Source organism: Bradyrhizobium sp. 1, assembly GCF_023073315.1.
In the GTDB taxonomy this organism is placed as follows: Bacteria; Pseudomonadota; Alphaproteobacteria; order Rhizobiales; family Xanthobacteraceae; genus Bradyrhizobium.
The window spans coordinates 1-229,168 of the sequence record NZ_JADPJH010000038.1 but is presented as its reverse complement, the minus strand read 5'-3'; the positions used below and the strand labels follow the sequence as shown (position 1 = coordinate 229,168).

The window sequence follows — 229,168 nt, the reverse complement described above, 5'->3', positions numbered from 1 at the left end:
TGCCCAGGATCGCGAGAGCGGCATCAAGTTGTTCGCAAACCAGGCCTGGTTCGTGCGGTCGTCCAACGGCGAGCTGAGCGCGTTCCTGCTCAAGGACGCGGCGGAACGTTGGTCGAAGCAGAACGGTGGTGCGGTCCTCGACTTCAGCGCGGCGCGCGAGTCGCTCGCCGCGAGCCGGTGAGGCCGATGGCCACCGTGATCCGGGCGCGGCTTGTTGGCACCCGATGGGTGATCCGCGGCCTGTCGATCCTGGCCTGCATCGCCCTGTGGCAGGTCGCGTCAGTGACGCACCTCAATCTGGGGATCGTCACCTTCCGCAACGTCCCGCCGCCGGTCGAGGTGGCCCAATCCGCGGTTGCTCTGTTTCGCTCGCCAAAACTGGCGGCGCATATCACCAGCAGCCTCTGGCGCGTGTTCGCGGGCTATGGCGCGGCGGTGGTGATCGGCGTGATGCTGGGTTTTGCGATTGGTCGGTCGCGCGCCGCGAGCGACCTCTTGCTGCCGCCGCTCGAATTGCTGCGGCCTATTCCGGCGGTGGCATGGATACCGCTGTCGATCCTGATGTTCCCGTCGTCAGAACTGTCGATGATCTACATTACTTTCATCGGCGCCTTGTTTCCGATCGTGCTGAACACGGTCCACGGGGTCGCGAATGTCGATCGGCGGCTGGTCGCCTCCGCCCGCAGCCTCGGCGCGGGCGGTCCGGCGATTCTCAGGGAGGTGGTGCTGCCGGGCGCCGCGCCCAGCATCGTCACCGGACTTGCGATCGGCATGGGCACCTCGTGGTTCTGCCTTGTCACCGCGGAGATGATCTCGGGCCAGTTTGGCATCGGCTACTATACCTGGGAGGCCTACACACTCCAGAATTATGCCGACATCATCGTCGGCATGCTGATCATCGGCCTGCTCGGTATGGGCTCCAGCTGGCTGCTGACCACCGCCGGGCGGCTTCTGATGCCGTGGCGCAGCTCAAAGGTGGTGCGATGAATATTCGGGTCGCCGATATCGACGCGAAGAGCTTCGGCCGCATCGACATCGCCGATGTCTCGATCGCGCTCGGCGACGGCAACGATGCGTTCGAGGCCGTGAGCGGTCTCGACTTTGCCGTCGCGCCGGGCGAACTCGTCTGCATCCTCGGTCCCTCCGGCTGCGGCAAGTCCACGCTGCTCGGCGCGCTGGCCGGCCATATGCCTGTTACGGCAGGACGGCTTACGGTCGACGGCCAACAAATCCAGGGCCCGAGCCCGGATCGCGGCATGGTGTTTCAACAGCACACGCTGTTTCCCTGGAAGCGGGTCCGCGACAATGTCGCCTTCGGTCCGAAGATGCGGGGCCTGGCGGGAACGGAGCGCGACCGCGCCGCCGATGCCATCCTGAAGCTGGTTGGTCTTTCCGGCTTCGAGGCGTTTTATCCGGCGCAACTGTCCGGCGGGATGCAGCAGCGCGTCGAGATCGCGCGGGTCCTGATCAACCAGCCGCGGGTGCTGCTGATGGACGAGCCCTTCAGTGCCCTCGATGCACAGACGCGCGCCATGATGCAGGAGGTTCTGCTCGACATCTGGGGCAAGATCCCGACCACCACGGTCTTTGTCACCCACGACATCGACGAGGCATTGTTCCTCGCCGATCGCATCGTGGTGATGAGCGCAAGACCCGGCCGGGTGATCGAGGATATCGTGCTGCCCTTTGCACGGCCGAGAAGCCATGACCTCGTGACCGAACCCGAGTTCGTGCGTCTGAAGCGGCACGTCATGCAGCTTCTGCGACGGCCGGACGGCCGCGAGCCGCTGGCGCGGCTTAGTCCGCTCGGCGTGACATCCTAAAACATCCCGCTTGCTGCGAGCGCCTTGCGGACATGCTGCATCTCGGTCTCGTCCGCGACCATGTCGAGCATAACAGTGGTCAAGCCCTTCGCCGCAAAATCCTTCAGCTTCGCGCCGATCTCGGCGTAGCTGCCGACGAGGTAGGGGCAGTCGGCCTGGAAGGTGAGGAACGGCAGCAACCAGTAGCCATTGTCGTGAAGTTCGCCGCTTTGCCCGTCATACAGCCGTCGCTTCCACACGGAGTCGCTGTTCTCCACGGTGAGCGCGAGCAGCTCGCGATCATCCGCGTTGTCGCGGAAACGTTCCTTGGCCGCCTGCCGCGCCTCCTCGCCGCTCTCGCGCGCAAAAATGCCGAAATTCATTCCTGGGGCGTCCAGGCCGCGATCGAGATCGGGCGGCAGCATCTGCATCTTGATGCAGCCAGTCTCCTTCGCCACGCGCTGCGCCGCTTCGGACTGTCCCGCGATCAGGAATTCCGGCATCAGCCCAGCTGGCAGACGCGGGCGAAGTTGCAGGTTGTTTGCACGATAGAAACGGCCTTCGAAATTCACCGGCCGCGGGCTCGAGAGCAACTGGCGCATCAGCGCCACGAATTCGCCGAGCCGGACATAGCGATCGCCATGCGACTGTTCGTCGCCCAGTCCCTGCAAATCGCTGACCGCGGTCCCCGTGATCATGTTGAGATAGACTTTGCGGCCGTACAGCTGCGCAAGGGACGAGACGAATTTCGCCGCCGTGAATGGGTGCATGTAGACCGGATTGACCGCGATCAACGGCGAGGATCGCGCCGTCTCCGCCATGATGTGCTGGGCCATCGCCCAGGGCGCGACGAACACGTCATTGCCTTCGAACAGCAAAATACCTTCGAAGCCGTTGCTGTCGGCGAACTGCGCCACGCGCATCAGCTCGCCGACATATTTTTGGGGATCGCGGTTGCGCGAAATCGCAGGAAAGACGCGCAGCCGCGCCGGCGTCATTCAGCCGCTTCCTGGAGCGGCCAGGCGTTGCGCGTGATGGGCAGGCCGCCGGTCGCCCGGGAGCCGTCGGCGATCGCGAGGCGATGCGAGGGTGACGGCGAGCATAGCTGGAATCGCCAGCCCTGGGGATCGTCGGCGATATCGGGCTTGAAGCTGATCTCGATGGCCTCGTGCGAGACCTGCATCGCGAAGGCGTCGAGCGGCAGATTGAGCCCAAAGCCCCGGGCCTTCAGATAGGCCTCCTTGAGCGTCCAGTAATCGAAGAAGCGCTCGATCGCGGCGGGCTCCGGCAGTCCGCGCAAGGTTTCGACCTCCTCCGGCGCAAAGAACCGAAGCGCGGTCGACAGCGGCGCCACCCGGCGCGACACGGTCTCGACGTCGACGCCAACGGCTTCGTGCCCGGACACCACGCAGGCAACGCAGCCGTCGGCGTGCGACAGGCTGAAATGCAGCGGGGTCGAAGTCCTTGGCGATGCGACAAACGGCCGCCCGTAGCGGCCGGCCGCAAAGGACCAGTCGGTCGGATCGACATTCGGCGCGACCTGCGATAACCCCAGGCGCAGCAACGCGTGCGCGAAAATATATTGCCGTCGATGCCGCTCGAACATGAAGCGGTCGGCGCGGATCCGTTCGTCGATCGAGAGCAAGCGTCGGCACGCATCGGCCACGCCGGGCGCGTCAATGGTCTCGATCAGTCCGACAAACAGTTCAATTCTGTCGTCTGCCATCCATTAGGCCTTTGGCGTCAGGCAGAGGTCTAATCCCCGGCCCTGACGGAAGAATCAACTGAGCAAGAAACGACTGAGCGGACCGCTTCTAACGGTCCACTCGGGCGAATTCTTGTCGATTGCTGGACGGTTTACGGACGCAAGCTTGTGCGAGCCCCCCAACGCGGCAGGCGTGTGGCCGTTGTCCGAAGATTCGTGCGGCGTCTCCGCCGACTAGTCTTACTTTTTCTTCTTGGCCTTCTTCGAGCCGCCCAGCACCGAAAGGCTGGCGTCGACGTCCTTCAGCGCGGACTGGAGCTTCTTCTTCTCGGTGCCCAGCAGCTTTTGCAGGGCCTTGCGGTCCTTGTCGCTCAGCGAGGTACCCTTGGTAAATTTGACGAAACCCATAACAAACTCCCCCGGTTGAAAATAAGTCCAAATCAAAAACGCAGGAATAATGTTGCGCGATGGCGGCAAATAATCAAGATGCAACTTGATCATTCACAGCTTTGGCGAGTGAACTCCTATTCTCTCGTCTTGTACAGCCGATCATGCCGCTTTGCGAGCAAGCAATCGGCCAATCGGCGTGTTGGGTTGGGTGACAGCGGTTCCCAGCAGCGCCACGAGATCCTCCATCCACGCGCCGACCATGCCGCTATCGAGCAATTCGCGCTTGTAATTGCATGAACCGGTGATTCCGGTCGGGCGCTCCTTGAGCATCAGCGACAGCCAGGTCTGGTCGATCGGCAGCACCGGCTGCCCCTCGCGCGCAACGTTTCCGATCGATTGCACCGCAATGTCCGGCAGATCGAGCGGCTGGCGCAGCGGATTTTGCAGCGTGAAATAGACCTGGAGCAGCGCAGCCGGGTCTATTCCCGCCTGCTCCAGCTGGTCGGCCAGCATGTTGAACGGCAGCTCCTGCCGGGCATGCGCATCCAGCACGCTCTGGCGGACCCGCACCAGGGCCTGCGCGAACGACAGATCCGGCGTGATTGTCGTGCGGACGATCACCGTATTCTCGAAAGGGCCGACGATCCGGTCGGTGTCCGGCTGGGCGCGATTGGCCATGGCGGTGGCGACCGCGATGTCGCTGCGGCCGGTTCGCGCCAGCAGCAGGGCCTTCAGGCCGGTGAGAAGGCACATGACCAGCGTGCTGTTGTGCTGGCCGGCGAATGCCGTGAGCCGCGCGATCAGATCCGGCTCCAGGCTGACCGGCTGATGCCCGGTGGACGCGCCGGGGTTTGCTTCGCCGTCGAAGATCGGGGCCGCGCCGCGCAAATTCTCCGTCCAGTCTGCAGCCTGGCGACGGGCGGCGTCAGTGCCGCACCACCAGCGCTGCCAGCGGGCGATGTCCGAAAAGGCCGGCGGCGGCCTCAGTAAAGGTGCCGAGGGACGCCCGGCCAGCGCCGCATAACGGTTCGACAATTCCTCGAACAGCACGCCGATCGACCAGCCGTCGGCAACGGCGTGATGCAGCGTCAGCAGCAGCACGTGGTCGTCGGCATGGAGCCGCAACAGCCGCGCCCGCAACAGCGGCGCCCGCGCGGCGTCGAACGGGGTGTAAGCCTCCTGCTCGATCAGCAGATCGATCTTCCTGGATTCGAGGGCCTGGCGCCGCTTGTTATTGTGGTGATGCCCGTCGCCGATGGTTTCGACGGCAAGGACGGGGCCGAGCTCGCTGGGTGTGGCGATGCGGCAGACCGGCTCCCCGCCGCTCCAGCCGAATCCGGTCCGCAGCGATTCGTGGCGGCGCACGATGTCACCGAACGCCTGGGCGAGGGCGGCCGGATCGAGCGGGCCCTCGAGACGGAAGGCGAAGGGCAGGTTGAACAGCGGCAGCCCCGGCAGGTTCTGCTCGATGCGAATCATCTGGTCCTGCGCGATCGAGAGCGTCGGCGGGCCGTTTTCGGCCAACCTTGTTTGAGCCAGATTTGGCAGGCTTGCGGCAGGCTGATGCGGCTTCGCCGCGACGGCCTCGTCGACCCGACGGGCAAGCTCCTCGATCGTCGGCGCTTCGAAGATGGTCTTGATCGGCAGCGACACGCCGAGCGCACGGGCAACGCGCGCCATCGCCTGGCCTGCCAGCAACGAATGGCCGCCGAGATCGAAGAAATTGTCGGTGACGCCTAGGCTCTCGACCTTCAGCAGGTCGATCCAGATGTCCGAGAGCACTTTTTCGGTGAAGCGCCGCGCCGGCACCGCTGCATCCGGTCCGGCGGTCTCCTGCTGTGCGGGCGCCAGCAGCGAGGACCGGTCGATCTTGCCATGGGCGTTGAGCGGCATCCGATCCAGGAACAGGAAGGCGGACGGGATGGCATGGCCCGGCAGCCGGCTCTTCAGGAATTCGCGTAGCTCGCTGGCGCTGCTCTGGCTGCCAGACCTTGCCACGATATGGGCGATCAGCCTGACATCACCACTGGCTTCGCGGCGCGGCTCGACGATGCCGGCGCGCACACCAGGGTGGTCGGCCAGCGCGTTCTCGATCTCCTTGAGCTCGATCCGGTAGCCGCGGACCTTGACCTGATAGTCGGCGCGGCCGAGGCATTCGATGGTGCCATCAGTGCGGCGGCGGGCGAGGTCGCCGGTCCGGTAAAGCCGGCTGCCAGCCTGGCGCGAGAACGGATCGGGCAGGAAACGCTGCCGGCTCTGCGCGGGATCGTTGACATAGCCGCGTCCGACGCCGGCGCCCGTGATGCAGAGTTCGCCAGTCACGCCGACCGGCAGCGGCTGAAGGTTTTGATCGAGCACGTAGAGCTGGGTGTTCGGCAGCGGCGCTCCGACCGGAACGTTGGTCGTCGCGGTCGCCGGCGCCTTGGTCAGGCGATGCAGCGAGACGTCGTCGGAACATTCCGAGGCGCCATAGGCATTGATCAGCGGCACCTTTGGACAGCGCGCGAACCAGGCGCGGCAGAGGTCGACAGGCAGCGGCTCGCCGGTCGAAATCAGCAGGCGCAGCTTCGCAAAGGTGCGCTGGACCTGTGCCTCGTCCATGCGGTCAAGGATCACGCGCAGCAGCGACGGAACGATCTCGAGCACGGTGATGCGCTCGCGCTCGATCTCGCCCGCGAGCAGGATCGGGTCCTGCACGATCGCGTTGCCACAGATGTGGACGCGCGCGCCGACCATGGGCCCTGCGAGAAACTGCCACACCGAGATGACAAAGCTCTGCGGCGCGGTCTGCGCGATCACGTCCCTGGCCGAGAGATTGAGTTCGAAAATGAGCGACGCCAGATGGTTCGTCAGGCCGCGCTGCTCGATCATGACGCCCTTCGGCGCACCGGAGGAGCCGGAGGTATAGATGAGATAGGCAAGGCTCGCGGCGGCGCGCGGCGCTGCGCGGGCCGGTTTGCTCGATCCGGGTACGAGTGCGTCCTCAAGCTGCGCCACATGGATGCGCTCGACCAGCGGTTCGAGCAGCGCCTTGGCCATGGATGACTGCGCGCGCGCGGTCAGCAGCATGCGGGCGCAGCTCGATCCCAAAATGGTCGCGAGCCGCGCCGACGGCTGGTCGGGATCAAGATTGAGGGAGGCGGCGCCTGCGCGCTGCACGCCGATCATGGCGGCGAGCAGATCGGGCCCGCGCTCCGCAAGCAAGGCGACCACCGTCTCGGCACCAACGCCTTCGCGGACCAGCCAGCGCGCGATCGCCTGGCTGCGGCGCGCCAGCTCGCGATAGCTCAGGGAGGTATGTCCGTCGGACACCGCGATCGCATTCGGCGTTGTCTTCGCCTGACGGTCGAAGCGTTCGCTCAGATTGCCGCGCGTGGTGAAATTGGCCGGCACGCCCCGGCCTTTCGCCAGCAGTTGCCGGCGTTCGGCCTCGGTCAAAAGCGGCAGGCGCGAGATGCGCTGCTCCGGATTGGAAATCACGGCCTTGAGCAGGGTCTTGAACTGAGCGGCCATGTCCTCAATCGTCGCCGCGTCGAACAGATCGGTGGCGTATTCGAAGAACCCGGTGAAACGGCCGTCGGCCTCGACCAATTCGAGCGTGATGTCGAAGCGCGCCACCTTCGGATCGACCTCCAGCCGCCGCGTCGACAGGCCCGGGAAGCGTGCCGCCTCGATCGAGGCGTTCTGGAGGATGAACATGATCCGGAACAGCGGATTGCCGTCCGTCCTACGCGCGATCTGGAGCGCGCGCAGCACCTCCTCGATCGGGAGGTCCTGGTTGCGATAGGCGTCGAGCGTGACCTGTCGCACCCGCCGCAACATGTCGCTAAAACTCGGATCGCCGGCAAAATCGTTACGCAGGATCAGGGTGTTGGCGAACAGCCCGATCAGGCGTTCGCTTTCGATTTGGTTGCGGTTGGCGATCAGCGACCCGGTCGCGACGTCCTCATGCCCGGTGTGGCGGAACAGCAAGCACTGGAACACCGCGAGCAGCGTCATGAAGGAGGTGACGCCCTGGTCCTGGCTCAGTGCGCGGACATCGGCCGAGAGGGCCTTGGAGAACTCGAAATAGTGACGGGCGCCGTGACCGCTCCAGACCTCCGGTCGTGGCCGGTCGGTCCGCAGCGGCAGCGTGGTGACGCCGTCGAGCTGGGTCCGCCAGTAGTCGAGCTGCTCCTTCGCCGCCGGCGTCTGCGCCCAGCTTTGCTGCCACAACGCAAAGTCGCGATACTGGAAGGTGGCCGAGGGTCGTGCCGCCACGCTCTTCTTGCGTGCGGCGGCATAATGCGCGGCGAGCTCTTCCCAGAACAGCCGCTGCGACCAGCCGTCGGTGACGAGGTGGTGGACGTTGACCACCAGCGCGTGGCTGGTTTTGTCGAACGACAGTAGCGTGACCTTCAGCGGCGGTTCGTGCGCCAGGTCGAACGGATGTTGTGCGAGCTTGAGCGCCTCCCGCCGGATCATTGCGGCTTGCTTGTCCAGGGGGCAGGGCTTGAGCTTGATCCGCTCGAATTGCGGCGGCGACTGCAGCACACGCTGCGCCGGCTCGCCCTGATGTTCGATGAAGACCGAGCGCAGCGCCTCGTGGCGGGCGCAGATCGCGGTGAGGCTCGCAGACAACGCGGCGATGTCGACCATGCCCTTGAGAACAGCGACTTCGACGACATTGTAGTTGTAGCGGGTCGGATCGAGCCGCGACAGCAAGTACATCCGCTGCTGCTGGAACGACAGCGGCGCGTCCGCCGCCGCCGCCTGGCGCCAGGCCGGAAGCACCGGTTGGCGATGGGTCGTGGCAGTCTCGATCCGGGCCGCAAGCGCCGAGACCGTGGCGCAATCAAAGATGTCCTCGAAGGAGAAGTCGACGTTGAAGCGTTCACGCAGGCGCGAGCGCATCTGCGTCGCCGCGAGCGAGTCCGCGCCAAGTGCGAAGACGTCCTGATCGATGCCGACCTGCGGCAGCTCCAGCAGGCCGGCCCAGATCTCCGCGAGCTGGGTCTCCAGCGCGCTGCGCGGCAGCTGTTCCTCGTCGCTTTCGTCCACTGCTGCGATCAGCTCGGCCAGCGCGTTGCGCTTGACCTTGCCGCTGGCGCCCTTCGGCAGCGCCGCCACGCTGCGGATCAAGCTCGGAACCTTGTAGGCCGCAAGCCGCTTTCGCGCGAACTGGCGCAGCCCGTCCGAGGTCGCCTCGGAATTGGGGCGCAGCACCACGACGGCCGCGACGTTCTCGCCGAGCTTTTGGTGCGCCACGGCGAACACGCCGGCCTCCAGCACCGCCGGATGGCCGAGCAGGACCTCCTCCACCTCCAGCGGCGAGATCTTCTGGCCGCCGCGGTTGATGACGTCCTTGATACGGCCGACGATGAAGAGATAGCCGTCGGCATCGAGATAGCCGAGATCGCCGGTGCGGAACCAGCCGTTGCGGAACGCGGCCTGCGTCCCCGCCTCGTCATTATAATAGCCGCGGCTCATATTCGCTCCGCGCAGCACGATCTCGCCGCGCTCGCCGCTCGCAAGCGCGCGGCCGGTCTCGTTCATGATCGCGATCTCCGGCCCCGCGGCGCGGCCGACCGATCCGATCTTGCGTAGCTGGAACGGATTGGCCGCGATCTGCGAGGCCGCTTCCGTCATGCCGTAGGTTTCGAGCACGGGAACGCCGAACATCGCCTCCAGTCCATTGAGGATCGCAGGCGCGAGCGAGGATGAAGCCGAACGGATCACGCGCAGCGACGACGACCGGGCGCGGTCCGGGTCGGCTTCGGCCGCGGTCAGCAGCGCGCGATGAATGGTCGGCACCGCCGTGTACCAGGTCGGTTGCAGCTCCCGCATCCAGCCGAAGAAGGACAATGCGTCAAAGCCGTCGGTGCAGATCACGCTGGAGCCCGCGGCCAGCGCCGTCAGGAGACCGGAGATCAGGCCATGCGCGTGAAACAGCGGCAGGGCGTTGAGCAGGCGATCGTGGGATACGAGCGACAGCACTCGGCCTGCATTGGTGGCGGACAGGCACACATTGCGATGTGTGAGCGGCACCATTTTCGGCCGTGCCGCCGTGCCCGACGTCAGCAGGATGAATGCATCGTCGTCGCCGCGCGAGGCGCCGCTGGCGCTCGCCGGCCCGATCATCGGGCCGACGAACGCGCAGCCGCCGAGATCGTGTTTCGGCCCCGGCACGAAATCGATCACCGCGATATCCAGCGTCCTGGCGACATCACGGCTCGGTGAGTTCATATCCGCACGGGTGACGAGCGCCTTCAGCTTCAATTCGCTGAAATAGCGCTGCAACTCGTCCGCCGTCAGGTCCGGATTGACGGGGACACAGGCGCCGGCCGACGCGACCGCGATCAGCGCCAGCGCACTGTCCGCGCCGCGCGGCAGTGCAACAGCGATCCGGTCGGCAGGCGCAATGCCGAGCCCGCGTAGCGTGCGGATCAGGTCCTGGATCCGCTCGCCAAGCGCGCCGTAGGTGAGAGCCGGCCGGCCCGGTGCCATGAGGGCGGGCGCCGCAGGTGTCTTGCGGGCGTAGAAATCGAGAAGGCCGCCGATATGCGCGAATATCTTCGTTTCGGCGCTCCCGCCGGCCGCTCCTTCTTCCGCTCCGGGTGCAATGTCAGACAACGCCATTCCCTTTTGATCCGATTGGGCTATTCTTCCAAGAACTTAGGGAACGCGTCCAGTCTGAGGTGAAGTTCGGGCCCCAAAATCTGTGGTTGAGGGGCCTAAAGCCCTTCGACGGAGTGATGGTCGGGCAGAATCACCATGCTGGAGAATGAGCCTGTTACGGGGACGGAGGGCGGGCTGAAGCGCTGGCTCGACGGCATCGGTCTCGGCCACTACACCGATCTCTTCGTGCAGCACCGCCTCGATCTCGATGTCATGGGGGATTTGACCGAAGCCGACCTGATCGAGCTCGGCTTGCCGCTTGGCGACCGCAAGCGGCTCCGGCGCGCGATGGCGGCACTGTTCCAGGCTGAAACCGCGGAGCCGCCGGCGACAGTGGCACGTCCGCAGAGCCGGACGGAGGTCGGGGCCGAACGGCGCCAGCTCACCACCATGTTTTGCGACATGGTCGATTCCACCGCGCTCTCCGCGCAATTCGATCCGGAAGACGTGCGCGACATGATCGCGAGTTTTCGCGAGACCTGCGTCCGGGTGGTCAAGCATTATGAGGGTTTTGCCGCCCGTTTCGTCGGCGACGGTATCCTGGTCTATTTCGGCTATCCGACCGCCCATGAGGACGATGCCGAGCGCGCGGTGCGCGCCGGGCTCGAGATCGTGCGGGTGCTGTCGACCGCGCGCGCGATCGAGCCGCGTGGCGCACTCAGTCATTCGCCGGCGGTCCGCATCGGCATCGCGACCGGTCTCGTCGTGGTCGGCGACCTCGTGGGGCAGGGCACCGAAGAGCGCGACTCCGCGGTCGGGGAAACCGTCAATCTCGCCGCGCGCCTGCAAGCCCTGGCGCCGCCCAACGGCGTGGTGATCTCGGCGTCGACGCAGTCGCTGCTGAAGGGCAAGTTCGACTACCGCAATCTCGGCGTCCATGCGCTGAAGGGCATCTCGGAGAAGGCGCAAGCCTGGCACGTGGTGCGCGCCACGCGGGTGGAGACCCGCTTTGCCGCCGCCATGGGCACGCGGTTGACCCCGCTCGTCAACCGCGAGGAGGAGATCGCGCTGCTGATGGGGCGCTGGCAGCAGGTCAAGGAGGACGATGGCCAGGTCGTGGTCAAATTCGGCGAACCCGGGATCGGCAAGTCGCGCATCATCCAGGAGATTTTTGAGCGGATCGCGGGCGACCGGCATGGTCAGGTCTCGTTCCAGTGCTCGCCCTATTACACGTCCACGGCATTCTATCCGTTCTCCGAGCAGCTCAAATTCTCCCTCGGCATGGACCGCGAGGATGCATCCGCGCTGTCGCTGACGAGCCTGGAGACCGCGATCGCGGCCGCGCACGGCGACATCGAGCAGGTCACGCCGCTGTTTGCTGCGCTGCTGTCCATCCCGACCGGAGACCGCTATCCGCCGCTGGAGCTGTCGCCGCAGCAGCAGAAGGATGCCACCGTCGCGGCGCTGGTCAGTCATTTCCTCGGCCTCGCGCGCGAAATGCCGCTGGTGATCGCGTTCGAGGATTTGCACTGGATCGACCCGACCTCTCGTGAGGTCCTCGACCTCTTGATCGACCGGGTGCAGAATCGGCCGATCCTGGTCGTCGTCACCGCTCGCACCGAATTCCAGCCGAGCTGGAACGCCCATTCGCACATCACGACCCTGGTGCTGAACCGCCTAAGCCGGCAATTGCGCGCGACACTGGTCGAGCGTGTCGCCGGCCGGGAGCTGCCCAAGGAAGTCATCGAGGAGATCATCGTCAAGACCGACGGCGTGCCGCTGTTTCTGGAAGAGCTCACCAAGACCGTGCTCGAATCCAACCTGCTGACCGAACGGCACGGGCGCTACGTGCTGTCGGGCCCGTGGCGGCAGCTCGCGATCCCGGCGACCCTGACGGATTCGCTGATGGCGCGGCTCGACCGCATGGGCCCGTTCAAGCGGATCGCGCAGATCGGCGCCACCATCGGCCGCGAGTTTTCCTACGAGACACTTCAGGCCGTCGCCAATACGCCGGCGGAGCAGATCGAGGCCGCATTGAATCATCTGGAGGGGGCCGGGCTGATCATGCGCCGCGGCCATCCACCCGATGCGCTCTACTCCTTCAAGCACGTGATGATCCAGAACGCCGCGCATGACAGCCTGCTGCACAGCGAGCGGCGCAAGTTGCATGCGGGGATCGCGCAGGTGCTTGCCGAGATGTATCCGGAAAAGACCGACCGCGAACCGGAGCTGCTCGCCCATCATCTGACCGAGTCGGGCCAGAGCGAGGGCGCGGCGAGCTTCTGGCTCAAGGCCGGCAAGCAGGCGGCCAAGAGCGGCGCCAATCTGGAGGCGATCGGCCATCTGCGCCGCGGCTTGAGCGTCGTGCAGGCCAATGCGCGCATGCAGGGCGCGGACGAGATGGAGCTCGAGCTGCGCATCGCACTCGGCAACGCGCTGATCGCCGCCAAGGGCTACGCCGTGCAGGAAGTCGAGGAGAATTACATCCGCGCACTCGAGCTTGGCCAGCAGCTGGACGACGATGAAAATGCCTTTGCTGCCACGCGAGGGCTCTGGGTCTGCCATTTCATCCGCGCCGATCTCACCCGTGCGCATGATCTCAGCGTCGAGTTGCTCAAGTTCGCCAAGCGCGAGCGGCTGAACGAGCGCACGCAGCCGGCGCAGCAGACCGGCTATCTGATCGAGGCGCATCGCTCGATCGCGATGACCATGCTCTATCGCGGCCGCTTTGCCGCCGCGCAACACCATCTGCATCGCTGCATCAACCTCTACAGCCCCGATTTGCACTCCGATCTGATGGAGCGCCACGGCACCGATCCCGGCGTCGTCTCGCTGTCCTATCTCGGCTATCTCTTGTGGTTCCTTGGCCGGCCCGACGCGGCGCGCCAGCACAGCGAGCAGGCGATCCTGCACGCCGAGAAGATCCGTCATCCTTTCTCGCTCGCCTTCGCGCTCGTGTTCGGCGCCTATCTCTGCCAGCATCTGCGCGATATCGAGGGTACGCGCGACCACGCCAACCGCGCCATGATCATCGCCACCGAGCACAATTTCCTGCACTGGAAGCAGCAGGCCGCGATCCTGCGGGGCTGGGCGCTGGCGCAGCTCGGTGAGGCCGACGAGGGCATCAGCCAGATGCGTTTCGGTCTCGACGAATACGAGGCGATGGACTCCTGGCTTGCCGGCTGCTGGTTCCGCTGCCTGCTCGCGGAAGCCTACGCCAAGGTCGGAATGCGCGATGCCGCCTTGCGCGCGCTGGACGGTGCGCTCGCGACTGCGAGGCGGACCGGGGATCACTCCTACCTCGCCGAGGTCTATCGCCTCCAGGGCGAGATCACGCTGTCGGACGGCGGGCCGACGTCGGTGCAGGAAGCCGAGGATTTGTTCGCCTTGTCGCTCGAGGTTGCGCGCAAGCAGGGCGCGCTGTCCTGGGAGCTTCGCACCGCCGTCAGCCTCGCGCGCCTCTCGCACGAGGCCGGCAAGCGCGAGCACGCAAGTCTCCTGCTGGTGCCGATCGTCGATAAGTTCAGTGAAGGCTTCTACACGCCGGACCTGAAGCAGGCGATGCAGCTGGTCAACGAGATCGGAGGGGACGTGCCCGTTCGTGAACGCGCCGATCCCGTGAAATGAGCGATCTCGATGCCGCGCGTGCGCGTTACGTCGCGCTGATTGCGAGGCGCGAGCTGATTTCTTCAAAGCGCCTGCTCGCGGCTCTCGGCGCTGTGCCGCGCGAAAATTTTCTGGCGAGGGGGCCATGGCGCGTCAAGAGCGAAGCGGGGAGCAGCTACCGGCTGACGCCGGACGCCGATCCCGTTCATCTCTACGATAATGTGCTGGTCGCCATCGATGCGCGCCGCAAGCTCGACACCGGACTGCCGAGCCTGTGGGCGCATTTCATCGACGTCCTCGACATCAGGGAGAAGGACCGTGTCGTGCAGATCGGCTGCGGGCTCGGCTACTTCTCGGCGGTGCTGTCGAACGTCGTGGGACCAAAGGGCAGGGTGCACGCAATCGAATGCGACGAGCGGCTCGCGGCCCGCGCTGCGACCTACCTTGGCTCCTATCGCAATGTCGCGGTCGTCCATGGCGACGGATGCGAGGATCTCGGCGGGGATGCCGACGTGATCATCGTGCATGCCGGCTTCTCGCACCCGCATCCGCTCTGGCTCCAGTCGCTCCGTCCGCGCGGCCGCCTCCTGGTGCCGCTGACCCAGCGGGACCGCGAAGGTGCTGCCCTCAAGATCATGCGCAAGGGCAAAGGCTTCGAAGCTGAGGCAGTCCAGCAGATCCGGATATTCCCCGGCCAGGGCCGCGGCGCGACCGCGCTCGACGACCGCGTCGCCGACTGGTGGCAGCGCGCCTCCGCCCTGGCGCCGCTCCGCTTTCGCGGCATCGAGCAGGGGCTGCCGTCGGATGGGTAACGCTTCATTTCATTTTACCTTGATTGCGAATGTAAGTTTCCAACGCCTCCAGACGCGGCTATGACTGCGGCTTGATGGCCATTTGAGCGCGCTCCATGCATTCCGTTGCACTGCTGACTGCCAGCTATGCCAAGGATATCGAACGCTTTTCGCTGCTCAGCGAGAGCATCGACACCTGGCTGACGGGATACACGCGGCATTATGTTCTCGTTAACGATGAGGACGTGCCGTTGTTCGAGGGGTTCGCTTCCGACAAGCGCGTCATCGTTCCGGCCTCGCGCTATTTGCCGAAATGGCTGTGGGCGCTGCCGCCGGCGCTTCAGTTCATCAGCAACCGCCGGGTCTGGCTGTCGCTGCTGTCGTCGCCGGTGCATGGCTGGCACATCCAGCAGATCCTGAAGATCGCCGGCGTGCTCAACGCGCCCGAGCAGCGGGTCTGTATTCTTGACTCGGACAATCTGTTCTTCCGCGAATTCGACGTCAGTCAATATGCCGGCGCCGAGAAGACGCCGCTCTTCGTCACGCGCAAGGGGATCGACGCCGACCATCCGTTGCATGTCCTGTGGCTCCGCACCGTCGATCAGCTTCTCGGTATCAAGGAGCGCTCCTTCCCCGCGGACGACTATGTCGGCAACGCGCTGGTGTGGGACAAGGACACCGCGCGCGCGATGACTGATGCCATCAAGTCAGCCACTGGGCTGAATTGGGCTCTGGCGCTGTGCCGGAAGAAGAAGTTTTCGGAGTACCTGCTTTACGGAAACTTCGTTGCAAACTCGCCGGAACATCTGGAGAGACACCGGATCACGGAAGACAGCATCGCCGTCTCGCACTGGGACGATACCCGCCTCGACCGTCCGGCGATTGAAGCGCTGATCGCAGCCGCCTCGCCCGAACAGGTCGCGCTCTGCATCCAGTCCTATTCGTCGACCTCGATCGACGACATCCGCGACGTGTTCCGGCTCGGCTCGCGCGACCGCCGCGGTCCGAGCCTGTCGCCCGATCACATGGGCGATAAGGCCGAATTCGAAGTGCCAAAAACGCGCTGAGACCCGCCGCCCTCAGACGTCCTTCGTGAACTTGCTGATCACGTCCATGAACGGTTTTGGCTTGAATTCGCCGTCGAGCGGCAAGGGCCGGTTCGGCTGCTTGTCCTTGCGGGCGAAGGTGCCGTTGATCCAGCTATAGCGGTCCGAGAGGCCCCAGGTCAGGATCGAGCGCACCGGGCCACTGGTCGAGATTGCGGTCAGGAGATCGTCGACGCGCTTGGCGACGATGGCGTCGCGCTCCGCAGGATTGCCCGTCAGCTTCTGGTCGTCGACGTCGAGCTCGGTGACATACACATCGAGCCCCCAGGAACGCAGCTCGGTGACGAACTCGGCGAGCCCATGCGTGTCGATCTCGAGCTCGGCATGCAGATGCGATTGCAATCCCACGGCGTGCAGCGGAACGCCCTGGTCGAGCAGGTCCATGATGAGGTTGCGGTAGGCCGCGCGCTTGGCAATGAACGAGTCCTTTGCCGACTCGATGTCATATTCGTTGATCGCGAGCTTCACGTAGGGATCGGCCGCGGCCGCTGTGCGGAAGGCGAGCGGAATCCAGCCTTTACCGAGATGCTGCGTCCAGAACGTGTCGCGCCGGTCGGTGATCCCCTTCGGATTGTCCGGGATTGGCTCGTTGACGACGTCCCACGACGTCAGCTTGTCCTTGTAATAGGACACGACGGTGCCGATGTGGTCGACATAGGCGCGCTCGACGCCCTTGGTGTCCTTGATCTGTTTGGCCCAGTCCGGAATGTCGTGATACCAGGCGAGCGCGTGTCCGCGCATCGTCAAATCGTTTTGCCGGGCGAAATCCAAAATCGCATCGGCGCGCTCGAAAGCAAAGGTGTGCGCGTCCGGCCGCAGCATCGGCCATTTCAGTTCGAGCACCGGCACGACCTGCGTGCAATAGGTGCTGATGGCTTCGCCGAGCCTGGGATCGGCTTGCAGATCCCACAATGTTGCCGCGGCACCAAAGCCGGGGCGCCGCTGCGCAAGTTTGGATGCCGGCAATGCCGACGCGGATGCGCCCGCCGCGAGCGTCGCGGCGCTGCCGAGAAGAAATTCGCGTCTGTCGAGCTTGGCCAATTTGCGATGTTCCTTTGGGAACCAACGCGCCATCGTACCAAGCGCCGCTTTGCAACGCCGGGGTTTCCAATTGTTGGGTTAACTTTGCCGGACGCCGTCAGCCCGTCTGACGCTGCAAGGCGGCTTCAGCAATCGTGTAGTAATGAAGCGCGCCCTTCTCGAGCGTCAAATTCTCCATCACATAGTCGCGAGGTGCAAAATCGCCGGCGCTGACATGCGACCAGAAGTCGCTCCAGCCGTCCACGAAGCTGTCCGCATCGGTGAAGGTCATGCCGCAGCGTGCGTCGAAATAGGGCACCGAGGACACGCCGCCCTCGTATCTGACCCTGTGCGGGAAATATTCCGGATCCTGCCACGGCCCGCCGCGATCCCAGGCGAACACGGGAACGCCGCTCGCCAGCGCCTGCTGGCAGGCGATGCCCTGGCTCTCATGCTCGCACAGGAACACCATGCTGCGGCAGCGCGCCAGCGCCGCCTTGTAGTCGTCTTCCTTGTAGTGGCCGTAGCGGACCAATTCGACGGTGCGGCCGCTTGCCTCGAGCTGCCGGCGGATCGGTTCGATCAGCTCGGCATCAAAGCGGTCGTGCTCCCACCGCACCTTGTCGTAGAGCAGCACGTCGACGCTCTTCTGGTCGGCAGGCGCAGGGGTCCACAGATCGGTCTCGATGCCGACCGGCCAGATCTCGACATGCGGCCAGTACGGACGGCACATGTCGGCGTACCAGTGGCAGGGCACCAGGATGGTCCTGGTTTGCAAATCGTGCAGATGCGCCGACGCTTCCACGGGATGGTTGTACATGGCGACGCCCAGCAGGAGCGGATTTTTCCATTGGAACCAGTCCAGCACGAACGGCCGCCCGATAATGCAGGCAAGCTCCGCCGGATGCCTGCGGATATAGCCGTAATCGTTGACGCGGTAGGGGATGCCGACCCTGTCGAGCCCGGCGCAGAGATTGAGGAAGACGCGCCGCTGCCCGCTGATCCACGACTTGCCGAGCAGCATGCGCCGCAGCAGTGGCCGGATGTGGCGGTCGCCCGGAAACCAGCGATCGTCCCGTTCCTCGAAAAACAGGTTGAGCGTCATCCGCCCGCCGCCTTCAGGGGCTGCCGGAACCAATGGGGCGTCAGCCCCGCCATGCGGCAGATGAGCCGGGTTCGCCCGTATACGCTCGGCAACGTCCATCTTGGTCATGTCCACGCACTACCAGGACGTCGGGCGACGACCTGAAATCATGGTTTCTTTTCGGTGATCGCGGCGGCCGGTTCAAGGAAAGGGCAAATTTAACGCTAACGCGCGAAAGCGGCGGAACCGCCCCGCTCGGCGGCCGATTTGCAGACTTAAATGACTATCTTGGGGGATGCTGCGGCGCAGTCCGATCGCCAAGCCTTTGATCGTCAAGCCAAGGTCCAATTGATGAACGGCCGCCCACCTCGCGCCGCCGGTCCCGTGCACGCATGCTGAATCGCCATTTCTCGATCTATCTCGTCGCCTACATCCTGCCAGCGGCGGTGGGTTTCTTCGCGGTCACCGCCTACACGCGGCTACTCACGCCCGCGGAATACGGCGTCTATGTCGTCGGCATCAGCTTGGCCGGCATTTTGGGCGCGATCTTCTTCGCCTGGATCAAGCTGTCGGTGTCCCGGTATCAGGCGATGTCGGCGGAGGTGGATTTCCGCGGCACGGCGATGGTCGCCTTTGGGCTCACGGTCGCGGTGCTCTGCGCGACGACCCCGCTCGTGGTCCTGTTCCGGAGCGATCTCAGCATCGAGCTGCTGCTCGCCAGCATGTTCGTTGCGATCATGGCCAATGCGGTCGATGTCGGCCAGGAGTTCGAGCGCGCCAAGCTGCGTCCCTATCGCTTTGCGGCGATCTCGATCGTGCGCAGTGTGTCGAGCGTCGGCTTCGGCCTTGTCGGCATCTGGCTCGGCTGGGGCGGCATGGGTCTGCTCGCAGCGTTCGGCCTGGGATCACTAACCGGCATCATCCTCAATCTCGTCGGGGATCGCACCAAGATCGCGCGCTTCCAGCGCAGCCAGTTCATGCAGCTCGCACGCTATGGCCTGCCGCTGACGTTGGCCGGCCTGTCGGTCGCGCTGTACTCGACCTGTGACCGTCTGATCGTGGCTTATCTCCTCGGCAAGGATGCCGCCGGCATCTTCGGCGTCGCCGCCGACCTGCCGCGCCAGTTCATGGTGATGATCGCCTCCAGCGTTGCAGCTGCGACCGTGCCTCTGGTGTTCCGGTCGCTGTCGGAGAAAAACAACGAGATCACGCGCGAGCGGTTGAGCGAGAGCCTCGAACTGTTACTCGTCGTTGTCGCGCCGGTCGCGATCTGGCTGGCGCTCGCCGCCGACCCGATCGCAGGTACGCTTGTCGGCGTCGATTTCCGCGCCGGCGTGTCGGCGCTGCTGCCGACCCTGGTGCTCGCCCGCTTCTTCGGCATCGCCAATCAATTCTACGTCCAGATCAGCTTTCAGCTCGCCGAACGGCCCTTCATGCTGGCGGCGCAGTCCTTCCTCACGCTGGTGGTGAGCGTGGCGCTGATGTTCGCGCTGGTTGCAGGCTACGGCCTCCATGGTGCGGCGCTGGCGACCCTCGCGACCGAGGTGCTCGGTTTCGTCGTTGCGGTCGTCCTGATGCACCGTGCCCATCCCGTGCCGTTCGATGTCAACCGTCTCGCCGGCTTGGCCGTCTCCGCAGCAGTGATGGCAGCTGCGATCCTCGTTGCGCGATCGCAAATGAGCGGCACCGGCCCCGTGCCGTTGGTCATCGTGAGTCTTGCGGGCGGCCTCGCCTACGCCGTCGCGGCGTGGCTCCTCAATGTCGCGAATGTGCGCACGCTGTCGGTTCGTTTCCTGCGGACCTTCAACCGGAAGGCGCTGGGCGTCTAGCACACACATGGTGGGTGTCGGCCTCGCCGCCTGACGTCGGGCCGGGCCAGCGGGCATTCTGCCGCAGCGGTGGATCGCCAGCTACGGACCAGCTATGGCCGCAAGCCACCTTCCGCCTGCGCCAGCCGTCGTATATGAGAGATTTGTCGCCGGAACGGGCCGAATATCGCCACAGACGGAACGTATGGCGGCTGCGATTTCTTAATCCAAAGACCGCAATCTGATATTTGACCGGCGGACTGGCATTTCGACCGAGGATGGCATGAAAAACCTGATGACAACGACGCAATCCACCGTGGCGATGCGGCGTTGGGGGCCTCCCGGAATTGTGACCTTGGCGGCGGTGGTCGCATTCGCGGCCATGGGCCCGGCGACCGCTGCCAAACAGGCGCGCCCGCCGGCCGAGGCGGTAGCACCGCGCGAGGCCGGCGAGCCAATGATGGCGATTGTATCGATCAAGAGCCAGCAGGTCACCTTCTACGACGCCGACGGCTGGATTTTTCGCGCGCCGGTGTCGACCGGCACGACGGGCCGCGAGACGCCTGCCGGCGTCTTCGCCATCGTCGAGAAGGACAAGGACCACCACTCGACCATGTATGACGATGCCTGGATGCCGAACATGCAGCGCATCACCTGGAACGGCATCGCCCTGCACGGCGGGCCGCTGCCCGGCTATGCCGCCTCGCACGGCTGCGTGCGGATGCCGTTCAATTTCGCGGAGGGCCTGTTCGACAAGACCAACATCGGAATGCGGGTGATCATCTCGCCGAACGACGCGGCTCCGATCGATTTCACCCACCCCTCGCTGTTCGTGCCGAAGCAGGAGGCCATCGCGGCTGCGCCCGGCCGTATCGGCAAGCTGTCTGCCGAGGCCGAGGAGGCGACCCGGGCCGCCGACGAGGCCAAGAAGGCGGCGTCAGCGGCCGCGAAGGAGGCCGTTTCGCTGCCGGGCTCGCTGCGCAAGCTGGAACAGCAGAAGACCCGTGCCGACGCCGAGCTCGCTTTTGCCGATAAGAAGCTCGCGGCTGCCAAGACCGACCAGGCGCGGGCGCAGGCCGAAGAGCTGAAGCAGAAGCTCGCCACCAAGGCTGCGGATGCAGCAACGCAGCTCGATGCCGCCAAGGCCGCGGCACAGCCGAAGCGCGACGCCGTCGCCGCGACGAAGGAAGCAGCCAAGGTGGCCGCGACCAGGAAGACCGAAGCTGTGAAGGCCGCGACCGACGCAAAACTCGCGCTCGAGCCGGTCTCGGTCTACATCAGCCGCTCGACGCAGAAGCTTTACGTGCGCCGGAACACGCACAAGCCGGCGCCGGACGGCGGCGGCGAGGTGTTCGACACCAGCATCGAGGTTCCCGTCACCATCCGCAATCCCGACCAGCCGCTCGGCACGCATATCTTCACGGCGATGGCGAAGAACGATACGGGCCTGCGCTGGAGCGTGGTCACGATCGAGAACGGCGATGGCGCCAAGGAAGCGCTCGACCGCATCACCATCCCGCAGGAGGTGTGGGATCGCATCGGGCCGACCGCATTGCCGCGCTCGTCCATCGTCATCTCGGACGAGCCGCTGAGCGCCGAGACCAACTACCGCACCGAGTTCGTGGCGGTGCTGAGCAACCATCCGCAGGGCGGCTTCATCACCCGCAAGCCGACCGCGCCGCCGCCGATGGAAATGGCCAGCGACGACGGGTGGGGCAATGGCGGCAACGGTTTTGGTTTCTTCTTCCAGCAGCGCGAGCCGGCCCCGCAGCCCGTCAATCCGCGCCGCCGCGGCCAGTATCAATATTACCAGCCGCAGCAGCCGATGCAGCGGAGCTTCTGGTAGGATTGCACGATGGTCTCGCGGCGGGACTAAAGCCCGCTGCAACTACGGACGCGCCGTGATCACCAGGGCCTGAATTTTGGCTTCGACCGGTCCGGATCCATGGCGCGCCCGGATTGCCTCGGCGACCGCGTCGGTGGCGGCCTGAAGGTCGCCCCGTGTCTCGATCTCGCCACGCAGTGGCGTGCCCTGGCAGTAGGTGAACGCCACAAGGTCGGGCGTCGGCGCGCGGCTGAGCGCTGGCCGCATTTCGATCGTGATGTCGCGAAAGCCTGCGCGTTCGAGATCGGCCCTGATGATCGCCTGATCAAAGTAGCCGTGTGGTGTCCGCGCCATGAAACGGGGCGGATCGTCAGGAAACAGCTCGCCGAGCGCCAGCGTCGCAACGTGCGCGAATACGTTTTCTTCGATGCGGTCCCAGACATTGAACAGGAATGTGCCGTTTGGCTTCAGGACGCGCTTTGCTTCCGCATACGCCTTGACGCGGTCAGGAAAGAACATGGCGCCGAACTGGCAGCAGACCGCGTCAAACTCGGCATCGCCGAATGGCAGGGCCGACGCGTCGGCCTGACGCCAGGAAATACGATGGTCTTCACCCTGGCGCCGCGCCGCGACCGCCAGCATGGGATCGTTGAGGTCGGTCGCAACGTAGCGGAAATCGTGAGGCAGCGCGGCGGCCACGGCGCGCGTCACCGCGCCGGTCCCCGCTGCGATCTCGAGCAACGCCGAGGGAGTGAGAGCTGCGACACGTCTTGCGATATCGTCGGCATACTCGGAGAAGATCATCGGCACAAAATAGGTGTCGTAAATCCCCGGGATCGAGCCCGCGAAAACCTTATCAGCATCGGACATGGCCGCCTCACGGAATGTTCAGGCGTGAAGCATACCACAAAGCCCGTGGCGTCTGTGCTTTACCGCGCCAGCAGTGACGTGAACCCCGCCGGTTCCTGCATCGCCTTGCGCGCCTCCATCGACATCGGCTCGTAGCGGCTGCCGTTGGAGATGCTGAGCCGGCTTTCGACGCCGTTCGATCCGGCGTAACAGCCCTCGGGCGTGTAGCTGACAAAACCGTCGTCACCGAAGCCGATCGCAGTGAGCAGCAGGCGCCGTTCGGCGATGTCCCAGACCTTGATGGTCTTGTCCTCGCTTGCCGAGATCAGCCGCGTTCCACCCGGGAAGAACGCGACCGCCTCGACATCTTCCTGATGGCCGGAAAAGCTTGCCAGCAACCGGCCGCTGTCGGCGTCCCACAGATTCACCGATTTGTCGCGTCCGCCGCCGCCCGTGACAATGCGCTTGCTGTCCGCGGACCAATTGGCAGAGACGACATAGTCGCGATGTCCGGCGAGGAGCCGCACATTGCCGCTTCTCGCGTCGAACAGTTTTGCCGAGCCGAGCTCTGAATCCGAGCCGGCGGTGACCACGCGCGTGCCGTCGGGCGAATAGGCGACGCGCAGCGCCTTGCGGCCATAGGCGTCCTTCGCGTCGACGGCACCGCTGGTGCGATAAAACCGGATCTTGCCGTCGTAACCAGCTGAGACGAATTCCCCCGAGCCGGATGGGGCGTAGCTCAGCGAACGCACGGCCGCGCGCGCGGGATCGCCGCTTTGGTGATCGAGCTTGCTCTTGGCAAGCTCGTGGGTGCCGAGATTCCATATCCGCACGATGCCATCCTCGCCGGCCGAAGCCAGATATTTGGGCGACGGCTCCGGTGCAAAGGCGACCGCGAACTGCTTTGCGCCCGCATCGAAAGTCAGGCTCTGGCCATCGCTTCTGAGGTCCCACACCTTGACTTTGCCGTCCCACCCGGCGGAGGCGAGCAGCGTGCTCTCGGTCCAATAGTCGAGCGCATAGACCGCGCCGGCATGTCCCCTCAGCACGCGCGTTTGCCGGAATGAGGCCGCATCCCAGAGCCGGATGACGCCGTCGTCGCCGGCGGTGGCGATCTCCCGGCCGTTGGGCGCGACGGCGATGGTGCGGACGCTCGCACCCTCGACATTGGGCTTGATCGAGACCGGAATGAAGGGACCGCCGACGGCATCACTGCCGCGCCGCGCGATTCGTGTGGTGCAGCTCGATACCGGAACGGCGGCAACGCTCTTCGTCTCGGTTGCGGGTGGAGTGGTAAGCGTAAGCGGAGTGACGGTGGCCGGCGTAGCTGCCAGCTTCGGTGCGGCAACGGGCTTTGTTACCTCAGGCTGCGGCGGCAGCACGGGTGTCGTCTGCACCTTCTTCGTTTCAATCGCGACGGTGGCCGGCGCTGGGCGGGCCGCTGCGAGCTTGTTGCGCTGAACCCTTGCGAGATCGGTGTAGAACCCGCTCGGATGCGCCGCGATGTAGAGATCCCAGGCCTCCACGGTGCCGACGCGCTCGGAAAATTCGTAGTCGCGCGAGGCGCTGGTGTCGGTGGATGCTACGGGCGCAGGCGGTGGAGCAGGAGGTGCCGCGGCCGGCGCCAGCATGACATCGTCGCCGCCAAGCGAGCCGTAGATGAAAGGCTCCTGCTTGTTGGTCGTGGCCTGAAGCACCTCGTCGCGGACATAGCCGAACGCCTTGCGCAGATCGAGGCCCGGTGTTGCCAGATGATGCGCCAGCGCGGTGGCAAACGGGCTGTTCTTGCCGTCGCCATCGAGCGCGGTGAGGCCGGCCTTGGCGGCAAAGGCGACCAGCGTGTTCGGGCTCGATGGTTCGACCTTGGCAAGGCCGCGTGCGACCGCCCGCGATGCCATCGTGCGCTTCATGTTCCGGGCGAACGGATTGTCGCGGCAGGCATCGAGAATGACGAGGCGCAGCTTTTTCGCCGGCTCGATGGCGACGAGGATACGGTCGAGCCCGATGGTCTCGTCATAGACGTCGGTGTCGTTCTCCAGCTGGGCATCGACGGGAACGATATAGTTGTTGCCGTCGATCTCGATGCCGTGACCGGCGTAATAGACGACGGCGATATCAGCGCTGCGGGCTTTGGCACCGAAATCCCGTAGCGTGCGCCGCATGTCCTGGGCGGACAGGTCGTTTCGCGCATCGACGACGGTGAAGCCGGCCTTCTTGAAGGTCTCGACCAGAAGGCCCGCGTCGTTGGTGGCATTGGCAAGCTTGGGCGCGCGCTGATAGGCCGAATTGCCCATCACCAGCGCCATGCGCTGGTCAGCAAATGCGCCGGCCGGCTGGAAGACAAGCGCCAGGATACTGAGAACGGCGCTGAGAGCAAAGAGACAAAAGAATTTCATCGCGGCCCCCAAGCCGGGATATGCAATGCCGGCAAGAATATCCGACCGGGGCCGCAATACAATTTCTATTTGGTTTCGTCCGGTGCTTCCGGCCGTCGCAAAATCCTACGGTTTCGCGACGACCTCCCGGATCGGCCGCGTTCCATCCCAATTCATCGCCGCCTGCCGGACTTTTTCGAAGAACGGCCCCTTGGTGCCGCTGATGTCGGAGATCTCGACGATGGTTCCTGGATGCGCCTGCGTGTCGAAATAGGCAAAGCGCCCCTTGTCGCCGCCGATCTGGCCCTCATGGCCGATCCTGTAGCCGAGCGCGAACGCCTTGTCGTAGAGCGCCTGGTAATCGTGGCTCCAGTACGACATGTGCTGCAAGCCCTCGTGGCCAGCGTCGAGAAACTCCTTGTAAAGCGAGGGCGCGTCGTTGCGCTGCTGGATCAGCTCGATCTGGAGATCGCCGGTGTTCGCCAGCGCAATGCTCATCTCGACAGCGGAATCCTGGCCGCGATGGCGGAACCAGTCGGTCTTGACGCGGTCCATGTAGTACCAGGGACCGACGCCCATCACCTCGATCCAGTGCGTCATCGCGGCCTGGATGTCCCGCACCACATATCCGTTCTGACGCACCGCGCCGAAGATGCGGCTCATGCCCGCGCTCCTCTTCTTATCCCGCTCACTTGACCTCGATCACTTGACTTCAATGTTTGCGTCCTTGGCGACCTGCTTCCAGGCCGCGATGTCGCGGGCATTGATGTCGCGCTGCTCGTCGCCGGGCACGAATTGCGGGGTGATGCCGAGCCCCAAAAGCTTCTGCTTCACCTCGGCATCTCCGAGTGCGTCCTTCAGTGCGGCTGACAATTTTTGTGCGATCGGCGGTGCGAGGCCGGCGGGCGCATACATCGCCCAGGACAGGCTGCGGTCGAACGCCACGCCCTGTTCCTTGTAGCTTGCGACATCCGGCAGGCTCGGCGAGCGCTCGCCACAGGCGGCCAGCGCCTTGATCGAGCCGTCCTTCACCAGCGGCGTCGCAGTCGCCACGTCGAGCGTTGCCAGCGTGATGTGCCCGCCGAGCAAATCGCCTGCGAGCTTGGCGATGCCGTTGAACGGCACATGCTCCATCTTGATGCCGGTCTGCTGCATCAGGATTTCGGCGCAGAACTGCCCGGTCGAGCCGATGCCCCAGCTTCCGTATTGAATTGCCTCGCCCTTCTTGGCGAGCGCGATCAGGCCCCTGATGTCATCGGCGGCAAAATCCTTGGTCGCCACCAGAATGATCGAGGAGACACCGACGCGGCCGATGGTCGTAAAATCCTTGATCGAATCGTAAGGCAGCTTTGGATAGATCGCCGGCGCCAGCACATGCGTGGTCATGCCGCCGACGGTGATGGTGTAGCCGTCATTCGGTGATGTCGCGACCATCTGCGTGCCGAGCGTGCCGGCAGCGCCCGTGTGGTTCTCGATATAGATGCTCTGCCCGAGCGTCTTGCCCATCCTGTCGGCGAGCAGCCGGCCGACCACGTCACCGCCGCCGCCGGCCGCGTAGGGCAACAGCATGCGGATCTTGTGGGTGGGATAAGCGGCGGGGTCTTCGGCTTTCGCTGGCAAGGCCGCCGACACGGCAAACAGCGAGAATGCGGCGATGCGCAGAGTCATCACGGCTTGCCGCGCCGGTAAGAGTTGAGCGAAGCGCGCCATGACGTCGTCTCCCTGATTTGCTCTCCACGTCTTGAACGGGTGGAGTTGAATGCGTCCGGTTGACTAGCGAACGATCGTTCGTTAGTCAAGCCGCATGGCTGTCCACACCTCCAGCGCGGCGGAAGCGGCTGCGCCCACGACCCGCGAGCGCATTCTCAATGAAGCGCTCAATCTGTTCGCGCAGAGCGGCTATGGCGGCGCCTCGATGCGCGAGCTCGCGCGCCGCGTCGGCATTCGCGAGAGCAGCCTCTACAATCATTTTTCCGGCAAGGCCGCGATCCTCGAAGCGATTGTCAGCGAGCACGGCCCCGCAAGTTCGGCGAGCCGGCTGGAGGAGCCGCGCTACAAGCAGCTCGCGCGCCAGCCCGCCGCGTTCTGCCGGCAGTTCGCGTTGGACCTCGTCGAGCAATGGTCCGATCCGCGCGAGCACCAGTTCCAGAAGGTCATCACCGCAGAGCGTAACCGCGTGCCCGGTATCCGCGCCAAATTCGCCGACCATTTTTACGCGCGCGAGCAGAGCATGATGACGGATTATTTTCGCGGCTTTGCGCTGGCCGGGCTGGTCTCGACGCCGGACCCGCGCGAGACCGCGCGTCTGTTCGCTGCGGGCCTGATCTACATCCGCCTCGAGCATTACGTGATGGGCGCTACGCCCTCGCCGCGGCCGAAGGTGATCGAGGCGATCGACCGTTATCTTGCCTTCTTCCTGTCGCTGATTGCGGCAGGCACCGAAGACGACAACAAGAAACGAAAACCCAAGGGAGAAACACGTGGCAAGGCTGCCCCTGATTGATCCGGAGACGACGAGCGGCGACATCCGCGCCTCGTTCGACCGCATGCCGGTCAAGCTCAACATCTTCCGCATGATGGCCCACGCCGAGGCCAACATGATCCCGGCGATGCGGCTCGGCAATTCGATCCTGCACAAGCAGAAGCTAAGCGCGGTCAACCGCGAGCTTTTGATCCTGCAGGCCGCCCAGCTCGAAGGCGGCGCGTATGAATGGCGGCAGCACGTGCCGATCGCGCTCGGCGTCGGCTGTACGCAAGCGCAGATCGATGCTGTCGAGCGCAGCGACTACGATGCCGCCGGCTTAAGCGAGGCCGAGTGCGCCTTGCTGAAATTCGGTCGCGAGGTCGTCGAAAATGTCCGCGTTCCCGAATCGATTTTCGCCGCCGCGCGAAAACATTTCAGCGACCAGGAGATCGTCGAATCCATCGTCGCGCTCGGCTTCTACATGATGATGGCGCGAGTTACCGAGGCGACCGAAACCGATCTCGATCCCGCGGCCGGCATGAAGGTCTATGACGGCGGCAAGAAGTCCGGCGGTTGAGATGACGGAAACCGAGAGCAAGCCGGACCGCTATGTTCGTCCGCCGAGCGCGGAATCGCTTGGCGAAGCACCGGGCAGGGGCCGCCTGAAAGGGCGCCGCATCCTGATCGTCGGCGGCGGCCAGCGCGTGTTCGACGCCGCCAGCGATCCGATCGGCAACGGCCGCGCCATGAGTATCCTTTGTGCCCGCGAAGGCGCGAAGGTCGCAGTCGCCGATCTCAACCGCACCTCCGCACAGCAGACCGTCAAGCACATCACTGACGAAGGTGGCGAGGGCTTTGCCATCACTGCCGACGTCACGTCTGAAGCGGACGTCCAGCGCATGATCGAAGAAGCCCACCGCGACATGGACGGGCTTGACGGCATGGTGCTGAACATCGGCACCTTCGGCAAGACCGGGCTCGATGCCGTCAGCCCCGAAGAATGGAACAGGATCTACGACGTCAACGTCCGCGGCCCGATGCTGTGCTGCCGCGCGGCGATGCCGAGATTCGTCGATGGCGGCTCGGTCGTCTTCATCTCCTCGATCGCGGCATTGAAAGCTGGATCGCAGATGGCGGTCTACGATTCCTCCAAGGCCGCCCTCGGCGGTCTGATGCGCAACATCGCCCATCTCGGCTCGCGCCGCGGCATCCGCGCCAACCTTGTCTATCCCGGCCTCGTCGACACCCCCAACGGCCGCGAAGCCGGCGCCGGCCGTCCCAACCGCGGCAAGGGCCACGTCCCCTTCGGCCGCCAGGCGACAGCCTGGGAGATTGCCTACGCGGTGCTGTTCTTCCTGTCGGACGAAAGCGTCTATGTGACCGCGCAGACCCTCGCGGTCGATAGCGGTTTGAGTGGGATGTAAGGCGCGCTTATCGCTCGGGCGAGAGTGCCCGGCCGATGAGATGATCCAGTGAGACGCGGCCCGGCCCGTAAGCCATGATGCCGAGCGCCATCGCCGCCCAGGTGAGGTGGATCGGCCAACCATCGGGTACGGTGAGTTCGACAATCAGTGTCATGAACAGCAGTCCGAGCGCGGCAAACCGTGTGCCGAGGCCGAGGATCAGCAGGACCGGAAACGTGATCTCGCCGCACCCGGACAGGAAGGCCATCACCGTCGGCGCGGGATAGTGATAGGGGCCGCCCGGCAGATGCAGCATGAATTCGTCGGTGAACAGCGTCACAGCGGTGTCGTTCAGCCTGAGGAAGCCGCCCCATTTCAGAATGCCGGACCGCCAGAACGGCCCAGCCAGCGCGACGCGCAGCACGAGCTGGACGAGCGACGGTGTTGCGATGGTCTGCACCAGATGATTGGCCCTCTCGATGAGCAACCTGAGCGGCGGCAGGTTGTCGCCGGCCGACAGGCGTTGATCCGTGATCATCATGCTTCTCCAAGAGAAATCGAGGTGAATGCGCCCGCCTCGATCAGGCCGGCGATGTTCGAGGCGATGTCGAAATCGGGCGATGCCTCCAGCGCCGACGCGGCGGCTTCGCCGAGCGGGCGGCCCGACATCAGATGGATCGCGAAGACCGCGCCTCCAGGCGGAAGGTGCCGTACGACGACGTCGAATTCGGCGCGCGTGATCAGCGCGTCTTCCGGTGTCGAGGCATCGATGCGTTCGACGGGTGTGGTTTCACGGTTGGCGGCAAAGATTGTCATTGCCGAGAATGGCGACCGCACGACTGCAGCCGCCGGGTGCGGCGTGAAGACGAGATCGCCCAGCCGGTCCGGCGCCACCGCAGCCAGCCGCGCCGGCACGAGCGGCGCGGCGTCGCGGGCATGATAGGCGTCGAGCCAGGCCCGCTCGATGCGGGCGACGTCGGCGAGCCAGGGGTGCGGCCGCGCATATTCGTAGGCCGCAATGAACTCCGGAAAGTCGCGGCCATAGTCGAACAGCAGCGACGAGGCCGGCGGAGTCTGGCGAATATGGAAACGCGCCATGGCGCGGAAGAAGTCGGGGCCGGTGATGCGCTGCACTGCGGGATAGATCGCGGCGAGGGCGTCGATCAGGCTGACTGTGACGTTGTTGCGGTAGACATCGTACCGTTTGCCGGCGGCCTTGCCGTTCGGGCCGGTCACGATCGAAGGCGCGAGGCGCGTCGGATCCAGCAGCGCGGGTGCGAAGGCCGCGGCAAAGCACAGGTCCTGCTCAGGCAGCACGGCGATCTCCCGTCAGCATGGACGGGCGGTAACGATCGAGGATCACCTGCGCAGCCGCAGCCTCCGCTTGCAAGACCAGCCAATCCGGGATCTTGCTGTCCCACTCGATCAGCGTCGGCACCGGGCCGCGGTGCTGCACCACGATCTCGAACAGCTTCCACACGGCGTCCGCGACCGGCCCGTCATGGCTGTCGATCAGCAGCAGATCGCCGTCATCGTCGCTCTGCTCGGCATGACCGGCGAGGTGAATCTCGCCGACGCGGGACAGCGGAAAATCCGCCAGATACTCCAGCGCCGAAAAGCCGTGATTGGTCGCGGACACGAACACGTTGTTGACGTCGAGCAGCAGTCCGCAGCCGGTGCGTTCGGTCACGATGCGGATGAAATCGGTCTCGCTCATCGACGATTCGCGGAAGGCGAGATAGGCCGAGGGGTTTTCCAGCAGGATCGGACGCCGGATCGCCTCCTGCACCTGATCGATGTGATCGCAGACGCAAGCGAGCGTCGCCTCGGTGTAGGGCAGCGGCAGCAGATCGTTGAAGAAGCTGGTCTCATGCGTCGACCAGGCGAGATGCTCGGACACCAACGCCGGCTGGTAGCGCGCAACCAGGCCGCGGAAACGCGCCAGGTGCGCCTTGTCCAGCGGCTGTGGCCCGCCGATCGACATGCAGACGCCGTGCAGCGACAGCGGATGATCCCGGCGGATCGCTTCCAGCGCGCGATGCGGCGGCCCGCCCGCGCCCATGTAGTTCTCGGCATGGACCTCGAAGAAGCCGGCTTGCGGGCCGTCCGCGAGAATCGCGTTGAGGTGCTCGTGCTTGAAACTGGTGCCGGCGACGCCGCCGACTGGAGGCGGAAAGCGGAGGGGCGTAAGTGTGGACGGGCCAAGCCCTATCGCTGTCGTCATGTCGCTCCTCCGCTTTCCCTGTTCGGCGATGTGCTGGTGTCAGACCGGCTTGAGCGAGCCCTTCTTGCCGCCCGGCAGCTCGATGCTGGCGCAGGTGCCGCCCTGGACGAACTTCCAGGCGTTGCCCTGGAAGTCGGTGGTCGAAGTGCCCTGGCAGGTGGTGCCCGGTCCGGCCGCGCAATCGTTCTGGCCCTTCAGCGCGACGCCGAAGCATTTTTCCTTCTTGGCGGCGACCGCCGCATCGGCTTCGGCCTTGGTGAGCGGGCTGGCGGCGGCAAACGTGGCGAGTGCGGTCGACATCGCGCCGGCGAGAACGAGTGTAGTGACGGCAAGTTTGGCAGACATCGGATTCTCCTTGTGAGATGGCATCGCTTGGCAAGCGAAGAGCGCATTGTCCTATTCGCCTCGTCCACGACCCCAGTTACCTTCGAGCCGCTCACGAGTCCGTGAGGCCGTTGGGGGAGTGCACAGGCCGTGCGCCCGGGCCGGAATTAGCGGGCAAGCAGCCGGTCAAATCCAATGCCTTGGCGCTATCGAGAGGTTAGCCGGAGAGCATTGGCCGGACCCGATTGGGACTGCCAGACGTAACGACCAGCGGTGGGCCGCGTAGAGCGATTCAGGAACTATGCCTGGCCCCAAGGGGGAAACAGCGATGAATGTCGACCCCGGACGGCAGTTTCACGCGATCGCCAGGCTGACGATCAGCATCCGCCTTGCCGTCTCGGCGCTGGTGCTGACCGCGATCCTGCTGACGGCGGCCCTCTCCAGCCTGTTGTGGTGGCGGACGGCGGAGGCGACCAGCCGGCAGCTCGCCTCCACCATCAACGAACAGATCGTGGCGGCGGTGCGCAAGGAGGTATCGGCCATCGTGGACGAGGCGCGCGCCGCACATACCGCGATCCGCACCCTGTTCCTCCAGAACGTGCTCGACACCCGCGAGGCCGACAAGCGCGAGTTCGTGTTCCTGTCGCAATTGCAGTCGCAGGCGACGATCTCCTGGGTCGCCTTCGGCTGGCCCGACGGCTCCTTCTTTGCCGCGCACAAGCTCGGCGACCGCCGCCTCGAGATGACGGAGATATCGCTGACCGACCATCCCGGCCAGCGCCGCGTCGACGAATACGACGTGGTGCCCGGCGACATCGAATTCGCCAATCGCCGTTTCGAGCCGACCGACTTTCACGTCGCCGACCGCAGCTGGTTCAAGACCGGCTTGACGGCGGACGAGCCGCAATGGTTCAGGGAGTCGGACCATCCGATCGGCGAGCGCCCCTCGATTGCCTTTGCGGGTCCGATCGACGTCTACCAGGAGCGGCAAGGTGTCCTGGCCGTCGTCATCGAATACACCAGGCTCGCGCGTTTCCTGTCGCAGCTCGAGGTCGGGCGCACCGGAACGGCTTTCATCATCGACGGCAGCGGCGAGCTGATCGCGGCGCCCGACAAGGACGCCGACGAGTTGCACGTTGCGAAGGGCGATACGACGCTGCTGCCGCTGGCGCGGATGGCACTCGTGAAGGCGGGCGAGGACGGTCGCAAGGAGGCCTGGCGCAGCCGGCTCACCTCAGGCGGTGCGGCCTATGAGGTCGCGCTCACGCCGCTCCCGTTTCCCGGCTGGTCGCTCGCCACTGTCATTCCCGAGGCCGAATTTCTCGGGCCCGTCGAGACGACGCTGCGGCGGTTGATCGTCGGCCTTGCGGTCGGCGCGGTGCTCGCCGCTCTGGCGTCGGCCGCGCTGGCGCGCTCCGCCATTGCTGCGCCGCTGTCGCGCGTTGTCGGCGAGCTTCGCCATGTCGAGGCCTTCGCGCTGGAGCAGGTGCGCCGCCATCCCTCGCGTCTCAAGGAGATCGCGAGCCTGTCGGGCGCGATCGCCGAGATGGCGGCCGGCCTGTCCGCGTTCCGAAAATTCATCCCCGCCGATCTCGTTCGTTCGCTGCTGCGCCAGGGTGTCGAGGCCAGGCCCGGCGGCAGCATCCAGGAGCTCAGCGTGATGTTCGTCGACATTGCCGGCTTCACCGGATTGTCCGAGCGGCTCGGCGATCAGGTGGTGCCGCTGTTGTCGCGCTATCTCGACCTCTCCTCGGAGGCCGTCGTAGCCAATGGCGGCACCATCGACAAGTTCATCGGCGACGCCGTGATGGCGTTCTGGGGCGCGCCGCAGCCGCAGGCCGATCACGCGCTGCGCTGCTGCCGCGCGGCGCTCGGCTGCCGCAGAGCGATCGAGCAGTCCGGACTCGCTGACGATCTCGGCCAGCCGCTCCAGATCCGGATCGGCATCAATTCCGGCCGCATGCTGGTCGGCAATATCGGCTCGGAGCTGCGCCTGAACTACACCGTGATCGGCGATGCCGTGAACGTCGCCAGCCGCCTCGAAGGCGCCAACAAGTCTTACGGCACGCAGATCCTGATCGGCGAGGCCACCGAACGGCTGGCCCGCGGCGCCATCGTCACCCGCGAGATCGACAGCATCGCAGTCTACGGACGCGAGGAGGGGTTCTCGGTCTACGAACTGATCGCGTTGGCCGGCGAGGGCGAGGCTGATGTCGGCTGGATCGGACGCTACGAGCAAGGCCTTGCCAACTACCGCGCGCGCCGGTTTGCCACCGCGCTCGCCGATTTCGAAGCCGTGCTGAACGAGCGCGGCCATGATCGTCCGGCGGAATTGATGCGCGACCGCTGCCGGCAGTTCGCTGCGGCCGCGCCCGACAATTCGTGGCGCCCGATCGCGGCGCTGACGACGAAGTAGCCGCGTGGCGAAGACCGGCGACCGCGCGTCCGAGATTCAGATTGCGCGCCATAGCCATTCCGCTTAATAGAATTGGACAAATGACCAAATAAAATGGTCGCGCGCCGAATGGCGCGGGTTCGGGACGGGAAGCGCTGCATGTCGCAAGATGGATTTGGTTTGGCGGGCGTCATCGGCATGCCGGTCGCGCATTCGCGCTCGCCGGTCATTCACAATTACTGGCTGAAGGCGCACGGCATTCGCGGCACCTATGTGCCGCTCGCTGTGAAGCCTGAGCGGCTCGAGGATGCACTTGACGGATTGATCGCGCTCGGGTTCCGCGGCTGCAACGTCACCATGCCGCACAAGCAGACGGCGATGCCGCTGCTCGACCGCGTCAACGAGACCGCAAAACGCATCGGTGCCGTCAACACCATCGTCGTCGAGGCGGACGGCACGCTCTCCGGCTTCAACAATGACGGCAACGGCTTTGTACAGAGCCTGCGCGACGCCAAGGCCGACTGGCGCGGTGATGCCGGGCCGATCCTGCTGCTCGGGGCAGGCGGCGCCTCGCGTGCGGTTGTCGTGGCGCTGCTCGAAAACGGTGCGCGCGAGATCCGGATCGCCAATCGTACCGCGGAGAAGGCGCAGGCGCTCGCCAGGGATTTTGGCTCCGCCGTCAGCACTGTGGCGTGGGACGACCGTGGCGTGGCCCTCGCGGATGTCGCCTTGCTCGTCAACTGCACCGACCGCGGCATGGTCGGCAAGGATGCGCTGGAGATCGACTTGTCGCGGTTGAAGCCCACGATGCTCACCGCTGATCTCATCTATACGCCGCTGGAGACGCCGTTCCTGGCCGAAGCCCGCGCGCGCGGTTGCGTGACCGTGAACGGGCTCGGTCTTCTGCTCAACCAGGCGCGGCTCGCCTTCAAGGCCTGGTTCGGAATCATGCCGGATGTGACGCCCGAGCTGATCAAGGCCATCGAGGCCACGTTCTGAACCGCGCGCCGGGGAGCCTTTTGCCATGACCTTGCCGGCGTCTCCCAGGATCGATTGCCACATCCACTCCATCGATCCCGTTCGCTTTCCCTACGCCGGCGATACGCCGTACCGGCCGAGCGGGCAGGAGATCGCGCCGGCAGCGCAGCTGATCCGCGTGTTCGATGCGTTTGACGTCCGCCACGCGCTCGTGGTCGCCACCAACACCGGCTATGGCAGCGACAGCCGCATCCTGCTCGACACGTTGAGGCAGGGCGGCGGCCGCTTCAGGGGCGTCGCCGTCGTCGAGAACGACGTCGACATCAAGGAACTCGAACGGCTGAAAGCGGCCGGCGTGATCGGCGTCGCCTTCAATGTGCCGTTCCACGGCGCCGGCTATTATCTCAAGGCAGCCCCGCTGCTGGAGAAGCTGGTGGGTCTCGACCTGTTCCTCCAGATCCAGGTCGAGCAGGACCAGTTGCTCGATCTGCTGCCGCTCATCGAGAGATCGAATGTGCGCCTGATGTTCGACCATTGCGGGCGGCCGTCGGTCGCGCACGGTTTACAGGGCAAAGCCTTTCAGGCGCTGCTGGCGATCGGCCGCGAGCGCGACGCGCACATCAAAGTCTCCGGCTATTACAAATTCTCGCAGCAGCCGCATCCGTATGAAGACACCTGGCCTTTCATCGCCGCGCTGGTCGATGCCTTCACGCTCGACCGCTGCGTCTGGGGCTCGGACTATCCGTTCCTGCGCGCCTCCGAGCGGCTGGATTACGGCCCGCTGCTCGCCGTGCTGACCAAGCTGTTTCCGGTCGCGAGCGATCAGCATCGCCTGTTGTGGCGAACGCCGGCAAGGCTGCTCGGCTTCGACGAGACGGCGGACAAAACAACATAACAGCAAAAAGGGAGGGTGGACGTGATGAGGCATTTTGCAGGGGCGCTCGGCATTGCGTTTGCGACGTCGCTCTGGGCGGGCGCGGCTTGCGCGCAGAGCACCGTATACATCCCCGACGTGATCGAGCTGTCCGGGCCCGGCGCCGTCTCCGGCACCAATTGGCGCGACGGTGTCGCGCTCGCGGTCGACGAGATCAACAATGCCGGCGGCATTCTGGGCCGAAAAATCCAGACCGAGCATCTGGACACCCAGAGCAATCCCGGCATCTCGCGCGCGCAGGTGCAGAAGGTTTTGGACAAGGACCCCTATGTCGTGCTCGGGCCGATCTATTCCGGCTCGGTCAAGGTCAACATGGCGCTGACGCAGCAGGCCGAGATCCCGCAGATCGTCGGCGCCGAGGCCGCCGATATCACCACGCAGGGGAATCCCTGGGTGTTCCGCACCGCCTTCGGCCAGCAATTCTCGATGCCGAAGATCGCCAATTACCTGCACGACAAGCTCAAGGTGAAATCGGTTGCGGTGGTCTGGGTCAACAATGACTTCGGCAAGGGCGGCCGCGACAATTTCGTCAAGGAGATGAAGGCGCGCAATATCGAGATCGCGGCAGACATCTCCACCGAGCAGGGCCAGGTCGATTTCGGCTCCGACGTCATCAAGCTGAAGAGCGCAAAGGCCGACGCGATCTTCGTCTACACCAACGAGGAGGAGAGCGCCCGCTTCCTGATCGAAGCGAAGCGGCAGGGTATTGCAACGCCGCTGTTCGGCGAGACCACGCTGCTGAGCCAGAAGGTGGTCGAGCTCGCCGGCCCCGCCGCCAGCGGCGTGCGCGGCCATGTCGGCCTGTCCGCCGATGCGCCGGTGCCCGCGATCGAGGCGTTCACCAACAAGTTCAGTGCGCGCTTCAAATACCGGCCCGACCACAACGGCATCAAGGGCTACACCGCCGTCTATCTCGTCAAATACGTCACCGAGAAGATCGGCAAGTTCGACAGCAAGGCCTTTGGCGCGACGATGAAGGGCCTCACCCTGACGCCCGACAAGGCGCCGGGCATGCTGATGGAAGCAAGCTGGGACCAGAACGGTGACATCGACCGCGCCAGCTTCCTCGCCGAGATCGTCGACGGCAAGCAGAAGATCGTCGAGACGCTGCCGAAGCTGAAGAGCGGCAAGGGCGAGTGAGGGATGGATGGCTCCGTAGCCCGGATGGAGCGCAGCGCAATCCGGGTTGCTGTCCCAGCGCGAGAGAGGTCCCGGTTTGCACTTCGCTCCATCCGGGCTACGATCCTGTCTGCTCGATACGCAACTGACATTCGCCCACCTGTCTCCAGGACGGCTCGAAGACATGAAAACCACGCTGCTGAAATCCGAAGACTACACCCGCTCGCCCTGGAAGAACGGCGGCGGTATTTTTACCGATATTGCGGGCGCCTATCGCGCCGACGCATCGGCGAAGGATTGGGACAGCCTGCTGTGGCGTTTTGCGTCCACGCCGATCGTGGCGCCCGCTCCATTCTCTTTCATGCCCGGCATCGACCGCTTGCAGATGGTCGTCGGCGGGCGCGGATTGGTGCTGAAATCGCCCACGCAGGAATTCGACGAGCGCGAACCGTTCACGACGGTGCGTTTCACCGGCGAGATGGAGATCGTGACGGAGCTCGAGGCAGGTCCGGTCGAGGTTGTGAACCTGATGGCCCGGCGCGGTGCGGCGGGCATCGAGCTTGTGGCGCTGAGAGAACCCGGTGACCGGCCATTGTCCGCCGGCACGCATCTCGTTTACGCGGTTTCCGGTGATTGCAGCATTCGTCTCAACAGCGAGGATTTCGTCATCCCCGACGGCGGCACGTTGAAGGTCGAGCTGACCGAGGCGTCCAGCCTGGCGCTCGTTTCGGGGATAGCAGTGCTGGGGTCGATTCAGGTGATCGGCTAGATCAAACTGCCGTGCCTTTGCGAACAATCCGTGCAACTGGCCAGGTTGACGCGGCGGGCGCGGAGCACGATATCTGCCCTGATGCAGACCGCCGCCCAGAGCAGATCATGAACGCGCCAGACAAAATTCCCTCCGCCACGCTGTCCGACGGCGTCGTCCACTGGCTGATCAACGGTACGCGCGACGAGCGCTTTATCGACAACATTTTTGCCGAGATGTGCAACCGGCTCCAGCAGGCGGGCATTCCGCTCAAGCGGTCGACGGTTCACGTCCTGATCCAGCATCCGCAATGGCTTGGCGCCCGCTTCATGTGGTCCGACGGCATGCGCGAGGCCGAGATCGCGCGGGTCGATTACGACGTGCGCGAGCGCTCCGAGTATATCGGCAGTGCCGCCAACGAGATGCAGGACGGTACCACCGAGGTGCGCGAGAATCTCGAACGCGATCCGTCGCTCGGCCGCCAGCACGCTCTCTATGACGAGATGCGCGCGAAAGGCCTGACCGACTATGTGGCCTGGCCGCTCTACCACACCCTCGGCAAGCGCCATCTCATCACTTTTGCGACTGACCGGCCCGGCGGTTTCGACGACGCTCACATTGCCGCTCTCAGGAATGTCTTGCCGGTCTTGGCGCTGGTCAGCGAAATCCGCGTCAAGAACCGGCTGGCACGAACCCTGCTCGAGACCTATGTCGGCGCCCATGCCGGCGAGCTGATCCTGGCCGGCGCCACCAGGCGCGGCACCGGCACGACGGTGCGCGCGGCGATCATGATCTGCGATCTGCGCGATTTCACGAAGATCTCCGACAACTGGCCGCGCGACGACGTCATCGATCTTCTTAACGACTATTTCGATGCGATGTCCGAGCCGATCGCGCGGCACGGCGGCGAGATCCTGAAATTCATCGGCGACGGCCTGCTCGCGATCTTTCCGCTGAGCCAGCCCGAGGCTTGCGCCAACCTGCTGCATGCCGTGACCGAGGCCCGCGTGGCGATGGCCGCGCTGAACGCGCGAAACAATGGCACCGGCCGCGCGCCGCTGAATTACGGCATCGGCGTCCATGTCGGCGACGTCATGTACGGCAATATCGGATCATCGAGCCGGCTCGACTTCACGGTGATCGGCCCCGCCGTCAACATGGCCTCCCGCCTCGAGGCGCTCACCAAGCAGGTCGGCCGGCCGGTGCTGTTGTCGCGCGACTTTGCGGAGCAGGTCACGCCGAAGTTCGAGCTGGAGCACGTCGGCAAATACGAGGTGCGCGGCTTCAGCGATCCGATCGAGCTGTTCGCGTTTCAGCCTGGCGCCGGGACATGATCGTTTTGGAAAACCGCGGCGCACGTTTCCGGATCATGCTTTATGCTCGTCCCCTGTGAACCGCTGCTGCAAGCTCCGGGAGTTCGACGACCGAGCGGGCTGTGACCAGATGTGACCAAAGATCTTCCGCGCGCCGGCTGAGGCGCCGCTGCGGGCGATAGATCCGGATGTCGAGATCGACATCCAGGTCAGGCAAACCGGTGCGGACGAGACGGCCGCGGAGGATGTCCTGATGGGTCGTGGTCAGTGGCAGCCACGCGACGCCGAGCCCGGACAAGGCCATCGATCGCAGCCCGTCGGCCAGCGAGTTTTCATAGATGCGATTGAGCTGGGGCAGGCCTGTTGCATCGGCGAGCTTCTGGTCGATGGCCCAGCCGAGTGAGCATTCGCTGCTGTAACCGAGATAGGAAATCGACCGCCGCGGCCCCGGCGCCAGATCATGCAGGGGCTGGTTGTCGCTGTCGACGGCCGACAGTGGCACGAGCTTCTCCCGCCCAATGGTCAGCCACTGACAGGTCGAGATCGACAGCGTCTTTCCGCCGGCCGAATTCAGCCGGTTGCCCTGATCCATGTAACAGACGACGAAATCGACAGCGCCGTCGTCGAAGGCGTCGCAACATCCCGGAAGGTTGTCGGACAGGATCGTCAGCCGCGTCGATCCGATTGTCGCCTGGATCTGTGGCAGCCACTTTGGAAAGAACGTCACGGACAGGAGGTGAGGGGCGGCGAAGCGCACGCTCCGCGCTGCCTGATCCTGATCTTCACGCAGGGCGCGCCTGACGGCATTGAGTCGTCCGATCACGTCGTTTGACGTGGCCAACAATTGCGCTCCGGCATCGGTCAGCGCGATGGGGGATTTGCGGCGGTCGAGCAATGCCGAGCCGGCCCAGTTTTCGAGCGATTGCAGCCGGCGGCTCAGGCCGGATTGGCTGACATTCCGCAACTCGGCGGCACGCGTCAGGTTCTTGGTCTCCGCGACGGCGGCCAGATCTTCAAGCCAGCGGATATCGAGCATAATGGTGGCCTTCCCCGCGATCTCTCGTGGCGAGCACGATAGCCGGTTTTTTCCGATCAGCCGATGCAAATTCCGCATCACATCCGCGCGCATTCGCATTGGAAATATCAGGTATCCGCAAAGTAGCGTGCTGGCGGGCTGAGCGTCAGGAAGGGACATCCGATGAGACTGGGCAAATTCGGCATCATGAAACTGGCATCGATCGCGATGATGGCAAGCTTGGTCGCGGTCGCCTCCGCAGAGCCGCTCCCCGCTCAGCTCGGGCCCGGCAATAGCATCATTCTCAAACGTATCCTGGAGCGCGGCGCGATCAATATCGGCCATCGCGAGGCCTCAGTGCCGTTCTCCTACATCAACGATGAGCAGAAGGTGGAAGGCTATTCCGTCGATCTCTGCATGAAGGTGGTCGAAGCCGTCAGGCAGCGGCTGAGCAAGCCGGATCTCAAGGTGACGTTCACGCCGATCAACGTGACCAACCGGATTCCGCTGGTGGCCAACGGAACGGTTGACCTCGAATGTGGTACCACGTCGAATTTTCTGACGCGTCAGGAGCAGGTCGAGTTCTCACCGATCTACTACGTCACCGGTACGCAGTTGCTCGTGAAAGCAGTATCGACGATCAGGGAAATCGAGGACCTCAAGGGCCGGCGCGTTGCCGCGCTCCAAGGCTCGTCGAACGAGGCTGCGGTCCGCAAGCTCAATGAAGAGAAGGCGCTCGGTGTCCAGCTTGTCTATGTGAAAGATCTCCCCGAGGGCGCGCTGCTGGTCGAGAACGACCGTGTCGACGCGTTCGTCGCCGACGGCGTGCAGATCAAGGTCTACGCCGCCACCAAGGCGAGACCGGCAGGCTCGCTTGCGGTCGTCGGTCGGCTGCTCACCTACGACCCCTACAGCGCGATGATGCAGCGCGGCGACCAGGATTTCGCGTTGCTGGTGCGGGCGGCTTTTGCCGACGCCTTCCGGACGGAAGAGGCCGAGAAGATCTACGCCAAATGGTTCGACCCGCTCGGCCTGAAAATCGAGGGCGAGCTGCTGGCCGCCTTCCGGGTTCAGGCCCTGCCGCGCTGACGTTCCAGGCAGGCATGCGATGCAATACCGGTGGAACTGGAACGTCCTGTTCGTCGAGCCTTATTTCGGGTGGCTCCTCGGCGGCGTGAAATGGACACTTCTCGTTGCCGGAGCGGCATGGATCATCGCGCTCGCGATCGGCTGCGCTGTTGGTGTGCTGAGCACGCTGCCGAGCCGGATTTGCCGCACCGTCGCCTCGGCCTATGTGGATGTGTTCCGCAACATCCCTCTGCTGCTCCAATTGTTCCTCTGGTACTTCGTGCTGCCCGAGCTGCTACCTGCCGGCTTCGGACGATGGGTCAAGCGCGACCTGCCGATGCCCGAATACTGGTTCTCCGTGGCCGGACTTGGCTGCTTCACCGCTGCGCGCATTGCCGAGCAGGTCCGGGCCGGGATTGAATCGATCGGCGTCGGGCAACGTATGGCGGCGGCGGCCATGGGCTTCACCATCGCGCAGACCTATCGCTACATTCTCCTGCCCCTTGCCGCGCGTAACGTGCTGCCGCCATTGACGTCGGAAGCCCTCAACATCATCAAGAATTCGTCGCTCGCATTGACTGTGGGGGTTTTGGAGCTGACCGGCCAGAGCCGCCAGATCGAGGCCGCTACGTTCCAGGGGATCGAGGCGTTGACGGCCGCGACCGTCATCTATGTCATGCTGACGCTCTGCGTGATTGTCGGGATGCGCGTCGTCGAAAGGCGGGTCGCGATCCCCGGGACGCTGGGGCGCGGCTGACCATGCGAAACCTCGATTGGAGCGCCGTGGTTCACGCCTGGCCATTCCTTTGGCAGGGATTGCAGACCAGTTTTGTCCTGGTGGCGCTGGCGATGGCGGGCGGCATCCTGCTCGGGACGATGATCGCTGTCGTGCGCCTGTCGGCGCCGCGGCCAGTCGCCGTGGTCGCTGCCGGTTATGTCAACGGCTTGCGTTCTGTCCCGCTGATCATGGTGATCTTCTGGTTCTATCTGCTGGTGCCGCTGTTCATCGGGCGGCCGGTCGGGGCGTTCACGTCCGCGCTCATCGCATTCACTCTGTTCGAGGCGGCCTATTATTCCGAGATCATGCGTGCCGGCATCAACGGCATCTCCCGGGGACAGATGGCCGCAGCGCTGGCGATCGGCATGAGCCGGATGCAGGCCTATCGCTACGTGGTCCTGCCGCAAGCGTTGCGCCGCATGACGCCCATCCTGCTCACGCAAAGCATTGCCCTGTTCCAGGATAGCTCGCTGGTCTATGTCATCGGTCTTCACGACTTCATGACGTCGATTGGCATCGTCGCCAATCGGGAGGCGCGCTTGATCGAATTCTACCTGTTTGCGGCCCTCGTCTATTTCGCGATCTGCTTCTCGGCATCTCGCGTGGTGAAGCGGCTTCAACGGCGGATGGCCACCGCATGACGAGTGGCAGGGCCATCGGGGTTGTGACCTCTGCGCAGGCCAAGTAATTTCTGTCGAAGATCCCAAATCACTGAAAGAGACGACCATGAATACTCATCTTCCAAAGACCAATGCGCCGGGCGGCGACTACGTGCCGGTCGTCGTTCACGGCGGAGTTGCCTATGTTAGCGGGCAATTGCCGCGGCGCGGCGATGAACTCCTCTTCAAGGGCAAGGTGGGGGCCGAGATCGATCTCGCGACGGCGCAGCGTGCCGCCGCCGTCTGCGCCGAACTGTGCCTCGCTGCGCTTGCGGAAGCCGTCGGTGGGCTCGACCGGGTCGAGCAGATTCTCCGGATCACCGGCTACGTCGCGTCCGCGCCCGGATTCGCACAGCAGTCGCAGGTCATGAACGGCGCCTCGGAAGTCTTCGTCGCGCATCTCGGCAGTAGGGGCCGGCATGCGCGAACGTCGGTCGGCGTGGCCGAGCTTCCGCGCGGCGCCCCGGTCGAGATCGACATCATTGCGGCAATCCGGGCCGGATAATGATCGCCCGGGAGTCGCTGCGACATTCACCTGCGGCAACGGGTGGGGGAGGAGCCTTTACGCATTTGAATGCCGCGGGTGCCGGTCTGATGCCCGAGAGCGTGGTCGCGGCCATCAAATCCCACCTCGATATCGAGGCCCGACGCGGCGTGCATTGGGCGGCGGCCGATGCGAGCGACGCCATTGAAGAGACGCGTATCGTGGCGGCCCGCCTGATGGGCGTCGCCCCGACCCATCTTGCTTTCGGCGAGCAGGCGAGCCGGCTCTGGGCGCTTGCTTTTGCATCGATGCCGCTCGGACGCGGCGATCGCATCCTGATCGCACGGAACGACTGGGGCGGGAATATTCTGAATGCCGTGCGGCGTGCGGCGGCAGTCGGGGCGGAGGTGGTCAGACTGCCCATGACCGGGGCGGGGCGGATCAACATCGAGCAAGCCGCCGCACTGGTCGATGAGCGTACGGTTGCGATCTGTGTATCGGCCGTTGCCAGCAGTTCCGGAATGCGCCAGCCGGTCGAGGCGCTTGGTGCCCTTTCACGACCGGATACCTGCCTTTATTTCGTCGATGGCGCGCAAGCCATCGGTCAGTTCGAGTTGACGCTGCCGGGGGCCTCTGCCGACATCATGGTCGCGCCGGGCCGGAAGTGGCTCCGGGGTGGCCGTGGGCAGGCCATGATGGCGCTGTCGGATCGGGCGCTGCGCCGTCTGGCCCAGCCGATCATCGTCGACCAAAGCGCCGGCACATGGTGTCCGGATGACGGCTTCCTGTCGCGGGAGGATGCGCGACGCTTCGAGGCGTGGGAGTTTTCCGCTGCCGGTCGTCTTGGCTTGCGGGCCTCTTTTCAGGAGCTCGATCGTATCGGCCTTGCGAATGTCCGCGTCCACATCACCGAAAAGCTGCGCCGTCTGGGCGCGAACCTGCGCGGTGTCCCCGGTCTCACGGTGTTCGAGGACGAGGAGGCCGGCGCGGCATTCCTGACCTTCCAACATGCGTTTGTGCCCGCGGACGACATTGTGGGAGAGATGACAATGCGCGGCATCGCGATTGCGTCCGTGGGCCTCGACTATGCCCGATGGGAGCTCGAAGCGCGGGGCCTCGAGAGGATCGTGCGTGTGGCGCCTCATGTCTACTCGTCGGACGACGATATCGGGCGATTCACCGAAGAACTCGGGCGTCTCGTGAAGCGGGTTTGAGACCGAACTGGCCAATCTTCGCGCGCTGTTGCCAACCCGCGAACGTCCAACTACGCTCCGTCTCAGGTCCGCCAAAATGGTCCAGCGATTGGCCGCACATTCATGCCCAAATTCCTTCGCATCGGCCTGCATCAGTCGAACGTATCAGGATACACGTCCAAGGCATGGTGCGTGCGGCGGGTCGGCTCGGCGGTATTCCTGAAGTGGGGCGCCGTGGAGGTGCAGGGCGCGGGAAAGGGACGCAAGGTTTACTGGACGCGTCTGCCGCAGGAGAAAACGATCCGTTGCGGCACGGCGCAGCGCGCCCAGGACTACACGAAATCCGCGATCACCCGGCGCCGCAGCCATGACTATGAACCGCTCACCGGAGCGATTGCGACCCAACGCAAATCCGCCAGCGGCAGTGCCGACCTCAAGCAAGCAGTCGCCACGATCCTGATCGTCGACATCGTCGGCTCCACGGCAAAGGCCGCGAAGCTCGGCGATGCGCGCTGGACGAAGGTCGTGAGCCTCTATTACGCGGCGGTGCGCAAAGAGCTGAAGTCTTCGCGCGGCAAGGAAGTCGTGACGACGGGCGACGGCGTGCTGGCGACCTTCAAGGCGCCGGCGGCCGGCATCAATTGCGCGACCGCGATCCAGAAGGCGGTGCGCACGCTCGGGCTCGATATCAGGGTTGGCCTGCACGCGGGCGAGTACACGATGAGCGGCGGCGAGATGGTCGGTCTTGCCTTCCATATCGGTACCCGCATCGCCGCCAAAGCGCGTGCCGGCGAAGTTCTGGTGTCGAGCGCGGTGAAGGATCTGCTTGCGGCGCAATCCCAGATCCGCCTCAGGGATCACGGCAGCCACCAGCTCAAGGGCGTGCCGGCGCGGTGGCGGCTGTATCGGGTCGAGGGTTAGGAGAATGCTGGAGGGATCGGCGGGCTGCGCGCGAGAGTGTTGCGGGGTGTCGCCTCGGCGGGCAGACGCAAGGCCGGCTCCTGCCTTGGCCGCCACGCGGACGCCAGGCCCTCGAGTTCAAGGCGAACGTGGTCCACGACGCTGGCCCAGTCGCCTGGCTTCGGCTGCCTGAACAGCCGCATCGACCGATACCATGGGGTGTCGTCGCGGTTGAGCAGCCAGCGCCAGTCCGGGTTGAAGGGCACCATCGTCCAGACCGGAGTGCCGAGCCCGCCGGCGAGGTGAACGACGCTGGTGTCGACCGAGATCACCAGATCGAGACAGGACATCAGCGCCGCCGTGTCGCTGAAATCCGTGAGATGGTCCGAGAGGTCGACGATATCAGGACGTTCGCCGAGCAAGGCCCGGTCCCGATCCCGGACGTCCTTTTGCAAGCTTATGAACTGCACATCGCAATCCAGGAGGGGAGCAAGCATGTGCAGTGCGATCGATCGATCCTGATCATTCCTGTGAGCTGCATTGCCTGACCAGACAAGACCGACGCGGAAGCGATTGCGGGCGCCAAGCCGGTCTTCAAGCCGATCTTGCCACGCCTTCACGCGCGCCACCGGTGGCGCAGGGAGATACGCTTCCGCGAACGGGATGGTATCGAGCCGTGTCCTGAACGCTAATGGCAGAGCTCCGAGAGGACAGTGCAGGTCGAACGCCAGCGACGTCGCAGACGGTCGACTGACACAATTTGCGAGGCCGGACACCCCGGCCAGCAGCGGCTGGATCGGAGGCTGGACCTCCAGGATGACTCGCGCTCCGAGTGCGGCCACCATGGGGGCATAGCGCGCAAACTGAATCGCGTCGCCTAATCCCTCGTCAGCATGAAGCAATATGGTCTTGCCTTCGATCGGTTGGTCACCAAGCCAAAGGGATTGGGAAAAGCCGCGATCGAGCAACCCGACAGGAAGCTTCCAACGCGCTTCGCGCCCAAGCCAGCCTTGCTCGAAGTCTCCGGTCAGCAACTGAAGTGTCGCCAGATTGAAGGTCGCCAGCGCATTGCCCGGGTCGACCGTCAGCGATCTGCGAAAGGCCGCTGAAGCTTCATCCAGCAATTGCAGATTCAGCAAGACCAATGCCTTGTTGGACAGCGTCCCGGAAAGATCGGGTCGAAGTTCAAGCGTCCGGTCGAAACACGCAAGTGCCTGTTCCATTCGGCCGAGCTTCGCATGAAGCACGCCGAGCTTGTTGTGCGCGTCGGCCAGGCCGGGGTCCAGCGCAATGGACTTCTCGTAGTCGGCCTCCGCCTCGTCGAACCGGTTCGCCGCCTGGAGGCATTCGCCGCGCATTTGATACAGGGTTGCGGAATTTGGGTCCAGTTTCTCGGCCACGTCCAGGCATTCGAGGGCCTCCGCATAGCGGCCGAGATTGAACAGCAGTCTTCCGCAGCTGTTCGCTGCCTCCAGATATTGAGGATGGAGTCGCAGCGCCTGCTGGAAATGCAGCACAGCCTCGTCCGTGCGCTTGCGTTGCCAGAGCATATTGCCGAGGTCATTCGAGAGGACCGCGTCCTGTGGTTTGGTGGCCGGGGCCTTGCTCTGGTGTTGCAATGTTCCCGGCCGCCATGCCGAAACCAGCCCGCCGAGTTCGAGGCGGACACGATCGACGACGCTCGCCCAGTCGCCTCGCTCTGGTTGCCTGAACAACCTCATGGACGAATACCACGGGCTGTCGTTGCGGTTGAGCAGCCAGCGCCAATCCGGGTTGAACGGCAACATCGTCCAGACCGGGGCGCCGAGTGCGCCAGCGAGGTGAACCACGCTGGTGTCGACCGAGATCACCAGATCGAGGCAGGACATCAGCGCCGCCGTCTCGCTGAAATCCGTGAGATATTCCGAGAGGTCGACGATATCGGGGTGTTCACCGAGAAACCCCCGGTCCTGGTCACGGACGCCTTTCTGCAAGGAGACGAACTGGACGTCGCAATCGAGCAACGGCGCAAGCGTGCGCAGGGGCAGCGATCGATTGTGATCGTTGTTGTGATCCGGATTGCCCGACCAGGCGAGACCGACGCGGAAGCGGTTGCGCGGACCAAGCCGGTCGTCAAGCCGGTCTTGCCAAGCCGTCACGCGCGCCGCCGGAGGCGTGGGAAGATACGCGTCCGCGAACGGGATGGTATCGAGCCGCGTCCCGCACGCCAGCGGCAGGCTTCCAAGCGGACAGTGCAGGTCGAACGCCAGCGACGGCGTCGACGATCGGCCGGTGCAAGCCGCAACGCCGGCGATGCCACCCAACAGCTGCTGGATCGGCGCCGGCACCTCCAGGATGACCCGCGCTCCGAGTGCGGCCAGCATGGGTGCGTAGCGCGCAAACTGAATCGAGTCGCCCAATCCCTCGTCGGCGTGAAGCAGGATGGTCTTGCCCGCGATCGGCTGGTCGCCGAGCCAGAGCGCTTGCGAAAAACCGCGATCGACGAGACCGAGAGACGCTTTCCAGCGGGCCTCGCGTCCCGGCAAGCCCCGCTCGAAATCCCCGGTCAGCATCTGAAGCACCGCGAGATTCCAGATCGTGTGCGCGTTGCCGGGGTCCAGCGCCAGCGATCTGTGCAAGGCTGCGAAAGCCTCATCCAGCAATTGCAGGCTCCACAGCGCCCGCGCCTTTTCGGTGAGCGCTGCAGGAAAATTCGGACGCAACGCGAGCGCGCGATCGAAGCTCGCAAAGGCCTGCTCCATCCGGCCCAATCGCGAATGAAGCGTGCCGAGGTTCTTGTGCGTCTCCGCTTCGCCCGGGTTGAGCGCAATGGACCTCTCGAAATCGGCCTGCGCCTCCGCGAACCGGCCGAGCCGCTGCAGGCAAAGGCCGCGCGTTTGATACAGGGGCGCGATACCGGGATTGTGCTTCTCGAACAGGTTGAAGCAGTCGAGGGCCTCGGCATAGCGGCTGAGATCGAACAGCGATTTGCCTTGTTTCAAGGCCTCGAAATGTTGCGGAAAATGTTGAGGTGCGGCCGTTTTGGATTGCTGCTTGGCCGCGGCCCGGCGCTCTTGGCGATTCATGATCTGACCAGAAGGAAACAAAATATCTTGCTGACCGCCAGTTCCGGTTCAGCCGTGCTTGTGGGATCGCACCGAGCGCGACGGGTGCGTCCCATGGAGGCAGTTTCTGCCGTGAAGCTGGCGTGAAGCTGGCGGGGGCCGTCGTGGAACCCCTCATTCTGCTCCAGCTAAACTTGAATTCACGTTCGGTGCGGACAATCGAATCCGCTGCAAAACTTCGTCCCGTGTTCGTGAAGCGTCCTTCGCGCCTCAGGCCAATCGAAAACGTCTTTGTGAGTTGGGAATAGACGCGGGGCAACGCACGTCCAGGGAAGGTGGATCGGATCTCTTGCCTCGCGAGGGATCACTCAACCGAAAGGAACAGTCACGATGACACCATTGAGAAACCCCATCGGGTCCGTCCTGTCCAAGGCGCTCTTGACCGGACTGGTCGTCACCGCAATTTTCAGCACGCCGCTCCAGGCGCATGAGTACCGCACCGGTGAGCGACACGCCGAACGGAGCATGCGGGCGAGCATCCCGCGCATCGAGGGTGATCGGTGGTTCGCTGCGCCCGCCGCCAAAACACCTGCACCAGCGCCCGCGGACCAGCCGGGGGGAGTTTGCGACCAGGGGGATGACCCGATGGTATGCTGAGCAGCGGACCTCCCTGTACGTCCTTGCGGTGACGGCGCGCAATTCATTCACGAACCTTCAAACCCGCGAAAGCGCACCCCGATGTCAGGTCAGGGGCGCTGGCGATTGCTCGCGTTAGACGGCGTGCCAGTCGTCTGTATCGGTTCACCGGCCGCGCGGTCCAGCGGCGGATGTGGCCTGGCAAGTCCGACCGTTCCGGGAGGTGCGTCGCTGCTGGCCGTACGCGTGTTGACACGCTCCAATGTGGCTGTCGATGCAACGACAATGGCGACAGCCAAGGCGACGGCGGACAGGACTAAAGCTACCCGGTCATTTGGGTCCATCGTCAGGCCTCCGCGAGACGGCTCTATGGTGCGAAGACAACGCCGAACTGACAATTTAGTTCTTACGAGCCTCGGGGACGATGCCCTCATGATGCGCGCCGCGGCAAAACGGGGACATTGCGTGCGCTGTCAACGCGGTTCCGACATCCGGGGTCATCAACCCGGCATCACCGCAATCCCGTGCCTTTGCAGCGCTGGCACTTCACCACCTTGTCGCCCTTCTTGAGCAAGCCCTTGCCTTCGCAATTTTTGCATTTCTGCTTCTTCTTGATATTCGGGCCTTTTTCGCTGGTCATGAAATTCTCCTGCACCGTCGCCGTCGTCCGGTGAAGGAGACTAACACATCCCGCGGCAATCCTACCCGGATGAAGACGTCACCCAGTCAGACCGGGTGCCGCCTCGTTCCAAAAAGGCCTGCAATACAGCACGGTCTCGAAGGCAACGGCGTTAGGATCGTCCTAGTTGAGGATGCCAGCCGGTTTGCTCGCGAGCTTATCACTCAAGAACTCGGCAATCTCCTGTTGATCAATCGCGGCATGCGCGTCCTGACCGCAAATGGCGACGACCTGACCGATAGCAGTGATCCGTCGCGTCCGATGATGCGTCAGATAGCGGGCGCCTTTCACCAGTACGAGAAGGCGCGGCTTGTGGCCAAATTGAAGGCAGCGCGAGAGCGGAAGCGAGCCAGCGGAATGAAGGTGGAGGGACGGCGGAGCAACGTCGAGATCGATGCGGCCGAGCATAAGGGAGATGGTTACACTTGCTCGAAGGCTCCGGCGGAGGTCACCGAAGGGCGGCCAGCAAGGCGCGCCGGGCGCGGCATGGAAGAGTTCCAAAGGCTGCTGCGGTCCAGTGCGCCCGATTTCATGGCTGTTCGAACGCACGAGACCGGAGGCATTGGGTGCAGTCCGGCACTGTCACCGTCATCTCCCCGCACATGACAGCGATTTAATGACCTGGGGCGACCCCCATTCGCCGTCTGAAACGTTGTTGCAGCAGCGGGGCGCTCAGAGCGAGCGCGATCATTGGAGTCCCTTCATGCATCGTCATCTTGCCATTGCGGCTCTTGCGGCCGTTTCCACCCTGACATTCGCGGCGGCCTCCACGGCCGCGTCTGCAACCGAGGTGCAGGACAGGTATTGCCTGCAAGGCCGCCAATCGGGCTACCCCGGCAATTGCGAGTTCTCCACTTTTGAGCAATGCCGCGCCTCCGCGAGCGGCACCAACGAAGGCTGCGGCATCAACCCGATGCGGGCGTACGCGCCCCAGCAGCAGCGTCACGCGTGGCGCAGCCGGTATTGAGCGGCAAGCGATGGAGGGCACCGGCGACGGCGCCCTTTTTCGATCCGGCGGCTTGACCCGACCAGCCGCAATGCGCCACGACCCACTCCGGCCGTGTCCCCGTCATCTTCGAAAAATCGAGAAGGGCGCGATGCGCCCCAATTGCCGGCGCGAGACGCGGCCATCACGGTGACCCTGTCTTCCAAGTATCTTCGCCGTCGGAGAGGCAAGCGCGATCATGTCCGGTTTCCTGCAGTGGTTCTTTCGAAACCGACAAACCGGTGAAATCACCATCGCCCAGGCTCCCAACCTGGTGCTGTGGGTCGTCATTGTGGCCGGTGTCCTGCGCTGGCTCTGGCATCCGCCGGGCACCGCCGCTGTGGCCCTGGACGTCGCGTTCAAAGGCGGCCTCATCGTCTGGTCTCTCGACGAGATTGTCCGCGGGGTGAACCCGTGGCGGCGCTGTCTCGGGGGAGCTGTTTTGGTTTATGTGCTTGCGACGCTGTTGTGACGGATCGACGAGAGCGCGTTCCGCGGGCATGGGGACCGGGCGAAATCGGCGAGCTGATCGGGGGCTGATCGATTGTCCGTCACCAGGATGCCGGGGTGCTCAATTGATGAAATCCCCGCCCGTCCGCGAGCTTGCCGTTAACGTCCCTCGTAAATGGGAGGACGTTTTTCTGTCTCGGCATCGCGGCCTTCCCGGAAATCCCGAGTCGCGTACAGCGCACGGTATTGGTCGTCGAGCTTGCCCAGCGCCGTTTCGGAGTCGTCGATCCCCATATGGGAGGAGGCCAGCGACGTCTTGATGCCGAGAGGGCCGCATGCGGCGATCTTGTTGGCGATCTCGACGGCCTTCGCGAGCGTCGCATCCCGGTCCGGGGCCACGTCCTGAACCATTCCCATTCGCAGGGCTTCCTTCGCTCCCCAATGATCGCCGGTGAGAATGAACCGCATGGCATTTCCCCATCCGGCTTCTCTGGGGAAGCGAACCGTTGCGCCGCCTCCGGGAAAACGGCCGCGCGTGTTCTCGTCCTGGCCGAACTCCGTGTCTTCCGACGCCACGCGTATGTCGGCGACAAGGAAAAGCTCGTGCGCCATATTCCAGGTGTCGCCATGCACTGCGACGATCAGGGGCTTCGTGAGCGCCGGCTTGGTGCGCCCGAGAGGGTCGATGAAGCCGGGTCCATCCATCATCTGTTTTCCGGACTGAGCGAAGGCCTTGAAGGCTTCGACATCGACACCTCTGGAGAAGCGCTCGCCATGGCCGAACAGGACCGCCGCACGGAGCGAGGGATCCCGGTCGTAGTCGTAATAGGCTCGCGCCAGGCTCTCCGTCGCCTCCGGGTCCAGCCGGTTGTCGATGGTGGGCCGGTTGATGCCAATCAACACGATCTGGCCTTTGCGCTCGATGGTGATCTTGGCCCGCTGATCATACGGAACGTCTGCCATGCGCGTGGACGGCGCGGTCTCATCGGCCTGTGATGTCATCGACTTATCTCCCGGCTTTTGAGGCCTGCAACGCCATCGTTTCCCGGATACGGAGGTGGGCCAGTGCGAGGGACCCACAAGAGGGCGTCGATCACGATGCAGCAGATCGGATCAGGAATGACGCGGGAGATCGTGCGAATTTCAAATGGTGCCGCCGCTTGTCATCCAAGTTATGCGGCGGCTACGGGACAGGGCTGATTTCCCCGACACCTCGGACTCTCGGGCAGCTGAACTCGGGTTACAGGGGGGAGGGTCATTCGGTGGAAGCACCGCCGCTCGGTGAAAAGCGGACGCTCGCGCGTCGCGTTGCGTCGATCTGCTCCGAGGGGACGAGTTGGATTGCCATTGCGTGACTGTACATTATATGGTACACGATCGTCATATGGCGCAGCATGCCAGATAATCGTCCCCGCAAGATACAAGTCGTGTTTTACCGCACGCAGGGCGGGACCGAGATTGTGCGGGATTGGCTGCGGAGCCTGGACGAAACCGACCGTCAAGCCGTTGGCCTCGACCTCATGCGCGTTCAATACCGCTGGCCGGTAGGCATGCCGCTCTGCCGCCCACTGGGCGACGGCTTGTGGGAGGTGCGCACGTCGCTGCCGAGCAACCGGATCACGCGCGTCCTGTTCAGCGTGCAGCGGAGCCGCATTCTGGTCCTTCACGGCTTCATCAAGAAGACCCAGAAGACGCCGCCCGATGATCTGGCGCTGGCGCACCGCAGAAACCGCGAATTCGAGAAATGAGGAGACCGGCATGGTCAAAAAAGCAGTGGCGAAAAAGAAGAAAGCAGTCCGCTCCCTGGCCCGGCTCACCACGCTCGATGACTTCCTCGTCGAGGACGGCAATCGAGAGGAGTTCGAAGCCATCGCAGTCAAAGAGGTCCTTGCGTGGCAGATCGAGCAGGCGATGAAGGAAAACAACATATCCCGCAACAATCTGGCCCAGCGCATGAAGACGTCGCGCAGCCAGATCGGGCGCCTGCTCGATCCAAAGGACGGCAACGTCACGCTGGCCACGCTTCAGCGCGCGGCCCGCATGGTCGGGCGGTCACTGCGGCTGGAGCTGGTTTGAAACGTGGCTCGGCCGCCCAAGCTCTGCATGGTGTGGGCCGAGCAAATATCACTGCAACGGGCAACAGGCCGGGATTTCGTGAGAGCAGCGCGGCGTCCCTCCAGCTCCTATTTCGCGCCCGCGAAAACATCCGCCGCATACACAGCCTTGCCGCCCACCACCGTCAGCAGAGACGCCGTGGCGCCGATCTGCTCGACGGGGACGGACATGAAATCCCGGTCGAGAATCGCGAAGTCGGCGAGCTTGCCGGTCTCTAACGTGCCGCGCCGCGTCTCGTCGAAGCAGAACCAGGCGCTTCCCACGGTGTAGAGGCGCAAGGCGTCTTCGCGGCTAGGTGTTTCGCCCGGGCCGCGCGTCGAGAGCCCGCCGACGGTCTTGCCGTCGAGCATCCATTGCAGCGCCACGAACGGATTGTAGGATGCGACCCGATGCGCATCCGTGCCGGCCCCGACATGGACGCCTGCGCGCAACGCCGTGACGATGGGCGGCATCTGGCGCGCGGCTTCGCCGGCCTGCGCCACGATACGGTCGCCTCCGAGATACATCGCGTCCTGCATGGTCCAGCCGACACCAAGGGCTTTCATGCGCGCCAGCGTTTGGGGCGAGGTGTTGTCGAGATGGGCGATGGACCAGCGCAACGGCGCGAGCGGCGTCTCCTTGTTGACCTCGTCATAGAGGTCGAGGAGGTGATGGACGGATTTGTCTTCCTGCCAGTGGATGGTGACCGTCAGCCCTTGTTTGGCCGCCCAGCGAATGATCTCGAGGAACTTGTCTTTTGCCGCCGCGTCGGGCGCGTTGTTGTTGTACATGGCGCCGGTGATCCGCTCACCGATCCCGTTGAATCGCAGCATATCGTCGCCGAATCCCATCGGCAGGAACGGCGTGAGGGTCTTGTACTCCTCGAATTCCGCGCCGACATTCTGCGCGAACAGGCTGTAGGCGACCCGCACCGAAAGTGATTTCTCGCGCCAGAGCTTTTGCAAGGCGGCGTAGTGGCCGGGATAGATGCTGAAGCCGCCGGGATCCACGATCCCGGTAATGCCGAGGCGATTGAGCTCCGTGAAGAACTGCCTTGTGCCTGCGACATTCTCTTCGAAATTCGGCCTCGGCAGGCGATCGAACAGCGCGGAGATGCTGACAATGGAGCCGTTGAACCAGCCCGTGATGTCGCCCGATGCGGCGCGCTCAGACGTGATACCGGCCGGCACCTGATCCGCGGATATCCCGAGCGCTTGCTGCGCCTTCGGCGTCATCAGCACCGCCGAATAGAACAGCTGGATGTAAGCCGGATTGTCGGGAACGGCCGACATCACCTCGGCGAGCGTCGGCCGCCGCTTCTCCGCAAATTGCAATTCGCTCCAGCCGCCGGCCACGATGATCCAGGCTTCCGGCCGCGCTTTGGCCGCTTGGCGCAAGCGTCCCATGGCCTCAGGAATCGTCTTTGCGCCGATCCAGTTGACTTCGGTTGCGTAGGTGAGGCCGGCGCGCACGGCGTGAATATGGGAATCGATCAAGCCGGGAATGATGGTGCGTCCGCCGGCGTCGACGCGGCGTGTCGCCGGCCCGATCAGACTTTCGATGGCATCGTTGCCGTCGACGGCAACGATTCTGCCGTCGCGGACCGCGAGTGCCTGCGCGATCGTCGATGCGGGATCCAGCGTCACGATTTTTGCGTTCGTGACAATGAGGTCGGCCTTTTGTGCGTGAGCCAAACTGGCCCAGCACGAGATCACCAAAATCGCGAGATGCTTGCGCATGTTCAGTCCCGAAATGAGAGAGGCAGGAGCGAGAGAGGCGGGAGCGAGAGAGGCAGGAACAGCGTCACGCATCCGCTGCCGGATACGCGCGCGGACATCGCGCATCGCCATAGGGCGTATCGTGATCTTGATCATCTCTCGAACGAGATTGGCCAGTCCACCGGAAAATCCGGTCATGTACAGCCCGCCTTCGCCCTGCGGGCTTCGGCGCGGCAGCCTTCGCTCGCTTCGCGGCAATTCGTCCGTCTTCGCTTCCGCCGCGCTCCAGCTACACCGGGCACCACGCTCCGCCCTTCGTTCTCCACGCGGCTGCGCCGAGCGTCTTTGCCCAGCCGTCCCAGCTAAACCTTTAGATGGATCGACGTCAGGTCCCGAGCCGAAATCGTCTCTGGGGTGAACGCTAGATGATATTGAATCTCGAGATATGTTGCTAACGGGAGACAGTCAAAACGCTCACGCGTATGTTATCGATTGTTACAATTTAAGGCTGTGGGGAGTGCGCAATGTACATGCGATGTGCAGCGGCCCTGGTGACCGCATCTTTGATCGGTGGTTGTGCCATTCATCCCGTCCCTGAAGACGTCACGGGGCTTGATACCGCCGACATCGTCAAGCAGATCCGCTGCGAAACGCGTGATGCGGCGCGGAGGGTCATTCGTGAACGGCTCGAACGGCTTGCCGGGCCGGGAAGAAATCTGACGGCGCAAAGCCTGTTGGCGCAATTCCAGGAAAACCCGGAGGCGATGGACGGTTTCGACCCCAACGCCGCGTTTCCCGGACTGGAAAACAAGCAGATACGGAATTTATTCACGGCCATCTATTCCACCGCGATCGCCTATTCCTTCGATCTGACCATGTATGAAGCCGATAAGCTCAGCGCGGGCGCAACCCTTCTGGGGCCTTGGGCGAATCCATTCACGCTGGGATTGGGTGGCAACGCTGATAGATCGCGCCAAAACCAGCGAGCCTTCACCATCACCGACGAGTTCTCGTTCCTGCTGACGAGACTGAATACGGACAAGTTCGGTCAACGCTATTGTGACGGGCGTATCACCGGTCCGAACTACGTGTATCCGGTCGCCGGCCAGATCGGCATCTACAACACACTCTACACGTTCCTTCAGCTGAGCATATTCGAAAACATGTCGCCCGGCAAAAACGCAGCCGACGCGTCTGGCAAATCTCCGCCGTTCGCCGACAAATTGACCTTCATCACCGATGTCAGTATCTCGGCGACGCCGAGCGTAACATTCGCACCATTCAAGAGCGGATTCCGACCGACCGGTGCCACGGGGACCGGGTCGCTGGGCCGCAAGGATACCCATGATGTCACGATCGGCCTTGCCATGGAGCCCGCCGGCGGCGCGGCGGTGGCGTCGCTGTCTGGATTTGTCTATTCCGGTGCGGGGCTGCCAGGCCCGCGCGTCACATTGGGCAAGACAGGCGTAGGTCAAACCTTGGTCTTGAACCGCATCACGGCCACGGCCACGAGCCGCGCCGCCCAGCTTGCTTTGTTTGCGATCGATCAACTCAAAAGTCGTGAGATACAGTTGATACCGGCGCCGCAGTAGCGAGGCTGCGCCAAGTCAAAGGCAGCAGCCGGCGGCTCGTGGCGATATCAGCGCGAGATCATGATGCATCCACGGACAATCACAGTATGATCTCATCGCACGGCTCAGGAATGATCTCCATCTCTGCAGGCAGGACCGCTCTCCACCGTCCGGATTGCGCTGGCAATGAGGCCAGGGCTATCCGTCCGCCGGCATGGTCATCAGGCTACAGCCGGTGAGGATCGCCTCCGGGGAAGGGGTCAATGATGCAGTCCAAATTCTGGTCACATATCGCAAGTTCACCGTGACTTCCGAAGCAACGCTGACCGACGAAATGGCACTGTTTGCTGCGCTGCAATGTCACGCGTTGCGTTCCGGCAGCCACCGCCCGATAAGTCCCGCGCCGCTTTCCCATGCGCCGGAACAGGTTGATCATGTCGTTGTCGATGGCGGGCATCGTGCTCATGTTCTCTCTCCTCTTTCCAGATAGGGCTGCAGTTCACTGACGATCATCGGAAACTCGTGGGTGACGTCGACGCGCACGAAGTGCTCTTCGATCGCCCCGCTGGCGTTGCTGTAGGTGAAGATCACTCTCACGATGCGGCCGAAGCCCGCGCCGAGCCGCGACGGCATCACGCGCGCGCCGGAAAGGTTATAACCGGATTTGACTGGAAGCCCCAGCCTGCACCGCGCGGCCAGGAAGTTGCACGCCCGCTCCCCATCAGTCAGGCCATGATTGTCTGCGAGTTGCGGCAGGCCGATCAGCGAGGCAGGGGCCAGCAGCGCCGGAGTTGTCTGGAACAGCTGGTCAATGGCCACCACGGTGCCGTCGGCGGTGCGCGGCCCCAGCGCGCCGACCACGACGTCCAGATCCTCGACGGGCCCGAGGGGGCTCCTGGTCGCCTCGATATCCCGCGCGATCTCGCTTGCCGTCTCCCTTGCCTTCCTCCCGGCCCGTTGCCTGCCGCGGGCGGGAGGAGGTGGTGTTGGAGCCGGTGGCGCTTCATGGAGCGGTCGGTTCAGCGCATCGATCAAGTCGTCGTAGAAGCCGGCGTCGTTCGGCTGCAGCACGAACACCGGCAATTCTTCGATGGTGAGGCGCCAGCGCAATTGCCGGGCCAGATAGCGGGTCAGCTTGCGGTCCGCCGACAGCACGGCATGCTGCCATAGCCGATCCTCGGTCGGCGCGATGTTCGGAGCCCGACGGGCCGGGAACGGTATGCGGAGAGCTTTGGACAGAGCCAGCATCTCGCGTTCGATCGCGAGATTGGGATAGACGGCATCGACGGTGCCGATCGCGTAGACGAAACCGCTGAGTGCAGATTCGTCGTCGGCCTGGCCGCCACCGCAGCTGCAGCCCGCGGGCGTCACCGCCGGCGCGGCGGGTGGCGCGATCATGCCACTTGCCTCCACTGGAAATGGTCGTCCATTGCCGTACTCCATTGATGTCGCTCCCTGCAGGCTGACATGACTTGATTTCGGGGCGGTTGGTGCTGTTTCGGCGCCGCGCGCGGCGGGGATGGTTGCGGGCGTCGCGCGATCGAGTGCTGCCGCGACGATCGCTCGGTTCAGGATCGGCGGCACCGCCCCGTCGCGCGGGCCGAGCCGGGCGAGCGCCGATCGCAGCGTGGCGGCATCGAGATTCCGGCGCGCCGACCACAGCTGCGCCAGCATGCCGGTGGCAACCGCCGTCGCGACGCTCGTTCCCGACATCGTGGTCAGGCCGCCGCCGGGTGCGTAGCCCGGCATCTGCCCGAGCGCGGCGACGCCGCGGCGTGCGAGCGCCGGGCCGAAATTGGAGTCCGGCAGCAGGCGCTGCAATGCGTCGACGGCAACGACCGGGATCACGGCCGGATGCGTCAGTAGTTGTCCGCTCGTAGGACGACCCTGGTTGCCGGCCGCCGCCACCAGTATGCAGCCGCGCGTGTGGGCGAAATCCAGCGCGGCGGCGAGCCGGCGATTGATCGCGGCACCTTCGTCCATGATGGCCAAGCTGAGATTGATCAGCCGCGCGCCGGCATCGGCGGCCTGAGCGATCGCTGCCGCGAGGCCGGTGACTCCGGCGAAGGCTGCGTTCGTATCCGCGAACAGCGGCAGATGCAGCAGCCGGCCGCTCGGGCAGAGGCCCGGGACCGGTGCATCCGGCCGCGCGCCGAGCACCCCCATGATGAAAGTGCCGTGATCGCACGCCCCCTTCGGACTCGTATCGCAGCTGCCGCCGGCGAGGCGCAGCGGCGCGCGCGCCAGCACGTTCGACAACGCCGCTTGGTCATACGGGCCGTCGATGACGGCGACCGCGAAGGCAGGGCTTGCATCGTCGATACCAAAAGCCATGGCAATTCCTACACAACGGCAATTCCTACGCATCCTCGAATTGAGAGCGCCCGGAGCACAGCGCGCCATCAGGCAGGTCACGCAGGCTACGCGGACCGCGATCGCAGCGCCGGATCATGGTGCAGCGACGAAGCTTCGCGTCTCGATCCCGACGTTATTCCTGGAGCGATGCGAAAGCACTGGACGCGCATCGGAGGACAATTATCAGCAGGCCAGGCTCAACAAGACAGGTATCGATAGGACAATATCGTCAAGACAGGTATCGCCGGGCCGGAGTCGCGGCCTTGACCGCCGGTTCGACGACGAATTTGCTGTGATCACGAGGCTCGCGGCTGCAATCAGACGCTCTCAGATTTGCATGACTTTATCATTTCCCGCAAGGGTAGTTTTTGAGCCATATTGCCACCGATTGATAGGCGATGCTGCTGCCGGTGCTACGAAGTCCGACGCCACAGCGACGACGGCGCTCCGTCCGTCTTCGCTTTCGCTGCGCTCCAGCTTCGCCGGACACCACGCTTCGCCCCTCGCTCTCCGCATGGCTGCGCCACGCGTAGCCCGAAGGGCGAAGCGTGGTGGGCCCGGCAGGACTCGAACCTGCAACCAGACCGTTATGAGCGGCCGGCTCTAACCATTGAGCTACAGGCCCCGCCGCGGGACGGCCCGCGGGAACGCGCGGCCGGCAACGGTGCGCGGTTCGTTTACAGGGATGGAGGCGGGGGTGCAATGCTGGCTCGGGCGTAGGGGAACGCCGATGCACCACTGCTTGTAATTTTCGATTAACCGAAATTTGCGATGATGCACTCATACGCCTGTTTTGCCCGACGGGTCAAGCCGTTTCTCGGTGATCCCATTTTTCGTCTTCGTAACCCATTGGAATTGCTCGCCTCTTCTACTGTGCATGGGGTTGTTTTGGCATTTTTGATGAGAGGGGGTCTGCCGACCTCCCTCCAATGCCTTGCTGCTGGCGAGCCTCAAGCTCGAAGCTCGGCCCGCCTAGTCCACCGAGACCCCCGCGAACTCCACCACCTTCTTCCACTTCTCCGTCTCGTCCACGACCAGCTTGCCGAACTCGGCTGATGTCATCGGCTTGGGGATGCCGCCGGTCTCCGCGAGCCTTGCCACCACCTTCGGATCCTTCAGCGCGTCGCCGACGGCCTTGTTGAGGATCTCGACCACTTCGGGCGGCGTGCCCTTCGGCGCGGAGATGCCGTAGAAGCCGACCGACTCGAAGCCCGGCACCGTCTCGGCGATGGCGGGCACGTCGGGCACGCTCGGCCAGCGCTGCGGCGAGGTCACGCCGAGCGCGCGGACCGTGCCGCCTTTCGACTGCTCGAGCGCGGACGGCAGATTGTCGAAGATCAGCTGCACCTTGTTGGAGATGATGTCGGGGAAGGCGATGGCCGAGCCGCGATAGGGCACGTGCACCATGTCGCATTTGGTCATCACCTTGAACAGCTCGGCCGACATGTGCACCGAGGTGCCGTTGCCGGACGAGGCGAACGAGATCTTGCCGGGATTGGCCTTGCAATAGTCGATGAACTCCTGAACCGTCTTCACCGGCATCGCGTTGGAGACGACCAGCATGTTGGTGAGCTGCATGATGCTCGCCACCGGCACGGTGTCGCGCAAAAAGTCGAACGGCAGCTTCTTGTAGAGCGAGGTCGAGATCGCGTTGTTGGGCGCGACGAACAGCAGCGTGTAGCCGTCGGGGGCTGCGTTGATCGCAGCACCCGCCGCGATGTTGCCGCCTGAGCCGGCGCGGTTCTCGACGATGAATTGCTGGCCGAGGCTCTCCGAGAGCGCCTGCGCCATGATCCGCGCCACGATGTCGACCGGCCCGCCGGCGGCGAAGCCGATCATCCAGTGCACCGGGCGGTCGGGGTATGCGGCGGAGGCGGGAGGGGAGGCGCTGAAAAGACCTGAAAGCAAAACCAGCCCAAAAACACTGTTACGCAAAATTCGCAACATGACGTCTCCCATTGTTCTATTGTCGTTGGGACGCATGCTTTCACAAAAACGGGCCGCTGCCTACATCGCCGCAAGTCGGTGTTGACGCAGGCCCGCCGGGACCAATCATGAGATTCGCAGTCACCATTTTTCTCGGCGCGGCTCTGCTTGCAGGCCCCGCTGCCGCTCAAACCGGAGGCAACGCCATTCCGACCACGACACTCAGCCTTGGCACCGCGACGCCCGGCGGCGGCTTTCCGCTCTATGGCAACGCCTTCGCGGAAGTGATGAACGCGGCCGATCCGCACGCCACCATCGTTCCGCGCAACACCAAGGGTAGCAACGAGAACATTCCGCTGCTGGAGAAGGGCGAGCTCGATCTCGCTTTGGTCGCGGGCGAGCCGGCCTATGAAGCCTTTGCCGGCATCGGCCGCGCGCCGGTGCGGCTGAAGATTCTCACCGCGATCTATTCCAACCCCGGCATGTTCGTGGTGCGCGCGGACAGTCCCTACAAGACCATTCGCGATCTGGTCGGACAGCCCGTCGCGTTCGGCGCCAAAGGCTCGGGCCTGCCGATCCTGGCGCGCTATGTGCTCGATGGCCTCGGCCTGAAGCAGGACGAGGATTTCAAAGCGATCTATCTCGACCGCGCCGGCGATGGCCCCGCGATGGTCGAGGACGGTCGTGCCGCAGCACTCTGGGGCGCCGGCATCGGCTGGCCCGGCTTTGCCGCGGTCGCATCCAGCGCTCCAGGCGCGCGCTTCATCGCGCCCAGCGTGGAAGAGATCACGCGCATTCGCGCCAAGCATGCGTTCCTGAAGCCGCTCACGGTGCCGGCCGGTTCCTACCCGAAGCAGGCTGAGCCGATCGCCTCGCTAGGGTCCTGGAGTTTTGTGCTGACACGCGAGGACCTGCCCGACGATGTCGCCTATCGCCTCGCCAGGACGCTGCACGGCGCCGAGGCGATTTTCTGCAAGCAGCTCGCGCAAGCCTGCGAGACCACGGCAGCGAACACCGTCGCGGCAGCGCCGAAGCCCGAGCTGATCCATCCGGGCGTGATGAAGTATTTTCGCGAGATCGGGGTGGTGAGGTAGCGAAGGGCGAGTGGCCCACTCCCTACTCACCATTCGCCAATCTCACTTCTTCACCATCGCGCACGCCGGGTCCGGCGGCCCAAAGGCCTTCTCTCCGGAGATCGTCGTGAGGATCTTGTAATAGTCCCACGGATATTTGCTCTCCTCCGGCGTCTTCACCTGCACCAGCCAGAGGTCGTGCACCATCAGATTGTCATCGCGTAAGCGGCCGTTGCGGGCGAAGAAATCCTCGACCGGCTTTTCGCGCATCTTGGCGGCCACCTTGAGCGGATCGTCGGTGCCGGATTCCTTGATGGCGTTGAGATAGTGGATCACGCTGGAGTAGACACCGGCCTGCCACATCGACGGCATCTTGTTCATTTTTGCGAAATAGCGCTTCGACCATTCGCGGGTCTTGTCGTCCATGTCCCAATAGAACGACGTCGTCAGCAACAGGCCCTGGGCTGCCTGCAGGCCGAGGCCGTGGATGTCGGTGATCAGGGCCAGCAGCGCCGCCATCTGCTGGCCGCCCTTGAACACGCCGAACTCCGAGCCCGTCTTGATCTCGTTCATGTTGTTCGGCGGACCGGCGGCAATGCCGATGATCTTGGCCTTGGAGGCCTGCGCCTGCAGCACGAAGGAGGAGAGGTCAGGCGTTGCCAGCGGCGGCTTCACTGAGCCCAGCACCTTGCCGCCATTGGCGGTGATGACGCTGGAGGCGTCGCGTTCGAGGGAGTGGCCGAAGGCGTAATCGTCGGTGATGAAGAACCAGCTGTCGCCGCCGCGCTTGACGACCGCGTCCGCAGTGCCGACCGCGAGCGCGCGGGTGTCGAACACCCATTGCATCGCGTAAGGCGAACAGAACTTGCCGTGGAAATCCGCGGTGCCCGTGGAATGGGTGATGAACAGCCGCTTCTTCTCGTTGGCCATGTTCTGCACCGCGAGCCCGACCGCGGAGACCGGCACGTCGACGATCAGATCGACCTGATCCACATCGTACCAGCGCCGCGCGATCGCACCGCCGACGTCTGCCTTCAACTGATGGTCGCCGATCACGATGCTGATCGGCTTGCCGAGCACGGTGCCGCCGAAATCATCGATCGCCATCTGCGCCGCCGTCACCGAACCCTGGCCGGTCGGCGCGGAGGCCGGCCCGTTCATGTCGGTGAGCACGCCGATCTTGACGATGTCGTCGGACACCTGTGCTGACGCTGCGCCCGGCAGCAAAGCGGCCGCCAAGGCAGCCGCGACCGGCAGTCCAAATCTCGTTGGATTCACGCTTGTCCTCCCCTGAGCCGGCGCGTTGGCCGAAAGTTGCTTGTCCCGGGTATGGCCCGGGTGAATTGGTTTCTTTTGCAACTATTTTGGGGTGGGCGTCAATCTCAGGCAGCGAAGCGGATCTGGCCGGCGGGCGAGGGATCGTAGCCGGTCAGCTCCTCCGCGCGCTGTCGCAGCCGCCGTTCGCTGAGGAACCGGATCAGGGCCTGCATGGCGGGGCGAAAGTAGCTGCGTTGGCGCATCGCGAGGTCAAAATTCTCCCAGACCAGCGGCACGAAATCGAGCCCGGCCGAGCGCGCCGCCGCGCGCGTCGCGATGCCGCAATCGGCCTGTCCCGCGCGGACCAATTCGGCGAGATCCGGTCCGGTGAGGGCGGGCGTCTCGATCCGCCGCAAATCGCGCGTCGTGGCGCCCGCACGCGTCAGCAGCACGTCGAGCAGCATCTGCGCGCCCGTGCCCTGCTGCCGCATCGCCATCCTGGCGCTGAGCGCAAGCACGTCGGCGAGGCCGCGCAGCCGCTTCGGATTGCCTTGCGGCAGCACGAGACCCTGCTCGCGGCGCACGAACGCCACCAGCAGCGCATCATGCAGGTCCGGGGCGTCACGCAGCGCCGTCGCGCTGGCGTCGGCGGCCAGATTGCCCTCGGCATCGAGGCTGTGGAAGTGCACCGCGACCGCCATCACCTCGTCGCGCTGCAATCGCTCGAGCCCGCGCGCGCTGCCTTCGCTCATCGATCCCAGCCCCGAGCCGGATTCGCGCAGGCTCCAGTCCAGGAGCTCGTCCTGGCTGCCGCCCACAACCGGGGGCGGCTCCGCGATCAGCATGCCGGCCGGACGTGCCATTCCCGACAGCACCCAGAGATCAAGCTCGTGCCGCGGGAAGAGCCATTTTCCGGTCACCTTGGTGCAGGGAATCGCGCCGGTGGTGACGAGTTCGTACAGTTTGCGTTCGCCGAGCCGAAGATAGTCGGCGGCTTCGCTGGTCGTCAGGAATTCCATCCTGCATTCCTATGCAAATTCTTGCTTCTTTTTGACGTTCGACGCAGGTGGAATTCTGCATTGCAACTTATGTCGGCCGGGACCATGCCCGATCATCTCGCTGCTTTGCAACATGTCCTCGCGCGCGATTTCTGCTTTGGTGAACGATCTTGGAGTGCTCGCGTGGTGCGAGCCTTGCCCGCACGGGGCTTACCGCCCGCGCATGATTGCAATCAGCGTGCCGCTCGGTGGATTGCCGAAATGTCCCGAATGGAGGGCGCAACGGGCAAACGCGTCACGAGTGCGGCGTAATCGACCATCATCATGATCGCGTCACAGCCAATGGGAACTTGATCATGGGCCGCCTGTCCGTTGCATGCGCACTTCTCTGCGGTCTTGGCTGCGGTCTTGCCTTGGGCGCGGTGGCGTCATCTGCGGAGGACCGAACTATTGTGCTGGCCTCGACCACATCGACGCAGGAGTCCGGCCTGCTCGATTATCTCCTGCCGGTCTTCCGTGACAAAACCGGCATCGACGTCAAGGTGATCGCGCGGCGCGCCGACGAGGTTCTCAACGGGGCGCGGACCGGCGAAGCCGATGTCGTGCTGATGCATGCGCGGCCGCAGGAGGAGAAGTTCGTTGCGGACGGCTTTGCCGTGAAGCGCTTCGACGTGATGTACAGCGACTACGTGCTGATCGGGCCGAAGAGCGATCCCGCCGGTGTGAAGGGCAAGGACATCGCCACCGCGCTGAAGGCGATCGAGTCCAAGGGCGCGCCGTTCGTGACGCGCGGCGATCGCTCCGGAACCCACGCCGCTGAGCTCGCGCTGTGGATCGTCGCCGGCATCGACATTGCCGCAGCCAAGGGCGCCTGGTATCGCGAGGCCGGGCAGGGCATGGGTGCTGCCCTCAACACTGCGCGCGCGGCGAACGCCTATGTGTTGTCCGATCGCGGCAGCTGGATTTCCTTCCGGGAGCGTGGCGACCTCGACATCCTCGTCGAAGGCGACAAGCGGCTGCTCAACCAGTACGGCGTGATGCTGATGAGCCCGGAAAAATTTCCGAATGTGAAGAAAGAGCTCGCGCAAAGCTTCGTCGATTGGCTGGTCTCGCCGGACGGGCAGGCTGCGATCGCCGGCTACAAGGTCGACGGGCAGCAGCTGTATTTCCCCAACGCGGAGAAGTCCGGAGGCTGATCTCCGCTTCCGGCGCGGTTGCCAAACCGGGCGATGCATGGTCCATCTTGGCGCATGACCCAGCGCCTGCCGCCATCGCTGACGCCGCTCGACACCGCGCTCGCCGCATTGCTGCGAGGCGTTGATCCCATCACGCCGGTCGAGTTGCCGTTGATTGAAGCGGCGGGCTGTATCGCGGCGGGCGGCCCGCTGTTTGCGGCCTGGCCACCGCACGATATTGCCGCCATAGACGGATGGGCGCTGCGCGCCAACGATCTCGTCGGAGCGTCCGCCTATTCGCCGCTGGCTCTGGCGATGGCACCTGTCTGGGTTGAGGCCGGCGATGCGATGCCGCAGGGATGCGATTGCGTGCTCGATGCTGACGCCGTCGAGATGTCTGGGCCACTTGCCCAGGTGCTGGCCGAGGGCGTTCCGGGGCAGGGGATCAGGCGCGCCGGGAGCGACATCGCCTCTGACACGACGGCCGGCGCAGAGGGGCATCCGGTCGGCCTAGTCGATCTGTTGCTCGCGGGCGTCGCAGCGGTGGACAGGTTGAGCGTGCGACGGCCGCGGCTGCGCATCGTCAATGTGCCTGATACGACGACGACGGCGCATATGATCGTCGGGATCGCGCGAGCGGCCGGACTGGATGTGAAGACGCATCAAGCCGCCGCGCGCGACGAAGCATCGATTGCCGATGCGCTCGATGCTTCCTCTTGCGACATGCTCCTGATCGTCGGTGGCAGCGGCGTTGGTCGCCATGATGCCGCCGTCACTGCGCTGGCTCGGCGCGGCGAGATGATCGCCCATGGCATTGCGCTTCAACCGGGCCGCACCGCTGCGGTCGGGCGGCTTGGAAAAGTTCCCGTTGTTGGTCTGCCCGGCTCGCCGGATCACGCGCTCGCAATCTGGCTCGCGCTGGTGCTTCCACTCGTCGATCGTTTGTCGGCACGGCGGCCGCGCCGGCAAGTGACCTTACCTCTCGCGCGAAAAATCGCGTCCAGCGTCGGCATCGCCGAAATCGCGCTGCTGGCCGAGGAACATCATGCCTGGATGCCGCTTGCAGTGGGCGAATGGCCGCTGCAGGCCATTGCCCGTGCGGATGCATGGTTGCTCATTCCCGCCAGCCATGAGGGATTTGCAGCGGGGACGCTGGCCGATGCTTATCTGATGCGGGAATGGTAATGGTTCCGCCATGACGATGATCCCGCAATCGCAAGATCGCAGCGCGCTCGAACAGGAGCAATTCCTCAATATCCTCTCGCGCGAGGACGCGATCGCGCGCTTCGAGGCGGCGCTGTTCCCGCGGGCGATCCCGAGCGAAACGCTTAAGCTTGCCGACGCGCTCGGCGCCGCGCTGGCCGAGGACGTCACGGCACCGATCGACGTTCCACCGTTCGACCGTTCCAATGTCGACGGCTTTGCCGTGCGCTCGGCGGATCTCGCTCATGCCGGCGAAGGCGCACCTGTCCGCCTTGCGCTGAACAATGAGACCATTCATTGCGGCACCGTGCCAACGTTGCAAGTGGCGGCAGGCACCGCAACGCCGATCGCCACCGGGGGCCCGCTGCCGCGCGGCGCCGACGCCGTGGTCATGGTCGAGCACACCCAGCCGGCCGGTCCTGTTACGATCGACGTCCGCCGTGCCGTCTCGCCGGGCCAGTTCGTGTCCTATGCGGGATCCGACATCGCGCGCGGCGAGGCGCTGCTGCGCGCCGGCACCATCATCGGCTCGCGCGAAATCGGCATGCTCGCGGCTTGCGGCATAGCGGGAGTGGTCGTGGCGCGAAAACCGCGGGTTGCCGTGATCTCCACCGGCGACGAGCTGGTGCAGCCCGGCGAGGTGCTCGCGCCTGCTGAGATCTACGACACCAACGGCGCGATCGTCGCGGCCGCGATCGACGAGAACGGTGGCGAGGCCGTCTTCCTCGGCGCCATTCCTGATGACGAAGCCAAGCTCGAATCCGCCATGCGTCGCGCGCTGGCGGACGCTGACATGCTGGTGCTCTCGGGCGGCACCTCGAAAGGCGCGGGCGACCTGTCCCATCGCATCATCGGCCGGCTCGGCGCGCCCGGCATCATCGCGCATGGCGTTGCGCTCAAGCCCGGCAAGCCGCTGTGCCTCGCAGTGTGCGACGGCAAGCCGGTGGTGATCTTGCCGGGCTTTCCGACCTCGGCCATGTTCACCTTCCACGACATGATCGTGCCGGTGCTGCGCAAAATGGCCGGTCTGCCGCCGCGCTCCGACGCCAAGGTCAGCGCGACGGTGCCGGTGCGCATCGCTTCCGAGCTCGGCCGGACCGAATTCGTCATGGTCTCGCTGGTCGAGGGCAAAAACGGCTTGATTGCCTATCCCACCGGCAAAGGCTCCGGCGCGATCACGTCCTTCGCGCAGGCTGACGGCTTTTTGCGCATCGACGCGCTCGCCGACCAGATGCCTGCGGGCACCGACGCCGAGGTGACGCTGTTCACGCCGCATGTGCGGGTGCCCGATCTCGTCATTGTCGGCAGTCATTGCACGGGCCTCGATCTCGTCACCGCGCAGCTCGCGCATGCCGGCTTGACCGTGCGCTCGATCGCGGTCGGCAGCCTCGGCGGACTTGCGGCGGCGAAGCGCGGCGAATGCGATCTCGCGCCGATCCATCTGTTCGACGACAAGAGCGAGACCTACAACACGCCTTATCTGGTCGAGGGGCTCGAACTCGTTCCGGGCTGGCGGCGGATGCAGGGCATCGTCTTCCGTAAAGGCGACAAGCGTTTCGAGGGTCTCGGTGCGACGGAAGCCGTTGCCGCTGCGCTCGCTGATCCCGCCTGCATCATGGTCAACCGCAACCAGGGCGCCGGCACGCGCATCCTGATCGACCGTCTGCTCGGCGGCGCGCGGCCGGAGGGCTATTGGAACCAGCCGCGCTCGCACAACGCGGTTGCGGCGGCCGTCGCGCAGCACCGCGCCGATTGGGGCATGACTATCGCGCCGGTCGCCCATGCGGCCGGCCTCGGTTTCATTGCGTTCGCGGAAGAGCATTATGACTTCGCGCTGGTGATGGCGCGCAAGCAGCGACCGGCGGTGCAGGCCTTTCTCGATGCGCTCGGCTCGGACGAGGCGCGTACGGCACTGGAGCGAGCGGGCTTCCGGCCTGCGTAGAGTGGACGACGACGCGGCATTCAAGCCGCGCGGGAATCAGGGTGGGGGACGCGATGGCAAGGCCGCTTTCGGTTGCGATCGTCGGGGCCGGCATGGGCGGGCTCGCGACCGCCGCAGCGCTTAGGCGCGTCGGCATCGACGTGATGGTCTACGAGCAGGCCTCCCAGTTCGCCCGTATCGGTGCCGGCATCCAGATCGGCTGTAACGCCATGAAGGTGCTGCGCGCACTCGGGCTGGAGGCGCGGATGCGCGGCCAGTCGTTCTATCCGCGCTCCTGGAACAACCGCGACTGGAAGAGCGGCGACATCAAGTTCGACATGATTTTTGGCGAAAGCGCGGAGGAGAAATTCGGCGCGCCCTATCTGCTCGCCCATCGGGGCGATCTGCACGCGGCGTTGGCGAGCGCGGTGCCGGACGAGGTCGTGAAGCTCAACCACAAGCTGGTCGGTCTCGACGAGACCGGTGAGGGGATCCGGCTGAGTTTTGCTGACGGCACCAGTGCTGTCGCCGATGCCGTGGTCGGCGCGGACGGCGTCCATTCGGCGGTGCGCGATATCCTGTTCGACACTGCGCCGGTGAAATTCACCGGCCGCATCGCCTATCGTACCACCTATCCGGCCGCGCTGCTCGGCGGTGAGAAGATCGATGATTGCACCAAATGGTGGGGCGAGGACCGCCACATCGTGATCTATTACGTCAAGCCCGATCGAAGCGAGGTCTATCTCGTCACCAGCCAGCCTGAGCCGGATTTTCGCATCGAGTCCTGGTCGGCGAAGGGCGACGTGCGCGATCTGCGCGCCTCGTTCGCAGGCTTTCATCCGCAGGTCGGAAAAGTGCTCGCGGCGTGCCCCGACGTGCACAAATGGGCGATCATGGATCGCGAGGCGCTCGATCGTTGGGCGGACGGCAAGGTGACGCTGCTCGGCGATGCCTGCCATCCGATGACGCCCTATATGGCGCAGGGCGCGGCCATGGCGATCGAGGATGCCGCCGTGCTGTCGCGCTGCCTTGATGGTGTCGATCGCGACGGCATCGCGGACGCGTTCTGCCGCTTCGAGGCGACGCGGAAAGAGCGAACGACACGGGTACAGGAGACTTCGCGTGCCAACATCTGGCTGAGGGAGCGGACCGACACGAGCTGGGTCTACGGCTACGACGCCTGGTCGGTGCCGCTGGCGGCTTGAGCTTGACTAAGCCGCATCATCCAGCGCCGCCAGCCGTTCGGCCTCGGCGATGTCCTCGACCGTGTTGGCGTTGAAGAACGGATCGAGCGGCTCGGCCGGCCACGTCACCGTCGCGAGCGGATAGCGCGCGGTCCAGCGGTCGATTTTGCGGAGATCCTCGACCACCAGCGCGTGACGCAGCTCGTCGCGCAAGGCCACGCGCCACAGCCCGATCACCGGATGCGACTGATCACCGGATGCGGCGACTGCGAGCTGCGCGTTCTCCCGCGCGCGCGCGTCATGCAAGCGTGCGACGAGATCGCGCGGCAAAAACGGGCAGTCGCCGGCGGCGCTGAGCACCCACTCCACTTTGGGCTGGTTCGCCGCGGTCCAGTCGAGCGCGGCCAAAATGCCGGCGAGCGGGCCGGGGAAGCCGGGCACGTCGTCGGCAACGACCTGCAAGCCGAATGCGGCGAAGCGCGCGGGATCACCGTTCGCATTGAGGATCAGCCCGCTGCATTGCGGCTTCAGACGCGCGATCACGCGCTCCAGAATGGTGCGGCCGCCGATGGTGCGCATCGGCTTGTCGCCGCCGCCCATGCGGCGGGCGAGACCGCCGGCGAGCAGTACGCCTTGCGTCGGAGGAATCTCAGTCGTCACCACTTTCACCCTTGCGCTTGTGCTTGGTCGATTCTTCCTCGACGTAAGCGAGGTTCTGATCGCGGACAATGCGTTCCTCGCCCGCGAGCACGATGAAGCGCTTGCCACGGGCGCGACCGACCAGCGTCAAGCCTACTTGTCGTGAGAGATCGACGCCCCAGGCGGTGAAGCCGGAGCGTGACACCAGGATCGGAATGCCCATGCGCACCGTCTTGATCACCATCTCCGAGGTGAGGCGTCCCGTGGTGTAGAGGATCTTGTCGGAGGGATCGACGCCGTGGCGGTACATCCAGCCGGCGATCTTGTCGACGGCGTTGTGGCGGCCGACATCCTCGGTGTAGCAGAGCGGCTCACCTTCCTTGCACAGCACGCAGCCATGGATCGCGCCGGCCTCGAGATACAGCGAGGGCATGGTGTTGATGGTCTGCGTCATTTGGTAGAGCCAGGACGTGCGCAGCTCCGCCTTCGGCAGCGCGACACTCTCGACGGCCTCCAGCAGATCGCCGAAGGCGGTGCCCTGCGCGCAGCCGGAGGTCTGCGTGCGCTTCTTCAGCTTGGCCTCGAAATTGGTGTGATGCTCGGTGCGCACGACGACCACCTGAAGGTCGTCGTCGTATTCGACCTCGGTGACCGCGTCATTATATTTCAGCATGTTCTGGTTCAGCAAATAGCCGAGCGCCAGATATTCCGGATAGTCGCCGATCGTCATCATGGTGACGATCTCCTGCGCATTCAAATAGAGCGTCAGCGGCCGCTCCATCGGCACCTTGATCTCGATCCTGGCGCCGGTCTGGTCGGTCCCGGTCACGCTCTGGGTCAGGCGCGCGTCGTCCGGGTTGGGGACGATCAGGGGCACCGGGGCTTTGTCGATCTTCATCATGGGTGCGACGTTAGCATGACATTCGGGTCAAGCCGATATAAGCATGGCGTGGAGAGAACGAAATGCCTCCGTTCGTCATTGCGAGCGCAGCGAAGCAATCCAGAATCTTTCCGCGGCGGCAGTCTGGATTGCTTCGCTACGCTCGCAATGACGGGGAGAGGCCGGTGGTTCCATCAGGCATTGAGTCGCTCGCGGAGACGGAGCTGAAATGAAAGTCATCGGCCTTGCAGGCTGGAGCGGTGCGGGCAAGACCACGCTGTTGACGCGGCTGATCCCGCATTTCAACGCGCGAGGCCTGCGCGTCTCCGTGATCAAGCATGCGCACCACCAGTTCGATGTCGACGTGCCCGGCAAGGATTCCTGGCGTCACCGCGAGGCGGGCGCGGCCGAGGTGCTGGTGGCGTCGTCAAACCGCTGGGCCCTGATGCATGAACTGCGCGGCGCGGCGGAGCCGCTTCTGCCGGAACTATTGAGCAAGCTCTCCGCGGTCGATCTCGTCGTGGTCGAAGGCTTCAAGCGCGAGCCGCATCGCAAGATCGAGGTGCATCGCGCCGCCAACAACAAGCCGCTGCTGTTTCCCGACGATCCCGGAATTGTCGGGATCGCGACGGACATCACTATTGAAACGCGGCTGCCGAGCGTCCATCTCGATGATGTCGAGGCTGCGGCGGCGCTGCTGCTGCGTGCGGCCATGCCGGTCGAGGAAGCGGTCGCGAAAAGCGCTGCGATGCGCTGACGAGGCACCATGGCGCAACTGTCGGACGATTGTTTTGCTTTCGGCGGACCGATGATGTCGGTCGACGAGGCCGTCGGCTTGATCACGACGCGCGTCAATGCGGTCGCCGATCTCGAAACGGTGGCGCTCGTCGATGCGGACGGGCGCGTGCTGGCGCGCGATATCGCGGCGCCGCTGCCGCTGCCACCGTTTACCAACTCCGCCGTCGACGGCTACGCCGTGCGCAGCGCCGACCTTCCGGCAAGCGCGGAACAAGCGTTGCCGCTCGATGGCCGCATCCAGGCCGGTGGTCTGGCGCAGACCCCAATCAAGCCCGGCCACACCGCGCGCATTTTTACGGGCGCGCCGATGCCGCCTGAGGCCGAGACGGTCTTCATGCAGGAAGATGTCCGTATCGATGATTCCGGCAGAATCGTGCTGCCGTCGGGGCTGAAGCCGGGGGCGAATGTCCGCCCCGCTGGCGAGGACATTCCGGAAGGGCACGTCGCGCTGCGCGCCGGCCAGCGCTTGCTGCCGCAGCATGTCGCGCTTGCCGCGGCGTTCGGTTTGACCCGGCTCGAAATGGTCAGGCGCATTCGCGTTGCGGTGTTCTCGACCGGCGACGAGCTGGCCTCGCCCGGCGAGCCGCGCGCGGCCTCGCAGCTGTTCGATTCCAACCGCTTCATGCTGATGGCGATGCTGCGCCGGCTCGGCTGCGAGGTCTCGGATCTCGGCATCCTGCGCGACGAGCGCAAGTCGCTCGCGGATGGTTTGAAGCAGGTTGCAGGTCACCACGACCTGATCCTCACCACTGGCGGTGTCTCGACAGGCGAGGAAGATCACGTCAAGGCGGCGGTCGAGAGCATCGGCTCGCTGGTGCTGTGGCGGATGGCGATCAAGCCTGGCCGTCCCGTGGCGATGGGCATCATCGACGGCACGCCGCTGATCGGCCTGCCCGGTAATCCCGTCGCGAGTTTTGTCACCTTCGTCCATGTGGTGCGGCCGACGGTGCTGGCGCTGGCGGGCGGTCTGCCCGAGCCGCTGTTGCCGATCCCGGTGCGCGCGGCATTCGCCTACAAGAAGAAGATCGGCCGCCGCGAATATGTTCGCGCCTCGCTGCGGCGCACGGAGGACGGCGCGCTGGAGGCCGTCAAGTTCCCGCGCGAAGGCGCCGGTCTGTTGTCGTCCTTGGTCGAGACCGATGGCCTCGTCGAGCTCGGCGAGGACATCATTCACGTCGAGCCGGGGCAGAGCGTAGGTTTCTTGTCCTATGCCGATCTGCTCTGAGCGCCTGCGTTGACGCCATCGCCTCACCTCGCCATGTTGCGCCCATGACCAGAACCACGCTCGATCTCACTGGGTTGAAATGCCCGTTGCCCGCCCTCAAGACGCGCAAGGCGCTGAAACCGCTGCAGCCGGGCGATCAGCTCGAAGTGCACTGCACTGATCCTTTGTCGGTAATTGACATTCCGAACCTGATCCGCGAGACGGGCGACGCGGTGGAGATCACCGAGCGCAACGAGGCGCGCATCGTGTTCTTGATAGAGAAAGTCGATGGTTCGATAGAGAAAGCCAATGGTGCGCTGCGCTCGTAGTGCCCGGTCACTCTGCCGATACCTACCTTTTGTCTATCGACATCAATCATGGCTTCTGCCCAAATTGACTTTCTCCGCGCAGACGCGGAGGTTGAGTCCTGTCTGCGATACGCGGATCAGCGGGCCACGCACGAAGCTTGCGCGATGTATCAGGCATAGAACCCCGCTCGAGGGGTTAACTTTTTCGGACGCGCGCGACGATCCTGACGCGTGTCGGATGATTGTGCAGAGCAGCAGGGACACAGGCTGCGCTGCAACGGGCTGAGGAATGGGATCGTAGCGGCAGGCTGTTCAGAAGGGCGGCTGCAGGGGAGGAATGCATGGCTACAGTTGAAAGCGCCGGAAGGCTGTCAGGCGCGGGCGCAGGATTTCTTGATCGCGAACACACGATCGCAACGGCCGGCTTCAATCGCTGGCTGGTGCCGCCGGCGGCGCTGTGCATCCATTTGTGCATCGGCATGGCCTACGGCTTCTCGGTGTTCTGGCTGCCGCTCTCGCGCGCGATCGGGTTGACCGCGCCGAAGGCTTGTCCCGACATGTCGCTGGTGCAGGAACTGTTCACCACCAGCTGCGACTGGAAGGTCGCCAGCATGGGGTGGATGTACACGTTGTTCTTCGTGCTGCTCGGGATCGCGGCTGCAGTTTGGGGCGGCTGGCTGGAGCGCGTCGGCCCGCGCAAGGCCGGCTTCGTCTCGGCGCTGTGCTGGTGCGGCGGTCTCTTCCTCGGCGCGATTGGAGTCTACACCCATCAGCTCTGGCTGTTGTGGCTGGGCTCGGGCGTGATCGGCGGCATCGGTCTCGGCCTTGGTTACATCTCGCCGGTGTCGACGCTAGTGAAATGGTTCCCGGATCGCCGCGGCATGGCGACCGGCATGGCCATCATGGGCTTTGGCGGCGGCGCCATGATCGGCGCGCCGCTTGCGAACCTACTGATGAACTACTTCAAGACCCCGAATTCGGTCGGCGTCTGGGAGACCTTCGTCGCGATGGGCGTCATCTACTTCGTGTTCATGATGATCGGCGCCTTCCGCTATCGCTTGCCGCCGCCCGGCTGGCAGCCCGAGGGCTGGACCCCGCCGGTCAAGGCCAATGCGATGATCTCCAAGAGCAACGTTCACCTGAACGACGCGCACAAGACGCCGCAATTCTGGCTGATCTGGTGGGTGCTCTGCCTGAACGTGTCCGCGGGTATCGGCGTGATCGGTATGGCGTCGCCAATGCTGCAGGAAATCTTCGGAGGCAAACTGATCGGCCTGCCGGACGTCGGCTTCAACGCGCTGGATGCCGGACAGAAGGCGCAGATCGCCGGCATTGCTGCGGGCTTCGCCGGACTGCTGTCGCTGTTCAACATCGGCGGCCGGTTCTTCTGGGCGTCGCTGTCGGACAAAATCGGCCGCAAGAACACCTACTATACGTTCTTCATCCTCGGCATCGTGCTCTACGCGCTGGCGCCGACCTTTGCGGCGATGGGCTCGAAGCTTCTCTTCGTGCTCGGCTTCGGCATCATCCTGTCGATGTATGGCGGCGGCTTCGCCACCGTGCCGGCCTATCTGGCCGACATGTTCGGAACGCAGTTCGTCGGCGCCATTCACGGCCGGCTGCTGACGGCATGGTCGACCGCGGGCATCATCGGCCCGGTCGTAGTCAACTACATCCGCGAGTTCCAGCTCGCGGCCGGCGTGCCGCGCGACCAGCTCTACAACACCACCATGTACATCCTCTGTGCGATGCTGATTGCGGGCCTGATCTGCAACTATCTGATCAAGCCGGTCGATTCGAAGTGGCACATGAAGGACGCCGATGTTGCCAAGCTGCAGGCGGCGAGCGCCACCGCTGCTGCCTCGGGGCCGCATGGCTCCTACGGCATCGGATTTGGCGGGCTCGACGGCAAGGCGGCGATGTTCTGGGCCTTCGTCGGCATCCCGCTGCTCTGGGGTGTCTGGAAGACGCTGGAGAGCGCGGTCAAGATTTTCTGATCGCAAACCCACACTCGCCGCGGGATGCTGAACGCCAGCGTCTCGCGGCGCATGCCTTTCAAAAATGATCAAGAATGGGATCTAGGGGGATTCTGATGCTTCGTACCCGTATCTGCCTTGCCGCCATGATGCTGGCCGCAAGCGTTCATATCGCGTCCGCGCAAACCGCGGCGGCGCCTGCCGCCACGGCACCTGCCGCGACGACCGAGGCCAAGCCGGGCAAGATCAAGCTCACGATGCAGAAGCTGAAGGACATGAAGGCGAAGTGGTCCGCCAACAAGCCCAAGCTCAAGACCTGCCGCGCCGATGTGAAGTCCAAGGGGCTGATCGGCGACGATCGCTGGTTCTACATTGAAGAGTGCATGAGCAAGACGTGAGGTCGGGTTCCCAGTGAGTTGGCGTATGGGGGGTGTGGCAGGGCGGCTGCCCGCCTCCTAAATCGTTATAGACACGTTCTAAATTTACTTGGCGTCTGGTATACCAGAGGCTAGAGTTGCACGGAATGAGACCTGATCCGCGGACGCGGGTGACGCGGTTCCTGACGGTCAGGCCTGGAAATAAGGGTGGATCGGGATGGCGATCGCGCCCTGAGGTCATCGCGGTTTTGAGGAGAACGCGACGTTTCCATGAGCAGCAACGACGACGTTCACAAGGTTCGCGAATTCGAACATCCCGGCCAGGGACGGAAGCGCGCAAAGGCTACGCCCAAGGGGCGGCAGGTCGATCCGACCGCCGCCCACGAGATCGGGCAATTGCTCGGCGACAAGCCGCGGCGGCGCGATCTGCTGATCGAATATCTGCACCTGATCCAGGACAGATATCACCAGATCTCGGCCGCGCATCTCGCCGCGCTCGCCGACGAGATGAAGCTCGCTTTCGCCGAAGTGTTCGAGACCGCGACCTTCTACGCGCATTTCGACATCGTGAAGGAAGGCGAGCCTGATGTCGCGCCGCTCACGATCCGCGTCTGCGATTCGCTCACTTGCGCGATGCTCGGCGGTGAAAAACTGCTCGCCGATTTGCTGAGCGCATCCGGACCCGGCATCCGCGTCGTGCGCGCGCCTTGCGTCGGCCGCTGCGATACCGCGCCTGCTGCGGAAGTCGGTCACAACTTCATCGACCACGCGACCGTCGCCAATGTGATGGCGGCAGCGAAGACCGGCGATACCCATGCGCATCTGCCAAAGTATATCGACTACGACGCCTATGTCGCCGATGGCGGCTACAAGCTGCTCAACCGCGTGCGCTCGGGCGAGCTGTCGAAGGACGATCTCCTGAAAGGGCTCGACGACGCCTCGCTGCGCGGCCTCGGCGGCGCCGGCTTCCCGACGGGACGCAAATGGCGCGCGGTGCTCGGCGAACCCGGCCCGCGGCTGATGGCGATCAACGGCGACGAGGGCGAGCCCGGCACGTTCAAGGACCGCGTCTATCTCGAAAGCGATCCGCATCGCTTCATCGAGGGCATGCTGATCGGCGCGCATGTGGTGCAGGCCTCCGACGTCTACATCTATCTACGTGACGAATATCCGGCGTCGCGCGAAATCCTCGAGCGCGAGCTTGCCAAGCTGCCCGCAGGCGGCCCGACGCTGCATATGCGCCGCGGCGCCGGCGCCTACATCTGCGGCGAGGAATCCTCGCTGCTCGAAAGCATCGAGGGCAAGCGCGGCTTGCCCCGGCACAAGCCGCCTTACCCGTTCCAGGTCGGCCTGTTCGGCTTGCCGACGCTGATCAACAATATCGAGACGCTGTGGTGGGTGCGGGACATCGTCGAGAAGGGCGCGGACTGGTGGAAGGGCAATGGCCGCCATGAGCGCCACGGCCTGCGCAGCTTCTCGGTCTCGGGCCGCGTGAAAAATCCCGGCATGAAGCTCGCGCCCGCCGGCATCACCGTGCGCGAATTGATCGACGAATATTGCGGCGGCGTGGCCGACGGTCACCAGTTCTATGCGTACCTGCCGGGCGGCGCGTCGGGCGGCATCCTGCCCGCGGCGATGGACGACATCCCGCTCGATTTCGGCACGCTGGAGAAATACGGCTGCTTCATTGGTTCTGCCGCGATCGTGATCCTGTCGCAAAAGGACAGCGTGCGTGCGGCTGCGTTGAACCTGATGAAGTTCTTCGAGGACGAGAGCTGCGGCCAGTGCACGCCGTGCCGCGTCGGAACCCAGAAGGCGGCGCAGCTGATGCAGAAGCCGGTCTGGAACCGTGCCTTGCTGGAAGAATTGAGCCAGGCGATGCGCGATGCCTCGATCTGCGGGCTTGGTCAGGCGGCATCGAACCCACTCTCCACCGTGATCAAATATTTCCCTGACGAGTTCAAGGAAGCGGCCGAATGACCAAGATTACGTTCGAGCTCGACGGCAAGCAGGTCGAAGCCAACGCCGGCGAGACGATCTGGCAAGTCGCAAAACGCGGGGGACGCGAAATCCCGCATCTGTGCTATTCGCCGGCGCCCGACTATCGCCCCGACGGCAATTGTCGCGCCTGCATGGTGGAGATCGAGGGCGAGCGCGTGCTCGCAGCATCCTGCAAGCGCACGCCGTCGGTCGGCATGAAGGTGAAGACCGAGTCGGCGCGTGCCGTGTCGGCGCAGAAGATGGTGATGGAGCTGCTGGTCGCCGACCAGCCGGCGCGCGAGACCAGCCACGATCCGGAGTCCAAATTCTGGCACTGGGCCGAGACGACCGGCGTCACCGAGAGCCGCTTCCCCGCCGCCGAGCGCTGGGAGACTGATGCCAGCCATCCGGCGATGCGCGTCAACCTCGACGCTTGCATCCAGTGCGGCCTTTGCGTGCGCGCCTGCCGCGAGGTCCAGGTCAACGACGTCATCGGCATGGCTTATCGCAGCCATGGCTCGAAAATCGTGTTCGACTTCGACGATCCCATGGGCGAGTCCACCTGCGTCGCCTGCGGCGAATGCGTGCAGGCCTGTCCGACCGGCGCCTTGATGCCGGCCGTGATGCTCGACGACCAGCAGACCCGCGTCACTTACGCGGACAAGAAGGTCGATTCGCTCTGCCCGTTCTGCGGCGTCGGCTGCCAGGTCACCTACGAGGTCAAGGACGAGAAGGTGATCTATGCGGAAGGCCGCGACGGCCCCGCCAATCACAACCGTCTTTGCGTCAAGGGCCGCTTCGGCTTCGACTACATCCACCATCCGCATCGCCTGACCAAGCCGCTGGTGCGGCTGCCGAATGCGAAGAAGGACTCCAACGATCAGGTCGATCCGGCCAATCCCTTCACGCACTTCCGCGAAGCGAGCTGGGACGAAGCACTCGACATCGCCGCCAAGGGCCTCGTCAAGATCCGCGACACCAATGGCGTGAAGGCGCTGGCCGGCTTCGGTTCGGCGAAGGGCTCGAACGAAGAGGCCTATCTATTCCAGAAGCTGGTGCGCACCGGCTTCGGCTCCAACAATGTCGATCACTGCACCCGTCTGTGCCACGCCTCCTCGGTCGCGGCGCTATTCGAAGGTTTGAGCTCGGGCGCGGTGTCGGCGCCGTTCTCGGCTGCGATGGATGCCGAGGTCATCATCGTGATCGGCGCCAACCCGACCGTGAACCATCCGGTGGCGGCAACCTTTATCAAGAACGCGGTCAAGCAGAACAACGCAAAGCTGTTCGTGATGGATCCGCGCCGGCAGACGCTGTCGCGTCATGCGACGAAGCACTTGCAGTTCAAGCCGGGCTCCGACGTCGCCATGCTGAACGCGATGATCAACACGATCATCACCGAGGGGCTGACCGACGACCAGTACATCGCCGGCTACACCGAGGGCTTTGAGGATCTCAAGGAGAAGATCAAGGAGTTCACGCCGGAGAAGATGGAGCCGATCTGCGGCGTCCCGGCGCAGACCTTGCGCGAGGTCGCGCGCACCTATGCGCGGGCAAAATCGTCGATCATCTTCTGGGGCATGGGCATCAGCCAGCACGTCCACGGCACCGACAATGCGCGCTGCCTGATCGCGCTGGCGCTGATCACCGGCCAGGTCGGCCGTCCCGGCACCGGTCTGCATCCGCTGCGCGGCCAGAACAATGTGCAGGGCGCCTCCGATGCCGGCCTGATCCCGATGTTCCTGCCGGACTATCAGCCGGTCGGCCGCGACGATTTGCGCGGGGCTTTCGAAAAGATGTGGGACCAGGATCTCGATCCCGTGCGCGGCCTGACCGTGGTCGAGATCATGAATGCGATCCATGCCGGCGAGATCAAGGGCATGTATATCGAGGGCGAGAACCCCGCGATGTCCGACCCCGATTTGCAGCATGCGCGCCAGGCGCTGGCGATGCTCGATCATCTTGTGGTGCAGGATCTCTTTGTCACCGAGACCGCGTTCCACGCCGACGTGATCCTGCCGGCTTCGGCTTTTGCCGAGAAGGATGGCTCCTTCACCAACACCGATCGCCGCGTGCAGCTCGCGCGCCAGGTGATCAAGCCGCCGGGCGATGCGCGGCAGGATCTCTGGATCATTCAGGAGATCGGCAAGCGCATGGGCCTGCCGTGGAATTATTCCGGCCCGGGCGAGGTCTACACTGAAATGGCGGAGCTGATGCCGTCGCTCAAGAACATCAGCTGGGAACGGCTGGTGCGCGAAGGCGCCGTCACTTACCCGGCCGACGCTCCCGACAAGCCCGGCAACGAGATCATCTTCACCACGGGCTTCCCGACCGCGAGCGGCCGCGGCAAGATCGTGCCGGCCCACGTCATCCCGCCGGACGAGATCCCCGACGCCGAATATCCGATGGTGCTCTCGACCGGCCGCGTGCTCGAGCACTGGCACACCGGCTCGATGACCCGCCGCGCCCAGGTTCTCGACCAGATCGAGCCGGAGGCGGTCGCGTTCATGTCGCCAAAGGACATGCACAGGAAGAAGCTCGCACCCGGCGATTTCATTCGCCTCGAGACCCGCCGCGGTGCGGTCGAGGTCAAGGTTCGCTCCGACCGCGACGTGCCGGAGAATATGGTGTTCATGCCGTTCTGCTATGCGGAAGCGGCGGCGAACCTTTTGACCAACCCGGCGCTGGATCCGTTCGGCAAGATCCCGGAGTTCAAGTTCTGCGCTGCGAGGGCCGAGCGCGCCGAGATGCGGGACGCGGCGGAGTAGGGCCGGCTCCATCGTCATTGCGAGCGAAGCGAGCAATCCAGGCTGTTTCCGCGGAAAGACTCTGGATTGCTTCGTCGCTTCGCTCCTCGCAATGACGGTGGTACATATCGCCCATGTCCAAAGTCACTCCCGCCACGCGCGCGCTTGAAGCCGCCGGTGTTGCCTTCACCATCCGCACCTATGACTACGATCCTGACGCCGGGAGCATCGGGCTCCAGGCCGCCGCCGCACTCGGCGAAGACCCCGCGCGCGTCTTGAAGACGCTGATGGCGCTGGTCGACGGCAAGCCGGTCTGCGTGATCGTGCCGTCCGACCAGGAAGTCTCGATGAAGAAGCTCGCCGCTGCAGCCGGCGGCAAGTCCGCTCAGATGATGAAGCCGCCGGAGGCCGAGCGCGTCACCGGCTACAAGGTCGGGGGCATCAGCCCGTTCGGGCAGCGCAAGCAGGTCGGCACCGTGATCGAGCAGAGCGCGCTCGCGCATGGCCATGTGTATGTCAATGGCGGCCAGCGCGGATTGCAGGTGCGGCTCAGGCCGACCGATGTACGGGATGTGTTGAAGGCGGTTGCCGCGGAATTGGTCGCCTGATCGCCGCGCTCTGCTACTGCTTCTGCAAAAGTTTTAGCCGGCAGCGCAGCGCTTCGCGAATATGCACGCGCGCGAGCTGCTCGGCCTTGTCGCCGTCGCGCGCGGCGATGGCGTCGATGATGGCCTGGTGCTCGGCGTGGCTGGTCGAGGGGCGGCCGGTTACGGTGAAGGTGGTCGGGCCGAGCAGGGCGATCCAGTCCTGCAATTCGCGCGAGGCATTGTCGAGATAGCGGTTTCGCGCGGCGCGGCAGATCGCCTCGTGGAAGGCGCGGTTGAGCTTCGCCATCTCGGAAGCGTCGGTCGCGGGCGCCTCGACGAAGGCCTGCTCGATATCTCTGAGTGCGTCGACCTCGGGCGCCGAGGCGTGCCCGGCGGCGAGGCGCGCGGCGGCGCCTTCCATGATCTCGCGCATGGCGTAGAGCTCGAGCACCTCTGAGATGTCGAGGTCGCGCACGATCAGGCCGCGGCCACCGGCGGGCTCGACGAAGCCGCGCGCCGCGAGGCGCCCGAGAGCTTCGCGAACCGGCGTCCGACTGACCTTCAGCCGCTGTGCGACCTCTTCTTCACGGAGACGGTCGCCGGCGCGGTAGCTGCCGGCCTGGAGGGCCTCGCAGAGCGAGCGGAACACTGCTTCGCCCAGTGCAACACCCGCGCCACGCGCGATTGATCCACCTGTCTTTGCCGGGCGTCTGGCCATGGTCCCTCAATGCGCATCCTGCCCATGCAGAGATGCCGCTTGCACGGGCATTGTATATCTTTGTATACAAAAGTACGCAATGGCCATGTGGGGTTGACCGGGGCCGTTGGCGAGAAGAATGTCTCTAACTTCGTCGCATCGGGCAGACGGCATGAGCAGCAAATACGACGTGCTGGTGATCGGGGGCGGCAACGCGGCGTTGTGCGCGGCGATCAGCGCCCGGCGCGGCGGTGCCTCGGTGCTCGTGCTCGAAGGCGCGCCGAAATTCTATCGCGGCGGCAACACCCGCCACACTCGCAACATGCGCTGCGCCCATGACGCCGCCACCGAAATCCTCACCGGCCCCTACACCGAAGAGGAGTTCTGGGAGGATCTGCTGCGCGTCACCGGGGGGCAGACCGACGAGGTGCTCGCCCGCCACATGATCCGCGAATCCAAGGACATCTTGAACTGGATCGTGGAGCAGGGCGTACGCTGGCAACCCTCGCTCGGCGGCACGCTGAGCCTCGGCCGCACCAACTCCTTCTTCCTCGGCGGCGGCCGCGCGATGCTGAACGCGCTCTATCTCACCGCTGAGAATCTTGGCGTCGAGGTCGAATACGACGCCGAGGTCACCGACCTCGTGATCGAGGACGGCATGTTCCTCGCCGCGCGCCTCAAGCGGCCGATCAATGGCGAGACCGAGATCCGCGCGACGTCGCTGGTTGCCGCGGCCGGCGGGTTCGAGGCCAACATCGAATGGCTGAAGCAATATTGGGGCGAGGCGGCGGATAACTTCCTGATCCGCGGCACGCCCTATAATCGTGGCTCGATCCTGAAGATGCTGCTCGCCAAGGGTGTCCAGGAGGTCGGCGATCCCACCCAGTGCCACGCGGTGGCGATCGATGCGCGGGCGCCGAAATTCGACGGCGGCATCATCACCCGCCATGACTCCGTCGTGTTCGGCATCGTCGTCAACAAGCATTCACAGCGCTTCTATGACGAGGGCGAGGATATCTGGCCGAAGCGCTACGCGATCTGGGGCCGGCTGGTGGCAGCGCAGCCCGACCAGATCGCCTACATCATCTTCGATTCCACCGTCGTCACGAGTTTTATGCCGACGCTGTTTCCGCCGATTGCCGGGCAGACGATTGCCGAACTCGCCGGCAAGCTCGAGCTCGATCCGGCTGCCCTGGAGAGAACCCTCACCGAGTTCAACGCGGCGGTGCAGCCCGGCACCTTCGATCACACCATTCTGGACGACTGCCGCACCGAAGGCATCACGCCGCAGAAGACTCATTGGGCACGCCGCATCGAGACGCCGCCTTATCTTGCCTATCCGGTGCGGCCCGGCATTACCTTCACCTATCTCGGCACGCGCGTGAACAAGGAAGCGCGGCTGCTGATGGCGGACGGCAAGTCCTCGGCCAACATGTTTGCGGCCGGCGAGATCATGGCCGGCAACGTGCTCGGCAAGGGTTATGCCGCCGGCATGGGCATGACCATCGGCAGCGTGTTCGGACGCATCGCGGGGCGGGAAGCGGCACGCCACGCCAAGAATTAGAATCAAGAACCAGAATGAAGAAATGACGCCAGGAGGAACCATGTCACGCATTGCCATTGCTTCGATCGCGGCGCTGCTGATGGTCGGCCTTGCCCGCGCCGCCGAGCCGATCAGCCTGCGCGACATGGGCTCGTTCCATGTCGGCGGCCGCCTTGTCGAAATCTCCGGCAAGCCGGTGAGGGAGGTCGTGTTCGCGCCTGGCGGCGTGCCGGCCAAGGTCGATCCCAACGGCACCTATCAGGTCGAGCAGATGTACGTGCAATATTTCCTGCCGGCCAACGAGAAGGGCGCCTATCCGCTGTTGATGTGGCATGGCGGCGGACTGACCGGCGTCACCTACGAGACCACGCCTGACGGACGCGAAGGCTGGCTCAATTATTTCTTGCGCAAGGGGTGGGCGGTTTACAATTCCGACGCGGTGGAGCGCGGACGCGCGGGGTGGGCGCAATATCCAGATATCTTCAAGAGCGAGCCGGTCTTCCTCACCACGGCCAATCCGTTCGAGCGCTTCCGCATCGGCGATGGGCCGAATTCCTACGATCCTGATCCCGCCAAACGGAAGGTACTGCCGGGCAACCAGTTTCCCGTCGAGGGCTACGAGAATTTCGTCAAGCAGAACGTGCCGCGCTGGACCACGACTGACGATGCGACCGTCGCCGCCTATATCGCCGAGATCGATCGCGTCGGCCCCTCGGTGATCCTGTTCCACAGCCAGGCCGGCAGCTTCGGCTTCAAGGTCGCGCAAGCCCGGCCCGACAAAGTCAAGGCGCTGATTGCGATCGAGCCCGCCGGCATCGGCGATCCCGCCAAAGCGGATGTGCTGAAGAACATTCCGACGCTCATCATCTATGGCGATTATATCGAGCGCGATTCACGCTGGCCCAAGATCCGGGCCAACGGCATTGCTTTTGCCGACGCCATCAAGGCGGCCGGGGGCAGCGTCGACATCGTCGACCTCCCGCAGGCCGGCATCAAGGGCAATTCGCATTTGGTGATGATGGACAAGAACAACCTCGAGGTCGCGGCCCTGATCCAGAAATGGCTCGAGGGCAAAGGTCTGACGAAGTAAAGCCATGCACGGAACCCAAATTTTGGACGAAGCCGACCGTCTGATGACGGTCTGCAATTCCTGCCGCTACTGCGAGGGTCTTTGCGCAGTGTTTCCTGCCATGGAGATGCGCCGTGCCTTCTCCGATGGCGACCTCAACTATCTCGCCAACCTCTGCCATTCCTGCGGTGCCTGCTACGTCGATTGCCAGTTCTCGCCGCCGCACGAATTCAACGTCAACGTCCCGAAGACGCTGGCGGTTGCGCGCGCTGAATCCTATGCGGCCTATGCCTGGCCGCTGGCGCTGTCCGGCGCCTTCGCGCGCAACGGGCTTGTCATCAGCATCGTCGCCGCGCTCAGCATGGCGGCCTTCATCCTCGGCTTCGCCGCCCTGAACGACCGCAACGTATTGTTCGGTGTGCACACCGGCCCCGGTGCGTTCTACAAACTGATGCCGCATAACGCGATGGCGGCTTTGTTCAGCGCCGCCTTCCTCTTTGCGATCCTCGCGCTGGTCATGAGCGTGCGTGCCTTCTGGCGCGACATCGGTACGCCGATCGGTGGCCGCGCGGACGGCGGCTCCATCTTCCAGGCGATGCGCGATGCCGGCGAGCTGCGCTATCTCCATGGCGGCGGCGTCGGCTGCTACAATGAGGACGACAAGCCGACCGACCGGCGAAAGTTGTACCACCATTTGACGTTCTACGGCTTCCTGCTGTGCTTCGCCGCGACATCGGTGGCGACGCTGTATCACTATCTCCTCGGACGCGAGGCGCCGTACCCGTGGTGGGACCTGCCCGTGGTGCTCGGCACGCTCGGTGGGATCGGCCTCATCGTCGGCCCCATTGGGCTGTTCATCGCAAAGTCGCGCCGCGCGCCTGAGCTGCTCGACGAGAACCGCTACGGCATGGATGTCGGCTTCATCGCCATGCTGTTCCTGACCGGTGTCACCGGCATGCTGCTTCTGCTCCTGCGCGAGACATCTGCGATGGGGCCGCTGCTGGCGCTGCATCTCGGCGCGGTGTTCGCGCTGTTCATCACCATGCCCTACGGCAAATTCGTGCACGGCATCTATCGCTTCGCGGCGCTGGTGCGCTACGCGCAGGAGCGGCGCAGCGAAGCCGGGTCTTGAGAGTCAGATAGCCCGAAAGCGACCGTCGTGCAGGAACGCGATGGTCTGCTCGATCGCGACGGTGTGGCGTGGCAGTCCGGTATGGGACGCTTTCACCACGATATGGTCGGCCATGTCGGGCAGTTTTGCGCTCGTGACTGAGACCCGTCCGTCATTGGGGCGCGGCAGGACGAAAGCTGACGCGATCGGCGCGATGGTGCGGCATCCCGCGATGATGCCGATCGCGTAATCGGGCGACGGCAGGTCGATGAGCACGGGCGCTTGAGCGGTCGTAAGCTGCTGGCCGGCCGGGCCAAATGCAGCGCGATAAATCGAAAAATCCTTCAGCAGATCGGCGACCTCGCTTCCGCCATTGGGCGTGCCCAGCATGACGGCACGGCCGAGCCGCGCGGGGCGATGCCTCGAAATATAGACCCGCGCGAGCAGCCCGCCCATGGAGTGGGCGACAAAGTGGATCGTGCCATCGCACTGCTCCGCGAAGGCGGCGATCGACGCGTGGATCTCGTCCGCAAGCTCTTCGAGCGGCTTCTTGCGACTGGCGTAGTCAAGGTTCAGCGTCGCGTAACCGTGGCTTTGTAGCGCTCGCTCAAGCCGCTTCAGCGTCCAGGAGCCGACCCCGATGCCATGAAGCAAAACCACGCCGTTGCACCGGGTATCCACCGGTGCGACGGCGATGGGTTGGATCTCACGCAACCTCGCGCTCCGGCGGGGACGCCTGCTCGCGGGCCATCGTCGTCGCGGTGACATAGTCGGTCTTGCCGGTGCCCAGCAGCGGAACCTTGTCGATCACCATGATCGCCGCCGGAACGGTCAGCTCGGACGCGCCGATCGTCTTGGCCTGGGCCTGCATCGCGCTGCGCTCGGCATTCTTCTCCGTGGTCAGCAGCACGATGCGCTCGCCCTTGCGCTGGTCGGGGATCGACACGGCGACCGATGCCGCCTGTGGCCACAGTGTCGTCGCGATGTTCTCGACCGCCGAGAGCGAGACCATTTCGCCCGCGATCTTGGCAAAGCGCTTGGCGCGGCCCTTGATCGTGATGAAGCCGGCCGGGTCGATCGCCACGATGTCGCCAGTGTCGTGCCAGCCCTCGGCGAGCGGCTCGAGCACGCCGGGATTTTCGGCCCGTAAGTATCCGAGCATGACGTTCGGTCCGCGCACCGACAGGCGCCCGCCTTCCTCGATGCCGGGGACCGATTCGAGCTTGCTTTCCATCAGCGGCGAGAGGCGGCCGACGGTGCCGGGGCGATTGGCCATCGGCGTGTTCATCGCCAGCACCGGCGCGGTTTCAGTCACGCCGTAGCCTTCGAGAATGCGGATGCCGTAACGCTCCATGAACACCTGCCGCGTGCGGTCCTTGACCGCCTCGGCGCCGGCGATCACCAGGCGCAGGGTGCGGAAGTCGTAGGCATGCGCCGAGCGTGCGTAGCCACTGAGGAACGTGTCGGTGCCGAACAGGATGGTGGCACCGGTCTGGTAGATCAGCTCCGGCACGATGCGGTAGTGCAGCGGCGAGGGGTACATGTAGATCGGAATGCCCGCGAGCAACGGCATCATCATTCCACCTGTTAACCCGAACGAGTGGAACACCGGCAGTACGTTGAACACCTTGTCGTTGGCGTTGGCATCGACCCTTGCCAGCGCCTGCGCGGCGTTGGCGAGGATGTTGCGGTGGGACAGCACGACACCCTTGGGCGTGCCTTCCGAGCCCGACGTGAACAGCACGACGGCCGGATCGTTGGCCTGGCGGATAACGCGCGGCGCGGTGCCGGCGAGCAGGCCTTTGATCTTGTCGGCCGTGCCGATCGAGGCGCGAACGTCCTCGAGATAGACGACGCGGACCTCGGCGGAGATCGCGGCCATCAGCTTGTCGAGCTTGCCCTTCTCGATGAAGGCTTTTGAAGTCAGCACGGTCTTGACCTGCGCGGCCTTCATGGCGGCGAGGACGTTGACCGGGCCGGCGGAGAAGTTGAGCATCGCCGGGACCCGGCCGATGTTTTGCAGCGCCATGAAGACGACGGCGACGCCCGCGGAATTCGGCAGCAGCACGCCGACATTCTCGCCGACGGCGGTGCCGGTCTCGAGCTTGCGGCTCAAGACCTGCGCGCCGAGGATCAGCTTGCGATAGGTCAGCTTGGTGCCGAGCGCGTCCTCGACAATGACCTTGCCGGTATCGCGGTCGCGATAGGCGTGCCCGAGCGCTTCGAACAGCGTGTGATCGAGCATGGCGTTCTTGACCATCGCATCGATCATGACGTCCTGGAGCGCGGCGCCCGCGGCATTGCGGCGCGCCTTGCCCTTCAGCGCGGGATCAACCGGCAGCTTGACCGGCGGCAGGATGGTGACCGTCACCCGCGGAAACCACGAGCGCTTGACCTGGCTGCCGTTGAGATAGCTGAGATGCGAGCGCTGCGCGCCCTCGATACGAATGGGCACGACCACGGCGTCGGCCTTGTCCGCGATCATCGCGGTGCCATCATAGACCTTCATCAGCGATCCGGAGACGGTGATGCGTCCTTCCGGGAAGATCACCACCGGTTCGCCTGCGGCGACGAGCTTGATCAGGTCGCGCGCGGCCAGCGGCTTGCTCGGGTCCATGGTATAGTGCTTGACCACACGCAGGAACGGTTTTGCCCACCAGGCCTTGGAGATGCCGGTATCGACCGCGAAGCTCGCGTCGATTGGCAGCACGGCGTGCAGCAGCGGGCCGTCGATCAGGCTGACATGGTTGGGCGCGATCAGCATACGCGTGCCCGGAGGCGGCAGATTCTCGAGGCCGCGAATCTCGGTGCGGAACAGGGCGCGGAACAAGAGTCCGCCGAAATCGCGGACGCCTTCCTTGCCCCATTTGGTCAGCACGAACCAGACCGCGCCGAAGCTGGCGACGCCGAGGCCGAAGAAGATCCAGCCGACATGCAATCCGCCCGCCTGCAACAGCGCGACGAACAGCGAGCCGGCCACCATGAAGGCGGCCTGCAGCACGTTGCCGGCGGCGATGATGCGGGCGCGCTCGTTCGGAGCCGACCATGCTTGCACGGCCGCGAAGGAGGGAACGACGAACAGGCCGCCGCCGAATGCGAAGGCGACGAAGTCGAGCAGCATGCGCAGGCCGGTGAAGGAGGTCGCGAAGTCAACCGCGGCGATGTCTTGACCCTTGCTGGTCACGGCGATGGCCCAGGCGAGGTCGAGACCCGCAAAGCCCATGATGATCGCGCCGATCGGCACCAGCGCGAGGTTCGGGCGAACGTGGCTGAGGCTGGCGGCGAACAGCGAGCCGATGGCAATGCCGATCGCGAAGATCGCAAGGCACAGCGTGACCACGCCCTCGGAGCCACCGACGACATCCTTGACCAGCGCCGGCAGCAGCGACAGCACGATGGCGCCGACCAGCCAGAACCAGGAGACGATCACGGTGCCGTCCCACAGCCGGTGGTCGGCGTGCAGCGTCTTCAACAGGCTGATCGTCGAGGTCCAGGGATTGGCGTCGACGGGCAGCTCGGGCGCGGACGGCGTTGTTTGCGGAATGCGGGAGGCGAAGGCCCACGACAACAGGGCCAGCACGACGACGGCCGATGCGACCCAGCCCATATGGGCGGAGCCGGCCACGAACAGGCCACCGGCGACAGTGCCGAGCAAGATGGCCATGAAGGTCGCGCCTTCGACCAGCGCGTTGCCGGTCGCGAGCTCGCCGAGCGCGAGCTGGTCCGGCAGCATGGAGTATTTCACGGGGCCGAACAGGGCGGCGATGATGCCGAACAGTGCGAGCGCTGCGAACAGCAGCGGCACCGAATGCAGGAAGAAGCCGGCGGCGGCAAAGGCCGCAGCAAAGATCTCGGCGAATTTGAGCCGCCTTGCGACGACGGATTTGACGTATTTGTCGGCGAGCTGGCCGCCGAGCCCGGACAGGATGAAATAGGGGAAGATGAAGACGGCGCCCGCGACCGTCACCAGGGCATCGCCGTGGCCGGTCGCGGCACTGTAAAGCAGGATGATGACGAGTGCGTTCTTGAGCACGTTGTCATTGAGCGCCGAGAAGAATTGCGCCCAGAACAGCGGCGCAAAGCGGCGTGACGACATCAAATCCCTGATCATGACGAGTCCTGTTTTGGAAAGGCAGAGGTTGTTACGCAGTCGGTGAAACGTCACGACCGGAAGAGTATGGGACCAACGATTGCAGGGTGACGACGGTCGCCGGCCTGCCCCCTCGGTTCCTCCGATCCTGTTGGTCTCCAAGTGGTCTCGTTAGGTTCGCAAATATCTGGCCCCGGCCGCGATTCGGGCGGAAGGGCCGCACCTATCGAGGTATCGCGTCGGCGATGAGGAAAAGCTGAACCGCATCACTGAAATCCGTGAGACCGGCTGCGAACGGCGGGACATGGTAATTCCTTCCTTGCAACCGGATCTTGCATTCGAGCCGAGCGGAACGTGCCGGCTGTGCCCGTCTCAGGTGAGATGGGCGAGGTGGCGAAAGGGTGAGAGGTGGCCGAGCAGGCTGAAGCGGCGGCCCTCGCGACGGGCGTGGGAGCGGTTGGCACGCCACATCCGGAAAGTGGCGCGGCGTTCGGTGAGTACACCGGCAATGTCGCAGGCATTCGCGATGCGATCGATCGGCGCCATGGCCAGCTTGAGGACGGCTCGGCCAAGGCCAGTCACGAGAGCCGCGGCGTCGTCGAGAAAGGTGGTGGCGATATCCACAGCGAGGGTTTGCATTTTACAGGTCTCCGGGTTAATTTGAACAATGTTCACATGAGTAGCTTTAAAATGAACAATGTTCAAGAAGAATCGCTGCGAGACCAAAAAAGATTTCGGAGGCGGCTCCAGATCCTGGACAGCGCCCGCGGCATTATCGCGTCCAAGGGCTTGAGATCGTTGAAAGTTCGGGACGTCGCGGAGGCCGTCGGCTGTTCGGTCGGCAGCGTCTATAACGAGTTCGGCGACTTCGACGGGGTGATCCTGACGGTTAACCGGGAGACCGTTCAGGCGCTGACGGCGCGACTTGGGGGAGTTCCGAGTGAAGACCCTGTCCGCCAGCTCTACGGCCTGGCCGAGACCTATCTCGACTTCTTCGCCACGCACGCCAATTTGCTGCGGTCGCTGTTCGAGCACCGGATGGAGGATGATCGTCCTTATCCCGATGACATCCTTCAGCTGGTGATGGACGCCTTCGCGTTGATGCACCCGCCGTTGGTGCGGTTGCTCCCGGATGCGGACGATGTGCAGATCGCGCTGTTGTCACGCACCCTGTTTTCAGCGGTGCATGGGATCATTTCGCTCGGCCTCGAGGAGCGCATGATCGCCGTGCCGCCCCAGATGCTGCGCCAGCAGGTGGAGCAGTTTGTCGACGTGCATCTCGCGGGCCTTGGGATTCTGCCCGCGAAGTGAAAGGGGCCAACGTCACGCGCGCGCGGCTTCGCGCGGCCGTGCCGCAACGAGAACGATATCCGGCCGCAAACTGTCGACCTGAACCCGGTTGCGCCCCTTGTCCTTGGCGCGATAGCAGGCGGCATCCGCGCGCCGCATCGCATCCTCGAGCGTGGTGTCGCGGTCGGCGATGCAGGTGACGCCGATGCTGGCGGTCACCGCAAAGAGGCGATCGTCCCAGGCAAAGCTGAACAGCTCCAGCGATCGCCGCAGCCGTTCGGCGATATCGACGGCGGTTGCGGGCGAGCACCGCGGCAGGATCAGGCCAAATTCATCGCCGCCGAGCCGGGCCACCAGATCATGCGGCCGCCGGTCCTGTTGCAGCAGGTGAGAGACCTGGCAGAGCAGGCGATCGCCGGCGAGATGGCCGCAGCTGTCGTTGACGTTCTTGAATTGGTCGAGGTCGAGCAGGATCAAAGCGAGCGAGCCCGCCGCGATATTGTCCAGCTCGCTTTGCAGCCGCGCCTCAAAGGCACGGCGGTTGGCAAGACCAGTCAGCCAGTCATGCGATGCCTGGTACACCAGGCGCTCCTTCTCGTCATGCAAGGCATCTTCGAACGCCTGTCGTTGCAGCACCAGTCGCCGCGTGTGCCAGATCAGGAGCAGGATCAGCGTCGCGGCGGTGGCGATGTTGATGCAGGTCAGCGTCATCTTGATGGCGCGGGAGCCTTCGCCAAGGACAGTGGAGAAGCGGTTGGCATGCACCGTGAACTCGGCGTTGAGCTCCGAGAGCCGCGACGACAGGACTTGCAGGCGGCCGCCGTCCTGAATGGGGCCCTTCTGCAGATCGGACCGGATGACCTCGCCGAACACGCTCAGCTCCAGCAGCATGGGGTCCGTGGCAGCCCATTCGTGGATCGCTTCCTGGAGGAAGCTGACGCGGTTGAAATAGCGAAACAGCCAGATCAATCCCGGAATGTCATCAGGATGATTGCCGCCTTGCAGGAAGCCGATGCGGGCGACCTCGACGTCGACAGGATCGCGCTCAAGCGCCCATCGCGCGAACTCGTCGCCGATGGGAACGGCGAGCGAGGCCTCGTACTGCGCGAACTGGCTCTTGTCGCCCGAATGCAGATAGAGATTGAGGAAATAGACCGCGTTCTTTTGCGAGCGCGACCATAGCGCTTCACCCGCGACATAGGCGCGGACCGATGACATCACCTCGAGGCTGAATCCCGCGATCGCCGCCTGAAGCACGACGACCATCACGAAAGGCGAGACGAGCTTGATGACGTGAAGGAAGCTGTGTCCCTTCGTCGACGACGCTGCTCTGCGAAGCACCCTGCATTCCCCAAATAGCTCAACGACCCAGCTGAACGTTGCGCGTGCAACGCCAAGTAGAGGAGAAAGTTGCTCAACTCGACCTGAAAGATGCGGGAGACTGGGCGCAGGGTGAAGTCGTTGTGAAGTGGAAGCGCGCAGATTGCGGCAAATGCCGACAAACCGGAACCACCCGCTGCATTGGCGCACCAATGCGTCGGATTCGTCCTGCGCGGTTTACCCGACCGATAGAGTTTGGCCCGGCGCTAGACCAGCACCGGCTGGCGCACGCGGCCGGCGTCGCCGAACACACGCAGATAGCGCTCGATCTCCGAGGGCAGGCCGGTTGCCTTCTCCGGATTGTCGGAGAGCTTGACGGCCGGATGACCATCGGCCGACGACACTTTGCAGACCAGTGAGATCGGATCGAGATTGAACGAGCCGTCCGGCGGGCAGCCGACGAAGTCGTTGGTGAGGTTGGTGCCCCAGCCGAAGGAGAGCCGCACCCGGCCGGCGAAGTGGTGATAGGTCTCCTCGATTGAGCCGACATCCATCGCGTCGGAAAAGACCAGCAGCTTGTCCCTGGGGTTGCGGCCCTTCTTCTCCCACCAGGCGACGATCTCTTCGCCGGCCTGGATCGGGGGTGCGCTATCGGGCCGGAAACCGGTCCAGTCGGCGACCCATTCCGGCGCATCGCGCAGGAAGGCCTTGGTGCCGAAGGCATCGGGCAGCGCTATCAGCAAATTGCCGCCGTAGGTTTGGCGCCACTGGTCGAGGATGCGATAGGGCGCCCAGCGCAGCTCCTCGTCGTCCTTGGCAAGCGCCGCTGCGACCATCGGCAGCTCATGCGCATTGGTGCCGATGGCTTCGAGGTCGTTGTCCATCGCGAGCAGCACGTTGGAGGTGCCGATGAAGGACGGGCCCAGGCCTTCCTTCACCGCCTCCACGCACCAGCGCTGCCAGAGAAAACCGTGGCGGCGGCGGGTGCCGAAGTCGGAGAGCCGCAAATTCTCAAGCTTGCGCAGCCGCTCGACCTTGGTCCATAGCTTGGCCTTGGCGCGGGCATAGAGCACGTCGAGCTCGAAGCGGCCGCGGCCCTTCATCGCCGCGCGCGAGCGCAACTCGTTGAGGATCGCGAGCGCGGGAATCTCCCACATCGTGGTGTGGGTCCAGGGACCGTGGAAATGCAGCTCGTACTGGCCTTCGACCTTGCGCAGCTCGTATTCGGGAAGCCGGAATTCGGCCAGCCAGCGGATGAAGTCCGCCGAGAACATGTGGGTCTTGCCGTAGAAAGTGTTACCGGCAAGCCAGATCAGCTCCTTCTTGCTGAAGCGGATGGTGCGGGCATGGTCGAGCTGGGCCCGCAGCTCGCCCTCGTCGATGATCTCGGCGAGCCGCACATGGCGCGAGCGGTTGATGACCGAGAATGTCACCTGCCGATTCGGGTAGTCTTCCCGAATCATCTGCAACATCAATAGCTTGTAGAAGTCGGTATCCAGCAGGCTGCGGATGATGGGATCCAGCCGCCAGCTGTGATTGTAGGTCCGGCTCGCAATGTCGGTCACTGTCATGGGGGGAATTCTAGCGTGGCCGTGGCGGCGCAACCAGTGGGTTTGGCGAAGGACAGGGTATCGGCCGGCACTTGGCGCGAAGCGCCGACCGTAAGGCGCGTGGCCCGAAAGGGTGCGTTAGACAAACGAGTTGCAACTGTCCAAGATTGCCGCGCGATTGTTGGGTCATCCTAGGGGCGTTCATGAAATTCGCGACGGCGGTTGAGTTCCTGAAAGCCGAATTGAAGGGCTGGTTGAAGGACGCGGCTCTTGTTCGGCCGGACCAGGAAGCGATCTACATGGAGCTGTTTCGGAGAGACATCGCAAATGTTGGCGTCAAGGACAGGTTCTATCCGTTGGGAGGCGCCGCAAATTATAGCCTGCTCTATCTGTTGGCACGCTGCGTTGTGGAATTGAAGCCCGAGATCGCGGTCGAGCTTGGTGCTGGTCAAAGCACCATGCTCTTGAACGACATGAGAAGATCTGGGGCGTGGGGCGGTCGCCGAATTACGGTCGAGCATGATGCCGGCTGGATCGCCGAACTTTCCCGGGACATCGATGACGAGGGCGCCCCGTGCCGGTTCGTTCATTCGCCCCTGATCGAGCAAACGGCGGCCGGACGAAGGATACGCGGCTACGACTTTACCGTTCTCGAAAAGACCCCCATCAACCTCCTGCTTGTCGACGGTCCGCCGGCATACCGTCGCGGGGAACGGTTCTCGCGGCTTTGTGCCTTGCAGATCGTTGAAAGGCTCGATCCGAGCGGGTTTGTCATGATCATCGATGATTTCGAACGTGGCGGCGAGATCGTCCTGCTGGAAGAATGCATGAATCGCATGGACGAACTCGGCATTTCCTTTCGGAAGGGAGGAGGAGCCCAGGGTCGCAAGCGACAGGCCCTGCTCTGCGGTGGAAACTTTGTCAGGGCCGCGTATTTCTAGCAATCGGGTGCCTTCGGCAGCGCGTGCTCTCTTCGGCGGTGAAACAATTCAATGATCCGACGCAGCGGCCCGGTGAGTTTCCAAGAGGTGGAGTTGCGGACGGCCGCCAGCTGCGTCCGCGCGGTATCCCTCTCCGCCAGCAACCCGTGTCCTTCGGCCGCGACGGCGTGGAGTTTGGCCAAGGCGGAGTCCCGCTCCGTCGTGACCCAGTCGCGCATGGCAGCGTCGTCGCGCCACAGGCTGAACAAATGGGAAAACGTCTGACGCAATTGGGGACTCGCATGCTCGCGCAGCGGCGCGGTCATGGCGTCCGCCTCGATCATCCTGAGCCGAGTCGACGGATTGCCGATCCCTGCATAGTGGTGAACGATCGGATCAGGCGCCATGGCAAGACCCGGAATCGAATTCCAGGCGGTGTCGAGGCGCGCGAGACGGGACCGGTTGGGCTCGTCAGGACGATTGGGTCCAAGCCCCAGACAACCGTCATAGCCGAGCAAATGGAGGATGGTGGCCTGGTCGAACCAGGGATGCCGCAATTGGCCGGTCTCCCAGACCTGCTTGAAAAACGCGCGTGACCAGTCGGTCGCGCGGATCAGCATGACGCCCGAATTGAAATGTGGAATGAAATCGGCGGCCATGATCTCGGACGTCTCCGGGCCGTGCCAGGCCATATGGAGGTCGGCAGCATCCACCGCGGCCGTCCTGACATCGACATCGTTCCGAAGCACGATGGCGTCGATGTCCATCCAGAGCACGAAGTCGAAACCGTCTTCGAGAACGGCGCGGATCGCCTCGATCTTCAGCCATCCGCGCGGACGTTTCCAATTGTCGCCACGAATGAAGCGCTGCTCGTAGCCGTGTGTCCCGGCGAAGGCCTTCATACGCGGGATGGTAAGATCTGCGAGCGGCTGCTGAACGGAATCGCAGGCTGTCAGAAGGCACACGCTGGACTTCACAAGGCTTCTCCGGACGCCTTTGATTGGCGACCACTTCGCGCGAAGTATTAGCGTAGTCCTCGTGGGACAGCCAATAGACCGGCGTGAACAGTCGTTCGCAACCAGTGCATCAAAAATCAGGCACCCGCGGTCGCAGCCACAGTCTCCAGTTGTGCTCTGATCCAGCGGTGCGTTGGATCTTTCTGGTAGCGCTGGTGCCAGACCATGAACATCGGCAACTCCGCCAGCGTGCGCGCGCGCGAGGCCAGCGGTATCCGCGTCTGCGCGAAGCCGCGCATCACGCTGGAGGCGAGCAGGCTCGGCATGCTCGCCAGCATCTGCGAGCCGCGCAGGAAGGACGGCACGCCGGAAAAGCTCGGCACGGAGATCGCGATGTCGCGGTGGAAGCCGTTCGCCGCAAGCCTCCGGTCGAAGTCGAGCCGCTCATTGTCGGTATAGACGACGGTGACATGGCGCGCGGCGAGATAGGCGCCGCGGCCGGCAGGTTCAGCCCGCGCCTTGGGATCGTAGTAGCAGACGTAGTGATCGCTGAGCAGCCGCTTCTGCACGATGTCGATGCCGGACGGCGGCAGCGGCGTGATCAGGAGATCGCAGCGGTTTTCGCGCAGCATCGCGGGCGAGGGCGATTGCGAGGGGATCACGCGCAGGTTCAGGCTCTTCACTTGTCTTGCGGCATGATGGAAGAATCGCGGCAGCAGCAGGTCACGCTGAAAATCATTCGCGGCGACCGTCAGTGAAAGTTGTGCGAGGGCAGGCTCGAAGGTCACGCCGCCGGCAAAGTTGCGCATCTCATCGATCAGCGCGCGCGCTTTCGCGGCCAGCGCCTGGGCATGCGCGGTGGCGACGATGCCGCGGCCGGACTTGGCGAACAGCGGGTCACCGGCGATCCATCGCAGCTTGTTCAGGGCGTGGCTGACGGCGGACTGCGTCAGGCCGAGGCGCGTCGCCGCTGCCGTGACCGAGCCTTCCTCCAGCACGGCCAGGAATAGTTCGAGCGCGTGGCCGTCGAGCGCCAAATGATCGATTTTTTTCATGAAGTATATTATAATCGATCTATTTATCTGTGGAATAGGCCGGCTCATGATCTCCCGATAAGCCGCGCATCCGGACCGGGGCGCTACAGGGAGAGACAACGCCGATGAATGCCCAGGCGCCAGCCTCAAGGGATCCCCGCCTCAACCGCCCCGAGCCGTTCACGCCGCCGCTCGGCGACGGCGGGTTCTTCCAGCGCGACCGCTCTGTCCATCCGCCGGCGTATGCGCCCGGCTACAAATCCTCTGTGCTGCGCTCGCCGCGCCAGGCGCTGCTGTCGATCGAGAACTCGGTCTCGGAGATCACGGGCCCCGTGTTCGGCCACAACGATCTCGGCCCGCTCGACAACGATCTGATCCGCAACTACGCCAAGGACGGCGATCCCGTCGGCGAGCGCATCATCGTCCATGGCCGTGTGCTGGACGAGACCGGCCGCGGCGTGCCGAACACGCTGGTCGAGTTCTGGCAGGCCAATGCCGGCGGTCGCTACCGGCACAGAAAGGACACGTATCTCGCCCCGGTCGATCCGAATTTCGGCGGCTGCGGCCGCGCATTGACGGACGATACCGGCTATTACTATTTCCGCACCGTGAAGCCGGGCCCTTATCCCTGGCGCAACTTCGTCAACAGCTGGCGCCCGGCCCACATCCACTTCTCGGTATTCGGCTCGGGCTTTGCCCAGCGCCTGATCACGCAGATGTACTTTGAGGGCGATCCTCTGATTCCGGTCTGCCCGATCCTGACGACGATCCCGGACAAGGACGCGCTCGACCGCCTCGTGGCGCCGCTCGACCTCAACGCCTCGACGCCGTTCGACTCGCTCGCCTATCGCTTCGACATCGTCCTGCGCGGCCAGCGCTCCACCTATTTTGAAAATCGCACCGCGGGGAACTGAGCCATGCCGCAACCGCTCGACTATCTCAAGGAAACGGCGTCGCAGACCGCCGGGCCCTACGTCCATATCGGCCTGATCCCGGCCATGGCCGGCTTCGACATTTTCGAGAAGAACTTTTCCAACGTGCTGGTGACGCCAAATACGCAAGGCGAGCGCATCACGCTGGAAGGCAAGGTGATCGACGGCAGCGGCTCGCCGCTGCGCGACGTGCTGCTCGAGATCTGGCAGGCCAATGCGGCCGGCCGCTACAACCACCCGGCTGATCGCTCGGCCGGGGCGCTGGAGGAAGATTTTCGCGGCTGGGGCCGCGGGGGCTCGGATTTCGAAAGTGGCGTCGTCACGTTCGTGACCATCAAGCCCGGCGGCATCGCCGACAAATCGGGGCGCAAATGCGCGCCGCACGTCAATGTCTGGATCGTCGCACGCGGCATCAACATCGGTCTCAACACGCGGCTCTATTTCTCGGACGAGGAGGCCGCAAACGCCGCCGATCCCGTGCTCAACCTGGTCGAACCGGCCGTCCGCCGCAAGACGCTGATCGCCACGCGCAGTGAGCGCGCCGGCAAGGTCGTGTATTCCTTCACGATCAACCTTCAGGGGCCGGACGAGACGGTGTTCTTCGACGTCTGAGGTCTACGTCTCATCGCCATGGAGCTGCGCGCGAAAGGCGCGCGGCGACAATCCCGTGGCCGCCGCGTAGACGCGGCTGAAATAGGCGGGGTCCTCGAAGCCGAGCGCGTAGGCAACCGTCGAGACCGGAAGATTGGTATAGACGAGGTTGCGCCGCGCCTCGCGGATCAGGCGGTTGAGGATCAAATGCGAGGCGGTGTCGCCGGTCGCTGCCCGCGTCACCCGGTTGAGATGGGTCGGCGTGATCGACAGCGCGTCGGCGTAGTCGGCAACGCTCCAGCGTTGCAGATGATGCTGCTCGAGCAGTGCCTCGAAGCGGCGGAACAGCCCGCTTTCCGCCGTGCCATTGCCGCCGCTCTCGCCCGCGAGTGCGCGGGCGACCAACCCGATCATGGCTGCCGACAGCGCGCGCAGCACATGTGCGCGGCCGAAATCACGCGCGGCGTGCTCGGCAAAAATCTGCTTCATGGTGGCGCGGATCTGCGGCGTGCCGCGCGCCACGGCTGATCGCGACCGAGCCGCGCGCAGGCCTTCCGCGGCAAGCAGCGCCTCGTCGAGAATCTCGGCGGCGATCGTCAGCACCCAGCCTTGTGTCTCCGGCACGAAACGGAAGCCGTGGACGTGTCCGACCGGCACGTTGACGATCCGCATCGGCTTCAAGGGCACCACGCGTCCGTCGAGCGTCGCCTCGCCGCCGCCGCGCTCGATCAGCAGCACCTGGTGCAGCCGGGCATGACGGTGTACGGCCAGCGTCCAGTCGTGCAGCACCGAGCGCGACGCAATCGTCTCGCAATGTACGACGTCGGGCAGATCGCCGGACTCGCCGAAGAGGTTGTAGACCCGGATCGCCGGGGCGGGGGCTGCGCTTCTCATGTTCGAATAGTACAAGACAAAGGCCAAAGCCTCCATCGGTTTGCAGCCCTCGATCTGCAAAAAGCGCGCTGACGGGAGGACGCAAAATGAAAGTTCAGGTCTGCATCATGGGCGGTGGGCCGTCCGGGCTGCTGCTGTCCCAGTTGCTGCACCTGAAGGGCATCGACACCATCGTGCTGGAGAAATACAGCCGCGACCATGTGCTGGCCCGCATCCGCGCCGGCGTGCTCGAGCACGGCTTTGCGAAGCTGATGCGCGAGGCGCAATGCGGCGAGCGGATGGATCGCGAGGGCGAGATTCACGGGGGATTCGAGATCGCCCATGACGGCAGGCTCTCCCACATCGATCTGCACAAGCATTCCGGCGGCAATTCGGTGCTGGTCTACGGCCAGACCGAGCTGACGCGCGATCTCTATGAGGCGCGCGACCGCCTCGGCGGCATGGTCGTGCATAATGCGGAAGACGTGACGCCGTACGATCTCACGTCGGAGCGGCCGCACGTCACGTATCGTGCGAATGGCGAAACCATTCGCGTGGATTGCGACTACATCGTCGGCGCCGACGGTTTTCACGGCGTCAGCCGCAAATCGATCCCGAAGGACGTGCTGCGCGAATACGAGAAGGTCTATCCGTTCGGCTGGTTAGGGGTGCTGTCGCGCACCAGGCCGGTATCGCCGGAGTTGATCTATGCGAAGCACGAGCGGGGCTTTGCGCTGTGTTCGCTGCGTTCGCAGGTGTTGAGCCGTTACTACATCCAGGTGCCGCTGACCGACAAGGTCGAGGACTGGAGCGACGATGCGTTCTGGGCCGAGCTGAAGCGCCGCCTGCCGGGCGAGGTCGCCTATCGCCTGATCACGGGCCCTTCGATCGAGAAGAGCATCGCGCCGCTGCGCAGCTTCGTCGCGGAGCCGATGAGCTACGGCCGCCTGTTCCTCGCGGGCGACGCCGCCCACATCGTGCCGCCGACTGGAGCGCGCGGGCTGAACAGCGCGGCGTCCGACATCTACTATCTCTACCACGCCATGCTCGCGCATTATCAGAGCGGCGACGATTCCGGCCTCAAGGGCTATTCCGCCAAGGCACTCGCGCGCATCTGGAAGGCGCAGCGTTTTTCGTGGTGGATGACGATGCTGCTGCATCGCTTCGCCGACCGGCTCGACTATGAGGATCGGCTTCAGCAGACGGAGCTCGACTATCTGCTATCCTCAGAGACGGCGCAGCGCTTGCTGGCGGAGAATTATGTGGGGCTGCCGTTTTAGCGGCAAACGCTGGTGTCCTCCCTTCTCCCCTTGTGGAAGAAGGTGGCGCGAAGCGCCGGATGAGGCGAGCCACCCTCTCCCACAAGGGAAGAGGGGAAGCCAGCGCGCTTGGTCGACGCCGTTACTTTCCTTCCAGCGTATTGACTGGCGTCCAGTCCGGCGCAGGCGGATTTGTGGCGAATGCCTTCGCGCGTTTGGCAAATAGCGCTGACGCTGGATCGATCTTCGCTACTCTCTCGAACGCATCAGACGCCCTCGCAAACTCCCTTGCCCGCCAACATGCCAGCCCTTCCGCATAGGCCGCGGCGACCTTCGCCTGCTCGCCGCGTTTCGCGCCCTTGTCCGCCAGCGGCTCGAACACCTTGATCGCCTCGCCGCGGCCCATCACCCTGATCGCATCCAGCTCGCGCCAGGCGAAGATGTCGCCGCTCTGCGCCATCGTCGTTTCCGACGCCATGATCGCGGTGCCGTAATATTTGTTGGCGCCTTCCAGCCGCGAGGCGACGTTCACGGTGTCGCTCATCACGGTGTAGTTGAAGCGGCGGCGGGAGCCGATATTGCCGACCACGGCTTCGCCGCTGTTGAGGCCGATGCGGTGCGACAGGTCGTGGCCGGCGAAGGCTGGGTTGCCAGCGTTGAGCTCTGCAAGCTTCTGGTGGCACTTCAGCGCAGCGTGAACGGCGTTGCGCGCGTGGGCGGGATCGTCGGCCGGGGCGCCGAACATGGCGACAATGGAATCGCCGATATATTTGTCGACATAGCCGCCATGGCCCTCGATGATATCGGTCATGGCCGAGAGATATTCGTTCATCAGGGTCACCAGTTCGCCCGGCGTCATCGTCTCCGCGATGGAGGAGAAGCCGCTGAGGTCGGAAAAGAACATGGTGACGTTGCGCATCTCGCCGCCGAGCGCCGGCATCTTGCCGGAGGCGACCATGGTGTTGATGACTTCGGGCGCGAGATAGAAGGCGAAGCTCTTGCGCAGGAAGCGCTCGTCGCGGTCGGCCAGCACGAAGCGGTAGCCGATCATCATCGCGAGCGCGGCGAGGCTTGCGAGCGCAGGCTCGGTCAATGGCAGTGCCACGGCATAAACGAACGTCCCGACGGCCACCGCGGTGTAAACGGCAGTGAGGACGAACCAAGCGATCATCGCGCCGCCGGGGGCGAGCATGCAGGCTCCGCAGGCGATCACGGCTGCAAGCGCGATCGTGAGAATGGTCCGCATGGGAAAACCGAGCTCGGCCACGGCGTCGCGCTCGATCAGGTTTCGCACGACGGTGGCATGCACGAAGACGCCCGCGATGTCGCTCCGGGCCTTTTGCGTGGCGCCCGCCGGGACGGGCAGGGCGCATCGCGGCGCCGGCGATCCGTCATACCCGCCCGCAAGGCGCATCGAGGTGAGCTTGCGGTCGTCGAAATTGAGGACGGTGCCGAGCAGCACCACCTTGCCCGCGAAGGCGCGGCGGAGGAAATCGCGGTCACCCCTCTCGACGCAGGCGCGCAAATCGGCAAAGGAATAGGCCGGGACATCGCGGCCCAAGCCGCGGAAATTGAGCGTCAGCGTATTGGGGACCGTGCTCGGGATCGCATAGCCGGACAATTCCGTCACGCCGGATGGTCCGGTCTCGGGCTTTGCGCCGAGCGCACGCGCGGCGAGCTCGACCGCCATCGCCGGGGCCGGCTTGCCGTCGACCGCAAAGCTGAGCGGCATCCGCCGGATGACATCGTCGCTGTCGGTATGGACGTTGAGGGCGCGGATGTTGTTCTTCACCGCCAGTTGCTGCGCCCGGTCAGGACTGTCTGGGTGGTCGTTGCTGAGCACCTCGCCGAGCACCAGCTTGCCGTTGTCGGAGAGCTGTCGCAGCGCGATCAGATAGTCCCGGTCGAACCCCTTTATGCGGCTGCCGAACGAGGTATCGCCGAAGGGAATCTCCGACTGCTCGATCAAACTCTTGAAGATGACGTCGAAGCCGATGACCTTGGCACCGCCTTCGTTGATGCTCCCGAGCACCCGGCCGATTTCGCGCGTCCAGGTCTGTGTCGGCGATCCCTTGAAGGGCGGGGTGTCGTAGGTCTCCCCGTCGATCGCGACGACGACGACCGGCGATGTCGCGGGATCGCGGTTGTCGCCGATGATCTTGCCGCGCAGCGCCGTAAGGATGTCGAGCGAGAGACCTTGCAGTGCCTGAAGCGGTGGAGACGTGAAGACCGCGCCTGCAATGAGCGCAATCAGGATCGCCGCAACGATGTCCCGCCCACCGATCCGCCGCATCGCCTGTCGCCAGGCAGCCTATTCGAGCCGCAGCAGGCGGCCGACGATCGGCGTCGGCGATGACGTGGCGCTGGAATCGACCTGGAAGGCGTAGCGCTTGGCGCCGAGAATGGCGATATAGCTGCCGCCCGGGGTCAGCGACTTCCCGGCCTTGGCAAAGTCATAGAACTTGCCGCCGACCATGATCTCATTCTTGAGCGGCATGGTGATGCTGGGTTCCTTGCCGTCGGTGCGTTCGATCACCAGCGTGCTGCCGCTCTTGGCCTGCACCAGCGGCGCAACGCCGTAGATCGTCGGCAGCTTTGCCGGCTCGGCCTTGGCGTCCGATCGCATGGTGCGGAAGGTGGTCGCTGCACTCTGGTTAGCCTCGCGCTCCGAGAGTTTTGCCGCATTGGTGTCGCAGGGCACCTTGTCCCGCTTCACCTCGCCGAGCTGCACGGTGCTCTGCTCGGCGCCGACCAGAACGACGCCTTCGCTGATGGTCTCGCGCACGCAGGATTTGAGGTAGCTGAGCGTCACGCTCGCCTTCGGGCCGAGCTTGATGATCTTGCCCGGCGCCACATAGTCCATGAATGCGATGCCATCGACCTTGCCTTGGACATCCTCGACGATCGCGGCCGGGGTTTCCGCCAAGGCGGGTGTCGCAACACAGAACGCGCCGACAACGGCGCCGATCAGGCTCTTCATGGGAATACTCATCCAGTTCGACCGATGTTTGCCGGTCCCCGTCCTGGTTCGATGTTTAGCAGCGGCTCGCCCAGGCAAGTGTGACCAGAATCACTTTTAGTAATTGGTGCCACTTTAGCAGGAACAGGTTCAACGCGGCGACCGGAGAAAACGGAGCCGCGGCAAGCTCTTGCCCGGACTGATCATGTCAGTCGGCCGAAACGGCCTCGGGCGCGGGATCCTCCACCAGACGGTTCTCAGCCACACACTCTATAATGGGAGCTTGCGGAGCCTCGGTCTTCTGGAATGGCGTCGCCTGCTGCCCGGCGGCGATCTCCACGACGTCGTCCCAGCGCGACAGGAACGCCTCGACACAGGCCGGATCGAACTGCCGGCCCTGGTTCTCGACCAGATAGCTGCGCGCGACGTCCAGCGGCATCGGCTCTTTATATGGGCGTCGCGTCGTCAGGGCGTCGAAAACGTCGGCGACCGCGACCACGCGTGCGGCAACCGGGATCTCGTCTGCCTTCAGGCCGTTCGGATAACCCGCGCCGTCCCAGCGCTCGTGATGGCCTGCGGCAATTTGCGCACCGAGCTGGATCAGCTCGCAGCTGGAGTCTGCCAGGATTTTCTCGCCGATCATGGCGTGGGTGCGGATGACAGCCATCTCCTCGTCGGTCAGCCGGCCAGGCTTGAGCAGGATGTTGTCGGGAATGGCGACCTTGCCGACGTCGTGCAGGGGCGCGGCGAGATAGATGTCGCGGCAGAGCCGGGGCGGCAGGCCGAGCTGCTCGGCGATGATGCGGCTGTAGCGGGCGACCCGCAGCGTGTGCTCGCCGGTGTCGTTGTCGCGGTACTCGACCGCGAGCGCGAGCCGCAGGATGATCTCCTCCTCGCGCTCGCCGAGTTTTTGGGTCGCGGCCGCGACGGCGCTCGCGAGATCGGCTGCACGGTCGTTCTGTTTGCGCACGGCTGCACCAAGGTGCACCAGGTTGCGCAGGCGCACCGTCATCTCGACGCTCTGCGGCGCCTTGGGCAGGAAATCGGTTGCACCAGCCTGCAGCGCTTCCATCTTGACGTCATCGGTCTGCCGCGACGTGATCATCGCGATCGGGGTGTCGGCGCAGCCGGGCAGGGTGCGGAAGACGCGGATGAAGCTGATGCCGTCCATATGCGGCATCTCGTAGTCGACCAGCACGAGGTCGAACACGCGCTCGCGTGCGCAGGCCAGCGCCTCCACGGGATCGAGGAAGGTCGTGGCCTCGACCAGGCCCTCCGCTTCGATATGACGTTTCAGGAAATTGAGGACAGAGCGGCTGTCGTCAACCAGAAGCGCTTGGGTCAGCATCGGCGGCCGGGCTCGTTCGGATGGCGAGGCATGGCCTCAACAAGTAACCGTTGCGATTTAACGCGAAGCAAACGTTTCACCTGCGACGAGCTGACTCAAGACTGCGCACAACGCATGAGAATTGAGCGGGCTATGCACAGATGCATGCAGACGCGAAGTTCTTCGATATGTGACCCGTAGTTGTACGGAGCCGCCCATTAGGGGTTTGCTCACTCTCCAACCCGAATAGTCGTCGCGCGGGATTCGCGCGATGCGTGCAGCGACTCCCCGAGGAAATTTGGGGGACGAATGTCGTCTGATGCTACGGAGCCGAAGTGGTCCCTACGGCTGCCCGCGGATTGCAGCATTGCTGCGATCCGCAATGTCTATGACCTGATCCGCGAGGCTTTCGGCCGGCAGGACCGGCTCGAGATCGACTGTTCGAGCGTCGACAAGGCCGACGTGACTTCGATCCAGCTTCTGCTGTCGGCGGCCAAGACCGGCGATGCCCAGGGCCGCCCAGTGGTGCTCACATCCTTCTCCCAATCACTGCGCAACACCCTTCGCCGTGCCGGCTTCGCGAGCGACGCGATGATCGATCAGCATTTCCCGCAAAAGAAAGATGGCACCTAATGGCCACGATTCTCACGGTCGACGATTCCCCCAGCATCCGCCAGATGATCAAGGTCGTGCTCGAGCCGGCCGGTCACAACGTGATCGAGGCCGGCGACGGCGCGCAAGGGCTCGCCAAGGCGCAAGCCGGCAAGCTCGACCTCGTCATCACCGATCTTAATATGCCCGTCATGAACGGGCTGGAGCTGATCCGGGCGCTGCGCAAGCTGCCGAGCGCGGTCGGAATGCCGATCGTGTTCCTGACCACCGAATCCAACGACACGGTGAAGCAGGAAGCCAAGAGCGCCGGCGCCACCGGCTGGATCACAAAGCCCTTCAAACCCGAGCAGCTGCTCGCGGTCGTCGGCAAGCTGGTGCGTGCATGAGCGCGATCGACCCGACCGAGGTCTTTCGTCAGGAAGCCAGCGAGTTGTTCGAGGTCCTGGAAGGGGCCCTGCTCGATCTCGGCCAGCGTCCCGACGACCGCGAGCTGGTCGATTCCGCCTTCCGCGCCCTGCATACGATCAAGGGTTCGGGCGCCATGTTCGGCTTCGACAAGGTCGCCTCCTTCACCCACGAATTCGAAACTGCCTTCGATCGCGTCCGCAAGGGCGAGATCAAGCCGACCCAGGAGCTGATCTCGGTCGCGCTTGCCGCAAAGGACTATATCCGCGCGCTGATCGAAGACCCGCAGTCGACCGACGACATCATCGGCGAAGGCATCCTCGACGACCTCAAGCGCTTCGTGTTTCCCGACCAGCCCGCCGCTCCCGTGGCTGAAATCGCCGAAGCGCCGCCGCTGGCACCGGCCGAGAGCAAGCAGGCCGGCTGGCACCTGTATCTGGAATTCGAATCCCACATCCTGCGCAACGGCTCGAACCCGCTCGACCTGCTGGAAGACCTTTGCAAGCTCGGCCCCTGCTTCGTCGTGCCCGTGACCGACGGCATCCCGTTCCTCGACGAGATGGAGCCGGAAGACTGCTATCTGAAGTGGGACGTCAAGCTGCACGCGGCCTGCGACAAGGACGCAATCGACGACGTCTTCATGTTCGTCTCCGACGAGATGAAGCTGACACTCTCGCCGCTCGAGCATGTCGAGACGCCCGCGCCGCTGCCGCTGTTCCAGTTGCTCGACGAGGAGCCGGCTCCGGTCGCCGGGATGACCGCGCCGGTGGTTCAGGTGGCTGCCGCGCCGGTTGCCGCGCAGCCCGTCGCGAAGGCGGAGCCCAAAGCTGAATCAAAACCGGAACCGAAGCCCGAGGGCAAGCGCGACGACCGCGGCATCGCCACTGTTCGTGTCCAGGCGGAACGTCTCGACGAGTTGATGGACCGGGTCGGTGAGCTCGTCATCGCGCAAGCGCGCCTGACCCAGCTCGCTTCATCCGGCTCCGACCTCTCGATCAAGATGATCGCCGAGGAAATCGAGCGCCTTGCCTCGTCCTTGCGCGACACCACGATGGGCGCGCGCATGGTGCCGATCGGCTCGCTGTTCGGCCGCTTCCGCCGCCTGATCCATGATTTGTCGCGCGATCTGTCGAAGCCGGTCGACTTCGTCACCACGGGTGAGGACACCGAGCTCGACAAGACCATGATCGAGTGCCTCGCCGATCCCTTGGTTCACCTGATCCGCAACGCCATCGACCACGGCATCGAGGACACCGCGACCCGCTCCGCGAACGGCAAGACCGAGCAGGGCCGGATCGAGCTTGCCGCCGTTCATTCCGGTGCGCAGGTGCTCGTCACCGTCAAGGACAATGGCGGCGGCCTCAACACCGCGCGCATCCGTGCGAAGGCGGAAGAGCAGGGGCTGATTGCCGCCGGCGCTGTGCTGACCGATCACGAGATCCACCAGTTCCTGTTCCACCCGGGCTTCTCGACCGCGCAGACCATCTCTGCGTTGTCAGGTCGCGGCGTCGGCATGGACGTGGTCAAGCGCACTATCGAGAACATGCGCGGCACGATCGACCTGTCGACCCGGCCGGGCCAGGGCACCACGGTGACGCTGCGCCTGCCGCTGACGCTCGCGATCATCGAAGGTCTTCTGATCCGCGTCGGCGAAGGCCGCTACATCATTCCGCTGTCGGCGGTGGAGGAATGCATCGAACTGACCGCCGAGGACGAGCGCTCCCGCGGCCGCAACTTCCTCAACGTCCGCGGCAACCTCGTGCCGTTCCTCAGGCTGCGCGAGATCATGACCGCGTCGGGCACGCCCGATCGGCACCAGAAGACGATCATCATCTCGACCGGCGAGACACATGTCGGCCTCGTCGCCGACCAGATCATCGGCAACCACCAGACCGTGATCAAGTCGCTCTCCAAGCTGCATTCCGACGTCACGATCTTCTCCGGCGCGACGATCTTGGGTGACGGCACGGCGGCACTGATTCTCGACGTCGCGCAACTCGTCATGCTGGCGCAGACGAAGGTCGAGAAGCAGCATATTAGCGAGGCGGCGTGATGACCGAGGGACAGGCGGGCGAACGTCAGGACGCGATGCAGGTCGTGATGATCGGGCTCGGCGAGGAGAAATTTGCGCTCGACGCGGGCCTCGTGCGCGAGATCATCGATCCCGTGCCGGTGACCAAGGTGGCGGGCGCGCGGGCCTTCGTTCCCAGCGTCATCAATGTGCGCGGCAACGTCATTCCGCTCGCTGACCTTCGTATCCGCTTCGGCATGCCGCAGCCGGAAAATTCGGCCGACACGCGCATCGTCGTCATCGAGCTTCAGCTCGACGGCGAGCCGGTGCTGGTCGGCGTCACCGCCGACAAGGTCTACGAGGTCACCGAGATTTCGCAGACCGACGTGCAGCAGACGCCGCGCGTCGGCATGCACTGGAAGCCGGAGTTCATTCGCTTCATCGCCAAATGGCGTGAAGAGTTCGTCATCGTTCCCAACATGGAACGCATCCTGAATTGAAATGAGGTCTCGGGCGAGACTGGGGTTAGGGGCTGGAGATGAGATTTACGGTCAAGGCAAAGCTTGCCAGCGCGTTCGGTGTGGTCCTGTTGCTCTCGATGGCGGCGGGCGGCCTCGCTTATGTGAAGCTCAGCGAGATGATCGATACCGCCGACAGCCTGGTGTCGCGCGCCGGCCGGATGGACCGTGCGGCGGAGATCGAGAAGGGCATTCTGCTTCAGGTTCGCGCCGAGAAGAACCTCCTTCTCGCGCCCGATAGCGAGGCGGACGGCTTCGTCGCTGAGATCGCCAAACAGCGCGAGACGCTTCTGAAGCTGAAGGAGGAAATCCATGCGCAGGCCTCCACCGAAGGCAAGAAGCTGATCGAGAACTTCGGTGCTGCCTACGCCCGGATGAATGCAGTTCAGGATAGCGCTCTCAAGACCGTCCGGACCGACAGGCCGAAAGCCGTCGAGCTCTCCGCGGTTGAGGTCCGCAAGGCAGTCCGCGAGGCGATGGACGCCGCCAACGTCTACATCACCAACGTCAAGAAGAACATGAACGAGCAGGCGGCCCAGGCGCACGAGGACGGCAATCGCGCCCACATGATGCTGGTCTCGGCCGTGGTTGCATCGCTCGTGATCGGCCTGGTCGCCGCGATCTGGATCTCGATCAGCATCTCCCGCGGCCTCGGCCGCGCGGTCGGTCTTGCCGGTGCGGTGGCGGCCGGCAATCTCAGCCAGACGATCGATATCTCCAGCAATGACGAGATCGGCGATCTCGTCAAATCGCTGAACATGATGGTCGAGAAGCTTCGTCAGGTTGTCGAGGAGGCTCTCACGGCGGCAAGCAACGTCTCCGCGGGAAGCCAGGAACTCTCCGCCAGCGCCGAGCAGCTCTCGCAAGGCGCGACCGAGCAGGCCTCGTCCGCAGAAGAGGCCTCCTCCTCGATGGAGGAGATGGCCTCCAACGTGAAGCAGAACGCCGACAACGCCAACCAGACCGAGAAGATCGCCGCGCGATCGGCCTTGGATGCCGAAGCCAGCGGCGTTGCCGTGGGCCGTGCTGTCGAGGCGATGCAGACGATCGCCGCGAAGATCACGATCGTGCAGGAGATTGCGCGCCAGACTGACCTGCTCGCGCTCAACGCGGCGGTCGAGGCCGCGCGCGCCGGGGAGCATGGCAAGGGTTTTGCGGTGGTTGCCTCCGAAGTGCGCAAGCTCGCCGAGCGCAGCCAGGCGGCGGCCGCCGACATCGGCACGCTGTCGACGGAAACCGTGAAGGTCGCGCAGGAAGCCGGCGACATGCTGTCCAAGCTGGTGCCCGACATCAAGAAGACCGCCGAGCTGGTCCAGGAGATCACGGCGGCCTGCCGCGAGCAGGACGTCGGCTCGGCCCAGATCAACCAGGCGATCCAGCAGCTCGACAAGGTCGGCCAGCAGAACGCCAGCGCCTCGGAGCAGGTATCCTCGACTTCGGAAGAGCTCGCCTCGCAGGCCGAGCAGCTTCAATCGACCATCTCGTTCTTCCGGATCGAGCACGCCGCTCGCAACGAAAGGGCCGCGCCCGCGCCGATCGACCGTGCGGTCGGCCAGCTCCGCGCCAAGGCCGCAACCATGGCGGCTGCCGATCGCGGTGCAAAGAAGCCCGCTCCGGTCCGCAAACCCGCACGTGCGCTGAAGGCGGCGAACGGCGGCGGCTTTGCGTTCGACATGCAGGACGGCGAAGACGACCGCGACGCCGAGTTCCAACGCTGACCGCAACTTGAAAACCACCTGACCCTGGACTGCATCATGGCCGCAACCTCGCAATATCTGACGCTCGGGCTCGCCGGCGAGACGTTCGGCATCAGTATCCGCAACGTCCGTGAGATCCTCGACATGCGGCCGATCTCGCGCCTGCCGCACGCGCCGAACTTCCTGCTCGGCATGATCGATGTGCGGGGTAGCGGTTATCCGATCGTCGATCTCAGGACCAAGCTCGGCCTGCCGGCCGTGGCGGCCACTGAAGCGACCCGCATCATCATCCTCGACGTGCCGATGAAGGACCGTCTGGTCGGCGTCGGCTTCGTCGCCGATTGTGTGTTCGAGGTCACCGATATCGACGAGCAGGCGATCGAGCCCATCCCCGAGGTCGGCGGCAAATGGCAGTCCGACTATGCCGCCGGCATCGGCCGCAAGGGCGAGAAATTCGTTGTGATCTTCGACCTCGCCAAGCTGATGGCGAACGACGAGATCCCGGAAGGACGTAACGCGGCGGCGGATTCCTCCCGTGCCGCCTGAGTTTGCAAGTGCGTGGTCAAGCGTAAGCACCCCAATTCGAACCAACGAGACCGACTGACATGAGATTCACCGTCAAAGCCAAGCTTGCCAGCGCCTTCGGCGTCGTCATCCTGCTGTCCATGATCGCTGGTGCGGTCGGCTACCTGAAGCTGGCCGACATGGTCAGCACCACGGAGGTTCTCGTCGGCCGCGCGGGCCGCATGGAAAAGGCCGCGGAACTCAAGGAAGGCATCCTGTTCCTGGTGCGCTCCGAGAAGAACTCGATCCTTGCTGCGTCCGACGCAGAGCATGAGCAGTTCCGGCTTGACCTGATCAAGAACCGCGAAGCGGTCGCCAAGTCCAAGGATGAGATCTACGCGGCCGCCAGCGAAAGCGGCAAGAAGCTGATGGAAGGCTTCAACGTCGCGTTCGCCAAGCTGAATGCCTATCAGGATGAGACGGTCCAGCTTGCAAAGTCCGACAAGCCGAAGGCGCTGGACCGCTCCATGCATGACGGCCGCAAGGTCGTCGCGGACGCGCTGGACGCGGCCGACGGCTACATCAAGAACGTCAAGAAGAACATGGCCGAGCAGGCCGAGCAGTCCAAGCAGGACGGTGCCCATGCCGAGATGCTGCTGATGAGCCTCGTCATCGCCTCGCTCCTCATCGCCGTTGTTGCGGCGACCTGGATCGCGATGAACATCAGCCGCGCGCTGGCGCAGGCCGTCGGCCTCGCCGATGCGGTGGCGATCGGCGATCTCAGCCACAAGATCGAGTCCTCCAGCAACGACGAGATCGGCGATCTCATCAAGTCGCTGAACGCGATGACGGTCAACCTGAATGCGACGGCGGCGCTGGCCAACCAGATCGCACAGGGCGATCTCACGGTCGAAGCCAAGCCGCTGTCGGACAAGGATACGCTTGGCCTTGCGCTCGAGCGCATGGTGGAAAAGCTCCGGCAGATCGTGTCGGAGGCGCTCACGGCCGCGCAGAACGTCTCGGCCGGCAGCCAGGAACTCTCCGCCAGCGCCGAGCAGCTCTCGCAGGGCGCGACCGAGCAGGCCTCCTCGGCGGAAGAAGCCTCCTCCTCGATGGAGGAGATGGCTTCGAACGTGAAGCAGAACGCCGACAACGCCAACCAGACCGAGAAGATCGCCGCGCAGTCGGCCAAGGATGCCGAGGCCAGCGGCGCCGCGGTCGGCCGCGCCGTCAACGCGATGCAGACCATCGCCGAGAAGATCACGATCGTGCAGGAGATCGCGCGCCAGACCGACCTGCTCGCGCTCAACGCCGCGGTCGAAGCCGCGCGCGCCGGCGAGCACGGCAAGGGCTTTGCGGTCGTCGCCTCCGAAGTGCGCAAGCTCGCCGAACGCAGCCAGGCGGCCGCGGCCGAGATCGGCACGCTGTCGACTGAAACCGTCAAGGTAGCGCAGGAAGCCGGCAATATGCTTTCCAAGCTCGTGCCTGACATCAAGCGGACGGCGGAGCTGGTCGAAGAGATCACGGCGGCCTGTCGCGAGCAGGACGTCGGCTCGGCCCAGATCAACCAGGCGATCCAGCAGCTCGACAAGGTCGGCCAGCAGAACGCCAGCGCTTCGGAGGAGGTGTCCTCGACCTCGGAAGAGCTCGCTTCGCAGGCCGAGCAGCTTCAGTCCACCATCGCCTATTTCCGCATCGAGCAAGCACGTAGCCAGGCGGCCGCGCCGATCGACCGGGCGGTCAATCAGCTGCGCGCCAAGGCAGCCACCATGGCGGCCGTCGAGCGTCCGGCCAGGAAGCCGCAGGCCAGGCCGGCACGCGCCGTGAAGGTTGCCGGTGGCGGCGGCTTCGCCTTCGACATGAACAATGGCGAGGACGATCGCGACGCTGATTTCCAGCGCTAAGACCGTCCGGAGGATCGGCCCGTCATTCAGCCGTGGGCCGGTCCGTCTTCAGTTGCTGGCGTAAACGCGTAGGATTCAAGATGGCCCGTTCGGCCCGACATTCAGTGCAGGCGGCGGCCATCCCGGATGGGGGCACGCAGCGATGATGCCTGCCGTGCAGGATGCGGCCGTCCATCTGTCGGACCGCCACTTCCGGACCATCGCCGAACTGATCGAGGGGCAGGTCGGCATCAAGCTGCCGCAGGGCAAGCGGCTGATGCTGGAGGGCCGGCTGCACAAGCGCGTGCGCGCGCTGAACTTCTCCGACCTCAACGAGTATGTCGATAACCTGTTCGAAGCCCAGCATTTCGACGCCGAGCTCACCCATCTCATCGATGTGGTGACGACCAACAAGACTGACTTCTTCCGCGAGCCGCAGCACTTCACCTTCATGCGTGACGTCGCGATCCCCGCGCTGCTCAAGTCGCACGGACGCAGGGATGCGAACCTGAAGATCTGGAGCTCCGCGAGTTCGACCGGCATGGAGGCCTACACGACCGCGATGGTGCTCGACGACATGACGCGCAGCGGTTCCCGGTTTCAGTATCGCATCCTTGGCACCGACATTTCGACCGCGGTGCTCCGCCTCGCCAAGACGGCGATCTACACCCGCGACGTGCTCGCGCCGGTGCCGGAGCACTTCGTGAAGCGGTATTTCCTGTCGTCGCGGGATCGCTCCCGTAGCGACGTCCGCGTGGCGCCGGAGCTCAGGCGCATGACGCATTTCATGCGGATGAACCTCATGGACGCGTCCTATCCGGTGGATCGGGATGTCGACATCATCTTCTGCCGCAACGTCCTGATCTATTTTGACAAGCCGACCCAGCGCAAGGTTGTCGAGCAACTCTGCAACCATCTGCGGCCTGGCGGCTATTTACTGGTCGGACATTCGGAATCGATGATTCACAGTGCAGTGCCGGGTTTGAAGCAAGTTCAGCCAACCATTTTCCAGGTCTAGCCGGAGCGCAACCAAAATGCCGAGGGAGAAAGTTCGCGTGCTGATCGTGGACGATTCGGCGTCGGTGCGCCAAATCCTGCAAACCATCCTCAGCGAAGACCCTGATATCGAGGTGATGGGGACCGCATCCGATCCGTTTGCGGCGGCGCGTCGTCTCCAGAACGAAATCCCCGATGTCATGATCCTGGATCTGGAAATGCCGCGCATGGACGGCATGACGTTTCTGCGCAAGATCATGGCGCAGCGTCCGATCCCGGTGATCATCTGCTCCTCGCTCACCGAAGAAGGCTCGAACGTGATGTTCGAGGCGTTCGAAGCGGGTGCGGTAGATATCGTGCCGAAGCCGAAGATCGACACGCGACAGGCGCTGTTCGAATGCTCCACGCGGCTGCGCGAGGCCGTGAAGTCGGCGGCGCGCGCACGGGTGCGCCCGCGGGCGGAACGCCGCATCATCGAAAAGAAGCTGACCGCCGATGCCATCATCCCGCCGCCGGTGCAGGGCAGAGTGCGGCCGACGACGGAACGCATCGTCTGCATCGGGGCATCGACGGGCGGCACCGAAGCGCTCAACGACGTCCTCGAGATGCTGCCGCCGCATTGTCCGCCCATCGTCATCGTCCAGCACATGCCGGCAGGCTTCACCGCCGCCTTTGCAAAGCGTCTCGACGGCGTCTGCCAGATCCGGGTCAAGGAAGCCGAGGACGGCGAGCCGGTGCTGCCGGGCTGCGCCTATATCGCGCCGGGCGCCCGTCACATGCTGCTCCAGCGCATCGGCCTGCGCTACCAGATCGCGATCAAGGACGGCCCGCCGGTGTCACGGCATCGCCCGTCGGTTGACGTGCTGTTCCGCTCGGCCGCCCAGCATGCCGGCGCCAACGCGCTCGGCGTCATCATGACCGGCATGGGCGACGATGGCGCGCGCGGCATGCTGGAGATGCGCAAGCTCGGCGCCTCGACGCGGGCACAGGACGAGGAAAGCTGCGTGGTGTTCGGTATGCCCAAGGAAGCCATCGCCCATGGCGGCGTCGAGAAGGTCGTCTCGCTGCACCATATCCCGCGCGAGATCATGCTCTGGTACCAGGCCGGGCACGTGGCGGCAGTGGGCTGATCGCAAATGTCCGTCATTCCGGCCAACACCCTCACTGAAGCGATCGCGGCGATCGATGACGTCTCGTCGCGGATCGAGGACGTCTTCGCGCGGGTCGGTCAGGAGCTCGGGCGCGGCCACCTCATTTTTGGGGAGTTGAACCAGGGCCTCGCAACGCTCTCCGAGGAACTCTCCGGCGCCGAGATCGAGGGCGCTGCCACCGCGTTGCAGGTGATCGCCGCGCGGCTCAGCGAACTGGCGCAGGCGCTGCCGGCCGAGAGCGCCTTGCTGGCGACGATTGGCACCAGCACGGCGGAAGCGTCTTCGCTGCTCAAGCCGCTGTTCAAGCACATCGGGATGATCACGATCATCGCGCGTAGCGCCCGGATCGAGGCGGCTTCGCTCGACGGCGATCGCGAGGGCTTTCTCGCCTTCACGCAGGAAGCTTACGATCTCGGCAAGGCCGTGCAGGGCTCGATCGAGGGGTGCGCAAAAGACCAGCAGCGCTTGTCAGAAGCCGTCGCCACCGCGTCTGGCCGGCAGAAGGAATTCGAGAGCCGCTACGGAAAGCAGTTGGTGTCGGAAAGCGCCGAGCTCGGCGCAGCCTATTCCGGATTGCGCGACCAGCGCCGCAACAGCAGCCAGCTCGCCGTTCTTGCCGGCAGCAGCACCAAAAAGATCGCCGAAGCGGTCGGCGGCGCGATCATTTCCTTGCAGGCCGGCGACAGCACGCGCCAGCGCCTCGAGCATATCGGTCACGGCCTCGGCCTTGTGTCGGGATCTTCCCCGAGCCTCGTCCCTGATGCGGTGGCGAGCGGCGACGGCGCGCGCGCGATCTGCCAGTTGCAGGCGGCTCTGCTCAGGGATGCCCAACGCGAGTTCGGCGGCGATATCGGCCAGATTGTTCGTGCGCTGACCGCCATCCTGCACGACGCTGGAAGTGTCGTTGGCCATGGTCGCACGCTGTTCGGCGCGGATGGCGGCTCATCGTCGTTCCTGACGCGCATCAAGCAGACGCTGGCACATGCTTCGACCTTGATCGCCACCTGCGAAGGCGCCGGCCGCGCGGTCGACGAGGCGCTCGCTATCGTCGAGGACACGCTGGCGAAATTTCGCCAGGCCATTGCCGGCCTTGCCGAGGCGACTGTCGACATCACCCTGATCGGAATGAATGCCGGCCTCAAGGCGAGCCATCTCGGCAGCCGCGGCAGCGCCTTCGTCGTCATCGCCAACGAGCTCAAGGCGACTGCCGACCAGGTCTCGGCGGGCGCAGGGCGCTTGCGGCCCGTGCTCGACGGCATCGAGCGCTCGGCAAGAGAGCTGAAAGAGCTTCGCGTGCAGGGCGATCCGACGCAGCTCGCCAATCTCGAGCCGCAGATATTCCAGGCGTTGCGCGAGGTCGAGGCCGGCAACGAACGGCTCGGCAAGCTGATGAGCCGGCTGGTCGACGAAGGCGCGGAATTCGAAGGCCTGATGAACTCGGCGCAAGGCCTGATGACCACGCTCGGCGAGAGCTCTGCGACATTGCCTGCGGTCGCCGCGCGGCTCGAGACAGCGAGCGCCGGCGCGCAGCGACCGCAGCCGGAGGCGCAGGATCAGGCGGCGCTCGATGATATCTTCGCGCGCTACACCATGGAGCGCGAGCGGGACGTCCACCGGGAATTTTTGCAGACGCTTGGGCTGGTGTCGATCGCCACCACGCGGCGTGTCGAGGCGGTCGAGACCGCGGATGACGGTATAGAATTGTTCTGACGTTCGCCGCCGGCTCGCCTCGTGCGTCGGCGGCAATTCGACGGATTGGGTTTTCAGGGCGTTAACCCTGCCGAAAGCGCTCGCAGTTCAGTCATTGTCGCGCCCCAGAGTTGGTTGCAAATACAGGTCAATTTTCACCTCGGGAAATTTCCCATGTTGAGAGACGGCAAATACGGTGCCTGGTTCAGGACCCCGCGCGGCCAGGGCACCGGTGTCGTGGACCTGATCGAGGGACGCATCGCGGGCAGCGACAGTTTCTTCACGTACGGCGGTTCGTATCAGGTCGATCAGCAGCGCTTCACGGCCATCCTGACCGTGAAACGGCATGCCGAAGGCAATCCGAGCGTGTTCGGTCCCGACGAGGTCGAGGTCAATCTTTCGGGCGAGTGCAACGGCTCGGTGGCGACCTGCTGGGGCACGGCGAGGGAAGCGCCCGACGTCAAGTTCGAGGCGACGCTGATCTACAGCCAGGAAGACGCGCCGGCAGCCGACGCCAAATGCGCGATCGTGAAGCTCAATGCCGACAAGCTGCCCAAGGGCTTCGACAGCCGTTCCCGGTCGCGCCATCCCACCATCATTCACAAGGCGCCGGCTTCGTAACGAGGCCGGTCTTAGGCTTGCGTTGACGCTGTTGGCGCGAAGGCGATCAGGCGCGGCGCCGCGCCAATAAAGCATTTAGAGGTGGAAATCTAGTCTGCGGCATAAACAAGGGTGGTCAAGAACATGCCTCAGATCTGGATGACGTACAATGAACTCGGCGCGCTTTGCGGCTGCGGCGCAATCGAGGCGAGGGAGCGTGCGATTCATTTGTCGCTCGATCGTCGCAAGAGTCGCGACGGGACGACGCGCGTGAAACTCGATCTGGCACTGACGGCGAAATTCTTCGCATCCGTGCGCGAGTCGGATTTCGATCTCGATTGCGCCATCGAGGCGCTCCACAACACCCATCGGCATATGGCCGAACTTCTGGGGTCGAATGAGATCCGCGACAGGCGCGGAGCGGCTTGAGCCGTTCCGGATGTCGGCCCGCCGCGACAGGCGGGCGTCAGGACGCTACTGGCGGGAAATTCCCATCTCTTTCTGCAGTTGCGGCGAGAGCCCCATTGCGCCCTCGGTTCGGCCTTGCCCGGTTCCGGCATTGCGTGTCGCCGGAACTGCATAGGCAGGGGTGGCCGAGGACGTATTGGGGCTGTTGACCGTCCCCGAAGTGCCGCTGCCCTGCGCATTGCGCGCGGGGGAGGTGTAGGTGCCTTGAGCCTCGGCGGAGCAAGATGTTCCGATCAACAAGGCTCCAGCCAAGAATATGCCATATCTCATCGTGGTCAGGGTCCGATCGCTGCAAAGAAAGACAGTATGAACCGGAGGCTGTTTGGCGCCAACCGAAGTTTTGGCTTTCGCGGATCAGACGCAACTCATGAGGGCGGCCTGGGCAGGAACGCCAGAATCGTTTGGGCCAGGAGCACGCCTACGATCCCGCCAGCCGCCTTTTGCAGCACGTCGAGAATATGTGGATCTTGACCCAGTATAAGGGCTTGAAAGATCTCAAGAAAGCCAGCAACGATCAGAACCAGAACGCAGGCTCCAGTGATACGTCCCGGCAACAGGAAGGACAACAGGAAGCCCAGCAGCGCGTAGGCACTGAAGCGCTCAATGACAATCACCCAATATGTTTCCGCATGCCCCATCAGCGCCGGCCTGCCCGCCAGCTTGGCGAGGGTGGCATAAGCAAGGAGCACGAGACAGACGCCCGTTGCGGCTAACAGACGGTTGCGGCGCATGCCCGACCATACCGCCAATGTCCGTGCCGGTGCTTGAAACCTGCCGGTATCGTTAAAGCGGCCTTCCGCGCAATCGGGCAGGCAGCACGGCGTTCGTGGCTTGCTCAAGTTTTCGGACGCGGCATGACCAAATATCCGGCGTCAGTTGCTGCGCCGACTGCCGGACGCGGCCCGTTTCATCGAGGTGACGTTGCGGTTGTCCGATCGCATCAGGAACTGCGGGGGTTGGGAGGGCCGCGAGGGGCGAACATAGGGCTCCCACTTGGCATATCTTTCGCGGTTTCTCCGTGAAACGACCGTACGCGTACCATAGCCCGCTGCGAACGAACTTGCCACGATCAAAGTTAATAGAAGGACAGCAAGCATCGAACCAGACCTAGCGGGTATGCGAGATGTGGACTGTTTACCGATCTTGCTCAACACGGATAAGGCAGAACTGCGGAATACCGATGACGAGCGGTCACATGAATTTGCTCACTGCTGCCGGAACGGAAACAGACGACGCGGACTGTAATCGCCGTATCGCGACGATCGTAACCGCTATACTAATTCTGCAACCGTCCAAACGCATCCTTCGGATCATGCTTCTCATGGCCGCGACTGCCTAAAACGACGGCAGCGACTACGCGAGGTCGCCCCGCGAGTGGCGTACGTGCGGCAAATCAGGTAGAGAAATTCCCGGAGATGAAGTCAGCGACAGCATGCGGCGCAAAAGCATTGGTGGGCCAGTTAACGGCGCCGATTCTGTCCGGTCTTCTTGAGCTGTGCAAGGCGCACTGCGACGGAGCGCTCGGAGCGCTCCAGTTTTGCGGCGATCAGTCGCGGCGGATAACCCTCAGCGTCCAGCTTTAGCAGCAGCGACTCCTGGTCTTCGGTCCATCGCGTGCTTTTGTTGCGAGACATCGCAACCTCGGACATTCTTGCAGCTCATACAATGCGACAGCGAGATCACGGTTCCTGCTTCTAGCCGATCGGTCTCATCCTCAAACGTGAGCTTGATCAGGGCATTCGTTGGAGTTGCGTCAAAAGCGGGACGATAAACGACCTCAGGTCCGGTCCCTGAAACATATGACCTCTAATACCAGCCGCGGCCGCAGCTTCGAGGTCGCTCTGCTTGTCGCCGATCAAGATGCTCCGGCTGATGTCAACGGAATGTCGCTTTGCAAGTTTGTTGATCATGCCGGGTTGTGGCTTTCGGCAAATGCATATTTGCCGATACTGGGCGATAGTGCCTTCAGGGTGGTGCGGACAGTAAGCAAACTCATCTATGAACGCGCCTGCTTCTGCCAATTGTTGCGCCATCCACTCATGAAGCGCGCGAATCTGATGCTCAGTGTAGAATCCCCGTGCAACACCTGATTGGTTTGTGACCACAAAGGCAAGATAACCGGCTTGATTGACAGCTTGCACAGCTTCCAGCGCCCCTTCGATCCATCGAATCTTGCTCGGCTCAAAGGCGTAGCCATCGTCTTCGTTGAGAACACCGTCGCGATCGAAGAATACTGCGGGTCGCATCACTACCGCTCTGATTGATTGCTGGACGAATGTCTTTCCGACAAGCTTTGACGAATCTCAATCAGAAAATTTCCAAAGCCGAAATCTCACTTATGTCAGGCCCCGCGTCCATAGCCTGGAGGTTCCATCACTTTGGGCTCGAACGATACTGTAGTCCCTAAGTGCCTGTAAGAGCTTGATGATCGCGGGCCTGCGATTGTCAAGAACCAGGTAGTCCCCATCCTCCTTCACGATGAGTACAAGATGGTGCTCGCCTGTCTTGCGGATGACGACCTCCGCGAGCAACAGCGCGGACGAGGCCCAGCCGGCATTTAGCAGCAAGTGGCGTTTGGTCACCGCATAGTCTGCGCAATTGCCCTCTTGTGGAAAGATTTGCCAATTGAGGTCCATCGCATCTGTCGCGCTGGTTGGCGTGATGCTGGTGTTCACCGCCGTGTTGACCACGTTTAGCTGATGCCAAAGCGCCGCGAAGTCGAATCGGTCAACCGCCTGCTGAGTTCCTGCTTGCGGGTTACATTCCACCGGATAGCGCGTGCAAAAAAGCGTGAACGCCATCGGTGGCAAAACGCGATCATCCTGCGAGGTCGCGGAAGTCTGCTCGGCGCAAATCACCATTGAGATAGCCAGGATCCACTTGATGTGCCTCATGACCACGATCCTCACTGGTTCGGCTATCGTGAGGATCATCGGGCAGCTATCGAGCGGAAGTTTGGCGACGATTGTGTGCATCACGGATTCGCCTGCGCAAAATTGCGGCTCTTGTCCGGATTGCAAGCAGCATCCACCGTGATCATACACCGCGACGGTCTCGACGAAGAATCTTTGATCGGTGCCGATATCGTCGCCGGCGACGCGAGAGCCGTGGTCGCGCGTCAGGTTCACGAAATGCGAGCTGGCGCGTCAGGAGTGGGGCGAACGTCGCTTGAGCCTGGTTTCGCTCAGTTGGTACCTGCCGGCGTGACTGGCCTTGGGGCCCAACGCCACGACCGAGGTTCCGTCTTCTCAGCAAGTCCTGCTGAGACAAATTGGAGAGCGGCCGGTCGTTAAGCCAGGGAGTTCCGGGCTGCGGGCTCGGCGTGGGCTGTCAGCCCTTCTTGCCGGCCTTCGATTTCAGCGCGAGGCCGAGCCGCAACGCCATGCGCTTGATCGCATCGGGCGAGCGACCAAGAAGTTTCGCCGCCTCTTCCAGCGAAGTCGAAGATTTGGCCAGCTCCATCAACCGGCGATCTTCCTTGAACGACCAGGGCCTGCGCGCCATAACCGAAATCATCCTCTCATCGACACAAAGACAAAGCCGCCAAGCGGACCCATGTTCGCTCGACGGCTTCGCTTGGGTGGGCCGGGCTTGGGGAAGCCCGGTGCGATGATGGATATGCGATCCCCGGGCGTTCGCAACAAACAACGCGGGTTAAGCTAACCGCTCAACCTTACCGGGATGAAATCGGCGCTGATCGCTCCGTAGTACCACGGGGTTTTCGTCAGCCGAGGCCGATCCGCGCGCGCTGGTAACCGCGATCGAGGATATTCTGCCACCATGTCCGGTTGTCGCAGAACCAGCGCACGGTCTTGGCAAGCCCGCTCTCGAAATCCTCGCGCGGACGCCAGCCGAGTTCGCGCTCGATCTTGCCGGGATCCATGGCGTAGCGGAGATCATGGCCGGGCCGGTCGGTCACGAAGCTGATCAGGCCGCGGCGCTTCGCGGTGGCGGGCGAGATCTCATCGAGCAGATCGCAGATGCGTTCCACCACGTCGAGATTGGTCCGTTCGCAGCGCGCGCCGATGTTGTAGGTCTCGCCGACCCTGCCGTGCTCGACGACTTGCGTCAGCGCCTCCGCATGATCGGAGACATAGAGCCAGTCACGGACGTTGCCGCCGTCGCCATAGACCGGCAGCGGTTCGTTGGCCAATCCGCGAGTGATCATGTGCGGGATCAGCTTCTCGGGAAAATGATAGGGCCCGTAATTGTTCGAGCAGTTCGTCACCATGGTGGGGAGCTCGTACGTCTCCCGCCAGGCGCGGACGAGATGATCGGACGACGCCTTGCTCGCCGAATAGGGCGAGTTCGGCGCGTAGGCAGTGTCTTCGCTGAACTGGCCGGTGGCGCCGAGCGATCCGAACACCTCGTCGGTCGAGACATGAAGAAAACGAAAGCGCGTGCGGTTCTCTGGCGTCAGCGCTCGCCAATGGCGTAGCGCTTCCTGAAGCAGGGTGAACGTACCCACCACATTGGTCTGGATGAACTGTGCCGGGCCGTCGATCGAACGATCGACATGGCTTTCCGCCGCGAGGTTCATCACCGCGTCCGGCTGATACGTCTCGAACAGCGCGCGCAGGCCGGCGCTCTCGCCGATGCATTGCTGCGCGAAGACATAGCGCGGATGGTCGGAGGCTCCCGGCAGCGAGTCGAGATTGGCTGCGTAGGTCAGCTTGTCGATGTTGACAACACGTGCGCCGGTGTCCGTCAGCAGATGGCGGATCACGGCCGAGCCGATGAAGCCCGCACCGCCCGTCACGAAGATGGTGATGCCGTCAAAGCGCATGCGGTCTCTGCTTCAGGCGCCGCCCGCCTCGCGCCCGAACGAGCGGTAGACCGACAGCAGATATTGGCCGTAGCTGCTCCTGGCGTTCTTTTGCGCCAGCTTCTCGAAGGCTTCAAGCGAGATGTAACCCTGCCGCAGTGCGATCTCCTCGGGACAGGCGATGCGCAGCCCCTGGCGCTGCTCGAGGATCTGGACGAAATGGCTGGCTTCGACCAGCGAGGAATGCGTGCCGGTGTCCAGCCAGGCCATGCCGCGGCCCATCAGCCGCACGTACAGCTCTCCGCGCGCGAGATAGGCCCTGTTGATGTCGGTGATCTCGAGCTCGCCGCGCGGGGAGGGGGTAATTCCGGCGGCGATGTCGAGAACGTCGTTGTTGTAGAAATAGAGCCCGGTCACGGCGATATTGGAGCGCGGCTGCGCCGGCTTCTCCTCGATGGACAGCGCGCGTCCGCTGGCGTCGAGCTCGACCACGCCATATTGCTCCGGCGTGTTGACGGGATAGCCGAAGATCGTGGCTCCGTTCAGGCGTGCCGCAGCCTGGTTCAATATCTCCGGCAGGCCGTTGCCATAGAAGATGTTGTCGCCCAGCACCAGGGCGACGGGATCCTTGCCGACGAAGTTGCGGCCGACGATGAAGGCGTCCGCCAGTCCGCGCGGGCTGTCCTGATGGGCATAGGAGAAGGAGAGGCCGACCTCGGAGCCGTCGCCGAGCAGCCGCTGGAACAGCGGCTGGTCCTGTGGCGTCGTGATGATGAGGATATCCCTGATACCGGCGAACATCAGGGTGGATAGCGGGTAATAGATCATCGGCTTGTCGAAGACGGGCAAGAGCTGCTTCGACACCACGGCGGTGACGGGATAAAGCCGGGAGCCCGTTCCCCCCGCCAGGATGATGCCCTTCATATGTCCTCGAAGCTCATGCCGGATGTCCGCCTTGTGATAATGCATGCCTCGGCGCGTGCAAGCTGGTTCTGGATCCCGGCGCCCGGCAGACAGCGGCTGCATCCCGGACTATACTGCGCGGCATGTTCGGACCATCGCAATGACCCGCACGAAGGCTTATTTCTTCGCAACCGTGGTGCTGGTCGTGGCCGCGCAGGCCTGGCCGGGGCCGGTCCGTACTGGCGACGAGGTACCGGCGGCCGAGGAGCCGGCGACCGATATGGCTCTTTCTCGCGACAGTTTGATTCCCCGCGAGGATTGGAAGCTCAGGATCGAGGAGGCACGCAAGCGCGCCGCGCTGGCGCGGCGGGATTGGCAGCTCAATGCCCCGCTGCGCACGCTCGCGCCGGCTCCGCCGGAGAGGATAGCCACCCAGCGGGTGCTGAGCGACGATACGCTGCAGCCTGGGGACATCGTCTCGACAGATAAGGGTCTATTCCTGTTTCGCGGCCGCTCTGGCGCAGATGGGCAGTCTACCGATTTCGTGCCGATCGCTCCGCGCTAGCTCGATTGCGCGACATTTCATTTCTGCGTCGCGCTGATGCCTTGCAAGTTCATGCCAGTCGATTCGAATCGGGTCGTTGCGTGCGAAGTCGTGACTGTCGTAGCAACACTGGTTCGTAATTGACCAATCATGATGCGTGCATGCAACATTGCCACTGAGAATTGTCTCTCGATGAATTCCTGCGCCTCATCTCACGGTGACGCGTCACGAGATGGTCGAATTTGTTCGGCTATGATCGTGCAAACAATCAACGCGAATACGCAGATGCTTCAAAAAGCCTGGGCGACATTGCCTCTCACCAAGATCAAAGAACGGGCATTTCAAGGCGCGTTCTTCAGCGTGGCGCTGATCGCGATGGCAGGCTGGGTCTATTTCATCATGCTGTTGCTGGTGAAACTGATCCTGTGGTTCCTCAGCTGACTGCACGCGGATGATCGATCCACAAGCATGTTGCTGCCCAAGATTTCTCGCGCCTGACAACGAAATCAGCAGCACTCATCATTATGTCGACACAACTGCACGATGAGAATGCTGTGTCTGGGGAAAGGGAACGTTCTGCAAATGAAAAGATTTCCCAATGGCACCAGTCCTGATCGTGATCTTGATCTTCTTCGCCGGCTTCGGTGTTGGCTATGCCGCGCGCGCTTGGCGATCGCGCAAGCGCAAGCAGATGCGCCAACTCTACGCACCCTATGGGCCCTCTGCATCCCGGCCGGCCACGCGAAGGGCATTCTGAGTATATGCAACCGGAAGGAAGTCGAGGTGTCTTGGTCGCAGCGCGTGTATGCAGCGGGCGGATGGTGGAATGCCGCCGCGATGACGAGGTAACCATGTCGGGTTAGGTTAAATCGGTGCAGCCGTTGTCTGCCGGGTTGATGGTGGCTAGGTTGCGCACGGATTTTGCAGGTCAATGATTGCCGCCGTGTGCTGTTGAGTTGGGATTAGAGTTGATGATGTGGCTCGTTGCGTTGGTCGTACCGGTTGTGGGTGTGCCGCTGTTCGTCTGGGCCCATGGCCGCCGCCTCGCTAAGTGGTCCGGGGATATCGAGAGAGGCAACGCGCCATGACTGATCTCAGGAATAACGCCCCGCGGCGATATTTCGTTGATGCAGGCGGGCGGCGCGTTTTGATCGGCCTGACGCTTGAAGAGACCTTCGAGTTCGAACGCCTGGACAGCCAGCCGGTCACCTATCTGGCAGATTGCCAGATCGTGCCCGACGAGAGCGTCCTCTGGCCCGTTGAGCAGCGTTGGCAAGAGCTGTACGCCAAGCACGATGGCGCCTGGAAGGCCTGGATGGCGCAAAGCCGCAGCGAACAGCCCGCTAGCTTCAGTCTTTATTAACCATCCCGGACCCATTTTCTGGTCTGGCGCCTCCAACCGGAAAATGCACGCATGTTTCAGCTGTTCTTGCGGGCCCGTACCCACAGCTTCCTGAGAGGCCACAGCCGGGCCGAGCAGGAGTTCCGTGCCCGTTCACCCGAGCGCGATGCCGAGACCGACCAGTCCCGTATCGAGGCCATCATGATCGCGATCGAGGATGCCCTGGATGCGGCCGAGCGCGAGCAATCGGGCCTGAACCGGCGGGTCGAGGACGTGCTGGCGCGGGCCGCCGTGACGTTTGGCAACGGTGACGACGAATATCTCGAGCGTGAGGACCTGGACAATCATCACCAGGATCTGTTCGATAAGGAAATCCTGAACGGCCAGCGACGGCTCAAGGAGCTTGGCTCCTCGATCGCTCACTTCAAATTTCTGAAGGCAGCAATGCTGAGCCGTTTCCCGGGGTTCAGGCCGCCGGTCGTCAACAATTAGCGGCGGCCGTACTCTGTCTAGCCAAACTTGACCGAATCACTGCCACGCGCAGCGTAATCAGGCCTACCCTACCCGAAGAGATCAATAGTCTAAGACCCGCTCGGGAAAGGCCGGATTTGCAAAACGAGCATATGTTCGCACTCGACCATAGGCATAGTTCGGATCCTCATTCCTAGTGCGCGGATCGAAGCTCGATGGATAGTAGCGCTCCAGGCTCCTATGGCGGACATGAACCACGATTGGGCACCCGCAACGCGGGCCGCAATAGGGATTCGGGCCGCGATCGATGTATGGGACGCGTGATGCGTGGCGTACCGCAACAGATGGGACAGCGTAATCGGCGGCAAAGGAAGGCGCCGCGGAGACCATCAGGCTCGACGCGAGCGCGAGAAGTCCAAGAACAGATCGCATGGTTCTATTTCCCCAATTGCCGTTAACCTTAGACGGTCCGGCGCAATCGGGCAAGCGAAGCGCGCAGGCGCGGTCCGATCGGCTTAGCCGCGCAGGGTGGCGACGAAGGACGGATCAATAGCCTTGATCGCTTGATCGAGGAATCCCTTGCCCTGCTTCGACGCCCGCCGGTAGGCCTGAACGACCGCCGCTTTCAAGTCGGCCTGCCGCGTCAGCATCAGCCGCACGTCGCCACGCGCCAGCTCCGCGAGGTCTGGGTCAATCAGTGCATCGAACAGGGTTGCGGTATCAAGTCGCACCGGCATCAGCCGTGCGTCGTTCGGGGCGGTAAAGTACGTCATCTTCAGCGCCTCGAGCAGGGCGGGGCCGCTGGGATCGTGTTGGCTCTCGAGTAGGGCGAGGGCGAGCCACAGGTCTGCGTCGCAGGGAGCCGCAGAAAGCGCCTGCCTGACGCGCAAACGGGCACGGGTGCTATCGGCGGCCGCGCCGCTGGCAGCGTTCCCGCGCTGGATCGCTTGCAGCGCGGCGATCAGGGCGTGATTGCCTTCCAGATCCGACCTGAACAGCGGAACGGCCTCGAGCCATGCCGGCACCTCGCCTGCCGGCGCGGTAATTTTTGCAGGATCGGACGGGAATGCAGGTCGTGGTATCGCGCTCAACTCTGAGGCCACAGATGCGAGGTCATAGCAGCCCAGCACCAGTCCAAGGGTCATCAGAACAATGCGGAATCGCGTGGTAGGCTTCATCGGAGAACAGGACTTCGCTATAGGGCTAGGAGACTATCGCCCTGGATGGTCAGCAAGGTCAAATTGCCTGTTGCATAGGCGCCAGTGTCAATGTTGACCCGGTTAGGACGTATGTCCGGCTCCTGTACTGGCGTGTGTCCGTGAACGATGTATTTGCCAAAGTGCTGCTCGCTTTGGAGAAACTCCTCGCGGATCCAGAGCAGATCCTGTTCCTGCTGTTGCGCGAGCGGTACCCCGGGTTTGACGCCGGCGTGAACGAAGAAGAAATCCCCGCAGACGAAACGCAGCCGCAGGCTATCAAAGAAGCCTTGCTGTCGGAGGGGAATTTTCGTCGCGAGCTCCTTGACCAACTCGGTCTGCTCGGCTGCGTCGGGATTGAGCGAGGGTCTCAGACCGTAGGACGTCAGTGTCTGGAGGCCGCCGTACTGCTTCCACTGATCGAGCTGTGACGGATCTTTGAGTACGTCGGCCAGGAAAGCCTCGTGGTTGCCCTTCAGGAACACCGATTCGTGCCTGCGTCCTCGCTCGATCAGCATTTCGATCGTTCGGCAGGAGTCCGGACCGCGATCGACATAGTCACCGAGGAAGACGTGGATTGGGCGTCTGGAGCCGATGGTGGTCAAATCCTTGTCGATCACGGTGAACATTTGCTGAAGCAGATCGGCGCATCCGTGAATGTCGCTGATGGCGTAGATGCGAATCCCCTCCGGCAGTCTCGGCTTCCGCCTTTGCGTCCTCGCGCGTGACCATTTGAACATCTGGAGCTCTGGCGACCCGTGCAGCAGCATGATTCGGATAGTTTGACCGTACTCACATCGTAAACGAATTCAGTAGGCCATGAGCCGCATTTGATCCTAATTGATGGTCAAATAAGCCCGGAATTTCAAATCTTTACATCTAGCTTCCCCTCAAGGAAATACGGGGATGCGACACATGCGCAAGCTTTCTGCTCTGGTTGCCACGGCCATCGTGGCAATGTCGATGGGAATCCAAGGGGCTCACGCCGGATTGTTGGGTATGCCGATGGGCCTGCAGGCTGCAATTCAGCATATCAAGTTCGAAACGCCGACGATGCCGCCTTTTGCCTTCCTGCAGTTCTGCGTCCGATACGAGGACGAGTGCCGCAAGCGTCCGACGTTCCGTGGTGGACCGGTGAAGCTGACGGAAGAACGTTGGGCCGAGTTGAAGCAGATCAATCAAAGCGTCAATCGCGAGATCGTTCCGGAACGAAATGATCTCGGGCTCGCCGCAGAGAAATGGCTGATCAATCCTGATCGCGGCGACTGCAACGACTATGCCGTCAGCAAGCGCCACGAACTTCTCAGCCGGGGCTGGCCGGCGCGTGCGCTTCTGCTGAGCGAGGTCGTCGTCAGTTCGGGTGAACATCACCTGGTTTTGGTGGTCCGGACCAACGGAGGCGACCTGGTCCTTGACAATTTGACGCCACAGATCAGGCCGTGGTCGCGCGCGCCGTACCATTGGGTGCGGATCCAGACGCCGACCCATCACCGGCTTTGGGCGACAATTGCGGGCCGCGGCGTGTAAGGCGATCTATTTCAGCTTGCTGGTTCGGCCGACGCTCTGCGAGAGGCCGAGCCCAACAATGACCGCGGCGATGACCTGAACCTCGGGGGCGAGCAAGCTCGCATCACAAAAGGTCTCGGCGGCCACGATCAGGACGCTCGCAGCGCCCGCCGATGCGAAGACGGAATCCCGTCCCCGCCGAATGGCGCCGCCAAAGAGAAAAACGAAGAGGTGAAGGGCCAGCACAGCCAGAATTGCGAAGGCTGGCCATCCCCACTCGACCGCGATCGACAGTGCAGTCGTCGGCGCTCCCTGCGGAGCGCTGCCGAAATCGCCATACACCGAGGTCAGTGCGCGGAACGTTCCGACGCCGTTTCCGAGCCAGGGCGTATCGGCCAGGATCCGGGTCGCAAGCGCGAGCCCCTCGGCAGTCGAAAAGATCGCGAATCCGGCGATCCCACCAGCCGAATTTCCCCGCAAATGTGGAAAGATGATCGCAACGGCGATCCCGGCAACGATCAGAAACAGGATCGTCGATGGCCATGGCTGAAAGCCGAGGCGACGAAGGATTGCGACGAAGATTAGCGCCGCTAGTCCGAGGATCAGGGCCGCGACCGAGAAACCTGGTGCAAGGATCGCCGTTGCTGCCGCCGAAATGCCGATGCCTAGCAGGGCCAGGCCGAGCCGACGCAGCAATGGAACGAAAGACGAGTCTTCTGTTGAAGCCTTCCGGCTCAAATGCCGTTCGATGGCCATGATGGCAACTGCGCCATTGCAAAGTGTTGCCAACAGACCCAAGGCGACGAACATGTCTGAAGCTGCACTACCCGCGGATGGGATGATCCCGGCGAAGGGCCTGGTCTGGCCAATCAGAACTTCGGCGGACACGATCGTCACCGCAAGGGTCACGACAAAGAAAGCCGTCTCGGCCCGCTTGCGATCCCTTGCGACGAAAGCCGTGGAAATCATCAGCGCCAGCATCGCCAGATAGAAAGCGAGGCTTCGCAGCGTGGCCCCAGGGTCTATGCTGACATGCCCCCATTTGGAAGCTTCGCCCATGGCGGCTGTCGCCGTCGACCAGATCGGGTTCACCAGCGTGGCGAACGGCAGCGGCACGATCTGTAGGACCATCCAGGCAACGGGAAAGACGATCGCGATCGATACGCGCCGCAGCGGCGGCGAAACGACCGACAGGTCGCCTTGCGGAACGGTTGCCGCGGACAGCGCTGCGAGAACCGCCGCAGTCAGGACGATGCCATGCCGCGCGACCGCGTCGTTTGCGATCGCAAGTGCAGGGATGGCGGCCAAAAGTATGGTGAGAAGTCGGAAGGCGATCAGCAAGTTTCAAAGGCTTCGGGTGGTGACGTGACCGAGATATGACAGGTCACATCTGACGCAATTGCCACCGACTATCGCATATGGAAGGCGTAACGCCAAACGCTGCGGCTATCCCCGATTCCGGGCAGCTGGCTCGCGTGGACCATGTGATGGCGAAGGCGTGGCCTCAGTGAGGCCGCCTCATCGCGTTCTTCTTGTAGAGCACCGCGACCGAAGCATTGCGGGACGATTTCGGCAGCAGAGGTGCCCGCAAGCCCAACAGCGCCGATCGTGCGAGCAAACCGAACGCATAGCCGAATTGCGGCGTCATCCCGACGAGAAGGCTGTGCCCGCAGGCCTCAAGGAACGTGGCGCCGGAGACTAGGTCGAGCACGATCGCGAACAGGATCGCCAACAGCGACAGCGGCATCAGGATCCAGACGCGGAATGCCCACGCCAGGACCGCGCCCACGAGAAACAAGAATATTGCGGCCGGAATCATGCGAAATCTCCGGCTGCCACCATTTCACCCGGTTCCCTAAAAAACTATGAAATGAGGGTTTTCGTCGCGACGACTTCGCTATTTGGTTAAGCAGTTCGTCGGCAGGGAACGGAGCGCTACTGCAAGCCCCCGGATCGGCACGATGCCCTTGATCGGATTGGGACTTGCCGCAATCTCGATCGACAGTTCACTGGCCGTTTGCCACGCGCTGTTTGTCAAGTTCGAGGCAAGCCCCGACAAGAGCAACGCCTCCCCGCCCTGAATGACGGCCGCTTCGAATTCAGACCTTTTCGTGTCGGTCTTTACCACCACAGTTGGGTGACTGGCGCGACGAAGCGGTTCAAGCAGGATCAGAACGGCGTCGAGCCCGTTCTGGCCGCAGCGCAGACTTAATCCGGCGAGGTTGATGTCCGATTTCGAGATGTCCGCGACGTGCATGATTGAGATGATTTCGGCGTTGCTGCTCGAATCCCGCGTTTCAGCCAGCTGCCAGCCATCGCCGAGCATTGTTGTCTGGGTTCGCGCATTGGCGACCCTTGCAGCCTCCTCGTCACAGCTTTCTGTTCGGGACGTGCCGGCGCCCGGCACACAATTCTGCAGCCGCTGGGCGTGTGCGAGTGTCATGTACCCACTGAAGACCAGCGCCGCGAAAGCCAATGCACATACGACCCCCGGACGCATTCTCCGGGTCAGCGAAAGCTGTTGATGTTTGTTCACAAGTCCCTGCTTGACTGCATGCTTAATTTGTTGGCAGTAACTTACTTACATAAAGTTGTGAAGTGCTGCGTTGCGCAATTTTGTTGCATTGCAATAATTGTTGTGGTTTTTTAGCTAAAAATAGAATTAGTGGCCTTGCTGTATTGGGAGGCGATCTTGATCCCTCAGAGTTCAACCGACCTAGAGCAACGCGAGCAACTTGCAAAGCGCCTTGCAGAGACAGCGTCCGAGGAGGCCAGTGGCCTGTACCCGCGCCCCGTCCAGATCGGCCGTGCCGGCCACAAGCTCAAGCTGCCGTATTTTGCGATTCAGAACACGCTCGCTTTCATCGATGCGTGCCTGATCATCTCGGCGAGCCTCCTTGGCGGCGGGCTCTATCAGATGTTTGTTATGGGGGATTTCAAGAACGCCGACCAGTTGCTCGGCGCGGGCATGACGGCGGCTTTGCTTTATGTGCTGATCGGCCAGTCCAGCGGCTTCTACGATTTGCGGACCGCCTTCTCCAAGAGAAAAGACTTCGGACGGATTTTCGGGCAATGGGCGCTGGTGAGCCTGCTGTTGACGCTGCTCGCTTTTTTGCTGAAGGCTGGGGCGTCATTTTCCCGCGGCTCGATCATCTGCTTCGGGCTGTTGGCTCTGTCTCTGCTTTTGCTGTTCCGGCGCATTTCCAAACGGTTTGTTGCGAGCGCAGTTGCTGAAGGTCAAGTTCAGGGCCGCCGCGCGATCGTTCTTGGAACCCGCAATGAGCTTGCAACGCTCGGGGTTGATGAGCTTCTTGAGCGCTTCGGTCTCACCGAAATCGAGCGCGTCGTGTTCTCGAGCAATGATAACACCCGGTTCTCGATGACCGACGACGAATCGGCTTCTCTTAGTCGCGCGCTAGCGATCGCGCGTGAACGGGGCGCGAACGAAATCGTGCTTGCCTTCCCATGGAACGACACGCGCAAGCTGGAGCTGGTTCGCGATCAGCTGAGGATTTCGCCACTTCCGGTGCAGCTGCTTCCCGATCGACGGATCCGCTCGCTCGCCGAAAATCCCTCGTTCCGCCTACGCAAATCCTTGTCGATCGAAATTCAGCGTGGCCCGCTGTCGCGCACGGAGCAGCTTTCGAAGCGCCTCGTCGACATGACGGGGGCTGCGCTCGGCCTCATCATCCTTACGCCCCTGATGCTGCTGAGTGCGATTGCGATCAAACTGGATTCACCTGGTCCGGTGTTCTTCCGTCAGCGGCGCAAGGGGTTCAACGCCAAGCAATTCCCCATCTTCAAGTTCCGGACGATGACCGTGATGGAGGATGGAGCGTCGGTCGTGCAGGCGAGGCGGTTCGATCCGCGTGTGACGCGGGTCGGCAGGATTTTGCGGCAGTCTAGCATTGACGAGGTTCCGCAACTGCTGAACGTTCTCTTTGGAGACATGTCGCTCGTTGGGCCTCGGCCGCATGCGCTGGCGCATGACGACCACTATGGCGATCTGCTCTCCGCCTATGCGTTCCGGCATCATGTCAAACCGGGCATTACGGGCTGGGCGCAAGTCAAGGGCTTCCGCGGCGAGACCGCGCGAGTGGAGCAGATGAAGGGCCGGGTCGATTGCGACCTCTGGTACATCAACAACTGGAGCTTGGCGCTTGACGTCAAGATTTTGGTCCTGACTTGCCTGGAGTTGGTGCGGTCTCGCAACGCCTATTGAAGCTTGTTAGTTGAAATAGTGACCAGGAAAGTGGCTTACGCAAGATTTCCTAGGCAAACGCGTGCTTAATTCCTGTTCGGATCGAGCTACCTGTAACTGCGGCGCAACAAGTTCCGGTTACTTGCGGTCTGTCATCCAAATCGCGTTGACTCAATTGGCTATTTCCACCAATCCTCGCAAGCGTAAATTGTGATTGGGGAACGGTTTTGAACAGGGGCGCTTTCAGAGGGGTATTGGCAATTATTGCCATGCTGAGCACGGCAGGGTGCTCGCTCATGCCGAGTTCTGGCCCAGAAGACCACGTTATCAAAAGTGAGGTTACTCAGGCGGGGCCCGACTATGGGCTGGTGAAGCTTACCGCTTCCGCTGTTGATATCCTCAAAGAGTACGGTCCCGGTGCGATTGCGGGGTCCTTCCCGGACAACCGCCCGCCGGCATCGATCAAGTTCGGTATCGGTGACGTCGTCTCCGTTACGATCTTCGAAGCTGCTGCAGGCGGTCTCTTCATTCCTGCCGAAGCCGGCGTGCGTCCTGGGAACTTCGTTCAGCTTCCGAACCAGAATGTCGATTCGGCCGGCAATATCACCGTTCCCTATGCGGGGGCCGTGAAGGCCGCGGGTCGCACACCGGGAGAAATCCAGCAGGATATCGTCCGTGCCATCGGCAACCGCGCCATTGAGCCGCAGGTCGTGGTCGCCCTGATCACGCAGAACACGTCGCTGATCAGCGTGCTTGGCGAAGTCAATACGCCGCAGCGTTTGCAGGCCAATGCGGCAGGTGAACATATCCTGGACGTGATCTCACGAGCCGGCGGCATTAAGGGGCAGGGCTACGAGACCTGGGTTACGCTTGAGCGTAACGGCAAGCGTGCCACCGTGCCGTTTGGTGCGCTGGTCTATCAGCCTGCGAACAACGTTTGGGTCCATCCTAACGATACGATCTACGTCTACCGCGAGCCGCAGGTCTTCCTGGCATTCGGCGCCCAGGGGCAGCAGGGCCAGTTCACGTTCGATATGTGGAAGATCAACATGGCGCAGGCGCTCGGCAAGGCGGGGGGTCTGCTCGACGCGCAGGCTGAGCCAAAGGGCGTTTACGTCTATCGGCGCGAGCCGCGCGAGCTGGCTGAGCGGCTGGGTGTTGATTGCTCGAAGTATGTCGGGCCGCTGGTGCCGGTGATCTACAATGTCGACCTCAGAGATCCTGCCGGCTTCTTCCTGGCGACCAAGTTCGAGATGCGCGACAAGGACGTGCTGTTCGCTGCGAACGCGGCGACGGTGGATTCGGCAAAGTGGCTCCAGTATGTGCGCCTGATCATCGCGACCGCCAACGATACGACTGTCGCGGCGAACAACGCGCAGATATTGAGAATCAACTTGCGGCAGTGAAGCGTTTAGCGAGAACCCTTCGCCGCTGGTCCGGTCTTGCCTCTTTAACGCTGCTTTGCATCACGATGGTGCTCTCACCGATGCCGTTTGGCTCGGTGGGACTGCCGTCGATCGTGGTGTGGGTGGCCGTGCTCGGTGTGGCCGGTGTGCTTGCCTCGTTCCAGCGGCTGGGATCAAGGCGCGCGATCGTCCTTTTTTCTCTCTGGGCGTTCTGTGCCTGCTGGATCGCGGTGCTCCTGCTGCAGATCTGGCCGTCGCCAGCGTCTGACTGGCTCGACAATCCGATCTGGGCTGAGACGGCCAAGCTGCTTTCGACGCCCTTGGAGCCGATCCCGTCCGCGATGCGGTTTCAGCCGGTCCTCTCACAGGGGCCGTTTCTGCTCGCCGTCCTCGCTCTGAGTTGTGCATTCGTGCTCGGGGCCAAGGGCGCTTACGCGCGATCAATCTTCGCGACCTTTGCCTGGAGCGGCCTGCTCTATGCGATATTTGGTATCGTCTCCTATTTGATCGATCCGTCGAAGATCCTCGGTTACGACAAGGTCGCGTATCTCGCCGAATTGACGGCGACTTTCTACAATCGGAATACGGCCGCCATTTATTTCGGCTGTTGTGCTGTGGTCTGGTCGGTATTTCTCTCGGAAGCGATCCGAAGACAGGCACCTGGTCGGCTTAACCTGCGGAACTGGCGCTCGGTCTTGTACAGTGAGTTGCTACCGCCAGCGCTTGCGTTGCTGGTCTGCCTGGTCGCGATGTTCATGACCCGTTCTCGCGCGGGATCGCTAGCATCAGTTGTCGGGCTGATCATTGCTCTTCTTGGCTTTTTTCATCGATCGCTACCATCTCGTCGCTCGCTTGCCATCGCTGGGTTGGCGGCGGTCGTCGGCGCGGGCATGCTGATCCAGTTCCTCGGGGGCGGGGTTGCCGAGCGGGTCAGTGTCGAAGGGGTTTCGGATCAAGGTCGCTGGCAGGCCTATCTCTCGACGTGGAGGATCATTGAGTCCAACCCGTGGTTAGGCACCGGTCTGGGGTCGTTTCCATGGGTGTTTCCCGCTTACCGAAGCCCGCTCGTGTCGGCCTGGGGTGTTTGGGACCGCGCCCACAATACGCTGCTGGAACTCGCCTCCGAAGTGGGTGTGCCGATGGCGGGCCTGCTTGCCATCGGCTGGATCGCAATGGGCGTCGTGCTCGCCTACGGCATTTTCGTGCGCCGCCGTCGGGTGGGGCTTCCGGCTGCAGCATTCGGGATCCTCGTCGCCGTCACGCTGCATACTATGGTCGATTTCCCGCTCCAGATTCCGGCGTTTTCAGTCGTGTTTTTTGCTGTTCTCGGGGCCGGGCTGACACAGTCATTCAGACCGCGGTCCCTGACAGGCACGGACCGCCGTCCTGTCATTGAAAAAAGCGCGATCCTGCCCGAATTAAGCAATTAGCAATAATTAGCCTCACGGATGCCATCTTGCACTGCAAAAGATGCGACAGAGCGCTGAAAACTATGATATAAATTAAAGAATTAAAGGAGTGCAAAATATGCATCAATCGGCAACTCGGATTTTCCCGCGTTCAATTCTGGCGGCCGTCGCGACGACGGTCCTGATTAGTCAAGGTGCGTGGGCTGCGTGTCTCGCCCCTGACAAGCAGATGTCGCCCCAGGCGATTTCTGACTTCCTCAACAACCCCGCGTCGCTGTTGAACGATCCGGCGAACGCAAATCCGAACCCCAAGTCGACGAACGATCCTTTCACAAGGGCGATCGAAAACCTGGTCGCTTCTGACCCCCGGACGCTGCCCGCCATAGTCGAACTGCTGAAGACCGCGAGTGTCGCACAGCAGGGTGCGATCGGTACCGGGCTGGGTGGTGCGGCGAACGATTGTAAGATCCCGGATCCAAAATTTGCGACCGATATCGCCGAAGCGCTGGCGAAGGCGACATCGACGCCTGCCCAAACCAATTTCGCACTCGCAACCGGCAACCCGATCGGAGCAGTCGGCGGTGGTGGCGGCGGCGGCGGTGTCTCTGCTGGTGGCGTAGGCGGCTCGACAAATCCGACGACGACCAGTTCCAATGGCACTCCGACGGGTACACCCTTCGGTTCGAATGGAACCGCCACAACGGGGGTCAGCTATTTCAGTGGTGGTGTCTCCGGCATCAGCGCGGTGTCCACCTCATCGACCACTTCATCGAGCAGTGTAAGCCAGTAGCGGACCTCCGCTCACTTTCCGAAGCGACCCGAACGATAAGCCGGCAAGCACCGGCTTATCTGTGTTGTACCGGTGAACAGGACGATTCATGCTTCAGGTTGACCCAAAGGCCCTTCGATCCTCGCCAACCGCACCAGAGCAGCCCCAACGCGAAGTACTAACCTCGCAGGATTCGCTCCTTGCGGTGCGGGCTCTGATCCGCCGACAGCTGCCTTACATCGTCCTCACGGTCCTCGTCTGTGTCACCCTCGCGGCTGCCTACTGCATGACCGCGCAGAAGAAATACACCAGCACGGCGGCGCTGCTCATTGACAGTCGCAAAACGCAGATGCTGAACCAGCAGTCGTCATCGTCGCCGCTTGGGGTCGACACCCCATTGGATTCGGCGACGGTCGACAGCCAGGTGGAAATTCTGAAATCCGAGAAGGTCGCGCTGGCCGTCATCAAGGACCTCGACCTGATCCACAATCCTGAGTTCGTCAGCACGGAAACGAGCTGGCTCTCGTCGGTCATGAAGTTGTTCTTCGCGAGTGAGCCGTCGACTGAACGCACGTTGACACGCGTCGTCCTCAGTCAGCTTCAGAGGAATCTCACGGTGAAGCGCAAGGCGCTGAGCTACGTCATCGAGCTGTCCTACAAGTCGAGGGATTCGGAATTGTCGGCGCAGATCGCTAATTCGATCGCGGAGGCCTATTTCGTCGACGCGCTGGAGGCCAAGTACCAGGCGTCGAAACGTGCCGCGAGCTGGCTGCAGGACCGTCTGAAGGAGCTGCGCGCCCAAGCCTCTGCCGCAGATCGCGCTGTTGCCGACTACAAGGCCAAGAACAATATCGTCGATACCGGCGGCCGGCTGCTCACGGAGCAGCAGCTCGCGGAAACCAACAGCGCACTGACAATCGCGCGTGCGCAGACTGCGGAAGCCCAGGCACGTTACGACCGCCTGTCGTCGATCCTTAACGATGAAGATCGGGACGTGAACGATCTCTTCAAGGACATCGCCACGGTCACGGACTCCTTGCGGAACGATGTCATCACGCGACTGCGGCAGCAATATCTCGACCTCTCCGCGCGCGAGGCGGACTGGTCCAAGCGCTACGGCGTCCAGCATCTGGCGGTGGTGAATATCCGCAACCAGATGCGCGAGATCCGCAAGTCCATCACGGACGAACTCCGCAGAATCGGCGAGTCCTACAAGAGCGACCTCGAGATCGCTCGGGCGCGCGAAGCATCCGTCCAGGCCAGCCTCAGGTCGACCATCGACCAGTCGAACGATACGAGCCAGGCGCAGATCGTGCTGCGCGATCTCGACAGCAACGCGCAGAGCGCGCGTGCGCTGGCGGACAACTTCCTCCAGCTCTACATGCTGTCGGTCCAGCAGCAATCGTTCCCGCAGACGGACGCTCGTCTGATCACGGATGCTTCGCCGCCGCTGACGCCGAGCGATCCGAAGACGATGCTGATCATCTTCGCGGCCATCGTCGGTGGCTCCCTGCTCGGTTTTGCCGTAGGCTGGACACGAGATGCACTGGACCAGGTGATCCGCACGCGCAACGACGCCGAGTCGCTTCTTGGTGTCAGCTGTCTTGCGGTCACGCCCAAGATCGGCGGCCAGGATGCGAAGGGCGTCAAGGCGCATCGTCCCACCTTGCTCGGTGGAATTGGGGGCGTGATCACGTGGCTCCGGGGCGGTCGTGGTGAGCCTCGGTCGGGACGCGCAGCGTCCCGCGGACCCGCGTCAGCTGACGTTACGGCCCAGTCGGGCGCGCTGATGATCGCCGACGACGTTATGCGCTATGTGCAGGATTCGCCGTTTTCCCGCTTCACCGAGGCGGTAAGGTCCATCAAGGTGGCGGCCGATATTGCTTTCATGGATCACAAGACACGGGTTCTGGGGTTCACCTCAGCGTTGCCGAATGAAGGCAAGACGACGATCAGCGCGTCGTTCGCGCAGATTCTCGCGCTGGCCGGTAGCCGGGTCGTCTTAATCGACGCCGACATCCGCAATCCGTCGTTGAGCAGATCTCTCGCCCCCACGGCGACGCAGGGGTTGCTTGAGGTGGTCCTGGGCAAGACCGATCTCGAATCCGCGCTCTTGAGAGATCCCACGACCCAGCTCGCTTTCCTGCCCACCGTCGTGCCGGATCGCATCGCTCAATCGTCGGAATTTTTGGCGTCGTCCGCCATGGCCAAAACGATGGAGGCCCTGCGGGAGAAATTTGACTGGGTCATTGTCGACCTGTCGCCGCTGGCGCCCGTCATCGACGTGCGTTCGACGTCCCGCCTGATCGACGCCTATGTGCTCGTGATCGAATGGGGCCGCACGGAGCGCGATACCATTACGCAGGCGCTCAGGGATGCCCCTATGCTCCATGACCAGATCATCGGTACTGTCCTGAACAAGGCCAACATCGACGTGCTGAACAGGTACGATGTGCATCGCGGCAACTACTACTACAATAGCTATTATCATCGGTATGGATACATCGATTGATCGCTGATGCAGCTCCTCGCCAGGGTCGCGCTGTTTCCTCTCATCGGCATCGGCATCGGCGCGATGGTCTGGGCGAAGGACGTTGGCCCGCTGTCGTGGAACTACGCTGCTCTCGACGGGGTCGCCGCGCGCATCGTACGTTTCGATAGTCTGCCGATCGAAGTGATCGAAGGCGTTACCCCCGAACTTGATGCGCTCGATCGGTCTGACGTCTGCCTTCCGAAGGCCATGCATAATGCGGCCATCATCCGGGGCCGGCTCGTTCAACTCGCGATCGAGAACTCCGATCCGGATGAGCGCCAAAAGGCGATCGCAGCAGCGAACAGGACGATCAGGAAGTCCTTGGCTTGCGCCCCGGAAGATTCGTTCTTGTGGTTTGCGCTGTTTTGGCTCGAGGCAATGCGGTCCGGTTTCCACGAGGACCTCATCGGCTATCTGGCGAAATCCTACGAGCTCGGGCCCAATGAAGGTTGGATTGCTCTCAGGAGAAACAATTACGCACTTCTTGCCTATCCATTGTTGCCGCCGCGATTGCAGGAGCGCGTGGTGAAAGAGTTTGCCGTGATGGTCGATTCAGGGTTTTTGCGGGAGAGCACCGCTAATCTGATCGGACCTGGTTGGCCTATCCACGAAACCCTCCTGGCGGCGTTGTCCGATGTGCGCGAAAAGTACAAGAGGCAGCTTGCAACGAATCTTCGGCGGGCCGGCATCGAGGTCGAGATTCCAGGCGTCTCGATGCCGGAGTTACGCCCTTGGCAGGTCGATTAAACGCGCAACGATCTAACGATCGCCGCGACAGACCGTTTTCCATTCACAGCGCTGAAACGCGTCGCAGACCTGCTGCTCCCGGCAGGCGGAACGGCTGCCGGCGAGCGGAGGAGCCCCGAGCGTGGTGGTGTTGGAGCGAGCACACGCCGTCGCGGCGCAGATTGGTGGAATGTCGAAGGAGTTGCTGCAAGCAGGCCGAACTTGGCCGTCCACGCAGGTGCAGGAGCAACCCGCGAACGCGCTCGTCACCGGCATCAATGCCATGAAAAGAACGACGGCGACCATTACTCGTCGAATCGTCATCTGAAAATCCCTGATCCGTGACACTATTTAGCAATTTTTCTGCCGCCGCTCCGATAGGCTTCGGTCAGCAACTTTTGGTCGGTAGCGCGGGACAGGTCAATCGGCGACCTGATCAGTCTTTTCTGGAACATGTACGCGTATATCTCACTCCATTTGTGCTTCAGGACCTCGCCGAAACGAGCTCCTCCCGGCCTGAGGAACTCGCGTTGTTGCTCGAGCGAGCGCCGCAGCAGGCCGATCTCGCTTTCGCGGCTCCCCGGCGGGGCCAGCATGGACGCAGTCCGATCGAGGTCGATATAGACAAGGTCCCAACCGGCGATCAGCGCTTGGAGAAAGCGGATGATAGCATCCGGATTTTGTCGGATGTTGGCTTCTGTCGTAAGATAGGCCGTTCCCGGAATATGAACGCCATATTGTCTGGGATCGAGGACATCGTAGTCCACGCCGTTCCGCTCGAATGCCACGTTCTCCACACCGGCATGGCCCACGAGTACATCGAGCGTGTTGTCGAGGATGCCACTCGGCCCCGCACTGGTTGCGACTTCGGTTAGGCTGGATCTGGAAACAGAGTTCTTTCCGAGAAACCATTCGAAGACGAATCCGGTGTCGGATTTGGAATCATACCCGACCTTCTTGGCGACGAGATCGTCTGGTGACCGGATCTTGCGGTCGCGCCGGAAATAGAAAACGACCGAACTATCGATATAGTTGCTCGCTATGACAACCAGCGGAACTCCCGCAGCCCGTGCAATCAGGAATTCGCGGGCGTTTTGCAATCGTATGACGATGGCATCTCCTTTCTGAAGACTTGCATCGCCACCGTCGATGTTCTCAATTCGTACGGAAAGACCATACTTGGCAAACAGTCCGGCCTTCAATGCGACAATTGCGCCAGCCGCCGACACGTCCGTCTGATCCACTAATTGCAGAACAACTGGCGTGGTTTCAGCGGCGCAGGCTTGGTCGCGCAGAAATCCCGCCAAGCCTCCAAGGCACAGTGTCAGAATGCGGATGACATGACCAAGCTTCAGTCGGTGAGAAGGCGCTCCGGCATTTGTCGAAGTCATGCGGCGGCGTCCGGCTAGTTAAAGTCTTCGGTATAGGCAAAGCGGAACTCTCTATCCGCTGAATATCCCAGGGTCTGCTGCCGGCGTGAATAGCCGGCGATCGTGGTTTGGAAACATGTCGTGGATTGGTAGTAGCAAGGCTTGATCTTGATGGGATAGCTGCAGGCGTTCGCAATCAGCAGAACATGTTCGGAAATCTGCGGATTAACGATTTGCGCTTTAACGAGACCGTTGACCGTAACGCAGGGTTGTCCTGTGACCGTCTTGTGTTGATTTGGTTGTCCAAGATACCGGCTGCTGTCGTTCTTGTCGGGAAGCGCGAGGCTTCCGGTACCGCCAACGACGGGCGGATTTCGCAGATTCTGCATGCCGCCAGCCGGAGGCGGGGTTTGCGCCGATGCCACGGCGCAGGCAGAGAGCGTGTAGGCGAGAGCCCCCAAGAAGCGCATGAGTGACGAGTTCCTGTTCATGTACGGCTGTTCGTCTAGAGGCGGTTTCGAGCGTGTGCATCCCGCCTGAGTTCTTTCCGGGACCGTTCGCTTGCTCAAGGATCGGACTTCAGTGTCCAATTCTGCGGCAATAATTTCAATGGGCTGTAGATCACGAGCCCGCCAACGGCCCGACATGCTGGTCCATCTGGAAATGTGTGCGAATGCCTTCGAGACGCCCAAATAAACTGTGATCAAGAAATCAGGTGGGCATGGAATGAGAGAGTATCTATGATTGAAGTTGATTGGGTGCATATTCTGGGCCCAGACGTTACATCATTGATGGTAGTTGATCTTCAAATCATTCATGCTGTTGGAGCGCAAACAGGCATACGGCTGGTAGGATAGTGGCACGTTCGAGTAAACTACAGAGGTCGCTGGACAGATATCTTGGGATTCCGGCGATCCACATCGTTGGAATGATGCGCCCGCGCCGGCGTCGGTTACCTCAGGCCATTGCGCGCATCGGCCTGATTCAACCGTCTGCGATCGGCGACATGTTTCTAATCTCCGGTCTGGTGGCTCATCTTCACCGACTATACCCGGCGTCAGAGATTCACGTCTTCCACAGCGCGTTCAACGGAAGCGCCGTGCAGTTTCTCCTGCCCGAGGTGATAGGACATCGCTGCGATTTCACTAATCCGCGCTCGGCGCTGCGAGAGCTCAGAGACAGCAGGCTCGACGTCTTGATCAATTGTGCGCCGTGGACAAGGCTGACTGCCTTGTTGACCTCGCTGTCGGGCGCCAAGGCAACATACGGCTTTCGTTCCAAGGGACAGGGCATTCATCCAGCGTTCGATGTTACAGTCCCCTATCGCAGTGACCGCCACGAAATCGCAAATCATCATGCGATGGCGGAACTCTTCGGCCCTCTCGATACGTATCGATTGACGATCCGTCCGCTGGAGCGATCTCCATCGAAGGCGCTGCCTTATGACAGACTAGTGCTCATGCACGCAACGCCCGGCGGGTCGGCCGCGACACCGAAGTCCTGGCCGCAAGCGTGCTGGGCCGAGCTGGTTCGTCGTCTGACCGGCAAGGGGTTTGTCGTCGGCTTTACGGGCACGCAAGCCGACGAGGCTGCTGTTGGTGCGATTCTCGATGCAGCGAAAGCGTCGAGCGAGAGCGCGTTTTCGCTCGCCGGCGCCCTCAGCCTTCCAGAGCTGGCCTATGCGCTGAATCGGGCGAGGTTGCTCGTGACCGTTGACACGGGCGTAGCGCATCTTGCCGCGGCACTCGACGCGCCCGTCGTCTGTCTTCACGGGCCGACGCGTTTCGCGCGGTGGGGTGCATGCAACAGCGGGGCGACCGGAGTCGATTCATCGCATCCGGCGGCAGGCTATATTCACTTTGGCTTCGAGAGCCATCCGCAGCAGAACGCTGTCATGGAGACGATATCGGTGGATGCGGTCGAGGCTGCCGTCATCGCAAGGCTTTCGGCAACGAAGGACTCCGATAGCGAGAGCGCCGAGGACGTCGCTGCTCCGCGCGACGATTCGGCGCCCGAACAGAGGGCACGGCGTTCAGCGACGCCCTGACGCTCTGCCTCGATCAAACCTTCGTGGCTTCTGTCGTGAGCACGTGCTCAATCTGGTCGCAGATTCCGTGCGCCGACATCAGGTGGATTTGCTGAATCACAGGCGTGTCTTCCGTCGGCGCGATCAGGACGTGATCGCAGAAGGCCCGCATGCTCTCGCCTTTTGCGCCGGTAAAGCCCACGGTGGTCAAGCCTTTGGCTCGCGCGACCTTCAGTGCTGCGAGGATGTTTGGTGATTTTCCTGACGTGGTGAGGCCGAGCAGGACGTCTCCTGGCTGACCTAAGCCTTGCACTTGGCGGGCAAAGACCTCTTCATAGCTGTAGTCATTCGAGATGGCTGTAAGGGCCGAGGTGTCCGTCGTCAGAGCAATTGCAGCCCATGCCGGTCGTTCGCGCTTGTAGCGGCCGACGATCTCTGCCGCGATATGTTGCGCATCCGCTGCACTACCGCCATTGCCGATCAACAGCAGCTTCTTGCCGGACTTCAATGCGGCGGCGATGTCGCTTGCGATGGTATGGAGGGTGGCCAGCAGCTCAGGGCTCTGTACCGCGCGCGTCAGTCCCGCCACGGAACTTTGAAAATGCGCTGAAATTAGATCTTGGGACAAGGCAACCACATTCGCTCGGGGTTAATGATGATCAGCCGGCATCGTAATCATCAACGCGCGAGCTGAAGTGGAATTGGACGGGAACGACGACATTCCTTCGTCTGTTGTTTGATCTGTCTTGTGCAACGGCTGTGCCACAGCGTAGAGCGCGACTGGTGTGGCCATGTCAATGCCGCAGCCGGTGATGCGCTCACGAGTTAACTTCGTTCCTGTGGCAGATCTCAATCCGTCACGCGCGTGCTTCAAACTCGACGACGAAAGCGCTAACAGCAGGCCTGCAGGTCAGATCAAAAGCGCGTTCGGTTAAAAGTGAATATTTGTTCATTTTAAGGCGGCGGGTGTCAGGAATTGACCTTAACCGTATGAGATGAGGACGCCGCCGGTTCGCGGAGTTAGGCGCAATTTTTGCTCTTGTTTGAGCGTCCGTCTACCGGCGCAGGCGACGAGAGACCTTCGAGGGGAACAATAAATGCTTCTGGTGACTGGAGGAGCTGGCTTTATAGGCTCCAACATTGTGGCTGCGCTCAATGAGGCGGGCCGCGCGGATATTGCGGTGTGCGATTTTCTCGGCTGCGACGGAAAGTGGCGCAATCTCGCCAAGCGCCAACTCGCCGACGTGGTGCCGCCTGCGGATCTTTCGGCCTGGCTCGAAGGTCGCAATCTCGACGCCGTCATCCATATGGGCGCGATCTCGGAAACGACCGCGACCGACGGCGATCTGGTCATCGAGACCAATTTTCGATTGTCCGTGCGGCTGCTCGACTGGTGCACGGCCAATGCGACGCCGTTCATCTACGCATCCTCGGCCGCGACCTACGGCGACGGCGACGAAGGCTTCGTCGATGATTTCTCGCCCGATGCCCTCAAGAAGCTTCGCCCAATGAATCTGTACGGCTGGAGCAAGCATCTGTTCGATCTCCTGGTCGTCGAGCGGCTCGCGAAGGGCGCTAAAATGCCGCCGCAATGGGCGGGTCTCAAATTCTTCAATGTGTTCGGGCCGAATGAATATCACAAGGGCTCGATGATGAGCGTGCTAGCGCGCCGGTTCGACGACATCAAGTCCGGCAAGACCGTCCAACTGTTCAAATCGCACCGCGAGGGCATTGCCGATGGCGACCAGCGTCGCGACTTTATTTATGTCGACGACGTCGTGCGCGTCATCATGTGGTTGCTGGCATCGGGTAATGCCAGCGGCATCTTCAATGTCGGTACCGGCCAGGCGCGAAGCTTTCGAGATCTCATCGTGGCGACCTACGATGCCCTGGGTGCAAGTCCGAAGATCGAGTATATCGATATGCCGATGCAGATCCGCAATAGCTATCAGTACTTCACGCAGGCCTCCGTCGAACGGCTGCATGCTGCCGGCTATAATGGCGGCTTCACCTCGGTCGAGGAGGCGGCGTCCGCCTATGTCAGGAGCTTTCTCGATCGGCCTGATCGCTACCGCTAATCGCTCAACAGGACTGGGAAGCTAAGATGTTCGATTTTGACCTGCTGTCGAAGGCCATCGTCCGCCAGACCGTGCTGTGCGTCGGCGATTTGATGCTCGACGAATTCGTCTACGGCGAGGTGTCACGCATCTCGCCGGAGGCGCCGACGCCCGTGCTAGCAGTCCAGCGCACCGAAATGAATATCGGAGGCGCCGGCAACGTCGCGAGAAACATCACCGCCCTGGGTGCCCGCTGCATCTTCGTCAGCCTGATCGGCGACGACATGACCGGAAAGTTTCTGAAGGCGGAGCTTGCAAGCGACCCGCTGATCGAACCCATGCTGGTCGTCGACCGGGACCGTCCCACGACACGGAAGACGCGCTATGTTTCGGAACATTTTTCGACGCATATGCTGCGCGCAGATGCCGAGCTGGCCGCGCCCGCACCGGAACTGATCGAGCAGCAGCTCATCAACGCCGCGGTTGCGGCTCTTCCCCGCGTCGACGTCGTACTGTTGTCCGACTATGCCAAGGGCGTGCTGACGGCGCGTGTCGTTCGACACATCATTGACGAGGCCCGCAGGCTCGGCAAACCCGTGATCGTCGATCCGAAGAACGCTAATCTCGCATTCTATCGCGGAGCGACGTTGCTCACGCCGAACCGCAAGGAGTTTTCCGAAGCAACACGCCGTCGTATTTTGTCCGACGAGGACATTGCCGAAGCGTCTGTCGAGGCGCTGCGGATGGCTGACGCCGAGGCTATCCTTGTCACACGCAGTGAGGACGGCATGACGCTCGCGCATCGCGACGGCGATCTGATTCACGCCCCCGCGCAGCCGTCAAAGGTCCGCGACGTCTCGGGCGCCGGCGACACGGTGGTGGCCGTCATCGCAGTGACCCTGGCAACCAGGGCCGATTGGGAGGATGCGCTTCGTTGCGCCACGGCGGCCGCCGCGGTTGCGGTGAGCAAGCCTGGGACCGCCACGGTTTCGCTCGCGGAGCTGCGCCGGAAGATATTGCCGGCTGCCGCCCTCACGGCCGAGGAGAAGATCGCCATGAGCTCCGATATTCTCGACGCACAGCTCGGCGAATGGCGCAAAGAGGGCCAGCGCGTCGGATTTACCAACGGCTGCTTCGACATTCTCCATCCCGGTCACGTTCGCGTGTTGACCCAGGCACGCGGGGCCTGCGACAGGCTGATCGTCGGTCTCAACAGCGATGCCTCGGTGCGCCGCCTGAAGGGACCCGAGCGCCCCGTTCAAGAGGAGCGGGCGCGGGCCGAGGTGCTCGCCGCGCTCGAGGCGGTGGATTTGGTCGTGATCTTCGAGGAGGACACCCCGCTGAATCTGATCTCGGTCATCCGACCAAGCGTGTTGGTAAAAGGCGGCGATTACACCCGCGAGCAGGTCGTCGGACACGAGATCGTCACGGCTTATGGCGGAGAGATCGTCATCGTCGATATCCTGCAAGGGCACAGCACAACCTCGCTGGTGAAGCGGGCGCGCGAAAAGCGCGCCTGATTAAGCGCGAGGTTGGCAACACCTCGCCATTGTGCCGACACCTTGTCGATGTCGATTGCGTTGCGGTGTTCGGCGCGGGAAGCGTCGTCACGTTCAGGCTTTAGAGCCATCTGCTGCGGGATCGTCGATGACCTCCAGGAAAACGCTTGTGACCGAAGCTGAATTGTCCCGCCGTCAACTGCTGCGCTCGGCAGCGTCGGCGTCGCTTGCATTGGTTGCCGGTCCAGCGCTGGCCGCGGAGGGCAATGCCCAGCGCACTTTCCCGGGCGCCGATTTCGTCAACAGCGTCGGCGTCTGCGCGCACAACGGCAACAAGCAGACGCCCTATTATTCCAACTTTCCAAAATTGATCGAGCTCCTCCAGGATCTCGGCGTCCGTCACATCCGCGACGATGCGCTCTTTGCCAACTATGTCGGTCGCGACCACGAGTTCTACCAGCGCATGCGCACGCTTGTGGGCATGGGCTTTGGTCTCGATCTGGTCTGTGCCGATCCCTTGAACGGATACCTGTTCGTTCCGCCACGGCGCATCGCCGAGATCTACGAATGGTGCGATCACGGTGTCGAGATATTCGAGGGGTCCAACGAACCCAACCTGTTCAAGAACTCGAACATGAATCCCGCAATCTCGGCCGAGCATCAGCGGACGCTATACGCGACAGTGAAGGCGACACCGGCGTTGCGCAACGTCGTCGTCGCTTCTCCGAGCTACATTCAGAAGAGTGTTCCGATCGCCGAGGACATTTCCGACGTCGTAGACTGGATGAACATCCATCCCTATCCCGGCATGGAGCATCCGGAAACGACCGGCCCGGGCGCGCTGCTCGGCTTCGTCGCCGGCTCTGAGCGTATTGTCGGCAAGAAGCCGGTGCTGGTGTCGGAAACGGGCTATCACACGGCAGTCCAGACCACCAAGTTTCATCTTCCCGTGTCGGAGCCGATCAAGACGCGGTACCTGCCACGTCTCCTGCTGTGGGACTTCAAGAACGGCGTCCGGCGCTCCTACATCTATGAAATGATGGACAGCTTCAACAACGGCCTGACCGATCCCGAATCCAACTTCGGGCTTGTCACCTTCGACGGGACGCGAAAACCCTGCTTTCTCGCAGTGAAGCGCTTGCTTGCACTGTTTGCGCGCCCGGCGACGAACGCGCGGGTTTTGGACCTTCGCTTCGAGTTGGCGGGCGGATTGCAAGATGTGCAGTCGATTGCCTTCCGGCGGCCGGACGGCTCCCATCTTCTTTTCCTGTGGCTCGGCGTGTCCGGGTGGGACCGCGTCGCCAAGGTCGGGCGGCCCCCGGTGTCGCGGGAGCTCTACCTCACGCTCAACCCGCTGCCGCGCGCAGCGAAGGCGAGAGTGTTCCAGGACGACGGCACGCTCTCCGAGTCACCGGTCGGACAAGCCGACGGCCATCTGAAAGTGGTGGTGAGCGATCAACTCACCGCGGTAGAGATCGAGGCCTAAAGCATGATCCGGAAAAGTGCGCAGCGGTTTTCCGAAAAGATCATGCTCAACAATGATCTAAAGCGCGATGGCGATTCATCCTAATCTCATCGCGCTTTAGGGCCAGCCGCGCCGAAGGCTACTTGAACTGTGCCTTCCAGCGGTCGATCTCCGCTTGTGGCAGGACGATACGCGTCGGCTGCGGATTTGTGATCCAGCTCTCCATGTAAGCGAAATCGTCCCGTCGCGTGATCGGCAGCTGAGTGCCCTTGCTTATCTCGGTCGCGCGATTGTCAACCGCGAGGATGAGGGCGCGGCGTTTCTTTTGCATGGCGCGGATACCGCCGTGCAGGCGAGTGCCGATAAAGTCGATGTCGGTGCCCTCGAGCAGCTCATCAAAGCCTCGAAGGCTGGGCTTGACCACCCGATAGCCGGGAACACTGAGGCTTTCGAAGTACTCCATGTCCTCGCACTGCTGCGACCAGAAGTAGACCTGCCCGTAGTGACGCTTGACGAGCTCGACGAAGGTCCGGTCGATCTCGGGCTTCCCGAGATAGTGGGTGAGGGTGATGACGGCCGCGCCTGCCTGCTTCACCGGAATCTCGGCGCAATGGGCCTCAGTCAACCGCCACATGGTCGGACATGAGGTGTTTGCGGTCTGCCGGCCGATCCCGGCGAGCTTCTCCTTGGTGTAGTCGTCGCGTGTCGCGTGCAGGTGCTTTGCGGACAGGATCCGATTCAGAAGCCAGCGTGAATAGGCATTTGGCGGATTCATGTAGTTCAGCCATCCGCAGCCCAGCAGCACGGCGTGGCCGATTGCAAAAGCGTCCCATGGAAGTAGCTTCCACAGGGTGCGAGCTTCCATATTTGAGGCAAGGATGTTGGTTCCCGCGACGATGGAGAAGTCGCTTGCCTTCAGGAGCTTCTTCGATGCGCCCGTGATGTATTCGTGGGTTGCCACTGTATAGACGTAGGCATCGGGGAGCACTTCGTCGATCACGTCACGAACGGCCTCGACGATGATCTGGTCGCCGAGATTGTCGGACGCGGCGCTGGTGTCGAAAAGGGTGATTGTTCTCATGGTCGGAAGGCAGCCTCGCGGGATTAGCTCGATTGTCGGCGGCGCTGGATCAGCGTCACGATCTCGGTGCGGGTTTGCTTGAGGATATCGGGCGCCAAGAGGGCGGTGAACACGAAATATAGAAGGCTTCCGCAGGTGATGGAAATCACGAGATTGGCGACCTTCGGCAAGTCGGCGGGTAGGAAGCGCTGGAGTACGAGGATGGCCAGCGCCATGAGGACTGCCGAAGCAAGTGGCATGCCGACCGCCAAAAGCGTGCGCCGGGTCGATATTCCACACTGCTTGTCCGTGATCCACAAGGCGATCGGCCACACCGCGAAAGCTCTCACGACATGCGAGACGGCGATGTAAAGCACACCAAAGGGCGCGGCAACGAACGACATCGCGCAGCCTACCACGAACTGGAAAATGGTGAAGGCGAGCCCATAGTTCGTCTTGTTCAGGGCAACGAGCAGCGGCCACAGGAAGGAGTTGGTGACGAAAGGCGCCGCGAGCAGGCACAGGACCTGGAGCGTTGGCGCGGCGCCCTGCCATTGCGGACCAAACACGGCAGGCAGCAGCACCGGCGCGATCGCGCCCATGCCGAGGAGCGCCGGATAGGTGAGGGTCGAGGATATCCTGATGAAGTGAAGATAGGCGTTTTCGAGCTTCGGCCGATCATGCTGGAGGCGCGAATAGGTCGGCAGCGCCACTGACGCCAGCGGAATGACCGAGAATTGCGACGCCAGATCGATGCAGCGCCAGCCCATACGGAGGTAGCCGACGTCGGTGGTCGACAGGAACAGTGCCGCGATCAGCTCGTGGATACGATTGTTGAGCGTCAGCAGGAGCGTGGTGCCGAACACCATGGAGCCGAATTTGAGCTGCTCGACGGCGTACTTCGTGTCGAAATGGAACCGTGGCACCCACCGCAGCGACAGCCAAGTGATGACCATGGATGCGAGTGACGTCGCGATACGCTGGATCACGAGGCTCCACACGCCATAGCCGTTGAAGGCGAACCACAGCGCGATGGCGCCGGATGCCAGGTTGGCGATCAACCCGCGGATCGAGAGGCTCCGGAAGCCGAAGGATCGCTGCAGTCGTCCTTCGTGGATGCCGGTCAACCCTCCGAGCACGAACACGATGGAGAGTGTCTTGAGGATGGGGCTGAGCTCGGGCATGCCGAAGCCGAGCGAGATCGGATAGCTTAGGCCGAACAGGATCAGGCAGCAGACGATGCCAGAACCGGCCGACACCCAGAACGCCGTGTCCGCATATTCCTCGGTCAAATCGTGCCGCTGAACGATCGCGTCAGGTAGTCCGCCGCGCGCAACCAGCAGGAGAACGTCGAGAAACACGGTCGCAACCGCGACGATCCCGAACTCCATCGGCGACAGCAGTCGCGCCAGCACCACGAAGATCACGAAGCTGATCAGGATGTTGGCGTAGTTGCCGACGGCAACCCAGGCAGCCGACTTCATCGACCGCCGGACCGATACTGCTGTGTTCTGGTCGTCGGGCGCCAAAAACGAGTTTCCCTGAAAATTGCCGGTGGAGCGGCCCGGATTCGAGCCGTCCGCGGTCAGGCCAATGCCGATGCTGGCGATTTGGCGCGCTGGGGTACGAGCTCCTCATAGAGCTCGAGATATTTTTCGGCAACGCGCCGGGCCGTCGACTCCTCGACGATATTCCCAAACGAGGATTCGTTCGGTAACGCCTCGCGTCCGGCCTTGAGCACCGCTTCGATCTTGACTGCGAGATCGGCGTCGTTGCCCGGCTCGAACAGCCAGTCGTTGTTGTCGTCGCCGATCAGTTCGGGGATGCCGCCCGAGCGTGCGCCGATGCAAGGGACGCCCATCATGTAGGCTTCATAGATCGTGCGCGGCGACGGTTCGGCCCAAAACGAGGGGACGATCAGGACGTCGATATCGGTGAAGAACGTCTTGGGGTCGGCGAAACCAACGAACTCGATAGGAAGGCCTTCGCTCTGCGTCTTGAAGCGCTCGATGCTGTCGTCGAGGGCGCGGCCGGCGACGAGGCACCGCCAGTTGCCGGGGCCGATGCGCTTGAATGCGTCGATCATCGTGCCGACGCCCTTCTCGGTGTTGATGCGGCCGAGATAGCCGAAGGTCAGCGGACGGCCGGTGCGATCGATCTTGCGGCGCTCCTCGGGATCGCCGCCGGGTACCGTGCATGAATAGAAGATGACGCGTCGCCGATCGGGCGAAAGGTGCGTGAAGTAGCCATGATCGACGTGGGTTTTCAGGATCTCGGTGCCGACGGATGCGACCGCGTCGATCATCTTGTTGTTGAGCTGCTTGGTGAAGCTGATGACGCGGCAGCCCATATGCCAGGATTCGCACGGCTTGCCGCGGCGAAACATCGCCGCGTTGGCGCAGATCAGATCGTATTCGCAGATGGTGTGAACGATCGGGATGTTGCGCTTCTTGGCAGCCCGCCACACCAAGGTGGAGATATCGAGCAGGGAATGCGTGTTGAGTACATCGGGCTTAAAATCGTCGAGCACCTTGGCGAAGTCGGCTTGGATGGCCGTATTCCATTGCTGCTTCATCTTCTGCCAGGCGCGCTCGAAGCGATTATGCGACGACCAGTCCTCCAGCCAGAAATCATTGTGACTCGCCATCCGATACACCGTGACGCCGTGGCGTACTTCCTTCGGACTCGCTTCGCGGGCAATGCAGGCGGCGCCCACCTCGTGGCCCATCGCGGCCAGTTCCTCGGCCAAATGCTCGACGGACCGCTCGGCTCCGCCAACGATATGAGGCGGATACAGTGAACTCAGATGAAGGATTCGCATTCACCTACCTCTTGAAAGACGTTTCGCTGGATTGCCGGCGCTCATACCAGCGCTTGATAAAGATCGAGATAGCTCTGTGCAATATGGCCAGGGGCCACGCGAGAGCTGGTTGAGTCCATTCCTGCTGATTTTTCAGACAGGCATGCGGGATTTCTAAGCACGTTCTTCATGGTGTCTGCGAGCATATTCTTGTCGCCGGGTGCAAACAGCCATTTTGGCTCATCGCCGATTTGCTCGGCAATGCCGCCAATGCGCGATCCGATTACCGGCACACCGCGCATGTAGCTCTCGGTGACCGTGCGCCCGAACGCCTCGGGCCAGACCGACGGAACGACCAGACAATCGATGCGATCGAAGAAATCGTCGCGATCGACGAAACCAGCAAATTCAACGGGCAGGCCCTTGGCAAGCGCCTCATATCGTTCCATCCCCTCGGCGGCGCGCCCGGCGACGATGAGTTTCCATCCTTGCGGGGGAAGTTCCCGGCAGGCATCGAGCAGCACGTCGATTCCCTTCGACGGCTCGATCCGCCCGAGAAATCCGAATACGATGCCACTGCTTTGCGCGGAGGTCTTGGTGCGCTCATGCGCGGGCGGGTCGATCGGATTCCAGATCACGCGGCGAAGCCGTTCCGGAATGTGCTGGAACAGTTTTGCATCGAGATGGCGCTTGAGGATTTCGGATCCCACACCGGTGATTGCATCAACGGACGACTGGCAGCGATAATGCGGAAAAGACAGCAGACGGCATCTGACGTGCTGCTGCTCGCAGGCGTGGCCGTTCGCGAACATGGAGCCCTTGGTGCACATGCTCTTGTAGTCGTGCAGGGTGTGGACCAGCGCAACACCCTCGCGCTTCACCATCGGCCAGATCTGCGGAGGCAGCTCCGACAGTGAATGGGTATTCACGACCTCCGGCTTGAAATCTCGGATGGCGGCTGCGAATTTTTCGACCGCGTAGCTGTTGATCTTGGCCTTCAGCCGATAGTGCAGTCGCTCGAGTCGCGAGCGATGCTCCCAGTCCAGGATGAAATAGGGGGTCCCATATCCGGTGCGATAGACCGTGACGCCGTTGAGCTCCGCGGGCGCCTCTTCCTTGCGTGACATGCAGGCGACGGCGACGGCATGGCCGTTCGCTGCCTGGGTCTCCGCGAGCACCTGGGCCATCACCTCGGCGCCGCCGATCTGATCGGGGTAGTAGAGAGAGCTGATATGCAATATGCGCATCAAGAACGATCGCTGAAAACGTCGCGCGTCTTATAGACGATATTGCCGTGTTGACATGCGCTCATTGTGATTAAAGGTGGACTATCAAGGAGTTTGCTGCCACTATACTTAACCTGAATGGGTGATCCCTGCATCATCGTATGTTTGACTATTCTGGCTCTCGATGACTCGTGTGTTGCTCAATCTGCCGAGTCAGTTCGGGGGAAAGCCGTCGGGTGTGGCCCGGATGGCGTTCTGCCTGATTGAGGCACTGATCCGGAATCGCGAATTTAACTATGTCCTGCGGTCTCCATGGCAGCCGGCGGATCTTCCTGATTCCCTTCGAACGACCAATCTCGAAATTGTCACGATCAAGCGTCCTGCGGTCATGGTCTTGGACGTGGTCTTGCAGACACTCCTCATGCCGCTCTTTTGTCGCCGGATGGGGATCGACCTTCTGGTCAACATCGACCCGTTCGGCGCGCCCGCTGGCGGCCGTGCACGCGTCATGATTGTGCATGATCTCTACTTCCGCGTGCTGCCAGAACAGGTGAGCCGCCGGGAGGCCTTCACCACCGACATCATTTATCGTCTTATGCTTGGCAATCACGATGAAATCGTGACGGTGTCCGACGCGACCAGACGCGACCTCGTGGATTGCTATCCCTCCAGCGCAGACCGCATCACGACGGTTCATTCGGCTGCGACCTTGACGGCATCGTCGCAACCGCGCGAGGCGGCCGAGATCGAGGGGCGCTACGTGCTTGCTGTCGGGAACGCGACACTGAACAAGAATTTCAAGGTGTTGGCCAAGGCGATGGCGGCGCTTCACGAGACGTTTCCCGACATCGCGCTGGTTCATGTCGGCAGCGACCCCGGCGAAACGATTGCGCAGACGCTCGCAGCGGCCGGCTCGAAGCTTCGCCCCATTCGCCTGACGGGAATTGACGACCGGCGTCTGGCCGGCCTCTATCGCGGAGCGACCTGCCTTTGTGTGCCCTCGCTCTATGAAGGCTTCTGCCTGCCGATTCTGGAGGCTCAGGGCGAGCATTGTCCCGTGGTCTGCGCCGATCGCTCTGCAACGCCGGAGGTTGCCGGAAAGGGCGCGCTGACCTTCAATCCCGAAGATTCGCAGATGCTGGCGGAGGCGCTACGCACCGTGATTTCGCAGCCGGACATGCGCGACCGACTGGTGCGCGACGGCATCGAGAATCTCAAGCGCTTTTCCTGGGACAATGCCGCACGCCAGTACGAGGACGTGTTTCGTCGGGCGCTGTCCCGGCGCGGCCAGCCGAAGCGCGGCCCCGTCGCCGCCGGCCTGACATGACGTGCGCCCAGATATGATGAAGGACGCGCTGTTCGTCAGCCAGACCGCGGAAAAGGGCGGAGCCGAGCTGTTCATGCTCGATATCATCGCGCACGGACCGGAGGGGTGGAACGGTTGCTTCTTCACCGAGGGACCCGCCGAACGCGAACTCGCTTCGCTCGGGCGGCAGCCCATCGTGTTGTCGGGCGGCGCCGGGCTGTCCGGAATCCGGCGAGAGGCATCCGCGCTGAAGTTGATCGGTGCAGCCGGCGGCGTGATCTCCCTGGCGCGGGCGCTGGCGCGCGCGGCGAGCGGCTATCGCGTGATCTGCGCAAATTCACAGAAAGCACTGTTCGTGTCGGCGCTGGCGAGCCTGATCATGCGCCGGCCGCTGGTCTGGGTGCTGCACGATATCATCACCGATCCCGCGTTCAGCGCCAACACGCGGCGCGCGGCCGTGCTGTTTGCCAATCTGTTTGCGAGCCGAGTCGTGGCGAACTCGAAGGCCAGCGCGGAGGCCTTCATCGCGGCTGGCGGCAAGGGCGACCGCGTCCGCGTCGTCTATTGCGGTTTCGATCCCGCCGCTCATCCGCAGGGGAGCCCCGAGGCGAGCGCCACGCTGCGTCAGCGCTTTGGTCTCAGCGATGCCCCGGTGCTTGGGCTGTTCGGCCGCCTGACGCCCTGGAAGGGCCAGCACGTGCTCCTGCAAGCACTAAAAGACCTCCCCGGTGTCCAGGCCCTGATCGTCGGCAGTGCCCTGTTTGGCGAGGATGCCTATGCCGCGGAATTGAGAACTCTGGCCGAGACGGAAGGCTTGGCGGAGCGCGTTCACTTCGCCGGGTTCCAGAACGACGTCGCCGCGATCATGGCCGGCGTCGATCTCGTGCTGCACACCTCCACCCATCCCGAGCCGTTTGGGCGCGTGGTGGTGGAAGGCATGCTTGCCGGACGACCGGTGATCGCGACGAGCGGGGGCGGTGTCAACGAAATCGTGACCGACGGGGACACCGGTCTCCTGGTTCCGCCCAGTGATCCCGCGGCCCTTGCGGTCGCCGTACGGAGGGTGCTGGCTGATCCCGCCCTTGCCAGCCGTCTCGCGGAAAGCGGGCGCGCTTCCGCCGCGCAACGCTTCCATATCGCGCAGACCTGCCGCGACATGGCGAATGCGCTGAAGGAGACCGGTTAACTCGGCTGTTGGGATGCGATGGGGCGTGCTCGTCGCACGAAGCGGAAATCGCCAGCCAATGGACGTTCGACGCTGCGGTAGACGAGGACGCCGAAAGCGAGCGCCGTGATCATGGCGATCATGCCGGCGGCCAATGTCGCCAAATCGTCATGCAGATACACGGATGCCGCGAATTCAAGCGGAAGCACAACGAGGAAATGGGATAGATAGAGCGAGTAGCTGGCGTCGCCGAGCTGCTTCAGCAGCGGATTGCTGGCGGTCCGGCCGCAGGATTGAAGGCCGACCATGCCGGCCACAATGAGCGCGGACGGCACGCCATATCTGAGCGTCGTCCCGCTCCAGGGGAAAATGGTGACGGTCTCGGTCGGCAGGATACGGCCGAACCAGACCAGGCCCGCGAACCCGGCGATCAGCAGAGCATAGGAAGGCACGACGGTTCTGGTCGGGAAATACGGCCAGATGGCGATGATCATGCCGAAAGCGAAATCAAGAATGAGGGGCCGCGTGCAGAAATACGCGATCATGCCCTGTTGCGCAGGATCGTGAATTCGGGTGCCTGCCAGGACCAGCGCGAGCAGAACCGCGCAAAGCATCGCAACGCGCAGCCGGACGTTGTTCAACAGCAGCATTGGTGTGAACAGCGCGTAGAAGAATATCTCGTAGTTCAGCGTCCATCCCAGCGGATAGACCGGATAGATATTATTCTTGGCGATTTCGAACGGGACGAAGGCGAGTGACTTTACGATCATGGCAGCATCGATGCCGGTCAGGTTGAAGACCGACGGCCGCACGTAGCAGATCACCACTGCGATCAGGGTGAAGACGTAATAGAGCGGCGCCACCCGCAGAAAGCGCCGCTTTGCGAATGTTGCCCAATCGGTGCTGCTCGAGGTCGAGTGCACAATGATGAAGCCGCTGATGACGAAGAACAGGTCGACGCCGCCATAGCCCGCCTGGCGTAGCGACGGCGGGATGAGCGTGCTTGTCATCATCACCTGCGCGTGCACCCATATGACCAGCATCGCGGCGATGCCGCGCAGGACCTGAATGTTGGTTAGCACCATCCACCAGGCCTCGTCATTGTCGTGCGATCACGCGGTTCGAAGCGGCCGCAAGCGCGTCCGCAACCAGAGATTCGCCGGTAGTTCCACCGTGCGATAGAGCAACAACCCGACAACGGCGGACCCGATCACCGCGATCACGAGATTGAAGCCCAGGGACGCAAAGCCGAGAGGGAATAACATTTTCGCCGTCTTGGAGGCGGCGTGCAGTAGCAGCGCATGGATCAGGTAGATCGAATAGCTGGCGTTGCCGAGTTCAACCAGCCAGTCATAGGGCACCACTCGTCCCATTCGCTCCAGAAACACCGCGCCCGCAACGATCAGGAGCCCGGCGGCGCCCCACACGAACGGACGGGTAAAGCCGGTAAGCTCCGGCTCCGGCCCTTGATGGAAGATCTGCGCGAGAATGATGATCAGTCCGCCAAGCGCGATCGCCGCATAGAACGGCACTGGACTTCCGAGCTTCGCGCTTGGCGCCCGCGTGAAGGCGTAGCCGAGCGCGCAGCCAAAGGCGAATTCGAGGATTATGGGCGTGGTGTAGAAGGTACCGAGCAGGCCGGTCTCCACGAAAAACGGCACGATGACGAGCGCTGCCATGACCGCGCACAACAGCAGCGTGCGCGTTAGCGCCTGCCTCACGAATAACGACGCTGCGAACAGGACGTAGAAGAACATCTCGTAATTCAGCGTCCATCCAACCGAGATGATCGGCTCGACGCGGCCGTCGCGGTCGAACGGAATGAACAGCAGAGACTTGGCGAGCCAATCAGGCTCCATTCGCATGATTCCGACTGGCTTGAAACCGTACAGGGTCATCGAGAACAGCAGAAGCGTGACGACCCAATATACCGGACCGATCCGCGCGATCCGGTGCGACAGGAAGTCGGACGGCGTCGACTCCCGCTTCATGGTGGTCACTACCATGATGAAACCGCTGATCACGAAGAAGATGTCCACCCCGGCGGCGCCGAAGCTCAGCATCCTCGTCTCAGGATAGAGCTGCGAGACCTGTTGCCCGAGAAAATGATAGATGACGACCATGTACGCTGCGACCGCGCGCAGCGCCTGCAAGTTCCGGATCATCGTGAAATCAAAGCCTTCATGATAACTTCTTCGCCATGAAATGGTAGGTCAGGACATCGCCCTGATAGTGTTCGGTGACGACGACATCGCTCATGCCGTTCTTCCTGTACAGCCTTAGAATCCCCACCGGATCATACTCCGACATGCGCATCGAGAGCGTCGACCACGGCTTGCCGCGGAGCACGTTGAGCGTCGCCCTGATCCAGGGAAGTTCGTGCCGGACATAGTAGCGGACCTTGGCCGGGAGGCTTATCTCCGGCCGCTTGACGCTGGCCTGGAGGACGGCGACGCCGCCAGTCGACACGCGCGCCAGCAGACGATCGATGATCGGCAATCCACGCTCGGGCACGACGTGTTGCAGAACGATGTAGCTTAGTACCAGGTCGAATGTGCCGGTCACGTGGGAAAGCTCGTCATCGGAGATCAGGAAGGTCGCGTTCGAGATGTCAAATTTCTTACAGTTTTCTGTCGCTTCCGCAATCATGTCGGTCGAGATATCGAGTCCCACGACGTCGTTGAAGCGGCGCGCCAGCGGAATCGTCATGCGGCCGACGCCGGAGCCGAATTCGAGTGCGCGCCCGGTCGGTACTGGGCCAAAATAGCGAATGGTGCGGTCAAGCAGGACGTCGACCATCTTCTCGCCGGTCGCGAAGAATTCGTCGCGATGATCCCTGATCTGGTTACGGCTGAAGCGATCCTCTGAATAGACACCGTAATAGGGATCTTCCTTGCCCCATTGTTGCCATTGCCTATCACTCATAATAATTCCTTCCATCCTGAATTATTCGTCTCGTGACTGTCGGCGCGGTTGCGGTAGCAAAGGCTTAGGGCAACACGGTGTCGGCATATTGGATCAGATGTCGCAGCTCCCGGTGGTCCGATACGCCCCATCTTTGCTAGCCACGCTGGACGACCGCAAGTTGCAAGTTGCGTGACGCTTAATGCCCGCGCCCGGTTTCATCACGCGATCGCGCCGGAAGTAAGGTTAAGGACGGTCGGCAACCGAGTCGGTCAATTTCTGTGCAGGGGGTGTGCGCAATAAGAGGTAGGAACGTCTACCTGGGATCAAATATAGTCAGGACGATGAGCCTGGTGCTGATGGCGCAGAAAGCGCGTCAGTACCAATATTTCTGCGGCATTTGAGCGGACGGGATGTATGGAGATCGACAGGTACCGGACCATCGACGGGCTTCGAGGAATTGCCGCGATGGCAGTCATTGTTCAGCACTGCCTCGAATTCAGTCCCCTCAACAATCCCAGTGCCACGATTGCGTCGCCGATCGCCTATCTATTCGTCAACGACTTCAATTTCGGCCGCTTCGGCGTCATCCTGTTCTTCTTCATCAGCGGCTTCCTGATTCCGAGCAGCATTGCCAATCAGCCGAAACCTCTGGTGAGTTTCGCGATCGGCCGATTGTTCCGGCTGTACCCGCTTTACTGGTTCTCGGTCGTTCTCGCCATCGCGGTGATGGCGGTGCTGGGAATGAAGCTGCCGAGTCTCGCGATGGTGCTCGCCAACACCACCATGTTCCAGCTGCTGCTCGGGTTCGAGAACATCCTCTACCCCTACTGGACACTGTTGATCGAGCATTTCTTCTATATTCTCTGCGCCCTGCTGTTCGTGGTAGGAGCGCTGCATAGCGCCCTGCGTATGCAGTATGTCGCGGCGCTCGCGGCTGGAGGAATCATCCTTTTGAGCTGCGTGCTGATCGCCCTGCCGGCGATCAAATATGCAAAGCCTGCCGCGGATTTGATGTATACCGCCTCATTCTTGTTCGCGATGATCGTCGGCCACAACATTCGTATGGCGCAGGGAAGCGATCAGCGCCAGGCGCGTGTCCTCATCGCGGCCGCCTTCGTCGTCGTGTTTGCGTTCATCTTCGTCGCCCGGGTCAGGGTCGGCGGCTACAGCCTCCTGCTGTCACCGGCGTCGGTTTTCTTCTCGACGGTAGGTGCCCTTGCCGTGTTCCTGCTCGCGCTCCGTTGGCGCGCCTTCACCTCGGCGGCCTTCGTGTATCTCGGTCGGGTGAGCTACGGCCTCTATCTCTTCCACGGCATCGCGCTCTGGGTCGCGATGGCACTGATCGGGAAGTCGGGCGGGACTCTCCATTTCGCGCTGCTGATCCTGCTTGTGTTCGGGCTGGCGCTTGCGACGTCGGCGCTGACCTTCAACCTGGTCGAAGAACCCTTCATTGCGCTTGGCAAGCTGATCCGCCGGCGGGTCGTGCGGAACGCCGGACACAAGGCACCGGTCGCTGCGCTGTTCCCGAGCCCGGCCGAGGTGACGCAGGAAGACGCGTTACAACCGTTCAGCAAGGAAGCGACCTGAGCGCGCCCGTGATCAGCGCGTCGATTCGACCGGCGCTGGCCGGATTCGGGGCGCCGTCACCTTTCTGAGGAAATCGATGACGGGAAGCTCGGCATAGCGATGGAATAGCGCCGCTGCCGTGATGGCGAGCCCCGCGCACAGCAGTACCAAGGGCCAGCAGAGGATCTGAGGGACCGTTATCCGGCCGAGTGCGACCTTTATCAAGATGAAGACGAAGGGGTGTAGCAGGTATAGCGCATAGGAGGAGTCGCCGAGGCCAGCGAGCGCCCGTGACCATCTCGACTTAAATTCGAGCGGGCCGAGTACGGCAGCCGCGATGATCAGGACGGCGCCTGCGCCCCAAATCGCTACCCGCGGCCAGGTATAAAATCCGGGACCTGACAGGTCGGCAAACCACGAGACCGGTACCAGCCACAGCGACAATGCAGCTACGACCATCGCGAGGCGGACCACCGACGGGAGGACAGCGCCGCGCAGGAACAGAAGGGCGATGATTGCTCCCAGCGCGAACTCCAGCGTGATCGGCTGAAACCAGAAATGGAGCGCAATGTTCTCCAGTGGGAACGCGGTGGCGATCAGGATGCCGCCGAGCAGAACGGAGGCGACGGCGAACACCGCCTGTTCCCGCCGCAGCACGACAAACAGCGCGAACAAGACGTAGAAGAACATTTCGTAGTTGAGCGTCCAGCCCAGATCGAGGATCGGGAATGGATATTTGGGCCCGAAGCCCATCGCGTCGTAGGGGATGAATAAATACGAAGCGATGATGGCGGTCGCGTCGGGAAAGGCCTTTACACCGACCAAGGCCCCGGCGGACAGCACCAGAACGCGCAAGGTCAATGCCGTCCAGTAGAGCGGCACGATGCGGATCAGTCGGCGGCGCATGAATTCCCAACGGCTGCCCGGCGCGCCAAACAGCTTGCTCGACGCGAAAACGATGACAAATCCGGAAATGACGAAGAACAGGTCGACGCCGGCGCCCCACGGGAGGTGTCTCAGAGGCGTGAAGGCCAGCGAGTTGGTCGTTGCATAATTAAGAACCAGCTCTTGAGCGTGCAGCAGAACGATCATGGTTGCGGCGATGGCTCGCAGCCCCTGGACTGCGAGGAGCCGCTCGCTCTTATTGCCTGACTTCCGATCCATATCAGTTGCCGCAGTTCCACAACGATTTACTCACGAAATTCGAAGCCCCAATATGATGAACATATAGATTTCAACGCCCGGAGAATTGAGAGTCGACGGAACGAGTTTTTCGAAAGCCCAAGTGTAGCGGAACGGTCCTGGTCCGGCGTTGCTCGACGTCATATTTGTAATACTGAATCCACGCGGCAGCGATGATCATGGGTACGGCAAAGACATAGGCCTGATTGATGCTCACTTCCTCGAACATCATCGACGTCGCGGCAAACAAGAATGTGATCACATAAAAGGGTGAAACGATTTGGCGTCGGCGCCACAGATATATTCCGGAAATCGCGAAGGCGATCGGAACAAACAGGCTGCATTGGTAGGCGAACGACAGAAAGCCATTGTGGATGGAGAAGAGATGGCTGCTCGTCTTCTGCATCATCGTGACGACGCGCTCCTCGATGCCGATGCCGAACGGATTTTCGAGCGCGATTTGGATGCCCGCCAGATTCGACGTCAGTCGTTCGGAGACGTTGTTGTCGGTGTTGCTGTCTTCCAGGAAGCGGGATTGGAGCGTCTCATAGAACGTATCGAGGTTGGGAATGTCCGCATAGGACAGAATGAGCGTGCCGGCTACGGCTACGGCGACGGCGCTCTTCACGTACAGCGAGTAGTTGCCGAGCCGGGCGTAGCAGAAGATCAGCCCGATCGTCGGTGCAATCAGGCCGGCGCGGTTCAGGGTGACGGCGAAGCTGGCAATGAGGCACACATAGGCGGCGATGTAGATCATAGGGCGGCGCCACTTCAGTGTGAGATACAGGGCCGGAGCGAGTGCCAGCGCATAAACGTGGCCTGCTTCGTTTCCGTGAACCCACATGCCGCCAAACTTCACCGTCCCGAGCAGGGAGGCTCTCTCGGGAAGATCCTCAGGGCGTACACCCAGGCCGATGCTTGGCAGGGACGAATTGCCCCCGGCCTGCAAGAACAACACGATCAGCGATGGAACCAACCCAAGAAGCGTGCCGATCGAAAAATAAATGAGGACGTTCTCGTTCTCCGAAGCGATGAATGCAAAATAGAAGGAAAACACCGCGCTCAGAAAAAAAATCAAGGTGTAATAGGTGTCGCCGGCCGCTACGGCGGTCTTCAGCACGAGCGCCATCAACACGACCGTACAGAGGATGAAGAAGTATGCCACTCCATACCGCGCGGTTGCCGTCAGCCCCACCGTGATGAAGAGACATGGCAGCAGCAGGAACAGAAGAGCGTCGGTGACCCGCAGGAACGGAAGGCCGAAGTTCGAGGTCATGATGTTGAATTGCAAAAAGAACCCGAGGCAAGCCGCCACCATCGGCGCCAGCGCACGGTTGAAATCGAGGCTGATCGCCTCACGGCGAAATGTCGGCTGGGTCGGCTCGAGCGTCAAAGGCATTTAAATCACCGCGCAGAGCATCGGGTATCGCGTGTATCGGGCAGCGCCACAAATCCGTTGTCGAGTTGCCATTCTAGCACGCCGATTGCGCGTGCCGATCCTGCACAGCAAGTGTGCCCTATACAAGTTGATGAATAGCAATCTGGTAGGGAAATTCAATACATTATTAAGATGGATCAAGTGGTTGGGAAGATGACCTTAACGCGTGCGCGCACGATTTGCGGCGCCGGCGTGACGATGTTCCGTTGGCGATGAGATGACGCCTCGGATTTGAGCATCCCTGCCTCCTTCGATTGCTGCCAAGGTCGAAATCCCAAGTTCCCTCGGGCGGCTCGACGCATGGCCGCGTGCAACATGCGGACATCGATTGAGACGATGTCTTGTGATTGTCGGGGCTCGCGAGGTATCCTTAATGTCGGCTTGTCATTCACTCGCGGCACGTTGATGCCAACTCGGTCACACACCCCATGGGATTGCACCCTCTCGTTCGAAACGGTCTTGCGACGTCGATCGCTCTCGCGTTCGCGTTTCTGCCGCAATCCGCGTCCGCGAGAGGAATCTGCCTCCTGCATCCGCAGCCTTTCAAGCTGCAATCCGACACGATCCGCTGGTCGATCAGGATCAAGCCCAGCGACGAATGCATTCAGGGATTGCGCTGGTCGACGCTCATGATCGACAATATTTCCATCGTCGAACCTCCGAAATCGGGACGGCTCGTAATTCAGGGACCCGCGTTCCGCTATTTCTCAAGCACGGATGGAGCGGGAACCGATTCGTTCAAGATCGAGATCACCGGAACATCGCTTCATGTGAACGGCTCTTCGTCCATAGAGGTCGAAGTCACGTCACAGTGAATGTCAGCAACGACGCAATGTTTATCGATCTCCTTGTGGTCCTGATTGCAGCCAAGGCCTACATTTCCATCGACGCAACATCCTGCGGGACCAGGTCTTGATCAGCGCGGAACGTTGGTCCGGTTGCTGTTCAGATTGGGATTGGCGGAAACCGCCGGCGGCACGCCCTGTCCGATTGGGTTGCTGAACGGGTTGTTACTCGGCTGCGTGGCCACTGGCGTGCGCGATTGGGTGGTGGTCTGTGACCTGTTCGTCTTCTGCGTACCCTGCGCCAGCGCCGGCGCGGCACATGCGAGAACTGTCGCAACGATCACCAGGGATTTGATACGCATCGGTTCCTCCTCGCACATGTTTCCAACAGGCCAACGCCTCAGCATGAGGTAGGTTCGGCACCGCCGGTTGGAAAGAGCCTAGGGCTTCTTGCAGTCGGTATAAAACGTGCCGCTGGTGGCCACGATCCGCTCGATGCATTGGCGCGGGTCGGTGACGTCGCCGTTGACGCTGAAATAATAGGACTGCGCCTTCAGGATCAACGCATAGCGGCCCGGCGGCAGCTCCAGCGCGGGATCCTCGCTGTGCAGCTCGTACATCTCGGGATTGTCGGGGACCGGCGAGGCCCGGAACGGGTAGGACGCATTGCGGATCACCCAGGCGTCGTCGGTCGCCGGCTTCTTCCCGCTGGCCTCGGCCGAGAATTCACGGGCGATTTTCGCGACAATGCGCACCTCGGCACGTTCGAGGATGTTGGTCACGGCGTCGCGGCGGAACACGATGAATTTCGGATGACCGTTGGGCAGGCCGGCCTGGTCGGGCACCCTGAACGCGGCCGAGACCGCGACCCTGATGTCCGGCGCCCGGCCGGGCAGCAATTGCAGTTCGGCGAGCGATTTGTCCTCGACGACAGCATAGACACCGTAATCGGTCGGCCGCAGCGGGTTCGGCTTCGGCGGCGCTGCGGGCGGCGGCGCGATGGCTGCGACCGGAGGTGGCGCAGCGGCAATCTGTCGCTGCTGGATTTGGCCCTGCAGATAGCTCGCTAGCGCCGCCAGCCGGTGCCGTTGCTGGACCGCGAGCACCGCGAGACCGACAACGATCAAAAGCGCGGCGCTCCGCCTGATGACCGACCAAAGCGGATGATGGGCCTTGGCCGGGCTCCGGTCGATCTCGATCCGCGGGCGGGGCCGGCCGTAGCTCCCGAACCACGACCTGACGCGGCGGAGCAGCCTGGTCAGGAGCGGGGAGCGCGGGTGGAGCTTCCGGAGCCGGCGGCGGCAGGCTGATTTGCTGCTGCGAAAATTCTTCGACACCGCGGATGGCGGCCTCCAGCGCCTGCGTCGACCGCTTCATCTCCTTGACGTCGGCGTGGGTGAACTGCTCCTGGAGCTTGTAGCGAGCGAGATCGTAGACGACCTGCCGCAGGTGCTCGGGATGGCTCTTCACCGTATCGAGCATGCGCGAGATCACCAGCGCGAACTGGATTTCGGCGGAAGCCGGCTCCGCCTCGTCCTCGTCAGTTGGTCGCAGGTCTCTCGAGCTCATCGTCGTCCAGGTTCGCTCCCGTCGCGCAGGGAGAAGCCGAGGCTGTCGATCTCCTTGATCTGTAACGATGGCCGGGAGATCATAGAATGGCAGCTTGCCGACCCCTTTCAAAGAGGGATATCGGACGCTGTCGGCTCTGCCACATGCGAGAAGGAGGAACAATGGTTTTCAGATGCAAGGCCGGCGCCATCGCAGTCGGATTGATGTGCCTCGCCGGGGCCGCAATCCCCGGGCGCGCATCGGCCATCACGGCCGAATTGGCCCGAACCTGCAAGGCGCTCACCACCAAGCAATTCCCGCTTCGCGAGCCCGGCAATCCCGCTGCTGGGAGCGCCAAGGGATCCGGGCGCGATCAGACCGCCTATTTCAACAAATGCGTGACCAACAACGGCAAAGTGGACGACGGCGGCAGCAAGTAGCTGCCTGTCGTCGGCCGCAGCCGGCCCCGCTCCGGCCTATTGCTGCTTCGGAGGGGCAACAGGTTCCGGCACATCGCCGTCCTTGGCCATGCAATCCCTGAAATAGGACTGGCGATCCCCGCTCATCTTGACCGCGCCGGGCCGCTGGTAGGGGTAGGCGATATAGGAAAAATGCATGCACTTCCTGGCGACCTCGGCGCTTGGAGCCGCCAGTGCGCCCGTCCGCACAGCCACATCGACCATCATGAGCAGCGCGAGAGCGCCGCAGACCATCACCTTCCGCAAATCCATCATCCCGTCGTGTCAAGAAAAAGCCGGCCGTCATATGCGGCTATTCTAGCAGGCTGGATTCCGGCAGGCGAGAGCCGCGGTCGTGCGCGACCGCGGCTCTCGGCTCGTTTTGGAAGGCTCAGCTCACACCACCAAATCATGATGGGCGAAGAACTGGAAGTCCGCGCTGGTCAGGGCCGTCGGCGCCACGTTCTTGACCAAGATCGAATCATGAGCATCGAGCGTGATCAGCGTGTCCCTGCCGACCTGCTGCATGGCGAGATGGCTGAAATCGCTGACCAAGGAATGGTCGATCATGATGGTGTCGTGGTTCGCGGCATTGCCGGCATGGAAGCCGACGATGGTATCGTTGCCCGAGTTCGGCCTGAAGATGAAGCTGTCGCCGCCGACGCTCGCGGCGGTGAGCGTGTCCGCGACGGCCGTCGTCGAGGTGAGCGAGGCGCCAGACACATAGGCCTGTTGGGCATGCGATCCGTCGGTGTTGGTGAGGTCAGACGTCACCAACGTGCCGGCCGAATTGTATATGAAATGGTCGGCGACGTAGCTCTTGCCGGTGATACTCCAGTCGTATCCGTCCTTGCTCTTGTCGGCGTGGACGACGGTTTCCTTGACGAGGACGCCCGATGCGAACGTCTTGCTGTCACTGAAATCGGCAGAGCCGGCGGCGTATTTGATGATGTCGCTGGTCAGTGCACCATTTGTGTATGTCTTGACATCCGACGAGCCGTTAGTGTGGACGACGGTATCCGAAGTCAGGACGCCGGCTGCATCGTAGGTATCGGTCGTCTTGGTGCCGTCCGAGCCGAGGTTATAGGCATAGTCGGACGAGCCGTCGGCGTGGCTGCGAACGGTCGAGGTCAGGACGCCCGCCGAATTGTAGACGTCGTGCTCGGCGACGTAGCTCTTGTTTTGCACGTTGGATAGATAGACGTCTTTCGACTTGTCCGCGTGCACGATGCTGTCCGAGGTCAGGACACCAGCGGAATAGACCTTGAGCTCGCTCAGATCTGCGGCACCGCGGGCGAAGGTGATGGATTCGCGGGTCTCCACGCCGTTGGCATAGGTCTTCGTGTCAGACGATCCGTCCGCGTAGATGACGTTGTCGGAGACCAGATGACCGGTGCTGTCATACTGGTCGGTCGTCTTGCTGCCGTCGGCGCCCAGATTGTACGTGTAGGCGAGGGAGCCGTCCGTATGCGTGCGCACCGAGGACACCAGGACCCTTGCCGAATTGTAGAAGTCGTGTCCCGAGACGTAGTCCTTGTTCTGGATTCCGTAGAGATAGACGTCTTCGCTGTTGTCTGCGTGGACGATATCGTCACGGGTCAGCACGCCGGCGGTGTAGATCTTGGTTTCAAATCCCACCGGAAACTTGACGGTCTCGCTGGTCAGGATGCCGTTGGTGTAGTTCTTGGAGTCCGATATGATCGTGCCGGATGCATATTTCGTTGTGTCGTTGACGATTATTCCGTTGGTGTAGGATCTAGCCTCCGACGATCCGTCCGCGTTCAGGATGGTGTCCGACGTGATGATGCCGGCCGCGTTGTAGGTGTCGGTGGTCTTGGTCCCGTCGCTCGCGAGATTGTAGCTATAGGCGAAGGTCCCGTCGGCGTGGGTACGGACCTGCGCGGTCAGCGTTCCGTTCGCATCGAAAGTATCGTGTTCGCTGACGTAGCTCTGGTTCTTGACGTTGTAGATGAAGACGTCCTTGGAATTGTCGGCGTGGACGACCGTCTCCCGCGTCAGCACGCCGGCCGTGTAGGATTTGGTGTCGGACAGGTCGGTCGAGCCGGCGGCGAAAGTGGTGGTCTCGGCCGCCAGAACACCGGCAACATAGGTCTGGCTGGTATTCGAGCCAAGGGACGCCGTCGTGGCAGCCCGTACGATGGGCGTGACCTCGATCACCAGCGGGTGATCAGAGATAGAGACCTGAATGCTGCTGACGTTGGCATAGGTCGCAATCGGGCTGGTACCCAGCATGGGATCGTAGACCTTCACGAGAGCTTCGGTCTGGCCGAATGTCACCGTCACCGGCGACGACGTTGCCTGCACTTCGCTATGCGTGTTCTGATTCCACAGCACCGGCTCGGCCCACAGCACGAGGTCCACGCTGCCGTTGCTCTTGGCGAACACCATGTCATGCGACGTGGTCGGCGTGCCGGACAGTGCATAGGTCAGACTGCCCGATGCGCTGCTCGCGGACTGCCCCTTGTCCTGAAGGATCTCGGTCAGGTTGTGGATCGCGGTTGCCGAGATCTTTGGCGTGCCGTCGGCGTGGAACAGGCCGAAATCGCTCTCTGGATTGTTGGCGCCCAGATTTGGCTCGTCCAGAAGCTCGTATAGGTAGGTCTGCGAGACACCCTTCTGATATGCATCCATCAGCGTGTTGAGGGTGTATTTCGCCTGAACCGCTTCGTCGACGCCATTGTACCAGTAGCCCGACAGGGTCGTGTAGCCGGCTTCGGTGATGACGGTCGGCTTTCCGGGTGCGCTGATCTGGGCAAACGAGAGCAGATAGTCGAGACCGCTGGAAATGTTGGTCGTCGACATGACATAGGCGTGATCGTTCGCGTAGTCGGTGGAGTTCGCGAGATTGCCGAGCTGGGTGAACTGGGTGGTGTCGGTGGACCCGATCGAGACGTTGTAGACCGAGAGGTCCTTGAGCAGTGCGTCAGAGTTCACGGCGGTGAAGATCTGCTTCTGGACCTCTGCGGCCGATGCGATCGAAGTGACGCCGTTGTATGTCACCTTCCAGATATTGACTTCGTTCGGTCCCTCGATCGCCTTGATGCTGCCAGGATACCGGCTGGCCAGGCTGTCGAGGTCGGAGATGAACTTGGAGACGTCCACCGTGCCGTCCTTGGAGAGTGTCGCCTCGAGATCGAACTTGTAGCCCTCCGCGGCCAGCGTGTTGAAGCTGCTCGTGGCGAGCGTCGTGGTGTAGAGCTGGTCGCGGATATTGTGGATGCCGAGATAGTTCAGCGAAGCCGACACCTCGTTGATGTTGGCGTATGGCGAGCTGTTGAAGGCGAGATGCGTGTTGACGCCGATCGAGTCAATGAACGCTGATGTGGAAGTCGCAGTCTTGGTGACAAACTGCAGAGTTGATTGAGAAGACATGACGCCCCAATGGAATGCTTGTTGTTGGAAACAATCATTCACGCGGCGCTTTAAGGTCAGGTTCTTGATTGACTAAAATTGCGATCAGCGATTTTGGCAGATGGTGAGTTCCTGTTCAGGAACTACGTGTTGCGCGAGGCGTCGCGAAGATATTGCGGTTCGCGGGTGCTTCGGCGTGCATGCGATGAAGCCGTAGAAATGCGGGGATTGGAAATGCGAGTCGATCCGAAATGACACGCCATTGCCTTCGCAACAGGCAAAGCCCTACGTGTTGCTGACGTTTTCTGAACATCGAAGCGTGCGGCTGCGCGTATCGCGCGATTTCTCGACCGGCTTTGGTGTCACCGCGCCGAGTTAGGCCGGCGCACTTTTTCTTCACGAAATGATCACCACGCTTCCGGGATATCAAGACTGTTCGCAGCCCGGTGACGAGGAGACGTGCGGCGGCGGTGCGGATGCCGCCCGGTAGTCCTGCGGGGCGCGATCGGCTCTCGGCGTTCATCGTTTCCCAGGTGGAGCTTGGCCACGACGTGGAGCCTGAAATACGTCTCGTTAGCTCGCGCTTAACCAATGCATATGGCGGACTGCGGTCCCTTACCAAGCTTTCAATCTCGTTCATCTAACCTCGAAGCGAACACACGGTTTGGGGACCCGCATCATGTCACGACCTTCGACTTACGCTTCCATTTTTGCCGCGCTCGCCATTCTCGCATCGGCGTCCGCCGCCAACGCCACGCCGAACTGCCTGCGCGACATCAAGCCCTACAAGCTCGCCGGCGACACCATGGAATGGTCGATGACGATCACGCCGGGCGCGGACTGCATCCAGGGCCTGCGCTGGTCGACGATGCAGATCTACAGTGTCTCAGTTGCAGACAAGCCGAAGAGCGGTGAGCTGGTTCTGGTCGGGCCCGGCTTTCGCTATTACGCCAAGCCCGATTTTAATGGCACAGACACCTTCACCCTGCTGGTCGTAGGCAAGAACCGCCACGATGTTGGTACCTCGAGCCTCCGGGTTACGATCTCGCGGCCAGAGACGCCGCTCGTCGTCAGCGTCGTCGATCATCCCGAATAGGGGTGGGCGTCGAGCGGAACGACGGAATTCAAGTTTGTTGACCGCCGTTCCGAAGGGAGCCGATGACTACTCCTGGGTGGACATGTCAACGGCTCCGCTCTTTTGGTCGGCCCTCTCGGGAAACCGGCGATGCGCCCGCTAGTCGATGCGCTTGATCTTGTATCCGTCGATCGCTGTCGGCTTGCCGGACTCTAGAGGCTGTGAGCGCTGTGACCCACCGAACATCAGGCGAGAGGCTTTTTCCTTGACGCTGCTGACCAAAAACAAAACGAGAAGCAAAAGCCCAAGTGCTCCGACGGAGGCAATCAGCTGCGCGAGGAAGAGAGCAGCACCGGGGCCGAAAATCGACTCGCGCGGCTCTTTACCATCGGGCCGTTGATCGTCTTGGAGAACGTGAGTTTCAGAGCGTCTGCTGGGCATGACGGACAACGGGTGATCAGGCCGTGCTGTTTCTTTCGATTTTGACGGGCTGTTCATCGCTGTTGGGCCTCCGTTGCGCGCTGCCGCTTGCTGTCCACTAAGGAGGCTTCGGCAATGACTTCGGCCGTGCTTGCCATCCAGAGGTCCCTTGCGGCGGGCAAGGGCGATATCTGCATGTTCGCCCACTACGCTCGTTCGTCGCCGTTCCGGTGCAAGGCCTGATGATGTGAGCGGCACAGGGGCATGGCAAATTCATCGCTTACCTTGCGGCCTAATGTTCTGGGTTGGGCGAACTTCAGGTGATGCGCATCCGTCGGAGATTTCTTGCAGACGAGGCAGGGATGTTCGCGGACGAAGGTGAGATGCGCCTTGCTCCTCTTGCGCTGCGGCCATCAGGCCTGCGTATTGACGGTAGGGATGGTTTTTGGCGCATCATGCTCGGTCGCCGAAGTGTCGAGCGCTCTTAGGCTCACTTCGACGAGGCGCCCGACGAGTGCTCGAAAAGCTTCGTGTTCTCTGGCGGTATCCTGGGATTGGAGACGTAAAGACAATCCGTTTCCGAGCTGCAAATCGATGAACATCAACAGGCCATCGTCCTGGACGTTGATGCGAGCCGGGGTCGCGGCAAAAAGCGAGCTATGCTCTTCGGGAGGCCTTCCGCTATTCCGAGAGAGGCGCGCTTTATGGTCCAACAGCCGCCGGATTGGCTCGCCGAGTTCGTCAAAATCAGTCAAAAAATGGGCCCCCCGCCCGAAGTTGAGCTTTCACTTAAGCAGTCCGTTGGCGCGTTCGGCAGGCACATAAACCGCGCATCTGGCTCCTTTCAAGCTACCGCTCGCGCCGTCAAGGCTGGCCTGCCTAGGGCTTCCGGGCCGATATTGTTGCGACGAAAACGACGCCGAAATGCTTCTGGATGTCCATCGAGATGTCCTTCATTCCGCAGTCATCGAACTCCCGCAGGAGATCGCGAAGGCTATAGGAGTGCATCTTCATTGGAGGTTCAATTTTGTCGCGCCCTTTGAGGAGCCGGACGAGGCGGTATTTGTGGTATTGAAATTCCTTTCTCAGCGGTTGCTCAACCTCGACAGAGAAGTCCAGCACTGCGCCGCCGCCGCTGTTCACTCGATTGAGCAAGGAGCGCAGCATCCTCATCCCATGCTGCACGGGGATATGTTGGAGCGCTATCTTGCTAAGCACGAAATCGAAGGTCCCGGAGACCTTAGAAAGATCATCGTCGGATTCATGGATGGAGACGTTGTTCCGCCCGAGCTCATCGATATTCTTGCGTGCCTCTCGCATCATTCCATGAGAGATGTCGACGCCAACCACTTCTTCAAATCTATGAGAGAGCGGGATCAGTAGTCTTCCTACACCGCATGCGAAATCGAGCGCGCGGCCGAACTTGAGCGGGCCGCCAAAACGACCGGCCTGCGTGATAGCGAGTTCAACGTCGCGTTCACCGCTGGCGAAGAACTCTTCCTTGTTATCTTTGAATCGATCTTTCCGAAATTGACTGTGAGTGACTACACCGAAGTATGGATCGCGCTCGCCCCATTCTTGCCAGTCGGCATCGGTTGTTCGGATCAAAATTACCCCCTGAAAGGTGCGTGCTGAACAATGCTTTGATAATAACCGTGAGTAGAGCGCGCACTTTCTTGCACATAGGTGCTCGCCGTCAAGTCAATGAAAACCTTTTGGTAAACCTCGCGCTCTTTGAGATTGGCTAAGAGGTGCCTACCTACCATTGCAATGCGGAAAGGCAGAAACGGAATCGATGCTTCCTGTCCACTCCCTTCAATGCAGCGATCGGTAAGAGACCCGCTTTAATTGTGTGCACGCTGACGTCTGCCGTCGCTCAGGACGACGCTTTAGACGCAGCGTTCAAATAGGCGACGACGAGCCCAGGTAGACGTCCCAGAAGTCGGTCTGCCTCAGGAGATCAACCATACGACGACGCGCCAACTGATCCAGCCTATGGCGACGATCCACGCGATCATTGACACGCCGACCCGCCATGGCGGCATAACTTAAACTAAATGGCCTCCGGCAAACCCGGGGCGGTTCGAAACTGCCGAAAGCCACGCTCACTACGCGTAAGCCGCGGGGAACATGTCCTAAATCCGTTCGATCCGTGTCCATAAATTGAGTCCACCCTGGTTTATGCCTACAATATTCGCCGAATTCCCTGTTATTTCGAACCTCGCCTTGGATGTGCTACTGACGAGAATGAAAACATGTCTCGCGATTATCGCAATCATGCTTTTAGCGCCCGCCTTAGCTGCTCAGCCGGCAACTCCCGAGCCGGCCACGCCCGAACTCTCAGCCCGCGACCAGATCAAGGCGGCCCGCGCCAAGGAAGCCGAAGATACGAAAAGCGGTCCTACCGCGCGAGCCTGGGATCGCGACGGCGATGGCAAGCGGCCGTGGGACACAACAGCGAAGCCGAGCAGCAGCGCAAAGCCTTGAGAGGTACTTCTGCCGACGAGGCATGAAGGCGATTGTGGTGATGCAGTACGCCACTGCCCTCTCACTGCATGCCGGTCAGTTGAGAGGACTTCTCGTCCAGGGCCGCGGCTGTCGGGTGGATCGGGCTTTTCGCCCATAACTGTCTTGCGACCGGCAGTGGCGAGATCTGCAAATCGGCCCACCAAGCCTTCTCGTTGCCATGGTGGTGTAGCTGTTGGTGGTGCGGACGGTATAAAGGCACTGTGAACTCATCGCTTACTTTCCGACCGAGGGTTCTCGGCTGGGCGCTGCGCGCGGACGAAGGCTAAGTGCGTTTTGCTCCGCTTCCGGGCGGCCTCCTTGGGAAACACCAAACCGATCGGTTGATCCCGAGCCGATAGGCCTTTTTCGACACCCTGGGCTCCAACATCCGCCGGCCTGAGCCGGTCATTTGATCCGTGTGCCTGCACAGCTTGATCGGCGTCGGAATCGGCAGTTTCCTCAAATCTCTTTTGGTAAGCGGCTTCGAGGATGCGGGCGTCGGCCTCCAGGAGAGTATTCTTGAGGGGGAGGCTGGCTTTGGCCCACGCGAGGAGACCATCGTCGACTTGGGAATCCAGCTGGCCAAGAAGCACGTCCAATAGACTGGTAGATTGTTCTGGCGGTAGGACCGGAGGGCGGTTGAGACTGCTCTTGGATGGCTTCTCCTTTGGTTTTGAAGCGGTTTGTGGTTCGGTGGTGGCTGGTCCGGTGATCGCGTCGGGCGCATCCATATCGTCCTCGCCTGCGATTCCGACTAGGGCAAACAAGGCGTAGCGGCGAGCGTAGGTTAGCGCCGCACCCATCTGGTGCGGCGCTCCAATGTCCTTGCCCGAGCAGACTGGCAGATCGGAGGAGACCCATTCGCCCGAGGCATGGGCGCCGAAAATCGGCTTGTCATCGGATCGGTGGCCATCTCCGGAGGGTAGTTTGAGGGAGTTTGCTCGTCACGACAGACAGCAGTGTTTCGGACCGCACTGCATCTTTCGATTTGACGAGCTGTTCATTGTTGCTGGGCCTCTGTCCCCAACTCTTCACACCGGCTATTAGTCGATGCGCTTGATCGTGTAGCCGTTGATCACTTGCGATTTACCCGGCTCCAAACGCTGCAAGCCCTGCGGCTCGCCGTAAATCAGGCTGTGCGCTCTCTTTTTCACGACAACAGCGAAGAGCAAGACGAGAAGCACGAGCCCAAGCGCCGTAGCGGAGATTGTCAGCTGGGCGAGCAAAGGAGCGAAGCCGCTGCCGAAGACCGGCTCGCGACGTTTTTGTCGGTCGGATTGCCAGTCCTGTGGCGGAAGGTCGATTTCGGAGCGTTTGTTGTGCACCGCGGATAGCGGGCGATCTGCCCCAGCTTCCGGCCTGGGCGGGTCTTGCCGCTTCGAAGGACCGTTCATCGCGCCTGGGCCTCCTTGGCGAACTCGGATGAACTGGTGCGATCATGTGCGGGTACGCTGGCGATTGCTTGGGCGGGGCTTGCCGCACAAAGTTCGTGCGCGATGGGCAGGGGCGATAGCTGCATGTCGGCCCACCAAGCTCTCTCGTCACCGTGCATGTGCAGCGCCTGATGATGCGAGCGGCAGAGCGGCACTGTGAATTCGTCACTGACTTTGCGGCCCAGTGCTCTGGGTTGGACAAACTTCAGGTGGTGAGCGTCGGAGGGAGCTTTCTGGCAGATCAGACATGGCTGCTGGCGGACAAAGGCGAGATGCGCCTTACTCCGTTTCCGCGGTGGCTCTTTGGGGAAGGCGAGACGGCCTTCCAGGGTGTCCGAAGGAGCCGCGGGCTCGGCGGCTGGATCGCTCTTGACCTGCCGAGCGGTGGCCGCCGCCTCGGTGTTCGGCTGTTCCTCCGCGGCAGTTGAGGCGGGCAGGGTGGCCTGCCCTAGCTTTCGCTGGAAGGCAGCCTCGATCGCTCGAGCGTCGCCCTCAAGAAGGGTGTTCTTAAGCGGAAGGCTGGCCTTGGCCCAGGCAAGGAGGTCCTTGGCGCCTGCGAGCTGGCCCAGAAGCCGCTCCCGTAACGCCGCTGAATCTCGAGGCCCGAGCACGGGCGGCCGGTTCAAGACGCCCTTGGTGGGCATTGCTTTCGATCCTGGCGCTCCCTTGGGTTCGGTAGCAGCCGGAGGCCCGGTCACCACGTCGGGAGCATCCATGTCGTCCTCGCCGGCAATCCCGACTAGGGCGAACAGGGCGTAGCGGCGCGCATAGGTTAACGCTGCTCCCATCCGGTGCGGCGCCTCGATGTCGCTGCCGGAACAGACCGGCAGGTCGGACGAGACCCATTCCCCAGATGCGTGGGCGAGCAGGGTGGTAAGGTGGATGCGACCAGACAGCTGCTCCGTCCGGGTCGTCTGGATCGTCGCGATTTCCTGCTGGCTCAGCGTCTTGCGAACGATGTCCAGGCCCGCGGCGAGGGACGCATAGCGAAAGGTCCGGTCCTCCTCTCGCGGGAAGGGGGATCGCATGACCGCGGTCAGGGTCTTCTCGGGGTTCTTGAGCTCGGCCTGGGCTCGGGCAAGCGCAGCTGCGATGGCTCCGATGCGCTCACTGGACCGGTGCATGAGACCCCTCCACCGGTTGGGCCTCGAAGCTGACCGCACCCGATTTGGAACGCTTGGCCTTGATGCCGTGGCCTTTCGCCTCTTTCGCGTCCTCGGGCATCAGCTTCTTCAGGTCCGATTTGGCCGTCTCGTGCTCCCCGTGCGCCGTTCGGGTTCGGAGATAAGTCGCCGCAAGCTCTGCCCATTGATTGGACATCGACATGTCCACGATCTTGACCGCCTCCAGCCGCGGTCGTGGCGTCTCAATATTGAAAAGGACAGGGGGCTCACCGCGCTGAACGCAGCGCCAGAACTTCTTCTCGGCGGTGAGCAGGAGGTGCTGATAGAGGGGATCAGCATAGATCTGGATCTCGACCCATTTGCCGCCGCCGGTGATGATGGAGAGAACGGAGCTGCGCGCTGCGGTGACCCACATATTGTGCTGGAGCTGTGCCATGTGCTTGTCGGCTGCCGCTTCTTCCGTGAAGGACCAGGGCAGCATGAATTTGGCTTCGAACACCGCGCCGGTTTGTTCGACCATGCCATCGAGCGTCGCCGCCATCCATTTGTGGATGGGATGACGAACGCGCTTCTGGATGTCCTTGATGGTTTGGCCCGAAATCCGCTGATACCAGGCACGGTTCAGCACTTCGGTTACTGTGCCGAGCTGAACGATCAAATTGTCCGAGAGATCTTCCGGCTCGGCCTCGCCGCGCTTTTCATACCAGAGCCGCGTCAGGGCATCCTGATCGTCGCCCATGATGATGCGGGCATCCGATCCGCCGATGAAACGTCGACGGTCGTGCGGATTGAACCTGATAATTGGATTGTGCTGTGCCGCGGGCGTCGCGTCCGCTTCAGTTTGAACGGTACTCAACGATATCTCCTGCTCAAGGCTTGCGCGGCTTGGATGCCGCACTGCCTTAAGCCCCGCGTTCGCGAGGTCGAATATCGATGCCGTTGCGCCCGGCAGAATCAGTAACGCTCCGTTGCGCGCCGAATGCCAGTCCTATTTGGAGCAAGATTCTTGCTCTTTTGGGCGGATTTCCGCGCGGAAGTGCTCACGGAAACTCGGTCCACCAATCCGGCCACCGCACTTTCTTTGCTGTGCGTGTAGCCTCAACGACGATACGCTGCTGCTCCGGCGTGAAAGGTTCCAGGAGGCGCTCCAGTGCGGCTTCAACCACCCACAGCTCTAGCGCCATGCGGGCGGTCTCGCGATACGGGTCGAGCTTCGTAGCCATGTGCAGGATTTCGAGCCCGCTTGTGACGCTGCCGGGGGCAACGGAGACAATCACGATGTTCACCTGCTCGTCGGCTTGTTGTTCCCCTCGGACCTGCTTGATGAGCGCTAGGAGCACGCGTGAGGCCCCGGTATCGCCTTCGAGTCCGAGCTTCGCGAGCTTGAGGTACAAGAGTTCTGTTGCGGTGACTTGGCGCTCGACGCTACTTTCCAGGATCTTAAATGTCTGACCGAGCACCGATCCGTAAGGAGGCTGCTGCCGGCGCGCAGGCGGTCGACCGGCGGGATTGCCGCTCTGGCCTTTCTTGAAGCGTGTGCTAATCGGCGGTCGTCTATAGCCAACCGTGCTTTCACGCTCAATGTTGTCCATCAGTGTCTCCAAGATCTTCGGGAGATTTTGATGCAGCAGACATTAGAGCTTCCCAGTCATCGGTGCAGCGCTTGACCGTTTCCCAATCGTTCTGATTGAACCCCGCGCCATCCCGAATCCGGCCGAGCGCGCGTTGAACCGCCCATGGCTCGATAATAAGCGGGGTGCGCTCAAGACCCCAAGTTGCCCGATATCGGTCGACCCTTGCGATGCCGAGAATCATAAGAGCTTGGTCTGCATTGTCCGGATCCGGCGAGTACTCGTGCATGGGTTTCGTTTCAGGCGGCTTGGTTGGGCCGTGTTGCTTGTTCCAGGCCTTACGTTCCCTAATCCACTCCAACACCTGGCGAATGGCCTTGGCCTTGCCCGCAAGGGCGTCTTTGAACGTTCGGTGCTGGATGGCCTCTTCGATCGGCATTTCGCAGATCTTGCCGCGGATAGTCGTCGTAACGGTCTTGTTCAGCAAAATTTGGTCAGGGTCGGTTGCTTGTTTACCCGACCCGGACGGCCGACCCTTCTTATTGCCGCTCTTCCCCTTTCGAAATGAACCGGCGTTCGGCAATCTGCGGCGCTTTTGTGGGCTTTGGGCACCAACGTTGGTTTGGACGCCGCTTTGTCGATTGCTCACGAAGTTGCTCCCTCAAGACGCGGCTCCATGCCGGTTTGCGCCGACCAGCGCTCGACCGCCACGTCGACATATTTCGGATCGATCTCCACTCCCCGGAAGCGCCGTCCGGTGCGCTCAGACGCAAGCAATGATGTTCCGGAGCCTAGAAAGAGATCCAGGACGAGGTCACCATGTTTGGTGACATCCTTGATGGCATCCGCGACGAGCCCCACCGGCTTGACGGTCGGATGCAGTGCCAGGTCTTCTCGCCGGCTTCCTCGCATGGAATTGGCCGATGCATAGTCCCACACGTTGGTGCGGTTACGCCCGTGCTTGCCGAGCTCGATCATGTTGAGATGAGAAGCCGAACCCACCCGGTAGACGAAGATCAGCTCATGCTTGGACCGATAGAGCGATCCCATCCCGGCATTGGACTTGTTCCAGATGCAGAGGTTGAGGAGATCGCCATAGATGGCCGAGCCCACCGCGGTAACGTCGTCCATGTGCCGCCAGTCCATGCAGACGAAATGGACCGCGCCATCGCGCGAGCAATTCGCGGCCGCGCCGAGCGTGTCCCGGAGGAAGGTTCTGAATTGGGCTTCGCTCATTTCGCCCGAGGCCATGGCGAATTCTCCGTGGCGGCCGGTCGGGTTTGCGTTACCATCGATTCGGACATTGTAGGGAGGATCGAGGAAGGCGGCATCGATCAGAGCATTCTCGCCGACGATCTTGTGAAGGAAAGTCGCGTCACGGCAGTCTCCGCATCCGATCCGGTGGTCCCCGAGAATCCAGATGTCGCCGGGCTTGGTCGTGGGTGTAGCGGGGACCGGGGGAACGACCTCGTCGTCGGGATCCGCCGATTGGGCCAGGATGACGTCGATCTCCCCTGTTGAAAAGCCCGTGAGCGTTGCATCGATGTCGAGGTCAATTGAGGCAAGCTCGCCGAGCTCGGCTTGCAGGATTTCCACATCCCAGCCGGCGTTGAGCGCGATCTTGTTGTCGGCCAATCGCAACGCACGTTTCTGGGTGTCCGTGAGCCCAGACAGGACGATCGTCGGCACTTCGGCAATGCTCAGGGCTTTGGCTGCCTGGAGCCGGCCATGGCCTGCGATGATGTTGTCGTCGGGATCGATCAGGATCGGATTAGTAAACCCGAACGCGTTGATGGATGTCTTGAGCTGCTCGATCTGTCGTTTCGGATGAGTCCGCGCGTTGCGTGGATCAGGAACGAGTGCGTTCGGCGAGCGATAGACGATGGTGAGTTGCGAGGGTGCAACAAAGGAGGCTGATGTACTCATCGCATTACGGTGCGCGCGCACAGTTAAGAAAACTGAAACCGCAATCTCGATTTTCCGACGACGTGTCCCCTACCGGGTTGACATCGCCGCTGCGGCATCAGCCGTGCGTGAGCCTCAAGAGATCAGCCACGCGACTAGGCGCCAGCTGACCCAGCTTATGGCGACAATCCACGCGAGCATCGCCACGCCGACGAGACCAAAAAAGACGAGCGGGATGGCGAACTCGCCAACGCGACGCCGGTTAGCTTGGGTTGCCAATTGGTGGGTAGTTCTATCGAGCATCGTCCCTGCCTTGGGAGAGGGACGTAACCATTCACCGAGAGGATAGACAAACACCCCATGAAGTTAACCTCACCGATTACCCTTAAGGCCTGAGGTCTTACGACAGTCCACTCGTGTCGGGTTGCGCGCGATCGCGCCGGGTTTGGACCTAAGGCGACAGCCAACGCCCTTGCCGCCACTCCGCTTGTATCAGTGCAGATCAAGGGCTTCGATCGTTTGCGAGTGGTTCTTGGTCACGGTGATGTGAGATGTTGTCCAGATAATTACCTGTTCTAAGCCTGTTATCGGCATGAACAGGAAACTGCCGGCGGCCCCGTCTAACTGCGCCCAAGTCGCGGGAAACATGTCCCAATTCCGCGCGACCCGCGTCCATTAATTGAGCCAAAGCCTGTTTTGAGCCTACAATATTCGCCGAATTCCCTGTTATTTCGGACGTCCCGCTTTGGTTGTGCTACTGACGAGAATGAAAACATATCTCGCGATCATCGCGGTCCTGCTCTTGGCGCCCGCCTCAGCTGCGCAGCCGGCAGTTCCGGAACCGGCCACGCCTGAAGTCTCAGCCCGCGACCAGATCAAGGCTGCCCGCGCCAAGGAAGCCGAAGATACGAAAAGCGGTCCTACCGCGCGAGCCTGGGATCGCGACGGCGACGGCAAGCGGCCGTGGGAAACAACAGCGAAGCCCACCTCGAAGCCCTGAGCGAGAACCGTCGTCCGCGGTAAGGGACGTCCATAGTGCTGACAATGAGAGGCTTTTGGTCGCGTATTGCGCCAAGGCACATGTGCGGCAAGATCACGAGTTTGCAGTATGGCTGAGGATATTCACTGCATCCGTTTCGGCAGCCTCACCGCGACGATCAAGGCGCAAGGCGCCGAGTTGTGTTCGCTGAAGGACGGTGCCGGCACCGAATTCATCTGGCAAGCAGGTCCCGCCTGGGCGCGCCATGCGCCGCTGCTGTTTCCGATCGTCGGGCGCCTCGCCAATGACGAGATGCGCCACCAGGGCAAAACCTACCGGATGACCCAGCACGGCTTTGCGCGCGACAGCCGTTTTGCATGGGCGGAGCGTGGCGAGAGCAGCTGTGCCCTGGTGCTCGAGGATAGCGAGGCGACGCGCGCGCTTTATCCGTTCGCGTTCCGCCTGACAGCCACCTATACGATCGACGACGCTGGTCTCGATCTCACACTCACGGTCGTCAACACCGGAGGGGAGACATTGCCGGTGTCGCTCGGCGGCCATCCCGCTTTCAACTGGCCGCTTCAGGCCGGCGTGTCGAAGGAGAGCTACGCGCTGACGTTCACGAACGAGGAGCCGTCTCCGGTTCGCCGTGTCGAGGGCGGACTGCTGCTCGCGGCGACGGATCCGAGCCCTGTCCGAGGCACTGTGCTTCCTTTGTCGGAATCCCTGTTCACCAACGACGCCGTCATCATCGACCCCGTCAACAGCCATGCGGTCCGCTATGCAGCCGGGCCGGAGGCCGGACCGTGGCTCAAAATGTCATGGCGCGGCTTTCGCGAGCTCGGCGTCTGGTCAAAACCATCGGGCGCGCCGTTCCTCTGCATCGAGCCCTGGCGCGGCTATGCCAGCCCCAAAGACTTCGACGGTGAGTTCGGCGACAAGCCGGGCCTGATGCATATCGCGGCCGGCGCGGAGGAAGAGCTGTCGTACCGGATCGAGGTGGGATCATCCTGAGAGCGATGATCCTCAGACCTCGATCCGCGTGAGGTCCTCGCCGATCACGACGGGACCCGCATAGTCTTTCCTGACATCCGCCAATAGTGCGTTCAGCATGGTGTCGTCGGTGCGGGGACGGTGATGGGTCAGCGCGAGCTTCTTGACGCCGGCCTTGGCCGCGACCTTGCCGACGGTGTCGCCGCAGGCGATCGTATATTTCGCCAGCCTCCGGAAGTGGTCGTTGCTGATCTCCGGCGTCGCGAGAAAGCAAACCTGGACCAGCAGGTCGGCGCCCTCGGCCAGCCGCTCGAGACCGGGGCAGGGGACCGTGTCGCCGGAAATCGCGATGACCTTTCCCTCCGCCTCGAAGCGGAAGCCGAGACACATCCAGCGCGCGAGAAACGCCGGCGACATGTCGAGGCCGTCGCCATGCGAGACGAGCTCGGCGCTGATCTTCCAGCGCCCGGTGTCGAGAACGGGGCCGGGAATGATGTCGGTTGCGACGACCGGTTTCCAGCCGCCGAAGGCCGGCTCGCCCTGATCGCGCCAGGCGATGTCCTTGTCGTAGACCTGCGTAACCAGCGTGTTGACGAGCCGCTCGGTGTCGGGCGGACCGTAGATGCGCAGATCGTCCTTGCGCCCATGCATCCATGAATTCAGCATCACATCGTAGAGGTCGCCGATGTGGTCGAAATGGTGATGGGTGAGAAAGACGGTGTTGATGGCGCCGAGCGGCACGCCGGCCTTGCTGAGCTGCACCATGACGCCGCGGCCTGCGTCGAACAGGATGTTCTCCTCGCCGAGCCTGATCAGCGTGGTCGTCGCCATGCGGCGCGGGTCCGGGCGCGGGCCGCCGGTGCCGAGCAATATGACTTCCATCGCCTACTCCAGCGTGCAGATTTTCGGCACGTACAGTAGATTCGAAGGCGGCAGTGAGGCAAGCCGCGTCAGGCGGCCGGAGCAGCGCGCTCAGCGCATGCCGGTCGCGGTCGCCGCGATGGTCGGCCGGATGGTTGACCGGTCCGATCCCGCCGACGTCAGGCGATGCGCAAGATCCTGCGCGCGCCGCTCGATCAGGTGCCATGTCGCGCGCGCGACGAGATAGCTGAGTGCGGCGGTGACGACATAGGCAATCAGCAGCGAGACCAGTCCGTCCGCGAGCGGCCAGATCTGGCGCAGGCCAAAGATCACGGCGAAGTGCGACAAATACATCGAATAGGAATTGCGGCCGAGCGCCTCGACCGGCCGCAAGCGGATCGCGAGGCGGATGCAGCCGGCGACACAAGCGCCGAGCACGAGGTTGATCATCAAATAGTTGAACTCATGCGAGCCGGTCGCGCGATCGGCGACAAACGACAGTGCGATGAAGATTGCGAAGATCGCGGCGTCCGACTTGGCAAAGCCGTCGCGCAGCGAGAAGAACAGCGCGCATCCCACGAGGAAGACTGGAAGCTGGTTCAGGAAGCTGATGTGCAGCGCGTTCCAGACGAAAGCTTCGTTGCCCGCTCCGTAATAGGCCGAGAACAGTGCGAAGGCCGATGGCTTGAACAGGCAGACATTGACGAGATGCAGCGCGATCGCGAGCGCAAGATAGAGATGGCGGCGCGACCCGAACGCCGTGATCACGAACGGAAACACCAGATAGAAAGTCATCTCGGCCGCGATCGACCAGTCGCCCGGCACCACGCTGTTGACGCTGTCAGGCCAGAAGCCGTGCAGGAAGGTTGCGGTCAGGATCACCTGAAGCGGGCCGATGCCATCAGGTGCGTTGCTGCTCGGGCCGATGCCGTTGATGAAAAGGTAGAGCGGGATCGCGAGCCAGAATAATGGCGCGATACGCAGGAAGCGGCGGATGTAGAATTTGCGCGTCGGGTTTGTCTCGGTCCGCCGCGTCCACATCAGGCACATCGTCATGGCGCTGACGAAGTAGAACACGTTGACGCCGGTCCAGCCGCACATGAAGGCGAAGTCGACGGCGTGGATGTTCGACGGGAACGACTGTGAGACGTGGATCGCCATCACGCCGACGATGGCGAGACCGCGCAGGAAGTCGAGGCTGTGCGAACGGCTGAAGAGCGTCGCGCCGTCCTCGGTTCGACCGGCAGCCAACCGGGCCTGCCCCTGCATCACGCCTGCTCCGTGGTTTGCCATCTGCAAGCGAGGACCATAGAGGCGCGGCCGGCTTTTCCGAAGCTAAACACCTTCTTTACGTTAACCAGCGGTTGAACCCAGGTCCGGACAAGCGGATCCCGACGCGTTTCGGAGGCGGCGATGCGCTGGGTGAGAATTGTGGGGCAGTTCATACTTAATACTTCAATACCGTGACCAATATTGTTTGGGCTGCACAACACGCCTAGTATTCCAGCAGGCAATTCGGGGGCTCGAACCAGTCGTGAATGTTCGTTCACAGGACGGCGCCTTGCGCGACGACTTGAATTTTCAGGCCGGGCCGCAGGCACACAGGACATCCAACATCGTGACTGATTCCGCACGTCAGGAAGTGCGTCCCGCTGGCCGTGAGCGGCTGATCGTCGTCGAAGACGATCCGGTGACGCGGACCATGCTGGTCGGCTATTTCAGCGAGAACAATTTTGACGTGATCGGCGCCGGCTCCTGCGCGGAATGCCGCCAGGCGCTGCGGGCGCGGACCGATCTGGTTTTCCTCGACCTGCAGTTGCCCGACGGCGACGGCTTCGAGCTCGCCAAGGAGATCCAGGCGACCAGCAATGCCGGCATCATCTTCGTGACCCGCCGCGATACCGATGTCGATCGCATCCTCGGCCTCGAGATCGCCGGCGACCATTACGTCACCAAGCCGATCAACCTGCGCGACCTGCTCGCGCGCGCCCGCAGCGTGCTGCGGCGGCGCTCGATCGATCGCAAGGCGGCGCGCAACCACAATTCGATCGCCTTCGGCGACTGGATCATCGATCTGACCCGGCGCGAGCTGCTCGGCAGCGACGGCAAGCCGGTGGCGCTCACCCGCGCCGAATTCGACCTGCTCGCCGCGCTGGTCGGCGCCGACGGCAGGCCGCTCAGCCGCGACTATCTGATCGAGGTCGTCAGCAACCGTCAGGCCGAGGTCGATATCCGCACCGTCGATGCGCTGGTGGCGCGGCTGCGCCGCAAGCTCGTCGGCAGCGGCACGCCTGTGATCGCGACCGTCACCGGTGTCGGCTACAAGCTCGCGCTCAGCGAGCGGCTCTAGCTGCAGTTGGGGAGCCGCCGCGCCTCAGCGCGATGCGACCCTTTTCCATCTGGTTTCGATGCGCGCTTTGATGAGGCTGATCCTGGCCTCATGCGCCGCCCAATAGGCGCGGCTTGCCGCGGCCGTGCCTTGACGGAAGCGTGCATAGACCTCCTTGGGCCGTGACAGCGCCTTCGGGCTGCGCGCAATGCTCGTCGTCGTCGTCGCCACCACCGTCGACGGGACTGGAGCCGGTGCCGGCGCAGCCGTCGCGCCGGTCGCGACGGGTGAGTTCATGGCGAGGAGATGGTTGCGCGCGCGATTGCAATAGACCTGCGAACGGGGAGTCATCGTCTCCTCGCCGTGGCCGGCCCGATACTTCATCAGGGTGCGGCAGAGATCTCCGCCCGACAGACGCCACGCGCGGGCGAGATAAAGCACGCCGTAGTGAATATTGGCGTCCGGCTTCGCAAGCTCTTCGGCTGTGCCCCGAAATCCGAGCATCGCCGCGGTTTCAGGTCGCACCTGCATGAGACCGACTTCGCCCACGCTGCCGACGACGCTCGAATTGTAGCCGCTCTCGACGAAGATGACGGCGTCGGCGAGATCGGCAGGCAAATTCGCCTTGCCGGTTTCAGAATCGACGATTCTCCGGATCTCGGCGCGTGACGTCGCCGTCTCCGCGGCACCGAGGTCTGGCGCACCCGCGGTGTACTGCTCGCCGTCACCAGCATGCGCGCAGCTCGATGCCAGCAGAAGGGCCGCGGCCGCGACGTTTCTCCACGTCGCCCCAAATCTGAAGTGAGCTCGATCCCGCGGCATAGGCATCAGATAGAGCGTTGGCGTTAATAAACTGCGGTCGCCCCGGGCAGGCTGTCCAGAGCAGGTATATCAGGTCAGGAGACGCAACCTCAGGACGGTAGCTGTAACAGGACAAAGGTGGCAGACTGCCTTTTTTATTGGCAGGTCGGGGGCGAAGCCACGCCTCCCTGGACTTCATTTAATTGCAGATCCCGTTTCGGTCTGGCTAGCGCCCTGAACTTTCCAAGCTGGTTTCGAATGGGCGCAACCATCCTGCGACATAGTTCCAGTCGGAGGTACTCCATGTCTGATGCAGTCAATCGCGCAAGCCTCGGAACGGACATGCTCACCGAAGAGCACGACGTCGCCAAGGCGCCGTTTGGCGATCGCGCCGTTGCGTTTGCCTATTTGACCCTGGTCGGCATTGCGATGGCCGGATGGCTCTATGGCATCATCCGTGTCGCGCTGGCGGCCGTGCGTTGGATGTTCGGCTAAACGGCAAAGTGACTGAGCTTGATCATTGCGCAAATGATCATTCCCCAAAGCGCGAAGTTGATCTGCAACGCCTCAGTCATTGCCAATCCCCGGTGCTTCCTGTCGCAGTCTCATTCTTGATGACGCGATCCGCTCCTGATCGAGCGGACGAGTTCGCGTTCAATTGGAAGGCGAACATTGGGCAAGGTCGGGCTTGACGCAATCCGTAGGGTTACGGCCCGACGCTGTTTTCCCGGCATGGATGGCGCTCTCAGGCTCCGCCGGAAAAGAGCCTCTTACCGTGCGCGGGCGCTCTGGTCCGTCAGTGTCCTCTGCGCAGGTCCGGCCAGCCGGTCGTCGATCGCATAGAGCGTGCAGCTGGGCGACCATTTCATGCAGGCGCCGAGCGAATCCCGCTGGGCGTCGTCGGTGGTGGTCCGACCCGAACGCCAGCCGTAACCGCCGTTCGGCGACACCGCAAAGGCCTTGTGCGGCATGGTGCTGGCGAGATAGCGGGAGAACTCGGTGCGCGCAGCCTCGTTGAGCTGGCCCGGCGGCGGCAGCGGATCGGGCGGGCTCAGAAGGTCATGGCCGAGCCCGCGCTCGCGCAGGAAGGCCTCCACATACGGCGTCCATTGCGGCCGGCCCACCACCGAGTAGAGATAGTGGCCGTCATCGCCGTAGGGCGCCGCGGCGATGAATTTCGCGTTGCCGCCATTGCCGCGAAACCCGTCATAGAGCCGGCGCGCGAGGCCGGGGCCGAAGAACAGATCGTTGGTCGCATAGACCCACAGCATGGGCACGCGCGAGGTTTTGCCGAAGCTGGCGAAGGCCTGCACCAGGCCATCCTGGTTGCACACGTCGTCGTCGTCGCGCGAGCCGCGGCCGCCGGCAAAGCTGATGGCGGCAACGAGACCCGCAGGCGCCTGCGCGGTCAGCGCAACGGTGGCGAGCCCGCCGGCGGAATGGCCCGCCGCGATCATGCCTGAGGTCGTGACGTCGGTCCGTCGCGCCATCGCATCGATCGCGGCGCGCAAATCCGCGACCGCAACCGCCGCCGCTGGAAGGTAGGAGGCATTGGCGCAGTTGCCGATACTGTCGACGCGCCCGCCCGGCGAGGTGCCGTAGCCGCGTCGCATCACGACCAGCGCGGCAAAGCCGCGCCGGGCATATTCGAGCGCAATGCCGTAATATTTGTGCGCCGACATGGTCGCGCGATCGTCAAAACTGCGCGGCGAGCCGTGGCTGAGCAGCGCGAGCGGATAGCGCTTCGTGCCGGCCGGGCGAACCAGAAACGCCTCCAGCCCCTGCGGCCCTGCCTCCGCCATCGGAATGCGCAGATCCTCGGTGTAGAACTCCGCGGCACGCGCCGGCGCGCCGGCCACGACGAGGCCGGCGATCAGCAGGAGCAGCTTGCGCGAAACAGCCATGGGACGATTCGAAAGGCGGCGATGGCGCGGACCATAGCACGGTCGCCGGGCTTGATGCCGTGAACACCCATCCATCACGGGTCTGACACGGCGGCCAAGTCCCCGCCGTCCCGGTCACCGCGCGATCGGCGGCTCGGTGGATGTGAACGCCTGGCGGGTGGGCCCGGCGCTGTCGTGCAGGGTTTGTTCGATCCGCCGCTTCACCTTCGCCATGTCGTGGTCCACGGAGGCGTAGCGCAGCATGGCGTTGCTCTGCACATGTCCCGGGTCGGTCAGGACAAAGGAACCAGCAAGCAGCAGGGTCGTTGCGAAAATGGCCACGGCAGTCTTGTGGTCGGCAAATGCGGCCGTTTGTTGCTGGCGCGGTCCCAAAGCAGTCTTCAAAAGGCTTCCAGTTTGGCAGGCACCCGCCGGATGCTATGGTATCGCCCACAATCTCTACGACAGGACGAGGATATTTCAGTGGCTGATGTTCATCCCGCGGCGGGCAAGCTTGTCTCGCCGGACGCGCTCACCAACGTTCCGCGGCTGGTGACGGCCTATTTTGCCGGCAAGCCCGACGTCGCTGACCTCGCGCAGCGCGTGGCGTTCGGGACATCGGGCCATCGCGGCACCTCCTTCAAGAACACCTTTAACGAGGGCCATATCCTCGCGACCACGCAAGCGATCTGCGACATCAGGCGCGAGAAAGGGCTGACCGGTCCGCTCTTCATCGGCATCGATACCCATGCGCTGGCCGAGCCGGCGCTGGTCAGCGCCATCGAGGTCTTTGCGGCCAATGGCGTCGACATCATGATCGACAAGGACGGCGGCTACACGCCGACGCCTGTGATCTCGCACGCGATCCTGACCTACAACAAGGGCCGCACATCTGGTCTTGCGGACGGCATCGTCGTCACGCCCTCGCACAATCCGCCCGAAGACGGCGGCTACAAATACAATCCGCCGCATGGCGGCCCGGCCGACACCGACGTCACCGGCGTCGTCGAGAAGCGGGCCAACGCCTATCTCGCCGACAGTCTCAAGGGCGTGAAGCGCATCGACTATGCCAAGGCGAAGAAATCCGCGAATGTCCACGCCTACGACTTCATCACGCCTTACGTTGCCGATCTCGGCAATGTCGTCGATCTCGATCTCGTCAAATCCGCCGGTATCAATATCGGCATCGATCCGCTCGGCGGCGCCGCCGTGCATTACTGGCATCCGATCATCGAGCGCTACGGCCTGAAGGCCACCGTGGTGAACGAGGCGATCGATCCGACCTTCCGCTTCATGACGGTGGACTGGGACGGCAAGATCCGCATGGATTGCTCCTCGCCTTACGCGATGGCGGGCCTGATCGCGATGCGCGACCGCTTCGACGTCGCCTTTGCCAACGACACCGACGCCGACCGCCACGGCATCGTGACGCGCACCGGCGGCCTGATGAACCCGAACCATTATCTGGCGACCGCGATCTCCTATCTGTTCGCGCACCGCCCGAACTGGGGCAGGGATGCCGCGATCGGCAAGACCGTGGTGTCGAGCTCGATCATCGACCGTGTCGCCAAAAAACTCGGCCGCAAGCTGGTCGAGACGCCGGTCGGCTTCAAATGGTTCGTCGATGGGCTCCTCACCGGCGGCTTCGGTTTCGGCGGCGAGGAGAGTGCAGGGGCCTCGTTCCTGCGCCGCGACGGCACGGTGTGGACCACCGACAAGGACGGCATCATCCTCGGCCTGCTCGCCGCCGAGATCATGGCCAAGACCGGCCGGGACCCGAGCCAGCTGTTCAACGAGCTCACCGCCGAGCTCGGCGTGCCGCATTACGCCCGCATCGACGTTGCCGCCACGACGCCGCAGAAGAACATTTTGAAATCCGTCACGCCCGAGCAGCTCGGCCTGAAAGACCTCGCCGGCGACCCCGTCCGCTCTACCCTGAGCAAGGCGCCCGGCAACGGCCAATCGTTCGGCGGCATCAAGGTCGAAACCGATTTCGGCTGGTTCGCGGCAAGGCCGTCGGGGACGGAGGACGTCTACAAGATCTACGCCGAGAGTTTTCGCAGCACCGACCACCTGAAGCGGATTCAGGAAGAGGCCCAGGCCGGGCTGAAGAAGGTGTTTGGGGCGTAGGGCGCCAAGCCGAAGCGCCGTGCCGCCTCTCCGACCAAGGAAGGCCTCGCCGTACCACATGGTGTCATCGCCCGCGCAGGCGGGCGATCCAGCGAAGGTCGCAATGTATACATCATATCGAAAATAGGTATTATTATACGTCACAATCGCCCTTGAACGATTCTATCTCCCCGCTATTGTATACATAACGCATACATAAGCTATTGGGAGATCGCCGGTGACAAAACCCTTCCCCATGAACGCCTGGTACGCAGCCGCTTGGGACGCCGACGTCAAGCCGGCGCTGTTGCCGCGGACGATCTGCGGCAAGCACGTTGTCATGTACCGCAAGGCCGACGGCGCGGTGACCGCGCTGGAGGATGCCTGCTGGCACCGCCTGGTGCCGCTGTCCAAGGGTCGGCTCGAAGGCGACACCGTCGTCTGCGGCTATCACGGCCTGAAATACAATGCGCAAGGGCGCTGCACCTTCATGCCCTCGCAGGAAACCATCAACCCGTCGGCCTGCGTCCGCGCCTATCCCGTGGTCGAGCGCCATCGCTACATCTGGCTCTGGATGGGCGATCCCGCGCTCGCGGACCCCGCGCTGGTGCCCGACATGCACTGGAATCACGACCCGGCCTGGGCCGGCGACGGCAAGACCATCCGCGTCAATTGCGACTACCGCCTCGTGCTCGACAACCTCATGGACCTCACCCACGAGACCTTTGTGCACGGCTCCTCCATCGGCAACGAGGCGGTCACCGAGGCGCCGTTCGACGTCACCCATGGCGAGAAGACCGTCACGGTGACGCGCTGGATGCGCGGCATCGAGCCGCCGCCGTTCTGGGCGAAGCAACTCGGCCAAAGCGGCCTCGTCGACCGCTGGCAGATCATCCGCTTCGAAGCGCCGTGCACCATCGCCATCGACGTCGGCGTGGCGCCGACAGGCACCGGCGCGCCGGAAGGCGACCGCTCGCAGGGCGTCAACGGCTTCGTGCTCAACACCATCACGCCCGAGACCGAGAAGACCTGCCATTATTTCTGGGCCTTCGTGCGCAATTATCAGATCGGCGAGCAGCGCATCACCACCGAGATCCGCGAAGGCGTCTCCGGCATCTTCCACGAGGACGAGCTGATTTTGGAGGCGCAGCAGCGCGCGATGGACGAGAATCCCGATCGCATCTTCTACAATCTCAACATCGATGCCGGCGCGATGTGGACGCGCAAGCTGATCGACAAAATGGTGGCAAAGGAAAATCCGCCGCCGCGCCTTCAGGCCGCGGAGTAAATCATGGCTGAACGCGAGGTCGACCGCTCCGTCTCGCAGACCGTGAAGGCGCAACTCGCGTTGCGCGACCAGATCCTGTCCGGCTCCCTGCGGCCGGGCGAGCGCATTTCCGAGCTCCAGGCGGTGGAGACCACCGGCGCCTCGCGCACGCCGGTGCGCATGGCGCTGGTGCGGCTGGAGGAGGAGGGGCTCTTGGAGGCGATCCCCTCCGGCGGCTTCATGGTGAAGGCGTTTTCCGAGCGCGACATCTCCGATTCCATCGAGCTGCGCGGCACGCTGGAGGGGCTCGCCGCGCGCTTCGCCGCCGAGCGCGGCGTCTCCGCGCGCGAGCTCGAGCCGCTGAAGGAATGCCTCGGCGCGATCGACGAATTGCTGCGTCAGGTGCCGATCTCGATCGAAGCGTTCTCGTCCTATGTCGCGCTGAACGCGCGCTTCCACGCGCTGCTCACGGAGTTGTCGCGCAGCCCGCCGGTGATCCGGCAAATCGACCGCGCTTCCGCACTGCCGTTCGCATCCCCAAGCGGATTCGTGATGGCGCAGTCGGCGTTGCCCGAGGCGCAACAGATCCTGATCATCGGGCAGGAGCACCACCGCGTCGTCATCGACGCCATCGAGAACCGCGAGGGCGCACGTGCGGAAGCCGTGATGCGCGAGCATGCGCGGCTTGCGGTGCGCAACTTGCGGCTCGCACTGCGCAACCGGACCCATCTCGATCTTTTGCCGGCGCTCGCGCTGATCAAGACCGCAACCGATTGAGGGGAATGCCATGCGTTTCATCGAAACCTGGATTCCGGCGACGCTCGTCTCGACGCGCGATCTTTCGCCTGGCATCCGCGAATTCCTGATCCGCCCCGATCAGTTCGACGGCGCCGCCTATCCGGTCGGCAGCCACATCAATCTCAGCGTGACCATCGACGGCCTGCCGGAGACGCGGTCCTATTCGCTGGTCGGCGAAGCCTCATCGCGTGGTCTCAGAATTGCGGTGCGCCGCGCCGAGGATTCGCGTGGCGGCTCGCGCTACATGTGGTCTTTGCAGCCGGGTGCACGGCTCGATATCACGCAGCCTGCCTCGCTGCTCGCGGTCGACTGGACCCGCCAGCATTATTGCCTCATTGCCGGCGGCATCGGCATCACCCCGATCCTCGGCGCTGCGCAGGCGCTGGCGCGGCGCGGAGCCGATGTCACGCTGCACTATGCGGTGCGCTCGCGCGGCGAGGCCGCCTATCTCGACGATCTCGCAGCCGTGCTCGGTGATCGCCTGGTCGTCCATGCCAGCGATGAAAGCCGGCGACTCGATCTCGACGCGCTGTTCGCCTCACTGCCGCAGGGCGCGCTGGCTTTGTTCTGCGGCCCGATGCCGATGCTGGATGCCGCGCGCCATGCATGGATCGGCGCCGGCCATCCGCTCCCCGATCTCCGCTATGAAACCTTCGGCTCCAGCGGCACGCTGCCGACCGAGACCTTTCGCGTCCGCCTGAAGGGCTCCGATGTCGAGCTCGAAATCCCGCGCGAGCGCTCGATGCTGGACGTACTCAATGCCAGCGGACACGACGTCATGTACGATTGCAAGCGCGGCGAATGCGGCCTCTGCGCCATCGACGTGATCGCCGTCGACGGCGAGATCGACCATCGCGACGTCTTCTTCAGCGACCATCAAAAGCAAAGCAACCAGAAGATCTGCACCTGCGTCTCCCGCGCGAGGGGCACGATTACGGTAGACACGCTGCTGCGGGCGGATGCGGTCTGAGGCGGCCCGAAGCCCGAGTCTCTCCCCGGCCCTCTCCCGCAAGCAGGCGAGGGGGCTCACCGCCGTTGTGCTCGGCACTTTCCGCCTACGCCGCAAACGTCGCCCGATACTTCCTCGTGTCGAGTAGCGCTAGCACCGCATCGGCTGCCACCGGCCGGCTGATCAGATAACCCTGGACTTCGTCGCAACTGATCTGACGCAGATATTCGAGCTGGTCGGCGGTCTCGACGCCTTCGGCGACCACGTCGATGTTGAGGTCCCGCGCCAGCGAGATCACCGACTTCACGATCGCGGCGCAGTCCGGCTGCACCAGCATGTCGCGGATGAAGGACTGGTCGATCTTGATGCGGCTGAAGGGGAGCTTGCGCAAATAAGTCAGCGATGAGAAGCCGGTGCCGAAATCGTCGAGCGCCACGGTGACGCCGAGCTCGAGCAGCGCGGTCAGGATCGCGCCGGCCGAGCCGTATTTCGACAGCAGCATCGATTCCGTGATCTCGATCTCGAGCCGGCTGGGAGAGACTTTTGCATCGGCCAGCGCCTGCACGATGGTCTGCAAAATACCGGTACTGTGAAACTGCGCCGCGGAGAAATTCACGGCGACCCTGATGTCTTCGGGCCAATCCGACAGCGTCGCGCAAGCCCGCCGGATCACCCATTCGCCGATCTCGTGGATCAGCCCGGTCTCTTCGGCGATGCCGATGAACTCGCTCGGCGGCACCAGTCCGCGCTGGGGATGCTGCCAGCGCAGCAACGCCTCGAAGCCGGTGATGCGGTTCGCTGCCAGGTCGAGGAACGGCTGGAACACGAGGAACAGCTCGTCGCGCGAAATGGCGCCCTCGAGGTCGGCTTGCAACGCCTTGCGGTCACGCGAAACTCTGTCGTCGGCTTCCTCGAAGAAGCAGATCGTGCCGGGACCTGCCTTCTTGGCGCGATAGAGCGCGGCATCCGCATTCTTCATGATGTCGAGCTGCGTGTTGCCGTCGCGCGGCGCCAGCACGATGCCGACGCTGGTTGCGCCGGCGATCTGGCGGCCCTCGATCTGGAACGGCTCGGTGAAGGCCGCAACGAAGCGCTCGGCGATCTCGAGCGCATCTTCGGGCCGCGCCAGATTGGCCATCACCAGCGCGAACTCGTCGCCGCCGATGCGCGCGACATGCTCGGCCGCGCGCGTGCAGCGTTGCAGCCGGCTTGCGATCTGGATCAGAAATTCATCGCCGGCGGGGTGGCCGAACTTGTCGTTGACCTCCTTGAAGCGATCGAGGTCGAGCAGCAGCACCGCGAACTCTTCGCCCGACAGCGCAAGGCGTTTCAGCGCGGCATCGAGCGTCTCGTTGAAGGCGAAGCGGTTGGGCAGGAGCGTGAGCGGATCCTGCCGCACCGTGCGCTCGGCCTCGACTTGCCGTATCACGCGCCGCGCGAACGAGAATGAATTGACGAACACGGCACGCAGCAGCACGGCTCCGTAGACCACCACCAGGATCGCCACCAGCACATAGGCGGGATCGCCGTCCTTGCTGAGGCAAATGGCGATGCCGACGAAGATCGGGGCGGTGAATGCGATGGCCGCGACCGGAATGGTGGCGAAGGCAAGCGCGCCGCCGGCCAGCATTCCCGAGCAGAGGCAGGTGATGACGAGCTGGCCGCCGGAGGAGGCGTCGGCGAAGAAGGCGACCGGCACGATGCCCCAGGCGGCACCGAGGACGAAGGCATTGCGCACCAGCCGATGCATGGCGCGGCGCGAGACGAATTGCGGTTTGGTGATCCGGCGCGAGGCGTGGGATTGCAGCCCGAACGCGATCGCGGCACCGGCGACGACGACCGCCCAGATCAGGGCCAGCGTCCAATCCGCCGAATGCCACAGCGCAATCGCCAGCACGATGGCGTTGCAGGCATTGGCGAGCATGATGCCGACCGAATAGCCGAGGACCAGCGCCATCTGTTCGGCGCGGATATGGCCAGCCATGGCGTCGTCGGCCGCGGGACCGCCGAACACCGACAGATCGCCGGCAAACAGCCGCGCGACATAGCTGGTCAGTTGAGTCCGCATTCAAGAGCCTGCAGCAGCATGGGCCGTTCTTGTTCGGCTCGATCGGGAGAATTCGCCGTAAACCTTTGACGAACTATGAATTATCTCTGCTTACCGCGGCCGCCGCGACCACTTCTGCGTGTTGGTCACGGAGTATCGATAACAAATCGATGCAAATGCGGCGCCTCGCGTTACGGCTGTAACGAGAGGAAACATGATCTCCGCTCGCTCCGCTGTCATGCCCGGCTTGGCCGGGGCATCCAGTACGCCGCAGCCTATCGATTGAATCACAATCGTCTCGGCGTACTGGATCGCCCGGTCAAGCCGGGCGATGACAGCGGTGTACTGGGTTTGCGTATCACCGCCCCAGCTGCTTCGGATCGTAATAAAACCGTTCCTCGATCAGCTGATCGCCGCGCCAGGTTTGCCAGGCGATTTCATCCATCGTTCGGATGACGCCTTCGGCGTTGGTGAAGCTGAATGTCCAGCGCGTCGCGACATGGTTGCCCTCGATCAGGCTCGGACCGATGCGGACGGCCTTGACCTCCTTGAATGCGGCGAGCACGCCGCGCTCCTTGGCCGCCAGTTTCTCCCGTCCGACGGTCGGCGCCGCGTTGTTCTCGTAGGTCGCTGCGTCAGGCGTATAGTATGTCTCGATCGCGCCGACGAAGTCCCCGTCCTCCAACCGCTTCGCGAAATCTTCGACGATGTCACGGCTCGGCATGGGCCACCTCACGATTAAAACCGACTGATAGTCGGTAAATACCGACCGGTGGTCGAAAAGTCAACTGGAGGTGTGAGGCGAATTCGATTAGAGCCTGATAGATCAGACTCGCTGGCCGCCCCGACGGAAGTGCGTTCCCTCCCCCCTTGTGGGGGAGGGCTAGGGAGAGGGGTAGCCCAGGAAAAGGTATCGGTTGTTGTTGATGCACTGAGGGCAGGTTCGAGATCGATAGGATCCCCGTGTGGCACCCCTCTCCCTGCCCCTCCCCCACAAGGGGGGAGGAAACGGAAAGACCGCCGCTGTCGGCCTAACTCGCTTCGGCTTCACCCATCACTCTGACGAGGACTCGTGGCCAAACAGGCGGAGCGGCGGGCAGCGACGACGGAGGCGATCCTGACGGCGGCGCGCCACCTGTTCGGGACGCAAGGCTTTGCCGCGACCACGATGGACGAGATCGCGGAGGCGGCCGGCGTCGCCAAGGGCGCGGTCTATCACCACTTCAGGACCAAGGAGGCGGTATTCGCCGAGGTGTTCGATTCCGTCTCGCGCGACCTCGTCGCCGAGATCGACGGCACCGTGCGCACTGAGAAGGACGTGCTCGCCGCGATGATCGCCGGCACCCAGCATTACTTTGCCGCGACCGCCAAGGGACCGACCGGCCAGATCATCCTGCGCGATGGCCCGGCTGTGCTCGGCTGGGAGCGCTGGCGCGAGATCGACGCAAAACACTTTGGCGGCAAGATGCCGCGTGCGCTCTCGGTGGCGATGGAAGCCGGTCTGATCGCGCGGCAGCCGGTCGAGCCTCTGGCGCGGCTGCTGCTGGGCGCGGTCACGGAAGCCGCGGTCGCCTGCGCCGGGCGCGCCGATATCGCAAGGGCGGGCGCGGAATACGCCCGTGCGTTCAAGTCGCTGGTCGAGGCGCTGCGCGTGCGCGCATGATTGTGCTAGTGACGAAACGGAAACGCCCACGCCAACAAAAAGAATAGCGCATGAACGCAAATTCCTCCCTTGCACCGTCTGACCCTGAATTCGACTACATCGTCGTCGGCGCCGGCTCGGCCGGCTGCGTGCTCGCCAACAGGCTTTCCGCGAACGGCAAGCACAGCGTGCTGCTGCTCGAGGCCGGACCTAAGGATTCCAACATCTGGATCCACGTGCCGCTTGGATACGGAAAGCTGTTCAAGGAGAAGACGGTCAACTGGATGTACCAGACCGAGCCGGAGCCCGAGCTGAAGGGGCGGCAGGTGTTCCAGCCGCGTGGAAAAACGCTGGGTGGATCGAGCTCGATCAATGGTCTGCTTTATGTCCGCGGCCAGCACGAGGATTACGATCGCTGGCGCCAGCGCGGCAATGCCGGCTGGGGCTATGACGATGTGCTGCCCTATTTCAAGAAGGCCGAGAACCAGACGCGCGGCGCCGATCAATATCACGGCAGCGGCGGGCCGCTGCCGGTCTCCAACATGGTCGTGACCGATCCGCTGTCGAAGGCGTTTATGGACGCCGCGGTCGAAACCGGTCTGCCCTACAATCCCGACTTCAACGGTGCCACGCAGGAAGGCGTCGGCCTGTTCCAGACCACGACGCGCAATGGCCGCCGTGCCTCGACCTCGGTGGCTTATCTCGGTCCAGCAAAGACGCGCGGCAATCTCAAGATAGAAACCTCCGCGCTCGGCCAGCGCGTACTGTTCGAGGGCCGCCGCGCAGTCGGCGTCGAGTACCGGCAAGGCGCCACGTTGCGCCGCGCGCGTGCGCGCAGGGAGATCGTGCTGTCGAGCGGCGCCTACAACTCGCCGCAGCTGCTCCAGCTCTCCGGTGTCGGGCCTGCCGATCTGCTGCGCAAGCATGGCATCGATGTGGTACTGGACGCGCCGGGCGTCGGCCACGACCTCCAGGACCACATGCAGGTCCGTATCGTGATGCGCTGCTCGCAGAAGATCACACTGAACGACACCATCAATCATCCGCTTCGCCGCACCATGGCCGGCGCGCGATATGCGTTGTTCCGGAAAGGCTGGCTGACGATCGCGGCGGGCACCGCGGGTGCGTTCTTCAAGACCAGTCCACGGCTGGCTTCGCCCGATATCCAGGTGCACTTCCTGCCGTTCTCGACCGACAAGATGGGCGAGAGGCTGCACGATTTTTCCGGTTTCACGGCGTCGGTGTGCCAGCTCCGGCCCGAAAGCCGCGGGTCCTTGCGGATCAAAAGCGCGGACCCGACCGTGCCGCCGGAAATCTGCATCAACTACATGTCGACCGAGACCGACCGCACCACCAACGTCGAAGGTCTGAAAATCCTGCGCAGGATCTTGAATGCGCCGGCGCTGAAGCCGTTCGTGGCCGGAGAGTACGATCCCGGGGCGAAGGTATCCACGGACGCCGAGCTGCTTGATTATTGCCGCGAGCGCGGCAGCACCATCTACCATCCGACCTCGACCTGTCGTATGGGCAATGACGCGCTCGCGGTGGTGGACCAGCGGCTGAAGGTGAGGGGGCTCGAAGGCCTTCGAATCGTCGACGGCTCGATCATGCCGGACCTCGTGTCGGGAAACACCAATGCGCCGATCATCATGATCGCCGAAAAGGCCTCCGACATGATATTGGAGGATGCGCGGTAAATACGCGGTTCGAAAGGAAGACGGTTTGGCTACGCGATTCAAGATCGGCACCCGCAAGAGCGCGATGGCGCTGGCACAGACGGAAGAGATCGCGCGCCGCCTGACCGCCGCCATGCCCGATCTCGACGTCGAGATCGTCAAGTTCGACACCACGGGCGATCTCGACCAGACCAGCAAGCTGCTGCCGCATGGCGGCAAGGGCGGCGCCTTCGTGGCGCAGATCCGTGCCGCCGTGCTCTCGGGCGAGCTACACGCGGCGATGCATTCGCTGAAGGACATGCCCGGCAACGAGGACACGCCGGGCCTCGTCATCGGCGCCACGCTGTCGCGCGATCCCGCAAGCGATGCGCTGGTGCTGCGCGGTGGCGTGACGCTGGAGGCATTGCGCCAGTCCCGCGGCAAAGGTTTCAAGATCGGCACCAACGCAGTCCGTCGTGCAGCCTATGCGCGGCGGTTATTCCCGGACGTCGAGGTGATTCACTTCCGCGGCGCAGCCGATACACGCGTGCGAAAGCTCGACAATGGTGAGATGCAGCGCCTGCCGGATGGCGGCGCTGTCGGTCCTGCGGATGCGCTGATCATGGCGCGCTCGGGCCTTGATCGTGTCGGTCTCTCCAACCGCATCGCCTATGAATTCAACGCGGCGGAGATGCTGCCCGCGGCAGGGCAGGGCATCGTCGCGGTGGAATGTGCCGCGCAGGACTGGCAAACGCGAAAAATCCTGTCATCGATCGACGATCCCGCTGCGCACGCCTGTGCCGACGCCGAGCGCGAGGTGCTGTGGGTGCTGAACGGTCACTGCAACTCGCCGATCGCGGGCTTCTCGACCATATCAGGCGATCAGATGTCGCTCACGGCGTCCGTGCTCGATCTCTCCGGCAACACCATCATCGAGGTCTCGCACACAGGCCCGGCCAATCGCCCGCGTGAGCTCGGTCGTGCGGTCGGTCTCGATCTGCTGAGCAAGGGCGCCGCCGAGATCATCGAGCGCAGCCGGCCGCGCTAGCTGGCCTGCGAAATCACGATCGGCGGGATGATGTCATCATGCTCCTGTTTTGCCCGACGTGTCAAACCTCAGTGCGATCCAGTGCGATGACGGGCCACTGATTTCAGCGCGCTCTAAGTCATTGATCGGGCGTGGTGTCTCTACTGTGCATGGGGTTGTTTTCGCGTTTTTTGTTTTTGTGCTCCACCAGGAGCTAAAAAATTACCCCCGCACGCGCCTCAGCATCTGCTCGACATGGGCGATCGGCGTCTCCGGCTGGATGCCGTGGCCGAGGTTGAAGATGAACCGCCCTTGCGCAAAGTTCGCCAGCGTGTTGTCGACCGCACGGTCGAGCGCACCGCCGCCGGTGATGAGCACCAGCGGATCGAGATTGCCCTGCACGGCGACCTTGCTCTGTACGCGCTCGCGGATGAAGGCCGGCTCCGCGGTCCAGTCGATGCTGACCGCGTTGACGCCGGTCGCTTCGACATAGCCAGGCAGTTGCGCGCCGGCGCCGCGCGGAAAGCCGATGATCTTCGCATCCGGCACCTTTGCGCGCACGCCTTCGACGATACGCCGCGTCGGCTCGACCGACCAGCGCGCGAACTCGACAGGCGGCAGCACGCCGGCCCAGGTATCAAAAATCTGCAAGACGTTGGCGCCGGCAGCGAGCTGTGCCAGCAGATATTCGATCGAGCTCTCCACGAGCACGTCGATGATTTTCGCGAACGCCTCCGGATGCCGGTAGGCCATCATCCGCGCCGGCGCCTGGTCGGGCGTGCCGTGGCCCGCGACCATGTAGGTCGCAACCGTCCATGGCGCCCCGCAGAAACCGATCAGCGCGATTTTTTCATCGAGCGCACCGCGCACGAGCTTGAGCGCGTCGAACACCGGCGCAAGCTTGCCGAAATCGGCATGCGCGGCGAGCGTCGCGACCTTGGCGGGATCATCCAGGGGCTCGAGCCGCGGACCTTCGCCAACCTCGAAGCGCACGGAGCGGCCGAGCGCGTAGGGGATCACCAGGATGTCGGAGAAGATGATCGCCGCATCGAAGCCGAACCGGCGGATCGGTTGCAGCGTGACCTCGGCGGCGAGCTCCGGATTGAAGCAGAGATCGAGGAAGCCGCCGGCCTTCGCCCGCAGCTCGCGATATTCCGGCAGATAGCGGCCGGCCTGGCGCATCATCCAAACCGGCGGGATGACCTGCCGCTGGCCGGAGAGCACGTCGATGAAGGGTTTTGTCGCAGACTGGGGCACGAACTGTCCTGACGCAGAATTGAGGTTCCTGATACACCGTGTGAGGCCGGAGCGGAACAGGGGAACCAGCGCAAAAGCGCCGCGTTGACCAAGCCATCGGAGGAGGAATTCCATGGCTCAGACATTCAACCCCGCGCCGCACGACAAGCACGCCGACGATCTGCATGAGGCACTCGCCGCCGATCGCCATGCCAAGCTCGATACCGGGTTGGAAGATACCTTCCCCGCGTCCGACCCCGTGAGCGCCGTGCAGCCCACGCCCTCGAAGGCCGATGCTGACGCCGACAATCCCTCGCTCTGGGAGAAGGTTAAGGCGATCTTCAGCTAGCGCGATCTTCAGCGCAGGCAGGGGCGCCGGTTTCCGATAGGCTTGCTAAGACCTTGTTAGTGATCTGCGGAAGCCCCGGTCCGTAGGAGTACGGGAAAACCCGCATATCGCTGCGAATGTCGGAAAGCGTTTCAAGGTTCAATAACAGAAGCGGCAGAAGTTCCGATGATCGGAGATTTCTGCCGCATGAACGTCGCCTCACAGAGAGCCGGATGGAGCCGCCTGCCGCTGCGCGCGGCGGCGTTCGTCGTGCTCACTTGCATGACCATCCTCGGCGTCAGTGGCTGGCGTGAATGGGCCGCCCGCGACCAGGTGCTCAAGGGCGCCGAGACCGAGATGGCGAACGTCGCGCGCTCGCTGACCCAGCATGCCGAGGACAGCCTCGATCTGCTCGATTACGGTGTGGTCGGTGTGGTCAGCCGGCTGGAGATCGACGGCACCAATCCTGACACCATCGCCAAGCTCAGAAACCTCCTGGAGGCCCGCAAGACGGCGATGGACCGCGTGCACAGCCTCGCAGTCATCGACGACCAGGGCAATTCGCTGACCTCACCCGGTACGATCGGCTCGACGTTCAGCGACGATGCGTTCTTCCGCTATCATCAGCTGTCCCCGAAACGAGAGGCCCATGTCGGGCACCCCGTGAAGAGCCTGCTCGACGGCGAATGGGTCGTCACATTGTCGCGCCGCTTCGACAAGCCGGACGGCAGCTTTGGCGGCGTCGTGCTCGCGGCCATCAGCTCGAAATTTCTTTCGCACTTCTACGAGCAGTTCGAGATCGGCCGCAATAGCTCGGTGACGCTGATGTATGGCGACGGCCTGATCATCGCGCGCAACCCCGGCAACGACAAATTCGTCGGGCGTAGCGTTGCCGACACCCAGCTTTTCCGCGACGCCGGCCTGCAACGGCCCTTCGGCGCCTATCATTTCAAGTCGCCACTTGATGGCGCAGAACGCGTCAGCTTCTTCAATCGCTCAGGCCGTTACCCGCTGGTTCTGCTCGCCACCGTCGACAAGGACGAGTTGCTCGCACCCTGGCGCGCAGCCGCGATTTCCCGCATGCTCTACGTGCTCGCGCTGGTGATGCTGATCGCGGTCATCGGCGCGGTGCTGGTGCGGCAGTTGCAGCGGGGCCAGCGCATGGCCGCGGCGCTGGTCGAGAAGGAAGCGCATTTCCGCCTGCTCGCGGAAGGCTCCAGCGACATGGTGACGCGCATCGGGCTCGACGAGAGGCTGCGCTATGTCTCGCCATCGTCGGCCCGCGTCGTCGGCTGGCGCGCCAACCAGCTGATCGGCACACCGGCACTTGCCGGAATTCATGCGGAAGATCGGCCGCAGGTCCAGGCCATCGTCGATGCCATGAGGCGCGGCGACACGGAGGAGGCGCGCGTCACCTACCGTAACACGCACCGGACGAACACCGAGGTCTGGCTCGAATCGACCATGCGGGTCACGCGCAAGGACAACGGCAAGGTCGACGGCGTGGTTGCGATCTCGCGCGACATCACCGAGCAGAAGAAGCTGGAGACCCGGCTCGAGACGCTTGCGATCGAGGACAGCCTCACCGGGCTTGCCAACCGCCGCCGCTTCGACGAGCGGCTCAACGAGGAATGGGCGCGCGCCTATCGCGACCGCTCCAGCCTCGCTCTGCTGATGATCGACGTTGATCATTTCAAGTCCTACAACGACGAATACGGCCATCCCGCGGGCGATGCCTGTCTGCGCGTGGTGGCGCAGGTCATCGCGGCCGAGATGAAGCGCCCCGGAGATCTGGCTGCCCGCTATGGCGGCGAGGAATTCGCCATGCTGCTGCCGAACACCGATGCCGCCGGCTGTGCCCGGATCGGCGAGCGGATCCGCAGGGCCATCCGCGAGGCGGGCCTCGTCCACGGCACCAATCATGCGTCAGGCTACGTCACGGCTTCGCTTGGCGGCGCAACCTGCCGGCCGGCGCTGGAGCGCACCGCCGGCATAGGCACACTCGTCGAAGCCGCCGATCAGGCGCTCTATGCGGCGAAGGAAGCCGGGCGCGACCGCCTGATGATGTCGGTCGAGGTGGCGCGCCTGCTGCCCAGGGCGGTCGGCGAGTAAGAGAGATCAATAATGCGGCGGGGGCTCATTGGCTGCGCCCGGCGCATTCGCCTCGGCTTCCTGAAGCCGCTCGCCGAGCTCTGTGATCTTCCGCGTCAGCGCGTCGATCTGCTTCCACTGCGCGGTGATGGTCTGGTTCAGCGTCTCGATGGTGTCGTCCTGATAGGCGATGCGCGTCTCCAGCGCGTCGATGCGCTCGCCAAAAATCTCAGCAAGAGTCTTGATCTCATTCGTCACGTGCCGCGTCCTTGTCCCGTTCGCGAAGTCCAATTTGTTGCAGGCCGTGTTCTCGAAGACCATGGCCAAGCGCGACGCGCTCGTCGAACACAAAACATTCGCCGCGCCAGCGGCTCTGCGCTTCCGGCACCGCTTCCAGATATTTCAGAATGCCGCCCTTGAGGTGATAGACCTCGGCAAAGCCGCGCGCCAGCAGATGCGCGCTCGCCTTCTCGCAGCGGATGCCGCCGGTGCAGAACATCGCGATTTTGCGGTGCTTGGCCGGATCGAGCTTCTCGGCGGCAAATTCCTTGAATTGACCGAAGCTCTTGATGTCAGGATCGACCGCGCCCTCGAACGTGCCCATTGCCACCTCGAAGGCGTTGCGGGTGTCGAGCACGAGGGTGTCGGGTGCTGCGATCAGCGCGTTCCATTCGCTGGCGTCGATATAGGTGCCGACCTGACGCGTCGGATCGGCGGCCTCGTCCCCGAGCGTGACGATCTCCTTCTTCAGCCGCACCTTGAGCCGGCCGAACGGCATCGCTTCGGCCGTCGAGAATTTCAGTTCGAGATTGTCCAGCCGACCGCCGAACAGGACGCCGTGGGCGAGCTCGTGGGCGAAGGCGTCGATCGCCTCGGGCGCGCCTGCGATCGTGCCATTGATGCCTTCGCCCGCCAGCAGCACGCTGCCCTTCAGCCAGAGGTCAGCGCAGAACGCGCGCAGCGGCTCGCGCAGCTCGCGGTAATCGGGCAGGGCGGCGAATTGATAAAAGGCGGCGACCTTGGTGATCATGGCGGCTCGTTTAGCAGGCGGGCGGCGCCCGGAAAACCCGCATGGCCGAAGGTTAATAGCCGCCTATACGCCCAGCGGATGGCAGCCATTTCCCTGGTATGCCAGCATTGCCCGGATAGGCCCGAATGTGTCATGTAGGCTTGGTTTTCCGAGATGGCGCCCCAGGTGCGCCCACGGCTGAAGAGAGCAAGAATTCGATGAGAAACTTCCACTTCCCCGGCAGGTCCACGGTCCACGCCACCAACGCGATGGTGGCGACCTCGCATCCGCAGGCCTCGCTGGCCGCGATCGAGGTGCTGCGCGAGGGCGGCACGGCGGTGGACGCGGCGGTGGCGGGCTCGGCCGTGCTCGGCGTGATCGAGCCGCAATCGACCGGCATCGGCGGCGACTGTTTTGCGCTGATCCAGCCGCGCGGCGAGGGCAAGATCATCGCCTATAACGGCTCCGGCCGGGCGCCGAAGGCGGCCAACGCCGACTGGTATCTTGAGCGCAAGATCAATTCCGTGCCGCTGACCTCGGCGCATGCGGTCTCGATCCCCGGCGTGATCGATGCGTTCGCGACCGTGCTGCGCGATCACGGCAAGTTCGGCTTCGACCGGCTGCTCCAGCCCGCGATCAAGGCGGCCGAGGAAGGCTACGTCGTTGCGCCCCGCATCGCCTTCGACTGGAAGAACCAGTTCGAGAAGCTGAGGAACGGCACCAACACGGTTCGCTACCTGCTGCCGGGTGGCAAGCCGCCGGTGGCAGGTGACGTCATCCGCCAGGCCGAGCTTGGCAAGACGCTGCGCGCGATCGCCAAGGACGGCCGCGACGCCTTCTACAAGGGCCCGATCGCCGAAGATATGGTCGAGACCCTGCGCGGCATCGGCGGCTTGCACACGCTCGACGACTTCGCCGCGCACACCACCGAGACGACGACGCCGATCGGCACCATGTACAAGGGCTACGACGTCTGGCAGTGCCCGCCGAACGGCCCGGGCCTCACCGCGCTCTTGATGCTGAATATCCTGTCGCGGTTCGATCTGACGAAATACGCGCCGCTCAGCATCGAGCGCTTCCACCTGGAGGCTGAAGCAGCCCGCATCGCCTATATGCATCGCGAGCTGCACGTCGCCGATCCTGATCATATGCAGGTCGAGGTCTCCAGGATCCTGGCCAAGGAGTTCTGCGACGAGCACATCGCAAAAATCCGCATGGACGGCATGCTCGACCTGCCGAACGTCGCGCCGCCGATGAATCCCTCGACCATCTACATCACGGTCGTGGACAAGGATCGCAACGTCTGCTCGTTCATCAATTCGATCGCGCATTCCTTCGGCTCGGCCATCGTCTCGAACAAGACCGGCGTGCTGTTGCAGAACCGCGCCGGCGGCTTCCGCATTCAGCCCGGCCATCCCAACTGCATCGCCGGCGGCAAGCGTCCGCTGCATACGATCATGCCGAGCCTGATGACCAAGGGCGGCCGCTCCGTGATGCCGTTCGCGGTGATGGGCGGCCAGTATCAGCCGGTCGGCCAGACCCATGTCGTGACCAACATTCTCGACTTTGGCTGCGATGTGCAGGAGGCGATCGACATGCCGCGCGGCCTGCACTACGAGGGCCAGTACCAGCTCGAGGACAGCGTGCCCGCCGACATCGTCGAGGGCCTGAAGAAGCTCGGCCACAAGACCACCAGCGTGGTCGGCCCGCTCGGCGGCGCCCAGGCGATCTGGATCGATTGGGACAAGGGCACGCTGACCGGCGGTTCGGACCCGCGCAAGGACGGCTGCGCGCTGGGCTACTGAGAGGAGCGCAGGGCTGGAAACCGTACCTTCGTTGCGCTAGACACCTCCCGCCTCAAACGGAAGGTACCTCATGCAGCGTTTCCAGCGCGCACTCCTCGCCATCATGTCGGCACTCGCGATCACTTTGATCGGTGGCGTGTCCGGCTTCGTTTCCACCACGGCCTCGGCCCAGACCGCAGGAAAGACCATGACCACAGCTTCAGGATTGCAAGTCATCGACAGCGTCGTCGGCACCGGCGCCTCGCCAAAGCCCGGCCAGACCTGCGTGATGCACTACACCGGATGGCTCTATGAGAACGGCCAGAAGGGCAAGAAATTCGACTCGTCCGTCGACCGCAACGAGCCGTTCGAATTCCCGATCGGCAAGGGCCGCGTCATCGGTGGCTGGGACGAGGGCGTTGCCACGATGAAGGTCGGCGGCAAGCGCACGCTGATCATTCCGCCGCAGCTCGGCTACGGCGCTCGCGGCGCCGGCGGCGTGATCCCGCCGAACGCGACGCTGATGTTCGACGTGGAATTGCTCGCGGTGAAGTGAGCACACTGCGCACCCGCAAACAAAAAGACCGGCCATGCGGCCGGTCTTTTCATTGTCAGTTCTGTGCGCGTTAGTCTGCTGCGCGCTTTGCCGACGCAGCGGCGCGATCCACCGCATCCTTCGCGGCTTCTTTGGCGTCGCCCATGGCCTTCTGGCCCTTGCCCTTGACTTCCTGAACCGCGCCTTCGCCCTGCAGCCTATCGGAACCGGTGGCTTCACCAATGCCCTGCTTGGCCTTGCCGACGGCTTCGTTCGCGGTGCCCTTGATCTTGTCGCTCGTGCTACCCATGGAAACTCTCCTTCCGATTTGCTCGCCAGGACAACACTTGGCGGCTATGAGAGTTCCTTTTTTGGTATGGCTTGATGTCGCGGCTTTGGTTAGTTTCGCCGCACGGAACCAACAGAAAGCAAGAATCATGACCGGCCATGACCACACGCATTCGCACCATGACCACGATCATCATGACGATCGCTGGAAACATGACGGCGTGCGCGTCATTCCCGGCAACCAGCTCGACACCAACGTGCCGTCGACGGCCGGCATGGACCGCGCGGCCGCGATCAATTTCGCCCGCGTCGGCGCGCAGAAATTGTGGGCGGGCACGGTCAGCATCAAGCCTGACGCCAAGACCGGCGCGCATCACCATGGTCATCTCGAAAGCGTGATCTATGTCGTGAAGGGCAAAGCGCGGATGCGCTGGGGCGAGAGCCTGCAATTCACCGCGGAGGCCGGCCCCGGTGATTTCATTTTCGTGCCGCCCTACGTGCCGCATCAGGAGATCAATGCCAGCCCCGACGAGGTGCTGGAATGCGTGCTGGTGCGCAGCGACGGCGAGGCGGTTGCGATCAATCTCGACATCGAGCCGATCGAGAAGCCCGAGACCGTGCTGTGGGTCGATCCCATTCACCGGGATCCCAACGAGAAGAAGTAAGGGCCTGAAAGCCGGCTGGTTCTGTGCGGCGGAACCACGCAGGCGCAATCTTAAAAAATATCCGGAAGCGGTGTCGGGTGGCCGTCGGGCCATCCGTCCTTGGGCAGAACCCACGCCCAGGAGCTTCCGATGCCCAAAATGATTTTCGTCAATCTGCCGGTGACTGACCTCAAGCGCGCCACCGCCTTTTACGAGGCGGTCGGCGCGGTCAAGAATCCGCAATTCAGCGACGATACGGCGAGCTGCATGGTCTTCTCCGAGACCATTTTCGTCATGCTCCTGACCCACGATAAGTTCCGCAAGTTCACCCCGAAGCCGATCGCGGATGCCAAGACTTCGAACCAGGTGCTGCTCTGCCTCTCCGCGGACACCCGCAAAGAGGTCGACGACATCGTCGGCAAGGCCGAGGCCGCGGGCGGAGTGGCCGACCCCAGCCCGAAGGACGAGTACAGCTTCATGTACGGCCGCAGCTTCGAGGATCCGGATGGGCATATGTGGGGTGTGAACTGGATGGACATGGCAGCTTTCGCCGAGCAGTCCGACATGGCGAACGCCTGATCGAAATCCAAGCAAATCGAAACGCCAGAGAGGAGCCTTCACGATGTCCAAGCTCGTGCCCTGCATGTGGTTCAACGGCGATGCCGAGGAAGCCGCGAAGTTCTACGTCTCGCTCGTGCCGAATTCGGAGATCACGCACGTTCAGCGCAACGTTTCGGACGGCCCGTCCGGCAAGGAAGGCTCGGTACTCGTCGTCGAGTTCACGGTGGCGGGGCAGCCGCTGGTCGCGCTCAACGGCGGCATGAAGATGGAATACACCCACGCACTCTCGCTGATGATCCATTGCGACGATCAGGCCCAGGTCGACAGCGTCTGGAATGCATTCCTCGCCGGTGGCGGCAGGGAGCAGCAGTGCGGCTGGATCAGCGATCGCTGGGGCGTGTCCTGGCAGGTGGTGCCGAAGGTGATGTTTGAATTCCTGTCGAGCCCCGACAAGGCCGCGGCCGCGCGCGCGATGCAGGCCATGATGAAGATGGTCAAGCTGGATGTGGAAGTGCTGCGGCGCGCGTTCGAGGGCAAGTCGGCGGCGTGATGCGGCACGCTCCCGCCACATGATCGGTGTCATCGCCAGGCTTGACCGGGCGATCCAGTACTCCGAGACGGCGCGATGATACGGAAGAGCCGCGACGTACTGGATGCCCCGCCTGCGCGGGGCATGACGGCGGAGGTTGGGGCCTAATAATTGATCCGCAGCCCCACGCCGCCATGAATCGTGTTGCCGACCGGCTGCGGGCCGAGCGTGCCGTTCGCGAACAGATCCACGACCCAGCCTTTCTGCACGCGGAAGCCGAGCCGGCCGCCATATTCGAACCAGCCCTGGTTGCCCATCGTCGGCACCACCGTGCCGTCACCGGTGACGGTGGCGACGATGCCGCTATGGCTGGCGAAGGACTGCACCCAGCCGCCATTGATGTTGGTCTCGATGTTGCTGCCGAAGAGATGCGTCCACTGGCCGCCGATCTTGACGAGGCTGGTGCGGTCGGTGCCGGTCGCGATGGTGGCGTCGAACGGATTGAACGCGACCGCGCTGTCGCTGTAACCCGAGACGCGCTGCCAGAGCTGCCAGACCTCGATCGAGGCGGCAACCTCGTCGCGCGGTGACACGCGGCTCATCCAGCCGGCGCGGCCGTAGACGGCGTAATTCGAGGCGTTGGTCGACCCGGTGACGGTGACAGGGCCGAGGCTGGTGTTGTAGCTGCGCGTGTAGCGCGCCTTCTCCCATGGCGTCAGGATGGTGCCGATGTCGAAGAACGGGCGCGACGAGCCCCAATCCGTGAAATCATAGCGCAGTGCGAAGGCGCCGATCGGCGCGCTGGTGATGTGGTAGCCGCCTTCGTTGTACTGCGTGTAGGCAATGCCGGCGAGCAGCGACAGATTGTTGGTGAGTTCCTTGCGGCCGTGGATGCCGGCCGAGAACGAGCCGGCCGAGCCGAACGCGCTGATGCAGTCGCTGCAATTGACCTGCTCGTTGACGCCGAGCAGCACCGTGCCGAGCACCCGGTTGGTGATCATCTGGTTGAAGCGCTGGCCCGCGAGACCGCCGATCGAGCTGCCACTGGAATCCGCGCCGGTCGGGCCCGTCGGTGGAGGCGGTGGATACGGGCTCGGCGAGGGCGACGGATAGGGGCTCGGTGAAGGAGAAGGCGACGGTGTCGGCGTGTATGTCGGTGGGGGCGACGGTGAATAGGTCGGGTAAGGCGTCGGCCCACCGCACTCGGATTCGCACTCCGCCGCCTGGACGGTGGCCGATCGCGCATCGAACACGAGAAACGCAAACGCGGCAGTCGCGGTCAGTGCAGCTGCGAGGATGAAACGCCTGACGCTGAATCTCGCCATCGTCACCGCCCGCACAGCATGCCGTCGTCGTGGACGGCGGGCGTGATGGTCGGCGATGCGTCGGCATATTGGTTGACGGAGCACAGTCCGGCACTTGCCGCGCAATTGGCGGCAAACGTCCAGGGCGGTGTGTTGGTCTTGGTGATGACGATCTTGCCGCCGGTCGATGTGATGATCGCGGTGTCGCCGGGCTGGGCCAGCTGCACGCACTGGAAGCTCGTGGTGCAGACGCTGGCGGCACCGTCCTGCAGCACGACGACGGAGCGCCCGCGCTGGGAGAGGATGTCGAGCGTGGTGCCGCGCACGCCGATCGTCGCGAGCGGCGTGGTGATCTTGTAGGCGGTCTTCTCCGAATGTCCGGTGACGAAACGGAATGCGCCTGTGGTCATGCGGATCGCGACGTCGCGATAGCTGTGCTCGTCGTTGAAGACAGTACGGTCGAGCTTCAGCGTGGCGCTGGGGCCGAGCGACAGGTTGGTGCTGTCGGCCATGACGAAGCGTGCCGCGCTGTCGGCGCCGGTTCGCACGGTCTCGTCGCGCAGCATGCTGTCGCCGACATTGATCGGCGTGGTGGTCGCGGCCACACGCGCCACGTCGTTCTGGATCAATACGGCTTCGCCGACGCGTGTTTGCGCCTGCGCGCTAAATGATACGCACACTACGGCCGACAACAGCGTTGGGAAAAGCCAGAAACGCAAATTCATTTCGCAACCGATCGATGTGTCCCTGATCGTACCGGATCGCACGCGCTTCTGATGTGGCGAAATTATCACAAGCGGTGCGGTACGTGCGTTATGCTTAGTGACAGTTGCGGCAGAATGCGTTCAATGAAAAGTGCCGTCTTTGTTTTTCTCCGCGGTGAAGCAGATTTGCCACGCAAAATAGCCCCACAGCAGTCGCTCGAATTGCCTGCGGTTCCGAAGATGTCGCGGAGCGCAGTGATCGCTGTCGTGATTTTCCTGATCGCGCATCTGGCGCTGCTGATCGGTCTCACCACGCCGGAGAAGTTCGTTTTCGACGAGGTGCATTATGTGCCGGCTGCGCGGCAGATGCTGTCGCCATCAATGTCGCAGCCGATGCTCAATCCGATGCATCCGCCGCTGGCCAAGGAGCTGATCGCGACATCGATCGCAGCCTTCGGCGACCATGCGCTCGGCTGGCGCTATCCGGCGACCTTGTTCGGCGCGCTCGCGATCGTCGCGATCTATCTGTGCGGCCTTGCGCTGTTCGCCGCGCAAGGACCCGCCATCGCGGCGGCGCTGATCGCTGCGTTCACCCAGATGGTCTACGTGCAGGCGCGCATCGCGATGCTCGACATCTTTGCGCTGGGCTTGGGCCTGCTCGCGGTTGCCGCCTTCATGCATGGCTTTCGACGAGAGCGGCCGCATGCGCTGTTCGCGCTCGCGGGAGCGCTGTTCGGTCTCGCCGCGGCCTGCAAATGGAGCGGCCTGTTTCCACTCGGGGTCTGCATCGCCACCGTCGCGTTGATCCGCCTGATGCAGGGCTGGCGCACGCTGTTCGCCGACGCGAAGCCGGACGACTGGTATCGGCCCGATCTCTGGCCCGACTTTCGCGCGGCTCATGTCGCGCTCTGCTTTGCCGTGCTGCCGGCGCTGACTTATCTCGCCAGTTTCGTTCCGCTCTATGGATTGTCGCTGCCGGATCTGATCGAGGCGCAGCGCCGGATCTTTGCCGACAACACGACGACTGCGATCGCCGGCCATACCTATATGAGCTCGTGGCCGTCCTGGCCGCTGCTGGCGCGCCCGGTGTGGTTCCTGTTCGACAAGACCGCGGAGGACAACGTCTCCGCGATCGTCTTTCTGGGCAACCCGCTGGTGCTGTGGCCGGCGCTGCTGGCGCTCGTGATCGTGCTGCGCGACGTCGTCGTCGTGCGCCGCTGGGATGCGTTCCTGATCGCAGCGTTCTACTTCGGCTCGTGGCTCGCCTGGGCGTTGCTGCCGCGCACACTTGGCTTCATCTATTACTATTTGCCGGCCGCAACCGTTGCGTCGCTTGCACTGGTGTATGTGCTGCGACGAGCGGGGCTGCCGCGCTGGCTGCTGTGGGCCTATGTCGGCGTGGCTGCGATCGGCTTTGCGCTGATGCTGCCGATCTCGGCGGCTTTCATCGGCGTCTCGATGCAGAATTTCAACCGGCTGATGCTGTTCCAGAGCTGGATATGACATCGCCGCCGGCCGGGGGAGCGGCAGGCGGCGTGTGTCGTGGCGATCACGCCAAGATCATTTCGACGCGGTCTTGGTGTCCATGTTCACGACCTGGACGCGGCGGTTGATCGGGTCGGCACCGTTGGCGGTGTCCTTCAGCTTGGTCTTGCCGTAGCCGACGGTGACGAGATCGGTGCCGGTGAGGCCGTAGGTCTGCACCAGGTACTTCTTGATGGTGTCGGCGCGCCGTTCGGAGAGGCCTTGGTTGTACTCTTCGGTGCCGACCGCATCGGTGTGGCCGGCGACCACGAAGGTCGAGCCCTTCAACGACGGATCGGACAGCGCCTTGCCGAGCGCCTGCACGGACGGCACCGAGGTCTTGGCGATGTCGGCCGAGTTGTAGTCGAACTGGATCTCCAGATCGATCTTCGGCTTGGTCGCCGCGAGCTCGGCGATCTGGTCGCGCTCGCCCATCGAGAGCGACCGGGTCTGCCGGTTGCGCACGGTGTTCAGGAATGTCGCTTCCTTGGCCTGCGCGGTCGGATCGGCCGGCCGATCGACGGACAGGCCGCGGGTCGCCGGCTTCGGCTTCAGCGCATCCAGGATCTGGCCCGCGGAGACGTTGCCGTCGCCGGCCAGCGCCAGGCCCGCCGTCATCGACAGCGCGGCCGTGAGGGTAATCGCCTTCAGTGCAAAGAACTTATCAAAACGGGTCATTGTCGTATCCTCGCTGTTACGCCTGATGGCGATTTGATGCTGCGAGCCTAGGGCAGGTTCAAAGGCCCTGATGTGATCCTGATCACGGTGGCGAGAGGGGCTTCCGGGCCCATCCTAGCGCATTTTGCGGGGTTTCGGATCGCGCAACCGGCTCCCAGGGAGGGCTGCCTGAGCAGCCGAACAGGTATCGTCGAGTCTTTTTTGGGGCCGGTTCGATCCGCGGTGATCCCAACGTGATCTAGATCACATCCAGCGTCCGTGAAGGAGATCACACTGCGGGCATCGATGGTTCTGGATCCCGGGAGAAAGACCATGCGTTTCCTGCTCGCGGCAATGTCCCTCGCGGCCTTCGTCTTCAGCGGCAGCGCGGCGCTCGCCGACAAGCGCGTCGCCTTCGTGGTCGGCAACGCCGCCAATCCGTCCGCCGCGCCTGCGCCGGATGCTGCGGGACCTGCGACCGTCGCCCAGGCCGGCGAAGTCGAGCTCGAGTTCTGGCGCTCGATCAAGGACACCAACAAGATCGAGGAGCTCAACGCCTACCTCACCAACTATCCGAACGGCACCTTCAAGCCGCTGGCGCTCGCTCGTATTGCCGCACTGCAGGACGGGCCCTCGACGACGACGCGCAATCTCACCGCCGGCGTCGATCCAGCCACTTTCACCGACGCGGCCGACCAGGTCTCCGAGGACCAGATTGGCCTCGACAAGAACCAGCGCCGCGACGTGCAGCGCCGCCTCACCGGCCTCGGCTTCGACGTCAAGGCAACCAGCAAGTTCGACGAGGAGACCCGCTTCGTGATCAAGCGCTGGCAGGCGGCGCGCGGCTATCCCGTGACCGGTTATCTCAACAAGCTCCAGCACAAGGCGATGCAGTCCGAGATCGTCTCCAGCCGCGTTGCCACTTCCGACGAGTCCGAGGACGAACCGTCGCGCCGTCGCTCCTCCGGCGGCGGCAGCCGTCACGCCCATGGTGGAGGCGGCGGCATGGGCGGTCCTGGCGGTGTGTTCGGTCACATGATGGGCGGGCTGTTCGGTCGCCGCTGAAATCGGAACCATCGCAAACGTCGAGGCGGTGCAAAGTTCGAGGCGGTCCTTGGGGCCGCCTCATCTCGTCGGAAACCTATACACATCGATCGTCGCAAAGCCGTCGCCGCATGGCCCGGCTGCGAACAAGCTTTCGGCCAGATGCGCGACTAGCACGACTCATCGCCCGCTAGCCGCATGCAAAGAGGAGCCGAGTTCCGTCCAGTGCCGAGGCCAAGTGACTATCAGCGTGATTACCAATCCTATCGCAATGGCCCGCCGGATCGGACCGTCTCTCTGAACGCCATGCCCATCTATATCGGCGCGGCAATGATCGCGGTGGCGATCTTGCTGTCGACGCTGATCACGGGGTTGACCTCCCGCTATGTCGGCCTCGAGGGGCCGACCGACGAGAACATGTGGCTGGTCGACCGTCTGACCGGCAGCGTCTATCGCTGCCAGGGGGACGGGCGCGGCAAGGCCTCGTGCGAGCCTGATGTCGCCACCGGCAGCGTTGGCGACCGGCCCAAGGCGCCGAAGGACGGCCGCTAGGCTCATCCGCTTCGCACCGCAGCAACAAAAATTGCTTCTCCGCGAAACATTCTCTCTGGAAAAACGTACTAACGCATACCGGCATGGCGCCGGTTTGTTTTTTACGGAGGAGACTTTTCGATGAAGATCTTGCTGACCGCCGCCGCCCTTGCCGGATTCGCTCTCTCCCTGTCGCCCGCCTCCGCCGCCATGATGGCGTGCACCGGCGAGAACATGATGAAATCGACAGCCATGATGATGGGCACGGCCGACACGCCGGCCAAAGTCGCGGCCAACAAGGAAATGGCCATGGCCAACACCGACATGAGCAATGGCAAGATGAAGGGCGGCTGCATGCATTACATGAAGGCGCAGAAGGCTATGATGATGAAGTAGGCGCCAAGGCGCGCTCGTCCGGCCGCGCTGTCAGCAGTTGGCAGCGCGGCTTTTTCTTTGGCCGCATCTTTGCCTTCCCGCAAATCCCGCTACATTGCATGCCGCAATGTCCCGCGCACCAAAACCGCTTCCGATCACCACGACACAGGCCCGGCAGATCTGGCTCCACGCCCAGAGGCTGGACGCGCGCGCGCCGTTCGGGGAGGGCGCGCATGCGGTGGCAGATGCGATATCCCATCTCGGCTATGTGCAGATCGACACCATCAACGTGATCGAGCGCAGCCACCACCACATCCTGTTCAGCCGCATCCCGTCCTACCGCCGCGCCGATCTGCGCCAGGCCCAGAGCGTCGACAGAACCGTGTTCGAATACTGGACCCATGCGCTGTCCTACGTGCCGGCGAACGATTTCCGCTTCTTTCTCCCCGCGATGCGCGAGCACAAGCGCGAGGGGCACAAATGGTACGCCTCGGTGAAGCCCGCCGACACGCGCAAGGTGATGCGGCTGCTGCGCGCCGGCCCGCTGACGATCCGCGACATCGAGGATGACGTGCTCACCGAGAAGGAGCACCTTTGGCAGAGCCGAAAGCCTTCGAAGCGGGCATTGCAGCTCGCCTTCTACACGGGCGTCGCGACCGTCAGCGAGCGCCAGGGCATGCTCAAGACCTATGAGCTGATGACGCGACATTTCGGCTGGGACAAATTGCCGAAGTCGGCGTCTAGCAAGGACATCACGGCCTACCTGCTCGACCGTGCGCTGCGCTCGCAAGGTGCGGTGAGCCTGGATTCGATCTGCCACCTCGACGCGCCGAGCAAGAAGGCGGTGGCAAGCTTGATTGCTTCTCGCGTCCGTCGCGGTGAGCTCGTGCCCGTTGCGCTCGAAGGCGCCGGCAAGCAGGAGCATTGGGCCGCGCCTGCAGCGCTCGAGCCGCACGAGGTGTCGCCCGATCTCGTCCACATCCTGTCGCCGTTCGATCCCCTGATCATCCAGCGCAAGCGCACCAATCTCATCTTCGGCTACAATCATTTGTTCGAAGCCTATGTGCCGAAGGCCAAGCGCAAGCTCGGCTATTTCGCGCTTCCCGTGCTGGTCGGTGACGAGATCGTCGCCGCGCTCGATCTCAAGACCGATAGGCAGGCGAAGAAGCTATTGATGCAGAAATGGACCTGGGTCGGGCAGGGCAAGAAGACCGCGGGGCGCAAGGAGCTGAAGCAAAAGATCGAGGACGAGCTCGATCGGTTTGAGCGGTTTCAACTGGCGGACTGATTGTACGGTGGATTAGCGCAGCGTAATCCACCACGGTCTGTTGCCGCAAAAGCAGACGTTGGTGGATTACGCTGCGCTAATCCACCCTACGCATCCCGCCAATCGATCGATCGATCCAAACGCCGAACGCAATCCCGACCGCATAAGCCACCAGATTCCACAGCGAGAAGATGCGCCCGAGCAGCAGCGCGCCGGCCATGGTCAGCCGGAACGTATCGAGCCATGGCGTGTGCACGAGCCGGGAAAACTCGACCATGACGGCGATGGCCATCGCGACGGCTGCAATCTGTGCCCGCGTCAGCCGCGGCAGCAAAACTCCGACCAGCAGAAACACCATCGTTGCCCACAGCAGCGAGCCGCCATACTTCACGACGAAGGCGGGAAGTCCGAGCGGAAAGCCGTACCAGCGCAAGCCAAGTCCGCAGGCGATTACGACCAGCGCGAGGGCGGCGCGGATCAGCGACCTCTGTCGCAGCGCAACGGGGTTGGGCCGCTGCGCCTCGTGCATTGCTTGCTCCATTGACTCTTTGCCCGCGATGCTCAAAACCCCGGATCAGCTCACAAAAGCAACAACCCGGGGGGAAGCCATGAGCCAGACAACGACCTATGCCGGTTCGGCCGGCGGAGCCAAGTCCGAAATCGAGACATCGACCATCCGCGCCATCTCCTGGCGCCTGATTCCGTTCCTGGTGCTGGCCTACTTCTTCTCCTATCTCGACCGCGTCAATCTCGGTTTCGCTGCGCTGACCATGAACGCGGAGCTGAAGTTCACGCCGCTCATCTTCTCCTGGGGCGCCGGCATCTTTTTCATCGGCTATTTCATCTTCGAGGTGCCGAGCAATCTGGCGCTGGAGAAGTTCGGCGCCAGCCGCTGGATCGCCCGCATCATGGTGACCTGGGGCATCATCTCGGCGCTGATGGCGCTCACCAGTGGGGTCACCAGCTTCTACGTGCTGCGTTTCCTGCTCGGCGTGGCCGAAGCCGGCTTCTTTCCCGGCATCATCCTCTATCTCACCTATTGGTACCCGGCCGAATATCGCGGCCGCTTCCTCGCGGCCTTCGCCATTGCAGTCCCGGTCTCGACCGTGATCGGCGCGCCGATCTCGGGCCTTCTGCTCGGGCTCGACGGCGCCATGGGCCTGAAGGGTTGGCAATGGCTGTTCATTCTCGAGGGCATCCCCTCGGTGCTGCTCGGCATCGTCACCTGGTTCTATCTCACCGACAGGCCGGAGAAGGCGGACTGGCTCTCGTCCGAGCAGAAGGCCTGGCTCAAGGCGAAGCTCGACGCCGAGACCGCGGCCAAGCAGGCTGTGAAGCATCTCTCGCTCGGCGAGGCGCTGTCCTCGCCGAAAGTGATCATGCTGAGCCTGGTCTATTTCGGCTTCGTCGGCGCGCTCTATGGCATGCAGTTCTGGCTGCCGCAGATCGTCAAGGCGTTCGGCCTCACCAACGCGCAGACCGGCTTCGTCACCGCGATCCCCTATGTGTTCGGCACCATCGCGATGATCCTGTGGGCACGGCACTCGGACGCCACGCGCGAGCGCGTGATGCATGTCGGTGCGCCCATGATCCTGATCGCCATCGCGCTCGCCGTCTCGAGCTATCTCACCGACCCCGTCATGACGATGGTGGCGCTGACCTTCGCCGCCATCGGCGTGTTCTGCGTCTTCGGCGTGTTCTGGACCCTGCCGACCTCCTGGCTTTCCGGCACGGCGGCGGCCGGCGCCATCGCACTGATCAACTCGATCGGCAATCTCGCCGGCTTCGGCGGGCCCTATCTGATCGGCTGGGTCAAGGAAGCCACCGGCCAGACCTCGACCGGCCTGCTCGTGCTCGCCGTGCTGCCCCTGCTCGCCGGCATTCTGGTTTTCGTCGGCGGCCACGAGACCAAGCACGAGTTCGCGGAGCAGGGGCGGTAGACCGGCATAGTCTCGTAAGGCGGGCAAAGGCGTGCTTTTCGCACGCCGTGCCCACCATCTTTTCTCATCGTATTCGGGCGTAGCGGGCACGCTTCGCGTTGCCCGCCCTACAATTGCACCGTCCTGGCGACACTCATCCCAATCCTTACCACCCCTTAACGATCACGCTTTCCTGATGACTGACGAATATTGACTTTCATTAGTGAATAGTCGACATTCCTCTCATTGCAGAGGCAGGAGTGTCCTTCGATGTTCGTCCGGTCAGTTTTATCGAGCTATTCCAAGCTCTTGGCAGGTGTGTCGCTGGCTCTGATGGCCGCTGCGCTGTCCGGGTGCAATGATACCGTTGCGCAAAAGGCCGAGCCGCCGCGGCCGGTTCTGGTCGCAGCCGCGCATTATGATGCCGAGACCCCGGAGCGCAGCTTCGTCGGCACCGTCCGGCCCCGGATCGAGAGCGATCTCGGCTTCCGCGTCGCCGGCAAGGTCGCCAAGCGTCTGGTTGAAGTCGGCCAGACCGTCGAAATCGGCCAGCCGCTCGCCACTCTTGATGAAATAGACCTGAAGCTTCAGGCCGAGCAGGCTGTCGCCGAGCAAACTGCATCAACCGGCGTGCTGGCGCAGGCCGCCGCCGCCGAGCAGCGCGCCAAGGATCTGAAGGTCAAGGGCTGGACCACGGATGCGGCGATGGATACGAGCCGGGCCGCCGCCGACGAGGCCCGCGCGCGTCTGGACCGCGCCGTGCGCTCAGTCGAACTGACCAAGAATTCCCTTTCCTACGCGACGCTCAACGCCGACGCCCGTGGCGTCGTCACCGCAACGCTGATTGAGCCCGGCCAGGTGGTTGCCGCAGGCCAGACCTCGATCCGCGTCGCCCGCTTTGCCGAAAAGGAAGCGGTCGTCGCGATCCCTGAGACGCTGGTCGGACGTGCCAAATCGGGCGCCGCCAGCGTCACTCTTTGGTCGGAGCCGGGCAAGAAGTACACGGCGAAGCTGCGCGAGATCGCGCCAGCCGCCGATCCGGCCACGCGCACTTATCTTGCAAAGTTTTCGCTGCCCGAGGCCGACGACAAGGTTTCGCTCGGCATGACCGCGACGCTGACGCTGTCGGACGCTTCCACCGAGCGTGTCGCACGGCTGCCGCTGTCGGCGCTGTTCAACGAAGGCGGCAAGCCGTCCTTCTACGTCGTCGACGACAACGGCGCGGTCACGCTCAAGCCGGTCGTGGTGAAGTCCTACGAGAGCAACGACGTCGTCATCACCAGTGGTGTGGAAGAGGGCGCCAAGATCGTCGCCCTCGGTGTGCAGAAGCTCGATCCGGGCCAGAGGGTGCGGATCGTGTCGTCCTTGTCCTTCTAGAGTTTACGAGTTCGTCGTTGCGAGGAGAGTTTCGGCCCGTGCGCAAATGCTGGGGCTGAAGCGGCGAAGCGATCCAGAACCTGCCCAGCCCCCTGGGTTGCTTCGCTGCCTCGCGACGACGGTTTGAACAGAGCGGCTGTGGTTTTTTGCAACTGGACCATCTTTCGGAGAGAGCGATGAAGCGCTTCAACCTTTCGGCCTGGGCCGTCAGCCATCCGACGCTGGTCCTGTTCCTGATGATCATACTCGGCGTCGCCGGCTTCTTCTCCTACCAGAAGCTCGGTCGCGCCGAAGATCCGTTCTTCACCGTGAAGGTGGTCAACGTCTCCGTGCTATGGCCGGGTGCGACTTCGCAGGAGATGCAGACCCAGGTCGCCGATCCCATCGAGAAGAAGATCCAGGAGCTGCCTTACTTCGAGAAGGTGCAGACCTACTCGAAGCCCGGCTTCACCGCGCTCCAGGTCACCTTCCGCGACTCCACGCCGCCCAAGGACGTGCCCTATCTCTTCTATCTGCTGCGCAAGAAGCTCGCCGACGTGCAGGGCCAGTTGCCTTCGGGCATTCTCGGACCCGTCGTCAATGACGAGTTCTCCGACGTCGATTCCATCCTCTACATGATGACCGGCGACGGCGCCGATTACGCCCAGCTCAAGAAGGTCTCCGAAGGCTTCCGCCAGCGCCTGCTGAAGGTGCCGGGCGTTACCAAGGTCGACGTCTACGGCAATCAGGATGAGCGCATTTTCGTCGAATTCAGCCACGCCAAGCTCGCGACCCTCGGCATCACGCCGCAGGCGCTGTTCGATTCGCTCGCCAAGCAGAACAATGTGACGCCGGCCGGCACGGTCGAGACCTCGTCGCAGCGCGTGCCGCTGCGTGTTACCGGTGCCCTCGATGGCGCCAAGGCCGTCGCTGAAACTCCGGTCGAGAGCAACGGCCGCGTGTTCCGCCTCGGCGATATCGCCACCGTCACCCATGGCTATGTCGATCCGCCGAGCTTCGTCGTCCGGCAGGAAGGCAAGGCCGCGATCGGCATCGGCGTCGTCACCGCCAAGGGCGCCAACATCCTCGATCTCGGCAAGGAGGTCGAGAAGGCGACGGCTGAATTCATGAAGGCGGTGCCGCAGGGCGTCGACGTCAAGCTCATCGCCGACCAGCCGAAGGTGGTCGAGCACGCTATCAGCGAGTTCGTGCACTCCTTCATGGAAGCGCTCGTCATCGTGCTGTTCGTGTCGTTCCTGGCGCTCGGCTGGCGCACCGGCATCGTGGTCGCGCTGTCGGTGCCGCTCGTGCTCGGCATCGTCTTCATCATCATGAACGTGATGTCGCTCGATCTGCACCGCATCACGCTGGGTGCGCTGATCATCGCGCTCGGTTTGCTCGTCGACGACGCCATCATCGCGGTCGAGATGATGGTGGTGAAGATGGAGCAGGGCTGGGATCGCTATCGCGCGGCGTCGTTTGCCTGGGAATCTACCGCGTTTCCGATGCTCACGGGAACGCTGGTCACGGCCGCTGGCTTCCTCCCCATCGGCTTTGCCAATTCCGCGGTCGGCGAATATGCCGGCAGCATCTTCTGGATCGTGGCGATCGCGCTGGTCGCCTCCTGGTTCGTGGCGGTGATCTTCACGCCCTATATCGGCGTCATGCTGCTGCCGAACATCAAGGTGCACCACAATCACGATCCGCACGCGGTCTACGAGACCCGCATGTACCGCGGCCTGCGCGCCATCGTGCAATGGTGCGTCAACCACCGCATCACGGTGGTGGTCGCGACCGTCGGAATCTTCATTGCCTCGATCGTCGGCTTCGGTCACGTTCAGCAGCAGTTCTTCCCGCTGTCGGAGCGGCCCGAGCTGTTCCTCCAGCTGCGCCTGCCTGAGGGCACCGCCTTCAACGTCACCGAAAAGGCAGTGAAGTCGGCCGAGACGTTGTTGAAGGACGACAAGGACATCGAGACCTATACCGCCTATGTCGGCCAGGGCTCGCCGCGCTTCTGGCTCGGCCTCAATCCGCAGCTTCCGAACGAGGCCTTTGCCGAGATCGTCATCGTCGCCAAGGGTGTCGAGGCGCGCGAGCGCATCAAGGCCAAGATCGAGAACGCGGCTGCCGAGGGTTTCCTGTCCGAGGCGCGCGTGCGCGTCGACCGCTTCAATTTCGGCCCGCCGGTCGGCTTCCCCGTGCAGTTCCGCGTGATCGGCCCCGACGCCAACAAGGTACGCGAGATCGCCTATCAGGTCCGCGACGTCATGCGGCAGAACAAGAGCGTCAAGGACGTCCAGCTCGACTGGAACGAGCAGTCGCCGTTCCTCAAGCTCGTCGTCGACCAGGATCGCGCCCGCGCCATGGGCCTGACCCCGCAGGACGTCTCGCAAGCACTCGCGCTGCTGATCTCGGGCACCCCGGTCACGACCATCCGTGACGGCATCGAGAAAGTCGGCGTGGTTGCCCGCGCGGTCCCGTCCGAACGCCTCGACCTCGGCGGCGTCGGCGATCTCACCATCACCTCGCGTAACGGAGTCGCCGTGCCGCTCCAGCAGGTCGCCAAGATCGAATATGCCCACGAGGAGCCGATCATGTGGCGGCGTAACCGCGACATGGCGATCACGGTGCGCTCCGACGTCGTCGACGGGGTGCAGGCGCCCGACGTCACCGGCCAGATCGCCCCGAAGCTGAAGCAGATTCAGGACAACCTCGAGCCGGCCTACCGTATCGAGCCGGGTGGCGCGTTCGAGGAATCCGCCAAGGGCAACGCCTCGATCTTCATCCTCTTCCCGCTGATGGTCATGGTGATGCTGACGCTGCTGATGTTCCAGCTGCAGAGCTTCTCGCGCCTGATCCTGGTGTTCCTGACCGCGCCGCTCGGCATCGTCGGCGCCTCCTTCGGCCTCAACATCGCCAACGCCCCGTTCGGCTTCGTGGCGCTGCTCGGCCTGATCGCGCTCGCCGGCATGATCATGCGCAACGCGGTCATCCTGGTCGATCAGATCGAGACCGACGTCTCGCATGGCCTGACCCGCCGCGAGGCGATCGTGGAGGCAACCGTCCGTCGCGCCCGTCCGGTGGTGCTGACGGCGCTCGCCGCGATCCTCGCCATGATCCCGTTGTCGCGCTCGGCCTTCTGGGGCCCGATGGCGATCACGATCATGGGAGGACTGTTTGTGGCGACATTCCTGACGCTGCTGTACCTGCCGGGTCTCTACGCCCTGTGGTTCAGGAAGAGCCTGGACGAGGCGGGCACCCCCGAACAACCTGCCGCGCCGCAGCATGGGAGCGGTGACCAGCACGCAATTCCGCTTGCTGAAGCGGCTGAATAAATGAGAAGACTACCGACGAACGAGTCCTGACTGATGGCCCTGATTTCGGAACATATCGAAGGCGACACCCGGGACCGTATTCTCGAGGTGGCCGAGCGGCTGTTCCGCCAGATCGGCTATCAGAAGACCACGGTCGGGGACATCGCCAAGGAGCTCAGGATGAGCCCCGCCAACGTGTATCGCTTCTTCGAATCGAAGAAGGCGATTCACCAGTCGGTGGCCCGTTCGCTGATGGGCGAGGTTGAGCTCGAAGCGCAGCGGATCGTGGCCCGGCCCGGTCCGGTACTCCCGCGCTTCCGCGAGCTGCTCACCACCGTCAACCGCATGAACACCGAGCGCTATGTCGGTGACAACAAGCTGCATGAGATGGTCGAGATCGCCATGCAGGAGGACTGGGACGTCTGTGTCAACCACATGGAATGTATCGCCGGAATGATCGGCCAGATGATCGCGCAAGGCGTGGCCTCCGGCGACTTCGAGGCCCCCGACCTGCAACTGGCCGCGCTGTGCGCCTGCACCGCGATGATGCGCTTCTTCCACCCCCAGATGATCGCCCAGTGCGCCACCAAGCCGGGCCCGACCATCGACCAGATGATCGATTTCGTCATCGCCGGTCTGTCCCCGCGCCACTGACGGGCGGGGGCGTTTCCCCCTATAAGCTGCTTCGCATTGCCCGGAATGGCGGATAGCGGAGAAGCAGCGCGTGACCGACAAAGACCTCTACTTCTACGAGCCCTCCAAGGGCCATGGCCTCAAGCACGATCCCTTCAACGCCATCATCGCGCCGCGGCCGATCGGCTGGATCTCCTCGCGCGACACCAACGGCCACGTCAACCTCGCGCCTTACAGCTTCTTCAACGCGTTCTGCTACGTGCCGCCGATCATCGGCTTCTCCTCCACCAACTGGAAGGACTCGGTCTCGAACATCAAGCAGACCGGCGAGTTCGTCTGGAATCTGACCACGATGGACCTCGCCAAGCACATGAACGCGACCGCGGCGCATGTCGGCCCCGAGGTCGACGAATTCGAGATCGCGGGCCTCACCGCCGTGCCTGGCAAGCTCGTCAACGTGCCGCGCGTGGCCGAGAGCCCGGTCGCCTTCGAGTGCAAGGTGTCCGACATCGTCCGCCTCAAGGGCGCCGACGGCAAGGAAGCCGATGCCTGGCTGACCCTCGGCGAGGTCGTCGCCGTCCACATCGACAAGGCCATGATCAAGGACGGCGTCTACCAGACCGCCGCCGCCCGCCCCATCGTCCGCGCCGGCCGTCGCGGCGATTACTTTGAGATCAAGCCGGAAAACATGTTCGAGATGGTCCGGCCGGATTAGGCCGGCCTCTCCCTCCACGCCGTCATTCCGGGGCGCGCCGTCAGGCGCGAGCTATGATGCGCAATTGCGCATCTGAGAATCCATTCGTCAACCAACGCTGCCCCTCCCCGGAACTGCCCCCACGCCCCGGCCGTTATGGTCCCCGGGGGGCGGCCGCCCGGCCGCGTCAATTTTGCCAGCGAAGTGTTCACTCCCGCCCGCCGGTTTCCGCTAAAATGCCCTGTCACCGCGCCGATGCATGAGGTCCGCCATGAGCTTCCGCCGCGACAAAATCACAAAGCCGATCTTCTCCTGGGCGCGCGGCGTGCTGCCGGCGATGTCCGACACCGAGCGGGAGGCGCTGGAGGCCGGCGACGTCTGGTGGGACGCCGATCTCTTCACCGGCAATCCCGACTGGTCGAAGCTGCTGAAGGTGCCGCAGGCAAAGCTGACCGCCGAAGAGCAGGCCTTCCTCGACGGCCCCGTCAACGCGCTCTGCGCCATGCTCGACGAGTGGAAGATCCTTTGGGAATGGCGCGACCTGCCGCCGGACGTCTGGCATTTCGTCAAGCGCGAAAAATTCTTCGGCATGATCATCCCGGAAGAATTTGGCGGCCTCGGCTTCTCGCCCTATGCGCATTCGGAAGTGGTGCGCAAGATCTCGACCCGCTCGATTGCAGCCGCCGTCACCGTGATGGTGCCGAACTCGCTCGGCCCCGGCGAGCTGCTGATGCGCTTCGGCACCAAGGAGCAGCAGGAGCGCTGGCTGCCGCGTCTTGCCGATGGCCGCGACATTCCCTGCTTCGGTCTCACCAGTCCGGAGGCCGGCTCCGACGCCGCCTCGATGGTCGACACCGGCATCATCTGCAAGGGCGTGTTCGAAGGACAGGAGGTCATCGGCCTCCGGCTCAACTGGCACAAGCGCTACATCACGCTCGGCCCCGTCGCGACGCTCTTGGGGCTCGCCTTCAAGGCCTATGACCCCGATCATCTCGTCGGCCAGCAGGAAGCGCTCGGCATCGCCGTCGCGCTGATCCCGACCAATCTGCCTGGTGTCGAGATCGGCCAGCGCCATCTGCCGTCGATGCAGGTCTTCCAGAACGGCCCGAACCGGGGCCGCGACGTCTTTATTCCGCTCGATTACGTGATCGGCGGCCAAGAGCGCCTTGGGCAAGGTTGGAAGATGCTGATGACCGCGCTTGCCGCCGGCCGCGGCATCTCGCTGCCGTCGCTGTCGGCCGCTGGTGCCGCCTATGCGGCGCGCACCACCGGGGCCTATGCCCGCATCCGCGAGCAGTTCGGCATCTCCATCTCCAAATTCGAGGGCGTCGAGGAGCCGCTCGCGCGCATCGTCGCGACCGCCTATCAGCTCGATGCGGCGCGAAGGCTGACCTGCGCGGCGTTGAACGCCGGCGTCCATCCCGCCGTCATCTCCGGCATCATGAAGCTGCATGCGACCGAGCGGATGCGCATCGCGGTCGACGACGCCATGGACATCCATGGCGGCAAGGCCGTGATCGACGGGCCGCAAAACTATCTAGGCAATCTGCACCGCGCCGTGCCCGTCGGCATCACGGTCGAGGGCGCCAACATTCTCACGCGCAATCTCATCGTGTTCGGGCAGGGCGCCATCCGCGCCCATCCCTATCTGCTCGACGAGATGAATGCGCTTGCAGACACCGATCGCGAGCGCGGCCTCGCTGCGTTCGACAAGGCGTTCTGGAAGCATGTCGGCCACAGCTTCAATACCTTGCTCCGCGCCTTCGGCCGGAGCTGGACCTTTGGTGCCTTCGCGCTTGCGCCTGATGCGGGCGACGCGACGCCGTTCTATCGCCAGCTCTCGCGCTACTCCGCGGCGTTCGCACTCTGCGCCGACATGGCGTTGCTGACGCTCGGTGGCGCGCTCAAGCGCAAGGAAATGCTGTCGGCGCGTTTCGGCGACATTCTCTCCGAGCTGTATCTGCTCTCGGCCGCGCTAAAACGCTGGCAGGACGAGGGGCGGCAGAAGGAGGACTTTGCTGCGCTCGAATGGTGCATGGCGACGGGCTTCAAGACCATCGAGAACCGGCTGGCCGAAATCCTCGCCAATCTGCCGAACCGCTTCGTTGCCATAATCCTCAAGCTCGTGGTGCAGCCGTTCGGCGCCCGCGTGCTCGGCCCGTCCGACCGCGTCGTGCACCAATGCGCCGGCATCGTGCTGGAGCCGTCGGCCGCGCGCGAGCGCCTCACGCCGGATCTGGCCCATGTCGACGACGACAGCGGCTTTGCCCGGCTGGAGCGCGCGTTCAAATTGGTTACGGGGACGGACGCGATCACCAAGCGCATGCGCGCCGCGCATATAAGCGACTGGAAGGACGCCGTGACCAAGGGCGTGATCACGCAGGCCGAGGGCGAGCAGCTTGCCGCCGCTCATGAAGCCGTCACAAAGGTGATCGAGGTCGACGATTTTGCGCCGGAGGCGCTGTCGCCGATTTACAAGAAAACCGGCGACGTGCATCAATTCTTCCAGGAACTCGGTGAACAGAGGGCGGCGAGCTGATGGCACGACCGGTTTTCATCGTCGACGGCAGCCGGACGCCGTTTCTCAAAGCGCGTTCGGGACCGGGACCGTTCACGCCGGTCGATCTCGCCGTGCAGTGCGGACGGCCGCTGCTGGCGCGCCAGCCGTTTTCGCCCACCGATTTCGACCAGGTCATCCTCGGCTGCGTCAACGTCATCGCGGACGAGATGAACCCGGCTCGCGTCGCTGCGCTCCGGCTCGGCATGGGCGAGGACATGGTCGCCTTCACCGTGCAGATCAATTGCGGCTCCGGCATGCAGTCGATCGACACCGCCTATCGCTACATCCGCGAAGGCCATGCCGACATGATCCTGGCCGGCGGCACCGAGGCGCTCAGCCACGCGCCGCTGGTCTGGCCGAACTCCGGGGTGCGCTGGTTCGCTGGTCTTGCGACTGCCAAGGGCATAGCTGCGAAGGCGGCCGCCGCCTTCAAGCTGCGTCCGCGTTATCTCAAGCCGATCATCGGCCTGGAGCGCGGGCTGACCGATCCCATCACCGACCTCAACATGGGCCAGACCGCCGAGGTCGTCGGCCATCTCTTCAATATCACCCGCGCGCAGTCCGATGCCTATGCCGCCGAAAGCCACCGCCGGCTAGCGCATGCGAAGACCGCAGGATTCCTCAAGGGCGAGGTCGAGACCGCGTTCTCCCGCGACGGCAAATTCTTCGACCATGACGACGGCGTGCGCCCGGACTCGACGGCGGAGACGCTCGCAAAACTTCGGCCGGTGTTCGAGCGCCCCTGGGGCCAGGTCACCGCGGGCAATTCCTCGCAGATTACCGACGGCGCCTCCTGGGTGATCCTCGCCTCCGACGCGGCAGTCGCAAAGCACGGACTGACGCCGAAGGCCGCGATCGTCGACAGCAACTGGGCCGCGCTCGATCCCAGCATCATGGGTCTCGGTCCCGTGATGTCGGCAACGCCGCTGCTTCAGCGTAACGACCTCACCATCAGGGACGTCGACACCTGGGAGCTGAATGAGGCTTTCGCCACGCAGGTGCTTGGCTGTCTCGCCGCCTGGAACGACGACAAGTTCTGCCGCGAGATCCTTGGGCTCGACGGCGCGGCCGGTGAGATCGACCGTGAAAAACTCAACGTCGATGGCGGCGCGATCTCGCTCGGCCATCCCGTCGGCACCTCCGGCAATCGCATCGTGCTGCATCTGGTCAATGCGATGAAGCGGCTCGGCACGCGGCGCGGAATTGCCACCGAATGCATCGGCGGCGGGCTTGGCGGCGCCATGCTGATCGAGGCGGTGTGACCATGGATTCCAAAATCATGACCGCGCTCGGCGACCGCGTGCTGGAGCTGGGACCCAAGCCTGCGGCCGACGGCCCCTACAAGCACTTCAAGCTGACGCGCGATGCCGATGGCGTCGCCTGGCTGCTGTTCGACCGCGCCGATGCCAGCGCTAACACGCTCTCCGCCGAATTGATGGAGGAGTTCGACGCCGCGCTCGCGGCGATCGAGACTGAGCGTCCGGCCGGCCTCGTGATCCGCTCGGCAAAGCCGTCCGGCTTCATTGCCGGCGCGGACGTCAATGAATTCCGCGGCGCATCCGATCCCGGGATGGTGGAAACGCGCATCCATGCCGCACATGCCGTGGTTGATCATCTGGAAGCGCTAAAACTGCCGACGGTCGCGGTGGTCCATGGCTTCTGTCTTGGCGGCGGGCTTGAGGTCGCGCTGGCCTGCCAGTCGCGCATCGCCATCGACAGTGCGCGCTTCGGCTTCCCCGAGGTGATGCTGGGCTTGCATCCCGGCCTCGGCGGCACCGCGCGCTTCACCGCGCTGGTCAACCCGACCCAGTCGATGGCCTTGATGCTGACCGGCCGCACCATCGATGCGCGCCGCGCCAAGTCGCTCGGCCTCGTCGATACCGTGACGCACGAGCGCCACGTCCGTAACGCGGTCAAGGACGCGCTGTTCGGCCGCCTGAAGCGGGCGCGGCCGGGCCTTCTGACGCGCGCGGCCAATTTTGGCCCTGTGCGCGGGCTCTTGGCAAAGCGCATGCGTTCCGAGGCGGCAAGGGCCGCGTCCCGCGAGCACTATCCGGCGCCTTACGCACTGATCGATCTCTGGGAGACCCACGGCGGCAGCAAGGCCGCGATGCTGAAGGCCGAGCAGGCGTCCTTTGCCAAGCTGATGGTGACGCCGACTGCGCAGAATTTGATCCGCGTGTTCTTCCTGCGCGAGCAGATGAAGAAGGCCGCAGGCTCCGGCAACACCATCAAGCACGTCCACGTCATCGGCGCTGGTGCCATGGGCGGCGACATCGCGGCCTGGTGCGCGGGGCAGGGGCTGCGCGTCTCGCTCGCCGACATGAAGGCCGAACCGATCGCCGCCGCGGTGAAACGCGCCGCCGAGCTCTACGGCAAGATCATCCGCAAGCCCACCGAGGTGCGCGATGCGCTCGATCGCCTCATCCCCGATATGGACGGCGAGGGCGTCCGTAACGCCGATCTCATCATCGAGGCGGTGCCGGAAAAGCTCGAGCTGAAGCAGAAGGTCTACGCCGGCCTCGAGCCGAAAATGAAGCCGGGCGCGATCCTTGCGACCAACACGTCGAGCATTCCGCTCCAGGATTTACGAACGACGCTGGCGCGGCCGGAGCGGCTGGTCGGCCTGCACTTCTTCAATCCGGTGTCGCGGCTGCAACTGGTCGAGGTCGTCAGCCATGACGGCAACGATGCGCAAGTCTTGAAGGAGGCGCTCGCCTTCGTCGGTGCAATCGATCGCCTGCCGCTCTCGGTGAAGAGCTCGCCCGGCTTCCTCGTCAACCGCGCGCTGACGCCTTACATGCTCGAAGCGATGGTGATGCTGGACGAGAAGACCGACCCGCGCCTGATCGATGCCGCCGCCGAGCAGTTCGGCATGCCGATGGGGCCGATAGAGCTTGCCGATCAGGTCGGGCTCGACATCTGCCTCGACGTCGGCGACATGCTGCGCACTAAATTCGGCGATTTGCTGCCGCCCACGCCGGCTTGGCTGCGCGAGAAAGTCGCCAAAGGCGAGCTCGGCCGCAAGACCGGCAAGGGCTTTTACGTCTGGAAGGACGGCAAGGCCGAAAAGGCGCCGCTTCCGGAGACCGGCCCGCGCGTCACCGACCAGATGATCGACCGCCTGGTGCTGCCGATGTCCAATGTCTGCGCCGCTGCGCTGCGTGAGGGCATCGTCGCGGATCCTGACGCGGTCGATGGCGCCATGATCTTCGGCACGGGCTATGCACCGTTCCGCGGCGGTCCGCTGAATTACGCGCGCACGCGCGGGGTAGAGAATGTCGTGTCCGCCTTGCGCGCGCTGGCTGAGCGATTCGGCGGACGCTTCGCGCCCGATCCGGGCTGGGACGGTTTGAAATAGGGAGTGTCGGCATAGGATGCTATCATGGGTGGTGCGGCCCGTGAGGAGTATCGCCGATGCCGACGATCCCGTTCTTCAAGCATGCGACCTTGCGCGAGATCATCATCACGCGGCTGTGCTGCGGGGCCGATGCTGTCGTGATCCTGTGCTGCGCGGTTTATCTCGTTGGGTGTTACCACGCGGTGGGATTGCGCTGGCCATGGCTGATCGTGGCGCTCCTGGTCGGGTATTTCCTTGCTGACCTTTTTTCGGGGCTGGTGCATTGGGTGGTCGACACCTGGATCGACGAGGGGATGCTCGGCCGCGGCATCGCGATGACGCGCGAGCATCACACCCACCCGAGCCACGTCCTGCTCTACGAATTCTTCGACCAGGCGTCCCTCGGCGCCGCGCCGAGCGCCCTGGTGGTCGGGAGTGCTGCCGCGGTCACGGCGTTGTTTCCGGTTTCCGCGCTCACCTATGCGCTGATGATCGTCTGGTTCGCGATCGCGACCTGCATGCTGTTTGGCATGAGCTTTCACAATCTCGCGCACTGGCAGGTCCGCCCGCCGCTCCTGCGCATGGCGCAAAGGCTGCATCTGGTCTGCTCACCCGAGCATCATTGGCGTCACCACCGCGAACACACCATCCGCTATTGCGTCATCAATGGATGGGCCAATTATCCGTGCGACCTTCTCCGGCTTTGGAGCAGGCTGGAATGGCTGGTGACTGCAACGACCGGGCGCGCGCCGCGGGCCGACGATGCGGAGTGGCAACGCAAACTCGACGATAGCGGCGCCTTCGCCGGCTCCCCGCGGCCGGCTGGATAGTGCAAGCTTGTCTCGTGCCGATGTTGCGCAAGGCCACGCGGCTTTGTATCCAGAGACGAGAGCCGCTGGAGATCGACCATATGACCGACACGCACGTCCACGCCCCTGTCAGCTCCGATGCCGGGCCGAGCGGAGATCTCTGCATCCGCACGCTGGCGATGCCCGCCGACACCAACGCCAACGGCGACATTTTTGGTGGCTGGCTGCTCAGCCAGATGGACGTCGGCGGCGGTGTGTTTGCATCGAAGGCGGCGAAGTCACGCACCGTCACGGTTGCGATCGAGGCGATGAACTTTCGCAAGGCCGTCTATGTCGGCGATCTCGTTTCCGTCTACGCCAACCTTGTGCGCGTCGGGCGCACATCCATGACCGTGCATCTCGAAGCCTGGGCGTTGCGGCGCAGGGAGGAACATCCCTTTCTCGTGACCGACGGCAATTTCACCTATGTCTCGATCGACGACCATGGCCGCCCGCAAGAGGTGCGCCCGACCCGCGACGTAATCGCGCGCGGCGCTCTGCCCCATCTCACGAAGACGGGCGTCACGCCAAACGCGGCGCTGATGAGTCAACGGTCGCGGCTTCGCCAACAACCGGTCATAAAACGGATGAGGTCCCGGCGTACTCAATTGCGTGTCGATTCGGGGCGGAAACCGGCTGATTTGCCCGAGGAACTTTCGGGCAGAGATGCCGTTATCTGCCCGCACTGAGGAATCTACGGGCATGCCGGACAGCTACATCATCGAAGTCAACTCGAAGACCGCGGGCATTGTCGTTCGCGGCGACGGAGGCTACTGCTTCTTCGCCTCGTCGCACCAATTCAATCGCCTCGAAGGCCAGCTCTTCCGTAACGCCCGCGAAGCCGAGCGCGCCGCGCGCAAGCTGGTTAACGGCGATGTGAAGGAAGCGGCGTAGCCTTCTTCCTTCTCCCCTTGTGGGAGAAGGTGGCGCGAAGCGCCGGAT

At 63.1% G+C, this 229,168-nt stretch carries 206 protein-coding genes, 1 tRNA gene and 3 pseudogenes (1 of these 210 cut by a window edge); 115 read left to right on the top strand and 95 right to left on the bottom strand.

Translation table 11 applies throughout. From position 1 onward, the window contains the following. The 3 genes in view from IVB29_RS36940 to IVB29_RS36930 are tightly spaced (at most 5 nt apart) and all read left to right on the top strand, a layout consistent with a single transcriptional unit that may run on beyond the window. Positions 1–181, top strand: the 3' portion of a protein-coding gene (locus IVB29_RS36940; protein ID WP_247508386.1) for an ABC transporter substrate-binding protein. Its footprint begins 1,196 nt before the window's first position; the window shows 181 of its 1,377 coding nt (coding positions 1,197–1,377); the start codon falls outside the window, past its left edge; it ends in the stop codon at positions 179–181. 5 nt (positions 182–186) lie between these two features. Beyond that, on the top strand, positions 187–987 hold the full coding sequence (locus tag IVB29_RS36935; protein WP_247508345.1) for an ABC transporter permease: 801 nt from the start codon (positions 187–189) through the stop codon (positions 985–987). After that, entirely contained in the window at positions 984–1,823 is an 840-nt protein-coding gene (locus IVB29_RS36930) for an ABC transporter ATP-binding protein (protein ID WP_247508344.1), read from the top strand. The genes IVB29_RS36935 and IVB29_RS36930 overlap by 4 nt, the downstream gene beginning before the upstream one ends. On the opposite strand, the gene IVB29_RS36925 is transcribed toward IVB29_RS36930, so the two are convergent. The 4 genes from IVB29_RS36925 to IVB29_RS36910 form a co-directional block, all read right to left on the bottom strand. Further along, the gene (locus tag IVB29_RS36925) at positions 1,820–2,800 is read right to left on the bottom strand and encodes an LLM class flavin-dependent oxidoreductase (RefSeq protein ID WP_247508343.1); all 981 of its coding nucleotides are present in this window, start codon (positions 2,798–2,800) and stop codon (positions 1,820–1,822) included. The genes IVB29_RS36930 and IVB29_RS36925 overlap by 4 nt on opposite strands. After that, positions 2,797–3,528 carry a 4'-phosphopantetheinyl transferase superfamily protein gene (locus IVB29_RS36920; RefSeq protein WP_247508342.1) on the bottom strand — a complete coding sequence of 244 codons (732 nt, stop codon included), beginning with the start codon at positions 3,526–3,528 and terminating at the stop codon, positions 2,797–2,799. The genes IVB29_RS36925 and IVB29_RS36920 overlap by 4 nt, the downstream gene beginning before the upstream one ends. Before the next feature lie 219 nt (positions 3,529–3,747). Then, positions 3,748–3,915 carry a hypothetical protein gene (locus tag IVB29_RS36915; RefSeq protein ID WP_247508341.1) on the bottom strand — a complete coding sequence of 56 codons (168 nt, stop codon included), beginning with the start codon at positions 3,913–3,915 and terminating at the stop codon, positions 3,748–3,750. Positions 3,916–4,056: 141 nt separating this feature from the next. Beyond that, on the bottom strand, positions 4,057–10,515 hold the full coding sequence (locus tag IVB29_RS36910; protein WP_247508340.1) for a non-ribosomal peptide synthetase: 6,459 nt from the start codon (positions 10,513–10,515) through the stop codon (positions 4,057–4,059). Positions 10,516–10,650: 135 nt separating this feature from the next. Here IVB29_RS36910 and IVB29_RS36905 point away from each other — a divergent pair, with 135 nt between their 5' ends. From IVB29_RS36905 to IVB29_RS36895, 3 genes are all read left to right on the top strand, one after another. Then, entirely contained in the window at positions 10,651–14,121 is a 3,471-nt protein-coding gene (locus tag IVB29_RS36905; protein WP_247508339.1) for an AAA family ATPase, read from the top strand. Further along, the gene (locus tag IVB29_RS36900) at positions 14,118–14,912 is read left to right on the top strand and encodes an rRNA adenine N-6-methyltransferase family protein (RefSeq protein ID WP_247508338.1); all 795 of its coding nucleotides are present in this window, start codon (positions 14,118–14,120) and stop codon (positions 14,910–14,912) included. Before IVB29_RS36905 ends, IVB29_RS36900 begins: the two co-directional genes overlap by 4 nt. Positions 14,913–15,007: 95 nt before the next feature. Continuing rightward, complete coding sequence (locus IVB29_RS36895; RefSeq protein ID WP_247508337.1) at positions 15,008–15,958, top strand: DUF6492 family protein; 951 nt, start codon at positions 15,008–15,010, stop codon at positions 15,956–15,958. Between the two features lie 12 nt (positions 15,959–15,970). On the opposite strand, the gene IVB29_RS36890 is transcribed toward IVB29_RS36895, so the two are convergent. Further along, positions 15,971–17,038, bottom strand: coding sequence for an endo-1,4-beta-xylanase (locus IVB29_RS36890; RefSeq protein WP_247508336.1), 1,068 nt, complete (start codon positions 17,036–17,038; stop codon positions 15,971–15,973). A gap of 97 nt (positions 17,039–17,135) precedes the next feature. After that, on the bottom strand, positions 17,136–18,221 hold the full coding sequence (locus tag IVB29_RS36885; RefSeq protein ID WP_247508385.1) for a glycosyltransferase family 1 protein: 1,086 nt from the start codon (positions 18,219–18,221) through the stop codon (positions 17,136–17,138). A 272-nt stretch (positions 18,222–18,493) separates the two neighbouring features. Here IVB29_RS36885 and IVB29_RS36880 point away from each other — a divergent pair, with 272 nt between their 5' ends. Together IVB29_RS36880 and IVB29_RS36875 are read left to right on the top strand one after the other, a co-directional pair. Beyond that, positions 18,494–19,930 carry an oligosaccharide flippase family protein gene (locus tag IVB29_RS36880; RefSeq protein WP_247508335.1) on the top strand — a complete coding sequence of 479 codons (1,437 nt, stop codon included), beginning with the start codon at positions 18,494–18,496 and terminating at the stop codon, positions 19,928–19,930. Between the two features lie 262 nt (positions 19,931–20,192). Next, positions 20,193–21,755, top strand: a complete 1,563-nt coding sequence (locus IVB29_RS36875) for a L,D-transpeptidase (RefSeq protein WP_247508334.1) — start codon at positions 20,193–20,195, stop codon at positions 21,753–21,755. A 42-nt stretch (positions 21,756–21,797) separates the two neighbouring features. Here IVB29_RS36875 and IVB29_RS36870 read toward each other — a convergent pair whose 3' ends face one another. From IVB29_RS36870 to IVB29_RS36855, 4 genes are all read right to left on the bottom strand, one after another. Continuing rightward, positions 21,798–22,604 carry a class I SAM-dependent methyltransferase gene (locus IVB29_RS36870; protein ID WP_247508333.1) on the bottom strand — a complete coding sequence of 269 codons (807 nt, stop codon included), beginning with the start codon at positions 22,602–22,604 and terminating at the stop codon, positions 21,798–21,800. Positions 22,605–22,663: 59 nt separating this feature from the next. Next, a complete protein-coding gene (locus IVB29_RS36865; protein WP_247508332.1) occupies positions 22,664–24,979 on the bottom strand; it encodes a caspase family protein in 2,316 nt (771 codons plus the stop codon). Between the two features lie 105 nt (positions 24,980–25,084). Further along, positions 25,085–25,621: a VOC family protein gene (locus IVB29_RS36860; RefSeq protein ID WP_247508331.1), complete on the bottom strand. Its 537-nt coding sequence runs from the start codon at positions 25,619–25,621 to the stop codon at positions 25,085–25,087. A gap of 39 nt (positions 25,622–25,660) precedes the next feature. Further along, positions 25,661–26,626, bottom strand: coding sequence for a tripartite tricarboxylate transporter substrate binding protein (locus tag IVB29_RS36855; RefSeq protein WP_346731333.1), 966 nt, complete (start codon positions 26,624–26,626; stop codon positions 25,661–25,663). A 136-nt stretch (positions 26,627–26,762) separates the two neighbouring features. Here IVB29_RS36855 and IVB29_RS36850 point away from each other — a divergent pair, with 136 nt between their 5' ends. From IVB29_RS36850 to IVB29_RS36840, 3 genes are read left to right on the top strand one after another with little or no spacing between them, the layout of a single operon-like run. Then, a complete protein-coding gene (locus IVB29_RS36850) occupies positions 26,763–27,461 on the top strand; it encodes a TetR/AcrR family transcriptional regulator (RefSeq protein WP_247508329.1) in 699 nt (232 codons plus the stop codon). Continuing rightward, positions 27,439–27,999 (top strand): carboxymuconolactone decarboxylase family protein, encoded by a 561-nt coding sequence (locus IVB29_RS36845; protein WP_247508328.1) that lies wholly within the window; start codon positions 27,439–27,441, stop codon positions 27,997–27,999. Before IVB29_RS36850 ends, IVB29_RS36845 begins: the two co-directional genes overlap by 23 nt. 1 nt (position 28,000) lies before the next feature. Next, entirely contained in the window at positions 28,001–28,846 is an 846-nt protein-coding gene (locus IVB29_RS36840; RefSeq protein ID WP_247508327.1) for an SDR family oxidoreductase, read from the top strand. 7 nt (positions 28,847–28,853) lie between these two features. Here the strand turns inward: IVB29_RS36840 and IVB29_RS36835 are convergent, their stop codons facing one another. Genes IVB29_RS36835 through IVB29_RS36820 form a run of 4 tightly spaced genes read right to left on the bottom strand, consistent with a single transcriptional unit; the run spans position 28,854 to position 31,394 of the window. Continuing rightward, positions 28,854–29,363, bottom strand: coding sequence for a DoxX family protein (locus IVB29_RS36835; RefSeq protein ID WP_247508384.1), 510 nt, complete (start codon positions 29,361–29,363; stop codon positions 28,854–28,856). Beyond that, positions 29,363–30,142, bottom strand: coding sequence for a DNA-binding domain-containing protein (locus tag IVB29_RS36830; protein ID WP_247508326.1), 780 nt, complete (start codon positions 30,140–30,142; stop codon positions 29,363–29,365). Before IVB29_RS36830 ends, IVB29_RS36835 begins: the two co-directional genes overlap by 1 nt. Next, entirely contained in the window at positions 30,132–31,049 is a 918-nt protein-coding gene (locus IVB29_RS36825) for a DUF692 domain-containing protein (RefSeq protein WP_247508325.1), read from the bottom strand. The genes IVB29_RS36830 and IVB29_RS36825 overlap by 11 nt, the downstream gene beginning before the upstream one ends. A 39-nt stretch (positions 31,050–31,088) precedes the next feature. Next, positions 31,089–31,394, bottom strand: coding sequence for a DUF2282 domain-containing protein (locus IVB29_RS36820; RefSeq protein WP_247508324.1), 306 nt, complete (start codon positions 31,392–31,394; stop codon positions 31,089–31,091). Between the two features lie 307 nt (positions 31,395–31,701). Here IVB29_RS36820 and IVB29_RS36815 point away from each other — a divergent pair, with 307 nt between their 5' ends. From IVB29_RS36815 to IVB29_RS36790, 6 genes are all read left to right on the top strand, one after another. After that, positions 31,702–33,789, top strand: a complete 2,088-nt coding sequence (locus IVB29_RS36815) for an adenylate/guanylate cyclase domain-containing protein (RefSeq protein ID WP_247508323.1) — start codon at positions 31,702–31,704, stop codon at positions 33,787–33,789. A 138-nt stretch (positions 33,790–33,927) separates the two neighbouring features. Continuing rightward, the gene (locus IVB29_RS36810; RefSeq protein WP_247508322.1) at positions 33,928–34,767 is read left to right on the top strand and encodes a shikimate dehydrogenase; all 840 of its coding nucleotides are present in this window, start codon (positions 33,928–33,930) and stop codon (positions 34,765–34,767) included. A gap of 25 nt (positions 34,768–34,792) precedes the next feature. Beyond that, positions 34,793–35,641, top strand: coding sequence for an amidohydrolase family protein (locus IVB29_RS36805; RefSeq protein ID WP_247508321.1), 849 nt, complete (start codon positions 34,793–34,795; stop codon positions 35,639–35,641). Positions 35,642–35,665: 24 nt separating this feature from the next. Beyond that, on the top strand, positions 35,666–36,820 hold the full coding sequence (locus IVB29_RS36800) for an ABC transporter substrate-binding protein (RefSeq protein ID WP_247508383.1): 1,155 nt from the start codon (positions 35,666–35,668) through the stop codon (positions 36,818–36,820). 163 nt (positions 36,821–36,983) lie between these two features. Next, positions 36,984–37,568: a HutD family protein gene (locus tag IVB29_RS36795; protein ID WP_247508382.1), complete on the top strand. Its 585-nt coding sequence runs from the start codon at positions 36,984–36,986 to the stop codon at positions 37,566–37,568. 107 nt (positions 37,569–37,675) lie between these two features. Further along, positions 37,676–38,881, top strand: coding sequence for an adenylate/guanylate cyclase domain-containing protein (locus IVB29_RS36790; protein WP_247508320.1), 1,206 nt, complete (start codon positions 37,676–37,678; stop codon positions 38,879–38,881). Positions 38,882–38,921: 40 nt separating this feature from the next. Here the strand turns inward: IVB29_RS36790 and IVB29_RS36785 are convergent, their stop codons facing one another. Further along, positions 38,922–39,896, bottom strand: a complete 975-nt coding sequence (locus tag IVB29_RS36785) for a LysR substrate-binding domain-containing protein (protein ID WP_247508319.1) — start codon at positions 39,894–39,896, stop codon at positions 38,922–38,924. Positions 39,897–40,058: 162 nt separating this feature from the next. Here IVB29_RS36785 and IVB29_RS36780 point away from each other — a divergent pair, with 162 nt between their 5' ends. The 6 genes from IVB29_RS36780 to IVB29_RS36755 all read left to right on the top strand — a co-directional run bounded on the left by IVB29_RS36780 (position 40,059) and on the right by IVB29_RS36755 (position 44,978). After that, complete coding sequence (locus IVB29_RS36780) at positions 40,059–40,964, top strand: amino acid ABC transporter substrate-binding protein (protein ID WP_247508318.1); 906 nt, start codon at positions 40,059–40,061, stop codon at positions 40,962–40,964. A 19-nt stretch (positions 40,965–40,983) separates the two neighbouring features. Beyond that, positions 40,984–41,700 (top strand): amino acid ABC transporter permease, encoded by a 717-nt coding sequence (locus tag IVB29_RS36775; RefSeq protein WP_247508317.1) that lies wholly within the window; start codon positions 40,984–40,986, stop codon positions 41,698–41,700. A gap of 2 nt (positions 41,701–41,702) precedes the next feature. Continuing rightward, positions 41,703–42,362: an amino acid ABC transporter permease gene (locus IVB29_RS36770; protein WP_247508316.1), complete on the top strand. Its 660-nt coding sequence runs from the start codon at positions 41,703–41,705 to the stop codon at positions 42,360–42,362. Between the two features lie 85 nt (positions 42,363–42,447). After that, entirely contained in the window at positions 42,448–42,885 is a 438-nt protein-coding gene (locus tag IVB29_RS36765; RefSeq protein ID WP_247508315.1) for a RidA family protein, read from the top strand. After that, positions 42,885–44,078 carry an aminotransferase class V-fold PLP-dependent enzyme gene (locus IVB29_RS36760; RefSeq protein ID WP_256466939.1) on the top strand — a complete coding sequence of 398 codons (1,194 nt, stop codon included), beginning with the start codon at positions 42,885–42,887 and terminating at the stop codon, positions 44,076–44,078. The genes IVB29_RS36765 and IVB29_RS36760 overlap by 1 nt, the downstream gene beginning before the upstream one ends. 102 nt (positions 44,079–44,180) lie before the next feature. Then, on the top strand, positions 44,181–44,978 hold the full coding sequence (locus IVB29_RS36755; protein ID WP_247508313.1) for an adenylate/guanylate cyclase domain-containing protein: 798 nt from the start codon (positions 44,181–44,183) through the stop codon (positions 44,976–44,978). Here the strand turns inward: IVB29_RS36755 and IVB29_RS36750 are convergent. The 3 genes from IVB29_RS36750 to IVB29_RS36745 all read right to left on the bottom strand — a co-directional run bounded on the left by IVB29_RS36750 (position 44,975) and on the right by IVB29_RS36745 (position 49,724). Next, positions 44,975–48,022 (bottom strand): tetratricopeptide repeat protein, encoded by a 3,048-nt coding sequence (locus IVB29_RS36750; protein WP_247508312.1) that lies wholly within the window; start codon positions 48,020–48,022, stop codon positions 44,975–44,977. The two genes, IVB29_RS36755 and IVB29_RS36750, sit on opposite strands and share 4 nt — an antisense overlap. 1,126 nt (positions 48,023–49,148) lie before the next feature. Beyond that, positions 49,149–49,277 (bottom strand): hypothetical protein, encoded by a 129-nt coding sequence (locus IVB29_RS38470; protein ID WP_256466938.1) that lies wholly within the window; start codon positions 49,275–49,277, stop codon positions 49,149–49,151. A 162-nt stretch (positions 49,278–49,439) separates the two neighbouring features. After that, a complete protein-coding gene (locus IVB29_RS36745) occupies positions 49,440–49,724 on the bottom strand; it encodes a hypothetical protein (RefSeq protein WP_247508311.1) in 285 nt (94 codons plus the stop codon). A 295-nt stretch (positions 49,725–50,019) separates the two neighbouring features. Here IVB29_RS36745 and IVB29_RS36740 point away from each other — a divergent pair, with 295 nt between their 5' ends. Together IVB29_RS36740 and IVB29_RS36735 are read left to right on the top strand one after the other, a co-directional pair. Beyond that, positions 50,020–50,283: a DUF3551 domain-containing protein gene (locus tag IVB29_RS36740; protein WP_247508381.1), complete on the top strand. Its 264-nt coding sequence runs from the start codon at positions 50,020–50,022 to the stop codon at positions 50,281–50,283. A 217-nt stretch (positions 50,284–50,500) separates the two neighbouring features. Continuing rightward, the gene (locus tag IVB29_RS36735; RefSeq protein WP_247508310.1) at positions 50,501–50,773 is read left to right on the top strand and encodes a hypothetical protein; all 273 of its coding nucleotides are present in this window, start codon (positions 50,501–50,503) and stop codon (positions 50,771–50,773) included. Positions 50,774–50,910: 137 nt separating this feature from the next. Here the strand turns inward: IVB29_RS36735 and IVB29_RS36730 are convergent, their stop codons facing one another. Then, positions 50,911–51,753: an enoyl-CoA hydratase-related protein gene (locus IVB29_RS36730; protein ID WP_247508309.1), complete on the bottom strand. Its 843-nt coding sequence runs from the start codon at positions 51,751–51,753 to the stop codon at positions 50,911–50,913. 425 nt (positions 51,754–52,178) lie between these two features. Here IVB29_RS36730 and IVB29_RS36725 point away from each other — a divergent pair, with 425 nt between their 5' ends. Then, positions 52,179–52,499, top strand: coding sequence for a type II toxin-antitoxin system RelE/ParE family toxin (locus IVB29_RS36725; RefSeq protein ID WP_247508308.1), 321 nt, complete (start codon positions 52,179–52,181; stop codon positions 52,497–52,499). Next, positions 52,453–52,827: a helix-turn-helix domain-containing protein gene (locus tag IVB29_RS36720; protein WP_346731331.1), complete on the top strand. Its 375-nt coding sequence runs from the start codon at positions 52,453–52,455 to the stop codon at positions 52,825–52,827. Before IVB29_RS36725 ends, IVB29_RS36720 begins: the two co-directional genes overlap by 47 nt. Before the next feature lie 107 nt (positions 52,828–52,934). On the opposite strand, the gene IVB29_RS36715 is transcribed toward IVB29_RS36720, so the two are convergent. Then, a complete protein-coding gene (locus tag IVB29_RS36715; RefSeq protein WP_247508307.1) occupies positions 52,935–54,584 on the bottom strand; it encodes an amidohydrolase in 1,650 nt (549 codons plus the stop codon). A gap of 503 nt (positions 54,585–55,087) precedes the next feature. Here IVB29_RS36715 and IVB29_RS36710 point away from each other — a divergent pair. Next, the gene (locus tag IVB29_RS36710; RefSeq protein ID WP_247508306.1) at positions 55,088–56,155 is read left to right on the top strand and encodes a hypothetical protein; all 1,068 of its coding nucleotides are present in this window, start codon (positions 55,088–55,090) and stop codon (positions 56,153–56,155) included. A 205-nt stretch (positions 56,156–56,360) separates the two neighbouring features. Here IVB29_RS36710 and IVB29_RS36705 read toward each other — a convergent pair whose 3' ends face one another. From IVB29_RS36705 to IVB29_RS36690, 4 genes are all read right to left on the bottom strand, one after another. After that, positions 56,361–56,600: a hypothetical protein gene (locus IVB29_RS36705; protein ID WP_247508305.1), complete on the bottom strand. Its 240-nt coding sequence runs from the start codon at positions 56,598–56,600 to the stop codon at positions 56,361–56,363. Further along, a complete protein-coding gene (locus tag IVB29_RS36700) occupies positions 56,597–58,468 on the bottom strand; it encodes a S8 family serine peptidase (protein ID WP_247508304.1) in 1,872 nt (623 codons plus the stop codon). Before IVB29_RS36700 ends, IVB29_RS36705 begins: the two co-directional genes overlap by 4 nt. A 570-nt stretch (positions 58,469–59,038) precedes the next feature. Further along, positions 59,039–59,114 (bottom strand) — tRNA-Ile (locus IVB29_RS36695). Between the two features lie 347 nt (positions 59,115–59,461). After that, entirely contained in the window at positions 59,462–60,436 is a 975-nt protein-coding gene (locus tag IVB29_RS36690; RefSeq protein WP_247508303.1) for a tripartite tricarboxylate transporter substrate binding protein, read from the bottom strand. Positions 60,437–60,543: 107 nt separating this feature from the next. Here IVB29_RS36690 and IVB29_RS36685 point away from each other — a divergent pair, with 107 nt between their 5' ends. Further along, positions 60,544–61,509 carry a TAXI family TRAP transporter solute-binding subunit gene (locus tag IVB29_RS36685; protein ID WP_247508302.1) on the top strand — a complete coding sequence of 322 codons (966 nt, stop codon included), beginning with the start codon at positions 60,544–60,546 and terminating at the stop codon, positions 61,507–61,509. Between the two features lie 42 nt (positions 61,510–61,551). On the opposite strand, the gene IVB29_RS36680 is transcribed toward IVB29_RS36685, so the two are convergent. After that, complete coding sequence (locus IVB29_RS36680) at positions 61,552–62,766, bottom strand: ABC transporter substrate-binding protein (RefSeq protein WP_247508301.1); 1,215 nt, start codon at positions 62,764–62,766, stop codon at positions 61,552–61,554. A 104-nt stretch (positions 62,767–62,870) separates the two neighbouring features. After that, positions 62,871–63,764, bottom strand: coding sequence for a helix-turn-helix transcriptional regulator (locus IVB29_RS36675; protein ID WP_247508300.1), 894 nt, complete (start codon positions 63,762–63,764; stop codon positions 62,871–62,873). A gap of 335 nt (positions 63,765–64,099) precedes the next feature. Between IVB29_RS36675 and IVB29_RS36670 the strand changes: the two genes are divergently transcribed. The 4 genes from IVB29_RS36670 to IVB29_RS36655 are packed head-to-tail and all read left to right on the top strand — an operon-like array spanning position 64,100 to position 69,247. Next, positions 64,100–64,939 carry a substrate-binding domain-containing protein gene (locus IVB29_RS36670; RefSeq protein WP_247508299.1) on the top strand — a complete coding sequence of 280 codons (840 nt, stop codon included), beginning with the start codon at positions 64,100–64,102 and terminating at the stop codon, positions 64,937–64,939. A gap of 54 nt (positions 64,940–64,993) precedes the next feature. Further along, positions 64,994–66,103: a molybdopterin-binding protein gene (locus tag IVB29_RS36665; RefSeq protein WP_247508298.1), complete on the top strand. Its 1,110-nt coding sequence runs from the start codon at positions 64,994–64,996 to the stop codon at positions 66,101–66,103. Between the two features lie 10 nt (positions 66,104–66,113). Then, complete coding sequence (locus IVB29_RS36660; RefSeq protein WP_247508297.1) at positions 66,114–68,063, top strand: molybdopterin biosynthesis protein; 1,950 nt, start codon at positions 66,114–66,116, stop codon at positions 68,061–68,063. A gap of 53 nt (positions 68,064–68,116) precedes the next feature. Then, on the top strand, positions 68,117–69,247 hold the full coding sequence (locus IVB29_RS36655) for an FAD-dependent monooxygenase (RefSeq protein ID WP_247508296.1): 1,131 nt from the start codon (positions 68,117–68,119) through the stop codon (positions 69,245–69,247). 6 nt (positions 69,248–69,253) lie between these two features. Here IVB29_RS36655 and mobA read toward each other — a convergent pair whose 3' ends face one another. Both mobA and fdhD read right to left on the bottom strand, forming a co-directional pair. Next, the gene (gene mobA, locus IVB29_RS36650) at positions 69,254–69,895 is read right to left on the bottom strand and encodes a molybdenum cofactor guanylyltransferase MobA (RefSeq protein ID WP_247508295.1); all 642 of its coding nucleotides are present in this window, start codon (positions 69,893–69,895) and stop codon (positions 69,254–69,256) included. Beyond that, the gene (fdhD, locus tag IVB29_RS36645; protein WP_247508294.1) at positions 69,876–70,766 is read right to left on the bottom strand and encodes a formate dehydrogenase accessory sulfurtransferase FdhD; all 891 of its coding nucleotides are present in this window, start codon (positions 70,764–70,766) and stop codon (positions 69,876–69,878) included. Before fdhD ends, mobA begins: the two co-directional genes overlap by 20 nt. Positions 70,767–70,974: 208 nt before the next feature. On the opposite strand from fdhD, the gene mobB reads away from it, so the two are divergent. The 8 genes from mobB to ybaK all read left to right on the top strand — a co-directional run bounded on the left by mobB (position 70,975) and on the right by ybaK (position 80,740). Further along, the gene (mobB, locus tag IVB29_RS36640; RefSeq protein ID WP_247508293.1) at positions 70,975–71,502 is read left to right on the top strand and encodes a molybdopterin-guanine dinucleotide biosynthesis protein B; all 528 of its coding nucleotides are present in this window, start codon (positions 70,975–70,977) and stop codon (positions 71,500–71,502) included. A 9-nt stretch (positions 71,503–71,511) separates the two neighbouring features. Continuing rightward, positions 71,512–72,768 (top strand): gephyrin-like molybdotransferase Glp, encoded by a 1,257-nt coding sequence (glp, locus tag IVB29_RS36635; protein ID WP_247508292.1) that lies wholly within the window; start codon positions 71,512–71,514, stop codon positions 72,766–72,768. Between the two features lie 44 nt (positions 72,769–72,812). Beyond that, positions 72,813–73,076 carry a sulfurtransferase TusA family protein gene (locus IVB29_RS36630; protein ID WP_247508291.1) on the top strand — a complete coding sequence of 88 codons (264 nt, stop codon included), beginning with the start codon at positions 72,813–72,815 and terminating at the stop codon, positions 73,074–73,076. A gap of 320 nt (positions 73,077–73,396) precedes the next feature. After that, positions 73,397–75,052, top strand: coding sequence for an OFA family MFS transporter (locus tag IVB29_RS36625; protein WP_247508290.1), 1,656 nt, complete (start codon positions 73,397–73,399; stop codon positions 75,050–75,052). Between the two features lie 95 nt (positions 75,053–75,147). Beyond that, a complete protein-coding gene (locus tag IVB29_RS36620; protein ID WP_247508289.1) occupies positions 75,148–75,429 on the top strand; it encodes a hypothetical protein in 282 nt (93 codons plus the stop codon). Between the two features lie 249 nt (positions 75,430–75,678). Then, a complete protein-coding gene (locus tag IVB29_RS36615) occupies positions 75,679–77,388 on the top strand; it encodes an NADH-ubiquinone oxidoreductase-F iron-sulfur binding region domain-containing protein (protein ID WP_247508288.1) in 1,710 nt (569 codons plus the stop codon). Then, positions 77,385–80,153, top strand: coding sequence for a formate dehydrogenase subunit alpha (fdhF, locus tag IVB29_RS36610; RefSeq protein WP_247508287.1), 2,769 nt, complete (start codon positions 77,385–77,387; stop codon positions 80,151–80,153). The genes IVB29_RS36615 and fdhF overlap by 4 nt, the downstream gene beginning before the upstream one ends. A gap of 113 nt (positions 80,154–80,266) precedes the next feature. Further along, positions 80,267–80,740, top strand: a complete 474-nt coding sequence (ybaK, locus tag IVB29_RS36605; RefSeq protein ID WP_247508286.1) for a Cys-tRNA(Pro) deacylase — start codon at positions 80,267–80,269, stop codon at positions 80,738–80,740. Between the two features lie 13 nt (positions 80,741–80,753). On the opposite strand, the gene IVB29_RS36600 is transcribed toward ybaK, so the two are convergent. Then, positions 80,754–81,437, bottom strand: coding sequence for a GntR family transcriptional regulator (locus tag IVB29_RS36600; protein WP_247508285.1), 684 nt, complete (start codon positions 81,435–81,437; stop codon positions 80,754–80,756). Between the two features lie 151 nt (positions 81,438–81,588). Between IVB29_RS36600 and tcuA the strand changes: the two genes are divergently transcribed. The 3 genes from tcuA to tcuB are packed head-to-tail and all read left to right on the top strand — an operon-like array spanning position 81,589 to position 85,160. After that, positions 81,589–82,980: an FAD-dependent tricarballylate dehydrogenase TcuA gene (tcuA, locus tag IVB29_RS36595; protein ID WP_247508284.1), complete on the top strand. Its 1,392-nt coding sequence runs from the start codon at positions 81,589–81,591 to the stop codon at positions 82,978–82,980. A 40-nt stretch (positions 82,981–83,020) separates the two neighbouring features. Further along, entirely contained in the window at positions 83,021–84,049 is a 1,029-nt protein-coding gene (locus IVB29_RS36590) for an esterase (protein WP_247508283.1), read from the top strand. Between the two features lie 4 nt (positions 84,050–84,053). Further along, positions 84,054–85,160, top strand: a complete 1,107-nt coding sequence (gene tcuB / locus IVB29_RS36585; protein WP_247508282.1) for a tricarballylate utilization 4Fe-4S protein TcuB — start codon at positions 84,054–84,056, stop codon at positions 85,158–85,160. A 3-nt stretch (positions 85,161–85,163) separates the two neighbouring features. Here tcuB and IVB29_RS36580 read toward each other — a convergent pair whose 3' ends face one another. The 3 genes from IVB29_RS36580 to IVB29_RS38620 form a co-directional block, all read right to left on the bottom strand. Further along, complete coding sequence (locus tag IVB29_RS36580; RefSeq protein WP_247508281.1) at positions 85,164–85,853, bottom strand: alpha/beta fold hydrolase; 690 nt, start codon at positions 85,851–85,853, stop codon at positions 85,164–85,166. Beyond that, positions 85,846–89,250, bottom strand: a complete 3,405-nt coding sequence (locus IVB29_RS36575) for an acyl-[ACP]--phospholipid O-acyltransferase (RefSeq protein WP_247508280.1) — start codon at positions 89,248–89,250, stop codon at positions 85,846–85,848. The genes IVB29_RS36580 and IVB29_RS36575 overlap by 8 nt, the downstream gene beginning before the upstream one ends. Positions 89,251–89,601: 351 nt before the next feature. Beyond that, positions 89,602–89,868 (bottom strand): hypothetical protein, encoded by a 267-nt coding sequence (locus IVB29_RS38620; RefSeq protein ID WP_346731330.1) that lies wholly within the window; start codon positions 89,866–89,868, stop codon positions 89,602–89,604. A gap of 51 nt (positions 89,869–89,919) precedes the next feature. Here IVB29_RS38620 and IVB29_RS36570 point away from each other — a divergent pair, with 51 nt between their 5' ends. Then, positions 89,920–90,540: a TetR/AcrR family transcriptional regulator gene (locus IVB29_RS36570; protein WP_247508379.1), complete on the top strand. Its 621-nt coding sequence runs from the start codon at positions 89,920–89,922 to the stop codon at positions 90,538–90,540. Positions 90,541–90,552: 12 nt separating this feature from the next. Here IVB29_RS36570 and IVB29_RS36565 read toward each other — a convergent pair whose 3' ends face one another. Beyond that, the gene (locus IVB29_RS36565) at positions 90,553–91,860 is read right to left on the bottom strand and encodes a GGDEF domain-containing protein (RefSeq protein ID WP_247508279.1); all 1,308 of its coding nucleotides are present in this window, start codon (positions 91,858–91,860) and stop codon (positions 90,553–90,555) included. A 245-nt stretch (positions 91,861–92,105) separates the two neighbouring features. Continuing rightward, positions 92,106–93,410 carry a nicotinate phosphoribosyltransferase gene (gene pncB / locus IVB29_RS36560; protein WP_247508278.1) on the bottom strand — a complete coding sequence of 435 codons (1,305 nt, stop codon included), beginning with the start codon at positions 93,408–93,410 and terminating at the stop codon, positions 92,106–92,108. A gap of 182 nt (positions 93,411–93,592) precedes the next feature. Here pncB and IVB29_RS36555 point away from each other — a divergent pair, with 182 nt between their 5' ends. Then, on the top strand, positions 93,593–94,330 hold the full coding sequence (locus IVB29_RS36555; protein WP_247508277.1) for a class I SAM-dependent methyltransferase: 738 nt from the start codon (positions 93,593–93,595) through the stop codon (positions 94,328–94,330). Here IVB29_RS36555 and IVB29_RS36550 read toward each other — a convergent pair. Together IVB29_RS36550 and IVB29_RS36545 are read right to left on the bottom strand one after the other, a co-directional pair. Continuing rightward, positions 94,327–95,211 (bottom strand): putative nucleotide-diphospho-sugar transferase, encoded by an 885-nt coding sequence (locus tag IVB29_RS36550; RefSeq protein WP_247508276.1) that lies wholly within the window; start codon positions 95,209–95,211, stop codon positions 94,327–94,329. The genes IVB29_RS36555 and IVB29_RS36550 overlap by 4 nt on opposite strands. A 191-nt stretch (positions 95,212–95,402) precedes the next feature. Then, positions 95,403–96,320 carry a LysR family transcriptional regulator gene (locus IVB29_RS36545; RefSeq protein WP_247508275.1) on the bottom strand — a complete coding sequence of 306 codons (918 nt, stop codon included), beginning with the start codon at positions 96,318–96,320 and terminating at the stop codon, positions 95,403–95,405. A 104-nt stretch (positions 96,321–96,424) separates the two neighbouring features. Here IVB29_RS36545 and pcaH point away from each other — a divergent pair, with 104 nt between their 5' ends. Continuing rightward, the gene (gene pcaH, locus IVB29_RS36540; protein ID WP_247508274.1) at positions 96,425–97,213 is read left to right on the top strand and encodes a protocatechuate 3,4-dioxygenase subunit beta; all 789 of its coding nucleotides are present in this window, start codon (positions 96,425–96,427) and stop codon (positions 97,211–97,213) included. A 3-nt stretch (positions 97,214–97,216) separates the two neighbouring features. Further along, on the top strand, positions 97,217–97,843 hold the full coding sequence (gene pcaG, locus IVB29_RS36535; RefSeq protein WP_247508273.1) for a protocatechuate 3,4-dioxygenase subunit alpha: 627 nt from the start codon (positions 97,217–97,219) through the stop codon (positions 97,841–97,843). 3 nt (positions 97,844–97,846) lie between these two features. On the opposite strand, the gene IVB29_RS36530 is transcribed toward pcaG, so the two are convergent. Continuing rightward, complete coding sequence (locus IVB29_RS36530; protein ID WP_247508272.1) at positions 97,847–98,752, bottom strand: helix-turn-helix domain-containing protein; 906 nt, start codon at positions 98,750–98,752, stop codon at positions 97,847–97,849. A 50-nt stretch (positions 98,753–98,802) separates the two neighbouring features. Between IVB29_RS36530 and pobA the strand changes: the two genes are divergently transcribed. Further along, positions 98,803–99,975, top strand: coding sequence for a 4-hydroxybenzoate 3-monooxygenase (gene pobA / locus IVB29_RS36525; protein ID WP_247508271.1), 1,173 nt, complete (start codon positions 98,803–98,805; stop codon positions 99,973–99,975). 121 nt (positions 99,976–100,096) lie between these two features. Here the strand turns inward: pobA and IVB29_RS36520 are convergent, their stop codons facing one another. The 3 genes from IVB29_RS36520 to IVB29_RS36510 form a co-directional block, all read right to left on the bottom strand. Beyond that, the gene (locus IVB29_RS36520; protein WP_247508270.1) at positions 100,097–102,247 is read right to left on the bottom strand and encodes an adenylate/guanylate cyclase domain-containing protein; all 2,151 of its coding nucleotides are present in this window, start codon (positions 102,245–102,247) and stop codon (positions 100,097–100,099) included. A gap of 18 nt (positions 102,248–102,265) precedes the next feature. Further along, positions 102,266–102,934 carry a hypothetical protein gene (locus tag IVB29_RS36515; RefSeq protein WP_247508269.1) on the bottom strand — a complete coding sequence of 223 codons (669 nt, stop codon included), beginning with the start codon at positions 102,932–102,934 and terminating at the stop codon, positions 102,266–102,268. Between the two features lie 187 nt (positions 102,935–103,121). After that, positions 103,122–104,261, bottom strand: coding sequence for an HD domain-containing phosphohydrolase (locus IVB29_RS36510; RefSeq protein WP_247508268.1), 1,140 nt, complete (start codon positions 104,259–104,261; stop codon positions 103,122–103,124). A 288-nt stretch (positions 104,262–104,549) separates the two neighbouring features. Here IVB29_RS36510 and IVB29_RS36505 point away from each other — a divergent pair, with 288 nt between their 5' ends. The 12 genes from IVB29_RS36505 (at position 104,550) to IVB29_RS36450 (ending at position 116,735) form a co-directional block, all read left to right on the top strand. Then, positions 104,550–104,873 (top strand): STAS domain-containing protein, encoded by a 324-nt coding sequence (locus IVB29_RS36505; RefSeq protein WP_247508267.1) that lies wholly within the window; start codon positions 104,550–104,552, stop codon positions 104,871–104,873. Continuing rightward, positions 104,873–105,238: a response regulator gene (locus tag IVB29_RS36500; protein WP_008142319.1), complete on the top strand. Its 366-nt coding sequence runs from the start codon at positions 104,873–104,875 to the stop codon at positions 105,236–105,238. Before IVB29_RS36505 ends, IVB29_RS36500 begins: the two co-directional genes overlap by 1 nt. Beyond that, positions 105,235–107,310, top strand: coding sequence for a chemotaxis protein CheA (locus IVB29_RS36495; protein WP_247508266.1), 2,076 nt, complete (start codon positions 105,235–105,237; stop codon positions 107,308–107,310). The genes IVB29_RS36500 and IVB29_RS36495 overlap by 4 nt, the downstream gene beginning before the upstream one ends. Then, positions 107,310–107,768: a chemotaxis protein CheW gene (locus tag IVB29_RS36490; protein WP_247508265.1), complete on the top strand. Its 459-nt coding sequence runs from the start codon at positions 107,310–107,312 to the stop codon at positions 107,766–107,768. The genes IVB29_RS36495 and IVB29_RS36490 overlap by 1 nt, the downstream gene beginning before the upstream one ends. A gap of 38 nt (positions 107,769–107,806) precedes the next feature. After that, on the top strand, positions 107,807–109,504 hold the full coding sequence (locus IVB29_RS36485; protein WP_247508264.1) for a methyl-accepting chemotaxis protein: 1,698 nt from the start codon (positions 107,807–107,809) through the stop codon (positions 109,502–109,504). Between the two features lie 36 nt (positions 109,505–109,540). After that, entirely contained in the window at positions 109,541–110,029 is a 489-nt protein-coding gene (locus IVB29_RS36480; protein WP_247508263.1) for a chemotaxis protein CheW, read from the top strand. Between the two features lie 59 nt (positions 110,030–110,088). After that, entirely contained in the window at positions 110,089–111,891 is a 1,803-nt protein-coding gene (locus tag IVB29_RS36475; protein ID WP_247508262.1) for a methyl-accepting chemotaxis protein, read from the top strand. Positions 111,892–112,033: 142 nt separating this feature from the next. Further along, positions 112,034–112,888 carry a CheR family methyltransferase gene (locus tag IVB29_RS36470; RefSeq protein WP_247508261.1) on the top strand — a complete coding sequence of 285 codons (855 nt, stop codon included), beginning with the start codon at positions 112,034–112,036 and terminating at the stop codon, positions 112,886–112,888. A 16-nt stretch (positions 112,889–112,904) separates the two neighbouring features. Continuing rightward, positions 112,905–113,996 carry a chemotaxis response regulator protein-glutamate methylesterase gene (locus IVB29_RS36465; protein ID WP_247508260.1) on the top strand — a complete coding sequence of 364 codons (1,092 nt, stop codon included), beginning with the start codon at positions 112,905–112,907 and terminating at the stop codon, positions 113,994–113,996. A 6-nt stretch (positions 113,997–114,002) separates the two neighbouring features. Then, complete coding sequence (locus tag IVB29_RS36460) at positions 114,003–115,727, top strand: chemotaxis protein (RefSeq protein WP_247508259.1); 1,725 nt, start codon at positions 114,003–114,005, stop codon at positions 115,725–115,727. A 153-nt stretch (positions 115,728–115,880) separates the two neighbouring features. Next, a complete protein-coding gene (locus IVB29_RS36455) occupies positions 115,881–116,327 on the top strand; it encodes a hypothetical protein (RefSeq protein ID WP_247508258.1) in 447 nt (148 codons plus the stop codon). Between the two features lie 123 nt (positions 116,328–116,450). Then, the gene (locus IVB29_RS36450; RefSeq protein ID WP_247508257.1) at positions 116,451–116,735 is read left to right on the top strand and encodes a hypothetical protein; all 285 of its coding nucleotides are present in this window, start codon (positions 116,451–116,453) and stop codon (positions 116,733–116,735) included. 404 nt (positions 116,736–117,139) lie between these two features. On the opposite strand, the gene IVB29_RS36445 is transcribed toward IVB29_RS36450, so the two are convergent. The 7 genes from IVB29_RS36445 to rfbA form a co-directional block, all read right to left on the bottom strand. Next, on the bottom strand, positions 117,140–117,613 hold the full coding sequence (locus IVB29_RS36445) for a VanZ family protein (RefSeq protein ID WP_247508256.1): 474 nt from the start codon (positions 117,611–117,613) through the stop codon (positions 117,140–117,142). Positions 117,614–118,234: 621 nt separating this feature from the next. Beyond that, positions 118,235–118,408 (bottom strand): hypothetical protein, encoded by a 174-nt coding sequence (locus IVB29_RS36440; RefSeq protein WP_247508255.1) that lies wholly within the window; start codon positions 118,406–118,408, stop codon positions 118,235–118,237. A gap of 96 nt (positions 118,409–118,504) precedes the next feature. After that, positions 118,505–119,020, bottom strand: a complete 516-nt coding sequence (locus IVB29_RS36435) for an HAD family hydrolase (RefSeq protein WP_247508254.1) — start codon at positions 119,018–119,020, stop codon at positions 118,505–118,507. A gap of 90 nt (positions 119,021–119,110) precedes the next feature. After that, positions 119,111–119,902, bottom strand: a complete 792-nt coding sequence (locus tag IVB29_RS36430) for a transglutaminase-like cysteine peptidase (RefSeq protein WP_247508253.1) — start codon at positions 119,900–119,902, stop codon at positions 119,111–119,113. Between the two features lie 202 nt (positions 119,903–120,104). Next, positions 120,105–120,278 (bottom strand): hypothetical protein, encoded by a 174-nt coding sequence (locus IVB29_RS36425; RefSeq protein ID WP_247508252.1) that lies wholly within the window; start codon positions 120,276–120,278, stop codon positions 120,105–120,107. A 220-nt stretch (positions 120,279–120,498) separates the two neighbouring features. Then, entirely contained in the window at positions 120,499–121,560 is a 1,062-nt protein-coding gene (gene rfbB, locus IVB29_RS36420) for a dTDP-glucose 4,6-dehydratase (RefSeq protein WP_247508251.1), read from the bottom strand. Positions 121,561–121,572: 12 nt separating this feature from the next. After that, on the bottom strand, positions 121,573–122,463 hold the full coding sequence (gene rfbA / locus IVB29_RS36415) for a glucose-1-phosphate thymidylyltransferase RfbA (protein WP_247508250.1): 891 nt from the start codon (positions 122,461–122,463) through the stop codon (positions 121,573–121,575). Positions 122,464–122,602: 139 nt separating this feature from the next. Here rfbA and IVB29_RS36410 point away from each other — a divergent pair, with 139 nt between their 5' ends. The 4 genes from IVB29_RS36410 to IVB29_RS36395 all read left to right on the top strand — a co-directional run bounded on the left by IVB29_RS36410 (position 122,603) and on the right by IVB29_RS36395 (position 124,820). After that, positions 122,603–123,007, top strand: a complete 405-nt coding sequence (locus tag IVB29_RS36410; RefSeq protein WP_247508249.1) for a hypothetical protein — start codon at positions 122,603–122,605, stop codon at positions 123,005–123,007. A 237-nt stretch (positions 123,008–123,244) separates the two neighbouring features. Next, a complete protein-coding gene (locus tag IVB29_RS36405; protein WP_247508248.1) occupies positions 123,245–123,427 on the top strand; it encodes a hypothetical protein in 183 nt (60 codons plus the stop codon). A gap of 643 nt (positions 123,428–124,070) precedes the next feature. After that, positions 124,071–124,349 (top strand): hypothetical protein, encoded by a 279-nt coding sequence (locus tag IVB29_RS36400; protein WP_247508247.1) that lies wholly within the window; start codon positions 124,071–124,073, stop codon positions 124,347–124,349. Positions 124,350–124,400: 51 nt separating this feature from the next. Further along, positions 124,401–124,820: a hypothetical protein gene (locus tag IVB29_RS36395; RefSeq protein ID WP_247508246.1), complete on the top strand. Its 420-nt coding sequence runs from the start codon at positions 124,401–124,403 to the stop codon at positions 124,818–124,820. A 494-nt stretch (positions 124,821–125,314) separates the two neighbouring features. On the opposite strand, the gene IVB29_RS36390 is transcribed toward IVB29_RS36395, so the two are convergent. Next, complete coding sequence (locus IVB29_RS36390; RefSeq protein WP_247508245.1) at positions 125,315–125,944, bottom strand: hypothetical protein; 630 nt, start codon at positions 125,942–125,944, stop codon at positions 125,315–125,317. Between the two features lie 50 nt (positions 125,945–125,994). After that, the gene (locus tag IVB29_RS36385; protein ID WP_247508244.1) at positions 125,995–126,735 is read right to left on the bottom strand and encodes a metallophosphoesterase family protein; all 741 of its coding nucleotides are present in this window, start codon (positions 126,733–126,735) and stop codon (positions 125,995–125,997) included. Between the two features lie 175 nt (positions 126,736–126,910). Between IVB29_RS36385 and IVB29_RS36380 the strand changes: the two genes are divergently transcribed. Continuing rightward, positions 126,911–127,522 (top strand): transglutaminase-like cysteine peptidase, encoded by a 612-nt coding sequence (locus IVB29_RS36380; RefSeq protein WP_247508243.1) that lies wholly within the window; start codon positions 126,911–126,913, stop codon positions 127,520–127,522. A 6-nt stretch (positions 127,523–127,528) separates the two neighbouring features. On the opposite strand, the gene IVB29_RS36375 is transcribed toward IVB29_RS36380, so the two are convergent. The 3 genes from IVB29_RS36375 to IVB29_RS36365 all read right to left on the bottom strand — a co-directional run bounded on the left by IVB29_RS36375 (position 127,529) and on the right by IVB29_RS36365 (position 130,037). Beyond that, the gene (locus IVB29_RS36375) at positions 127,529–128,842 is read right to left on the bottom strand and encodes a hypothetical protein (RefSeq protein WP_247508242.1); all 1,314 of its coding nucleotides are present in this window, start codon (positions 128,840–128,842) and stop codon (positions 127,529–127,531) included. Positions 128,843–129,005: 163 nt separating this feature from the next. After that, entirely contained in the window at positions 129,006–129,320 is a 315-nt protein-coding gene (locus IVB29_RS36370) for a hypothetical protein (protein WP_247508241.1), read from the bottom strand. 78 nt (positions 129,321–129,398) lie between these two features. Continuing rightward, positions 129,399–130,037 carry a hypothetical protein gene (locus tag IVB29_RS36365; protein WP_247508240.1) on the bottom strand — a complete coding sequence of 213 codons (639 nt, stop codon included), beginning with the start codon at positions 130,035–130,037 and terminating at the stop codon, positions 129,399–129,401. Positions 130,038–130,193: 156 nt separating this feature from the next. On the opposite strand from IVB29_RS36365, the gene IVB29_RS36360 reads away from it, so the two are divergent. The 7 genes from IVB29_RS36360 to IVB29_RS36330 all read left to right on the top strand — a co-directional run bounded on the left by IVB29_RS36360 (position 130,194) and on the right by IVB29_RS36330 (position 138,873). Then, positions 130,194–131,723 (top strand): undecaprenyl-phosphate glucose phosphotransferase, encoded by a 1,530-nt coding sequence (locus IVB29_RS36360; RefSeq protein ID WP_256466937.1) that lies wholly within the window; start codon positions 130,194–130,196, stop codon positions 131,721–131,723. Between the two features lie 275 nt (positions 131,724–131,998). Beyond that, entirely contained in the window at positions 131,999–133,108 is a 1,110-nt protein-coding gene (locus IVB29_RS36355; protein WP_247508239.1) for a polysaccharide biosynthesis/export family protein, read from the top strand. Beyond that, positions 133,105–134,538: an O-antigen ligase family protein gene (locus IVB29_RS38465; protein ID WP_247508238.1), complete on the top strand. Its 1,434-nt coding sequence runs from the start codon at positions 133,105–133,107 to the stop codon at positions 134,536–134,538. Before IVB29_RS36355 ends, IVB29_RS38465 begins: the two co-directional genes overlap by 4 nt. Positions 134,539–134,635: 97 nt before the next feature. Further along, positions 134,636–135,307: a hypothetical protein gene (locus IVB29_RS36345; RefSeq protein ID WP_247508237.1), complete on the top strand. Its 672-nt coding sequence runs from the start codon at positions 134,636–134,638 to the stop codon at positions 135,305–135,307. A gap of 88 nt (positions 135,308–135,395) precedes the next feature. Then, positions 135,396–137,798: a polysaccharide biosynthesis tyrosine autokinase gene (locus tag IVB29_RS36340; RefSeq protein WP_247508236.1), complete on the top strand. Its 2,403-nt coding sequence runs from the start codon at positions 135,396–135,398 to the stop codon at positions 137,796–137,798. A 6-nt stretch (positions 137,799–137,804) separates the two neighbouring features. Further along, complete coding sequence (locus IVB29_RS36335; RefSeq protein WP_247508235.1) at positions 137,805–138,566, top strand: hypothetical protein; 762 nt, start codon at positions 137,805–137,807, stop codon at positions 138,564–138,566. A 121-nt stretch (positions 138,567–138,687) separates the two neighbouring features. Beyond that, a complete protein-coding gene (locus IVB29_RS36330; protein WP_247508234.1) occupies positions 138,688–138,873 on the top strand; it encodes a hypothetical protein in 186 nt (61 codons plus the stop codon). Positions 138,874–138,892: 19 nt separating this feature from the next. On the opposite strand, the gene IVB29_RS36325 is transcribed toward IVB29_RS36330, so the two are convergent. Next, positions 138,893–139,936 carry an ABC transporter substrate-binding protein gene (locus tag IVB29_RS36325; RefSeq protein WP_247508233.1) on the bottom strand — a complete coding sequence of 348 codons (1,044 nt, stop codon included), beginning with the start codon at positions 139,934–139,936 and terminating at the stop codon, positions 138,893–138,895. Positions 139,937–139,950: 14 nt separating this feature from the next. Beyond that, on the bottom strand, positions 139,951–140,406 hold the full coding sequence (locus IVB29_RS36320) for a hypothetical protein (protein WP_247508232.1): 456 nt from the start codon (positions 140,404–140,406) through the stop codon (positions 139,951–139,953). Positions 140,407–140,843: 437 nt separating this feature from the next. On the opposite strand from IVB29_RS36320, the gene IVB29_RS36315 reads away from it, so the two are divergent. Continuing rightward, positions 140,844–141,962, top strand: a complete 1,119-nt coding sequence (locus IVB29_RS36315) for a glycosyltransferase family 9 protein (protein WP_247508231.1) — start codon at positions 140,844–140,846, stop codon at positions 141,960–141,962. A 13-nt stretch (positions 141,963–141,975) separates the two neighbouring features. Here the strand turns inward: IVB29_RS36315 and IVB29_RS36310 are convergent, their stop codons facing one another. After that, positions 141,976–142,569 (bottom strand): D-sedoheptulose 7-phosphate isomerase, encoded by a 594-nt coding sequence (locus IVB29_RS36310; protein WP_247508230.1) that lies wholly within the window; start codon positions 142,567–142,569, stop codon positions 141,976–141,978. A 469-nt stretch (positions 142,570–143,038) separates the two neighbouring features. Between IVB29_RS36310 and rfaD the strand changes: the two genes are divergently transcribed. The 3 genes from rfaD to IVB29_RS36295 all read left to right on the top strand — a co-directional run bounded on the left by rfaD (position 143,039) and on the right by IVB29_RS36295 (position 146,983). After that, positions 143,039–144,019 carry an ADP-glyceromanno-heptose 6-epimerase gene (gene rfaD, locus IVB29_RS36305; RefSeq protein ID WP_247508229.1) on the top strand — a complete coding sequence of 327 codons (981 nt, stop codon included), beginning with the start codon at positions 143,039–143,041 and terminating at the stop codon, positions 144,017–144,019. A 26-nt stretch (positions 144,020–144,045) separates the two neighbouring features. Continuing rightward, positions 144,046–145,518, top strand: a complete 1,473-nt coding sequence (gene rfaE1, locus IVB29_RS36300) for a D-glycero-beta-D-manno-heptose-7-phosphate kinase (protein ID WP_247508228.1) — start codon at positions 144,046–144,048, stop codon at positions 145,516–145,518. Positions 145,519–145,666: 148 nt separating this feature from the next. Continuing rightward, positions 145,667–146,983, top strand: a complete 1,317-nt coding sequence (locus IVB29_RS36295) for a hypothetical protein (RefSeq protein ID WP_247508227.1) — start codon at positions 145,667–145,669, stop codon at positions 146,981–146,983. 118 nt (positions 146,984–147,101) lie between these two features. Here the strand turns inward: IVB29_RS36295 and IVB29_RS36290 are convergent, their stop codons facing one another. The 4 genes from IVB29_RS36290 to IVB29_RS36275 form a co-directional block, all read right to left on the bottom strand. Beyond that, a complete protein-coding gene (locus tag IVB29_RS36290; RefSeq protein ID WP_247508226.1) occupies positions 147,102–148,043 on the bottom strand; it encodes a polysaccharide pyruvyl transferase family protein in 942 nt (313 codons plus the stop codon). A 23-nt stretch (positions 148,044–148,066) separates the two neighbouring features. After that, positions 148,067–149,506: a lipopolysaccharide biosynthesis protein gene (locus IVB29_RS36285; RefSeq protein WP_247508225.1), complete on the bottom strand. Its 1,440-nt coding sequence runs from the start codon at positions 149,504–149,506 to the stop codon at positions 148,067–148,069. Between the two features lie 101 nt (positions 149,507–149,607). Continuing rightward, complete coding sequence (locus IVB29_RS36280) at positions 149,608–150,843, bottom strand: glycosyltransferase family 4 protein (protein WP_247508224.1); 1,236 nt, start codon at positions 150,841–150,843, stop codon at positions 149,608–149,610. A gap of 41 nt (positions 150,844–150,884) precedes the next feature. Next, complete coding sequence (locus tag IVB29_RS36275) at positions 150,885–152,069, bottom strand: glycosyltransferase family 4 protein (RefSeq protein ID WP_247508377.1); 1,185 nt, start codon at positions 152,067–152,069, stop codon at positions 150,885–150,887. A 163-nt stretch (positions 152,070–152,232) separates the two neighbouring features. On the opposite strand from IVB29_RS36275, the gene IVB29_RS36270 reads away from it, so the two are divergent. Both IVB29_RS36270 and IVB29_RS36265 read left to right on the top strand, forming a co-directional pair. After that, a complete protein-coding gene (locus IVB29_RS36270; protein WP_247508223.1) occupies positions 152,233–153,375 on the top strand; it encodes a glycosyltransferase family 1 protein in 1,143 nt (380 codons plus the stop codon). A 1-nt stretch (position 153,376) separates the two neighbouring features. Beyond that, the gene (locus IVB29_RS36265) at positions 153,377–154,540 is read left to right on the top strand and encodes a glycosyltransferase family 4 protein (RefSeq protein WP_346731329.1); all 1,164 of its coding nucleotides are present in this window, start codon (positions 153,377–153,379) and stop codon (positions 154,538–154,540) included. On the opposite strand, the gene IVB29_RS36260 is transcribed toward IVB29_RS36265, so the two are convergent. The 3 genes from IVB29_RS36260 to IVB29_RS36250 are packed head-to-tail and all read right to left on the bottom strand — an operon-like array spanning position 154,537 to position 157,444. Continuing rightward, the gene (locus tag IVB29_RS36260) at positions 154,537–155,604 is read right to left on the bottom strand and encodes an acyltransferase (RefSeq protein ID WP_247508222.1); all 1,068 of its coding nucleotides are present in this window, start codon (positions 155,602–155,604) and stop codon (positions 154,537–154,539) included. The two genes, IVB29_RS36265 and IVB29_RS36260, sit on opposite strands and share 4 nt — an antisense overlap. Before the next feature lie 27 nt (positions 155,605–155,631). Further along, positions 155,632–156,684, bottom strand: coding sequence for an acyltransferase (locus IVB29_RS36255; protein ID WP_247508221.1), 1,053 nt, complete (start codon positions 156,682–156,684; stop codon positions 155,632–155,634). 16 nt (positions 156,685–156,700) lie between these two features. Further along, positions 156,701–157,444: a class I SAM-dependent methyltransferase gene (locus tag IVB29_RS36250; RefSeq protein ID WP_247508220.1), complete on the bottom strand. Its 744-nt coding sequence runs from the start codon at positions 157,442–157,444 to the stop codon at positions 156,701–156,703. Between the two features lie 396 nt (positions 157,445–157,840). Between IVB29_RS36250 and IVB29_RS36245 the strand changes: the two genes are divergently transcribed. Next, positions 157,841–159,013, top strand: coding sequence for an acyltransferase (locus IVB29_RS36245; protein WP_256466936.1), 1,173 nt, complete (start codon positions 157,841–157,843; stop codon positions 159,011–159,013). Positions 159,014–159,025: 12 nt separating this feature from the next. On the opposite strand, the gene IVB29_RS36240 is transcribed toward IVB29_RS36245, so the two are convergent. From IVB29_RS36240 to IVB29_RS36225, 4 genes are all read right to left on the bottom strand, one after another. Continuing rightward, positions 159,026–160,156 carry an acyltransferase gene (locus IVB29_RS36240; RefSeq protein WP_247508218.1) on the bottom strand — a complete coding sequence of 377 codons (1,131 nt, stop codon included), beginning with the start codon at positions 160,154–160,156 and terminating at the stop codon, positions 159,026–159,028. Positions 160,157–160,226: 70 nt separating this feature from the next. After that, positions 160,227–161,573 (bottom strand): hypothetical protein, encoded by a 1,347-nt coding sequence (locus IVB29_RS36235; RefSeq protein WP_247508217.1) that lies wholly within the window; start codon positions 161,571–161,573, stop codon positions 160,227–160,229. A 955-nt stretch (positions 161,574–162,528) separates the two neighbouring features. Further along, positions 162,529–162,759 carry a hypothetical protein gene (locus IVB29_RS36230; RefSeq protein WP_247508216.1) on the bottom strand — a complete coding sequence of 77 codons (231 nt, stop codon included), beginning with the start codon at positions 162,757–162,759 and terminating at the stop codon, positions 162,529–162,531. Positions 162,760–162,837: 78 nt separating this feature from the next. Beyond that, positions 162,838–163,734 (bottom strand): hypothetical protein, encoded by an 897-nt coding sequence (locus IVB29_RS36225; RefSeq protein ID WP_247508215.1) that lies wholly within the window; start codon positions 163,732–163,734, stop codon positions 162,838–162,840. A 393-nt stretch (positions 163,735–164,127) separates the two neighbouring features. On the opposite strand from IVB29_RS36225, the gene IVB29_RS36220 reads away from it, so the two are divergent. Beyond that, positions 164,128–164,385 (top strand): hypothetical protein, encoded by a 258-nt coding sequence (locus IVB29_RS36220; RefSeq protein WP_247508214.1) that lies wholly within the window; start codon positions 164,128–164,130, stop codon positions 164,383–164,385. 36 nt (positions 164,386–164,421) lie between these two features. On the opposite strand, the gene IVB29_RS36215 is transcribed toward IVB29_RS36220, so the two are convergent. After that, positions 164,422–164,679, bottom strand: coding sequence for a hypothetical protein (locus tag IVB29_RS36215; protein WP_247508213.1), 258 nt, complete (start codon positions 164,677–164,679; stop codon positions 164,422–164,424). Positions 164,680–164,799: 120 nt separating this feature from the next. Next, positions 164,800–167,796: a hypothetical protein gene (locus IVB29_RS36210; RefSeq protein WP_247508212.1), complete on the bottom strand. Its 2,997-nt coding sequence runs from the start codon at positions 167,794–167,796 to the stop codon at positions 164,800–164,802. 658 nt (positions 167,797–168,454) lie between these two features. On the opposite strand from IVB29_RS36210, the gene IVB29_RS36205 reads away from it, so the two are divergent. Further along, positions 168,455–168,871 carry an Ig-like domain-containing protein gene (locus tag IVB29_RS36205; protein WP_247508211.1) on the top strand — a complete coding sequence of 139 codons (417 nt, stop codon included), beginning with the start codon at positions 168,455–168,457 and terminating at the stop codon, positions 168,869–168,871. Between the two features lie 138 nt (positions 168,872–169,009). Here IVB29_RS36205 and IVB29_RS36200 read toward each other — a convergent pair whose 3' ends face one another. From IVB29_RS36200 to IVB29_RS36145, 12 genes and pseudogenes are all read right to left on the bottom strand, one after another. Further along, a complete protein-coding gene (locus tag IVB29_RS36200) occupies positions 169,010–169,348 on the bottom strand; it encodes a hypothetical protein (protein ID WP_247508210.1) in 339 nt (112 codons plus the stop codon). Beyond that, positions 169,345–169,680, bottom strand: a pseudogene (locus tag IVB29_RS36195) (single-stranded DNA-binding protein); the annotation flags it as partial. The gene IVB29_RS36200 and the pseudogene IVB29_RS36195, both read right to left, overlap by 4 nt. 3 nt (positions 169,681–169,683) lie before the next feature. Then, positions 169,684–170,025 carry a hypothetical protein gene (locus tag IVB29_RS36190; RefSeq protein WP_247508209.1) on the bottom strand — a complete coding sequence of 114 codons (342 nt, stop codon included), beginning with the start codon at positions 170,023–170,025 and terminating at the stop codon, positions 169,684–169,686. A 124-nt stretch (positions 170,026–170,149) separates the two neighbouring features. Next, positions 170,150–170,878: a class I SAM-dependent methyltransferase gene (locus tag IVB29_RS36185; RefSeq protein WP_247508208.1), complete on the bottom strand. Its 729-nt coding sequence runs from the start codon at positions 170,876–170,878 to the stop codon at positions 170,150–170,152. Between the two features lie 1,127 nt (positions 170,879–172,005). Beyond that, positions 172,006–172,599, bottom strand: coding sequence for an ERF family protein (locus IVB29_RS36180; RefSeq protein WP_247508375.1), 594 nt, complete (start codon positions 172,597–172,599; stop codon positions 172,006–172,008). A gap of 222 nt (positions 172,600–172,821) precedes the next feature. Further along, positions 172,822–173,172 (bottom strand): hypothetical protein, encoded by a 351-nt coding sequence (locus IVB29_RS36175; RefSeq protein ID WP_247508207.1) that lies wholly within the window; start codon positions 173,170–173,172, stop codon positions 172,822–172,824. Further along, positions 173,169–174,335, bottom strand: coding sequence for an ERF family protein (locus IVB29_RS36170; protein WP_247508206.1), 1,167 nt, complete (start codon positions 174,333–174,335; stop codon positions 173,169–173,171). Before IVB29_RS36170 ends, IVB29_RS36175 begins: the two co-directional genes overlap by 4 nt. Continuing rightward, complete coding sequence (locus IVB29_RS36165) at positions 174,319–175,137, bottom strand: YqaJ viral recombinase family protein (protein ID WP_247508374.1); 819 nt, start codon at positions 175,135–175,137, stop codon at positions 174,319–174,321. The genes IVB29_RS36170 and IVB29_RS36165 overlap by 17 nt, the downstream gene beginning before the upstream one ends. A 238-nt stretch (positions 175,138–175,375) precedes the next feature. Next, positions 175,376–175,927: a DUF5681 domain-containing protein gene (locus IVB29_RS36160; protein ID WP_247508205.1), complete on the bottom strand. Its 552-nt coding sequence runs from the start codon at positions 175,925–175,927 to the stop codon at positions 175,376–175,378. Next, a complete protein-coding gene (locus IVB29_RS36155) occupies positions 175,914–176,555 on the bottom strand; it encodes a DUF5681 domain-containing protein (protein WP_247508204.1) in 642 nt (213 codons plus the stop codon). Before IVB29_RS36155 ends, IVB29_RS36160 begins: the two co-directional genes overlap by 14 nt. Next, positions 176,552–177,832 carry a site-specific DNA-methyltransferase gene (locus IVB29_RS36150; RefSeq protein WP_247508203.1) on the bottom strand — a complete coding sequence of 427 codons (1,281 nt, stop codon included), beginning with the start codon at positions 177,830–177,832 and terminating at the stop codon, positions 176,552–176,554. The genes IVB29_RS36155 and IVB29_RS36150 overlap by 4 nt, the downstream gene beginning before the upstream one ends. A gap of 471 nt (positions 177,833–178,303) precedes the next feature. Continuing rightward, positions 178,304–178,459, bottom strand: coding sequence for a hypothetical protein (locus IVB29_RS36145; RefSeq protein WP_247508202.1), 156 nt, complete (start codon positions 178,457–178,459; stop codon positions 178,304–178,306). Positions 178,460–178,919: 460 nt separating this feature from the next. On the opposite strand from IVB29_RS36145, the gene IVB29_RS36140 reads away from it, so the two are divergent. Beyond that, entirely contained in the window at positions 178,920–179,804 is an 885-nt protein-coding gene (locus IVB29_RS36140; protein ID WP_247508201.1) for an aldose 1-epimerase family protein, read from the top strand. A gap of 12 nt (positions 179,805–179,816) precedes the next feature. On the opposite strand, the gene IVB29_RS36135 is transcribed toward IVB29_RS36140, so the two are convergent. Both IVB29_RS36135 and IVB29_RS36130 read right to left on the bottom strand, forming a co-directional pair. After that, positions 179,817–180,665: an MBL fold metallo-hydrolase gene (locus IVB29_RS36135; protein ID WP_247508200.1), complete on the bottom strand. Its 849-nt coding sequence runs from the start codon at positions 180,663–180,665 to the stop codon at positions 179,817–179,819. A 90-nt stretch (positions 180,666–180,755) separates the two neighbouring features. After that, positions 180,756–181,913 (bottom strand): acyltransferase, encoded by a 1,158-nt coding sequence (locus tag IVB29_RS36130; protein ID WP_247508199.1) that lies wholly within the window; start codon positions 181,911–181,913, stop codon positions 180,756–180,758. A 265-nt stretch (positions 181,914–182,178) separates the two neighbouring features. Between IVB29_RS36130 and IVB29_RS36125 the strand changes: the two genes are divergently transcribed. Next, complete coding sequence (locus tag IVB29_RS36125; protein ID WP_247508198.1) at positions 182,179–182,994, top strand: response regulator transcription factor; 816 nt, start codon at positions 182,179–182,181, stop codon at positions 182,992–182,994. Between the two features lie 24 nt (positions 182,995–183,018). On the opposite strand, the gene IVB29_RS36120 is transcribed toward IVB29_RS36125, so the two are convergent. After that, positions 183,019–183,795 carry a transglycosylase SLT domain-containing protein gene (locus tag IVB29_RS36120; RefSeq protein ID WP_247508197.1) on the bottom strand — a complete coding sequence of 259 codons (777 nt, stop codon included), beginning with the start codon at positions 183,793–183,795 and terminating at the stop codon, positions 183,019–183,021. 282 nt (positions 183,796–184,077) lie between these two features. Between IVB29_RS36120 and IVB29_RS36115 the strand changes: the two genes are divergently transcribed. Then, positions 184,078–184,269, top strand: coding sequence for a hypothetical protein (locus IVB29_RS36115; RefSeq protein ID WP_247508196.1), 192 nt, complete (start codon positions 184,078–184,080; stop codon positions 184,267–184,269). A 275-nt stretch (positions 184,270–184,544) separates the two neighbouring features. Here the strand turns inward: IVB29_RS36115 and IVB29_RS36110 are convergent, their stop codons facing one another. Further along, positions 184,545–185,678, bottom strand: coding sequence for an alpha/beta hydrolase (locus IVB29_RS36110; RefSeq protein ID WP_247508195.1), 1,134 nt, complete (start codon positions 185,676–185,678; stop codon positions 184,545–184,547). 114 nt (positions 185,679–185,792) lie between these two features. After that, positions 185,793–186,062: a hypothetical protein gene (locus tag IVB29_RS36105; RefSeq protein ID WP_247508194.1), complete on the bottom strand. Its 270-nt coding sequence runs from the start codon at positions 186,060–186,062 to the stop codon at positions 185,793–185,795. A gap of 78 nt (positions 186,063–186,140) precedes the next feature. On the opposite strand from IVB29_RS36105, the gene pgm reads away from it, so the two are divergent. From pgm to IVB29_RS36085, 4 genes are all read left to right on the top strand, one after another. After that, positions 186,141–187,787, top strand: a complete 1,647-nt coding sequence (gene pgm / locus IVB29_RS36100) for a phosphoglucomutase (alpha-D-glucose-1,6-bisphosphate-dependent) (RefSeq protein ID WP_247508193.1) — start codon at positions 186,141–186,143, stop codon at positions 187,785–187,787. 217 nt (positions 187,788–188,004) lie between these two features. After that, entirely contained in the window at positions 188,005–189,054 is a 1,050-nt protein-coding gene (locus IVB29_RS36095; protein WP_247508192.1) for an aromatic ring-hydroxylating dioxygenase subunit alpha, read from the top strand. 3 nt (positions 189,055–189,057) lie between these two features. Further along, on the top strand, positions 189,058–189,810 hold the full coding sequence (locus IVB29_RS36090; RefSeq protein WP_247508191.1) for a GntR family transcriptional regulator: 753 nt from the start codon (positions 189,058–189,060) through the stop codon (positions 189,808–189,810). Positions 189,811–189,820: 10 nt separating this feature from the next. Beyond that, a complete protein-coding gene (locus tag IVB29_RS36085) occupies positions 189,821–190,801 on the top strand; it encodes a PDR/VanB family oxidoreductase (RefSeq protein WP_247508190.1) in 981 nt (326 codons plus the stop codon). A gap of 85 nt (positions 190,802–190,886) precedes the next feature. On the opposite strand, the gene IVB29_RS36080 is transcribed toward IVB29_RS36085, so the two are convergent. Further along, positions 190,887–192,848: an EAL domain-containing protein gene (locus IVB29_RS36080; protein ID WP_247508189.1), complete on the bottom strand. Its 1,962-nt coding sequence runs from the start codon at positions 192,846–192,848 to the stop codon at positions 190,887–190,889. A 337-nt stretch (positions 192,849–193,185) separates the two neighbouring features. Beyond that, on the bottom strand, positions 193,186–193,551 hold the full coding sequence (locus IVB29_RS36075) for a nuclear transport factor 2 family protein (RefSeq protein ID WP_247508188.1): 366 nt from the start codon (positions 193,549–193,551) through the stop codon (positions 193,186–193,188). A 348-nt stretch (positions 193,552–193,899) separates the two neighbouring features. On the opposite strand from IVB29_RS36075, the gene IVB29_RS36070 reads away from it, so the two are divergent. From IVB29_RS36070 to hemC, 3 genes are read left to right on the top strand one after another with little or no spacing between them, the layout of a single operon-like run. Further along, positions 193,900–194,490, top strand: coding sequence for a TetR/AcrR family transcriptional regulator (locus IVB29_RS36070; RefSeq protein WP_247508187.1), 591 nt, complete (start codon positions 193,900–193,902; stop codon positions 194,488–194,490). Positions 194,491–194,540: 50 nt separating this feature from the next. Further along, positions 194,541–196,166: a choline dehydrogenase gene (locus IVB29_RS36065; RefSeq protein ID WP_247508186.1), complete on the top strand. Its 1,626-nt coding sequence runs from the start codon at positions 194,541–194,543 to the stop codon at positions 196,164–196,166. A 25-nt stretch (positions 196,167–196,191) separates the two neighbouring features. Then, positions 196,192–197,172 (top strand): hydroxymethylbilane synthase, encoded by a 981-nt coding sequence (hemC, locus tag IVB29_RS36060; RefSeq protein ID WP_247508185.1) that lies wholly within the window; start codon positions 196,192–196,194, stop codon positions 197,170–197,172. Between the two features lie 201 nt (positions 197,173–197,373). Here hemC and hemE read toward each other — a convergent pair whose 3' ends face one another. Next, positions 197,374–198,408, bottom strand: a complete 1,035-nt coding sequence (gene hemE, locus IVB29_RS36055; RefSeq protein WP_247508184.1) for a uroporphyrinogen decarboxylase — start codon at positions 198,406–198,408, stop codon at positions 197,374–197,376. 112 nt (positions 198,409–198,520) lie between these two features. On the opposite strand from hemE, the gene IVB29_RS36050 reads away from it, so the two are divergent. Together IVB29_RS36050 and IVB29_RS36045 are read left to right on the top strand one after the other, a co-directional pair. Further along, positions 198,521–198,736, top strand: coding sequence for a hypothetical protein (locus IVB29_RS36050; protein WP_247508183.1), 216 nt, complete (start codon positions 198,521–198,523; stop codon positions 198,734–198,736). 186 nt (positions 198,737–198,922) lie between these two features. Further along, positions 198,923–200,827 (top strand): diguanylate cyclase, encoded by a 1,905-nt coding sequence (locus tag IVB29_RS36045; RefSeq protein WP_247508182.1) that lies wholly within the window; start codon positions 198,923–198,925, stop codon positions 200,825–200,827. 6 nt (positions 200,828–200,833) lie between these two features. On the opposite strand, the gene IVB29_RS36040 is transcribed toward IVB29_RS36045, so the two are convergent. Together IVB29_RS36040 and IVB29_RS36035 are read right to left on the bottom strand one after the other, a co-directional pair. Then, positions 200,834–201,064, bottom strand: a complete 231-nt coding sequence (locus IVB29_RS36040) for a SlyX family protein (protein ID WP_247508181.1) — start codon at positions 201,062–201,064, stop codon at positions 200,834–200,836. Continuing rightward, the gene (locus IVB29_RS36035) at positions 201,054–201,836 is read right to left on the bottom strand and encodes a rhodanese-related sulfurtransferase (protein ID WP_247508180.1); all 783 of its coding nucleotides are present in this window, start codon (positions 201,834–201,836) and stop codon (positions 201,054–201,056) included. Before IVB29_RS36035 ends, IVB29_RS36040 begins: the two co-directional genes overlap by 11 nt. A 197-nt stretch (positions 201,837–202,033) precedes the next feature. Between IVB29_RS36035 and ggt the strand changes: the two genes are divergently transcribed. Beyond that, the gene (gene ggt, locus IVB29_RS36030) at positions 202,034–203,620 is read left to right on the top strand and encodes a gamma-glutamyltransferase (RefSeq protein ID WP_247508179.1); all 1,587 of its coding nucleotides are present in this window, start codon (positions 202,034–202,036) and stop codon (positions 203,618–203,620) included. Positions 203,621–203,690: 70 nt separating this feature from the next. Next, complete coding sequence (locus tag IVB29_RS36025; RefSeq protein WP_247508178.1) at positions 203,691–204,155, top strand: FKBP-type peptidyl-prolyl cis-trans isomerase; 465 nt, start codon at positions 203,691–203,693, stop codon at positions 204,153–204,155. A 70-nt stretch (positions 204,156–204,225) separates the two neighbouring features. On the opposite strand, the gene IVB29_RS36020 is transcribed toward IVB29_RS36025, so the two are convergent. Then, complete coding sequence (locus IVB29_RS36020) at positions 204,226–204,444, bottom strand: CsbD family protein (RefSeq protein ID WP_247508177.1); 219 nt, start codon at positions 204,442–204,444, stop codon at positions 204,226–204,228. Positions 204,445–204,571: 127 nt separating this feature from the next. Here IVB29_RS36020 and IVB29_RS36015 point away from each other — a divergent pair, with 127 nt between their 5' ends. The 3 genes from IVB29_RS36015 to IVB29_RS36005 all read left to right on the top strand — a co-directional run bounded on the left by IVB29_RS36015 (position 204,572) and on the right by IVB29_RS36005 (position 206,177). Beyond that, the gene (locus IVB29_RS36015; protein WP_092028967.1) at positions 204,572–205,087 is read left to right on the top strand and encodes a cupin domain-containing protein; all 516 of its coding nucleotides are present in this window, start codon (positions 204,572–204,574) and stop codon (positions 205,085–205,087) included. A gap of 129 nt (positions 205,088–205,216) precedes the next feature. Continuing rightward, positions 205,217–205,645, top strand: coding sequence for a VOC family protein (locus tag IVB29_RS36010; protein ID WP_247508176.1), 429 nt, complete (start codon positions 205,217–205,219; stop codon positions 205,643–205,645). Positions 205,646–205,688: 43 nt separating this feature from the next. After that, positions 205,689–206,177 carry a VOC family protein gene (locus IVB29_RS36005; RefSeq protein WP_247508175.1) on the top strand — a complete coding sequence of 163 codons (489 nt, stop codon included), beginning with the start codon at positions 205,689–205,691 and terminating at the stop codon, positions 206,175–206,177. Between the two features lie 143 nt (positions 206,178–206,320). On the opposite strand, the gene IVB29_RS36000 is transcribed toward IVB29_RS36005, so the two are convergent. Together IVB29_RS36000 and IVB29_RS35995 are read right to left on the bottom strand one after the other, a co-directional pair. Then, a complete protein-coding gene (locus IVB29_RS36000) occupies positions 206,321–207,481 on the bottom strand; it encodes a hypothetical protein (RefSeq protein WP_247508174.1) in 1,161 nt (386 codons plus the stop codon). 2 nt (positions 207,482–207,483) lie between these two features. Continuing rightward, on the bottom strand, positions 207,484–208,185 hold the full coding sequence (locus IVB29_RS35995; protein WP_346731328.1) for a FecR family protein: 702 nt from the start codon (positions 208,183–208,185) through the stop codon (positions 207,484–207,486). A gap of 51 nt (positions 208,186–208,236) precedes the next feature. On the opposite strand from IVB29_RS35995, the gene IVB29_RS35990 reads away from it, so the two are divergent. Beyond that, positions 208,237–209,667 carry a glycosyltransferase family 39 protein gene (locus tag IVB29_RS35990; RefSeq protein ID WP_247508172.1) on the top strand — a complete coding sequence of 477 codons (1,431 nt, stop codon included), beginning with the start codon at positions 208,237–208,239 and terminating at the stop codon, positions 209,665–209,667. A gap of 57 nt (positions 209,668–209,724) precedes the next feature. On the opposite strand, the gene IVB29_RS35985 is transcribed toward IVB29_RS35990, so the two are convergent. Beyond that, complete coding sequence (locus IVB29_RS35985) at positions 209,725–210,366, bottom strand: OmpA family protein (protein ID WP_247508171.1); 642 nt, start codon at positions 210,364–210,366, stop codon at positions 209,725–209,727. Positions 210,367–210,780: 414 nt separating this feature from the next. Here IVB29_RS35985 and IVB29_RS35980 point away from each other — a divergent pair. From IVB29_RS35980 to IVB29_RS35965, 4 genes and pseudogenes are all read left to right on the top strand, one after another. Further along, a pseudogene (locus tag IVB29_RS35980) lies at positions 210,781–211,410 on the top strand (peptidoglycan-binding domain-containing protein); the annotation flags it as partial. Between the two features lie 285 nt (positions 211,411–211,695). Further along, complete coding sequence (locus IVB29_RS35975) at positions 211,696–211,941, top strand: hypothetical protein (RefSeq protein WP_247508170.1); 246 nt, start codon at positions 211,696–211,698, stop codon at positions 211,939–211,941. A gap of 120 nt (positions 211,942–212,061) precedes the next feature. Then, positions 212,062–212,316, top strand: a complete 255-nt coding sequence (locus tag IVB29_RS35970; protein WP_247508169.1) for a hypothetical protein — start codon at positions 212,062–212,064, stop codon at positions 212,314–212,316. A gap of 106 nt (positions 212,317–212,422) precedes the next feature. Further along, positions 212,423–213,583: a crosslink repair DNA glycosylase YcaQ family protein gene (locus tag IVB29_RS35965; protein ID WP_247508168.1), complete on the top strand. Its 1,161-nt coding sequence runs from the start codon at positions 212,423–212,425 to the stop codon at positions 213,581–213,583. Positions 213,584–213,659: 76 nt separating this feature from the next. Here IVB29_RS35965 and IVB29_RS35960 read toward each other — a convergent pair whose 3' ends face one another. Next, complete coding sequence (locus IVB29_RS35960) at positions 213,660–214,091, bottom strand: DUF2809 domain-containing protein (protein ID WP_247508167.1); 432 nt, start codon at positions 214,089–214,091, stop codon at positions 213,660–213,662. Positions 214,092–214,170: 79 nt separating this feature from the next. Here IVB29_RS35960 and IVB29_RS35955 point away from each other — a divergent pair, with 79 nt between their 5' ends. The 11 genes and pseudogenes from IVB29_RS35955 (at position 214,171) to IVB29_RS35905 (ending at position 229,120) form a co-directional block, all read left to right on the top strand. Beyond that, positions 214,171–215,502, top strand: a complete 1,332-nt coding sequence (locus tag IVB29_RS35955; protein ID WP_247508166.1) for an MFS transporter — start codon at positions 214,171–214,173, stop codon at positions 215,500–215,502. Positions 215,503–215,751: 249 nt separating this feature from the next. Then, positions 215,752–216,858 carry an efflux RND transporter periplasmic adaptor subunit gene (locus IVB29_RS35950; RefSeq protein WP_247508165.1) on the top strand — a complete coding sequence of 369 codons (1,107 nt, stop codon included), beginning with the start codon at positions 215,752–215,754 and terminating at the stop codon, positions 216,856–216,858. A gap of 176 nt (positions 216,859–217,034) precedes the next feature. Beyond that, positions 217,035–220,172: an efflux RND transporter permease subunit gene (locus IVB29_RS35945; protein WP_247508164.1), complete on the top strand. Its 3,138-nt coding sequence runs from the start codon at positions 217,035–217,037 to the stop codon at positions 220,170–220,172. 33 nt (positions 220,173–220,205) lie between these two features. Further along, on the top strand, positions 220,206–220,805 hold the full coding sequence (locus tag IVB29_RS35940; protein ID WP_247508163.1) for a TetR family transcriptional regulator: 600 nt from the start codon (positions 220,206–220,208) through the stop codon (positions 220,803–220,805). Between the two features lie 70 nt (positions 220,806–220,875). Next, positions 220,876–221,499: a flavin reductase family protein gene (locus tag IVB29_RS35935; protein WP_247508162.1), complete on the top strand. Its 624-nt coding sequence runs from the start codon at positions 220,876–220,878 to the stop codon at positions 221,497–221,499. A gap of 250 nt (positions 221,500–221,749) precedes the next feature. Then, positions 221,750–224,017, top strand: coding sequence for an acyl-CoA dehydrogenase (locus tag IVB29_RS35930; RefSeq protein WP_247508161.1), 2,268 nt, complete (start codon positions 221,750–221,752; stop codon positions 224,015–224,017). Beyond that, positions 224,017–225,300: an acetyl-CoA C-acetyltransferase gene (locus tag IVB29_RS35925; protein ID WP_247508160.1), complete on the top strand. Its 1,284-nt coding sequence runs from the start codon at positions 224,017–224,019 to the stop codon at positions 225,298–225,300. Before IVB29_RS35930 ends, IVB29_RS35925 begins: the two co-directional genes overlap by 1 nt. Positions 225,301–225,302: 2 nt before the next feature. Further along, positions 225,303–227,399 carry a 3-hydroxyacyl-CoA dehydrogenase NAD-binding domain-containing protein gene (locus IVB29_RS35920; protein WP_247508159.1) on the top strand — a complete coding sequence of 699 codons (2,097 nt, stop codon included), beginning with the start codon at positions 225,303–225,305 and terminating at the stop codon, positions 227,397–227,399. A gap of 56 nt (positions 227,400–227,455) precedes the next feature. After that, on the top strand, positions 227,456–228,208 hold the full coding sequence (locus tag IVB29_RS35915; RefSeq protein WP_247508158.1) for a fatty acid desaturase family protein: 753 nt from the start codon (positions 227,456–227,458) through the stop codon (positions 228,206–228,208). Positions 228,209–228,288: 80 nt separating this feature from the next. Beyond that, positions 228,289–228,693, top strand: a pseudogene (locus tag IVB29_RS35910) (acyl-CoA thioesterase); the annotation flags it as partial. Positions 228,694–228,928: 235 nt separating this feature from the next. Continuing rightward, entirely contained in the window at positions 228,929–229,120 is a 192-nt protein-coding gene (locus IVB29_RS35905; protein WP_247508157.1) for a hypothetical protein, read from the top strand. Positions 229,121–229,168: the final 48 nt, after the last annotated feature.

Bases quoted from the DNA above. Each gene is read 5' to 3' on its own strand.
- IVB29_RS36140 (WP_247508201.1), top strand. From the start codon at position 178,920: ATGGCTGAGGATATTCACTGCATCCGTTTCGGCAGCCTCACCGCGACG.
- IVB29_RS36600 (WP_247508285.1), bottom strand. From the start codon at position 81,437: ATGGCCAGACGCCCGGCAAAGACAGGTGGATCAATCGCGCGTGGCGCG.
- IVB29_RS36495 (WP_247508266.1), top strand. From the start codon at position 105,235: ATGAGCGCGATCGACCCGACCGAGGTCTTTCGTCAGGAAGCCAGCGAG.
- IVB29_RS36340 (WP_247508236.1), top strand. From the start codon at position 135,396: ATGCTTCAGGTTGACCCAAAGGCCCTTCGATCCTCGCCAACCGCACCA.
- IVB29_RS35975 (WP_247508170.1), top strand. From the start codon at position 211,696: ATGCCCATCTATATCGGCGCGGCAATGATCGCGGTGGCGATCTTGCTG.
- IVB29_RS36115 (WP_247508196.1), top strand. From the start codon at position 184,078: ATGTCTGATGCAGTCAATCGCGCAAGCCTCGGAACGGACATGCTCACC.
- IVB29_RS36200 (WP_247508210.1), bottom strand. From the start codon at position 169,348: ATGAACAGCCCGTCAAAATCGAAAGAAACAGCACGGCCTGATCACCCG.
- IVB29_RS36275 (WP_247508377.1), bottom strand. From the start codon at position 152,069: ATGCGCATATTGCATATCAGCTCTCTCTACTACCCCGATCAGATCGGC.
- IVB29_RS36860 (WP_247508331.1), bottom strand. From the start codon at position 25,621: ATGAGCCGCATCTTCGGCGCGGTGCGTCAGAACGGATATGTGGTGCGG.
- IVB29_RS35905 (WP_247508157.1), top strand. From the start codon at position 228,929: ATGCCGGACAGCTACATCATCGAAGTCAACTCGAAGACCGCGGGCATT.
- IVB29_RS36450 (WP_247508257.1), top strand. From the start codon at position 116,451: ATGCCTCAGATCTGGATGACGTACAATGAACTCGGCGCGCTTTGCGGC.
- IVB29_RS36080 (WP_247508189.1), bottom strand. From the start codon at position 192,848: ATGCGGACTCAACTGACCAGCTATGTCGCGCGGCTGTTTGCCGGCGAT.
- IVB29_RS36245 (WP_256466936.1), top strand. From the start codon at position 157,841: ATGGAGATCGACAGGTACCGGACCATCGACGGGCTTCGAGGAATTGCC.
- IVB29_RS36205 (WP_247508211.1), top strand. From the start codon at position 168,455: ATGTCACGACCTTCGACTTACGCTTCCATTTTTGCCGCGCTCGCCATT.
- IVB29_RS36705 (WP_247508305.1), bottom strand. From the start codon at position 56,600: ATGAGCACGATGCCCGCCATCGACAACGACATGATCAACCTGTTCCGG.
- IVB29_RS36750 (WP_247508312.1), bottom strand. From the start codon at position 48,022: ATGAATCGCCAAGAGCGCCGGGCCGCGGCCAAGCAGCAATCCAAAACG.
- IVB29_RS38620 (WP_346731330.1), bottom strand. From the start codon at position 89,868: ATGCAAACCCTCGCTGTGGATATCGCCACCACCTTTCTCGACGACGCC.
- rfaE1 (WP_247508228.1), top strand. From the start codon at position 144,046: ATGTTCGATTTTGACCTGCTGTCGAAGGCCATCGTCCGCCAGACCGTG.
- IVB29_RS35915 (WP_247508158.1), top strand. From the start codon at position 227,456: ATGCCGACGATCCCGTTCTTCAAGCATGCGACCTTGCGCGAGATCATC.
- IVB29_RS38470 (WP_256466938.1), bottom strand. From the start codon at position 49,277: ATGACCAGCGAAAAAGGCCCGAATATCAAGAAGAAGCAGAAATGCAAA.
- IVB29_RS36810 (WP_247508322.1), top strand. From the start codon at position 33,928: ATGTCGCAAGATGGATTTGGTTTGGCGGGCGTCATCGGCATGCCGGTC.
- IVB29_RS36805 (WP_247508321.1), top strand. From the start codon at position 34,793: ATGACCTTGCCGGCGTCTCCCAGGATCGATTGCCACATCCACTCCATC.
- IVB29_RS36315 (WP_247508231.1), top strand. From the start codon at position 140,844: ATGATGCGCCCGCGCCGGCGTCGGTTACCTCAGGCCATTGCGCGCATC.
- IVB29_RS36775 (WP_247508317.1), top strand. From the start codon at position 40,984: ATGCAATACCGGTGGAACTGGAACGTCCTGTTCGTCGAGCCTTATTTC.
- mobB (WP_247508293.1), top strand. From the start codon at position 70,975: ATGAAAGTCATCGGCCTTGCAGGCTGGAGCGGTGCGGGCAAGACCACG.
- IVB29_RS36815 (WP_247508323.1), top strand. From the start codon at position 31,702: ATGAATGTCGACCCCGGACGGCAGTTTCACGCGATCGCCAGGCTGACG.
- IVB29_RS36470 (WP_247508261.1), top strand. From the start codon at position 112,034: ATGATGCCTGCCGTGCAGGATGCGGCCGTCCATCTGTCGGACCGCCAC.
- IVB29_RS36520 (WP_247508270.1), bottom strand. From the start codon at position 102,247: ATGCGGCGGATCGGTGGGCGGGACATCGTTGCGGCGATCCTGATTGCG.
- IVB29_RS36825 (WP_247508325.1), bottom strand. From the start codon at position 31,049: ATGACGACAGCGATAGGGCTTGGCCCGTCCACACTTACGCCCCTCCGC.
- IVB29_RS36575 (WP_247508280.1), bottom strand. From the start codon at position 89,250: ATGATCAGGGATTTGATGTCGTCACGCCGCTTTGCGCCGCTGTTCTGG.
- IVB29_RS36240 (WP_247508218.1), bottom strand. From the start codon at position 160,156: ATGGATCGGAAGTCAGGCAATAAGAGCGAGCGGCTCCTCGCAGTCCAG.
- IVB29_RS36915 (WP_247508341.1), bottom strand. From the start codon at position 3,915: ATGGGTTTCGTCAAATTTACCAAGGGTACCTCGCTGAGCGACAAGGAC.
- IVB29_RS36485 (WP_247508264.1), top strand. From the start codon at position 107,807: ATGAGATTTACGGTCAAGGCAAAGCTTGCCAGCGCGTTCGGTGTGGTC.
- IVB29_RS36385 (WP_247508244.1), bottom strand. From the start codon at position 126,735: ATGTTCAAATGGTCACGCGCGAGGACGCAAAGGCGGAAGCCGAGACTG.
- IVB29_RS36850 (WP_247508329.1), top strand. From the start codon at position 26,763: ATGGCTGTCCACACCTCCAGCGCGGCGGAAGCGGCTGCGCCCACGACC.
- IVB29_RS36215 (WP_247508213.1), bottom strand. From the start codon at position 164,679: ATGATGGATTTGCGGAAGGTGATGGTCTGCGGCGCTCTCGCGCTGCTC.
- IVB29_RS36210 (WP_247508212.1), bottom strand. From the start codon at position 167,796: ATGTCTTCTCAATCAACTCTGCAGTTTGTCACCAAGACTGCGACTTCC.
- IVB29_RS36785 (WP_247508319.1), bottom strand. From the start codon at position 39,896: ATGCTCGATATCCGCTGGCTTGAAGATCTGGCCGCCGTCGCGGAGACC.
- IVB29_RS36235 (WP_247508217.1), bottom strand. From the start codon at position 161,573: ATGCCTTTGACGCTCGAGCCGACCCAGCCGACATTTCGCCGTGAGGCG.
- IVB29_RS36170 (WP_247508206.1), bottom strand. From the start codon at position 174,335: ATGCACCGGTCCAGTGAGCGCATCGGAGCCATCGCAGCTGCGCTTGCC.
- IVB29_RS36410 (WP_247508249.1), top strand. From the start codon at position 122,603: ATGACCCGCACGAAGGCTTATTTCTTCGCAACCGTGGTGCTGGTCGTG.
- IVB29_RS35965 (WP_247508168.1), top strand. From the start codon at position 212,423: ATGTCCCGCGCACCAAAACCGCTTCCGATCACCACGACACAGGCCCGG.
- IVB29_RS36905 (WP_247508339.1), top strand. From the start codon at position 10,651: ATGCTGGAGAATGAGCCTGTTACGGGGACGGAGGGCGGGCTGAAGCGC.
- IVB29_RS36005 (WP_247508175.1), top strand. From the start codon at position 205,689: ATGTCCAAGCTCGTGCCCTGCATGTGGTTCAACGGCGATGCCGAGGAA.
- IVB29_RS36260 (WP_247508222.1), bottom strand. From the start codon at position 155,604: ATGGTGCTAACCAACATTCAGGTCCTGCGCGGCATCGCCGCGATGCTG.
- IVB29_RS36770 (WP_247508316.1), top strand. From the start codon at position 41,703: ATGCGAAACCTCGATTGGAGCGCCGTGGTTCACGCCTGGCCATTCCTT.
- IVB29_RS35970 (WP_247508169.1), top strand. From the start codon at position 212,062: ATGAAGATCTTGCTGACCGCCGCCGCCCTTGCCGGATTCGCTCTCTCC.
- IVB29_RS36895 (WP_247508337.1), top strand. From the start codon at position 15,008: ATGCATTCCGTTGCACTGCTGACTGCCAGCTATGCCAAGGATATCGAA.
- IVB29_RS36780 (WP_247508318.1), top strand. From the start codon at position 40,059: ATGAGACTGGGCAAATTCGGCATCATGAAACTGGCATCGATCGCGATG.
- IVB29_RS36390 (WP_247508245.1), bottom strand. From the start codon at position 125,944: ATGACCCTTGGACTGGTGCTGGGCTGCTATGACCTCGCATCTGTGGCC.
- glp (WP_247508292.1), top strand. From the start codon at position 71,512: ATGGCGCAACTGTCGGACGATTGTTTTGCTTTCGGCGGACCGATGATG.
- IVB29_RS36515 (WP_247508269.1), bottom strand. From the start codon at position 102,934: ATGAAGAGCCTGATCGGCGCCGTTGTCGGCGCGTTCTGTGTTGCGACA.
- IVB29_RS36935 (WP_247508345.1), top strand. From the start codon at position 187: ATGGCCACCGTGATCCGGGCGCGGCTTGTTGGCACCCGATGGGTGATC.
- rfaD (WP_247508229.1), top strand. From the start codon at position 143,039: ATGCTTCTGGTGACTGGAGGAGCTGGCTTTATAGGCTCCAACATTGTG.
- IVB29_RS36800 (WP_247508383.1), top strand. From the start codon at position 35,666: ATGAGGCATTTTGCAGGGGCGCTCGGCATTGCGTTTGCGACGTCGCTC.
- IVB29_RS36400 (WP_247508247.1), top strand. From the start codon at position 124,071: ATGACTGATCTCAGGAATAACGCCCCGCGGCGATATTTCGTTGATGCA.
- IVB29_RS36530 (WP_247508272.1), bottom strand. From the start codon at position 98,752: ATGGAGGCTTTGGCCTTTGTCTTGTACTATTCGAACATGAGAAGCGCA.
- IVB29_RS36280 (WP_247508224.1), bottom strand. From the start codon at position 150,843: ATGCGAATCCTTCATCTGAGTTCACTGTATCCGCCTCATATCGTTGGC.
- IVB29_RS36880 (WP_247508335.1), top strand. From the start codon at position 18,494: ATGCTGAATCGCCATTTCTCGATCTATCTCGTCGCCTACATCCTGCCA.
- IVB29_RS35955 (WP_247508166.1), top strand. From the start codon at position 214,171: ATGAGCCAGACAACGACCTATGCCGGTTCGGCCGGCGGAGCCAAGTCC.
- IVB29_RS36885 (WP_247508385.1), bottom strand. From the start codon at position 18,221: ATGGACGTTGCCGAGCGTATACGGGCGAACCCGGCTCATCTGCCGCAT.
- IVB29_RS36760 (WP_256466939.1), top strand. From the start codon at position 42,885: ATGATCGCCCGGGAGTCGCTGCGACATTCACCTGCGGCAACGGGTGGG.
- IVB29_RS36065 (WP_247508186.1), top strand. From the start codon at position 194,541: ATGAACGCAAATTCCTCCCTTGCACCGTCTGACCCTGAATTCGACTAC.
- IVB29_RS36440 (WP_247508255.1), bottom strand. From the start codon at position 118,408: ATGTCTCGCAACAAAAGCACGCGATGGACCGAAGACCAGGAGTCGCTG.
- IVB29_RS36735 (WP_247508310.1), top strand. From the start codon at position 50,501: ATGTCCGGTTTCCTGCAGTGGTTCTTTCGAAACCGACAAACCGGTGAA.
- IVB29_RS36870 (WP_247508333.1), bottom strand. From the start codon at position 22,604: ATGTCCGATGCTGATAAGGTTTTCGCGGGCTCGATCCCGGGGATTTAC.
- IVB29_RS36590 (WP_247508283.1), top strand. From the start codon at position 83,021: ATGTCACGCATTGCCATTGCTTCGATCGCGGCGCTGCTGATGGTCGGC.
- IVB29_RS36085 (WP_247508190.1), top strand. From the start codon at position 189,821: ATGCGTTTCATCGAAACCTGGATTCCGGCGACGCTCGTCTCGACGCGC.
- IVB29_RS36655 (WP_247508296.1), top strand. From the start codon at position 68,117: ATGGCAAGGCCGCTTTCGGTTGCGATCGTCGGGGCCGGCATGGGCGGG.
- IVB29_RS36020 (WP_247508177.1), bottom strand. From the start codon at position 204,444: ATGGGTAGCACGAGCGACAAGATCAAGGGCACCGCGAACGAAGCCGTC.
- IVB29_RS36395 (WP_247508246.1), top strand. From the start codon at position 124,401: ATGTTTCAGCTGTTCTTGCGGGCCCGTACCCACAGCTTCCTGAGAGGC.
- tcuA (WP_247508284.1), top strand. From the start codon at position 81,589: ATGAGCAGCAAATACGACGTGCTGGTGATCGGGGGCGGCAACGCGGCG.
- IVB29_RS36835 (WP_247508384.1), bottom strand. From the start codon at position 29,363: ATGATCACGGATCAACGCCTGTCGGCCGGCGACAACCTGCCGCCGCTC.
- IVB29_RS36900 (WP_247508338.1), top strand. From the start codon at position 14,118: ATGAGCGATCTCGATGCCGCGCGTGCGCGTTACGTCGCGCTGATTGCG.
- pncB (WP_247508278.1), bottom strand. From the start codon at position 93,410: ATGACAGTGACCGACATTGCGAGCCGGACCTACAATCACAGCTGGCGG.
- IVB29_RS35995 (WP_346731328.1), bottom strand. From the start codon at position 208,185: ATGAATTTGCGTTTCTGGCTTTTCCCAACGCTGTTGTCGGCCGTAGTG.
- IVB29_RS36715 (WP_247508307.1), bottom strand. From the start codon at position 54,584: ATGCGCAAGCATCTCGCGATTTTGGTGATCTCGTGCTGGGCCAGTTTG.
- IVB29_RS36090 (WP_247508191.1), top strand. From the start codon at position 189,058: ATGGCTGAACGCGAGGTCGACCGCTCCGTCTCGCAGACCGTGAAGGCG.
- IVB29_RS36465 (WP_247508260.1), top strand. From the start codon at position 112,905: ATGCCGAGGGAGAAAGTTCGCGTGCTGATCGTGGACGATTCGGCGTCG.
- IVB29_RS36545 (WP_247508275.1), bottom strand. From the start codon at position 96,320: ATGAAAAAAATCGATCATTTGGCGCTCGACGGCCACGCGCTCGAACTA.
- IVB29_RS36795 (WP_247508382.1), top strand. From the start codon at position 36,984: ATGAAAACCACGCTGCTGAAATCCGAAGACTACACCCGCTCGCCCTGG.
- IVB29_RS36015 (WP_092028967.1), top strand. From the start codon at position 204,572: ATGACCGGCCATGACCACACGCATTCGCACCATGACCACGATCATCAT.
- IVB29_RS36755 (WP_247508313.1), top strand. From the start codon at position 44,181: ATGCCCAAATTCCTTCGCATCGGCCTGCATCAGTCGAACGTATCAGGA.
- IVB29_RS35950 (WP_247508165.1), top strand. From the start codon at position 215,752: ATGTTCGTCCGGTCAGTTTTATCGAGCTATTCCAAGCTCTTGGCAGGT.
- IVB29_RS36175 (WP_247508207.1), bottom strand. From the start codon at position 173,172: ATGAACGGTCCTTCGAAGCGGCAAGACCCGCCCAGGCCGGAAGCTGGG.
- rfbB (WP_247508251.1), bottom strand. From the start codon at position 121,560: ATGCGCTTTGACGGCATCACCATCTTCGTGACGGGCGGTGCGGGCTTC.
- IVB29_RS36855 (WP_346731333.1), bottom strand. From the start codon at position 26,626: ATGACTCTGCGCATCGCCGCATTCTCGCTGTTTGCCGTGTCGGCGGCC.
- IVB29_RS36500 (WP_008142319.1), top strand. From the start codon at position 104,873: ATGGCCACGATTCTCACGGTCGACGATTCCCCCAGCATCCGCCAGATG.
- IVB29_RS36425 (WP_247508252.1), bottom strand. From the start codon at position 120,278: ATGGCGCGCAGGCCCTGGTCGTTCAAGGAAGATCGCCGGTTGATGGAG.
- IVB29_RS36670 (WP_247508299.1), top strand. From the start codon at position 64,100: ATGGGCCGCCTGTCCGTTGCATGCGCACTTCTCTGCGGTCTTGGCTGC.
- IVB29_RS36840 (WP_247508327.1), top strand. From the start codon at position 28,001: ATGACGGAAACCGAGAGCAAGCCGGACCGCTATGTTCGTCCGCCGAGC.
- IVB29_RS36370 (WP_247508241.1), bottom strand. From the start codon at position 129,320: ATGATTCCGGCCGCAATATTCTTGTTTCTCGTGGGCGCGGTCCTGGCG.
- fdhD (WP_247508294.1), bottom strand. From the start codon at position 70,766: ATGATGAAGATCGACAAAGCCCCGGTGCCCCTGATCGTCCCCAACCCG.
- IVB29_RS36120 (WP_247508197.1), bottom strand. From the start codon at position 183,795: ATGCCGCGGGATCGAGCTCACTTCAGATTTGGGGCGACGTGGAGAAAC.
- IVB29_RS36920 (WP_247508342.1), bottom strand. From the start codon at position 3,528: ATGGCAGACGACAGAATTGAACTGTTTGTCGGACTGATCGAGACCATT.
- IVB29_RS36665 (WP_247508298.1), top strand. From the start codon at position 64,994: ATGACCCAGCGCCTGCCGCCATCGCTGACGCCGCTCGACACCGCGCTC.
- pcaH (WP_247508274.1), top strand. From the start codon at position 96,425: ATGAATGCCCAGGCGCCAGCCTCAAGGGATCCCCGCCTCAACCGCCCC.
- IVB29_RS35925 (WP_247508160.1), top strand. From the start codon at position 224,017: ATGGCACGACCGGTTTTCATCGTCGACGGCAGCCGGACGCCGTTTCTC.
- IVB29_RS36685 (WP_247508302.1), top strand. From the start codon at position 60,544: ATGAGATTCGCAGTCACCATTTTTCTCGGCGCGGCTCTGCTTGCAGGC.
- IVB29_RS36490 (WP_247508265.1), top strand. From the start codon at position 107,310: ATGACCGAGGGACAGGCGGGCGAACGTCAGGACGCGATGCAGGTCGTG.
- IVB29_RS36765 (WP_247508315.1), top strand. From the start codon at position 42,448: ATGAATACTCATCTTCCAAAGACCAATGCGCCGGGCGGCGACTACGTG.
- IVB29_RS36135 (WP_247508200.1), bottom strand. From the start codon at position 180,665: ATGGAAGTCATATTGCTCGGCACCGGCGGCCCGCGCCCGGACCCGCGC.
- IVB29_RS35990 (WP_247508172.1), top strand. From the start codon at position 208,237: ATGTGGCGAAATTATCACAAGCGGTGCGGTACGTGCGTTATGCTTAGT.
- IVB29_RS35930 (WP_247508161.1), top strand. From the start codon at position 221,750: ATGAGCTTCCGCCGCGACAAAATCACAAAGCCGATCTTCTCCTGGGCG.
- IVB29_RS36555 (WP_247508277.1), top strand. From the start codon at position 93,593: ATGAAATTCGCGACGGCGGTTGAGTTCCTGAAAGCCGAATTGAAGGGC.
- IVB29_RS36345 (WP_247508237.1), top strand. From the start codon at position 134,636: ATGCATCAATCGGCAACTCGGATTTTCCCGCGTTCAATTCTGGCGGCC.
- IVB29_RS36925 (WP_247508343.1), bottom strand. From the start codon at position 2,800: ATGACGCCGGCGCGGCTGCGCGTCTTTCCTGCGATTTCGCGCAACCGC.
- IVB29_RS36110 (WP_247508195.1), bottom strand. From the start codon at position 185,678: ATGGCTGTTTCGCGCAAGCTGCTCCTGCTGATCGCCGGCCTCGTCGTG.
- IVB29_RS36660 (WP_247508297.1), top strand. From the start codon at position 66,114: ATGACGATGATCCCGCAATCGCAAGATCGCAGCGCGCTCGAACAGGAG.
- IVB29_RS35985 (WP_247508171.1), bottom strand. From the start codon at position 210,366: ATGACCCGTTTTGATAAGTTCTTTGCACTGAAGGCGATTACCCTCACG.
- IVB29_RS36510 (WP_247508268.1), bottom strand. From the start codon at position 104,261: ATGCTGACCCAAGCGCTTCTGGTTGACGACAGCCGCTCTGTCCTCAAT.
- IVB29_RS36000 (WP_247508174.1), bottom strand. From the start codon at position 207,481: ATGGCGAGATTCAGCGTCAGGCGTTTCATCCTCGCAGCTGCACTGACC.
- IVB29_RS36160 (WP_247508205.1), bottom strand. From the start codon at position 175,927: ATGGACAACATTGAGCGTGAAAGCACGGTTGGCTATAGACGACCGCCG.
- IVB29_RS36720 (WP_346731331.1), top strand. From the start codon at position 52,453: ATGATCTGGCGCTGGCGCACCGCAGAAACCGCGAATTCGAGAAATGAG.
- IVB29_RS36620 (WP_247508289.1), top strand. From the start codon at position 75,148: ATGCTTCGTACCCGTATCTGCCTTGCCGCCATGATGCTGGCCGCAAGC.
- tcuB (WP_247508282.1), top strand. From the start codon at position 84,054: ATGCACGGAACCCAAATTTTGGACGAAGCCGACCGTCTGATGACGGTC.
- IVB29_RS35945 (WP_247508164.1), top strand. From the start codon at position 217,035: ATGAAGCGCTTCAACCTTTCGGCCTGGGCCGTCAGCCATCCGACGCTG.
- IVB29_RS36130 (WP_247508199.1), bottom strand. From the start codon at position 181,913: ATGCAGGGGCAGGCCCGGTTGGCTGCCGGTCGAACCGAGGACGGCGCG.
- IVB29_RS36700 (WP_247508304.1), bottom strand. From the start codon at position 58,468: ATGGCTTTTGGTATCGACGATGCAAGCCCTGCCTTCGCGGTCGCCGTC.
- IVB29_RS36505 (WP_247508267.1), top strand. From the start codon at position 104,550: ATGTCGTCTGATGCTACGGAGCCGAAGTGGTCCCTACGGCTGCCCGCG.
- IVB29_RS36150 (WP_247508203.1), bottom strand. From the start codon at position 177,832: ATGAGTACATCAGCCTCCTTTGTTGCACCCTCGCAACTCACCATCGTC.
- IVB29_RS36075 (WP_247508188.1), bottom strand. From the start codon at position 193,551: ATGCCGAGCCGTGACATCGTCGAAGATTTCGCGAAGCGGTTGGAGGAC.
- IVB29_RS36550 (WP_247508276.1), bottom strand. From the start codon at position 95,211: ATGAAGGCCTTCGCCGGGACACACGGCTACGAGCAGCGCTTCATTCGT.
- IVB29_RS36730 (WP_247508309.1), bottom strand. From the start codon at position 51,753: ATGACATCACAGGCCGATGAGACCGCGCCGTCCACGCGCATGGCAGAC.
- IVB29_RS36865 (WP_247508332.1), bottom strand. From the start codon at position 24,979: ATGAAATTCTTTTGTCTCTTTGCTCTCAGCGCCGTTCTCAGTATCCTG.
- IVB29_RS36035 (WP_247508180.1), bottom strand. From the start codon at position 201,836: ATGATCACCAAGGTCGCCGCCTTTTATCAATTCGCCGCCCTGCCCGAT.
- IVB29_RS36630 (WP_247508291.1), top strand. From the start codon at position 72,813: ATGACCAGAACCACGCTCGATCTCACTGGGTTGAAATGCCCGTTGCCC.
- IVB29_RS36325 (WP_247508233.1), bottom strand. From the start codon at position 139,936: ATGACTTCGACAAATGCCGGAGCGCCTTCTCACCGACTGAAGCTTGGT.
- IVB29_RS36625 (WP_247508290.1), top strand. From the start codon at position 73,397: ATGGCTACAGTTGAAAGCGCCGGAAGGCTGTCAGGCGCGGGCGCAGGA.
- rfbA (WP_247508250.1), bottom strand. From the start codon at position 122,463: ATGAAGGGCATCATCCTGGCGGGGGGAACGGGCTCCCGGCTTTATCCC.
- IVB29_RS36145 (WP_247508202.1), bottom strand. From the start codon at position 178,459: ATGTTTCCCGCGACTTGGGCGCAGTTAGACGGGGCCGCCGGCAGTTTC.
- IVB29_RS36290 (WP_247508226.1), bottom strand. From the start codon at position 148,043: ATGAGAACAATCACCCTTTTCGACACCAGCGCCGCGTCCGACAATCTC.
- IVB29_RS36230 (WP_247508216.1), bottom strand. From the start codon at position 162,759: ATGCGTATCAAATCCCTGGTGATCGTTGCGACAGTTCTCGCATGTGCC.
- IVB29_RS36710 (WP_247508306.1), top strand. From the start codon at position 55,088: ATGTACATGCGATGTGCAGCGGCCCTGGTGACCGCATCTTTGATCGGT.
- IVB29_RS36320 (WP_247508232.1), bottom strand. From the start codon at position 140,406: ATGAACAGGAACTCGTCACTCATGCGCTTCTTGGGGGCTCTCGCCTAC.
- IVB29_RS36255 (WP_247508221.1), bottom strand. From the start codon at position 156,684: ATGATCCGGAACTTGCAGGCGCTGCGCGCGGTCGCAGCGTACATGGTC.
- IVB29_RS36460 (WP_247508259.1), top strand. From the start codon at position 114,003: ATGTCCGTCATTCCGGCCAACACCCTCACTGAAGCGATCGCGGCGATC.
- IVB29_RS35960 (WP_247508167.1), bottom strand. From the start codon at position 214,091: ATGCACGAGGCGCAGCGGCCCAACCCCGTTGCGCTGCGACAGAGGTCG.
- IVB29_RS36250 (WP_247508220.1), bottom strand. From the start codon at position 157,444: ATGAGTGATAGGCAATGGCAACAATGGGGCAAGGAAGATCCCTATTAC.
- IVB29_RS36220 (WP_247508214.1), top strand. From the start codon at position 164,128: ATGGTTTTCAGATGCAAGGCCGGCGCCATCGCAGTCGGATTGATGTGC.
- IVB29_RS36740 (WP_247508381.1), top strand. From the start codon at position 50,020: ATGCATCGTCATCTTGCCATTGCGGCTCTTGCGGCCGTTTCCACCCTG.
- ggt (WP_247508179.1), top strand. From the start codon at position 202,034: ATGAGAAACTTCCACTTCCCCGGCAGGTCCACGGTCCACGCCACCAAC.
- IVB29_RS36475 (WP_247508262.1), top strand. From the start codon at position 110,089: ATGAGATTCACCGTCAAAGCCAAGCTTGCCAGCGCCTTCGGCGTCGTC.
- IVB29_RS36010 (WP_247508176.1), top strand. From the start codon at position 205,217: ATGCCCAAAATGATTTTCGTCAATCTGCCGGTGACTGACCTCAAGCGC.
- IVB29_RS35940 (WP_247508163.1), top strand. From the start codon at position 220,206: ATGGCCCTGATTTCGGAACATATCGAAGGCGACACCCGGGACCGTATT.
- IVB29_RS36570 (WP_247508379.1), top strand. From the start codon at position 89,920: ATGAACAATGTTCAAGAAGAATCGCTGCGAGACCAAAAAAGATTTCGG.
- IVB29_RS36285 (WP_247508225.1), bottom strand. From the start codon at position 149,506: ATGAAGTCGGCTGCCTGGGTTGCCGTCGGCAACTACGCCAACATCCTG.
- pcaG (WP_247508273.1), top strand. From the start codon at position 97,217: ATGCCGCAACCGCTCGACTATCTCAAGGAAACGGCGTCGCAGACCGCC.
- IVB29_RS36025 (WP_247508178.1), top strand. From the start codon at position 203,691: ATGCAGCGTTTCCAGCGCGCACTCCTCGCCATCATGTCGGCACTCGCG.
- IVB29_RS36380 (WP_247508243.1), top strand. From the start codon at position 126,911: ATGCGCAAGCTTTCTGCTCTGGTTGCCACGGCCATCGTGGCAATGTCG.
- IVB29_RS36335 (WP_247508235.1), top strand. From the start codon at position 137,805: ATGCAGCTCCTCGCCAGGGTCGCGCTGTTTCCTCTCATCGGCATCGGC.
- IVB29_RS36050 (WP_247508183.1), top strand. From the start codon at position 198,521: ATGGCTCAGACATTCAACCCCGCGCCGCACGACAAGCACGCCGACGAT.
- IVB29_RS36820 (WP_247508324.1), bottom strand. From the start codon at position 31,394: ATGTCTGCCAAACTTGCCGTCACTACACTCGTTCTCGCCGGCGCGATG.
- IVB29_RS36690 (WP_247508303.1), bottom strand. From the start codon at position 60,436: ATGTTGCGAATTTTGCGTAACAGTGTTTTTGGGCTGGTTTTGCTTTCA.
- IVB29_RS36435 (WP_247508254.1), bottom strand. From the start codon at position 119,020: ATGCGACCCGCAGTATTCTTCGATCGCGACGGTGTTCTCAACGAAGAC.
- IVB29_RS36270 (WP_247508223.1), top strand. From the start codon at position 152,233: ATGACTCGTGTGTTGCTCAATCTGCCGAGTCAGTTCGGGGGAAAGCCG.
- pobA (WP_247508271.1), top strand. From the start codon at position 98,803: ATGAAAGTTCAGGTCTGCATCATGGGCGGTGGGCCGTCCGGGCTGCTG.
- IVB29_RS36355 (WP_247508239.1), top strand. From the start codon at position 131,999: ATGCCGAGTTCTGGCCCAGAAGACCACGTTATCAAAAGTGAGGTTACT.
- IVB29_RS36910 (WP_247508340.1), bottom strand. From the start codon at position 10,515: ATGGCGTTGTCTGACATTGCACCCGGAGCGGAAGAAGGAGCGGCCGGC.
- IVB29_RS36675 (WP_247508300.1), bottom strand. From the start codon at position 63,764: ATGGAATTCCTGACGACCAGCGAAGCCGCCGACTATCTTCGGCTCGGC.
- IVB29_RS36790 (WP_247508320.1), top strand. From the start codon at position 37,676: ATGAACGCGCCAGACAAAATTCCCTCCGCCACGCTGTCCGACGGCGTC.
- IVB29_RS36455 (WP_247508258.1), top strand. From the start codon at position 115,881: ATGTTGAGAGACGGCAAATACGGTGCCTGGTTCAGGACCCCGCGCGGC.
- IVB29_RS35920 (WP_247508159.1), top strand. From the start codon at position 225,303: ATGGATTCCAAAATCATGACCGCGCTCGGCGACCGCGTGCTGGAGCTG.
- IVB29_RS36745 (WP_247508311.1), bottom strand. From the start codon at position 49,724: ATGCTCGGCCGCATCGATCTCGACGTTGCTCCGCCGTCCCTCCACCTT.
- IVB29_RS36615 (WP_247508288.1), top strand. From the start codon at position 75,679: ATGAGCAGCAACGACGACGTTCACAAGGTTCGCGAATTCGAACATCCC.
- IVB29_RS36930 (WP_247508344.1), top strand. From the start codon at position 984: ATGAATATTCGGGTCGCCGATATCGACGCGAAGAGCTTCGGCCGCATC.
- IVB29_RS36045 (WP_247508182.1), top strand. From the start codon at position 198,923: ATGAACGTCGCCTCACAGAGAGCCGGATGGAGCCGCCTGCCGCTGCGC.
- IVB29_RS36875 (WP_247508334.1), top strand. From the start codon at position 20,193: ATGAAAAACCTGATGACAACGACGCAATCCACCGTGGCGATGCGGCGT.
- IVB29_RS36480 (WP_247508263.1), top strand. From the start codon at position 109,541: ATGGCCGCAACCTCGCAATATCTGACGCTCGGGCTCGCCGGCGAGACG.
- ybaK (WP_247508286.1), top strand. From the start codon at position 80,267: ATGTCCAAAGTCACTCCCGCCACGCGCGCGCTTGAAGCCGCCGGTGTT.
- fdhF (WP_247508287.1), top strand. From the start codon at position 77,385: ATGACCAAGATTACGTTCGAGCTCGACGGCAAGCAGGTCGAAGCCAAC.